The 230686-nt window shown below is 62.0% G+C and carries 195 protein-coding genes and 2 pseudogenes (2 of these 197 cut by a window edge); 87 read left to right on the forward strand and 110 right to left on the reverse strand.

Annotated features, from left to right (window positions below; translation table 11 throughout):
* The 6 genes from ACMDCR_RS24725 to ACMDCR_RS24750 form a co-directional block, all read right to left on the reverse strand.
* On the reverse strand, positions 1 to 292 hold the beginning of the coding sequence (locus ACMDCR_RS24725) for an ABC transporter ATP-binding protein (protein WP_413989163.1). The gene continues 485 nt to the left of window position 1, outside the view; the window shows 292 of its 777 coding nt (coding positions 1-292); the start codon lies at positions 290 to 292; its stop codon lies beyond the left edge, outside the window.
* Positions 285 to 1121: an ATP-binding cassette domain-containing protein gene (locus ACMDCR_RS24730; protein ID WP_413989164.1), complete on the reverse strand. Its 837-nt coding sequence runs from the start codon at positions 1119 to 1121 to the stop codon at positions 285 to 287. Before ACMDCR_RS24730 ends, ACMDCR_RS24725 begins: the two co-directional genes overlap by 8 nt.
* Complete coding sequence (locus ACMDCR_RS24735; RefSeq protein WP_413989165.1) at positions 1118 to 1948, reverse strand: ABC transporter permease; 831 nt, start codon at positions 1946 to 1948, stop codon at positions 1118 to 1120. Before ACMDCR_RS24735 ends, ACMDCR_RS24730 begins: the two co-directional genes overlap by 4 nt.
* Positions 1945 to 2925, reverse strand: a complete 981-nt coding sequence (locus ACMDCR_RS24740) for an ABC transporter permease (protein ID WP_413989166.1) — start codon at positions 2923 to 2925, stop codon at positions 1945 to 1947. The genes ACMDCR_RS24735 and ACMDCR_RS24740 overlap by 4 nt, the downstream gene beginning before the upstream one ends.
* A 104-nt stretch (positions 2926 to 3029) precedes the next feature.
* Complete coding sequence (locus ACMDCR_RS24745) at positions 3030 to 4589, reverse strand: ABC transporter substrate-binding protein (protein WP_413993712.1); 1560 nt, start codon at positions 4587 to 4589, stop codon at positions 3030 to 3032.
* Positions 4590 to 4626: 37 nt separating this feature from the next.
* Positions 4627 to 5850 carry a pyridoxal-phosphate-dependent aminotransferase family protein gene (locus tag ACMDCR_RS24750; RefSeq protein ID WP_413989167.1) on the reverse strand — a complete coding sequence of 408 codons (1224 nt, stop codon included), beginning with the start codon at positions 5848 to 5850 and terminating at the stop codon, positions 4627 to 4629.
* Between the two features lie 265 nt (positions 5851 to 6115).
* Here ACMDCR_RS24750 and ACMDCR_RS24755 point away from each other — a divergent pair, with 265 nt between their 5' ends.
* Positions 6116 to 7174 carry a UPF0104 family protein gene (locus tag ACMDCR_RS24755; protein ID WP_413989168.1) on the forward strand — a complete coding sequence of 353 codons (1059 nt, stop codon included), beginning with the start codon at positions 6116 to 6118 and terminating at the stop codon, positions 7172 to 7174.
* 92 nt (positions 7175 to 7266) lie between these two features.
* On the opposite strand, the gene ACMDCR_RS24760 is transcribed toward ACMDCR_RS24755, so the two are convergent.
* On the reverse strand, positions 7267 to 8181 hold the full coding sequence (locus ACMDCR_RS24760) for a bestrophin family protein (RefSeq protein WP_413989169.1): 915 nt from the start codon (positions 8179 to 8181) through the stop codon (positions 7267 to 7269).
* A gap of 174 nt (positions 8182 to 8355) precedes the next feature.
* Here ACMDCR_RS24760 and ACMDCR_RS24765 point away from each other — a divergent pair, with 174 nt between their 5' ends.
* The 6 genes from ACMDCR_RS24765 to ACMDCR_RS24790 all read left to right on the forward strand — a co-directional run bounded on the left by ACMDCR_RS24765 (position 8356) and on the right by ACMDCR_RS24790 (position 15038).
* Complete coding sequence (locus tag ACMDCR_RS24765) at positions 8356 to 8757, forward strand: VOC family protein (RefSeq protein WP_413989170.1); 402 nt, start codon at positions 8356 to 8358, stop codon at positions 8755 to 8757.
* Positions 8758 to 8951: 194 nt separating this feature from the next.
* Positions 8952 to 9371 (forward strand): DUF1236 domain-containing protein, encoded by a 420-nt coding sequence (locus ACMDCR_RS24770; protein WP_413989171.1) that lies wholly within the window; start codon positions 8952 to 8954, stop codon positions 9369 to 9371.
* A 462-nt stretch (positions 9372 to 9833) separates the two neighbouring features.
* Positions 9834 to 10253: a hypothetical protein gene (locus tag ACMDCR_RS24775; RefSeq protein WP_413989172.1), complete on the forward strand. Its 420-nt coding sequence runs from the start codon at positions 9834 to 9836 to the stop codon at positions 10251 to 10253.
* A gap of 307 nt (positions 10254 to 10560) precedes the next feature.
* Positions 10561 to 12069, forward strand: coding sequence for an oligosaccharide flippase family protein (locus ACMDCR_RS24780; protein WP_413989173.1), 1509 nt, complete (start codon positions 10561 to 10563; stop codon positions 12067 to 12069).
* A 72-nt stretch (positions 12070 to 12141) separates the two neighbouring features.
* A complete protein-coding gene (locus tag ACMDCR_RS24785; protein WP_413989174.1) occupies positions 12142 to 13287 on the forward strand; it encodes a PQQ-dependent sugar dehydrogenase in 1146 nt (381 codons plus the stop codon).
* A 242-nt stretch (positions 13288 to 13529) separates the two neighbouring features.
* Complete coding sequence (locus ACMDCR_RS24790; protein WP_413989175.1) at positions 13530 to 15038, forward strand: oligosaccharide flippase family protein; 1509 nt, start codon at positions 13530 to 13532, stop codon at positions 15036 to 15038.
* Here the strand turns inward: ACMDCR_RS24790 and ACMDCR_RS24795 are convergent.
* Both ACMDCR_RS24795 and ACMDCR_RS24800 read right to left on the reverse strand, forming a co-directional pair.
* Positions 15028 to 15642, reverse strand: a complete 615-nt coding sequence (locus tag ACMDCR_RS24795) for a GNAT family N-acetyltransferase (RefSeq protein WP_413989176.1) — start codon at positions 15640 to 15642, stop codon at positions 15028 to 15030. The genes ACMDCR_RS24790 and ACMDCR_RS24795 overlap by 11 nt on opposite strands.
* 204 nt (positions 15643 to 15846) lie before the next feature.
* Positions 15847 to 17559 (reverse strand): caspase family protein, encoded by a 1713-nt coding sequence (locus ACMDCR_RS24800; RefSeq protein WP_413989177.1) that lies wholly within the window; start codon positions 17557 to 17559, stop codon positions 15847 to 15849.
* Between the two features lie 375 nt (positions 17560 to 17934).
* On the opposite strand from ACMDCR_RS24800, the gene ACMDCR_RS24805 reads away from it, so the two are divergent.
* Entirely contained in the window at positions 17935 to 18822 is an 888-nt protein-coding gene (locus ACMDCR_RS24805) for a cupin-like domain-containing protein (RefSeq protein WP_413989178.1), read from the forward strand.
* A 91-nt stretch (positions 18823 to 18913) separates the two neighbouring features.
* Here ACMDCR_RS24805 and ACMDCR_RS24810 read toward each other — a convergent pair whose 3' ends face one another.
* Positions 18914 to 19477 carry a TetR/AcrR family transcriptional regulator gene (locus ACMDCR_RS24810; RefSeq protein WP_413989179.1) on the reverse strand — a complete coding sequence of 188 codons (564 nt, stop codon included), beginning with the start codon at positions 19475 to 19477 and terminating at the stop codon, positions 18914 to 18916.
* A gap of 224 nt (positions 19478 to 19701) precedes the next feature.
* Between ACMDCR_RS24810 and ACMDCR_RS24815 the strand changes: the two genes are divergently transcribed.
* On the forward strand, positions 19702 to 20379 hold the full coding sequence (locus ACMDCR_RS24815; RefSeq protein WP_413989180.1) for an NADPH-dependent F420 reductase: 678 nt from the start codon (positions 19702 to 19704) through the stop codon (positions 20377 to 20379).
* Positions 20380 to 20442: 63 nt separating this feature from the next.
* On the opposite strand, the gene ACMDCR_RS24820 is transcribed toward ACMDCR_RS24815, so the two are convergent.
* Positions 20443 to 22470 carry a DUF4139 domain-containing protein gene (locus ACMDCR_RS24820; RefSeq protein ID WP_413989181.1) on the reverse strand — a complete coding sequence of 676 codons (2028 nt, stop codon included), beginning with the start codon at positions 22468 to 22470 and terminating at the stop codon, positions 20443 to 20445.
* A 332-nt stretch (positions 22471 to 22802) separates the two neighbouring features.
* Here ACMDCR_RS24820 and ACMDCR_RS24825 point away from each other — a divergent pair, with 332 nt between their 5' ends.
* The 5 genes from ACMDCR_RS24825 (at position 22803) to ACMDCR_RS24845 (ending at position 26335) form a co-directional block, all read left to right on the forward strand.
* A complete protein-coding gene (locus tag ACMDCR_RS24825; RefSeq protein ID WP_413989182.1) occupies positions 22803 to 23684 on the forward strand; it encodes a metal ABC transporter solute-binding protein, Zn/Mn family in 882 nt (293 codons plus the stop codon).
* The gene (locus ACMDCR_RS24830) at positions 23681 to 24466 is read left to right on the forward strand and encodes a metal ABC transporter ATP-binding protein (protein ID WP_413989183.1); all 786 of its coding nucleotides are present in this window, start codon (positions 23681 to 23683) and stop codon (positions 24464 to 24466) included. The genes ACMDCR_RS24825 and ACMDCR_RS24830 overlap by 4 nt, the downstream gene beginning before the upstream one ends.
* Positions 24467 to 24546: 80 nt before the next feature.
* Complete coding sequence (locus ACMDCR_RS24835; protein ID WP_413989184.1) at positions 24547 to 25338, forward strand: metal ABC transporter permease; 792 nt, start codon at positions 24547 to 24549, stop codon at positions 25336 to 25338.
* 146 nt (positions 25339 to 25484) lie between these two features.
* The gene (locus ACMDCR_RS24840) at positions 25485 to 25850 is read left to right on the forward strand and encodes a hypothetical protein (RefSeq protein ID WP_413989185.1); all 366 of its coding nucleotides are present in this window, start codon (positions 25485 to 25487) and stop codon (positions 25848 to 25850) included.
* 41 nt (positions 25851 to 25891) lie between these two features.
* Positions 25892 to 26335, forward strand: coding sequence for an SRPBCC family protein (locus ACMDCR_RS24845; protein WP_413989186.1), 444 nt, complete (start codon positions 25892 to 25894; stop codon positions 26333 to 26335).
* A 24-nt stretch (positions 26336 to 26359) separates the two neighbouring features.
* Here the strand turns inward: ACMDCR_RS24845 and ACMDCR_RS24850 are convergent, their stop codons facing one another.
* The 8 genes from ACMDCR_RS24850 to ACMDCR_RS24885 form a co-directional block, all read right to left on the reverse strand.
* Positions 26360 to 28039 carry a phospholipase D-like domain-containing protein gene (locus ACMDCR_RS24850; RefSeq protein ID WP_413989187.1) on the reverse strand — a complete coding sequence of 560 codons (1680 nt, stop codon included), beginning with the start codon at positions 28037 to 28039 and terminating at the stop codon, positions 26360 to 26362.
* Positions 28040 to 28361: 322 nt separating this feature from the next.
* The gene (locus ACMDCR_RS24855) at positions 28362 to 28859 is read right to left on the reverse strand and encodes a hypothetical protein (protein WP_413989188.1); all 498 of its coding nucleotides are present in this window, start codon (positions 28857 to 28859) and stop codon (positions 28362 to 28364) included.
* 1797 nt (positions 28860 to 30656) lie between these two features.
* Complete coding sequence (locus ACMDCR_RS24860; protein ID WP_413989189.1) at positions 30657 to 31676, reverse strand: 1-aminocyclopropane-1-carboxylate deaminase; 1020 nt, start codon at positions 31674 to 31676, stop codon at positions 30657 to 30659.
* A gap of 160 nt (positions 31677 to 31836) precedes the next feature.
* A protein-coding gene (locus tag ACMDCR_RS24865; RefSeq protein ID WP_413989190.1) for an IS3 family transposase occupies positions 31837 to 32939 on the reverse strand; the annotation gives its coding sequence in 2 pieces (ribosomal slippage) (positions 31837 to 32678 and positions 32678 to 32939; 1104 coding nt in all).
* A 487-nt stretch (positions 32940 to 33426) separates the two neighbouring features.
* On the reverse strand, positions 33427 to 36630 hold the full coding sequence (locus tag ACMDCR_RS24870; protein ID WP_413989191.1) for a hypothetical protein: 3204 nt from the start codon (positions 36628 to 36630) through the stop codon (positions 33427 to 33429).
* A gap of 121 nt (positions 36631 to 36751) precedes the next feature.
* The gene (locus tag ACMDCR_RS24875; RefSeq protein ID WP_413989192.1) at positions 36752 to 38257 is read right to left on the reverse strand and encodes a hypothetical protein; all 1506 of its coding nucleotides are present in this window, start codon (positions 38255 to 38257) and stop codon (positions 36752 to 36754) included.
* A complete protein-coding gene (locus tag ACMDCR_RS24880; protein ID WP_413989193.1) occupies positions 38254 to 39462 on the reverse strand; it encodes a hypothetical protein in 1209 nt (402 codons plus the stop codon). Before ACMDCR_RS24880 ends, ACMDCR_RS24875 begins: the two co-directional genes overlap by 4 nt.
* 7 nt (positions 39463 to 39469) lie before the next feature.
* Positions 39470 to 39853: a hypothetical protein gene (locus ACMDCR_RS24885; RefSeq protein ID WP_413989194.1), complete on the reverse strand. Its 384-nt coding sequence runs from the start codon at positions 39851 to 39853 to the stop codon at positions 39470 to 39472.
* An 896-nt stretch (positions 39854 to 40749) separates the two neighbouring features.
* Here ACMDCR_RS24885 and ACMDCR_RS24890 point away from each other — a divergent pair.
* Positions 40750 to 41604, forward strand: a complete 855-nt coding sequence (locus ACMDCR_RS24890) for a DUF930 domain-containing protein (protein WP_413989195.1) — start codon at positions 40750 to 40752, stop codon at positions 41602 to 41604.
* Positions 41605 to 41853: 249 nt separating this feature from the next.
* Here the strand turns inward: ACMDCR_RS24890 and ACMDCR_RS24895 are convergent, their stop codons facing one another.
* Positions 41854 to 43272, reverse strand: a complete 1419-nt coding sequence (locus ACMDCR_RS24895) for a PLP-dependent aminotransferase family protein (RefSeq protein WP_413989196.1) — start codon at positions 43270 to 43272, stop codon at positions 41854 to 41856.
* A gap of 132 nt (positions 43273 to 43404) precedes the next feature.
* Here ACMDCR_RS24895 and ACMDCR_RS24900 point away from each other — a divergent pair, with 132 nt between their 5' ends.
* The 3 genes from ACMDCR_RS24900 to ACMDCR_RS24910 all read left to right on the forward strand — a co-directional run bounded on the left by ACMDCR_RS24900 (position 43405) and on the right by ACMDCR_RS24910 (position 46162).
* A complete protein-coding gene (locus ACMDCR_RS24900; protein WP_413989197.1) occupies positions 43405 to 44265 on the forward strand; it encodes a DMT family transporter in 861 nt (286 codons plus the stop codon).
* Positions 44266 to 44467: 202 nt separating this feature from the next.
* Positions 44468 to 45757 (forward strand): chloride channel protein, encoded by a 1290-nt coding sequence (locus ACMDCR_RS24905; RefSeq protein WP_413989198.1) that lies wholly within the window; start codon positions 44468 to 44470, stop codon positions 45755 to 45757.
* A 129-nt stretch (positions 45758 to 45886) separates the two neighbouring features.
* Positions 45887 to 46162, forward strand: coding sequence for a DUF1153 domain-containing protein (locus ACMDCR_RS24910; protein ID WP_284313151.1), 276 nt, complete (start codon positions 45887 to 45889; stop codon positions 46160 to 46162).
* Positions 46163 to 46181: 19 nt separating this feature from the next.
* Here the strand turns inward: ACMDCR_RS24910 and ACMDCR_RS24915 are convergent, their stop codons facing one another.
* The 7 genes from ACMDCR_RS24915 to ACMDCR_RS24945 form a co-directional block, all read right to left on the reverse strand.
* Positions 46182 to 47828 carry an AMP-binding protein gene (locus tag ACMDCR_RS24915; protein WP_413989199.1) on the reverse strand — a complete coding sequence of 549 codons (1647 nt, stop codon included), beginning with the start codon at positions 47826 to 47828 and terminating at the stop codon, positions 46182 to 46184.
* 244 nt (positions 47829 to 48072) lie between these two features.
* Positions 48073 to 49503, reverse strand: coding sequence for a gamma-aminobutyraldehyde dehydrogenase (locus ACMDCR_RS24920; protein ID WP_413989200.1), 1431 nt, complete (start codon positions 49501 to 49503; stop codon positions 48073 to 48075).
* 12 nt (positions 49504 to 49515) lie between these two features.
* A complete protein-coding gene (locus ACMDCR_RS24925; RefSeq protein WP_413989201.1) occupies positions 49516 to 50403 on the reverse strand; it encodes an ABC transporter permease in 888 nt (295 codons plus the stop codon).
* On the reverse strand, positions 50393 to 51337 hold the full coding sequence (locus ACMDCR_RS24930; protein WP_413989202.1) for an ABC transporter permease: 945 nt from the start codon (positions 51335 to 51337) through the stop codon (positions 50393 to 50395). Before ACMDCR_RS24930 ends, ACMDCR_RS24925 begins: the two co-directional genes overlap by 11 nt.
* The gene (locus ACMDCR_RS24935; protein ID WP_413989203.1) at positions 51334 to 52362 is read right to left on the reverse strand and encodes an ABC transporter ATP-binding protein; all 1029 of its coding nucleotides are present in this window, start codon (positions 52360 to 52362) and stop codon (positions 51334 to 51336) included. The genes ACMDCR_RS24930 and ACMDCR_RS24935 overlap by 4 nt, the downstream gene beginning before the upstream one ends.
* Before the next feature lie 154 nt (positions 52363 to 52516).
* Positions 52517 to 53659, reverse strand: a complete 1143-nt coding sequence (locus ACMDCR_RS24940; protein ID WP_413989204.1) for an ABC transporter substrate-binding protein — start codon at positions 53657 to 53659, stop codon at positions 52517 to 52519.
* 284 nt (positions 53660 to 53943) lie between these two features.
* Positions 53944 to 54843: a LysR family transcriptional regulator gene (locus tag ACMDCR_RS24945; protein WP_413993713.1), complete on the reverse strand. Its 900-nt coding sequence runs from the start codon at positions 54841 to 54843 to the stop codon at positions 53944 to 53946.
* Positions 54844 to 54885: 42 nt separating this feature from the next.
* Between ACMDCR_RS24945 and ACMDCR_RS24950 the strand changes: the two genes are divergently transcribed.
* Both ACMDCR_RS24950 and ACMDCR_RS24955 read left to right on the forward strand, forming a co-directional pair.
* Positions 54886 to 56124 (forward strand): NAD(P)/FAD-dependent oxidoreductase, encoded by a 1239-nt coding sequence (locus tag ACMDCR_RS24950; protein ID WP_413989205.1) that lies wholly within the window; start codon positions 54886 to 54888, stop codon positions 56122 to 56124.
* A gap of 116 nt (positions 56125 to 56240) precedes the next feature.
* Positions 56241 to 56873: a LysE family translocator gene (locus ACMDCR_RS24955; protein ID WP_413989206.1), complete on the forward strand. Its 633-nt coding sequence runs from the start codon at positions 56241 to 56243 to the stop codon at positions 56871 to 56873.
* Positions 56874 to 56894: 21 nt separating this feature from the next.
* Here the strand turns inward: ACMDCR_RS24955 and ACMDCR_RS24960 are convergent, their stop codons facing one another.
* The gene (locus tag ACMDCR_RS24960) at positions 56895 to 57860 is read right to left on the reverse strand and encodes a nucleoside hydrolase (RefSeq protein WP_413989207.1); all 966 of its coding nucleotides are present in this window, start codon (positions 57858 to 57860) and stop codon (positions 56895 to 56897) included.
* Positions 57861 to 58155: 295 nt separating this feature from the next.
* Here ACMDCR_RS24960 and ACMDCR_RS24965 point away from each other — a divergent pair, with 295 nt between their 5' ends.
* From ACMDCR_RS24965 to ACMDCR_RS24975, 3 genes are all read left to right on the forward strand, one after another.
* Complete coding sequence (locus tag ACMDCR_RS24965; RefSeq protein WP_413989208.1) at positions 58156 to 58665, forward strand: hypothetical protein; 510 nt, start codon at positions 58156 to 58158, stop codon at positions 58663 to 58665.
* 189 nt (positions 58666 to 58854) lie between these two features.
* A complete protein-coding gene (locus ACMDCR_RS24970; RefSeq protein ID WP_413989209.1) occupies positions 58855 to 59892 on the forward strand; it encodes an FUSC family protein in 1038 nt (345 codons plus the stop codon).
* Positions 59893 to 59982: 90 nt separating this feature from the next.
* Positions 59983 to 61977 (forward strand): CocE/NonD family hydrolase, encoded by a 1995-nt coding sequence (locus ACMDCR_RS24975; RefSeq protein WP_413989210.1) that lies wholly within the window; start codon positions 59983 to 59985, stop codon positions 61975 to 61977.
* 95 nt (positions 61978 to 62072) lie between these two features.
* On the opposite strand, the gene ACMDCR_RS24980 is transcribed toward ACMDCR_RS24975, so the two are convergent.
* Positions 62073 to 62750 carry a glutathione S-transferase family protein gene (locus tag ACMDCR_RS24980; RefSeq protein WP_413989211.1) on the reverse strand — a complete coding sequence of 226 codons (678 nt, stop codon included), beginning with the start codon at positions 62748 to 62750 and terminating at the stop codon, positions 62073 to 62075.
* Positions 62751 to 62886: 136 nt separating this feature from the next.
* Between ACMDCR_RS24980 and ACMDCR_RS24985 the strand changes: the two genes are divergently transcribed.
* On the forward strand, positions 62887 to 63849 hold the full coding sequence (locus ACMDCR_RS24985; RefSeq protein WP_413989212.1) for a LysR family transcriptional regulator: 963 nt from the start codon (positions 62887 to 62889) through the stop codon (positions 63847 to 63849).
* On the opposite strand, the gene ACMDCR_RS24990 is transcribed toward ACMDCR_RS24985, so the two are convergent.
* The 7 genes from ACMDCR_RS24990 to trxA form a co-directional block, all read right to left on the reverse strand.
* Entirely contained in the window at positions 63815 to 65599 is a 1785-nt protein-coding gene (locus tag ACMDCR_RS24990) for a peroxidase family protein (RefSeq protein ID WP_413989213.1), read from the reverse strand. The genes ACMDCR_RS24985 and ACMDCR_RS24990 overlap by 35 nt on opposite strands.
* Before the next feature lie 584 nt (positions 65600 to 66183).
* Positions 66184 to 67821, reverse strand: coding sequence for an ATP-binding protein (locus ACMDCR_RS24995; protein ID WP_413989214.1), 1638 nt, complete (start codon positions 67819 to 67821; stop codon positions 66184 to 66186).
* The gene (locus ACMDCR_RS25000; RefSeq protein WP_413989215.1) at positions 67818 to 68525 is read right to left on the reverse strand and encodes a response regulator transcription factor; all 708 of its coding nucleotides are present in this window, start codon (positions 68523 to 68525) and stop codon (positions 67818 to 67820) included. The genes ACMDCR_RS24995 and ACMDCR_RS25000 overlap by 4 nt, the downstream gene beginning before the upstream one ends.
* A 50-nt stretch (positions 68526 to 68575) precedes the next feature.
* A complete protein-coding gene (locus tag ACMDCR_RS25005; RefSeq protein WP_413989216.1) occupies positions 68576 to 69010 on the reverse strand; it encodes a hypothetical protein in 435 nt (144 codons plus the stop codon).
* A gap of 240 nt (positions 69011 to 69250) precedes the next feature.
* Positions 69251 to 69460 (reverse strand): Trm112 family protein, encoded by a 210-nt coding sequence (locus ACMDCR_RS25010; protein ID WP_413989217.1) that lies wholly within the window; start codon positions 69458 to 69460, stop codon positions 69251 to 69253.
* Positions 69461 to 69472: 12 nt separating this feature from the next.
* Positions 69473 to 70132 (reverse strand): LON peptidase substrate-binding domain-containing protein, encoded by a 660-nt coding sequence (locus ACMDCR_RS25015; RefSeq protein WP_413989218.1) that lies wholly within the window; start codon positions 70130 to 70132, stop codon positions 69473 to 69475.
* A 32-nt stretch (positions 70133 to 70164) separates the two neighbouring features.
* Positions 70165 to 71058, reverse strand: coding sequence for a thioredoxin (gene trxA / locus ACMDCR_RS25020; protein WP_413989219.1), 894 nt, complete (start codon positions 71056 to 71058; stop codon positions 70165 to 70167).
* A gap of 562 nt (positions 71059 to 71620) precedes the next feature.
* On the opposite strand from trxA, the gene ACMDCR_RS25025 reads away from it, so the two are divergent.
* A complete protein-coding gene (locus ACMDCR_RS25025; RefSeq protein ID WP_413989220.1) occupies positions 71621 to 72613 on the forward strand; it encodes a response regulator transcription factor in 993 nt (330 codons plus the stop codon).
* Between the two features lie 59 nt (positions 72614 to 72672).
* Here the strand turns inward: ACMDCR_RS25025 and ACMDCR_RS25030 are convergent, their stop codons facing one another.
* The gene (locus ACMDCR_RS25030) at positions 72673 to 73176 is read right to left on the reverse strand and encodes a prolyl-tRNA synthetase associated domain-containing protein (protein WP_413989221.1); all 504 of its coding nucleotides are present in this window, start codon (positions 73174 to 73176) and stop codon (positions 72673 to 72675) included.
* Between the two features lie 126 nt (positions 73177 to 73302).
* A complete protein-coding gene (locus ACMDCR_RS25035) occupies positions 73303 to 73524 on the reverse strand; it encodes a hypothetical protein (RefSeq protein WP_413989222.1) in 222 nt (73 codons plus the stop codon).
* A 302-nt stretch (positions 73525 to 73826) separates the two neighbouring features.
* On the opposite strand from ACMDCR_RS25035, the gene mnmA reads away from it, so the two are divergent.
* From mnmA to glmM, 5 genes are all read left to right on the forward strand, one after another.
* Positions 73827 to 75011, forward strand: a complete 1185-nt coding sequence (mnmA, locus tag ACMDCR_RS25040) for a tRNA 2-thiouridine(34) synthase MnmA (protein ID WP_413989223.1) — start codon at positions 73827 to 73829, stop codon at positions 75009 to 75011.
* A 486-nt stretch (positions 75012 to 75497) separates the two neighbouring features.
* A complete protein-coding gene (locus ACMDCR_RS25045; protein ID WP_284313117.1) occupies positions 75498 to 76487 on the forward strand; it encodes a flagellar motor protein MotA in 990 nt (329 codons plus the stop codon).
* On the forward strand, positions 76487 to 77524 hold the full coding sequence (locus ACMDCR_RS25050; RefSeq protein WP_413989224.1) for a peptidoglycan -binding protein: 1038 nt from the start codon (positions 76487 to 76489) through the stop codon (positions 77522 to 77524). Before ACMDCR_RS25045 ends, ACMDCR_RS25050 begins: the two co-directional genes overlap by 1 nt.
* Positions 77521 to 77976: an N-acetyltransferase family protein gene (locus ACMDCR_RS25055; RefSeq protein WP_413989225.1), complete on the forward strand. Its 456-nt coding sequence runs from the start codon at positions 77521 to 77523 to the stop codon at positions 77974 to 77976. Before ACMDCR_RS25050 ends, ACMDCR_RS25055 begins: the two co-directional genes overlap by 4 nt.
* 103 nt (positions 77977 to 78079) lie before the next feature.
* Positions 78080 to 79420 carry a phosphoglucosamine mutase gene (gene glmM / locus ACMDCR_RS25060; protein WP_413989226.1) on the forward strand — a complete coding sequence of 447 codons (1341 nt, stop codon included), beginning with the start codon at positions 78080 to 78082 and terminating at the stop codon, positions 79418 to 79420.
* Between the two features lie 108 nt (positions 79421 to 79528).
* Here the strand turns inward: glmM and ACMDCR_RS25065 are convergent, their stop codons facing one another.
* Positions 79529 to 80317 (reverse strand): 2-keto-4-pentenoate hydratase, encoded by a 789-nt coding sequence (locus ACMDCR_RS25065; protein ID WP_413989227.1) that lies wholly within the window; start codon positions 80315 to 80317, stop codon positions 79529 to 79531.
* A gap of 123 nt (positions 80318 to 80440) precedes the next feature.
* Here ACMDCR_RS25065 and ACMDCR_RS25070 point away from each other — a divergent pair, with 123 nt between their 5' ends.
* Positions 80441 to 80917 (forward strand): hypothetical protein, encoded by a 477-nt coding sequence (locus tag ACMDCR_RS25070; protein WP_413989228.1) that lies wholly within the window; start codon positions 80441 to 80443, stop codon positions 80915 to 80917.
* A 75-nt stretch (positions 80918 to 80992) separates the two neighbouring features.
* Here the strand turns inward: ACMDCR_RS25070 and ACMDCR_RS25075 are convergent, their stop codons facing one another.
* Positions 80993 to 81754 carry an ABC transporter permease gene (locus ACMDCR_RS25075; RefSeq protein WP_413989229.1) on the reverse strand — a complete coding sequence of 254 codons (762 nt, stop codon included), beginning with the start codon at positions 81752 to 81754 and terminating at the stop codon, positions 80993 to 80995.
* Positions 81754 to 82704, reverse strand: a complete 951-nt coding sequence (locus ACMDCR_RS25080) for an ABC transporter ATP-binding protein (protein ID WP_413989230.1) — start codon at positions 82702 to 82704, stop codon at positions 81754 to 81756. Before ACMDCR_RS25080 ends, ACMDCR_RS25075 begins: the two co-directional genes overlap by 1 nt.
* Before the next feature lie 151 nt (positions 82705 to 82855).
* On the opposite strand from ACMDCR_RS25080, the gene ACMDCR_RS25085 reads away from it, so the two are divergent.
* From ACMDCR_RS25085 to ACMDCR_RS25120, 8 genes are all read left to right on the forward strand, one after another.
* Positions 82856 to 83584 (forward strand): outer membrane protein, encoded by a 729-nt coding sequence (locus ACMDCR_RS25085; RefSeq protein ID WP_413989231.1) that lies wholly within the window; start codon positions 82856 to 82858, stop codon positions 83582 to 83584.
* Positions 83585 to 83688: 104 nt separating this feature from the next.
* Positions 83689 to 84750 (forward strand): ABC transporter ATP-binding protein, encoded by a 1062-nt coding sequence (locus ACMDCR_RS25090; protein ID WP_413989232.1) that lies wholly within the window; start codon positions 83689 to 83691, stop codon positions 84748 to 84750.
* Positions 84751 to 85229: 479 nt separating this feature from the next.
* Entirely contained in the window at positions 85230 to 86900 is a 1671-nt protein-coding gene (locus ACMDCR_RS25095) for an extracellular solute-binding protein (RefSeq protein ID WP_413989233.1), read from the forward strand.
* Between the two features lie 172 nt (positions 86901 to 87072).
* Positions 87073 to 88167 (forward strand): carbohydrate ABC transporter permease, encoded by a 1095-nt coding sequence (locus tag ACMDCR_RS25100; RefSeq protein ID WP_413989234.1) that lies wholly within the window; start codon positions 87073 to 87075, stop codon positions 88165 to 88167.
* Between the two features lie 16 nt (positions 88168 to 88183).
* A complete protein-coding gene (locus tag ACMDCR_RS25105; RefSeq protein WP_413989235.1) occupies positions 88184 to 89110 on the forward strand; it encodes a carbohydrate ABC transporter permease in 927 nt (308 codons plus the stop codon).
* Positions 89111 to 89290: 180 nt separating this feature from the next.
* Positions 89291 to 90487 (forward strand): phosphoserine transaminase, encoded by a 1197-nt coding sequence (locus ACMDCR_RS25110; protein ID WP_413989236.1) that lies wholly within the window; start codon positions 89291 to 89293, stop codon positions 90485 to 90487.
* A gap of 160 nt (positions 90488 to 90647) precedes the next feature.
* Positions 90648 to 92237, forward strand: a complete 1590-nt coding sequence (gene serA, locus ACMDCR_RS25115) for a phosphoglycerate dehydrogenase (protein ID WP_413989237.1) — start codon at positions 90648 to 90650, stop codon at positions 92235 to 92237.
* 304 nt (positions 92238 to 92541) lie between these two features.
* The gene (locus ACMDCR_RS25120; protein ID WP_413989238.1) at positions 92542 to 93399 is read left to right on the forward strand and encodes a type 1 glutamine amidotransferase; all 858 of its coding nucleotides are present in this window, start codon (positions 92542 to 92544) and stop codon (positions 93397 to 93399) included.
* A gap of 181 nt (positions 93400 to 93580) precedes the next feature.
* Here the strand turns inward: ACMDCR_RS25120 and ACMDCR_RS25125 are convergent, their stop codons facing one another.
* Positions 93581 to 95065 (reverse strand): mannitol dehydrogenase family protein, encoded by a 1485-nt coding sequence (locus ACMDCR_RS25125; RefSeq protein ID WP_413989239.1) that lies wholly within the window; start codon positions 95063 to 95065, stop codon positions 93581 to 93583.
* Positions 95066 to 95486: 421 nt separating this feature from the next.
* Between ACMDCR_RS25125 and ACMDCR_RS25130 the strand changes: the two genes are divergently transcribed.
* From ACMDCR_RS25130 to ACMDCR_RS25170, 9 genes are all read left to right on the forward strand, one after another.
* Positions 95487 to 96260, forward strand: a complete 774-nt coding sequence (locus ACMDCR_RS25130; RefSeq protein WP_413993714.1) for a ferredoxin--NADP reductase — start codon at positions 95487 to 95489, stop codon at positions 96258 to 96260.
* 114 nt (positions 96261 to 96374) lie between these two features.
* A complete protein-coding gene (locus ACMDCR_RS25135; protein ID WP_413989240.1) occupies positions 96375 to 96821 on the forward strand; it encodes a MarR family winged helix-turn-helix transcriptional regulator in 447 nt (148 codons plus the stop codon).
* 195 nt (positions 96822 to 97016) lie between these two features.
* A complete protein-coding gene (locus ACMDCR_RS25140; RefSeq protein WP_413989241.1) occupies positions 97017 to 97973 on the forward strand; it encodes a sugar-binding transcriptional regulator in 957 nt (318 codons plus the stop codon).
* 279 nt (positions 97974 to 98252) lie between these two features.
* On the forward strand, positions 98253 to 99527 hold the full coding sequence (locus ACMDCR_RS25145; protein WP_413993715.1) for an ABC transporter substrate-binding protein: 1275 nt from the start codon (positions 98253 to 98255) through the stop codon (positions 99525 to 99527).
* A 132-nt stretch (positions 99528 to 99659) separates the two neighbouring features.
* Complete coding sequence (locus tag ACMDCR_RS25150) at positions 99660 to 100526, forward strand: carbohydrate ABC transporter permease (RefSeq protein ID WP_413989242.1); 867 nt, start codon at positions 99660 to 99662, stop codon at positions 100524 to 100526.
* 3 nt (positions 100527 to 100529) lie between these two features.
* Positions 100530 to 101360 (forward strand): carbohydrate ABC transporter permease, encoded by an 831-nt coding sequence (locus tag ACMDCR_RS25155; protein WP_413989243.1) that lies wholly within the window; start codon positions 100530 to 100532, stop codon positions 101358 to 101360.
* A gap of 36 nt (positions 101361 to 101396) precedes the next feature.
* Complete coding sequence (locus tag ACMDCR_RS25160; RefSeq protein ID WP_413989244.1) at positions 101397 to 102398, forward strand: ABC transporter ATP-binding protein; 1002 nt, start codon at positions 101397 to 101399, stop codon at positions 102396 to 102398.
* A 159-nt stretch (positions 102399 to 102557) separates the two neighbouring features.
* Entirely contained in the window at positions 102558 to 103340 is a 783-nt protein-coding gene (locus tag ACMDCR_RS25165; protein ID WP_413993716.1) for an SDR family NAD(P)-dependent oxidoreductase, read from the forward strand.
* Positions 103341 to 103516: 176 nt separating this feature from the next.
* The gene (locus ACMDCR_RS25170) at positions 103517 to 104299 is read left to right on the forward strand and encodes an SDR family NAD(P)-dependent oxidoreductase (protein WP_413989245.1); all 783 of its coding nucleotides are present in this window, start codon (positions 103517 to 103519) and stop codon (positions 104297 to 104299) included.
* A gap of 161 nt (positions 104300 to 104460) precedes the next feature.
* Here ACMDCR_RS25170 and ACMDCR_RS25175 read toward each other — a convergent pair whose 3' ends face one another.
* Entirely contained in the window at positions 104461 to 105882 is a 1422-nt protein-coding gene (locus tag ACMDCR_RS25175) for a mannose-1-phosphate guanylyltransferase/mannose-6-phosphate isomerase (RefSeq protein WP_413993717.1), read from the reverse strand.
* Between the two features lie 229 nt (positions 105883 to 106111).
* Here ACMDCR_RS25175 and ACMDCR_RS25180 point away from each other — a divergent pair, with 229 nt between their 5' ends.
* On the forward strand, positions 106112 to 106678 hold the full coding sequence (locus tag ACMDCR_RS25180) for a methyltransferase family protein (RefSeq protein WP_413989246.1): 567 nt from the start codon (positions 106112 to 106114) through the stop codon (positions 106676 to 106678).
* 48 nt (positions 106679 to 106726) lie between these two features.
* Here the strand turns inward: ACMDCR_RS25180 and ACMDCR_RS25185 are convergent, their stop codons facing one another.
* The 6 genes from ACMDCR_RS25185 to ACMDCR_RS25210 form a co-directional block, all read right to left on the reverse strand.
* Positions 106727 to 108247 (reverse strand): helicase HerA domain-containing protein, encoded by a 1521-nt coding sequence (locus ACMDCR_RS25185; protein WP_413989247.1) that lies wholly within the window; start codon positions 108245 to 108247, stop codon positions 106727 to 106729.
* A 190-nt stretch (positions 108248 to 108437) separates the two neighbouring features.
* Positions 108438 to 109334, reverse strand: coding sequence for an SIS domain-containing protein (locus tag ACMDCR_RS25190; RefSeq protein ID WP_413989248.1), 897 nt, complete (start codon positions 109332 to 109334; stop codon positions 108438 to 108440).
* Between the two features lie 68 nt (positions 109335 to 109402).
* Positions 109403 to 110257 (reverse strand): MBL fold metallo-hydrolase, encoded by an 855-nt coding sequence (locus tag ACMDCR_RS25195; RefSeq protein ID WP_413989249.1) that lies wholly within the window; start codon positions 110255 to 110257, stop codon positions 109403 to 109405.
* Positions 110257 to 111192 (reverse strand): NAD(P)-dependent oxidoreductase, encoded by a 936-nt coding sequence (locus ACMDCR_RS25200; protein WP_413989250.1) that lies wholly within the window; start codon positions 111190 to 111192, stop codon positions 110257 to 110259. Before ACMDCR_RS25200 ends, ACMDCR_RS25195 begins: the two co-directional genes overlap by 1 nt.
* 3 nt (positions 111193 to 111195) lie before the next feature.
* A complete protein-coding gene (locus tag ACMDCR_RS25205) occupies positions 111196 to 112149 on the reverse strand; it encodes a shikimate dehydrogenase family protein (protein WP_413989251.1) in 954 nt (317 codons plus the stop codon).
* On the reverse strand, positions 112146 to 112802 hold the full coding sequence (locus ACMDCR_RS25210; RefSeq protein WP_413989252.1) for a bifunctional 4-hydroxy-2-oxoglutarate aldolase/2-dehydro-3-deoxy-phosphogluconate aldolase: 657 nt from the start codon (positions 112800 to 112802) through the stop codon (positions 112146 to 112148). Before ACMDCR_RS25210 ends, ACMDCR_RS25205 begins: the two co-directional genes overlap by 4 nt.
* Before the next feature lie 259 nt (positions 112803 to 113061).
* On the opposite strand from ACMDCR_RS25210, the gene ACMDCR_RS25215 reads away from it, so the two are divergent.
* The 5 genes from ACMDCR_RS25215 to ACMDCR_RS25235 all read left to right on the forward strand — a co-directional run bounded on the left by ACMDCR_RS25215 (position 113062) and on the right by ACMDCR_RS25235 (position 117710).
* Positions 113062 to 114570: a xylulokinase gene (locus tag ACMDCR_RS25215; protein ID WP_413989253.1), complete on the forward strand. Its 1509-nt coding sequence runs from the start codon at positions 113062 to 113064 to the stop codon at positions 114568 to 114570.
* 106 nt (positions 114571 to 114676) lie between these two features.
* Positions 114677 to 115435 carry an SDR family NAD(P)-dependent oxidoreductase gene (locus tag ACMDCR_RS25220; RefSeq protein ID WP_413989254.1) on the forward strand — a complete coding sequence of 253 codons (759 nt, stop codon included), beginning with the start codon at positions 114677 to 114679 and terminating at the stop codon, positions 115433 to 115435.
* A gap of 18 nt (positions 115436 to 115453) precedes the next feature.
* Entirely contained in the window at positions 115454 to 116245 is a 792-nt protein-coding gene (locus tag ACMDCR_RS25225) for an SDR family NAD(P)-dependent oxidoreductase (RefSeq protein WP_413989255.1), read from the forward strand.
* A 221-nt stretch (positions 116246 to 116466) separates the two neighbouring features.
* Positions 116467 to 116793: a hypothetical protein gene (locus ACMDCR_RS25230; protein WP_413989256.1), complete on the forward strand. Its 327-nt coding sequence runs from the start codon at positions 116467 to 116469 to the stop codon at positions 116791 to 116793.
* The gene (locus ACMDCR_RS25235) at positions 116790 to 117710 is read left to right on the forward strand and encodes a L,D-transpeptidase family protein (protein WP_413989257.1); all 921 of its coding nucleotides are present in this window, start codon (positions 116790 to 116792) and stop codon (positions 117708 to 117710) included. Before ACMDCR_RS25230 ends, ACMDCR_RS25235 begins: the two co-directional genes overlap by 4 nt.
* A 260-nt stretch (positions 117711 to 117970) precedes the next feature.
* On the opposite strand, the gene ACMDCR_RS25240 is transcribed toward ACMDCR_RS25235, so the two are convergent.
* Positions 117971 to 120637: a caspase family protein gene (locus ACMDCR_RS25240; RefSeq protein ID WP_413989258.1), complete on the reverse strand. Its 2667-nt coding sequence runs from the start codon at positions 120635 to 120637 to the stop codon at positions 117971 to 117973.
* Between the two features lie 224 nt (positions 120638 to 120861).
* Entirely contained in the window at positions 120862 to 121212 is a 351-nt protein-coding gene (locus ACMDCR_RS25245; RefSeq protein WP_413989259.1) for a hypothetical protein, read from the reverse strand.
* A 116-nt stretch (positions 121213 to 121328) separates the two neighbouring features.
* Here ACMDCR_RS25245 and ACMDCR_RS25250 point away from each other — a divergent pair, with 116 nt between their 5' ends.
* From ACMDCR_RS25250 to ACMDCR_RS25260, 3 genes and pseudogenes are all read left to right on the forward strand, one after another.
* Complete coding sequence (locus tag ACMDCR_RS25250; protein WP_413989260.1) at positions 121329 to 121793, forward strand: MarR family winged helix-turn-helix transcriptional regulator; 465 nt, start codon at positions 121329 to 121331, stop codon at positions 121791 to 121793.
* Positions 121786 to 123003, forward strand: a complete 1218-nt coding sequence (locus ACMDCR_RS25255; RefSeq protein WP_413989261.1) for an HlyD family secretion protein — start codon at positions 121786 to 121788, stop codon at positions 123001 to 123003. The genes ACMDCR_RS25250 and ACMDCR_RS25255 overlap by 8 nt, the downstream gene beginning before the upstream one ends.
* 216 nt (positions 123004 to 123219) lie before the next feature.
* Positions 123220 to 124566 (forward strand): annotated as a pseudogene (locus ACMDCR_RS25260) (DHA2 family efflux MFS transporter permease subunit); the annotation flags it as partial.
* Between the two features lie 238 nt (positions 124567 to 124804).
* Here the strand turns inward: ACMDCR_RS25260 and ACMDCR_RS25265 are convergent.
* A complete protein-coding gene (locus ACMDCR_RS25265) occupies positions 124805 to 126118 on the reverse strand; it encodes a glycoside hydrolase family 15 protein (RefSeq protein ID WP_413989262.1) in 1314 nt (437 codons plus the stop codon).
* 150 nt (positions 126119 to 126268) lie between these two features.
* Here ACMDCR_RS25265 and ACMDCR_RS25270 point away from each other — a divergent pair, with 150 nt between their 5' ends.
* A complete protein-coding gene (locus tag ACMDCR_RS25270; RefSeq protein WP_413989263.1) occupies positions 126269 to 128398 on the forward strand; it encodes a glycoside hydrolase family 3 N-terminal domain-containing protein in 2130 nt (709 codons plus the stop codon).
* Between the two features lie 334 nt (positions 128399 to 128732).
* A complete protein-coding gene (locus tag ACMDCR_RS25275) occupies positions 128733 to 129341 on the forward strand; it encodes a hypothetical protein (protein WP_413989264.1) in 609 nt (202 codons plus the stop codon).
* A gap of 15 nt (positions 129342 to 129356) precedes the next feature.
* Here the strand turns inward: ACMDCR_RS25275 and ACMDCR_RS25280 are convergent, their stop codons facing one another.
* A complete protein-coding gene (locus ACMDCR_RS25280; RefSeq protein WP_413989265.1) occupies positions 129357 to 129809 on the reverse strand; it encodes a GNAT family N-acetyltransferase in 453 nt (150 codons plus the stop codon).
* 16 nt (positions 129810 to 129825) lie between these two features.
* Positions 129826 to 131325 (reverse strand): OpgC domain-containing protein, encoded by a 1500-nt coding sequence (gene opgC / locus ACMDCR_RS25285; RefSeq protein WP_413989266.1) that lies wholly within the window; start codon positions 131323 to 131325, stop codon positions 129826 to 129828.
* 465 nt (positions 131326 to 131790) lie between these two features.
* Here opgC and ACMDCR_RS25290 point away from each other — a divergent pair, with 465 nt between their 5' ends.
* A complete protein-coding gene (locus tag ACMDCR_RS25290) occupies positions 131791 to 132873 on the forward strand; it encodes an alpha/beta hydrolase (RefSeq protein WP_413989267.1) in 1083 nt (360 codons plus the stop codon).
* 108 nt (positions 132874 to 132981) lie between these two features.
* On the opposite strand, the gene ACMDCR_RS25295 is transcribed toward ACMDCR_RS25290, so the two are convergent.
* Both ACMDCR_RS25295 and ACMDCR_RS25300 read right to left on the reverse strand, forming a co-directional pair.
* A complete protein-coding gene (locus ACMDCR_RS25295; protein WP_413989268.1) occupies positions 132982 to 133767 on the reverse strand; it encodes an SDR family NAD(P)-dependent oxidoreductase in 786 nt (261 codons plus the stop codon).
* A gap of 124 nt (positions 133768 to 133891) precedes the next feature.
* On the reverse strand, positions 133892 to 134377 hold the full coding sequence (locus ACMDCR_RS25300) for a DUF2721 domain-containing protein (RefSeq protein ID WP_413989269.1): 486 nt from the start codon (positions 134375 to 134377) through the stop codon (positions 133892 to 133894).
* A 182-nt stretch (positions 134378 to 134559) separates the two neighbouring features.
* Between ACMDCR_RS25300 and ACMDCR_RS25305 the strand changes: the two genes are divergently transcribed.
* Positions 134560 to 134970: an organic hydroperoxide resistance protein gene (locus tag ACMDCR_RS25305; protein ID WP_413989270.1), complete on the forward strand. Its 411-nt coding sequence runs from the start codon at positions 134560 to 134562 to the stop codon at positions 134968 to 134970.
* 113 nt (positions 134971 to 135083) lie between these two features.
* The gene (locus ACMDCR_RS25310) at positions 135084 to 135842 is read left to right on the forward strand and encodes a sulfite exporter TauE/SafE family protein (protein ID WP_413989271.1); all 759 of its coding nucleotides are present in this window, start codon (positions 135084 to 135086) and stop codon (positions 135840 to 135842) included.
* A gap of 101 nt (positions 135843 to 135943) precedes the next feature.
* On the opposite strand, the gene ACMDCR_RS25315 is transcribed toward ACMDCR_RS25310, so the two are convergent.
* The 10 genes and pseudogenes from ACMDCR_RS25315 to ACMDCR_RS25360 all read right to left on the reverse strand — a co-directional run.
* Positions 135944 to 137536 (reverse strand): inorganic phosphate transporter, encoded by a 1593-nt coding sequence (locus tag ACMDCR_RS25315; RefSeq protein ID WP_413989272.1) that lies wholly within the window; start codon positions 137534 to 137536, stop codon positions 135944 to 135946.
* A gap of 229 nt (positions 137537 to 137765) precedes the next feature.
* A complete protein-coding gene (locus ACMDCR_RS25320) occupies positions 137766 to 138647 on the reverse strand; it encodes a carbohydrate ABC transporter permease (RefSeq protein WP_413989273.1) in 882 nt (293 codons plus the stop codon).
* Positions 138648 to 138649: 2 nt separating this feature from the next.
* Positions 138650 to 139600, reverse strand: a complete 951-nt coding sequence (locus ACMDCR_RS25325; protein WP_413989274.1) for a carbohydrate ABC transporter permease — start codon at positions 139598 to 139600, stop codon at positions 138650 to 138652.
* Between the two features lie 64 nt (positions 139601 to 139664).
* Positions 139665 to 140918, reverse strand: a complete 1254-nt coding sequence (locus ACMDCR_RS25330; protein ID WP_413989275.1) for an ABC transporter substrate-binding protein — start codon at positions 140916 to 140918, stop codon at positions 139665 to 139667.
* Positions 140919 to 140951: 33 nt separating this feature from the next.
* Positions 140952 to 142067, reverse strand: a complete 1116-nt coding sequence (locus tag ACMDCR_RS25335; protein WP_413989276.1) for an ABC transporter ATP-binding protein — start codon at positions 142065 to 142067, stop codon at positions 140952 to 140954.
* A gap of 328 nt (positions 142068 to 142395) precedes the next feature.
* The gene (locus ACMDCR_RS25340) at positions 142396 to 143598 is read right to left on the reverse strand and encodes an ROK family protein (protein WP_413989277.1); all 1203 of its coding nucleotides are present in this window, start codon (positions 143596 to 143598) and stop codon (positions 142396 to 142398) included.
* A gap of 59 nt (positions 143599 to 143657) precedes the next feature.
* Entirely contained in the window at positions 143658 to 144767 is a 1110-nt protein-coding gene (locus ACMDCR_RS25345) for a fatty acid desaturase family protein (protein ID WP_413989278.1), read from the reverse strand.
* Between the two features lie 1313 nt (positions 144768 to 146080).
* Positions 146081 to 146832, reverse strand: a protein-coding gene (locus ACMDCR_RS25350) for an IS5 family transposase (protein ID WP_413988602.1) whose coding sequence is annotated in 2 segments (ribosomal slippage) — positions 146081 to 146499 and positions 146499 to 146832 — 753 coding nt in all. Because the reading frame shifts where the segments join, the coding sequence is not laid out codon by codon here.
* A 78-nt stretch (positions 146833 to 146910) separates the two neighbouring features.
* On the reverse strand, positions 146911 to 147828 hold the full coding sequence (locus ACMDCR_RS25355) for an alpha/beta hydrolase (RefSeq protein ID WP_413989279.1): 918 nt from the start codon (positions 147826 to 147828) through the stop codon (positions 146911 to 146913).
* Positions 147829 to 147961: 133 nt separating this feature from the next.
* A pseudogene (locus ACMDCR_RS25360) lies at positions 147962 to 148113 on the reverse strand (IS3 family transposase); the annotation flags it as partial.
* 433 nt (positions 148114 to 148546) lie between these two features.
* Between ACMDCR_RS25360 and ACMDCR_RS25365 the strand changes: the two are divergent.
* Complete coding sequence (locus ACMDCR_RS25365; RefSeq protein ID WP_413989280.1) at positions 148547 to 149782, forward strand: efflux RND transporter periplasmic adaptor subunit; 1236 nt, start codon at positions 148547 to 148549, stop codon at positions 149780 to 149782.
* Positions 149783 to 149785: 3 nt separating this feature from the next.
* On the forward strand, positions 149786 to 152995 hold the full coding sequence (locus ACMDCR_RS25370) for an efflux RND transporter permease subunit (RefSeq protein WP_413989281.1): 3210 nt from the start codon (positions 149786 to 149788) through the stop codon (positions 152993 to 152995).
* On the opposite strand, the gene ACMDCR_RS25375 is transcribed toward ACMDCR_RS25370, so the two are convergent.
* Positions 152981 to 153664, reverse strand: a complete 684-nt coding sequence (locus ACMDCR_RS25375; RefSeq protein ID WP_413993718.1) for a class I SAM-dependent methyltransferase — start codon at positions 153662 to 153664, stop codon at positions 152981 to 152983. The genes ACMDCR_RS25370 and ACMDCR_RS25375 overlap by 15 nt on opposite strands.
* A gap of 339 nt (positions 153665 to 154003) precedes the next feature.
* Here ACMDCR_RS25375 and ACMDCR_RS25380 point away from each other — a divergent pair, with 339 nt between their 5' ends.
* Positions 154004 to 154720 (forward strand): MgtC/SapB family protein, encoded by a 717-nt coding sequence (locus ACMDCR_RS25380; protein ID WP_413993719.1) that lies wholly within the window; start codon positions 154004 to 154006, stop codon positions 154718 to 154720.
* Between the two features lie 254 nt (positions 154721 to 154974).
* Entirely contained in the window at positions 154975 to 155229 is a 255-nt protein-coding gene (locus ACMDCR_RS25385) for a GlsB/YeaQ/YmgE family stress response membrane protein (RefSeq protein ID WP_284313018.1), read from the forward strand.
* Between the two features lie 48 nt (positions 155230 to 155277).
* Here the strand turns inward: ACMDCR_RS25385 and ACMDCR_RS25390 are convergent, their stop codons facing one another.
* The 5 genes from ACMDCR_RS25390 to ACMDCR_RS25410 all read right to left on the reverse strand — a co-directional run bounded on the left by ACMDCR_RS25390 (position 155278) and on the right by ACMDCR_RS25410 (position 160464).
* Positions 155278 to 155457, reverse strand: a complete 180-nt coding sequence (locus ACMDCR_RS25390) for a hypothetical protein (protein ID WP_413989282.1) — start codon at positions 155455 to 155457, stop codon at positions 155278 to 155280.
* 184 nt (positions 155458 to 155641) lie between these two features.
* Complete coding sequence (locus tag ACMDCR_RS25395) at positions 155642 to 156037, reverse strand: hypothetical protein (RefSeq protein ID WP_413989283.1); 396 nt, start codon at positions 156035 to 156037, stop codon at positions 155642 to 155644.
* A gap of 304 nt (positions 156038 to 156341) precedes the next feature.
* Positions 156342 to 157355, reverse strand: a complete 1014-nt coding sequence (galE, locus tag ACMDCR_RS25400) for a UDP-glucose 4-epimerase GalE (protein WP_413989284.1) — start codon at positions 157353 to 157355, stop codon at positions 156342 to 156344.
* A 281-nt stretch (positions 157356 to 157636) separates the two neighbouring features.
* Positions 157637 to 159916 carry a Wzz/FepE/Etk N-terminal domain-containing protein gene (locus ACMDCR_RS25405; protein WP_413989285.1) on the reverse strand — a complete coding sequence of 760 codons (2280 nt, stop codon included), beginning with the start codon at positions 159914 to 159916 and terminating at the stop codon, positions 157637 to 157639.
* 53 nt (positions 159917 to 159969) lie between these two features.
* Positions 159970 to 160464 (reverse strand): hypothetical protein, encoded by a 495-nt coding sequence (locus ACMDCR_RS25410; RefSeq protein ID WP_413989286.1) that lies wholly within the window; start codon positions 160462 to 160464, stop codon positions 159970 to 159972.
* A 604-nt stretch (positions 160465 to 161068) separates the two neighbouring features.
* Between ACMDCR_RS25410 and ACMDCR_RS25415 the strand changes: the two genes are divergently transcribed.
* Positions 161069 to 162418 carry a UDP-glucose dehydrogenase family protein gene (locus ACMDCR_RS25415; protein ID WP_413989287.1) on the forward strand — a complete coding sequence of 450 codons (1350 nt, stop codon included), beginning with the start codon at positions 161069 to 161071 and terminating at the stop codon, positions 162416 to 162418.
* Between the two features lie 220 nt (positions 162419 to 162638).
* On the opposite strand, the gene ACMDCR_RS25420 is transcribed toward ACMDCR_RS25415, so the two are convergent.
* The 16 genes from ACMDCR_RS25420 to ACMDCR_RS25495 form a co-directional block, all read right to left on the reverse strand.
* Positions 162639 to 164591: an acyltransferase family protein gene (locus tag ACMDCR_RS25420; protein WP_413989288.1), complete on the reverse strand. Its 1953-nt coding sequence runs from the start codon at positions 164589 to 164591 to the stop codon at positions 162639 to 162641.
* A gap of 124 nt (positions 164592 to 164715) precedes the next feature.
* Positions 164716 to 165813 carry an endo-1,4-beta-xylanase gene (locus ACMDCR_RS25425; protein WP_413989289.1) on the reverse strand — a complete coding sequence of 366 codons (1098 nt, stop codon included), beginning with the start codon at positions 165811 to 165813 and terminating at the stop codon, positions 164716 to 164718.
* A complete protein-coding gene (locus tag ACMDCR_RS25430) occupies positions 165810 to 166745 on the reverse strand; it encodes a glycosyltransferase family 2 protein (RefSeq protein ID WP_413989290.1) in 936 nt (311 codons plus the stop codon). Before ACMDCR_RS25430 ends, ACMDCR_RS25425 begins: the two co-directional genes overlap by 4 nt.
* Before the next feature lie 252 nt (positions 166746 to 166997).
* A complete protein-coding gene (locus ACMDCR_RS25435; protein WP_413989291.1) occupies positions 166998 to 167924 on the reverse strand; it encodes a glycosyltransferase family 2 protein in 927 nt (308 codons plus the stop codon).
* A gap of 36 nt (positions 167925 to 167960) precedes the next feature.
* Positions 167961 to 168929 (reverse strand): hypothetical protein, encoded by a 969-nt coding sequence (locus ACMDCR_RS25440; RefSeq protein WP_413989292.1) that lies wholly within the window; start codon positions 168927 to 168929, stop codon positions 167961 to 167963.
* 91 nt (positions 168930 to 169020) lie between these two features.
* Positions 169021 to 170118 (reverse strand): endo-1,4-beta-xylanase, encoded by a 1098-nt coding sequence (locus ACMDCR_RS25445; RefSeq protein ID WP_413989293.1) that lies wholly within the window; start codon positions 170116 to 170118, stop codon positions 169021 to 169023.
* Positions 170119 to 170157: 39 nt separating this feature from the next.
* Positions 170158 to 171564 (reverse strand): O-antigen ligase family protein, encoded by a 1407-nt coding sequence (locus ACMDCR_RS25450; RefSeq protein ID WP_413989294.1) that lies wholly within the window; start codon positions 171562 to 171564, stop codon positions 170158 to 170160.
* 46 nt (positions 171565 to 171610) lie between these two features.
* The gene (locus ACMDCR_RS25455; RefSeq protein WP_413989295.1) at positions 171611 to 173077 is read right to left on the reverse strand and encodes an MOP flippase family protein; all 1467 of its coding nucleotides are present in this window, start codon (positions 173075 to 173077) and stop codon (positions 171611 to 171613) included.
* A 51-nt stretch (positions 173078 to 173128) separates the two neighbouring features.
* Positions 173129 to 175042, reverse strand: a complete 1914-nt coding sequence (locus ACMDCR_RS25460; RefSeq protein ID WP_413989296.1) for an acyltransferase family protein — start codon at positions 175040 to 175042, stop codon at positions 173129 to 173131.
* 3 nt (positions 175043 to 175045) lie between these two features.
* On the reverse strand, positions 175046 to 175963 hold the full coding sequence (locus ACMDCR_RS25465) for a hypothetical protein (RefSeq protein ID WP_413989297.1): 918 nt from the start codon (positions 175961 to 175963) through the stop codon (positions 175046 to 175048).
* 6 nt (positions 175964 to 175969) lie between these two features.
* On the reverse strand, positions 175970 to 176962 hold the full coding sequence (locus ACMDCR_RS25470; RefSeq protein WP_413989298.1) for a glycosyltransferase family 2 protein: 993 nt from the start codon (positions 176960 to 176962) through the stop codon (positions 175970 to 175972).
* Positions 176962 to 178242: a hypothetical protein gene (locus ACMDCR_RS25475; protein WP_413989299.1), complete on the reverse strand. Its 1281-nt coding sequence runs from the start codon at positions 178240 to 178242 to the stop codon at positions 176962 to 176964. Before ACMDCR_RS25475 ends, ACMDCR_RS25470 begins: the two co-directional genes overlap by 1 nt.
* Entirely contained in the window at positions 178239 to 179018 is a 780-nt protein-coding gene (locus ACMDCR_RS25480; protein WP_413989300.1) for a WecB/TagA/CpsF family glycosyltransferase, read from the reverse strand. Before ACMDCR_RS25480 ends, ACMDCR_RS25475 begins: the two co-directional genes overlap by 4 nt.
* A gap of 173 nt (positions 179019 to 179191) precedes the next feature.
* Complete coding sequence (locus ACMDCR_RS25485) at positions 179192 to 180337, reverse strand: polysaccharide biosynthesis/export family protein (RefSeq protein WP_413989301.1); 1146 nt, start codon at positions 180335 to 180337, stop codon at positions 179192 to 179194.
* A gap of 298 nt (positions 180338 to 180635) precedes the next feature.
* The gene (gene nusG / locus ACMDCR_RS25490) at positions 180636 to 181145 is read right to left on the reverse strand and encodes a transcription termination/antitermination protein NusG (RefSeq protein ID WP_413989302.1); all 510 of its coding nucleotides are present in this window, start codon (positions 181143 to 181145) and stop codon (positions 180636 to 180638) included.
* A 91-nt stretch (positions 181146 to 181236) separates the two neighbouring features.
* The gene (locus ACMDCR_RS25495; protein WP_413989303.1) at positions 181237 to 182583 is read right to left on the reverse strand and encodes an exopolysaccharide biosynthesis polyprenyl glycosylphosphotransferase; all 1347 of its coding nucleotides are present in this window, start codon (positions 182581 to 182583) and stop codon (positions 181237 to 181239) included.
* 793 nt (positions 182584 to 183376) lie between these two features.
* Between ACMDCR_RS25495 and ACMDCR_RS25500 the strand changes: the two genes are divergently transcribed.
* The 3 genes from ACMDCR_RS25500 to ACMDCR_RS25510 all read left to right on the forward strand — a co-directional run bounded on the left by ACMDCR_RS25500 (position 183377) and on the right by ACMDCR_RS25510 (position 188528).
* A complete protein-coding gene (locus ACMDCR_RS25500; RefSeq protein ID WP_413989304.1) occupies positions 183377 to 183619 on the forward strand; it encodes a hypothetical protein in 243 nt (80 codons plus the stop codon).
* Between the two features lie 108 nt (positions 183620 to 183727).
* The gene (locus ACMDCR_RS25505; protein ID WP_413989305.1) at positions 183728 to 184642 is read left to right on the forward strand and encodes an acetamidase/formamidase family protein; all 915 of its coding nucleotides are present in this window, start codon (positions 183728 to 183730) and stop codon (positions 184640 to 184642) included.
* 598 nt (positions 184643 to 185240) lie between these two features.
* Positions 185241 to 188528, forward strand: a complete 3288-nt coding sequence (locus ACMDCR_RS25510; protein ID WP_413989306.1) for an ATP-binding protein — start codon at positions 185241 to 185243, stop codon at positions 188526 to 188528.
* A gap of 14 nt (positions 188529 to 188542) precedes the next feature.
* Here the strand turns inward: ACMDCR_RS25510 and ACMDCR_RS25515 are convergent, their stop codons facing one another.
* Positions 188543 to 188770: a hypothetical protein gene (locus ACMDCR_RS25515; RefSeq protein ID WP_413989307.1), complete on the reverse strand. Its 228-nt coding sequence runs from the start codon at positions 188768 to 188770 to the stop codon at positions 188543 to 188545.
* A 99-nt stretch (positions 188771 to 188869) separates the two neighbouring features.
* Between ACMDCR_RS25515 and ACMDCR_RS25520 the strand changes: the two genes are divergently transcribed.
* Positions 188870 to 189631, forward strand: coding sequence for a hypothetical protein (locus ACMDCR_RS25520; protein ID WP_413989308.1), 762 nt, complete (start codon positions 188870 to 188872; stop codon positions 189629 to 189631).
* 87 nt (positions 189632 to 189718) lie between these two features.
* Here ACMDCR_RS25520 and ACMDCR_RS25525 read toward each other — a convergent pair whose 3' ends face one another.
* The 3 genes from ACMDCR_RS25525 to ACMDCR_RS25535 form a co-directional block, all read right to left on the reverse strand.
* Positions 189719 to 190333, reverse strand: a complete 615-nt coding sequence (locus ACMDCR_RS25525; protein ID WP_413989309.1) for a tetratricopeptide repeat protein — start codon at positions 190331 to 190333, stop codon at positions 189719 to 189721.
* 947 nt (positions 190334 to 191280) lie between these two features.
* Entirely contained in the window at positions 191281 to 193587 is a 2307-nt protein-coding gene (locus ACMDCR_RS25530) for a beta-glucosidase (RefSeq protein WP_413989310.1), read from the reverse strand.
* Between the two features lie 241 nt (positions 193588 to 193828).
* A complete protein-coding gene (locus ACMDCR_RS25535) occupies positions 193829 to 194722 on the reverse strand; it encodes a LysR family transcriptional regulator (protein WP_413989311.1) in 894 nt (297 codons plus the stop codon).
* Between the two features lie 125 nt (positions 194723 to 194847).
* Between ACMDCR_RS25535 and ACMDCR_RS25540 the strand changes: the two genes are divergently transcribed.
* From ACMDCR_RS25540 to ACMDCR_RS25550, 3 genes are all read left to right on the forward strand, one after another.
* Complete coding sequence (locus ACMDCR_RS25540; protein WP_413989312.1) at positions 194848 to 195846, forward strand: quinone oxidoreductase family protein; 999 nt, start codon at positions 194848 to 194850, stop codon at positions 195844 to 195846.
* A gap of 31 nt (positions 195847 to 195877) precedes the next feature.
* The gene (locus ACMDCR_RS25545) at positions 195878 to 196909 is read left to right on the forward strand and encodes an alpha/beta fold hydrolase (protein ID WP_413989313.1); all 1032 of its coding nucleotides are present in this window, start codon (positions 195878 to 195880) and stop codon (positions 196907 to 196909) included.
* A gap of 149 nt (positions 196910 to 197058) precedes the next feature.
* Entirely contained in the window at positions 197059 to 197457 is a 399-nt protein-coding gene (locus ACMDCR_RS25550) for a cupin domain-containing protein (RefSeq protein WP_413993720.1), read from the forward strand.
* Positions 197458 to 197605: 148 nt separating this feature from the next.
* Here ACMDCR_RS25550 and ACMDCR_RS25555 read toward each other — a convergent pair whose 3' ends face one another.
* On the reverse strand, positions 197606 to 197902 hold the full coding sequence (locus ACMDCR_RS25555; protein WP_413989314.1) for a DUF2282 domain-containing protein: 297 nt from the start codon (positions 197900 to 197902) through the stop codon (positions 197606 to 197608).
* Between the two features lie 257 nt (positions 197903 to 198159).
* Here ACMDCR_RS25555 and ACMDCR_RS25560 point away from each other — a divergent pair, with 257 nt between their 5' ends.
* Positions 198160 to 198924 carry a haloacid dehalogenase type II gene (locus tag ACMDCR_RS25560; RefSeq protein ID WP_413989315.1) on the forward strand — a complete coding sequence of 255 codons (765 nt, stop codon included), beginning with the start codon at positions 198160 to 198162 and terminating at the stop codon, positions 198922 to 198924.
* A 32-nt stretch (positions 198925 to 198956) separates the two neighbouring features.
* Here the strand turns inward: ACMDCR_RS25560 and ACMDCR_RS25565 are convergent, their stop codons facing one another.
* Positions 198957 to 201608 carry an MGH1-like glycoside hydrolase domain-containing protein gene (locus ACMDCR_RS25565; RefSeq protein WP_413989316.1) on the reverse strand — a complete coding sequence of 884 codons (2652 nt, stop codon included), beginning with the start codon at positions 201606 to 201608 and terminating at the stop codon, positions 198957 to 198959.
* A gap of 309 nt (positions 201609 to 201917) precedes the next feature.
* Between ACMDCR_RS25565 and ACMDCR_RS25570 the strand changes: the two genes are divergently transcribed.
* The 3 genes from ACMDCR_RS25570 to ACMDCR_RS25580 all read left to right on the forward strand — a co-directional run bounded on the left by ACMDCR_RS25570 (position 201918) and on the right by ACMDCR_RS25580 (position 206994).
* Positions 201918 to 202559 carry a TetR/AcrR family transcriptional regulator gene (locus ACMDCR_RS25570; protein WP_413989317.1) on the forward strand — a complete coding sequence of 214 codons (642 nt, stop codon included), beginning with the start codon at positions 201918 to 201920 and terminating at the stop codon, positions 202557 to 202559.
* The gene (locus ACMDCR_RS25575) at positions 202556 to 203653 is read left to right on the forward strand and encodes an efflux RND transporter periplasmic adaptor subunit (protein WP_413989318.1); all 1098 of its coding nucleotides are present in this window, start codon (positions 202556 to 202558) and stop codon (positions 203651 to 203653) included. The genes ACMDCR_RS25570 and ACMDCR_RS25575 overlap by 4 nt, the downstream gene beginning before the upstream one ends.
* A gap of 140 nt (positions 203654 to 203793) precedes the next feature.
* Entirely contained in the window at positions 203794 to 206994 is a 3201-nt protein-coding gene (locus tag ACMDCR_RS25580) for an efflux RND transporter permease subunit (RefSeq protein WP_413989319.1), read from the forward strand.
* Between the two features lie 144 nt (positions 206995 to 207138).
* Here ACMDCR_RS25580 and ACMDCR_RS25585 read toward each other — a convergent pair whose 3' ends face one another.
* Positions 207139 to 207537: a VOC family protein gene (locus tag ACMDCR_RS25585; protein ID WP_413989320.1), complete on the reverse strand. Its 399-nt coding sequence runs from the start codon at positions 207535 to 207537 to the stop codon at positions 207139 to 207141.
* Between the two features lie 97 nt (positions 207538 to 207634).
* Between ACMDCR_RS25585 and ACMDCR_RS25590 the strand changes: the two genes are divergently transcribed.
* Entirely contained in the window at positions 207635 to 208339 is a 705-nt protein-coding gene (locus tag ACMDCR_RS25590; RefSeq protein ID WP_413989321.1) for a helix-turn-helix transcriptional regulator, read from the forward strand.
* A 99-nt stretch (positions 208340 to 208438) separates the two neighbouring features.
* Here the strand turns inward: ACMDCR_RS25590 and ACMDCR_RS25595 are convergent, their stop codons facing one another.
* The 11 genes from ACMDCR_RS25595 to ACMDCR_RS25645 form a co-directional block, all read right to left on the reverse strand.
* Positions 208439 to 208861, reverse strand: a complete 423-nt coding sequence (locus tag ACMDCR_RS25595) for a hypothetical protein (RefSeq protein ID WP_413989322.1) — start codon at positions 208859 to 208861, stop codon at positions 208439 to 208441.
* 87 nt (positions 208862 to 208948) lie between these two features.
* A complete protein-coding gene (locus tag ACMDCR_RS25600) occupies positions 208949 to 209260 on the reverse strand; it encodes an HPr family phosphocarrier protein (protein WP_413989323.1) in 312 nt (103 codons plus the stop codon).
* 96 nt (positions 209261 to 209356) lie between these two features.
* The gene (dhaM, locus tag ACMDCR_RS25605) at positions 209357 to 209743 is read right to left on the reverse strand and encodes a dihydroxyacetone kinase phosphoryl donor subunit DhaM (RefSeq protein WP_413989324.1); all 387 of its coding nucleotides are present in this window, start codon (positions 209741 to 209743) and stop codon (positions 209357 to 209359) included.
* A 166-nt stretch (positions 209744 to 209909) separates the two neighbouring features.
* A complete protein-coding gene (locus tag ACMDCR_RS25610; RefSeq protein ID WP_413989325.1) occupies positions 209910 to 210926 on the reverse strand; it encodes an ABC transporter ATP-binding protein in 1017 nt (338 codons plus the stop codon).
* Positions 210919 to 212016 carry an ABC transporter ATP-binding protein gene (locus tag ACMDCR_RS25615; protein WP_413989326.1) on the reverse strand — a complete coding sequence of 366 codons (1098 nt, stop codon included), beginning with the start codon at positions 212014 to 212016 and terminating at the stop codon, positions 210919 to 210921. Before ACMDCR_RS25615 ends, ACMDCR_RS25610 begins: the two co-directional genes overlap by 8 nt.
* A 10-nt stretch (positions 212017 to 212026) precedes the next feature.
* Positions 212027 to 212239 carry a hypothetical protein gene (locus tag ACMDCR_RS25620; protein WP_413989327.1) on the reverse strand — a complete coding sequence of 71 codons (213 nt, stop codon included), beginning with the start codon at positions 212237 to 212239 and terminating at the stop codon, positions 212027 to 212029.
* Positions 212236 to 213189 (reverse strand): carbohydrate ABC transporter permease, encoded by a 954-nt coding sequence (locus ACMDCR_RS25625; protein WP_413989328.1) that lies wholly within the window; start codon positions 213187 to 213189, stop codon positions 212236 to 212238. Before ACMDCR_RS25625 ends, ACMDCR_RS25620 begins: the two co-directional genes overlap by 4 nt.
* A complete protein-coding gene (locus tag ACMDCR_RS25630; RefSeq protein WP_413993721.1) occupies positions 213186 to 214139 on the reverse strand; it encodes a carbohydrate ABC transporter permease in 954 nt (317 codons plus the stop codon). Before ACMDCR_RS25630 ends, ACMDCR_RS25625 begins: the two co-directional genes overlap by 4 nt.
* A 104-nt stretch (positions 214140 to 214243) precedes the next feature.
* Complete coding sequence (locus ACMDCR_RS25635) at positions 214244 to 215575, reverse strand: ABC transporter substrate-binding protein (protein WP_413993722.1); 1332 nt, start codon at positions 215573 to 215575, stop codon at positions 214244 to 214246.
* A gap of 751 nt (positions 215576 to 216326) precedes the next feature.
* Entirely contained in the window at positions 216327 to 217205 is an 879-nt protein-coding gene (locus ACMDCR_RS25640; protein WP_413989329.1) for an NAD(P)-dependent oxidoreductase, read from the reverse strand.
* A gap of 110 nt (positions 217206 to 217315) precedes the next feature.
* Positions 217316 to 218074, reverse strand: coding sequence for an SDR family oxidoreductase (locus ACMDCR_RS25645; RefSeq protein WP_413993723.1), 759 nt, complete (start codon positions 218072 to 218074; stop codon positions 217316 to 217318).
* A 98-nt stretch (positions 218075 to 218172) separates the two neighbouring features.
* On the opposite strand from ACMDCR_RS25645, the gene ACMDCR_RS25650 reads away from it, so the two are divergent.
* From ACMDCR_RS25650 to ACMDCR_RS25685, 8 genes are all read left to right on the forward strand, one after another.
* Positions 218173 to 219120: a 2-hydroxyacid dehydrogenase gene (locus ACMDCR_RS25650; protein ID WP_413989330.1), complete on the forward strand. Its 948-nt coding sequence runs from the start codon at positions 218173 to 218175 to the stop codon at positions 219118 to 219120.
* 11 nt (positions 219121 to 219131) lie between these two features.
* Complete coding sequence (locus ACMDCR_RS25655) at positions 219132 to 220169, forward strand: L-idonate 5-dehydrogenase (protein ID WP_413989331.1); 1038 nt, start codon at positions 219132 to 219134, stop codon at positions 220167 to 220169.
* Positions 220170 to 220464: 295 nt separating this feature from the next.
* Positions 220465 to 221967: a sugar ABC transporter ATP-binding protein gene (locus tag ACMDCR_RS25660; protein ID WP_413989332.1), complete on the forward strand. Its 1503-nt coding sequence runs from the start codon at positions 220465 to 220467 to the stop codon at positions 221965 to 221967.
* Between the two features lie 19 nt (positions 221968 to 221986).
* Positions 221987 to 223036: an ABC transporter permease gene (locus ACMDCR_RS25665; RefSeq protein WP_413989333.1), complete on the forward strand. Its 1050-nt coding sequence runs from the start codon at positions 221987 to 221989 to the stop codon at positions 223034 to 223036.
* A 40-nt stretch (positions 223037 to 223076) separates the two neighbouring features.
* Positions 223077 to 224186 carry a substrate-binding domain-containing protein gene (locus ACMDCR_RS25670; RefSeq protein ID WP_413993724.1) on the forward strand — a complete coding sequence of 370 codons (1110 nt, stop codon included), beginning with the start codon at positions 223077 to 223079 and terminating at the stop codon, positions 224184 to 224186.
* A gap of 69 nt (positions 224187 to 224255) precedes the next feature.
* Complete coding sequence (locus ACMDCR_RS25675; protein ID WP_413989334.1) at positions 224256 to 224618, forward strand: hypothetical protein; 363 nt, start codon at positions 224256 to 224258, stop codon at positions 224616 to 224618.
* Positions 224615 to 225523, forward strand: coding sequence for an SMP-30/gluconolactonase/LRE family protein (locus tag ACMDCR_RS25680; RefSeq protein ID WP_413989335.1), 909 nt, complete (start codon positions 224615 to 224617; stop codon positions 225521 to 225523). Before ACMDCR_RS25675 ends, ACMDCR_RS25680 begins: the two co-directional genes overlap by 4 nt.
* Positions 225524 to 225619: 96 nt before the next feature.
* Positions 225620 to 226618 carry a LacI family DNA-binding transcriptional regulator gene (locus ACMDCR_RS25685; protein ID WP_413993725.1) on the forward strand — a complete coding sequence of 333 codons (999 nt, stop codon included), beginning with the start codon at positions 225620 to 225622 and terminating at the stop codon, positions 226616 to 226618.
* A 199-nt stretch (positions 226619 to 226817) separates the two neighbouring features.
* On the opposite strand, the gene ACMDCR_RS25690 is transcribed toward ACMDCR_RS25685, so the two are convergent.
* The 4 genes from ACMDCR_RS25690 to ACMDCR_RS25705 all read right to left on the reverse strand — a co-directional run.
* Positions 226818 to 227081 (reverse strand): hypothetical protein, encoded by a 264-nt coding sequence (locus ACMDCR_RS25690; RefSeq protein WP_413989336.1) that lies wholly within the window; start codon positions 227079 to 227081, stop codon positions 226818 to 226820.
* A gap of 735 nt (positions 227082 to 227816) precedes the next feature.
* Complete coding sequence (locus ACMDCR_RS25695; RefSeq protein WP_413989337.1) at positions 227817 to 228569, reverse strand: ribonuclease activity regulator RraA; 753 nt, start codon at positions 228567 to 228569, stop codon at positions 227817 to 227819.
* A gap of 28 nt (positions 228570 to 228597) precedes the next feature.
* A complete protein-coding gene (locus tag ACMDCR_RS25700; protein WP_413989338.1) occupies positions 228598 to 229752 on the reverse strand; it encodes a mandelate racemase/muconate lactonizing enzyme family protein in 1155 nt (384 codons plus the stop codon).
* 27 nt (positions 229753 to 229779) lie between these two features.
* Positions 229780 to 230686 carry the 3' portion of an ABC transporter ATP-binding protein gene (locus ACMDCR_RS25705; RefSeq protein WP_413989339.1) on the reverse strand. The gene runs 191 nt beyond the window's last position, so 907 of the gene's 1098 nt are visible here — the last part of the coding sequence; its start codon lies beyond the right edge, outside the window; the stop codon is at positions 229780 to 229782.

Below are 230686 nucleotides of genomic sequence, written 5' to 3' on the forward strand. Positions count from 1 at the left end.
CCATCGGATCCTGGAACACCATCTGCAAACGGGGTCGCACGCGCCGCAGCCCGGCACCCTCGAGCCGGGTGAGGTCCCTCCCCTCGAACAGGATCGTGCCGGCATCAATGTCGATCAGGCGCAGAATGGCGCGGGCCAAGGTCGTCTTGCCCGAACCGGAACCGCCCGCCAGACCGACGATCTCGCCGGGAGCCACCGCCATGTCGACGCCTGAAAGGAGGACATGCCGCCCACCGCCGTCGCGGACGCTGCTGGCGAGCCCCCTGATATCGAGCAGCGGCGCTTCAGCCATGCCCGCCCCCTGGCGCGCGCACGGAGAAATCGCGTTTGTCGATCTCGGCGAAGCGAGTCGGGCGCGGGGTATCAAGGTCGAGGCGCATCGCGAGGAGTGCCGCGGTATAGGGATGGGAGGGCGCCGATAAGACGCGCGCAGCAGGCCCCGCTTCGACCAGACGGCCCTCGTAGAGCACGGCGACATCGTCGGCGATCTCGGAGGCCAGCGCGATGTCGTGGGTGACGAAGACCAAGGTGAGGCCCCGCTCCCCGGCGATCTCCCGGAGCAGGCCGACGATGGCATGCTGGCTGATGGTGTCGAGCGCGCTGGTGGGCTCGTCGGCGATCAGCACCAAAGGTTCACTCACCAGCGCCGCCGCAATGGCGATGCGCTGCTTCTGCCCGCCCGAGAACTGATGCGGATATCTGCGCGCGCTCGCGCGCGAGTTGGGAATAGCCAGGCGCTCCAGCCAGGTCTCGGCCTGTTCGCGTCCTTCGCGCCAACCACCACCACGATTAACATGTCGGGCCTCGGCGATCTGTTCGCCGACCCGCATCAGAGGGTCGAGACTGCCGCTGGGGTCCTGAAAGACCATGCCGATGTCGCGGCCAAGCCGCGGCGGCGCTGCAAATCCGGCGCGGGCGAGGCTGCCGCTCGCCTCGGCATTGCGCGGCAGCAGGCCGGCGAGCGCCAGCGCCAGAGTGGATTTGCCCGATCCGGTCTCGCCGAGCACCACGAGGCGACGGCCCACTGCTATGTCGAGATCGATGGCCTGCAATGCCGGGTGCAGCCCACCGCCGCGATCGCGATAGGAAACGCCGAATCCGCGCAACGAAAACAGGCTCATGCCACCAGCTCCCGCACGCGCAGGGCCTTGGCGTAGCCGCGGCCGAGAAGGTGGATCGCCAATACGATCAGCATCAAAGCAAGGCCTGGGATGAGCGAGAGCGAGGGCGCGCTGCGCAGCATGGCCCGCCCCTCCGCTACCATGCTGCCCCAGCTCGGCCGGTTGGGATCGCCGAAGCCGAGGAAGGAAAGCGCCGCTTCGATCAGCACGGCCGCTGCGGCGATGATGGCGGCGAGCGAGATCACCGGAGTTAGAGCGTTGGGCAGGATTTCGCGGAAGGCGATGGCAAGGGGATGCATGCCAGCGACCCGCGCCGCCGCAACGAAATCGCGCTCACGCAGGGAGCGTATCTCGGCGCGGGCGATGCGGGCCGGCTGCGGCCAGGCGCCTGCGGCGATGGCAAGCACGATAGCCGGTAAGCTCGGCCCGGTGATGCTGATCAGGGCCATGGCGAGCAGGAACGCTGGTACGGTCTGGAAGGCATCGCTGATGCGCATCAGGACATCATCGACCCAGCCGCCGAGAAAGCCCGCCAATGTGCCGATAATGGTGCCGAGCGTCAAAGCGGCCAAGGCCGACGCAAGCGCCACGAGCAGCGTGGTCCGCGCGCCCCAGGCGAGCTCGGCGGCGATGTCGCGGCCGAGGCGATCGGCGCCAAGGGGGTGAGCACTGTCCGTGAAGGGGGCCAGCAGCGGCGGCGCGGTGATGCCGAGCGGATCGCCTGGAAAGACGAGCTGAGCCGTCAAGGCGAGCAGCACGAAGATCACCAGCAGGGCAGCACCCGCCCTCCCCTCGCCGCTGCGCAGGATGCGGGCCAGCGTGCTCATGCATAGCGCTCGTTGGCGCCGATGCGCGGATCGAGCCAGGCCTGCACGAGATCGGCCAGCATGTTCATCACCACGACGACAACGGCGCTGAGCAGCACCACCCCGAGCAGCAGGGGCGTATCGCGTCGCGAAACCGCCTCTGCGGCGAGTCGGCCGAAACCGGGAATGGCAAAGACGCTCTCCACCACCACGCTGCCGCCGAGCAACGAGGACGATTGCAGGCCGAGCATGGTGATCACCGGCGCGAAAGCGTTGCGCGCGACGTGGCGCAGCGCCAGGCGCAGGCCAACGATGCCGCGCGCGCGGGCGGCACGGATGAAATCGGCGTGCCAGACTTCCTCCATGCCGTCGCGCAGCAGGCGCAGGAACAGGGTCATGTAGAGGAGGCCGAGCGCCGAGACCGGCAGCGCCAGATGCCATGCGATGTCGGCGACCCGGGCGAATCCCGTCTTGCCCGAAGCGATCGTCTCGAAGCCACTCGAAGGCAGCCAGCGCAGGCTCACCGAGAAGATCAGGATCAGCACGAGGCTGAGCCAGAATCCCGGCATGGCATAGAGTGCAAGCGAGCCGACCGAGAGGATGCGGTCGAGCCAGCCATTGGGACGCGCACCGGCGATGAAGCCGAACAGGATGCCGAGCAGGAAGGCGAGCGCCAGCGCCGAGCCCATGGTGATCAACGTCACCGGCAGGCGCTCGAGCAGGACATCCCATACAGGACGCTGGAAGCCGGTGGACCAGCCGAGATCCCCATGCGCGAGCGCGGCGAGATAGGCGCCGAGCCGGTGCATCGGCCCCTGGTCGAGTCCCCAGGCGGCCCTAAGCTCCGCGATCCGGGCGGCATCCATGCCACCGATACCGGCGACATAGGCGTCGATAGCGTCACCTGAGGCAGCCTCCAACATGAAGAAGGCGCCGACGATGACGAGGGCGAGAACGGCGATGGCGCCGAAGAGGCGACGGAGCAGGCGCAGCGCCAAGGAAGGTTATTCCCGAGTGCGCGGACATCCTGTCCGCTCTTGGAAACGGCACGCTTTGTGAGAAAGGAAGGGCGAACAAGATGTCCGCGCACCCGGGGCCGGCGTCACGGCGACATCTCCGGCACGGCCGTATCGGCCCAGTTCGATACCGCCCAGCGCGGATTGTTCGAGACGTTCTGCACATTCTCGTTGGCGACGGTGATGAAGGAGAATTCGGTGACGTTGATCAAAGCGAGATCGTCGACCACCATTTTCTGGAACTGCTTGTAGAGATCGGCCCGCTTGGCGGCATCGATCTCCACCGCCGCCTGCGCGATGATGGCGTCGACCTTGGGGTTGGCATAGCCATACTGGTTCGAGAAGGGCACGCCGGCAGGAATGCCGCTCTGGAACAGGATGGTCGTCGAGATCGCCGGATCCTGGCGGTAGACCGGCGTTCCGACGGCAAGGTCGAAGGCGTGATCGGTGTAGATTGCCTTCAGATGTGCCGGCGAATCATTGGAGACGATCTCTGCGTCGATGCCGATCTTCGCGAGCGCCTGCCTGAGATAGGCGCCGAACTGCACCGTCTCGTTGAAGAAGGGCGCCGGCAGGAGCTTCAAATGGAAGCGGACGCCGTCCTGCCCCTTCTTGTAGCCGGCCTCGTCGAGCAGGGATTCGGCCTTGGCCGGGTCGAATTCGTAGCGCTCAACGTCCGGATTGTAGAAGGTCTTGTCCGTCTGCGGGATCGGTCCGGTGGCGGCGGTGGCGTAGCCGCGGAAGATTGCCTGCACCACGAAGCCCTTGTCGATGGAATGGGCGATGGCCTGGCGCACGCGCAGATCCGCCAGTTCCTTGCGGCTGTGGTTGATCTCGACGATCATCTGGTAGGTCAGTGCCTCATAGCCATTGGAATAGACTTTCATGCCCGGCACCTTGGAGATGCGGTCGATATCGGCAAGCGGCACGGCGGAAAAGGCTGCGAGCTGGATCTCGCCCGATTCAAGCGCGGCACCGGCAGAATCGCGGTCGGCCAGCACCTTGAACAGGATTTCGCCGAGCTTGGGCTCGTCCGGCGCCCAATAGGCGTCGTTACGCCGGAGCAGGTAATATTCGCCCGGCTTGTGCTCGACATATTTGAACGGCCCGGTGCCGACGAGCTTCTCGTTGGCCGGGTTGGTCATGATGTCGGTACCCGCGAAGACATGCTTGGGCAACACCGAGGTCAAGGCGGGCAGGCAATTGCGAATGAGCTGGAAGGGCGTCGGCGTCGAAAAATGCAGCACAGCCGTGAGATCGTCGGGCGTATCCACGCTTTCGAGATCCTTGAAGACGACTCGACCGAGATTCTGCAGCTTCTTCCACACCTCCAGCGCCGAGAAAGCGACATCGGCCGCGGTGAAAGGCTTGCCGTCATGCCACTTCACATTCGGGCGCAGCTTGAAGGTCACCGTCTTGCCGTCTGGGGAGCCCGCCCAGGAGAGGGCAAGCCGGGGCACCAGGCCGTCGGCGCCGCTATAGTCGGCCTCGGCCAGCGGCTCGATCACCTTGCTGGCAACGAAGAACACGCCGTTGGACGCGACGATGGCAGGGTTGAGATTGGTCGGCTCCGAATCGGCCGCGACGGTCAGACGGCCGCTCGGCGTATCTGCGGCAAGGACGCGATGCGGCAGGGCTAGCACCATGGCGGTCCCGGCGCTGGCAAGCAGGAAAGCGCGGCGGCTAAGCAGGATCGACATCAGCGACCTCCCGGGACGATGACTTAGAATCAGCCTGATTGGATGCCGCTCCGTCGAGAATCGCAAGGGCTGCGTTCACCCCGGCGCCGGCATCGGCCCGGATGCCGAGCTGATTCAACGCAGCACCAAGGGCGGCGACGGCCGTGACGGCGAGCATGGGTTCGGCGCTCGGCCCCATATGACCGATGCGCAGCACCTTGCCCGCCGTGAAGCCGCGGCCGAAAGAGAGCAGCACGCCATAGCGATCGAGCAGCGTATCGCGCAAAATATTGTCGGTGAGGCCGGCGGGAAGATGGAAGACGGTGGCCGAAGGCGCCGCGATCGCCTCGTCAATCGGCCAGAGCCTGAGGCCGAGGGCCTTCAGCCCGGCACGGGTCGCCGCAGCCGTACGGGCATGCCGGGCCCAGACCTGCTCCGGCCCTTCCTGCAGATAGAGGTCGAGCGCGACGTCGAGACCGCGGATCTCGGCGAGCGAGGGTGTGACCGGGAAGGGCTTGTCGATCTCGGCCGCGAGTTCCCAGTCGAGCAGGGAGAGAAAGGAGGCGCGCGGCGCATCAGGATTGGCCTTGATCCGGGTCCAGGCCCGCTCGCTGATGCCGAGCAGGGTCAGGCCCGGCGTGGCCCCCAGGCATTTGGCGGCCGACGTGACGAAGATGTCCACGTGGGCCGTTTCCGGATGCACGTCGAGACTGCCGAAGGATGAGACGGCGTCGGCGATGACAAAGGCGCCATGTTCGCGCGCAATCGCGCCGATCTCGGCCAGAGGATTGAGCGTGCCGGACGGCGTATCGTGATGGCAGACGGCGATGACCGTGATATCCGGTCGCGCAACCAGCGCCCTTCGCACCACCACGGGATCGATGGCCTCATTGAACGGAACTTCAAGCTCGATCACCTCGCCACCATGGCGCCGCGCCCAGCCGGCATAGCCTTTGCCATAGACGCCCGAGACGAGATTGAGCACCACATCGGTTCGGCCGATCAGCGAGGCAGCCGCGGCTTCCAAGCCCAGAAGAGCGTCGCCCTGCAGGATCAATGGCAGGTTGGTAAGGCGTAGCGCCGATTGCAGCTTGCCGATCACTCCGCGATAGAAATGCTGGAAAGCCTGGTGCCCGTCATAGATGGCGGGCCGCGACATGGCGTTGAGCACGGCAGCGTAGGCCGTGACCGGACCGGTCGTCAGCATGAAGGGCGGAGGCACAGGCATCGGACGTCCCGCTAGGCAGCGCATTTGAAGCTAGCTTTGCGGCGCTTTACTGACAACGCATTAATTACATATGTTTAATGTCACTATCATATAAAATACACCATATGCTTGTTATTAAAATTGTTTCAACCGGCACGCGCGTTCTCGCGATACCGCCGCTTATGCGTCTTGTCTTCGACACGTTCCCGTTGTTAATGGCTGTCTCAGTGCAAGCCTTGACGACCCGTTTCGAAGATAAGTTCGAAACCTTACCCAGACGGACGTGATGAAGAACAAGCTCGAATATGTTTGGCCGATCGTCGGGCTCGCCGCCGTCGTATTTTCGATCTACCTGCTTTCGAAAGAGTTGAAGGGGGTGGAAGTCGGCCAGGTCTGGCAGGCGATCGTCGATCGCGGCCCGCTGATGATTCTCTGCGCCTTCCTGTCCACCTCGCTCGCCTATGCGGCGCTCGCCTGGTATGACCGCATAGCGCTGATGCATGTAGGCCGGAAGCTGTCCTGGCCTATCGTCTCGGTAGTCTCGTTCGTGGCCTATGCGCTCGGCCATAACATCGGCGTCTCCGTCCTTTCTTCCGGCCTGGTGCGCTATCGCGCTTATTCGAAGATGGGATTGAACGCGGCCGAGGTCACCGTCGTCACCGCCTTCTGCGCCTTCACCTTCGCCTATGGCGCGGTCTTCCTCGGCGGCATCGTGCTGGTGGGCGAGCCCGGCCTGCTCTCCCGCCTGTTCAGCTTCCCGGTCAGCGCCGCCTTCATACTGGGCCTTGGCATGCTCATCCTCGTCCTTCTCTACCAGGCGGGCTCGATCCTGCATTTCAAGCCACTAAAGATCGGCAAGATGCTGATCGCCTACCCCAAGCCGAGCATCGCCTTCCGCCAGCTCTTCGCCGCGCCCATCGAGATCATCGGCGCCGCCGGCATCATCTATTTTGCGCTGCCCGACAGCCTTAATCCCGGCTTCTTCGTCGTGCTCGGCATGTTCCTGGCCTCCTTCTGCGCCGGGCTGATCTCCAACGCTCCGGGCGGGGCTGGCGTGTTCGAGGCGGTGTTCTTCCTGGTCATGCTGCCGGCCGGCGCCAATCCCGCAGATCCGGCGGTGATCCAGTCCAAGGCCGAAATTCTCGCCGCCTTGCTGTTGTTCCGCCTGTTCTATCTCCTCATCCCGCTGACGGTTTCATGCGTCATCGTGCTCTACACCGAGCGCAACAATTTCGGTGGCCTCATCAGTTCGATCTTCGGCGGCAAGGCGGCGGCGATCGACAATGTGGCGCCGGCTCCCGTCAAGCTCGATCCGGTGCGCCAGGATCCGCCACCGCATTCTTGAAAGCTTTCCCGGGACTGCGGGCAGCCTCCTTTCCCTCGGGCGCGGCGCTCCAAGAGCCGGCAAGGATGCCGACGGTCCCAGGAAAACCCGCCTCACACCAGCACGAAATCCTTCGGCTTGGGCAGCGATGGCAGGTCCGTTTCGCCGAGATCCTCGAGGATATTGACCTCGATCGTCCGGCAGATCGCCATCACTGGCAGGCTGTTCTGGGTGGTGCCGAAGGGCGCCACGAGTTCGTCCCCCAGCACATCCAATCCGAAGAAGGTGTAGGAGACGATAGCGGCGATCAGCGGCGCCCACAGCCCCATGCTGTCGGCAAGACCGAATGGCAGCAGGAAGCAGAACAGATAGGCCGTGCGGTGCAGCAGCAACGAATAGGCGAACGGCAGCGGCGTCAGCTTGATACGCTCTGCTGCGGTGAGATCGGCCGAGAGCGCCGAGACCCGCTCCTCGAGGGTCTGTGCCAGCTGCGCCGGGATCTGTCCTTGTGACAACGCATCCGCGATGGCGCCGCTCATGCGGGCGAGCAACCGATTCGGGGCGTGCCGTGCGTTGAGCACCAACTCGCGGTCGCCAGCATCGAGATGGCGCAAAGCCTCCTCGTCAGGCTTTTCATCGCGCAGATGACAGCGCACGAGATCGCTGAACGCCGTGGCATAGAGCGCGAGGCGCCGGGCCGTAGCGGGATCGGTGGCAAGGTAGGCGATCGCCTGGCGGGACAGGCCGCGGGCATCGATCACCATGGCGCCCAGGATCTTGCGAGCCTCCCACCAGCGGTCATAGCTCGCCGTGTTGCGGAAGGCCGAGAAGATCGAGAGCGCCACGCCGATCAGGGAGAAGGGCAGCGCTGCGATGGGCGCGACATGGATATAGCCACGCGTTTCCAGCAGCGTCACCGTCACCGAGATCAGCGCCACCACCAGCATCTGTGGCCAGATCTGCGGCACGATGGAGCCGCGCAGAATGAAGAAGAGCTCCCAGGGGCGTGGGTTTTTGCGGACGATCACGGCTGAGCCATCCTCGCGAAGGACAGGAAACGATGCATGTGCCACGCAGGATGAAGGATTTCGCCGTGCAAAAGCGACATGATCTTTATCGCAGTATCCAAATGGGAATGACGACAGCGCCCTTGCCACGACGCCGCTCGCAGGAAAGGATCGAGCATCCTGCGGAGATTCGAGATGAGCCAATATCTCGGCGCCCTGACCCTGGTGGTTGGGGACTATGACGAGGCGAAAGCCTGGTACACTGACGTCCTCGGCTTCGAGGCGATCGAGGACGTCGACATGGGTGGCGGCAAGCGCTGGCTGATGGTGGCTCCGCCGGGGGCTCGCGAGACCCGGCTGCTGCTCGCCCGGGCGGTGGGAGCGGAGCAGGCCGACGCCATCGGCAGGCAGGCGGGCGGGCGCGTCTTCCTGTTCCTGCATACCGATGATTTCTGGCGCGACTATCAGCTCTATCGCTCGCGCGGCGTGCAATTCTGCGAGGAACCGCGCCGGGAAGCCTATGGCACCGTGGCGGTGTTCGAGGATCTTTATGGCAATCGCTGGGATCTCCTGCAGCCAAGTGCCGCAAGTTCTTGAAATTCAAGATCTAAATATGTCCTAGAAGATACGCGCGCCCCTCCTCGCGTAAGGTCACCTCGTGAGGCAATAACCATACGTTTTGCCAGATTATTTAATTATACGATCTGTTTTCGGAACCTTGTGGGATCCACAAGGTTGATCCTGCAGTCCATATCCTTTGGGCCTTTCGAAACAATCTATGGAGATCGATTATGAAAGGCAGGTCTATTCTTTTGGCCGGAGCCCTTGCTTTCACTCTTATGGCGCCTGCTTCCGTCTATGCACAAGGTGTCATGGGCGGCGCGCAGGATGGTGCCGAACAGGGCGCCCATAGCGCCGGCCCGGTTGGCGCGGTGGTCGGCGGCACGGTCGGCGCCGTGACCGGCGGCATCAACGGACTGGTCGGCATCAAGCAGAAGCCGCGGTTCCGCCAATACGTCATCGAGCAGCATCGGCCTTCCTTCCGGTATGAAGAACCGGTAGCGGTCGGAACAGTGCTGCCGGGCGAAGGGGTGCAGTATTATGACGTGCCTTCCGAATATGGCGACGTCCAGTACCGCTATACCGTAGTCAACGATGAGGTGGTGCTGGTCGATCCGGGTACGCGCCGGATCGTCGAGGTGATGCCATAAAGCATTCATGGCAAGGAATCGCCGCTTGCGACGCTTCTCTACCGTGACCATCCGAGTAGCCGCCCTTCCCCTGGATGGGCGGCTGCTTTTTTTCAGGCGGTCAATCGCGAAGACCTTGCTCCCAGGGCGATCACTTCAGATTGACGAAACTTGCGAAGTGACGGGTTTGACGCAGACTCATGCGTCATTGCGGGCAGAGCGAAGCAATCCAGGATAATCGCACTGCCTTTCGCCCCCGGATTGCTTCGCTCGCCCGCAATGACGGCGAGGAAGCGCCAAATTGGGCTGAAGCGATTGCCCGTTCCCCTGAAGCCCGCCTGAACCCTGGCAGAAGGACGGAGTTCGCATATTGACGGCGAAGGCGCGATGATCTAAGTTAGCGTACGTTCACTCACTTAAGCCATCGCGGGACAAATGATGATCCATCTTTCTCTCTCCCAGCCCAGGTGCAGCGTCGGGCCCTTGTCCTGTTATGCCGTGGCAAGCCTTGCCCTCGCCGGTCTCTATTGGTTCGTCTTCCGCTTTCTCGACAGCCTGCCTTGCCGGGAATTCCTGTGTAACCTCGACTGGCTGATCGCCTTCTTCGGCCCGATCGTGGTCATCTTCGTCATCGCCCCGCTTGCCAATTGCGGCCTGCTGCTCTGGGAGCGGGGTAAGCCCGTGGCATCATGGCCAATGCTGCGCCTTTTCCTGAGCGCCGTTGGCAGCGGTTTTTCCATCCTCGTGCTGACGGCCTTCGTCGATAGCCTCATCAGCGGTGGACTCGAAAGCCTCGACGTCTCGCCCCAGAGCCTGACCGCCGCCCTGGCATTTGGCGGCCTGACCTGGCTCAATCTCAGTGGCGCCCATCTGGTGCTACGCAAGGCAGCGGGCACAATGTGAAAAACTTTTACCCTTTCCCACCTTTGTAGGGCCGAATGCGTCTCTACTTCGCGGAACAGGGCCCCTGCGTTATGCTGTTGGAAACGTACGAGACGTAACGCCCATGAGGGCTATGAATCATCCATCGGGACTGCTATCCGGATGGCATCTGCCCTGCCACGCCACGGACTGTCCGCACCCCATGAAGCCATGTCGAGACTGATCCTGCGACGTCATGCCGAAGGGCGAGCAGCAGGGGCGCAGTCGACAGAGGCTTTGCGGGTCTTGATAAATTGTGGCCATGTGGAAGCGACAGGATTCCCCTTCCATGGGAGCTGACAGCATCGCCCTTTCAAGACAAACGGCTACGGCAGGTGTCTGGACCATCGGCGCGCGCCTCGTCGCCAAGGGCGTCGATTTCGCGTCGCTGATCGTGCTCGCGCGCTTCCTGGGCCCCGGTGATTTCGGCCTGGTGGCGATGGCGATGACGCTCATCTTCATCATCGAGGCTGTCTTCGAATTACCGCTGTGGTCAGCCCTGACTCGGGTTCCGGACCCGACGCCGCGCATGTATGGCACGGCTTTCACGCTGAGCGCGCTGCGCGGCCTGGCGATCGGTGTCATCCTCGCATCGGCCTCCTGGCCGATGGCGCATTTCTACAACGAGCCGAGACTCATTCCCCTTGTGATCGCGCTCGCCATGGCCCCGATTCTTCGAGGCCTGATGAGCGCACGCATGGTGCAATTCGCCAGGCAGATGGATTTCCGGCGACAGGCCTTCCTCGACGTGACGAGCAAGGTCATCGCCGGCACGGCGGCAGTCACTCTCGCCGTCCTGACCAAAAGCTATTGGTCGATCGCCCTCGGCACCATCCTCACACCGACGGTCCTGATGGTAGGCTCCTATATCCTAGCGCCGATGCGTCCCCGCCTCACGCTGAAGGACTGGCCGCTCTTTGCCGACATGGTGAGTTGGAACGTGCTTTCGCAGATTCTGCTGGCAGTGAATTGGCAGATCGGACGGTTCATCCTGCCGCGTTTCGTCGATACCGTGTCCTTCGGTCGTTATGCCATGGCGAACGACCTCGCCGCCATCCCGACCCAGGTTCTGGTCTCGCCTCTCGGCTTTCCACTGAACGTGGCCTTCGTCACATCGAATGAGAGAGGCGATCTCAAGAACACCTATCTCAAGGCCATGGGCGCCATCGCCATCCTGATGTTCCCGATCTACAGCTTCATGGGCCTCGTCTCCAGACCGCTGATCGATCTTTTTCTCGGAAGCAAGTGGGAAGGGGCAGCGTTTCTCCTGAGCGGCCTTGCCCTCTCCAGCTTCATCCAGGCAGCCGCGGCGCCGATGCCTCCGCTGGCGATCTCGCTCAATCAGTCGCGCTTGATCACCTTTCGCAGTCTCACGCAGTGCCTGGTGCTGGTGCCGCTCGTCATCGCCGGCGTGTGGCTCTTCGGCGTGCCCGGCGCCATCTTCGCTGTCTGCGTGGAGGCCTGCCTCATCATGTTCATGACCATGCTGACGGTCAGATTGCTGGTCGCCGCATCCATAAGAGAGCAGATCACTGCCCTGGCTGGCCCGGTCGCGATCAGCGCCATCGCCGGCACCATGCTCTATTGCGCCACGCTTTTCATCGTGATTGGTGGAAATCCCCTTTTGCTCGCCCTTCAGATCGCAGTAGTCGGCCTTTTCTATCTCGCCGTCTACGCGGGAGGCATCTATCTGATCTCGCGTTGGGTCAAGTCGACGGCGGGCGCCGAGCAGATGATCATCTCGATCGGACTTAATACCCTGGCCAAGTTCCGGCGATCGGCCTCCGGGAACAAATGAGCCGCACCACCGGAGCGGAACGTTCGACGGGCCACTCGGTTCTACCCATGATCGGTGCATGGAGAGGACGGCATGCGCAAAGTCCGGCAAATTGGGCAGGCCTTGATCCTTGCCTCGCTGTTCTTGCTGCCGGTCCGAGCCCCTCTCGCGGAAGTCAATGCCGGCAACAGGACCTATGCCACCGGCCGCCCCTTCAAGTTCACGTCTGTTGCAACCTTCGACTCGCCCTGGGCGATCGCAGTCATGCCTGATGGCAGGCTCCTGATCACCGAGAAGGGCGGACGCCTTTATCTGGTGGCGCCGAACGGCCGCAAACAGGAAGTCCCCGGTGTGCCGCCGGTCCAGGCCGTCGGCCAGGATGGCTTGCTCGACATCGTCCTCTCGCCGCGCTTCGGTACGGACCACGAGGTCTACTTCACTTATGTCGAGCCTGGTGACGGCGGCGGCAGGCTGGCCCTGGCGCGGGCGAAGCTGGCCGAATCAGACGACACGGCCCGCCTCGCCGACCTCGTCGTGATCTGGCGGGCCACGCCCGAGGGCGGTGGCGGCCAGCCAGGAGGCATCATCGCCTTCGCGCCGGACGGACAGCATCTCTTCCTGACCTCCGGCGATCGCATGCGCCCACAGACTGCGCAGGATCCCGACGGCACCCTCGGCAAGATCCTTCGCCTGAACCTCGACGGCTCCGCACCCGCCGACAACCCGATGGCCGCGCAAGGCGGCGTGCAAGCGCAGATCTGGACGATCGGCCATCGCAATCCCTATGGCCTTGCCTTCGCCGCCGACGGGAAGCTGTGGGAGGATGAAATGGGCCCGCGCGGTGGCGACGAACTCAATCTGATCAAGCCTGGTCGCAACTATGGCTGGCCGCTGGTCTCCAACGGCGACAATTACGACGGCACCCCGATTCCCCGGCACCGCACGCGGCCGGACCTGGAGGCGCCTGTCGTCTACTGGACCCCGGTGATCGCGCCGGCGGGCCTTGCCTTCTACTCCGGTGCGATGTTCCCGAAATGGCGTGGCTCAGCCTTCATCGGCGCCCTGCGCCAGCACGCTTTGGTGCGCATCGCCTTCGACGGAAAGGGCGGCGCTCAGGAGGCGGATCGCTGGGACATGGGCCGGCGCATCCGCGACGTGGCGGTGGCTGCCGATGGCGCCCTCCTCCTGATCGAGGACGGTCCCGGTGGACGCCTGCTGCGGCTGGCGCCGGCCAAGTGATCTGTGCAAGGCTGTCATTCAGATCCGACATCGCTCTGACGCGCCTGCGCGTCGGTGGTACGATGAAGGGCTGCCGCACTCTTTTTTGAGACGGGAACCGCTTCCCCTTTTCAAGGCGCTGCTCTATGGCAAATACATCGCTCGACACTGCAAATGCGGATCGTGCAAGCTGTGAGGCGTTCTATTCGGCGCGTGTGGCAATAGCGGCTGCAGCCACCCGAAAGAGGTAGGGTTCGCCAGCCATGGCAGCTGAGAACAACGGATTATCGCGCAAGACCGCCAAGGCCGGCATCTGGACGGTCGGTGCGAAAGTCATCGCCAAGGGCGTCGACTTCGTAGCGCTGCTCTTCCTGGCCCACTTCCTGTCCCCGACGGATTTCGGCGTGGTCGCCATGGCCATGACCGTTGTCTATGTGGTCGAGGCCGTCTTCGAGCTGCCGCTGGCCTCGGCGCTCGTCCGCATCCCTGACCCGACCGAACGCATGTATGACACCGCCCTGACCCTGAGCGCCCTGCGAGGGTTACTGGTGGGGCTGCTGCTGATCGTCTGCGCCTGGCCCCTGTCGCGGGTTTATGACGAGCCTCGACTCATCCCACTCGTCTTCGTGCTGGCGCTCGCCCCGATCCAGCGCGGCTTGATGAGCCCGAAGATCACGGTTTTCTCCAGGCAGATGGACTTCCGCCGCCAGGCCGGGCTCGACGTGATAAGCAAATGCATAGCCGCGGCGGCTGCGATCGTGGTAGCGGCCCTGACGCATAGCTACTGGTCGATCGCCCTCGCCACCGTCCTGACGCCGGCGGTCCTCATGGTCGGCTCCTACTGGCTGGCACCGATGCAGGTGCGCTTCACGCTCAAGGACTGGCCGATGTTTTCAGACATGGTGAGCTGGAACCTGGTCTCACAGTTGGTGACCGCCGTCAATTTCCAGTCCGGGCGCCTGGTGTTGCCGCGCTTCATCGGCCCCCACCCCTTCGGCAATTATGCCATGGCCAGCGACCTTTCCAACGTGCCCTTCCAGATCATCGCCACCCCGCTCGGCTCTCCCCTCAACGTGGCCTTTGTGGCTGCCAGCCAACATGGCACGCTCAAGGAGACCTATCTCAAGGCTACCGGCGGCATCTTCATCCTGTTGGCGCCGGTCTTCTGCATCGCGGCGTTCCTGGCCGAACCGCTGGTCCGGCTGTTCCTGGGCGAGAAATGGAGCGAATCGGCGCCAATTCTCGCGGGCCTTGCCTGGGTCTGCTTTATCGACATTCTGCCATTGCCCATGGCCCCGCTTGCGATCGCCTTGAATCAGACGCGCCGCATCGCCATCCGCAACCTGAAGCAGGCCCTGTTCTTCTTTCCCACCACGGTGATCGGCGCATGGGCCTGGGGCATTCAAGGGGCCATCGCCGCGGCCATTGCGAACGCGATTTTTGTGACCTTCATCAGCATGCAGGACGTCAGGGCCATGACGTTGGCCACGCTGCGCGAACAAGTGGTTTCGCTGGCCGGCCCCGTCGCCGCCATCGTGGTCTGCACCCCCATCCTGATCTATGGGAACATGCTGATGAGCGGACAGCAGAATATGCTGTTGCTCGCCGCCTGTCTCGCCGTGACCGGCACGCTCTACATGGGCGTCTATTTCGCGATCATCTACGGCCTTGGCGTGGTGTTCAAGGAGCAGGACAATGCCGAGAATCTCGTGCGCCAGTTCGTGCAAATCGGCTTGGCGCGCCTTGGCCTGAGGCGCCCCGTCAGACCCTGAAATCGGCCAGCGGCACATGCGGCGCTGCCTCGCGCGGCAGATGTCCGGTCAACCGCGGATCAGGCTGCAGCTCCACCATGAACTGACAGGGCCGGAAACCCGAGCGGCGATAGAAGCCGACCGCGCCAGGGTGGTCGAAGGTACAGGTGTGGACCCACAAACGCTCGATCGGTTTCGCCCATGCCAGACGCAGCGCCTGGTCCATCAGGAAGCGCCCGGCACCCTGACCGATCGCCTCTGGAACCAGGCCGAAGAAGGCGAGCTCGCATTCGCCCCTCTGGCGGAAGTCGAGCTCCAGCAGGCCGAGCTTCCGGCGGGCGCCGGAGAGCGTGTAGACCTCGACCTCGGGGCTTTCGAGAATGCCCCTGAGCTTGTCATCCGCCATCAGGAGGCGTGAACACCACAGCCAGTCCTGTCCGACAGCACGGAACAGAGCACGATAGGCAGCGATGTCAGGCTCTTTCATCTGCACAAGCGTCAGTGGCTGCTCCATCGGGCGCGAGGCACGGGACCTCGGCTTCTCCCGCATCTCAAGGCAGGTCACGACATTGGCGAGCATGCCGGGAGGAACGGAAGCGTAACCGGGGGAAAGGGTCTGGGTCATGGACAAGGAAAGGTTGGAGATGTGCAAATCAGCGCCCGGAAATGCGGGCCGCCATCCGGTCCTTCCTATCCCACCACCCATGTTATTCCAAGCGGAGGCAATCGCACATAGACGGCAACTTTAGTCGATGGAGATGCCGGAAGCACCGTCATTGCTTCCAGCCCACTACAGTTATTGGCGTGGACAGGCAGCTCCACACTCGCCTCAATCCTTCTCCACCGTGTTCACCTCCGACTGCGAGCCGTCACGCCAGGTGAGCTGGATGCTGATCGACTTCGTATTGGCGGGTACCTTCAGATAGGTCTTGGCATTGTTGGGGATCTCAAACGGATCCTTGGTATTGCAGACCGGAAGGTCGAAACGCGTCAGCGGTGGAGCGCCATTGAGGCCATAGCGCACCTCGGTGATAGCGCACCGATAGCTGAGCAGCGTGGTGAAATAGACAAGGGTGCCGTTGAAATCGCGGAACTCAACCCAGCTTCCCGAGATCTGCTCGAGGTTCTGGCGCTGGGTCTGATAGAGCGCCACGTCCGGATCGAAGCGGATCGGGAATGGACCGACATCGGTGCCGTCGGCGGTGCGGTAGCGCACCTCGATGACGCCGGCTGGGGCACGCGGCGACAGGGGGAAGGATGGGTTGGGCATGCGCGCGCCCGTGCGCTGGTCGAGCACGTCCAGGAGCCCGGTCTCCTTGAACTCGCCGGCATCGCCCATCCGGTAAGCCAGTGCCGTGGCGGGCTCAGGCAGGGAGATGGTCACCGTCCAGCCGGAATTGGAGCGCATGAAGCTGGCAATCGGCGCGCGGGCGAGAGGCTGCTGCGTCTTGTTACCGAGCTTCGAATCGGGCTGCAGCAGCGCGAGCTGCGTGTCGGTCGGAGTGCCGCCCTGCTGGACATTGAGCGCCTTGGCGGGATCGCTACCGGGCGGATTGGCCTGGTTGCGGACGGCAATCTTGGCTTCCTTGTTGCCGATCATCACGCCGGCGCCGATCTGAGTGCCCGAGCCAATCTGCACGCCCGCACCCGCCTGTGTCTGGCCGGTGATGTTGATCTGCGTCTTGATGTTGGGGCCGACAGAACCTCTCGCCTCTGGGCCAGCGGTCTGCGAGCCCGTCTGCGCCGCGGCATCCGAGAGCACGACGTCGCCGATGACCTGGTCGTAATAGGCCGGCGTCTGGTCATGACCCACGCTGGCCGCAAGCGCTCGCACGTCGACCTGCGTCTTCTTGGCGATCTCGACCAGAGTCTGGCCAGGCTTGGCCAATTCGTTCAGGAAGCTGCGGGTGAAGACGGAATTGGGATTGCCGTCCTGGTCGGACAGGCGGTCAAGCGCCTCCTGTTTGGCACCGGCCGACATCAGCACAAAGACGCCTTCCGGCGCATCGATCCGGGCGAGGCCGCGGCCAAGAGCGGCCGAGCGTGAGAAATTGTTGGCGAAGGGATTGTCGCGACAGGCATCGAGCACCAGGACGGCAACACCTGCACCGCGCTCACGGATGCCGTCGATGATGCGCCCCACCGGGAAGGAAGCGTCGCGGATCAGGTCTTCCTGGTTGGCCTGCGCTGCCGGCACATCCGTCGGCAGCAGGTAATTGGTGCCATCGATTTCGAAACCGTGGCCGGCATAGAAGAAAAGCGCGCGGTCGCCCGGCTGGATATCGGCGTCGAAGGCGACGAGGGCACGGCTGAAACCACGCTGGTCGACATTCTCGGCGCGCCTGACCACATAGCCAAGCTTCTCGAGTTCGTCGCCGATCGCCTGCGCATCGCCAACGGCCTTCTGCAGCGATGTAACGTTGACGTAACTGTCGTTGCCGACCACCAGGGCAAGATTGCGGGCAGAGGCTATGTCGAGGGCCCAGCCGGACAGGCCGAGCGCCAACAGGCAGCCCATCAGAAAGCGGACAGGATGGCGCATCGTTTCCTCGATAAAAAAGGATCTGGCGAATATAATTTACACAGGACGGAATGCATCAACTTTCTGTCCCTTGCCGTGTGCGGACGCACATCAGCAGGCGGCCGGACTCGAAGGAACGCCCTTCCTGCTTGCAGCGTGGCATCGCAGCCGTACGTTGGGACGCGATGTCGCCCTGTTCTATCCCTTCGCGCGGCTATGTCTCTTCGCCTACGACTTATGGATGACATCCTCAAGCAGGATCTCCTCCGAAAATTTTACCTAATAATCGTCGAAATCGACCAGCTTCTCTCTCGTCTCAGAGGCAAATATTTGCGATATTCTCTTGAGACATTGCCTTTTGGCATGCGGAAATCCAATTGGGTTAGGATAAGTCTAATGCTGGACAGGCCACCGACTATTCAAAGCCTTCAGGGATGGACCACGATCGAGCCGATCGCAGAATGCCGCAAGATGCTCAACAACAATGCCTTCGTGGTGCACCATGCCCTTGCTGGCCATCCCCTGTTTACGGTCGAAGCTTTGGCGAAGGTCGCGGAAGAAGCGGCCAAGCGAAAGGATGATCTTTACTGGGATGCAGGTGATCTTTCGATAATGGATAAGTGGGGATCGGTACCCAAGCCCGACATGACGATACGGCAGGTCATTGACCGCATCGAAACAGCCGGTGCCTGGATGGTGATGAAGCATGTCGAGGTCGATCCGCGTTACAAAGCGGTTCTCGACGAATTCGACGCTTTCGTCCGCGAGATTGCCGGGCCGGAGGTCTCGAAACTCCTGAGCAACACCGAGATGCTGGTGTTCATCACCTCGCCGAACCGCAAGACGCCCTATCATTTCGACGCCGAGGTCAATTTCCTCACCCAGATCCAGGGCTCCAAGGACATCTGGGTCTGCCCGCCGCACGACCGGACAGTGACCACCGAGGACGAGCTCGAGCGCTATTACGCGGTGACGACGGCCGCCGGAAACTACAAGCCGGAGGCCGAGCGGACGGCGCGCAAATTCGTGCTGCGTCCCGGAGAAGCCATCCATCTGCCCGTGCATGGGGCTCATTGGCTGCAGAACCACAATGACGTCTCGGTCGGCCTTGCCCTCAATCTGGAATTTCCGAAGTGGATGTATGCCGACATCTACCGCGCCAACTACTTCATGCGCCGCATGGGCCTGAAGCCTCGCCCGCCCGGCAGTTCGAAGATCGTCGACCGCTCGAAGGCGGCGGCGTTCGGTGCCCTGCGCCGGGTCCACTCGATGGTGAAGCGATAGAGCCTGCATTCAATGGCGATCTCTGCAAGGGCCGGCGTTCTCGCCGGCCTTTTCTATGATGCCCTCTGTCTCCGCGCCCCTACGCACGGCATCACTGCCGAGCAGCCCTCACCAAAATACGCGCCGCTTCGGCCAGGTGCAGCACCGGCGCCTGCTTGCCGAACATGCGGGACGAAGCCCAGGCTCCCTCGATGAGGAGATAGAGCTGTTCGGCCAGTGCGCGCGGCTCCGCCGCATCGGCTTCCACCGCCAGGTCCTCCAGCCGGGCCAACACCCGCTTCTTGGAGGCCAAGGCGATGGCATGATTGGGATGGTCGAGCGCCGGGAATTCCAATGCAGTACCCTGGAAGGTGCAGCCCAGGCATTCCGGCTGGCGGGCGAGCCCCATGACGGCCTCGAAAAGCGCCTGGATTGGATCTGCCGCTTCGGCGACCGCCTTGTCCATCCACGCCGCCATATGATTGTCCGCCAGGTTGAGCCAGGCGGCGATCAGATCATCCTTGGCTGGGAAATGCTTGTAGAACGTCGCCTTGGCCACTCCGGACTCGGCGATCAGACGGTCGACGCCGACAGCGCGAAAGCCTTCCCCGAAGAACAGCCCCCCCGCTACGGCGAGAATTTTTTCGCGCGGCGAAAGGGCATCTTTTCTTGACATGTAGACAGACCTGTCTTTATGTTTTCTCATATAGACGAACCTGTCTGTCTATACCACACTTGGACGGCAAAGAAAGCCGGTGCCTCTGGCTAGACGCGGTTCTCCTTTGAAAGAAGGTCCAGGCGTCCGGTATCAAAAGTCTTTTCGAAACAATGGCTCGGGGCTGATACTTGAATCCGGGATTCGGCGGCGCGGGCGGCACTCTTCACCGAAGGAGATGACTTATGAAGATCGGCATTATCGGTTCGGGCGTGGTTGGCCAAACCCTCGGCGCCGCCCTCCGAGACAAGGGCCATGACGTCGTGCTCGGTGTTCGCGAGGTCAGCGAAACGGAACTCGACAAGCCGCGCAGCCAGGCCGAGACCCTTCGGGCCTGGACGGCGAAGACGAAGGTACCAGTCGTCACCTTCGCCGAGGCGGCGCGCTTCGGCGAGGTCCTGTTCAACGCCACCGGCGGCGGCGTCTGCCTGCAGGCCCTCGCCATCGCCGGGGAGGCCAATATCGGCACCAAGATCCTGGTCGACGTCTCCAATCCAGGCGATTTCTCGACCGGCGTGCTGACCTCCCTGCCCCACCTCACCAACACCACCTCGGTCGGCGAGGAGATCCAGAAAGCCTATCCCTCGGCGCGGGTGGTGAAGACGCTGAACTGCGCCTATATCGGCGTCGGCGTCGACGCCTCGAAGGTGGCCGAAGGCGGTGGCGACATGTTCATCGCCGGCAACGACCCCGACGCCAAGACCGCCATCGAGACCTTGCTCAAGCGCGACTTCGGCTGGAAGACAATCGTCGATCTCGGCGATATCGTCGGCGCTCGCGCCATGGAGCAGTTCCTCATTTTGTGGTTCCGGCTCTATACGCTGCGCGGCACGCCGCTGTTCGGGGTGAAGATCGTGACATGAGAGATGTAAAAAGGGCGGCATTCCCGCCGCCCCTCCCGGATGTCTCCAACGAGCCGCGCGCCCTTACAGCGCTCGCACCTTGTCGCCGAGCACCTTGCGGGCCGCCTCGGCCTTGATCTGGGCCGCCCTGATGGCATCGTCGAGCTGATCGAGCGCCTTTTCCTGGGCGAGCATCTTCTGCGAGTAGAGCCGGGCGAGATCCGAGCCCTCGGGGGCGGCGCTAAGATTTTGACGCAGGCGCTCCTGGTCTTGCGTGATGCCCTCGCGCTGTTCCTGCAGACGGCTGACTTCGGCCTGGGCCTCGTCGCTCGCCTTGGCCGCCTGGGCGACCACGGCAAGGCGCGCCTTGGTCCCGTCGTCGATGCCGGGGGCGACCATCAGCGCCTCGATGCGTTGGCTCGTAAGGTCCGAAATCTCGATGGCCTCGACCACCGGCCGCTCCAGCGTCACCTTGTACTGCTTGGACTTGTTCGCCTCGACATCGAAACGCAGGCGGTAGGCGCCGCCCGCGATGGTCGCCTCCTCGGGCTTGGGCTCGACCAGCGTCCAGTCGGCCTGACGCGGCTGCTCGATCACCATATGGCGCAGGTCCGGCGTGCCGTTCTTGACGCGATAGGTTGTGGTCTGGCGCATGCGGCTTTGGATCTGCAGCGTGCCATCGACCATCTTGACGCGGGTAATGGCCGAAGCCGAATCCGCCTCGCTGTCAACCAGCACCTTCTGGTCGGCGCCAAAGCCGATCAGGCGGAAATCGCCGGCCGGTAGCAGCGGGAACTGCGATTCACCGGAAAAGAGAGGCCCTGCATCCGTGGCCTCATAGATGGTCGCGGAGCCTGCCGGCAGCGATGTTGCGCCGTCATTCGTAAGCGTCAGCGCCTGCCAGGGATTGCGGCTGCCGCCCTGATACCAGGCCACAGCCTGCGAGGGCACCTTGAGATCGACAAAAGGAATCGTCAGGCTATCGCCCGCGCCGACGCTGACGGGCGTCGACAAAGTGAAGCTCGCGCCGGCGGCATTCTCCTCCGCAGCGCTGCCCGAATCCTGGGCCTCAGAGAGGTCTACGGTCTGATCGACCGCTCCGAAGCCTCCCTTTTGCAGCCGCATTTGAGCAGGACGGGGCGCGGCAGCCGCCATCGGGGCTGGAGGAGCCAGGTCAAACTGCGCACCTCCAGCTGCCTGTGGCGCTGGAGCCACTTCCTGCTGGCCCGCGTCCGTCCTGGGCAGAGCCGTGCGGCTCACAGGCGGCGCGATAGTCTGTCGCGCTACGTAGTAGGGATCGTAGAGCGCCTGGCGAAAGGTCACGGGCGCGGCGGAAGACAAGGTCACCTGCACGTCCTTCCAGGGATTGCCCGTCATGTTTTCCAGCACGACCCAGCCCTGCAGCCGCGCCTTGTCTTCGCCGGCCTTGGGCAGCGTCAGGCGGTAGGCTGCCTTCCACACCGGCGCCTCGGCGACATAGCCGACGCGTACCGTGCGCTTGCCGCCGTCCGCAAGCTGGATCGTGATGTCGCGGCCGGAGCGATCCTGCGCAGTACGCAAGGCCTTGAGCGCGCTCTCGACCTGCTCGCCGAGTCGGGCATCGGCAAATTGCAACCCTTCGGCTTCCTCGAGGATGAACTGCTCCATCGAGGTGCCGGTGAAGACCGAGACGCGCGTGCGTGTCATGGTGCCGCCGTCCTTGCCGGTGACGGTCTCGCTCTGCACGCTGGCGATGCGCCCGGAGATGCTGCGTGGCCCGGTCAATCTGATCTCGGCGCCCTTGAGGGCCGCGACCAACGCCGGCATCGAGTCGAGATCGGACTTGGCGAAGGGAAGAGAGGCGAAGACCTCGTCCGATCCTGCCTTGCCCGGCAGCGTGGCCGAGGCCGTGCCGGCCGGATCGAGGATCAGCACGCTTTTCAGGATGTCGTCGACCTGGTCGAGCCGGGCGCGCAGGGTGAGCGTGTCCTTGCCGGTGACCTCGGCCGTATATTCGAAATAGCCGACGCCGCCCGTGCCGAGCACGGCGCGCTTGAGGACGAGGTCGGCTGCTTGGGCCGTACCGGCGAGCATGGTCGAGGCCAGCAGGAGAAGGAGGATCGGAGAGCGCATGGGAAGCCCTTGTTTGAAAGTCACGCAGCTATCGGGGCTCCTTGTATCAGGCATATGAGCCCCGAGGGGTGTAATCGGCGATACAACCATGAGACGCAGCAAGGGTGCGATTGGCACAATGGCCGGAAGAGAATTTTTTCGGATTGCTTATGAGGAGGCGCGACGCAATGTCTCCCCCACGAAGCTGGGGGAGACTATTGTCGCGCCCTTCAATCACACGCCTCCTTCCCTCATCCCGCATTGACATTCGCTGCTCACGCTCCTAAACGAAGTTTTGTTATAACATAACGTTTATTGCCCTGGGCCTCGGCCCTGCCCGTCTCATGGAGAACATGATGCGTTCCCTTCTATTGGGCGCCGCCCTGGTGGCGCTCGGCTCGATGCTGGCCGGCCCGGCACTGGCGGCCGACAAGGTGAAGATCGTCGCCGCCGAGAATTTCTATGGCGACCTCGCCACCCAGATCGGCGGCGACCACGTCGACGTCACCTCGATCCTGTCCAATCCGGACGATGACCCGCATCTGTTCGAATCGAGCCCCTCCACTGCCAAGGCGCTCTCCAGCGCCGAGATCGTCGTTTATAACGGCGCCGATTACGACCCCTGGATGGACAAGCTGTTGTCGGCCTCCACCAATCCCGATCGCAAGACCATCGTCGCCGCAGATCTCACTGGCCACAAGAGCGGCGACAATCCGCATCTGTGGTACGACCCCAAGACCCTTCCGGCGGTCGCGGCAGCGCTTGCCGACGAGCTCGGCAAGCGCGACGGCGCCAATGCGCAGGCCTACAAGACGAACCTCGCCAGGTTCGATGCCTCGTTTGCCGCGTTGACGAAACAGGCCGAGGCACTCAAAGCCAAGTATAAGGGCACGCCTGTCACGGCGACGGAACCGGTCTTCGGCTATATGGCCGAAGCCCTCGGCTTCAAGATGCTGAATTATGACTTCCAGGTTGCGATCATGAACGATACCGAACCGAGCCCGAGCCAGGTGGCTGGCTTCGAGAAGAGCCTCAAGGACGGCTCGGCCAAGATCCTGTTCTACAACAGCCAGGTCAGCGACGAAACGACCAGGCACTTGTTGCAGCTCGCCAGGGACAGCAAGGTGACGGTGGTGGGCGTGACCGAGACGGAGCCTGCCGGCAAGTCGATCCAGACCTGGTTCGGCGGCCAGTTGAAAGAGGTCGGGTCCGCCCTCGACGGTCTGACGCAGTGAGCGCTATCGGCTTCGAAAAGGTCAGCCTGACGCTGGGGAGACGCCGGATCCTGTCCAGCGTCTCCTTTTCCATTGCCGAAGGCCAGTTCGTTGGCGTGCTGGGCCCGAACGGCGCCGGCAAGACCACGTTGATGCGGGCGGTGCTCGGCCTGGTCACGCCGCAGAGCGGGCGGATCAGCGTGCTCGGCGAGACGCCGCGCCGTGGCAATCCCAGGATCGGCTATATGCCGCAGATGCGGCGGAGCGCCGCCCAGCTCAGCCTCAGCGGCTACGAGCTGGTGCTTGGCGCCGTCGGCGGCACGCGCTGGGGCTGGCCTTTCTCCTCCACCGCCGACAGGGAGGCTGCCTGGGCCGCGATCGAGCGTGTGGGCGCCACCGATCTTGCCCGCCGGCCGATCTCGCAGCTCTCGGGCGGCGAGCGCCAGCGGCTCCTGATCGCACAGGCCCTGATCGGCGATCCCCGCCTGCTGCTGCTCGACGAACCCCTTGCCAGCCTCGACCCGGCTCATCAGCGCGGCATCGTCGAGCTGATCAAGGAGGTGGCGGTCGAGCGCGGCATCGCGGTGCTGTTCTGCGCGCATGAGATCAACCCGCTGCTCAACGCGGTCGACCAGGTGCTCTATCTCGGCAATGGCCGCGCCGCCATCGGCACGGTGAATGAGGTGGTGAACCGGCATGTGCTCTCCGACCTCTACCGCACGCCCATCCACGTCGCCCGCGTCAACGGGCGCATCTTCGTGATGGCGGAGGAAGGCGAGCTCGAAGGCCATGTGCATGAGTGACGGGGGCGGGTCTTCAGACCGGCCTTCTGATAGGGTGTCTATGAAGGCGGGTCCGAAGCCCCGCGCCCCGAGAGTAACTGATGTTCGAGTATGAATTCATGCGCAACGCCTTCATGGCGTGCACCGTCGTCGGCATCGTGGCCGGCGCCGTCGGCTATTTCCTGGTGCTGCGCGGCGAGACCTTTGCCGGCCATGCCCTTTCGCATGTCGGCTTTCCCGGCGCGACCGGCGCGGCTCTCATCGGGTTTTCTCCCTTCTTCGGCCTCACCGTCTTCACGGTGCTTGCCGGCATCGGCATCGGGCTGCTCGGCGAGCGCGCGCATCGCGATGTCGCCATCGGTATCGTGCTGACCCTCTCGCTCGGCATCGGTCTCCTGTTCCTGCATTTCTACACCGCCTATGCCGGCGCGGTGACCAGCCTGCTGTTCGGCAACGTGCTCGGCGTGAGCCAGATGACCGTGTGGATCCTGGCCGGGCTCGGCCTCGCCTGCCTGATCGGGCTCGCGATAATCGGCCGCCCCCTCACCTTCGCCAGCCTGCAGCCGGAACTCGCCGAAGCCAAAGGTGTGCGACTGGAATCCATCTCGGCCCTCTTCATGGTGATCGTCGCGGTGACGACGGCCGAAGCCATGCAGATCGTCGGCGTGCTGCTGGTCTTCGCCCTGATGGTAGCGCCCGCCGCCTCGGCCATGCACCTTACGCACCGCGTTTCTCACGGCATCGCCGCATCGGTGGCGATCGCGCTCATGACGGCCTGGATCAGCCTCACGCTCGCCTTCTACACGGATTGGCCGACCAGCTTCTGGATCACCGCGCTCGGCTCGCTCGTCTATCTCGCCGCCACGCGGGTTCGCACGAGGCGGGTGCGGTAGGGCAGCATGAGGCCCGAAGCCGGGTGGATACAGGAGGCCTGCGTCGAGGAAATCTCATGTCCCTTGTCGGATCGGCTACGCATCGTTCGTCCTCGGGGCATGGATCGGGCCATCCAACCCGCAATCCACGGAGGAAAGGACGCCGCATGAACACGAACGATACCCACCTTGCCGTCTTTCTCGGGAGCAGGAACAATCCGCGCATGCAGGCGTGGATGGCGCTTCCCGAGGCCGAAAGGCGTGCCAAGGAGCAGGAGGGCATCGCAGCCTGGAAAGCCTGGGTCGAAAAGCACCAGGCTGTGGTCTCGGCCATGGGTGGGCCGCTCGGCAGGACGAAGAAGGTCGGCGAACGCGGCATCGAGGATGTGAGCAACGAGTTGGGCGCGTTCATGGTCGTGCGGGCGGAATCGCACGAAGCCGCGGCCAAGCTGTTCGAGGACCATCCGCATTTCACGATCTTCCCCGGCGAGTCCGTGGAGATCATGCCGGTCCTGCCGATACCGGGTTCCTGACCGCGCACATCCGTTCCATCAACTCACGAGGATAAACAAGCATGCCCAGCACCGTACGCCTGCACCGCGTCCTGGCGACCAGCCCGGAGAAAGTCTATCGCGCATTCGTCGAAGCGGACGCGCTCGCCAAATGGCTGCCGCCCAACGGTTTCACCTGCACCGTGTACCACCTGGAAGCAAAGGTCGGCGGCACGTTCAAGATGTCCTTCCGGAACTTCACCACGGGTAACAGCCACGCGTTTGGCGGTGACTATCTCGAGCTCGTTCCGGGCGAGCGCCTGCGCTACACGGACAAATTCGACGATCCCAACCTGCCCGGCGAGATGCAGGTGACGGTGGCGTTGAAGAAAGTATCGGTCGGTACCGAAGTGGAAATCGTCCAGGCCGGCATACCGGACCTCATTCCACCCGAGGCCTGTTATCTCGGCTGGCAGGAATCGCTGAAAAACCTGGCGCGGCTCGTCGAACCCGAGATCAATCAATAGCGCCTCAGGATACCGGTACCCCGGCTAGTGCGAGAACAAGAGCCGGTCTCGCGCCTGCTGGCTGTTCGCGACATAGAAGCGCTCGAACCAGACCGGCTTGCCGCTGAGCGCCGTCGGCTTGGCCAGGACCAGTTCCGACGGCGTCGAAGCGGCCTGCATCGCCGAGCGGAAATGCAGGTGGTCGAAGAGCTGCAGCGCGTTGATGGCGAAGGCAGTGGCGACGCGCTGGTCCTCGATCAGCACCAGATTGTCGCCATTGTTCTTCTCGCCGCTCGGCGACAGGTTCGAGGAGCCGGTGAACACCTTTGCCGTGGGCAGGTTGAAATCGGTGACCACGAATTTGTTGTGCTCGTGAATGCCCTTGCCGCCCGACCATTCCTTGTCGAAGGGCTGGGGCGCATGGGCAGCCAGATAGGCGAAATCGACGAGAGCCACTGAGCCGTCGGGCTTCTTGATCTCCAGCTTGGTGTTGGAGTCGGCGATGCCATAACTGAACAAATCCCTCTCCATCAGCCTGTCGATCGCCTCGCGCGTCGGGCCCGAGCGGATCTGGTTGAGGAAGGCGATGGCGAAAAACACCGAGGAGGTCGCCTGGTCGATGGCATTGCCCACCGGGTTCAGCGACAGGCCGGTATCGGCATGCGGCGAGAAACCGAAGCTCGCCTTCGGCTTTCCATCCGGCGCGACGGCGTGCCACTGCGTGCTGATGGGGTCGGAGGCGAAGCCCGTTCCGCCCGCGAAGGCAAGCTCGAAGCTCTTGGCAAACAAGGCCGCGACATCCGGCGAATAGAACACCAGCGCATTGTTGGCCTGGATATAGATGCCCCTGAAGCTGAAATTGGTGGAACCGAACAGCACCTTCAACGGATTGCCGTCCCGATGGACGATAAAGACTTTGTTGTGCTGCAAGCTGTGGAAATGCATGCGCTTGACATTGCCGGCTCCAGCGGAGGCCTGCAGACGGGCCGCCGCCTGCGTTTCGGCGCTGTCATCCTTGCCGTGCTCGGCCGAATTGTCGATGACGGCCCGCACACGCGAACCGCAAGCCTCAAGCTTGGCGAGGATGTCGGGCTCGTTGAAGTCGTAGGCGAAAACGTCGATCGAAAGGCTGGGATCGTTCTGCGCTTCCTGCAGCAGGTTGAAGATCAGATCATAGGCTTCGAAGCCGAGCCATTGGTAGACATCGCCGGGAAGCTTGGTGAAGCTCAGGCCGCTGGCGGCGTCATCCGGTATGACATTCGGATTGGCGCCGTATTTTTCGACATAGGCCTGCGAGGAAGCGAAGCTGCGCGTGAAGCCGACGTCGAGGTAGTCGTCGTAGATCATCCTGCCCAGGGAGATGCCAAGATCGGCGACCTGCTCGCCGGCATGGAGCGCGCCTCCATTATCCATGTGCAGCTTGGTGACCCGGTAGAGATAGGCGCCTTCCTGCGGGTTGGCGGGAAAATGGATCCAGCGAAATTTCTGAAAGGGCGCCGAGGTCGAGTCGTAGTTCCGGAAGCCGTCCACGCCCGGGGACGCGCCCGTGTAGTCGAAGTTCAGCCTGTTCTTCAACGCTTTATACTGCGCATCCCCCGGCCTCTTCACCTCGATCGAGAAACCGACGAAATCGGGCTCGGGATTGGTGACATCCATGCCGATCAGGCACATGCGCTCCCCACGCCAGAGCTTGACCGACAAATTCCCGGACTGAGCGGCTTTCATGAAGGCGTCCATAGTGAGTGACTCCTTGGGTTGCAGGATGTTTCAAGGCTGGAAGGAGGAGACCCGTCCTCGGAAGATGCGGGCGGGGGGCCTGCATGGGCGCTAAGATAAGACGCGACATCCACCCTCGCCTTGATGGTCCGCAACTCACTTGAGTTGCGGACCATCAAGGCGAGGGTGAAGCGTTGCGACAACTCCGTCATATCTTAGCGCCTATGGGCGGGGGCCTGGGCGATACGGGCATAGCTCCCAGCCTGGAAGTTCTGAGCCTCACTCCAACAAGCAGCGTTCAAGCTTAAACGCATTTTGCTCCAGGCGGCGCCTACTGAGGGGGCACCTGGAGAATGGAGGTCAGGGACACCCCGGCCTGGCTGAAATCGAGGATCCAGAAGCGGTCGAACACGGTGCTGTCCCACTTCTTGTCCACGACGGGCGGCGTGCTGTCCACTACCGAGGAGGCAACGCCGAGCGCCTTGGCGAGCTTGGGGATGTGGCCGTGGTGCCAGCAGATGATGATCAACGTGCCGTCATAGGCAGGCTGGGACAGCAGATCGCCGGCAAGCCGTGCGTAATCGCCATCCGCATAGCTGGCGTTGAGGGTCATTTTCAACGCATCCGCCGTTGGCTGCAGGGTCTCCACGGGCCGATTGCTCTCCGCGGAAGGCGCCGCGGCGAACAGGAAGTTGGGGTTCGGGAAGAGCTGCGGGATCAGCTTCGCGAGCATTTGCGCGCGGGCCTGCCCGGCCGGGCTGAGATTGGGGTCACTTGGGTCATCCGGCTTTTCGGCATGACGCAAGATCACGACACGCTGCGGCGCCATGAGGATCTCCTGTGGATGGTTTCGGGGTGAGACGACGGGAGGGGGTCGCCTTAGCTGGCAGGCGGGTGAGGAGCGGCCGTGCGGGCGAATTCAGAAGGCGTGGTGTTTTTATTCATGGCCCGTCTCCGGTTACCAATGACGATCCGGTCGTGACGCAAGTACATTTCTGCCCGAGCGCGTGAAAAACGCGTGACCTGATCATTCTATACATTTGGGGGCGAAAATATCCACATTGGATTCCGGAGAAGCCCTCAAAAATGCAATCTATGGGTGCATAATTCCCCGAATTCTAGAATAACCAATATGATGCATGCATAGGTTACTTATCCGGCAACGTTTCCACCCATCGAAAAGCCGTCCGTCGCGGCAGGGCATCTCCTTGAAACGCTGGGCTCGGCTGATGTTCTGAAACGCTGAAATGAGCGCCGGCAGCCATCGCCACGCCATTCTCGGGCGAACGCTCAGTGAGCCTCGTGCCTTGTCGAAGGAACCGTTGGCTTCCAGCGTGACGCTTGCGCGCCTCTCCTTCTCTCTGAATACCAGCTTGCCGATTCCCTGGAGCATAGTGGCTTTAGACCAATAACCAACGAGGCAGGAGAGGCTGTCATCCCCGGCGCGCCTAGCGCGGGAAGGGGATCCAGGGGCCACGAGTGATACCCTTTAGCCCCTGGATCCCCTTCCTTTCGCCCTCTCTCGCCGTCACAAGCAAGAGCTTGTGACGCGCTCGCGAGTGGCTCAACCGGGGATGACAGCGCGCTGATTCCTTGACGATCCACAAGCGTCGGACTCTCTCACCTCCGCCGTCGTCCCACCGCAATGCACACACGCTCTCGTTCCCACGCCCTTTCCGGCTGGGTTGATGAAGAGACCGGGCGATGGCGGCTGCGGGGCAGCCGTGAAAGCAGGATCATGGAAGATGCAGGCCGCACTGTCGATGCGAGCCGCCATCGCCCCGTTCCGGCGGCCGGGCACGCTGACAAAGCATGCAAGGCCACCTGCTTTTCCGCCTTCTGAAGGCGGAGGCGAGCCTGGAGCGGATGGCACGGACCATCCGAACCCGAACCCAGCCGGCTCGGCACAGGGGCTGAGCGACATCCATCCTGGCCGGACGGTGGCATCAGCCGTCTTCACCGCATCGGCGGGACGTGGGGACGAAGGCGTTGCCGGGCTGTTGCCCTTCACGCTTCGTCCAGGGATCACAGGGCACTTCCATGGGGTGCCGATCCCGCCTGTCCCGCTCATCACCCCTGGCGGCCGGCTTCAAGAGAAGCAGGACCGCCGCGCGCGCCCATCGTCTGGACAGGCATCGGGGTGGATGGAGGCGTTCGGGGCCGGGTTGTACACACGCCGGCCGCTGACGCCTCATTCCGTTACGGAATAAAGCATGGGAACAAATGAAAGTCAATATTCGTTCTATTTCTATTCCTACGCCACAGGAGGCGGATGCCAGGCACGGTGCCGTCGATTAGCCCGGTCGCCGACGAGCGGTTTAACCGTTTAACCAAGGGATCGTTCAAGAATGCACGCTTCCAGCGCCGCGCCCGCACTCCCGACACTGGTCTGGCGATTCACTGATTTTTTGACGACCCCTGAGCGCTGCTGTCATCCCCGGCCGTATCCTCACAAGCTTTGCTTGTGAGTGCGCTCTTGAGCGTGGTGAGAGAGGGCGAGGGGAAGGGATCCAGGGGCCGATGGGGCATTACTTACGGCCCCTGGATCCCCTTCCCGGTCCTTCGGACCGCCGGGGATGACAGCCTCACAGCGATGCACTTATTCTCCGCACGTCGCTACCCCCCGTCAGCCCTCTCTATAGTAATAGCTGTACCCGTTGATCGCCGGCGCCCCGCCGAGATGGGCATAAAGAACCTTCGACCCCCTCGGGAAAAAGCCCTTGCGGACCAGGTCGATCATGCCCTGCATCGACTTGCCCTCATAGACGGGGTCGGTGATCATCGCCTCGGTGCGCGCCGCAAGGCGGATCGCCGCGTTGGTTTCCTCGGACGGCACGCCATAGGCGGGATAGGCGTAATCGGGGTTGATGACGATCTCGTCCTCGCGCACGGTGCGGCCGAGACCAACCAGCGTGGCGGCGTTGTCGACGATACCGCGCACCTGGGCGCGGGTCTGCGCCAAGGTCCCGGAAGCGTCGATGCCGATGATCCTCTCAGCACGATCCTGCGCGGCGAAGCCGACGATCATGCCCGCCTGCGTGGAGCCGGTAACGACGCAGACGATGATATAGTCGAACGTGAAACCGAGCTCGGCTTCCTGCTTCGCCACTTCCTCGGCGAAGCCGATATAGCCGAGAGCCCCAAATTTGTGCACGGAAGCCCCGGCCGGGATCGCGTAGGGCTTGCCGCCCGCATCCTTCACCGACTGGATCGCATCCTCCCAGCTCTTGCGAATGCCGATGTCGAAACCGTCCTCCACGAGCCGGCTGTCGGCGCCCATCAGGCGGGTCAGCAGGATGTTGCCGACCCGGTCATAGACCGCGTCGTAATGCGGAACCCATTTCTCCTGGACCACCACGCATTTCATGCCGATCTTGGCCGCCGTCGCCGCGACCATGCGCGTGTGGTTCGACTGCACGCCGCCGATCGAGACCAGCGTGTCCGCGCCCGAGGCAATGGCATCAGGCACGATATATTCAAGCTTCCTGAGCTTGTTGCCACCCATGGCGAGGCCCGAATTGCAGTCGTCGCGCTTGGCATAGATCTGGACCTCCCCGCCCAAGGCCTGCGTCAGCCGCGGCAGATGTTCGATCGGCGTCGGACCGAAGGTGAGCGGATAGCGTTCGAATTTCTGCAGCAGCGACATTGGCCCGTCTCCATGAGTGCGTCATGGACGGGGAGAGTAGAGGAATTGCGATGAAAGTGACCTGCCCCTGAGGTTTTCCTCCATCTTGGATTAGAGTCCGGCCTGCAGTTGAACCGCCCCCATTTGTTGGACCGCCTGAGGCTAGAGTTTCCGGCCTCTTTCACGGTGGCGGACTGGCAGCGCCACCGGGGTTCTGCAACGAGATCGGGGTCTTGTGGCCGATCGCACCGTGCGGTCTGACCTCGTTGTAGTATCTGAGCCAATCCTCCATCTTTTCGGTGGCATCTGCAAGCGTCAGGAACCAGTGCGTGTTCAGGCACTCGCTGCGGAACCTGCCATTGAAAGCCTCGATGAAGGCGTTGTCCGTCGGCTTGCCGGGCCGCGAGAAGTCCAGCGTGACACCCTTGGCATAGGCCCAAACGTCCAAATCTCGCGAGACGAACTCCGAGCCCTGATCGACCCTGATCGTCTTGGGATAGCCGACCTTGGCGCACACCCGTTCGAGTGTGGCGACCACGTTTTCTCCCCGATAGCTGAACCGGGGATCGATGACGGGCGAGAAGCGCAAGAAGGTATCGACGACCGTAAGGATGCGGATTTTCCTGCCGGTCGCCAATTGGTCATGGACGAAGTCCATCGCCCACACATCGTTCGGCCGCGTTGCCGGAGCGCGGTCGTCGCGCAGCTTCGCCTTGACCCGGCGCTTGGGTGTCTTGTTCCTAAGCTGTAGTCCCAACTCATTGTAAATCCTATAAGTTTTCTTGATGTTGATGCCCCAGCCCTCACGATGGAGCATGACGTGGACGCGCCTATAGCCGTAACGGACCCGTGTCTGGCAGATCTCCTTGATCCGAGCTGCGATGCCGGCCTGGTCGGGTTTGCGTGACCGATAATGGTAGGTCGAGCGATCGAACTCCAGGGCGGTACACGCCCTGCGGATCGAGACGTTCCACTCCTTACAGATCACACTCACGAGCTTTCGCTTACGGCCAGGCCTTAGAGTTTTCGGCGGATGACGTCCTGCAGCATCTCTTTGTCGAGAGACAGGTCTGCTACCAGCTTCCTGAGCTTGGCGTTCTCGTCCTCGAGCAGCTTCATCCGCCGCATCTCTGGCGGTGTCAGGCCCTCGTATTTCTTCTTCCAGTTGAAATAGGTCGCCTGGCTGATCCCCGCACGTCGGCAGATGTCCGCCACCGGTACGCCATCGGCGCCCTGCTTGAGAATGAACGCCTTCTGCGCCTCCGAAAACCTGCTTGCCTTCATCGTCCTCCGCTCCTCCCAGCCTGGGGATTCGGCCGCGGAAAACTCTAACTCAAAACGGTCCAGTTTCTTGGGAGCAGATCACAACCCGAATTATGCGGCAGCGGGAATTAGGGAACACTACCTCCTATTCATCGCTCGAGAAACCGAGATCGGTCCTCGCTTCGCCGGCGACATGAATTATGACCTTGGCATCTAGGTTATGGCGGCAAATGCCGATATCGACGTCGGCAAGATCGACAAGCCCAACCTAGTCATCAACTCGGTTGACTCAAAGGGACCAAGCGAACCAGTGATGGTGAACGCCTCCGCGGCCACGAGTTCAGCAAGCGCCGAAACAGATCACAGATATTCAAGCAGTTTCCTTGTTAGTTTTACAAGTCTCCTTTCCCCAATTTTATGGATACGCACTTTAGTAGATGGCGACATAGGTGTCACCGAGGAGAGTTGAGAGGGAGGGAACGAAGTTATTTCACAACAACAATTTGCCTTATTCTCCCCTAAACCAATCTATAACCTCCTGATAACTTTCCTCAGGATCAACGCCTATCATATACTCTCCTTCACTCATTCGACCAAAGATACGTTGCGCCGCGCCTCGTGCTTTGTCAACATCACCCACCGCAGCATAGTAACAGCCCAGAGTATGCAACATATATACCTCTGGCGCCACTTCCATATCGTAGCTAAGTCGCTCAACAAAAGACTCGAGCGGCTTGTCTGGAGACAACCTTCCAAAGACGCCCTGGCCAGACGGCCGCTCAATTAGGCGACTAGCGTAAAAGACAATATTGTTAGTGCGTCGCTTGCGCTCTACCACGTGAGCTGGGTCAACGTCGGTCGCCGTGTCGATTATCTCAGCGTCCAATAGTGTGCGACAAGCTTCCTCGAGGGCACTCAACTGTAAAGACGCTTCTGGAGTTGCGGCGTGGCCGACCCATCTTCGGCTCGCTTCGGGATGTCCTCGGAGCATGATCAACGCGTGGCGCCTTCGAATAAAGCTTTGTAGCCAATGCGGACCTCCTGAACGGTTAGGATAAAGCTTATCGTCATCGACAAGTCTAAGCGCATCGCTTATAGCTCTTTTCTCCAGATCATCGTCTCGTAACTCTCTTGCAAGATAACTCAATCTAAGTCTTGGGAGTGAGGCATATGGATAGTCAACGCAGATTTCTTCATATTCTTGCACCAGCTGGCGAAACCTTTCTGGCCTCACATAGTTTGGCTCAAGTGTCGCGTCTAGAAGTTTAGCGTATAGATAAGACAATTTTATGTGAAACATAAGCGATGGTCTAAGTTCTATTTCCCGACCTTCTTCTATAGCAAATGAAAGGGTTCGAATCACGTTTTCAATGACGCCTTCATGTTCGACTTGAGGAGCCGCCTTCAGCAACTTCCAACCCACATCTTCGTTGCTACGCAAAGCCGGTATCGCCCGCGTAGCCAAATCTGGGTATAGAAGCTCTATTTCCTCTATAATAGAAGAGGGGATGGAAATAGGAGCCAACGAGAGCTCAGGATTGTGAAATCTTCGAAGCCCCTCATAGATCTCACTTATCTCATCTCGCAAGAACTGAGCAATAAAATCGGTACTTGCCTCAAGCCCCTTCAACAAATCCAACAATTCTCTATGAAGATGCTGTGGAATGTTGGACGGCCTGCGCTGTGTCTTTATGGGGGGCGTAGCTCTCTCAATTCCTTGATCCGTTCCGAACAGCACATAACCAATGACCTCCATCGCACGCGCTCTATGAGGCAATACATCGGTCTGTCCACGCTCTTGTAAGCGTTGCAGCGTCTTCACAAGGTCAAGGTGTCGGATACTCGCACGCTCCTCTTGATATGTATTAAGGGACTCTACATGATGCGTTGTATCATAAAGAAAAAGCATCTGCTGCAGGGCTAGGCATCGGGCTTTAGATTCATCATCTGAAACTTCGTCTGCAGATTGGTCCAGGGCGGAGAAGTATTGCCCCAACATGTTGGACAACTCGGGGAAGTCCACCCCAGCTAAGGCTGCGTCGAGAAATTGTGCAGCCTGCTCACGCAGCCTGCGCTCCTTATTGACCTGGCTCACCTTAGAAAGCTCGCGAATGCACCATTCATAACGTTCTTTCGAATCCGACCAATAATCTACGGGATCGTCTAATTGATCTGCGTTTGATCCAAGACGCGCAATTTCTGCGCGCAACAATCGAGCCTCGTCCTCCGTCTCACTGTCGCGCTCGAGTTGGGCTAACTGTAAGGCGCTTCGAGCAAAAATAGCGGCTTGTTTCCACCGGCCAGCACATGCCAGCATAAGAGACCACACTAAGGGGCGCTCTGAGCCGTTCCGAACCAACGACGCAATCCTATCAAGAGAAAGATCCTCACTACCCCTCTCACGGTTATCGAACTGGGCCACTTGAATGGGCCCAACAGCACCAATCGCCAGTGGAGCGATGTAACACCGACAGCCGGTTGATACTTTAGTGACACGTGCCTGAAGGCTCAGCTGCAAATCGTCAAGCAAAAAGCGACTCGATGCGCTACCAAACTCATTAAATCTTTCAATTAGGGATTGATTGAGCGCTTTCTCGGCATTGGCATCGCTGCAAAATAGGGTGATCAACAATTCAGCAAGATCACGTTCGCTTAACACTTCTGATTTTGTCTCCGTTCCTTTTCTCCACTTCATTTCAACAGCAAGCCGACTCCCTTCAAAAGTATCCCAAGTCTCAAGGAACGCTTTGCACGGCTTTTCGAGCACCCTAACCTCGCCTATGTCTCCGACGGCAGTTCTCAAACGGCTTTTCACCTCGCCTCGCCACACGTCGAGAGCGGTTCCCAGAGCAAGCTCCGTAGCGTCATCTAATTTCGCGGCGTCGGCGGTTGTTAAGGCCAGCATCCTTGGATGTCGAACGAGTAAATCGTCTGAGTAATTGGACTGCATTTCCACCGCAGCTCGGAGAAGGCTCCGTGCTCGGCTGACGAGAAAAACCCTGATATTATCTATACCGTTGTCAAGAAGTCTCTTACGCAAGAGTTCAATATAAGACAACGCAGTTGCATCAGCTATATTTGCTTCAACGGTATTTTTACGATACGTAAAAGCTTCCAAATTTCTTTTTGCATCCGCAATGGTAGCAACACTCGGCCGGACGTGACGCAGTTTCTTAGAAATCTTTTCTTCAACCCCAAGACTTGACCAGGGGATATCTTCAAAGAGTGTTAGTTGACTGTCGTTTAAGATCGCCTTCAAACGCCTCTGCGGGCTAAATAGGCTGTCCCGCATAATTGCAGTAAGGGTTGGAGCATGAGTCTGAAAGAAACTTACAACTGCAAGCCGAAGCTCACGCTTGCGTTCCTCGGTTCCGTGCTTTGCAACATCCGCAAATTGCTCCATCCGATCCTTGTTTTTGCTTATCTCTTGACGGGCTTGCTGAACGAGATCGAGTATGTTATCTAATAATAGATGGAAGCGAAAGGCAATTTCTCTGTCCATCTCTTCAGCATGCGATGGTATTATACCACATATTTGTGACGGATCAAACAGTAACCCATTTAGAATTTGGTTGTGACGTAAATTTACTGTGGTGTGTCGTGCCTCATCTCCGAATTCATCCTCACACAACATCTTAAAACCTTTAAGATTGCCTGGTGCATCTGGATCGATGTAGGCTTTGATCTCGTGTGAGTCGAGAAACACAAGCATTCGAGCGCCTGGTGTTTCACGCAGGAACTTGCGATCGGAACTGTATGCCGCGTAGAGTTCTCGAAGGATCGCCGCCTCATGGTCCAAATTAGCTATTGAGGGCCTTTGCGTTAGTCGCAATTTATGCATTGTAGTGAGCCCATTTTCGGCGAAGGCGTGTAAATTCCCGTCGTGGAAGCTCAGGCGGTTGATTGGTTACAATCATCGCAATTGCTTCTGCTACTCTAGTTCGCGGCTTTATCCAGAGGTAGGTGTACTCCCGCTTACCTTCCGGATTAGTAATCTTTGCAACTCGCGATCTGGCCAACGCCCCAAACTGTCGAACCCCCTCTAAGACATCGTCTTCGTAATCGTAACCGCCTTGGCTTCGATCACTCTGAAGCTGTGGAGGCCGTGGCCGTAGTTCGATGGCATGATTTTGGTAATCTGACAGATGATGTATTAATAGAACCCCTAACTCGTCCTCGGCTAACGGCGCTAAGGCCCGCTCGAGCTGTTGGTAACCACAATTATCTAGCGAACAAGCTATGTTACGAGCCACATGCCCAAGTCGCGGCAAGCTCTTTCGATCTTGCAAACCCCGATGATCTCGGCTGCTCTCCCATTTGAGGTAGCGAGCGATAAGCGCGATTGCAGCCACTGGGTCAGTGCGCCGTGACTGTAAAGCAGCCGGTGCAAGCAACTCCATTTCGTCGCACCCAGGACTCTCTCGTCGAATTTGATAGTCGCAAGCCTCGACAGCTCTCTGGTTTTCCGCGATGCCCGGACAAGCCAAGCTTGCAAGCGCCGTGTAAGCGACGCGCCTTGCTGTTCGGTCCGCATTCGAGCGAAAAGTACGGGTGGTGATCGCTCCCATCAACGCGTCTGACGTCGTTGCGAGCTTACTGACAGCAGCAATACAAGCTAATGCGAGAACCTTAAACACATCACCGTCTAGAGCTGCTTTTCTTATCTCATGATCGAGTGTAGGGGCCAAATCTTGGTTGGTTGGGTGTCTTCGTTGGGCAGCCAGGGCAGCACGGGCCGGCCAAAAAACGGCACTCGGATCTCCAGCCGATTCGATTGCTGTCCGAAGAGAGGCATCAAGATCGAAGAGTGCCGATGGGTTTTCGCTGAAACTTCCTTCGAGTTTGACGGTCCAGTCTTGTAATTGCGACAGTAGCGGATCTGGAGCTCGGAACGAGTAATCTCTTAACTTTGCTACTCGGCGCTCCGCATCTGCGAGTTGTTCGTGCAACTCTGAACTTTCACCTTGCTGAATCGAGCGCCGCGCTAACTTCATTCGTTGTTCCGCAGCGCTTAGCATGGACTTGCGAAGCGCTGCCTCTTGGACCATCCCTCGTTCAAGCGCCTTCACACTCGCTCCCGCAGTCGCTATGAAGTCCTGCGCCACTTTTGGATCAGCGTCAGTGCGATCAGAAGTGGAATGAAGAGATTCTGGAGCCAACCTCCATATCCCGTCATCGCCTGGTACTGGCTCGACTAAACTTTTATTATCACGGAGTATTTTTTCGACCGCCCGCGCGCTGAGTCCAGTTAGCTCAGCCACATCGGCTACTCGAAATAGCCCAAGCTCTTTTGCGACATCTAAAACGCCGCTCGATCCGTTTTTCGCACTTTCTCTCAACCTGAAAGCCTTTCGAGTATCGAAAGTGCGCTGTTGTTGCCGTCAGCTGCGTTGAATGCGGCTATTATGTTGTGCAATTCACGTGGATCGCTTTCAAGCATAAATTGAATATTTACAAGATCTTTTACTCGCAGCGTAGGATCTCTAGTGATCGCGTTAAGGCGCAACGAAAATATTGTAATAGGATGTCGTGAGAAGGGAAGTTTATTTAGCTTATCCGAATAGCTTTGTACAACGTCATCAAATATTTCTCGACCTGTAGAAAGGTCCAAGTCTCCTTGCATTGAGACATCGTTACCATATCTTGCATTATGCAGATCTTCAATCTGGCGCATTGCATAGCGAACCTCGCTCCCACCATTGCGAACCTCGCTCTCGCTTTGTAAAGGAGTATGGCGGTGCAAGTTCAGCCATTGAACCGTAAGTTTGAACGCGAGTCGATCCATCCACCCTTCGGACCAGGGATCCGAGGGTTCTGCGTCCAATCGAATATCTGGTTTATCCAGAGACTGATAGGCATGACAAAGAATCTCATGCAAAAGAATATAAGATAATAGGTTAAATTGTTGCCACCCAAAAGATTCATCTCTAATCTCAAGCCCAACTTTTGTGAAGTATTTGCCTTCTTCTGCCAACGGCAACGATTGTGCGTAGCCGCTTACTGAAAATCTTTGAACGATTGCCTGGGAGTCCTCGAAAGTTCGACGGCTGGTTGCAAACTTTATGGGAAGGCTTGGCATGCTATTTCTATATGGGAGTGCGCACCACAGGCTTTCCACCCAATTCGATAAACTAGCAAACCGCTTCATGAGTGGCTGGATGCAATTGCCTCCACCGGGGGCAGAAACAGCGCCGTAGGTCGGATTGTGGCGGTCACATGCCGGGATAGATTCGCCATTGTCTTTTGGTTTACAATATGAGCAACGACGCTTATCCAGATGCTCAGTAAGTGTCTTCAGTTTATCGCTTAGCCCTGGCGTAATTTTCCCTCTAAAATCGTCACAGTGGATCCTGACCTTGTCTGCCAGCTGTGTGAAACTCTGATCGAGTCCACCATCTTCGGAGCCGAGGCAATCTGCATGTGCCTCTATGAGCTTGAGCACTTTTCTGTCGTACCCAGATCCCACGTGTATCCTTGCGTTTTCCGCCAATAGATAGCGAGCTGCGAATGGCGTTAGCTCGGATAGGTCAAGGTGCTCTGTCATGGCTTGTTCAATCACCTATGGCAGTGCGGTTGTCAGAACGAATCGCGGGAAGCAGTACTTCTTTCCATAGACGTGTCATACGTTCCTTCACTTCGTCCTTGACCATGCCAACAAAGACCGGAACGACAATGCTTGTCGCGGTCCAATGTATCACGGCGTATAATAGGGTGGGATCAAGGCCTGAAGGCGATTGAATTTCTACAGGTGGCGGCCCAGGATGCAAATCTTCTGGCTTTATCCTAAGCGCCGCGGCGATCCGCTTGCGGCCAAAGTCAGAAGCTAACGTCTCAGACCAGACCTCAGCAACGCGCTCATCAAGTTGCTGACGCGTCAGATCGCCACGCTTGTGTTTTGAAATACGATCTTCTTTTGTTGTGTTCGAGATGGACATTTCCTCTTCCTCATCCGATATAGTGAGTAGCGGCTGTTTCTGAAGTACATCCAAAACGTGCGTTCATGGTTTTGATATTCTGAATACGCGAATTTGCAATCCACATCTCAGTTGGAAGGACATATATATACAAGGTCGCTGTTATAAGCTTTTAATTCTTAGTATGCGTCACGTATGCGTTGAGATATTTTAGGAGTATGTAACACTATACTTAACACGACTAACTTGGCGCTTGACGACAAGCGATTGACATCGCTTCTGTGCTGCTTCAAGTGAGGAATTGGAATACAATAGTAGCAATACTCGCCCTTTAAACGTGACATCGCCGTGATTCGTGATATACGGAATTACGAATAGTGAAGGCTGGCGATAGCGCGATTTTCAAATTGGACACACAGTGCAATTGATCTACACCGCGTTGAAGCGCAGGAAGCGGCTGGCGTTCTGGGAGACGCTGAAGATATTGCCCGGCGCCAGCACCACGTCCTTCTCCAGCGCGCGCACGGCGAGGGTGGCGGAGCCGAGGCCCTAGGGGAGTTTGGCCCACAGGAGTATGCCGGCCTCGGGTTCCGTCCAGAAAGTGAGGCTGAGCCTTTGCAGCACCAGTCGGCGGTCGCGGCCACCGCCTTGGCGAGGCGCGGGCGGAGAGCTTCGAAGTGGCGCCCGTAGCTGCCATCGGCGAGGAGGCGGAAGGTGGTCTGGGCCGCGATGCCGCTGCAGCCGATGCCGGTGGCGCGTGGGAGGGCCTTCCCCGCCTTGCGCGACGAGGCCACACCGGGCGGGTTGAAAATTTCGCTTCTGCAGGCTTGGGTTGCTTGATGCTGCCTCTATTTCATTCCACACCGTTCGCGATGAGGAATGATCGGCCGGACCAGCAGCGGGTGTGGAGGTGGTGCTTGCTCGCCGCCATTGCCATGCATGTGCTCGCCGCCGTGCTCATCCTGCCATTGTCCCTGGTGTCGCCTCTCAAGGAGGAGCAGGTGATCACGGTGGAACTGGTGCCGGAGCCCAAGCCGCCGGAGCCCAAGCCGCCGGAGCCCAAGCCGCCGGAGAAGCCAAAAACGCAGGCGCCGCCGCCGGTCAGTTCGCCTCAGCCCGAAAAGCCGCCGGAGGCGACTGCGCCGATTACGCCGCCGACGAACGCTTCAAGCGCGCCGCAAGGCCAGGCTTACGTGCTGAAGTTCGGCGACAAGGATGCCGGCCCTCGAAAATCGCCTGGCCAGAACGCTGAAAGCGGTGCAGCCGCGCCCGCAGGCTTGCCCGATCTGGACCGGCATGGTCTTTCATGGACGCTCGCGGTGACGACCGACGCGCCCGACCAGATTCCCCAGGGCGCACCGGCCAAGGCGGCAAAGCCCGGGGATGGCGCCCAGATAAAACCGGACTCGGCGCTTCGTGAGGCCACGACATTATTTTCGCAGGACGCAACCAACGATGTGAGTTCCATGATGGCGATGGGGTCCACGTCGCGCGGCCAACGGGTCGGCAACCTTTGCTTCTCGGAGTTGGGCGCCCAACTGCTCTATAGCTCGCCTCCCTATACCATGGACATGGGTCCCAGGTTGTCGCTTCCGGAGGGCACCGTCCTCGAAGCGCCGCACGAGGCGTTCCACGCGAATTCGACGTGGTATGAGGTGAGCTTTCGTTGCGAGGTAGACGCGCAGGCCACGAAAGTCGTGAGCTTCGCTTTTCGGGTCGGAAAACCCATTCCGCGCAGCGAATGGGCGAGCCGTAGGCTTCCCTCGGAGTAGAGAGGAAGGGGATTGGATGGGGGTCTTGAATGACCTTCGCGATGGCGTCTCGATTTCTCCGCGCCTGATGCAGCAGGCAGTGGTGCCCGTGGGCGCTCACTTTGCGATATGAGGCGCAGGATTGGAGTGTCGATCTCCAGATCGACATCCCCCCTTCCGGCACACGCGGCGTTTCCAAGATGTCGATCTCACCACATCGGCTTTGGCCGATGTGGTTGTGGAGATCGACACTCCGCGTTTGGCGCGCCCTCACCTCGCAAAGTCGGCGCTGGCAGGCTGAAATGCCTCCGATCCCAGTATATTCCCCAGCACGTCGAACAACCGCTTGTCCCCACTCTGCGCCACGTTGAAGCGCAGGAAGCGGCTGGCGTTCTGCGAGACGCTGAAGATGTTGCCGGGCGCCAGCACCACGTCCCTCTCCAGCGCGCGCATAGCGATCGTGGCCGAGTCCAGCCCTTCGGGGAGTTCGGCCCAGAGGAACATGCCGGCCTCGGGCTCCGTCCACAAGGTGAGGCCGAGGCTTTGCAGCCGGTCTGATGTCGCGGCCATCGCCTTGGCGAGGCGGGGGCGCAGGGCTTCGAGGTGGCGGCGGTAGCTGCCGTCGGTGAGCAGGCGGAAGGTGGTCTGGGCCGCGATGTCGCTGCAGCCGATGCCGGTGGCGAGCGCCAGGTCCGTCAGGCCCTCGATCCAGTCGGCCCGCGCCACCACATAGCCGCAGCGCAGGGCCGCCGTCAGCGTCTTGGAGAAGCTGCCGAGATGGATGACCCGCTCGAAGCCGTCCAGCGCCGCCAGTCCCGGCGAGGGGCGGGCCTCGAAATCGGTGAAGATGGCGTCCTCGACCAGGATGAGGTCGTGCTGCTCGGCGAGCTTGAGCAGGCGGTGGGCGGTGCCCACGCTCACCGTCGCGCCCGTGGGATTGTGCAGCACCGCCGTGGTCAGATAGAGCCGGGGGCGGTGTTCGGCGCAGAGACTGGCAAAATGGTCGAGGTCGGGCCCGTGCGGCGTATAGGGCACGCCGATGATGCGGGCGCGCTGGGCCTGCAGCATGGCCTGGAAGTTGAAATAGCAGGGATCGTCGACCAGCACCGTATCGCCGGGCTGGAGCAGGAAGCGGCAGACGAGATCGATGGCGCGCGACCCGGAATCGGTGAGCAGGATCGACGCGGGGTCCACCGCAAGGTCCCGTTCGACCAGGCGGCGGGCGAGATGCTCGCGCAGTGGCCAGAAGCCCTGCGGCAGGCTGTAGGCCGACAGGTTCGCGCCCTCGTCCCGAGCCACGGCGCGCAGGCCGCGGCGGATGATGTCATCCGGCAGCCAGCTGTCGGGCAGCCAGCCGCAACCCGGATGCAGCACGCCCGCCCGCGGCGTCAGCGCCTGGCGGTAGATCCAGAGGGGATCGATGGCGCGGTCGAGCTTCGGCGTGTTTTCCGAAGGAGCGAAGGGCCTTACCCGTGTCGTCGCGAAGAAACCGGAACCCGGCCGGGCCTCGACCGCGCCCTCGGCTGCCAGCCGGTCATAGGCCTCGACGATGGTCGATTTGGAAACCCGCTGGCGTTCGGCGAGGCGCCGGATGGAGGGCAGGCGCACGCCGGGCGCCGCTGCGGCCAGCCGCCGGATCTCGGCCATGGCGAGTTCGATCAATGTGCCAGCCTTGGTCTGGTCGAGCATGTGTACCCCTCACATGTCCAGTACAGTTTGGCGTGATTGTACTGGCCTGTCCCTGTTCTGGCCAGTGCGATTCTGGGAAGGTTGGGGTGTGACGAGGCGCCCATATCTGCAAGCAAGTGAAAGCGTAAGACGATGGACGACAAGACGGCCGGCTGGCTGAACGGGTTTCTGGGCGTGGCGATCTTCTCCGGCTCGCTGCCGGCGACGCGTATCGCCGTGCATGACCTCACGCCGCTCTTCCTTACCACCGCCCGCGCCGCCATCGCCGGGCTGATCGGCATCGCCCTCCTGCTGCTCCTGAAGCAGAAATGGCCGCGCCGCGGTCAGATCGGCTCACTCTCCCTCGTGGCGCTCGGCTGCGTGGTCGGCTTCCCCCTGCTCACCGCCCTCGCCTTGCAGAGCATCACCTCCGCGCGCGCCACGGTCTTCATCGGGCTGCTGCCCCTCTCGACCGCCGTGTTCGGCGTGCTGCGCGGCGGCGAGCGCCCGCGCTTCGGCTTCTGGCTGTTCTCGCTCGCCGGCGCCGCCATCGTGGCCTTGTTCGCCCTCAGCCAGGGCAGCGCGGGCGATGCCTGGGGCGATGGGCTGATGATCGCTTCCATCCTGGTCTGCGGCCTCGGCTATGCCGAAGGTGCCCGCCTGTCGCGCACGCTCGGTGGCTGGCAGGTGATCTCCTTCGCCCTGGCACTGTCGCTGCCGGTGATGCTGCCGCTCGCCCTCACCTGGGCCCCCGGCAATCCCGCTGCGATCGGCTGGCCGGCACTCTCGGCGCTCGCCTATGTCTCGCTGTTCTCGATGCTGATCGGCTTCGTGTTCTGGTATCGCGGCCTCGCCCAGGGCGGCATCGCCACCGTCGGCCAGCTACAACTGCTGCAGCCCTTCCTGTCGCTGGCGCTGGCGGCCCTGCTGCTGCACGAACAGGTCGGTCTGATGGTCTGGGCGGTGGCGGCGGGCGTGGTCGTCTGCGTGGCCGGAGCCAAGCGCTACGCCTGATGGGAGTGGCGGTCTCCGACCGCCAATCTCGGGAACGCTGCGCTTTACAACACAGGAAGATGGCGATTGGAAATCGCCACTCCGCGTTTGGCGCGCCTCGCTCTGCGCAGTTGGCGTCAATAACGTCGCAGCCGGGACTCTATCCTTGCCCCGCGCCGCCGCATCTCTATGACAGGAACGCAACGAAGGATTTGCGTTTCCGATGACACCCCGCAACTTTCCGGTGTTGCTACGCCGCCGCACTGCGACGACCGCCGGCGCCATCATCCTCGGACTCGTGGCGCTGGCCTTTGCCTGGAGCGCCGACCAGGCCTCGAAGCTCTTCGAAGTACTGGTCGGGAAAGCGCCTTATGCGCCCGTGATCGTCACCCCTGCCGGCCTTGCGCTCCTCGTCTACCTCACCCGCCGCTTCGCGCCGCTGGCGCGCGGCTCCGGGATTCCACAGGTCAGCGCCGGCTCGGAGGATCCCGGCCACGCGGTTGCCTCCGGCCTGATCTCGATGAAGACCGCCGCGTTCAAATTCGCGGCAACCGTCGGCGCGCTGCTGATCGGCACCTCGGTCGGGCGCGAGGGGCCGACGGTGCAGATCAGCGCCGCCATCATGGCCTTCATGCACCGCTCGCTGAAGATCGAACTGTCCGCCGCCGTGGTGATCGCGGGCGGGGCGGCGGGCGTCTCGGCCGCCTTCAACACGCCGCTGGCCGGCATCGCCTTCGCCATCGAGGAGCTTGCCGCCTCCTACCACCAACGCCTGGCTTTGCTCGCCATGGCGGCGGTGATGATCTCGGGCCTGGTGAGCCTGGGCATTGCCGGCGACTATGTCTATTTCGGCGCCGTGCACGAGATGCTGTCGCTCAAGGCCTCGCTCCTCATCGCACCCCTCGCGGGCGTGCTCGGCGGCCTCTGCGGCGGGATGTTTTCCAAGGCTGTGCTGAGCTTCGGCGCCACGACATCGGCACCCATTGTGGCCTTGCGGCGCAAACCCATGCTGCTGGCGGCCCTGTGCGGCCTGCTGGTGGCCCTCACCGGCATCGGCACGGGGGGCGCAACCTGGGGCGCCGGCTATGACGCGGCCCGTCAATTGGTGGAGTCGCATGCCCAGCCCCTCTGGTTCGGGCCGGCCAAGTTCTTCTCCACCCTGGTGACCATGCTGAGCGGCGTGCCCGGCGGCATCTTCGCGCCCTCTCTCGCCACGGGCGCCGGCGTCGGCAATCTCCTCGCCTGGATCTTCCCTGGCCAGCCGCTCGGCGCCGTCGTGCTGCTCGGCATGATCGGCTATTTCGTCGGCGTGGTGCGTGCGCCGCTGACGGCCGTGATCATCATCTCCGAGATGACCGACAGCCGCGCCATGGTGCTGCCGCTGCTTGCCGCCGCTATCATCGCCGACGGCGTCTCCGCCCTCGTCTGCCGCGAGCGTCTTTACCACGCCTTGTCGAAGGCTTTCATGCCGACTGCCCAGCTAGACAAGCAAGCCCGAGAAGTTAAGGCCTGATTCAGCTTGTTGCAGATTTGTGGCATTACGCGCAATGAGCGGTGTTTTTCGAGATTTCCTTCAACAATTTTTAAGTTGGGGGCCCTAATTTCAAGCTCGCATGGTCATTCGAATTGTGTGAGCGTACCCATGACCGAAGTTCTTCGCCCCCGGGTGAAATATGTTATCGGCCCGGACGGCAGCCCGTTGACGGTTGCGGATCTTCCTCCGCCCGGCACGCAGCGCTGGGTGATCCGGCGCAAGGCCGAGGTGGTCGCCGCCGTGCGCGGCGGCCTCCTGAGCCTGGAGGAAGCCTGCAGCCGCTATGTGCTGACCACGGAAGAGTTCCTGAGCTGGCAGGCCTCGATCGACCGCCATGGCCTGGCGGGCTTGCGCACCACGCGCATCCAGCATTACAGGCAGTAGCTGTCGCTGGGAGCGCGGACTACCCCCGCAAATCCTTCCTCAGGATCTTGCCTACATTGCTCTTCGGCAGGTCCTCGCGGAACTCCACGAATTTCGGCACCTTGTAGCCGGTGAGATGCTGCCTGCAATAGGCCCTCACCGCCTCGGCCGTCAGCGTCGCGTCGGTGCGCACGATGAAGGCCTTGGGCGCCTCGCCCGCCGCGCCGTCGGGCACCCCGACCACCGCCGCCTCTTTCACGCCCGGCAACTTCACCAGCACATCCTCCACCTCGTTCGGGAAGACGTTGAAGCCGGAGACCAGGATCATGTCCTTGCGCCGGTCGACGATGCGGAAATAGCCGGTCTCATCCATGGTCGCGATGTCGCCGGTGAGGATCCAGTCGCCGCGCATCACCTTGGCTGTCTCGTCGGGCCGGCGCCAATAACCTGTCATCACCTGCGGCCCGCGCACCGCCAGCTCCCCCGGCGTTCCGGGGGGAACCTCGTTGAAATCGTCGTCGACGCAGGTCACGTCGGTATCGGGAATCGGTATGCCGATCGAACCGTTATGGCCGGAACCGAGCGGATTGAAGCAGACCACGGGCGAGGTCTCGGTGAGACCGTAACCCTCGCCCAGAGGCACGCCGACGATCTTCTGCCAGCGCGTTGCCACCGCCTGCTGCAGGGCCATGCCGCCGGCGATGCAGATCTTGAGATGCGGGTGGGGCATGGTCGTGAACCAGGCCTCGTTGAGCAGCCCGTTGAACAGCGTGTTCACCCCGGTGATGAAGCTGATCGGGTATTTCTCGAACGCCGTCTTCAGATTGGTCAGCGGCCGGGGATTGGGCACCATGACAACATGGGCGCTGCGGGCCGTGAAGGTGAGGAAATTCACCATGAAGGCGAAGATGTGATAGAGCGGCAGCGCCGTGAGGATGGTGTCGGCCTGCGAGATCTTGCTGCCGGCGAAATAGAGCACCTGCAGCACATTCATGACCAGGTTTGCGTGGGTGAGCATGGCGCCCTTGCTGACACCCGTGGTCCCACCGGTGTATTGCAGGCAGGCGATCGCCGAAGGCAGGATGGTCTCGGTGATGTCGGAGACCTTGAGGCCGCGTGCCATCTTGGCCCTGCCGAGCGCCAGCGCCTGCGGCAGGCGGATATGGGGGAAGCCCGCCGCCGGGATCTCCTTGCGCACATGTTTCTGGACGAGGCCAATCAAGGTGCGGGGGAAAGCCGGAAAAAACTCGGCTGCGCCGACGAAGATTACGGTCTTCACCGGCACCGCGGCGAGAGACTTGGCGGTGCGGTCGGCGAACATATCGATGACAACCAATACCGAGATACCGGCATCGGCGAAGACCGCGGCGGCCTCCTCCGCCTGGTAGAGCGGATTGATGTTGACGAGCGTACAGCCAGCCTTGAACACACCGAAGGCAACAACGGGATAGGAGAGGCCGTTAGGCGCCTGGATCGCCACGCGCGAGCCCGGCGGCAGGCGCAACTCGGCGTGAAGATAGGCGGCGAACTTGTCCGAAAGCTGGTCGACTTCGCGATAGGTCAGTGAACCCTGCATGCCATTGGGCATGACGCAGGTGAACGCGACCTTGCTCGGCGTTTCCCTGGCCCTTTCAACAGCGATATCGCCTAGCAGCCTGTAGGGCACCTCCTCAACATGGGATTTCATTTCTCCACTATAGGAAGCCAGCCAGGGTTTCTGGGCAGACGAAACCGCCATGATTCCTCCGAAACACTTGTCGTTGAGGACATCATGCCGCTTTTGCTGAGCCGGGCAAGTGCCGGTCGCGTGAAGCCTTGGAAAGCTGCTACCGTTACGGGAGAAGAATGGAGCGGCGGTCACCGACCGCCATCTTCCCTCTCTCGTAAACGTACAGCTTCCGGGAATGGCGAGCAGTGATCGCCATTCCAAATTACCCCATCTTCACCATCACATGCCGAGCCACGGTGTAGTCCTCAAGCGCATACATCGAGAGGTCCTTGCCGTAGCCGGAGGACTTCACGCCGCCATGGGGCATTTCGTTGGTGAGCATGAAGTGGCAGTTCACCCAGGTGCAGCCATATTGCAGGCGCGAAGCCATCTGCATGCCCTTGGTGACGTCGCGCGTCCACACCGAGGACGCCAGGCCGTAGTCGGAATCATTGGCCCAGGCCAGCGCCTCCTCGACATCGTCGAAGCGGGTGATCGAGACCACCGGGCCGAACACTTCGCGGCGCACGATCTCGTCGGACTGCAGAGCGCCGGCCACCACGGTCGGCTCGTAGAAGAAGCCCTTGCCGGGGGCCAGATGCCCGCCGGCCGCGATCTCGATATGCTTGTGCTCGGTGGCGCGCTCGACGAAGGAAGCGACGCGCGAACGCTGGCGGGCCGAGATCAGCGGGCCGATATCGTTGTCGTCATCGTTGGGCTGGTTGTATTTGAGGCCCTTCACGGCGGCGGAGAGATCGGCGACGAGGTTGTCGTAGACCTTCTTTCCCGCGTAGATGCGGCAGGCGGCGGTGCAGTCCTGGCCGGCATTGTAATAACCGAAGATCTTCACGCCCTCGACCACGGCCTCGATATCGGCATCGTCGAACACGATCACCGGCGCCTTGCCGCCAAGCTCGAGATGGGTGCGCTTGATGGTCTTGGACGCCGCCTGCAGCACCTTCTTGCCGGTGGCGACGTCGCCGGTCAGCGAGACCATCGAGACTTTGTGGTGGTGGATCAGCGCGTTGCCGACGCTCTCGCCGCGGCCGACCACCACATTGACCACACCTTCCGGGAAGATCTCGGCGATGGCGGTGGCAAGCTTGAGCATGGTGAGCGGCGTCTGTTCGGACGGCTTGATGACGATCGTATTGCCACCGGCCAGCGCCGGGGCGAGCTTCCAGGCCGCCATCATCAGGGGATAATTCCAGGGCGCGATTGAGCCCACCACGCCGATCGGATCGCGGCGGATCATCGAGGTATGGCCGGGGATGTATTCGCCGGCCACCAGGCCGTGCATGGTGCGGGCGGCGCCGGCGAAGAAGCGGAAGCAGTCGACGATGGCGGGGATCTCGTCCTGCAGCACGCGGATGCGCGGCTTGCCGCAGTTCAGCGCCTCCAGCGTGGCATAGGCCTCCGCATCCTTCTCGATAGCGTCGGCAAGCTTGAGGAGAAGGGCCGAGCGCTCGGCCGGCGTGGTGCGCGACCAGGTGGCGAAGGCCTTGTCGGCCGCCTCGACCGCGGCGTCGATCTGCTCGACCGAGGCCTCCGGCAGGTCGATCAGCGTGTCCTCGGTCTTGGGGTTGAGCACCTTCTCCGGCGACTCCGTGCCGGTGATGAATTTCGACCCGATCAGCATCTTGGTATCGAGCATGAGATCTTTCTCCTATTTGCCTGAACCAGCAATGTTTTCACCCTCGCGCGTGAAGTAGTAAGCCGCGAGGATGGGCAGCGCCGTGACGAGAATGACGATGACAGCGACGACGTTGGTGACGGGGCGCTGGCGGGGGCGGATCAACTGGTCATACATCCAGATCGGCAGCGTCTGCTGCTGGCCGGCCGTAAAGGTGGTGACGATGACCTCGTCGAAGGACAGGGCGAAGGCGAGCATGCCGCCGGCGAGCAGCGCCGTGCCGATGGCGGGCAGCACCACATAGCGGAAGGTCTGGAAGCCGTCCGCGCCGAGATCCATCGAGGCTTCCATCAGCGACGGCGACAGACGGCGGAAGCGCGCGACCGCATTGTTGTAGACGACGACGATGCAGAAGGTCGCGTGGCCAAGCACGATTGTCCAATAGGTGAAAGGGATGTCGGCCTGATGGAAGGCCGAGCGCAGCGCGATGCCGGTGATGATGCCGGGCAGCGCTATGGGCAGGATCAGCAGCAGCGAGATCGATTCCCTGCCGAAGAACCTGGTGCGAGACAGGGCCGCCGCAGCCAGCGTTCCAAGGATAAGAGCGATCGCCGTCGACATCAGCGCGACACGGAAGGAAAGCGACAGCGCGTTCCAGACGTCCGGCCGGTTCCAGGCGACGGAGAACCACTTCAGCGTGTAGCCGGGCGGCGGGAATTGGTAGGAATTCTCCTCCGTGGTGAAGGCATAGAGGATGATGAAGAGCAGCGGCAGGTGAAGGAAGACGAGGCCGGCACCAGCGGTGAGGCGCAGGGAGAGAGGGCTCCTGGGAGCGCTGACGTCTCGTCCGCTCGCCCTTCCCTTGCGCGCATCGTTTCCAAGAGCGGACGATACGTCCGCGCTCCCAGTGTCAGAGTGCATCGAACGCCCCCATCCGCTTGGCGATCGTCAGGAACACACCCATGATTACGATCGGCACGACCGAGAAGGCGGCCGCCAACGGAATATTTCCGGCATTTCCCTGCTGCGAATAGACCACCTGTCCCAGGATCAGCGAGGACGGCCCGACGATCTGCGGCACGATGTAATCGCCGAGCGTCAGCGAGAAGGTGAAGATGGCCCCGGCGATCAGCCCGGGCAGTGCCAGGGGGAAGATCACCTTCCAGAAGGTCTGGCGCGGATGGGCGCCGAGATCGCCCGAGGCTTCGATCAGCGAGCCGGGCACGCGTTCGAGCGCGGCCTGCAGCGGCAGGATCATGAAGGGCGTCCACAGATAGAGGAACACCAGCACCATGCCGGTATAGCTGACGGAGAGCGAGGGGCCGCCCACCACCGGCAGGCTCAGCCAGGCATCGAGCAGCCAGGACAGGCGGAGTTCGGTCATCACCCAGCCGACGATGCCTTCCTTGGCGAGCAGAAGTTTCCAGGCGTAGACTTTGACCAGGTAACTCGACCACAGGGGCATCATGACGGCGAGGTAGAAGGCGGCCTTCACCCGGCCCCTGGCATAGCGCGCAGCGTAATAGGCGATGGGATAGGCAATCACCGCCGAGAGCAGCGTGACGATCACCGACACCGAGAACGTGCGCAGGATGACGTCGAGATTGGCCGGCGTGAACAGCTCGGCATAGGTCTTCAGCGTCGGCTCTCGCACGATGGTGCCGGAGAACTCGTCGATGGAATAGAAGCTCTCCATCAGGAGGGCGAAGAGCGAGCCGAGATAGACGATGCCGAGCCATAGAAGGGGAGGCACGAGAAGCAGCATCAGATAGAGCCCGCGCCGGGCCACCAGCACGTCCGAGACGCGGCGCAACCAGGTCTCGCGGGGCGCAGCAATGGCGGCTGTCAGGCTCATGCGCCCTCCATCACATGCAGGGCATCGCGCGAGAAGGCGATGCGCACGGGCGCGCCCTGGGCCGGCCGCACGGGCGAGGAAGCCGGCACGGCGGCGAGCAGCCGCCCGCCCCCATCCGTCGTCACCTCCACGCGGTTGATGGCGCCGTGATAGAGCACCTGCGTGATGGTCCCGGCGACCACCACGCCTCCGGCGGCACCGGCACCATCCGCCAGAAGATCGATCTTCTCCGGCCGCAGGCTCGCCGGCTTGTCGACGCCGATCCAGGCCCTGGTCAGCGCCGGCTCGATCACATTGGAGCTGCCGACGAAATCGGCGACGAAGCGCGTGGCCGGGCGCTCATAGATATCCTCGGGGCTCGCCACCTGCACGATGCGCCCGTCGTTGAACACAGCGACGCGGTCGGCCATCGACAGGGCCTCGCCCTGGTCATGGGTGACGAAAACGAAGGACAGGCCGAGGGAGCGCTGCAGCGATTTCAACTCGCCCTGCATCTCCTCGCGCAGCTTGAGGTCGAGGGCGCCAAGCGGTTCGTCCAGCAGCAGCACCTTGGGCCGCACCACCAGGGCACGGGCCAGCGCCACGCGCTGGCGCTGGCCGCCCGAGAGCTGGCCGGGCTTGCGGGTCTCCATGCCTGCGAGCTTGACCAGGGCAAGCGCTTCCCGCCCCTGGCGGTAGCGCTCCTCCTTGGCCACGCCCCGCACCATCAGCCCGTAGCAGACATTGTCGAGGATATTGAGATGCGGAAACAGGGCATAGTCCTGAAAGACCGTGTTCACCGGGCGCCGGTAGGCCGGCATGCCCTCCACCGTCTCCCCGAAGATCTCGATATGGCCGGCCGTCGGCTGCTCGAAGCCGGCGATCAGGCGCAGGCACGTCGTCTTGCCCGAGCCGGAAGGACCGAGCATGGCGAAGAACTCGCCCGGCGCAATGTCGAGATCGACGCCGTCGACCGCGCGCACGGAGCCGAAATGGCGCTCGACACCGCGGAAGGAGACGGCGGGGGTGGATGAGGAAGAAGCCATGGTTCCGAATGAAAATGGAGCACAGGAGACGCCGCCGCTTCCTGGGATCGCAGGCGAGACGCCTGCGGTCCCAGGAATTGGGGGGCGGGTCTTCAGACCCGCCTGGCCTTGCAACGTCGGGGGAACAGGCGGGTCTGAAGACCCGCGCCCCGTTTTACCGCCCGCCGATCACGGCGATGTAATCAGTGACCCAGCGGTAGTAGGGCACGCAGGTGTTCTGCGTGGTGCATTTGGAAATGGGCGTCTTCCAGAACTTGATCTTGGAGAAGTTGTCATAGCCATTGGTCTGGCAGCCGGTATCCGTCAGCAGGGTCGAAGCCTTGCAGGCCGCGGGCACGGCAGGAAGCGACCCGAACCAGGCGGCGACATCGCCCTGCACCTTTGGCTCCAGTGAATGCTCAAGCCACATATAGGCGCAGTTGGGATGGGCCGCTTCCGCCGCCATCATGGTGGTATCGGCCCAGCCGGTGGCGCCTTCGGCGGGAATGGTGGAGGCGATCGGCTTCTTGTCGGCCTGCATCAGGTTGACCTGGAAGGGCCAGGAGCCGGAGGCGACGACACCCTCGTTCTTGAAGTCGTCGACCTGCACATTGGCGTCGTGCCAATAGCGCTGGATCAGGGCGTGCTGCTGGCGCAGGAGGTCGAGCGCCGCCTTGTACTGGTCCTCGTTCAGCTCATAGGGATCCTTGATACCGAGTTCCGGCTTCTTGGACATCAAATAGAGCGCGGCGTCGGCGATATAGATGGCGCCGTCATAGGCCTGGATGCGACCCTTGTTGGACTTGCCGTCCGGCAGGTTCTGCTCCTCGAAGACCACGCTCCAGCTCTTGGGCGCCTCCTTGAAGACATCGGAATTATACATCAGGACGTTCGGGCCCCACTGATAGGGCACGCCGTAGTGCTTGCCTCCGACCGTGTGCCACGGCGCGTTCTGCAGGCGCTCGTCCACCGTCTTCCAGCTCGGGATCAGCGAGGTGTCGACCTCCTGCACGCGCTTGCCGGCGACGAGGCGCAGCGAGGCATCGCCCGAGGCGGTAACGAGGTCATAGCCGCCCTCGTTCATCAGGGCGACCATCTCGTCCGAGGTCGAGGCGGTCTTCACATTGACCTTGCAGCTCGTCTTCTTCTCGAATTCGGTGACCCAGTCGTAATTCTTGTCGGTCTCTCCGCGCTCGATATAGCCGGGCCAGGCGATGATATCGACCTCGCCCTCTCCCTTGCCGAGTTCCGCCGCAAGCGCTGGCACGGCCAAAGCCGCGACGCCGGCGAGCGCCAAGATCCATTTAACCCTGGACATGATGTCTTCCCTCTGGTTGCCGTCAGATTGAACGTCGAATGGTGCTTGATGTTTTTTGGTCGTTTTTCGGATTATCGCCAGAATGACTCGGCTTGGCGAGGGGCGCCACACCATTCGGGAGATTGAAGATATCGGAAAAACCGATAGGAAAGGCAAGGGATCGCTGGGAGCGCGGAAGTCTCGTCCCGGGTCCGCGGACGTCTCGTCCGCATCTTGGAACCGATTGCGTTGAGGATAGGAAGATGCGGACGGGACGTCCGCGCACCCGGGAAAAGCTCCCAGCGTCACCGCCGCCTGTAAGTCCTTGCCACCGCCACGAACTGTTCAACAATAGGATCGAGCGGCGAGCCGCGGCGCCAGCCGATCACCACCTCCACCGGCGCCAGCGTCTCGATGAGGTCGCGGGCTTCGATCTTGTCGCCCTCCAGCGACCAGGGCCGATAGGTGAGCTCGGGCAAGATCGCGACACCCGCGCCCGTCGCCACCAGGCTGCGCGCGGCCTCTACCGAGCGCGTACGGATCGCCACCGGCGGGCGCACGCCAGCGCGGCGCCAGGCATATTCGGCCGCCTCGGCGATCTCGTCGAGCATCAGCAGCACGAATGGCTCCTCGGCAAGATCCCCGATGCCGATGCCTTCGGCCTCCGCGAGGCGATGGCCGATCGGCAGCCAGAGTCGGTAGGGCGAGGCCTCCATCGTCTCGACATGCAAGGCCGGCGCGCTCTTCTCCGTACCCGCCACCATCACGGCGACATCGAGCTCGCCGCCCACCAGGAGGTGGTCGAGATAGTCGCGCCCATCCTCGACGATCTCCACCACCACGTTGGGGAAGGCGCGGCGGAAACGGGCAAGTAGGTCAGGCAGCACATAGGCCGCCACAAGGGGCGTGACACCGAGCGCGAGCCGCCCCTCCACCGGCGCTGTCTCGCTGCGCAGGGCCCGTCGCGCGTCGGCGATCTCCGAGAGAATCTTGCGTGCATGGCGCAGGAACTGGTGGCCCTTGAGCGTGAGTTCCACACCATGGGCCCGGCGCTCGAACAGGGAAAAGCCGAGATCGCCCTCTAGCTCGCGGATCGCCTCCGTCACCGTCGACTGCGAGATCGACAATTCATGCGAGGCGCGCGACACCGCGCCGTTCTCGGCGACGGCGACGAAATACTGGATTTGGCGGAACGAAAAGGCCATGAGGGCAGTGAGCATAGACAGATACGGAAATAAAGAGAGCCCTTGGCCGTCCCCAGCGACATCATCATCATCGGCGCCGGCCCGACGGGGCTGATCGCAGCGGAACGGCTGGCGAAGAGCGGCCATAGGGTGGCGATCCATGAGCGCATGCCCTCCCCGGCCCGCAAGTTCCTGCTGGCGGGACGCGGTGGACTGAATCTTACGCACAGCGAGGACCTCGAGCACTTTCTCACCCGCTACGGCCCGGCGCGCGCCTTCCTCGAACCGGCGCTGCGGACCTTCACGCCGCAGGACCTGCGCGATTGGGCCGAAGGATTGGGTCAGAAGACCTTCATCGGATCGAGCGGCCGCGTCTTCCCCGAAAGCTTCAAGGCTTCGCCTTTGCTGCGTGCGTGGCTGGCGCGGCTCGGCGACCTCGGCGTGACGCTTCGCTCGCATTCCCTGTGGACCGGCTGGGATAGCGAGGGCGCCCTCGCCTTCACGGAGGCGAACGGAGCGAGCACCCTGCTGTCGCCACGAGCCACCTTGCTTGCCCTGGGCGGCGCCTCCTGGCCGCGGCTCGGCTCGGACGGGGGCTGGGCGCCGCAGCTGCGCGCGAAGGGGGTCTCCATCAGCGAACTCGCGCCTTCCAACAGCGGTGTCGAGATCGGATGGAGCGCGGTCTTCCGCGAGAAATTCGCCGGCGAGCCGCTGAAGCGCATCGCCGTCGGCCTCGGCGGGGAAAGCCGCCGAGGCGAGGCCGTGATCACCGAGCGCGGCCTCGAAGGCGGCGTCATCTACGCCCTGTCGCGGCCCATCCGCGAGGCAATCGCGCTCCACGGGCAGGCGCGGCTTTGGATCGACCTCAGGTCCGATTTAGGCGAGGACGCCCTCGTAAGACATCTGGCTCGCCCACGCGGCGGCCAATCTTTCTCGACCTTCCTGCGCAAGGCGGCGAAACTGCCGCCTGTCGCCATCGGCGTTCTGCGCGAGGCCACCGGCGGGAGCCTGCCGGCAGAACCGATCGAACTGGCTCGGCTGATCAAACGTGCAACCCTCACCGTCACCGGCCAGCGCGGCCTCGATCGCGCGATTTCCACTGCGGGCGGCATCGCGTTCGCGGAGATCGACCGGCATTACATGCTGCGCAGGCTTCCGGGTACATTCGTTGCCGGCGAGATGCTCGATTGGGAAGCCCCGACTGGCGGCTATCTCCTGCAAGCCTGTTTCGCCACCGGCATAGCCGCAGCAAAGGGAATCGAGGCGTGGCTGACGCAATCACCCGGCGACATCGCACGCTGAGGCGCAAGAACGATTGCAGGAAGGTGCGGGGTACCTCCCCGCACAAACCTTCAAGACGGGTCCGATACCGTTGAACTAGGTTTTCCGCATCACAACGGCGTTAGGGGTTTCAAGCCATGGGGCAACCCTTCCTCCCGGCCGGAATAGGGCCGGCTTTGCTTTCGCTCGTGCTGGCCTCTCTCGTGGTAATGGGCAGTCCTGGTCCATCGACGATCAGCGTCACCGCGATTGCCAGCGCCTTCGGATTGCGGCGCTCGTTGCCTTATCTGGCGGGAATTATCCTCGGCACTTGCGTGGTGCTCTTGTGCGTCGCCGCGGGTCTGGCTTCCATCCTGCTGTCGCAGCCGCGCCTATCCCCCTGGCTGATCGGTTTGTCGTCGATCTATATTCTGTATCTCGCCTACAAGATCGCGACCGCCCCGCCCCTGGCCAAGGCCGATGGCGAGGCTGCCGCGCCGGCCTTCACAGGCGGGCTGTTGCTGGCGCTCGCCAATCCCAAGGCCTATGTGGCGATAGCCGCCGTGTTTGCGGGCGCCCGGCTGGGCCTGGGATCCGAAGGCTCGGAATCATTGATCAAGACCGCCGTGCTGACGATCATGATCGTGCTCATTCATGCAGGCTGGTCGATCGCTGGGGCCTCCTTCGCCCGATTGCTCCAGCGGCCGGTCATCTCGCGGCTCGTCAATCTATCGTTCGCGGCAATTCTCGCCGCGTCGGCTGCCGCGACGCTGGCGACCGTCGCTCGCTGAAATGTTCGACAACCGATCGTATCAGGCCACCGCCTTCAGCAGCGTCTCGCGATAAAGCTCCAGCAGGTCCGGCCCCTTCACCTCCGTGCAGATCGCGTGCGAAGGGCGGCCGTCCCAGCCGTTCGGAGGGAAGCCGACATTGTCGGGGCGCTGGACGGTCTGGCCGAAGGCGAGCCCCTCGCACACCACCCGGATCGGGCCCTGGCGGGTCTCGAACAGGTCGGGCGCCACCAGATAGATCGCCGCCGAGGCGTCATGAACGGAGATACCGGCAAGCCCCTTCTTGAGATAGAAATTCTCGTAAAAGCGCGAGATCTCCCAGATGAACTGGCCGACCTCGCCCGCCTCCGTGGCGAGCGTGCGCAGGTAGTGCTGCGTCATCAGCACTTCATGGGTAACGTCGAGGCCGATCACGCTGATCGGCCAGTGCGCGGCAAACATCTCTTCGGCCGCCTGCGGGTCACCATAGATATTGGCCTCCGCGCAGGGCGTGACATTGCCGAGATGGCCCTTGAAGCCGAAGGCGCCCCCCATGATCACGACATCCTTGACGAGGCCCGCTATCTCCGGATCCTCGCGCAGCGCCAGCGCCAGGTTGGTCATGCGGCCGACCGCCAGGAGGCGCACCTCGCCGGGATATTTGCGCACCGTCTCGATGATGAAGCGATGGGCCGGCATGTCGATCGCCTGCGCCTTGATGTCCTCGGGCACTACGACTTCACCGAGACCGTTCTCGCCATGCACGCCGCTGGCATGATGGGCGTCCTGTCCGCTCACCGGCCCGGCGGCTCCCCGCGCAACCGGCGCCCCAATGCCGAACCGCTCCTTGAGGTAGAGGGCGTTGCGGGTCGTGATCTCCACCGAGGCGTTGCCATGGCCCGTGGTGATGCCGATCAGGTCGATCTCGGGATGGTAATGCAGGAAGAACAGCGCCATGGCGTCGTCGACGCCGGGATCGGTGTCATAGATGACTTTCTGGACAGGCATGTCGGCAACCGGGACAGGAGAGGGAGACTGTCGTCTGCGCCCGCGCCAGAGGGAAGTCAATGCCAGGAGTTCCCGGGTTCGCGGACATCTTGTCCGCATTTTGGAAACGATACCGGCCCGAGGCAAGGGAGATGCGGACAGGATGTCCGCGCACCCGGGAACTCCGCACCCACTCTGGAATCCTTATAAACTATTGAAAATAAAAGATTTTTTCTTGAATCCGCCATCCTGCCATGTTCCAATGGTTCCGCACCAATGCCAGGGCCTTGAACCCTGCGGATTGAAGGATCGGACCATGCCCCTGCCAAGCCCCGCCGCCGCGCGGCCCGTCGGCTACCATGTCGATGCGCCCGCCGAGAACCTCCTGTTTTCCGTCTATCGCTGCTGGATGGCCGGTTTTGCCACCAGCGATGCGGCTTGCTGGGACATCGCCTGGGAGGCGCTGGCCAGGGAAATGCCGGAGGAGAATGCCAAGCCGCTCTTCGGCGAGTTCCACCATTTCACCCGCACCTTGCGAGCCCATGCGGCCAACGAGATCGGCTGGCGCCCCGCCGCCTGCCGGGCGCTCTGCCGCGACGAATGCCTGATCCTCGCCATGGTCGATGCCGCCCAGCGCGAGGACCGCGTACAGCTCCTCTCCGCCGCCTCGCATCTCTTGAAGAGTGATGGCCTCGGCAAGGCGCTCGAAGCCACCGTGGCGCTCGCCAAGGCGATGGCGCGTGCAGGCCTCTTCATCGCCCCGGTGAGCGCCGGAGCGCTCGATGTCATGACGCGGATGAAGCCGCCCTCCGCGACGACGCATTGACGAGGCCTATTCACGGCGCCTGAGCTCGAATTCCGTTCACCTGCGCGATTAACGATTGCCCTCACACGGGTTTATAGTAGCGTCATGCGTGTCGGGACCATGAAAATGGAACGGCGCCGGGATGACATCGGCGTTCCTCATCATGCTAACCAAGGTGCGCTTCGTCTCCACCAGCGACGGTGAATTCCCGTGAATGCGGCAAAGGCCCCGTTTGTCACGAAACTGCACGATGTCTTCGTCCGGGAAGTGAAGGCCGGCGACCTGCTGAGGGCACTGGCGGTCATCAGCCCCCTGGCGGCAGCCTATTTCCTCTCAGGTGATCCGGCTCTGCTCAGCCTGGGCCTTATCGCCATCTCCCTTCTCATCCCCGCGCTGAAGCTCCAGCTTACCGGGAAGATGGTGGTCTTCCAGTTCCTCGCCATTCTCATCACCTTTGTCGCCCTCTTCCTGGCAGCCCCGGTGAAACCGCTCTTCGTAATGCTCACGGCGCTCACGGGCTTCCTCGCCGTGGCGGTGACGCGCTACGGCGACGCCCTGCGCACCATGGGAAACTGGGTGTTCATTCCGGCTGTCTATCTCGCCTGCGAGGTGCGTGAGCAGGTGAGCCCGGCGGAAGCCTGGCGGCATGCTAGCGTCGTCGTGGCGCTCTCGCCGATAGCGCTAGCCCTGGTCTGTGCCGTGCAGATCTATGACCGCCGAAACAGGCCCGCCGCATCTCCCGCCACTTATGGACCGGCTTCGCACGACTGGCTGCTCCCCGCTTCGGCGACCGCCATTGCGGTGTTCGCCGCAGCAGCGCTGGTGGAAGTCCTCAATCTCGCCCAGGGTCAATGGGTGATGTGGTCGGCGGCGAGCGTGGTGGTGGGAGACCTGACGGCATCCACAGGCAAGCTGAAGCTCAGAGCCACCGGGGCGATCGTCGGCGTGCCGCTTGGCCTTCTCGTGGGATTGGCCTTGCCGGCAAGCCGGGTCGGTTATTCCTTTGCCGTGCTTGCGACGACACTCACCCTCATTGCCTTCTCCCGTTACGTCGTGGGATTCGGCTCGCGCTGCTTTTTCATTACCCTCGCGGCGGCATTCGCCGGCGGAGCAAGCGGGATTGCCGAAGAGCGAGTGGCCAACGTGCTCACGGGTGGCACCTTCGGCGTCATCGCCGTGGTCCTGACCGAGGTCGTCTGGCGACGCTTTGCGCAGAAAGCCGGCGGGCAATCGGGACTACCTTCCTGAAGGGCGAGGCAACGCCCGCTTCGACCACCGCCAATCGCCCAGGAGACGCCTCCATGCTATGAGGCCTGATCGACAAGGGTTGAGTCTCGCATGCAGCATCCGGTCCGCACCATCGAACATCTGACCATCCCCATGGCCGACGGCGTAAAACTCGCCGCCCGGCTCTGGCTGCCTGAGAGCGCGGAGCGGCACCCGGTGCCAGTCCTCCTCGAATATATCCCCTACCGCAAGCGCGATGGTACTCGTTCGCATGACGAGGCCATGCATGGCTGGTTCGCCGCGCGCGGCTATGCCGCCATCCGCGTCGACATGCGGGGTTCCGGCGACAGCGAGGGCTTGCTGGACGATGAATATCTGCCGATCGAGCAGGAGGATGCCTGCGCGGTGATCGCCTGGCTGGCCAGCCAGCCGTGGTGCGATGGCAAGGTCGGCATGATCGGCAAGAGCTGGGGGGGCTTCAACGCCCTGCAGGTCGCGGCCCATCGCCCGCCCGCGCTGAAAGCCGTGATATCCGTGTGCTCCACCGACGATCGCTATGCCGACGATGTGCATTTCATGGGCGGCGCCCTGCTCTCCGACAATCTGTGGTGGGGCTCGGCCATGATGGCCTGGCAGGCCCTGCCGCCGACGCCCTCGCTTTATGGGGGGAGCTGGAAGCAGGCCTGGGAGCAGCGTCTCGACCACCTTCCCTTCTTTCCCGCCACCTGGGCCGCGCAGCAGCACCGCAACGCCTATTGGGAACAGGGTTCGGTCCGCGAGGACTGGTCGCGCATCGAGGTGCCGGTATTCGCCGTCGGCGGCTGGGCGGACGCCTATTCCAACGCCATTCCGCGCCTGCTCGAGCACCTCGCCGGGCCGCGGCTCGGGCTTATCGGCCCCTGGGCGCATCACTATCCGCACCAGGGCACACCGGGACCTGCCATCGGCTTCCTGGAGGAGGCGCTGCGCTGGTGGGACCACTGGCTCAAGGACCGCGACAACGGCATCATGGCCGAACCGATGCTGCGCGCCTTCATGCAGGAGCGCAGCTTGTCGCAGGAGGGGCGTGAAGGGCGCTGGATCGGCGAGGCGTCCTGGCCTTCACGCCTGATCACCAGGCGGCCGATGTTCCTCTCGCCCGGCCAGCTCTGGTGGCGGCCGGCGCCTTCGGCCGAGCTTGCGATCCGCTCTCCGCTCTGGTGCGGCGCGGGCGCCGGCGAATGGATGAGCTCCGGCCTGCCCGGCGAATCGCCAGCCGACCAGCGCCTCGACGACGGCCTTTCGCTCGTCTTCGATTCCAAGGAGCTTGCCGACAGGACCGAAATCCTCGGCGCCCCCGAACTGGTGCTGGAACTGGCTTCCGACGCACCGACGGCGCAGATCTGTTTGCGCCTGTGCGACGTCGCGCCGGATGGCTCCTCCGAACGCGTTTCCTACGCCATCCTCAACCTGACGCATCGCACCGGCCATGCGAAGCCGGCGCCGTTGGTGCCGGGCGCGTTCGAGACGGTGCGCATCAGGCTCAACGACTGTGCTCACGCCTTCGTAGCCGGCCATCGCATTCGCCTGGCGATCTCGACCTCGGCCTGGCCGACGGTCTGGCCGGCGCAGGACCAGGCGACGCTGACGATCCGCACGGGCGAGGCCGCACTGATCCTGCCCGTGCGCCGCCCCCGCCGCGAGGATGCCGCGCTGAGCTTCGAGCCTGTCAGCATGGCCGAAACGGGCCCAGCCGAACGCCCGCACGCGCCAAAGGCCGAACGCGTCTTCAGCCTCGACCTCATCGGCGGCACCGCCCGTCTTGTCGTCGACGGCGACGCCTTCGGCAGTGCGCCGGTGCGCTTTGAGGAGATCGCCACCGATTTCGCCCACAAGCTCAGGCGCGAATTCTCGATCCGCGACGGCGAGCCCCACAGTGCCAGCCAGGCGGTGAGCCATGTCTGCACCCTTACCTGCGACGACATGGAATTTCGCATCGAGGTCGAAGCCCGCATGATCGGCACCCATGACGCCTTCGAGATCACGGCGCGAGTGCGGGCTTTCCAGGGCTGGGTGGAAATTGCGGAGCGGAATTTCCGCGAGTCGATCCCGCGCAGGCTGGTGTAGCACCCGCAGGCCTCAGTTGGCTGCGAACTTCGGCGCGGCGATGCCGGCCGCGACCAGACCGATGCCGCCAAGCTTCAAAGGACATGCGCCAGCCTTCACGCCGCCTGCATGAGGAGAAAGGCCTCGTGCCGGACGAGGAAGTCCCGCAGCCGTTGCGGATAGTCCGCGTCGGCGGCCGCCTTCACGCTCGGCCGCCCGGCAAGAGCCCGGCGCCAGGCCACGATGCGAGGCAAGTCAGCGAAAGGCGCCGGCCCTGCCAGATCGTCGAACAGGTCAAAATAACGAAAGATCGGCGCGAAGACGGCATCGACCAGGCTGAAGCCGCCGCCAGCGAAGAAAGGTCCTTCGCCAAGAACGTCTTCGACGCGAGCGAATTTGGCGGCGATCTTGCGCCTTGCCTCCTCATAGCCATCCTGGTTGCGAGCCGTCTCCAGCGACCAGACATCGCCGAGGATGGCGGAGCCGAACTCCATCCAGGCCCGACGCCGCGCCCGTTCAAGCGGGTCGGTTGGGTGCAATTTCGGTCCCGTTGCGGTCTCCTCGATATATTCGCAGATCACGTTGCTCTCGAACAGCACCGCCTGGCTCTCTCCCGGCGCTTCGACCAGCAGCAGTGGCACCTTGCCGAGAGGCGAGAGGGCCTGGAACCAGTCGGGTTTGTGGGCCAGGTCCACCAGGCGCCGCCGGAACGGCACCCCCTTTTCCAGCAAGGCGATGGCGGCGCGCTGCACATAGGGGCACAGATGATGGCTGACGAGCGTAAGTTCGGTCATGGCATGTCTCCGATTGTCGCCCGACGCGGGCGGTTTCATCGGAACCAGTCTAGTCCTGGCGATATTGCAAGTGGCCTTGGGAGTGCACCAACAGTACTTGCGTGACTGCAAGCACTCGGGCTGCTATGGTCGGCCCATGCAAGACTGGAACGAACTGCGTCTGATCCTCGCCATCCAGCGCAGCGGCAGCCTGACCGCTGCGGCCAAGGCGCTCCTGATCGATCATTCCACCGCCTTTCGCCGCCTCAACATATTGGAGGCGCGGCTCGGTGTGCGCACCTTCGAGCGCCTGCCGGGCGGCGTCTATCGGGCAACGTCGGCGGGCGAGCGCATGGCGGCTGCGGCCGAGCGGATGGAGGACGAGGCTCTCGCTCTCGATCGCGACATTGCCGGCCGCGACCACCGCCTCTCCGGCCGGCTGCGGGTCACCTCCTCCGAAACGCTGGCCTACAGCCGGCTTACCCGCCATCTAGCCGATTTCCGAAGGGCCCATACCGGCATCCTGGTGGAGCTTGCCATCGACAACCGCGTGCTCAGCCTGTCGCGGCGCGAGGCCGATATTGCCTTGCGCCCGATCCGGCCCACAGAGGGCGATCTATGGGGCCGCAAGCTCGCCGGTGTCGCCTGGTGTTTCTACGCTTCGCCCGACCGTATCCAGGCGATGGGCGGGGCGGCGGAAACGCCTGGCGCGCTGGCAGGCGAGGCCCTGATCGGTTGGGAGGAGACGACCAGCGGCATCCAGGCGGCGGGCTGGCTCGCCAGCACCATGCCGAGCGAGCCGATCGTCTATCGCACCAACAGCCTGGTTAACCAGCTCACGGCAGCAAAGGCGGGTATCGGCATGGCGCTCCTGCCCTGTTATCTCGGCGATGGCGATCCGGGCGTCGTACGCGCCCTGGCGCAACCCATCTCGGAACTGGCGGGCGAACTGTGGATCGTCACCCACGCAGATCTGAAGGGTACCGGCCGCGTGCGGGCCTTTTTCGATCTCGTCGGAAACGGTCTCGCGGGCGAGCGTGACCTGTTCGAAGGCCGTGCCCGCCCGCTGGATAGAGTGCCGGACGCTATTGCATTACAGCCGCAAACTTCATCCACTTGACGATGGAATCGATGGTGCTGTTGTCGGGCATGCGCAGGGGGCTCTGCTGCGGTGTAAAGCCGCGCGAGAGCGCCGAGTCGGGGTCGGCGAGCAGGACACCGACGAAGGTCGAGGCCACCAGCCAGCTGCCGAGTTCACCGAGGCGGTTGCCGCCGTCGGCTTCGGCTTCCGCCAGGATATAGAACCACAGCGGCGTGCGCTGATGCAGGCCCGAACCAGAGCCCAGCAGGAAGGCGGCCAGCGCCGGCTTGCCGATGGCGAAGACGGTGCTTACATCGGCAATCGGCCCGGACTGCACTGCGCCATGGCCCTTGAGATAGGCATGCAAGGCCTGGCCGGTCGGCAGGCGCAGATTATAGCCGCGCCGGAGATTGCGGCGCGCCAGGTTCTTGAACAGATCCTTGAGCTGCTGCGTCAGGCCGGCGTCATTGCCTTCCTTTACCATCTTGCCCAGGGGCGGCGCGAGGCCGGTGTCGATCTTGCGGGCCTGTCTCGAGGGCTGACCGTCGGCGCTGTCATGGGGATTGGTGCCGAGGAAGCGCGACCAATCAATCACCCAATTGTGTGGCAGCCTCTTGTCCGTGTCGAGACGGCCGCCTCCGCCCGTGAAACCGAACAGCAGGTCCAGGGAGGCGGCGGGTATTATGTTTGTCGGCGGGGTCCCTCGCCCGAAGCTGCGGTTGTAGTCATAGGCGCCGCGCACCATGGAATGGCCGAAGCGATAGGCCGCCGCCGAGAATTCGAGCGGCATCGCGTTGCCGAGCCGGGTACCGGTGTGGCGTCCATCATATTCGGCGCGGAAACGGAAGAAATGCGAGGCCCGGTCGGCCACGACGGCGTCGACCACAGTCGGGTTGCACACGCCCTTGAGATAGCCCTCGACGATCAGCCACTGGTAATGCAGGCGCGTGAGCATCTGCGCCGAGCCGAAGTCGGGGATCCAGCCGGTCTGGTGGCCGGCGAGATAATCGACCACCTTGTTGTGGAAGCGCAGGAAGCTGAGATGGAACTGGGCGACGATCAGGTTCTCGTCGTTGCGCGCGTCGCCGATCAGCGCCCGCTGCGGCAGTTTCTCAAGGAAAGCCTGCGCATCGGCGGCCGGAAGCGAAGCCTGCGCCAGACGGGTTGCCGCATCGAGCACGGCCTGCTGCACCTGGGTGTAACGCGGCAGGTCACGATGCTCGTCGAGCGCATCGGGCAGTTCCGACGGCCCGATCGCCGTACCGACGCGCATCTTGTTGTGCAATGTCGGGTGGCGCATGCCGGAAATGACGCTGACGACATCCGCGGACACGCCTTCCCCGAAGGGCGAGCCGCCATAGACGCTGTCGAGATCGAAACGCGGCGTGCGCGCATTGCGCAGCTGCTTCTCGACGATCGAGGAGGATTGCGGCGGGTGGGGGCTCGCCATATTGGTGATGCCGCCCTCGCGATCGGTGCGCAGAGTCAGCTCATGATCGAGGAACTGGCCCCAATAAGTGAAGACCGGTGGCAGGGTCGAATCGCCGGAGGGGCTCTCGACGCCGGCATCGATCATGCGATTGCCGAGCTCGTCGAGATCATCGACCGTGGCCTGAGCCGCCGGCAGATAATTCTCGGGTGCGTCGAGCGGCGGGAGGAAAAAGCCGAAGTCGGCCTGCTCGTCGACTGCGATGTCGCCGCCCGTGGGCGCCAGGCCCATGCGATTGGTGGCGGCGACCGGCTGGGCGGCCGTTTCCTTGCCGCCATGCGATTTGAACACAATGGTCATCGTCATCTCCCTTCAAGGTTTCAGGTTGCAGGCGCTGCTCCGCTGGCGAGCGAGATCGCAGCGGCACAGCAGATCCCGGCCGGCGACCGGGGTCTTCCCGGCCGGTCTTCATTGCCCCAGAGGGGCGTAATCAGGGGGTGTGATCAGGAGGCGCTGTGACGCGGTGTCGGCGCCAGGAGCCGCCAAATAGGCGAAGGTTCAGGATGGGGGCAGGATGGACGGATGCTCGGGGGAATGAAGGTCGCAGCGGGAACCGCCTTGCGGTGAGCCGTCATTTTATTCCCCTCCCATTGTGCTTGAGCCGTTAAATTCGGAATCTCGTTCAGAAATAAAACGGAACCTCTTGCCAACATTACGTCTGTTGGCATCTGCAGATCCGAGCAAGTCCGAAGGTCAAGCAGTGCCAGAAATGACACCATACGGCCTGATACAATCTATGATTGCATTTTATATAAGATGCGCGTGACCGTTGCGTGATTCACGGGATGTCGTCTATTATCCGGCACCATGAATATTATCATTCGCAGTTATGGCGCGGGGCGGCGACAAACGCACAATCATCAGCCCGCGCGAGGGCGCGCAGCTCAGGCCTGCCCGCGCTTTCTGAGGCTGAGCCGGAAGCAGGCCCCCTCCGCGCTCTCAACGAAATCGATGCTGGAGCCGCTATTGGCGAGCAGAGAGCGGGCGATCGGCAGGCCGAGGCCCGTGCCGCCCTGCCCCCGCCTGGTGGTGAAGAAGGGCTCGAACAGGCGCTCGCGATCGGCTGGCGGCACACCGGGACCATCGTCGGAGACTGTGAGATCGAGATGGCCATCGATGCCGGCCGCCGCGATGGTCACCTTGCGGGCACCGACCTGCCGGCTGTTCTCGATCAGTGTGGTGAGCACGGCCTCCAGCACTTCCGGGGGCACGCTGACCTCGGGCAGGTCTGGCCCGATGCTCGTCTCGATTGCGAAATCGGGCGTACGCTGGGCATCGGCGATGTGGAGCACGGCCTCTCTCACCGGGGTCGAGGCGGCCTCGTCGATGTCGCCCATGTCGGCGCGCGCGAGTTCGAGCAGGCGTGCCACCAGGCGAGACAGGCGCTCTGCGTCCCCTTCGGCATTGGCGATGAAGTGGCGCCGCTCGGCCGCGCTCATCGTATCGCCATGCTCATCCAGCAGTTCCAGCACCCCGCGTATGCCGGTCAGCGGGGTCTTGAACTCATGGCTCATGGCGGCGGCGAAGTCGCGCAGATAGCGCGAACGCTGGTCGATCTGCCGGGCCATGCGGCGGAAATTGTCGAACAGGGCGCGGATCTCGATGGTGGCAGTGGCCGGGGTCGGCGGCACCTCGCTGCCGCCGCGGCCGACATGGGCGCTCGCCTGCGTCAATTGCTCGATCGGTTTGGCGATGGCGCGCGAGAGAAGGCCGGCGAGGCCTATAATCACGAAGACGATGATGAAGAAGCCGAACGCGATCTTGCCGAGATCGTCATAGATGCCACGGAACAGCGCGCGGGGCGAGCGCGAGAGCAGCAGCACGCCCACCGTGCGGTCACCGACCTTGATGGGCCTGGCATAGTGCACGCGGATGGCGGACGCCCGGCTCAGGACCTCGAAGGCGTAGCGCCGCTGATAGTCGCCGCGCCGGCGCAGCACCGATTGCGACCGCCCCGCCATGGCCGACTGCACCTCGGGCAAAAAGGCATAGCTCTTGCCGGCCAGGGATGTCGGCGAGAGCACCACCCCCTTTGCGTCCAGGATCACGGCGCCCACCAGCGTGGTGCGCCGGGTCTCGGCGATCAGCGGGTCAATCTGCCCGGCCGCCATCAGCGCCTCCGGGTCGGGCTGGAGCGGCGTATCGATGGGCTGGGGGCGTTGCACCAGGATCGGCATGGTATTGAGATCGATGGTGAGCGGTTCTGGCGTGAAGTAGGCGTCCGCCGGCGAGGTCTCCGGGCGGCCCATGGAGCGGCTGTTGCCCCCGGCGAGTGGCTGAGGCGGTGGGGGCTTCGGGCCGGGCCAGGCAAGATCGAAGGCGGCATCATAGGCCGCGCCCTGCGCGATCAGCTCCGCCTCGGTCTGACGCACCAACACATTTTCGTAGACGCGCAGAAAAATGGCGCCGAGGCCCGGCATCAACGCGGTGAAGAGCAGCACGCCGAGGAGGATGGAGCGCAGGCGCAGTGCCGGCCAGCGCGCCTTGAGGGCGTCCTTCAGCGCAAGGATCGGCGCCGTCACGCCGCCTTGCCTGTGCAGGCGCCGATGCTGTACCCGATGCCGGCCCGGGTCTCGATCACATCCTCCGCTCCCACGCCCGAGAATTTCTGGCGGATATGACGAATGTGGCTGTCGATGGTACGGTCAGTGATGGCGAAGCCCGGCCCGTGCAGGCGGTCGATGATCTCGTCGCGTGAGAAGACTTTCGAGGGCGTGGCGGCGAGGATCTGCAGGAGCTGGAATTCCTTGGCGGTCAGGCCGATGGCTTGCCCGTCCCATTGCGTGTGCCAGCCCTCGGGATCCAGATGCAGCAGGCCACGCGCCAGGGCCGCAGGGGCAGCGGCCGCCACGGGCTTCGCACCGGCCCGCTTGAGAATGACGCCGACACGCGCGACCACTTCGCGGGGCGAGAACGGCTTTACGACATAGTCGTCGGCGCCCATCTCCAGGCCGAGCACGCGGTCGATCTCGTCATCGCGCGAGGAAAGAAAGAGCACGGGCATATCGCCATGCACCTTCAGGCGGCGGCAGACCTCGAGCCCGTCCATGCGCGGCATGTTGATATCGAGGATAACAAGGTCGGGCTTGTGGTTGAGGGCCTTTGCCAGCCCCTCCTCACCGTCACCCGCCTCATGGGTGGTCATGCCAGCCTTGGTGAGGGCGAAGGCCAGCAATTCGCGAATATGCGGGTCGTCGTCAACGATGAGAATGGTGCGCGGCATCATGGATGAATGTCATTTCGGATTGGAGGTGTCAAAGCGCAGGCGAGCGATGTTCACGGGTTTGGCGCGCTGCGTATTCCCGGCCGGGAGGAATCCTGCGGTGGGTCTACGATGATGGCGATACCCTTCGGCAGCGGACCGGCGGCCCAGAGACGCCAGGCACCGGCAAGCGTCCACAGGCGCCAATCGGCCTGCCTGCTTTCCAACTCCTTCTGGATGAAATAACGCAGGTTGACGAGGGCATCCGAGGCATGGGCAGGATCCGGCGTCGCCTCGACGAGGGGGAGCAGGCTTCCCGAGCCCTGAAGCGTGTGAAGATAGTCGGTATCGAGATTCACGACACGCTGGGGGGCAGTGGCGCTCTGGACGCCGCTCGCGAAGACGATGTCGGCGAGAAGGGCCAGCCCGGCGGCGAGCACGACTTTCAGGATGAAGCTCAGCCGGTTGGCCGAGGGACTGGGGACCGGCAAGGTTTGCGCGAGCGTCATGGTTTCCTCCATGACGCCGATCTTGCCCCTCTCTCATCCAGCCGCGATCCAGGGGCTATGGCGGAGCGATGAGGTCCCCGTGCAAAAACGGTGCAGGGATCCGGTGGGCGACGCAATATCAGCGGCTATATAGCCGAATCACAGCAAAGGGAGACGAGTGTCATCCCCGGCGAGGCCGAAGGCGTCGGGAAGGGGATCCAGGGGCCGGGGATGACAGCTCAAGACTACCTGCCATCGGCATCATTCGCCCGGTTCGATCACCCGCGCCTCCTCGGGGAGCATGATCGGAAAGCCCTCGCGGATCGGATAGGCCAGCTTTGCAGCGCGCGAGATCAATTCCTGTCTCTCGGCATCATATTCCAGCGTCGTCTTGGTCAGCGGGCAGACCAGCAGCTCCAGGAGCTTGGGGTCGGTCAGGGGGGGCGGACGATGAGGCACGGGATTGCCCATGGGCGGCTCCGCCTATTGCAGCGGCGTGTCTGAGCCGTCGCCGCTCTTGGCGAGCTCGATCTGGGTGATGGCGACCAGGATCTCGGCCCGTTCGCGCAGGCTCGCCGCCTCGAGCAGGGCCTGCTTCTCGCGCCGGCCGAAGGGACTCATCATCGACAGCGCGTTGACGAGTGCTTCGTTCGGCGCCTCGTGGATCTCCTTCCAGTCGACCTGGAAGTGATTGACGGCGAGATAGGCCTTGAGCGTCTCGATCAGGGCCTTGCGATCCACCTCTTCCTCACCGGCACGCGGTGTGAAGTCGATGGCGAAAGGCGCGGCCGTAATGTGGCACTGGCGGTAGGGCGTGTCGACGTTGGCCTCCTCCTGCACCCTGAAGCGCGAAATGCCGGTAAGCTGGATGAGATAGCGCCCATCGCCCGTCTCGGCGAACTGGGTGATGCGGCCCACGCATCCCACCTGAAACAGCCGTGGCTTGTCTTCGGCTTCCTCATCCTCCGGCTGGATCATGCCGATGAGACGGGCCCCGCGCAGGGCGTCGTCGATCATCGCGAGATAGCGCGGTTCGAAGATGTTCAACGGCAACTGCCCTCGCGGCAGCAGCAAGGCTCCCGACAACGGAAAGACCGGGATGACGGAAGGCAGATCTGCCTCCGTCTGAAACAGCGGGTGCATGGAGCAACGTTCCCCGAGCTTGCAGGTGACCGTCAGGAAAACAGGATCGACGACAGGCGGCGCCGGCCGTAGATCGTGTTCTCGTCCATCGGACCCCAGGCTTCGAAGAATTGCACAAGTTGCTTGCGCGCGCCATCGTCGTTCCACTTGCGGTCGCGGCGGGCGATGTCGAGCAACTGGTCGACCGCTTCCTCGCGCTTGTTGGCGGCGGCAAGGGCGAGCGCATAGTCGAACTTGGCCTGGAAATTCTTCGGATCGGCCTCGGCCTGGCGGGCAAGCCCCTGCAGGTCGCCGAGCTCGCTTGCCTGCTCGGCCACTTCGAGAGCGGCGCGGGCGCTGGCAATGGCGGGATCGTTCTCCTTGCCCTTGGGAGTCAGCGACAGGGTGGCCTTAGCCTGATCCAGCTCGCCGGCGGCAACGGCGACCCGGGTGAGCCCGGCAATCGCCTTGAGGTTCTCGGGATCCTGCTCATAGATCTGCGCGAAGATCTGCGCGGCCGCCTCCCCTTCGCCCTCCGTGAGCAGGGCCTCGGCCTCGGCGAGCATCGCCTCGGTGTCGGGATCCCCGCCGGGGCCGGCGATGCGGGTGATGAATTCCTTTATCTGGCTTTCCGGAACGGCGCCCATGAAACCGTCGACGGGCTGACCCTTCGAGAAGGCGAACACGGCGGGAATCGACTGCACGCCGAGCTGACCGGCGATCTGCGGATATTTGTCGATATCCATCTTCACCAGCTTCACCTTGCCCTTGGCGGCCACGACAGCCTTCTCGAGCATGGGACCCAGCTGCTTGCAGGGGCCGCACCACTCCGCCCAGAAATCCACCAGGACCGGTTGCTTCATCGACTCCTGGATGACGTCAGCCATGAAGGTTTGCGTCGTGGTGTCCTTGATCAAGCCGTTCGTTCCAGCCGTGTCGTTGCTCATCGCCAATACCCTAGAAATCATCGTCTCCGGTTAGATGGGGGTAAATCACCGCGAAGGCAACCATCCGCTGACGACTCTCTGTACGAAACAATAGAAATGCCAATCCCCTAGTGGCATTGGAACAAATGGTACTTCCTTGGCGGCGATTCACTAAAGCCAGGCCCGAGCCGAACATTCATTCGACAACGCAGCTTTGTCCCAGTTGTAGCGCAGTTCAGTGGCCGCGTATTGCCGCCCCATTACCTTAAGATACACGCAATGTATCGGTTATTTTTAGCGTGTAATTTTCAATACGGATCGTATTCCCCAAATCATCTTAAATCACGTCGATTTCACATCCACTAATTTATAGCACCGGCAATCGAATCCAATGAAAGTAAATCGGTTCTGCCGTACTCGGATACCGTTTCCGATGACGATGCGTAATCGACCTTTTGGATTAAGCAACGGGGACTTTATCTTTAGCGGCATTTTGTGAGATAAAAGAGAGATATCGCCGATTAATATTTCTCAGCTCCGATTTGAATGAATCGTTTTACCTTCAATGGGATGCGATACCGCATTGCATGGCAACGATTACATAGCCAGGAAACAACGTCGCATCGAATGTTCGAGAACAAAAACACGCAAACGACCGAAAACAACTACGGCAGACAACCATAAGAACGCCGTTGAAGAGACTGGGAACCCTGCAATCGAAAATCCGCTTGGACCGAGTAGCGTCACAATTCGAGGGAGGCCTATCATGAGTGAGAATGTCGACTTTAACGACATCGAAGATCAACACACCCCGGAAAACACAGGCACGGTGATGGAGTCGTCGGCGGCCCGGAAGGTTGTACTTCTGATCGAAAATCGCCCCCTGCTGGCCGAAATTTTCTCCCACGCCCTGAAGGAAGCGGCAGAGGATCTCGAGGTCCGCATCGCGAGCAGTATGGAGGATACGGACCTGCAAGCCTCCCTCGCGGTGCTGAGCTTCATGCAGCGTAGCTCGGATCCCCTCTTCATTGCCTTCGTCATCCAGCAATTGAAGGGGCGGATCGGCAACCTGCCACTGCTCGTCATCACCGACAGCGCTGACCCTGCCATCGACCGCGTGATGGAAGAGACCGGCGTCCAGAATTGGGTGACGGCCTCAACGGGATTCGGTGCGATGGTCGCCGCAATTCGCCAATCGCTGGGTCCCTCGCCCCGGCTCAGCGTTCAGCCGTCCAGCCAACACGCATTCCTGGATCGCACGATGATACGCTCAATGCAGCCGATCCCAGAGCCGGATCCGCGTTCCGAGATCCATCTCAACCTGACGGGCCGCGAGATCGATGTCCTGGCGCTCCTGCAGAAGGGCAAACAGAACAAAGTCATCGCCCATGCCCTGAATATCTCCGAAAGCACCGCCAAAGTTCATATCCGCAACATCATGCGCAAGTTCCATCTGCGCAACCGGACTGAAGTCGCGCTCATGTGCGGCGCCCCGACGAGGCGGCCGGTCGATGCGGTCCTTGTGGGGCCCGATTTCGATGAAAGCCACAGGGCCATGCCGGCGATAGCCTATTAAATGCCGCCGCGAGCGGCGCACAAATTCATGTAATACGACATCTCCGGCGGCTGCCCCGATCAGGCAGGGTTCGAGACCGCGAGGATCCTCGGCTCGTGCCCGGTCGCCTTGAGGAAGGCGACGAGGTCTTCACGCGCGATCGTGGTGGTCGAGGTGTTGACCAGCGGGTGATGGTTGAGCCTGGCATTCTCCAGGAGCGCCTCGTCGAGCACCACCGTGACGCGGCCATCCCTGTCGTTGATGGCACCGAAGGGGGTCACGGCGCCCGGCAGCACGCCCCAGACTTCGGTGAGCAGGTCTGCCGAGCCGAAGGAAACCTTGCCCTGCCCGCCGATGATTTCATGGATGCGCTTGAGGTCGACGGTGGCGTCTTCCTCCAGGACAACGAGGAAAAGGGAGCCCTTGCGATCCTTCAGGAACAGGTTCTTGGTGTGGCCACCTTCGATCTGGCCGCGCAGGGCCTTGGAATCCTCCACCGTGTAGAGCGGAGGATGCTCGAGGGTGGTCACGGCAATGCCGAGCTTGTCAAGAAAGGCGAAGAGGTCGTCGGGCGTCGCTGGCATCAGAAGTCTCCGGAGGAGGCTCCTGACTAAAGCGCCGCCTCGTGCGGCGCAAGGCGAACCCACGCGGCAAAAAGGGCTCCGCCAACGCCAAGCCCCAAATTGCGGTTTTGGTCTGAAGGACTGCGTTCAGACTTTGTAGTTGACGGTCGCGCACACGGTGTTGAGGGTCACGTCCGGCCTTGCAGTGATGCGGCTGATAATGTCGCCCGTTGGCTTATCGATCGTCATGTACTTGCCGAGGTCGAGATAGAGATATTGGGCGCGAAGCCCATGGCCGTAGCCGTAGCCGTAGCCGTAGCCGGCATTAGCGCCCGCGTAAAAGCCCGTCCAGGTAAAGGATGGCTCCACGACGGTCGCCACCAGCTCTACCGGCTTGGGTGGCAGATCTGAGGCGAACGCCGCTGCCGAATTCTTATGATATAAATGCAACAGCGGGCGTTTATTTAATTGAAGCACAAGTTCTATACTTAGAGAACGTGGCTAATAGGTTAATTGGACATTAAACCATCTTTCTATTGCACTGATACTTGGACCCCTTACTGCTCCTGCGCGTATTGCAGCCGGTCAAGAACGCCGTTCCCTTATTGGTCAAAATCGCGTAATGGAGCGCCGTCGCAGAGACCTTGACCCTCTGTTGCTCCGAGGTTGCCATGTTGAATTCGCTCGACCTGCCGCGCCGGCCGCAGGATACCCGCGTCGTCGTCGCCATGTCCGGCGGCGTCGACTCCTCCGTTTGCGCCGCGCTTCTCAAGGAGCAGGGCTATGACGTGATCGGAGTGACGCTCCAGCTCTACGATCACGGCGCCGCGGTTCACCGCAAGGGCGCCTGCTGCGCAGGCCAGGACATCCATGACGCGCGCGAGGTCGCCGACCGTATCGGCATTCCTCATTACGTCCTCGACTATGAGAGCCGCTTCAAGGAGGCGGTGATCGATCGCTTCGCTGACTCCTACGTAGCCGGCGAGACGCCGATCCCCTGCGTCGAGTGCAACCAGCGCGTCAAGTTCCGCGATCTTCTCGGCACCGCCCGCGATCTCGGCGCCGACGTGCTCGCCACCGGCCATTATGTCGCCAGCCGCGCCGTGCCCGGGGGGCGAGCACTCTATCGCCCGCGCGATGCCGAACGCGATCAGAGTTATTTCATGTTCGCCACCACCAGGGAGCAACTCGACATCCTGCGCTTCCCGCTTGGCGACATGACCAAGCCGCAGACGCGCCAGGCGGCCGAGCGCTTCGGCCTGTCGGTGGCCGCCAAGCCCGACAGCCAGGACATCTGCTTCGTACCCTCAGGCCGCTACGCGCAGGTGATCGAGAAGCTCATGCCCGGTGCCGCGCGCCCCGGTGATATCGTGCATCTCGACGGCCGCGTGCTCGGCCAGCATGCGGGCGTGATCCATTTCACCATCGGCCAGCGCAAGGGCCTGGGCATCGCCACCGGCGAGCCACTGCATGTCATCAGGCTCGACGCCGACGCCGCGCGGGTGATCGTCGGACCACGCGAGGCGCTGGCGACCCGCAGTGTCGCCCTGCGCGACGTCAACTGGATCGGCGACGGAGCGCTCGAGGATCTGCCGGCGGATGGGCTGGAGATCGCGGTGCGCGTGCGCTCGACCCGGGCGCCCAAGCCGGCCTTGCTGCATTTCGGCACTGACGGCCCATCGATCGAGCTCGCCGAGGCCGAGGACGGCGTCTCGCCCGGCCAGGCCGCGGTCTTCTACGACCACGCGGATGGCCAGGCCCGCGTGCTCGGCGGCGGCTTCATCAAGGGCGCCCGGCCGCAGACGGTCTTCGCCTATGGCGCTGGTAGCGCAGACGTCCTCGTCCATGAGCGCTAAGATAAGACGCAATTGTCGCGACACGTCACCCTCCCCTTGATGGTCCGCAACTCACTTGAGTTGCGAGGGGTCGGCCTGAAAAGGCCGGGGTGGGGTGAGAACCACCATCCTCAGAAGGAAAAGTCGCGCTTTTTTATGATCTTTTGCAAGAAGTCACCCCACCCCGACGCTTCGCGTCGACCCTCCCCATCAAGGGGAGGGTGGGCGTCGTGCCTATATTAGCGCCTGGACGTCCTCGTCAGCTCTTGAAACGAAAACGTCGACGAAGGTCCGACAGCCCGGATCACAGGTGTTTGCTCATGCCTGCGGGTGCAACGTTTCAAGAGCGGACGAGACATCCGCGCTCCCTGCCCCCTACCGTACCATCGCCCGACTCCCCACATTGATGGCGTGTGCGAAACCCCGCATTAGGGTATTGTCTGGCAAGACATAACCGTCCCTGCTAGGGAAGGCATTGAATGAGACGAGTTCGAGCGGCGTGGTGCGATGGCAAGAGACCTTGATCCCTACAAGCTGTCTTCCCCACGGATCTTTTTCGTCCGTATGCTGGTCTTCCTGATCCTGGCCGCATGCGTGGTGACGCCGCTCTATCAGCAGCTCTTCATCGCCTTCATGGCCAATCCCTTCCTCAACGGCCTGATCATCTTCACGATGCTGCTCGGTATCGCCTTCGGCTTCCGGCAGGTCATCCGCCTCATCCCCGAAGTGCGCTGGGTGAACGCCTATCGCCTGCGCGATCCCGGCCTGGAGCTGCGCGACCAGCCGGTGATGCTGGCGCCGATGGCAACCCTCCTCGGCGACAAGATCGGCCGGCGCTCCATCTCGCTCTCCACCCTGCGCTCCATTCTCGAATCGATCGGCATGCGCCTCGACGAGCAGCGCGAGATTTCGCGCTACCTGACGGGCCTGCTCGTCTTTCTCGGCTTGCTCGGCACTTTCTGGGGCCTGATCGAGACGGTGGGATCGGTGGGCAATGTCATCAATTCGATGTCTGTGGGCGGCAGCGATGCCTCCACCGTGTTCGAGGGCCTGAAGAGCGGCCTCTCTGCCCCTCTCAAGGGCATGGGCGTGTCGTTCTCGTCCTCGCTCTTCGGTCTTTCCGGTTCCCTGATCCTCGGCTTCCTCGACCTGCAGGCCGGCCAGGCGCAGAACCGCTTCTATACCGAGCTGGAAGACTGGCTCGCCGCCACCGTCACCGATATCGAGGCCGAAGGCCTCGCCCGCGGCGGCTCGGATGCCGAGATGGCGGCGATCAAGTCCGCGATCGAGCGCATGGCCGACGGCTCGCGCGATGGCGGTTCCGGCCGCAATGCCACCGCCGCCATGGCGCAGCTTGCCGAAGGCATCCAGGGCCTCGTCCAGCACATGCGATCCGAGCAGCAGATGATCCGGGACTGGGTGGAAAGCCAGGCCGAGCAGCAGCGCGACATCAAGGCCGTGCTGCAGCGCCTGACGCAAGAGCGTGAGAGGAACTGATGGCGCTCAGTCGCGGCCGCCGTCGCACCGAAGGCATCAACTACTGGCCGGGCTTCGTCGACGCCCTGTCGACGCTGCTCCTGTCGATCATCATGATCCTGTCGATCTTCGTGCTTGGCCAGTTCTTCCTGTCGCAGGAGGTCACCGGCAAGGACGAGGCTCTCAACCGGCTCAATGCCCAGGTGGCCGAGCTCTCGCAGCTCCTGGCGCTGGAGCGAACGAACGAGCGCAATGCGCAGGAGCAGCTTTCCGCCCTCAATGCCAGCCTCGACAAGTCCAACAGCGACAAGACCCGGCTGCAAGGCCTGCTCGACACCGCGCAGAGCGACGCAGCTGCCGCCAACGCCAATAGCGGCCAGATCCAGCAGGTCCAGGGCGAGCTCGACAACCAGAAGCGGCTGTCGGGCCAGGCCCTGGCGCAGGTTGACCTCCTCAACCAGCAGATCTCAGCCCTGCGCCGCCAGATCGCCGCACTGGAACAGGCGCTCGATGCCTCCGAATCCAAGGATCGCGAAAGCCAGACCAAGATCGCCGATCTCGGCTCGCGCCTGAATGCGGCCTTGGCCCAGCGCGTGCAGGAACTCTCGCGTTACCGCTCCGACTTCTTCGGGCGCCTGCGCGACGTGCTCGGCAACCGGCCCGACATCCGCATCGTGGGCGATCGCTTCGTCTTCCAGTCCGAGGTGTTCTTCCAGGCCGGCCAGGCCACGCTGCAGCCCGAGGGCAAGGCCGAGATCGACAAGATCGCCGCCGCCCTGCTCGACCTTCAGGACAAGATCCCCAACGACATTCCCTGGGTGCTGCGTGTCGATGGCCATACCGACGACCGGCCGATCAACTCGCCGCAATTCCCTTCCAACTGGGAGCTTTCGGCCAGCCGCGCCATCGCCGTGGTGCAATATCTGATCTCCAAGGGCATCCCGGCACAGCGCCTCGTGGCGGCGGGCTTCGGCGAATTCCAGCCGATCGACACCTCCGGCACCGACGAAGCCCGCAACCGCAACCGACGCATCGAACTGAAGCTGACGGAGCGATGACACAGTCTTTCGTCACCCTCCGGGCGGCGGAGCCCCAGGATGAACCAGCCCTGCGGACCTTATGGTGCGAGACCTGGGCCGCCACCTACCCCGCCTTCGACTACAAGGTGCGCTGGCCGAGCATGTGGCTGAAATGGCAGGAGCTGAAGGCCGAGATCCATGTCGCCGCGCGGGGCCGCGACGTCGTCGGCCTGCTGGTGCTGGCGCCGGTGAGCGAAGAAGTCCTGCTGCTGGAGCAGATCACCCTCGCGCTTGCCGAGCAAGGATCCGGCACGGCCCATCTCCTCATGACCATCGCCAAGCAGAAGACCCGCACGCTCCTCAAGCTGTCGGTGAACGCCTTCAACAAGAGAGCGATCCGCTTCTACGAGCGCGAGGGCTTCGTGCGCACCGCCAGCGGCGTGAACGTCGCTTCGGGGCTGACGACTTATGACTATGAGTGGCGGCGGTAATGCCGGGAGCGCGGACGTCCCCTGTTACGCTTGCAAATAATTTTTGAAGCATTTGGTGAGAGGCTTCTGGCATAATTGGTTCAGGAAATCTCGAGGTTGATCGATGAGTCGCAAATATTTCGGCACGGACGGTATCCGTGGCCGAGCCAACAGTTTCATTACACCTGAACTTGCCATGAAGATCGGCATGGCCACGGGCCTGGCCTTCCAGCGCGGCGAGCATCGCCATCGCGTCGTCATCGGCAAGGATACCCGCCTCTCCGGCTATATGATCGAGTATGCCCTGGTCGCCGGCTTCACTGCCGTCGGCGTCGACGTGATGCTGCTCGGGCCGATGCCGACGCCGGCCGTCGCCATGCTCACCAATTCGCTGCGCTGCGACATCGGCGTGATGATTTCCGCCTCCCACAACTCCTATGACGACAACGGTATCAAACTGTTCGGCCCCGACGGCTTCAAGCTCTCGGACGAGACCGAACGCTCGATAGAGGCCCTGATCGACACCGATCTTGCCGCCAGCCTCGCTGGCTCCCGCGATCTCGGCCGTGCTCGCCGCATCGACGATGTGCGCGCCCGCTATATCGAATTCGCCAAGCGTACGCTCCCCCGCCAGATGCGCTTTGACGGGCTGCGCGTGGTGGTCGACTGCGCCAACGGGGCCGCCTACAAGGTCGCCCCCGAGGCGCTGTGGGAGCTTGGCGCCGACGTGATCCCGATCGGCGTCGAGCCTGATGGTTTCAACATCAACAAGGATGTCGGCTCCACCGCGCCGGACGCTCTTTCCCAGAAGGTGCGGGAACTGCGCGCCGATATCGGCATCGCCCTCGACGGCGACGCCGACCGCGTGGTGATCGTCGACGAGAAGGGCCATGTCGTCGATGGCGACCAATTGATGGCCGTGGTCGCCTCCGCCTGGCAGGATGACGGGCGCCTCACCCAGCCCGGCATCGTCGCCACCGTGATGTCCAATCTCGGCCTCGAGCGCTATCTTGGCGGTCTTGGCCTGATGCTGGAGCGCACCGCCGTCGGCGACCGCTACGTGCTCGAGCGCATGCGGGCTCAGGGCTACAATGTCGGCGGCGAGCAGTCGGGCCACATCATACTCTCCGACTTCGCCACCACGGGCGACGGCCTGGTCGCCGCGCTGCAGGTGCTGGCGGTGCTCAAGAAGGCCGACAAGCCGGTGAGCGAAGTCTGCCACCGCTTCGACCCGCTGCCGCAGATCCTGAAGAACGTGCGCACCCGCGGCGGCAAGGTGCTGGATGATCCCAAGGTCGTCACCGCGATCGACGGCGCCCGCAAGCAGCTCGGCGATAGCGGCCGTTTGGTCATCCGCCCCTCCGGTACCGAGCCGGTGATCCGCGTGATGGCCGAGGGCGATGACAGGAAGCGCGTGGAAAGCGCGGTGGACGATGTGATCGAGGCGATTTCCACGGCGGCTTGACTGCTGGGAGCGCGGACGTCCTTCCTGGGATCGCAGGCATCCTTGCCTGCTCTTCCTTTTCCTGAACGCACCGTTTCCAAGAGCAGGCAAGGATGCCTGTGACCCCAGTTACACCGCCGTCCGCTCCCCGATCCGGATCGCCAGCGGCGGTATGCCTACGCAAAACGCCTCCGCCACCTGCCCGATCTCAAGCGGATGCACGCCGGTTGTCGCACCGGCCGAAATGACATCGCCCTTTGCGAGGCCCCGTCCGCGGGTAGCAAGGTGATTGACGAGGAAAAGGCAGGCATCGAGCGGGCCGCCATTGGCGCCAACGGCCGCGCCCTCGCCGATCAGCGTGCCGCCGATAAGCATCTGCGTCTTCAACTCCTCGAAGGCTCCGGATTTCCAGCCGGAGATTTCTGCGCCGATCGCGATGGCGGTGTTGTTGCCGAAATCGGAAATGACCGCCATCGGGCCGATATCGTTGATGGTGGGCAGTGGCGAACCGGCGATCTCCATCGCAACATGCGCGCTGGCGAAATGAGGCAGCAGTTCCGCCAGCGTCCAGGGCGCCGGCCGCGGTGCAATGTCGGCGCCGACGACCAGGCCGATCTCGGTTTCCACGGCGATGAAGCCGTCGCGGATAACCGGCACCTGTGCGATGGCCCCTGGCGCCACCCGGTAGACACCCTTGGAAAAGACGGGCCCCGCCAGCCGGCCAGCGAGGAAACGCTCGCGCAGGTCCGGATGGATGGAGGCGACCTTCCAGCCAGCGACTGCATCGGGCCACAGGCTGATCGCCTCTTCCTGGACGGCATAGGCTTCGGCAAGGGTTTCAGGCAGGGTGCCGGGGAACGCCGGGAGAGGGCGAGCGTCTCGGCGGGCAGCGTGGAAGCGTTGGGCAATGGATGGCATATCGTCTGCTCTATCTGCTTCTGTTTGGCCCGCTTTGGCTATGATAACCAACAAGCCATTGCGTCTCTCGCAGCCTTCTGCCAGTAAACATTACGCAACGTAAACATTTGGTCGGAGCTGCACGTGAAATTTGTATATACCTTCGCAACCATAGGGGTATTGGCCCTCGGCGTCGCCGGCTGCGAAACCACTGGAACCACTTACGGCCCGTTGCAGAAGTTGCCAAATGGCTCTTTCATTCTCACGACGGACTTCAGGGCCGAGGCGGACAAAATCAACAAGGTCATTTTCATCGAGGACATGAAACCTGATTGCACTTTCAGGGATTATCCGCCTGTCACTGTCACTGAACAGCCTTCGCATGGTACTCTCACGATCCGCCAAGCCAAGGACGTGCCAACCGCTCCGCCTTATGATGCGCTTCAGCCTGCATGTTATCGCAAACCTGTCCAGGGAATTCTCATAGAATATACTCCGACCCCTGGCTATACCGGGTGGGACCATTTCGCCTATCAGATGGCAGCGAAGGAAAACTCCAGGTCCACCGCTTATCTTCCCGGGGTCTTCATTCGACATGTTCGAGCCGTTACAGTGCAGTAGACTGATGAGTAATTCCGAGAGCGACAATGCAATCGTTCTCGGGTCTTTGCCCTTCTGCTCGTGGATAAGTCTAGACTACGCCTTGATCCGGTACCCTGTCCTGAATATCGCCACGATGGCGATCAGGCAGAGCGTCATGAATGCCAGGGTCATGCCCAGGCTCACTCCAACGTCGACATCCGAAACGCCGTAAAAGCTCCAGCGAAAGCCGCTGACGAGGTAGACCACCGGATTGAACAGCGTGATCTTCTGCCAGAGTTCGGGCAGCATGGAGATCGAATAGAAGCTGCCGCCGAGAAAGGTCAGTGGCGTGACGATCAGCGTCGGCACGATCTGCAGCTTTTCCCAGCCGTCCGCCCACACCCCGATGATGAAGCCGAACAGGCTGAAGGTCACCGAGGTCAGGATGAGGAAGGCGATCATCCAGACGGGATGCTCGATCGAGAAACCGACGAAGAGCCGCGCAGTGATCAGGATGATGAGACCGAGCAGAATGGATTTGGAGGCGGCCGCTCCGACATAGCCGATGACGATCTCGACCACCGAGACGGGCGCAGAAAGCACTTCATAGATCGTGCCGATGAATCTCGGCATGTAGATCCCGAAGGAGGCGTTGGAGATGCTTTCCGTCAGGATCGCCAGCATGATCAGGCCGGGGACGATGAAGGAGCCATAGCTCACGCCATCGACCTGGTTCATATGGGCGCCGATGGCCGAACCGAAGACGATGAAATAGAGCGAGGTCGAGATCACCGGCGAGGCGATGCTCTGCAGGAGCGTTCGGAAAGTGCGCGACATCTCGAAGATGTAGATCGCGCGGATGGCGTGGATATTCATCAATGCGCCCCCACCAGGCTGACGAAAATGTCCTCGAGCGAGGACTGGCTGGTCTGCAGGTCCTTGAAGCCGATACCGCTTTCGCCGACATCGTGAAGCAGTCGGGCGAGCACTTCCGGATCATCCTTGGCGTCGAAGGTGTAGATGAGCTGGTTGCCGTTGTCTGTGATGTCGAGGCGATAGGCCGAGAGCGCGGTGGGCACCGTTTCCAGCGGCTGCTGCAGGGTAAGCGTCAGCTGCTTCTTGCCGAGCTTGCGCATCAGCTCGACCTTGTCCTCGATCAGGATGATCTCGCCCTTGTTGATGACGCCGATGCGATCGGCCATCTCCTCGGCTTCCTCGATGTAGTGGGTGGTGAGGATGATGGTCACGCCGCTCTCGCGCAGGCCCCGCACCATCTCCCACATGTCCCGGCGCAGCTCGACGTCGACGCCCGCCGTCGGCTCGTCCAGGAAGAGGATGCGCGGCTCGTGCGAGAGCGCCTTGGCGATCATCACACGGCGTTTCATTCCTCCCGACAAAGTATTGATCTTGCTGTCTTTCTTTTCCCACAACGAGAGGTCGCGCAGGATCTTCTCGAGAAAGGCCGGGTTGCGCGGCTTGCCGAACAGGCCGCGGCTGAAATTCACCGTGGCCCACACCGTCTCGAAGGCGTCGGTGGACAATTCCTGCGGCACCAGGCCGATCTTGGTGCGGGCGGCGCGGTAGTCCTTGATGATGTCGTGGCCGTCGGCGACGATGGTGCCGCTCGACGGGTTGACGATACCGCAGATGATCGAGATCAAAGTCGTCTTGCCGGCGCCATTGGGGCCGAGCAGAGCGAAGATCTCGCCGCGCCGCAAGGTCAGGTCGATGTTCCCGAGGGCCCGAAAGCCCGTCTTGTAGGTCTTGCTGACGCCCGAGACACGGACGATGGCGTCCTCGGCGGACGGGGTATTGTTGGCTTTCATGGTGCCTCCCCGCGCGGATGTGGCGTCTTTCGGGCGAGAACGCAACTGGGTTTACGATTTATTAGGGTTAACAAAGGTTTAAGAAATGCCGCTCACAGTGGTGTTCAAACACCTGAAGTGAGTCGCCGACGAAGGCGGCTAGGAACTCCGGATGCGCCGCCTCGCTTTACCGCTCCTCGCCAGTCTTGCCGCGTTGGCCGCGCCGACGCTTGCGCAGGCCGGCCTGCTGCCGCCCCTGCCCTCGCTCGATGAGACCGGCAGTCTCGACGACGGGGACACCGGCGCAAATTGGTATCTGCGCGGCACCGGGGGCGTGAGCCTGCCCGCCAGCCCCTCGCTGCGGCCCTACGCTGTGCCGGGCGTCACCACCACAGGCGAGGATTTGCATGCCGGCTGGGCCGTGGGCGGTGCCATCGGCTATCAATGGGGCTGGTTGCGCAGCGACATTTCGCTCGATTATCTCGGACGCCGCAACTTCTCCGAGCGCTTCGCCGGCGTCTGCGGCACAGGTTGCAACGGCACGCTCAAGGGCGAGTTCAGCGCGGTACCCATGCTCGCCAATTTCTACTACGACATCGGTACCTGGAAGGGCATCACGCCCTATCTCGGCGCGGGGCTCGGCGTGGCCCACTTGCAATGGGACGACCTGAAGTGCAGCGGCCCCTGCTCCGCCGCTTCGGGCGAGGGCCATTGGCGCTTCGCCTGGCAGGTCGGCGCGGGCGTGAGCTATGCGGTGAGCGAGAAGGTTTCGCTCGATGCCGACTACCGCCTGCTCGATCTGGGCAAGGCAGGTGCAGGCTCAATGTCTGGGGGAAATGTCGCGGCCAGCACGATCTGGGACAACGAGCTGCGCATCAGCCTGAGATACAAGCTGAATTGAGCATCCCTGCCTGCGATCCCAGGAGGTCCTCCCCTTGCCGGATGGCAAACTCTTCGGCTACCAATCCTGGCCCGACGAATTTGCCTGACAAGGAAAACAACCCTATGGCCTCCGTGGATGTCATCGACGTCAAGAAATCCTACGGGGCCCAACAGGTCATCCATGGCGTGTCGATCACGATCAAGGACGGCGAGTTCGTCACCCTCGTCGGGCCGTCCGGCTGCGGCAAGTCCACCTTGCTGCGTATGATCGCCGGGCTGGAACCGATTTCCGAGGGTGGGCTCAAGATCGGCGAGCGCTTCGTCAACGACCTGCCGCCGAGGGATCGCGACATCGCCATGGTGTTCCAGAGCTATGCGCTCTATCCGCACAAAACGGTGGCCGAGAATATGGGCTTTGCCCTCAAGATCCGGAAAACGCCAAAGGCCGAGATCGACGAGCGCGTGAAGAGGGCCGCCGAGATCCTCGACCTCGGCCCCTATCTCGCCCGCTATCCGCGCCAGCTCTCCGGCGGCCAGCGCCAGCGCGTCGCCATGGGCCGCGCCATCGTGCGGGCGCCGCAGGTCTTTCTGTTCGACGAGCCGCTTTCCAACCTCGACGCCAAATTGCGCGTGCAGATGCGGGCCGAGATCAAAGAACTGCACCAGCGCCTGAAGACGACGACCATCTATGTCACGCACGACCAGATCGAGGCCATGACGATGGCCGACCGCATCGTGGTGCTGCATGACGGCATCATCGAACAGATCGGCTCCCCGCTCGAGCTCTATGACCGGCCGGCCAACCTTTTCGTCGCCGGCTTCATCGGCTCGCCTGCCATGAACATGATCAGGGGCCGGCTCGAGTCCGGCCCCTCGCCCCGCTTCGTCACCGATGAAGGCATGGAGCTGCCGGTTGCCGGTGTCCCCGCCGGCAGCGAGGGCAAGCGCGTCATCTATGGCATCCGTCCCGAGCATTTCTCGCTCGGCGGCTCCCTGCAGGCAAAGGTCGTCGTCGTGGAGCCGACGGGCTCGGAGACGCAGGTCTTCGCCCATATCGGCGAGCAGAAGCTTCTCGGCGTATTCCGCGAGCGCGTGTCTGTTGGACCGGGCCAGATATTGGCGCTAACGCCGGCCGTGGAAGCGGTTCACCTGTTCGATGCGGAGACGGGCCTGCGCTTGAACTGAGGCACGCACGGGAGCCAACGGAGCGGATATCCCCTTCGATACATTGGTCAGACCTATCGCTGATATAATCCTGCTTGCGGAGCGATGAACGCCGAAGTTCAACGTCAGCGCCTTACAACTATCGAGATAATCTGCAAGAAAACAGTATAATAGCCCGCATCTAGCGATAGCTTTTACTGGGATACAAGTGGAATAATCTCGCGCGACCCGCGGTCTCGGCAGATTTTTCGTACGTATCGTACCCCTCTCGGTAAGAGAGATTGAAATATACCGGGCCTTCCGATCGAGCCTCTGGAGTGATGGGGCAAGAGCCGGTCACAGATTTACTCAGAAGCGCGCACTATTTTGTTGACAGCGGCGGAGACTGCTTTCTAGCATCCACGCGCTCGAAATCACCAGGGTTCGCGGCTCGAAGCCGCCTGCCGTACTAGGTGCGGCCGATAACAAGAACGAGCTGTTTCGAAACGGGAGGATTTGACATGAGACTGGATGATTACAAACGTTTCCTCGCGCTCCAGGCGAGCCGCCGTTCGCTCCTGAAGGGAGCAGCAGGCGCCGGGGCTATCGCGGCCTTTGGTGGCCTGGGTGCGAGCAGCGCCGTAGCCCCCGCCATGGCGGACGAGGCGAGTGACCTGCGCACCAAGATCCTGCAGATCCCTGGCGTCGGCAAGGGTTCGCCCACGGATGCGGACTGGCAGAAGGTCGGTGAACTCTGCCTCGGCGCCACCAAGGCGAATATCAAGGAAGGCGAGTTTGCGGGCGTCGAACTCTCCTTCATGGGCCTCAACAACCAGAACCTGCACAATCTGCTGTTCCGCGGCTTCCTGAAGCCTTGGGAGGCCTATACGGGCGCGAAGATCACCTGGATCGACCTCGCCCAGGCCGACTACAACCCACGCCTGCAGCAGGCGATCGCCACCGGCACGGTCGATTTCGACATCCTCGAGATGGGCGCGCCCTTCGAAGGCGATGTCTGCGGCAAGGGCCTGGCTTCGGAGATGCCGGATTGGGTCAAGAAGCAGATCGAATTCGACGATCTGGTCAACTATCTCAAGCCCCCCGTCGGCACCTGGGATGGCAAGCAATATCGCGTAACCATCGACGGCGACACGCATAACTTCAACTACCGCACCGACTACTTCAAGGACGAGGCGCTTGCCAAGGCCTGGAAGGATGCCGGCAACACTACGGAATGGGCGGTGCCCAAGACCTGGCAGCAGGTGCAGGCGGTAACGAAATTCCTCAAGGGCAAGCAGATCGGCGGCCAGGAGGCCTATGGCTATCTCGACGCCTGCAAGGCCTGGGGCGGCTTCGGTTTCTACTTCCTTGGCAGTCGCGCCACCGCCTATGCCAAGCATCCCGACGACAAGGCCTGGCTGTTCGACGTCGACACCATGAAGCCGCGTGTCAACAACCCAGCCTGGGTGCGTGCCATCCAGGACGTGATCGACGCCCTGCCGTCGGAACCGGCCGACCAGCTCAATGCCGACCCCAACACCACCGGCTTCCAGCAATTCCTGGGCGGCACGGGTTCGATGTGCGTGTGGTGGGGCGATATCGGCTCCAACGCCAAGACCAACGACTCGTCCGTCATCGGCGACAAATGCGGCTTCGACATCCTGCCCGGCTCGGATGATGTCTACAATGCCAAGTCGGGCAAATGGGAAAAGCTGGCCAGCGGACCGAACTTTGCGCCGAACCTCGCTTATCTCGGCTGGGGCGTCTACGTCATGGCCCGCGTCGACAAGGACGAGAAGAAGCATAAGGCTGCCTGGAGCGCCGCGGCTCATCTCGGCGGCAAGGACCTTGCCCTGTGGACGGCCGTCTATCCCTCCGGCTTCCAATGCTACCGCAACAGCCAGGGCAATATCGGCGAGTGGGTGTCGGCCGGATACGATAAGGACTTCATCACAAACTATCTCGCCTCGCAGTTCAACTCGTACAATCATCCAAACGGAGCGATCGAACCGCGCATTCCCGGCATCTTCCAGTATTACAGCCTTGCCGAGGACATCCTCGCCAAGACCTTTGCCGGCCAGCTCAAGGCCCAGGAAGGCGCCGACCAGATCGCCGCGGCCTGGGAGAAGCTGACCGACCAGATAGGCCGCGAGAAGCAAATCGCGCTCTACAAGGCCTCGCTCGGGATGTGATTTGGAATGGCGGTCTCTGACCGCCATTCTCGAACCCTTGCGTTTGCGTGAAAGGATGGCGGTCGAAGACCGCCACTCCCATCCCGCGCCGCAATCCGCCAAGTCGCGCCAATGGACATCGCGACATTCATTTGTGACAAATGCCGCGGTGTCCGCGCTCCCAGGGAACTCGATGCCGCAGTCTGCCACCTACATCCCCTCCTCGATCTCGAGTGGACGCCTCGTGGCCGGGCGTATCCTGATCGGTGTTGCCTCCGTCCTCCTGATCGCTGCGGCGCTCCTGCAATTTCTGCACGAGAATCAGGGGCTTGCCTTCGGCTTCGCCAATTGGCGCCCGGTGCTCTACGTCTTCGTGCTCTGGTCGATCGCGCTCGGCGTCGGCCAAGTGCTGATGCGCGGGGAGGCGGGAGAGCGGGCGCTTTTCATCCTGCCGGCAGTGCTGTTCACCGTGGCGATGGTGATCTTCCCCACTTTGTTCGGGCTTTACATCGCCTTCACCGACTGGAACCTCAGCTCCTTCGCCGGCCAGCGCTTCAACGGCATCGACAATCTCGTAACGCTCTTCCACGACGCCGATTTCTGGAACGCGCTGCTCAACATGGTCTTCTACGTGCTGATGGTGTTCGTGGAATACGCCATCGCCTTCGGCCTTGCCTTGCTGCTCAATGCCGAAATCAAGGCGCGCAAATTCTTCCGCGTAGCGTTCCTCCTGCCCTTCATGCTCAGCCCCGTGGCGGTGAGCTGGATGGTCGGCAAGTCGATGATGGAATATCGCTACGGCCCCGTGGCCCGGCTGATGCGCGACATCGGCTGGAAGAGCCCCTCTTTCTTCACCGACCCCTGGATCGCCCGTCTCAGCATCGAGGCGATGGATGCCTGGGTCTCCATTCCCTTCCTGATGATCCTGCTGCTGGCCGGCCTGCAGGCCCTGCCGAAAGAGGTGATGGAAGCCTCCAAGATCGACGGCGCCTCGGGCTGGCAGCAGTTCAAGGAGATGATCTTCCCCTTGATGCTGCCCGTCAGCGTCACCGCCATCGTGCTCAGGATCATCTTCAAGCTGAAGCTCGCCGATATCGTGATCAACACCACCTCCGGCGGCCCGGGCGGCGCCACCGATACGGTGTCGAGCTTCATCTATCGCGAATATCGGGATCGCTCGAATGTCGGTTACGGCACCACGCTGGCGATGTTCTATCTTGTCGTGATCATCCTCTTCGTCACCATGCTGCTGAACTTCGCCAGCCGCTTCATGCAGCGCAGCAACTGATAGGGAGGGATGGATCATGGCCAATACCGCTGCCGTAACCGCGATCGCCCCGCCCCGCGACACTGCCTTCAAGGCAACCGTCATCCTCAGCCGAGCGCTGATCTATGGCGCGCTGATCCTGTGGGCTTTCATCTGCCTGTTCCCGATCTACTGGACGCTGTCCACCTCGATGAAATCGGCCGTCGACGTCACGCAGGGCCACCTTCTGCCCTGGCTCGACTTCCAGCCGGACTGGAAGGGTTGGCGCTCGCTCGGCCTGTCGCCCGATACGATCTTCGCCACCTCGACGGCGCGTGCTGAATTTGTCGCCCGCTTCACCAACAGCGTGATCACCTCGCTGGGCGCCTCCTTGTTGGCCGTGGTGATCGGCTCGCTCGCCGCCTATGGCCTCAGCCGCTTCCAGTACAAATTCGCCTGGATGCGCAACCGCGACATCTCCTTCTTCTTCCTGTCGCAGCTGATCCTGCCGCCCGTGGTGCTGGCCCTGCCCTTCCTGGTGCTCTACCGAGAGCTTGCCCTGCTCGATTCCACGATCGGCCTGATCCTGCTCTACACGCTTACCGTTCTGCCGATCGTGATCTGGATCATGCGCGACCAGTTCGACACCATCCCGACCGAGCTCGACGAGGCCGCTCTGGTGGACGGTCTCTCGCTGTGGGGCGCGTTCTGGCACATCATCCTGCCCATCGCCCTGCCCGGCATGGTGGCCGCCTTCATTCTTTCGCTTGTGCTGTGCTGGAACGAATATTTCTTCGCAGCACTACTGACCTCCTCGGACGCCAAGACGCTGCCGGTGATGGTCGCGAGCCAGACCGGCTCTCAGGGCATCAACTGGTGGTCGATGGCCGCCCTGTCGACGACGGCAATCGCGCCGCTGGCGGTGATCGGGATCTTCCTGGAACGCTACATCGTCAAGGGCCTGACGGCAGGCTCGGTTAAGTAACCCGACCTGGGAGCGCCGACGTCCTACAAAGTGAGTATCGCAGGACGTCCGCGATCCCAGAAAATATCCTGCACCCGACCATCGAAAGTCTCTTGACGCCATCCTCGGCAGCGCGCATACGGGCGGCGGGACATTCCTCCCCAACGAGGGACGCCCATCTGCGAGGATGGAGACATCGCGATGACTTTGCCTATGCCGGCGGCCGAGACCGCCGTTGCCACGACGCCCGCTGTCAAGCCCGCTGTGGTGAATTTCTCTTCCGGCCCCTGCGCCAAGCGCCCTGGCTGGACCCCCGACGCCCTCAAATCCGCTGCGCTTGGCCGTTCGCATCGCGCGAAGATCGGCAAGACCAAGCTAGAGCAAGCCATTGAGCTGACGCGTGACGTCTTGGGCGTACCCGCCGACTACCGCATCGGCATCGTGCCGGCCTCCGACACCGGGGCGGTGGAGATGGCGCTGTGGTCCCTGCTTGGCGCTCGCGGCGTCGACATGCTGGCCTGGGAATCCTTCGGGTCCGAATGGGTCACCGATGTCTTGAGGCAGCTCAAGCTCGACGATGCCCGCGTCTTCAAGGCCGGCTATGGCGATCTCGTCGACTTCAGCCAGGTCGACGCCAAGACGCGCGACGTCGTCTTCACCTGGAACGGCACCACCTCCGGCGTGCGCGTGCCCAACGCCGACTGGATCCCCGCCGACCGCGAGGGCCTGACCATCTGCGATGCCACCTCGGCCGCCTTTGCGCAGCGCCTCGACTGGCCCAAGCTCGACGTCGTCACCTTCTCCTGGCAGAAAGTGCTGGGCGGCGAGGCAGCCCATGGCATGCTCATCCTCTCACCCCGCGCCGTCGAGCGCCTGGAAAGCTATACGCCGGCCTGGCCGCTGCCGAAGATCTTCCGCCTCACCAAGGGTGGCAAGTTGATCGAGGGCATCTTCAAAGGCGAAACCATCAACACGCCCTCCATGCTGTGCGTGGAAGACTATCTCGACGCGCTGAACTGGGCCAAGGCCGTGGGCGCCCTCGACGGACTGATCGCCCGGGCCGACGCCAATCTCGCCGCCATCGAGCGCTTCGTCGAGAAGACGCCTTGGATCGATTTCCTCGCCAGGGATGCAGCCACCCGCTCCAACACGTCGGTCTGCCTCAAGGTGGTCGACCCCAAGGTGGCGGCGCTCGACGCCGACGGCCAGGTGGCCTTCGCCAAGGCGCTCTCCTCGGCCATCGAGGCGGAGAAAGCCGGGCTTGATATCGCCTCCTATCGCGACGCCCCTCCAGGCCTGCGCATCTGGTGTGGCGCCACGGTGGAGACCTCGGATGTCGAGGCCCTGATGCCCTGGCTGGAATGGTCTTTCCAGAAGGCGATCGCCCAGTTGGGCTGATTTTTCCTGGGATCGCAGGCATCCTTGCCTGCTCTTTCTTGAACCGTTGTGTTCCCGAGAGCAGGCAAGGATGCCTGCGATCCCAGGGCACCATCCCCGCAAGGTTCCCATTTCCAAGAAGCGGACGAAATGTCCGCGCTCCCAGTAGAGAGCTCTCCCCATGCCCGCCCCCAAGGTTCTCATTTCCGACGCCCTGTCCCCCGCCGCCGTGCAGATCTTCAAGGATCGCGGCATCGAGGTCGATTTCCAGCCCAATCTCGGCAAGGACAAGGACAAGCTGGCCGAGATCATCGGCAATTATGATGGCCTCGCCATCCGGTCGGCCACCAAGGTCACCTCGGCGATCCTGGCCAAGGCCATCAATCTCAAGGTTGTGGGTCGCGCCGGCATCGGCGTCGACAATGTCGACATCCCCGCCGCCACGGCGCGCGGCGTGATCGTGATGAACACGCCTTTCGGCAACTCCATCACCACCGCCGAGCATGCCATCGCCATGTTGTTTGCGCTCGCCCGCGAGATTCCCGCCGCCGATGCCTCAACCCAGGCCGGCAAATGGGAGAAGAACCGCTTCATGGGTGTCGAAATCACCAACAAGGTGCTCGGCATCATCGGCTGCGGCAATATCGGTTCGATCGTCGCCGATCGCGCCGTGGGCCTCAAGATGCGGGTCATCGCCTTCGATCCCTTCCTCAGCGCCGAGCGCGCCCTGGAACTGGGCGTCGAGAAGGTCGAGCTCGAGGATCTCCTCGCGCGCGCCGAAATCATCACGCTTCACACGCCGATGACGCCGCAGACGAAGAACATCCTGTCGCGCGAGGCCCTCGCCAAGACGCGCAAGGGCGTGCGCATCATCAACTGTGCCCGCGGCGGCCTGCTCGACGAGGAAGCGCTGGCCGAGCTCCTGAAATCAGGCCACGTCGCCGGCGCCGCACTCGACGTCTTCGTTGAGGAGCCGGCGAACGCCAATCCCCTGTTCGGCCTGCCCAACGTCGTGTGCACGCCGCATCTCGGCGCCTCCACAACCGAGGCCCAGGAGAATGTCGCCCTGCAGGTGGCCGAGCAGATGTCGGACTACCTCCTGCGCGGCGCCATTTCAAACGCCGTCAATTTCCCCTCCATCACAGCCGAGGAAGCGCCACGCCTGAAGCCCTTCATCTCGCTTGCCGAGAAGCTCGGTTCCTTTGCCGGCCAGCTCACCGAGACCGACATCAAGACCATCCGCATCATTTATGAGGGCGACGTTGCCCACATGAAGATCAAGGCGCTGACCAGCGCCGCGGTGGCCGGCCTGCTGCGCCCGATGCTGGCCGACATCAACATTGTGGCGGCCCCGAGCGTCGCCCGCGAACGCGGCATCGTGATCGAGGAGACCACGCGCGAGAAAACCGGCGACCATGATTCGCTGATCACGCTCGAGGTCGAAACAGAGGCCCTCACCCGCGCGGTGGCCGGGACCATCATCGCCGGCACCAAGCCGCGCATCGTGCAGATCAAGGGCATCAATGTGGAGGCGGACCTCCTGCCGCGCATGCTCTACATCACCAATCACGACCGCCCCGGCTTCATCGGCCGCATCGGCACCGTGCTGGGCGAGAACGGCATCAACATCGCCCATATGCAGTTCGGCCGCGACTTCGAGGGCGGCAATGCCATCGCGCTGGTAGGCATCGACCAGGCGGTAAGCGAGCCGCTGCTGAAAGAGATCAACACGATTCCGAACGTCGTGCAGGTGAAGGCACTGACGTTCTGAGATAATAAGGCAGCGGTGAGGGCGCCTCCGCCGCGCCTAACCGCTGTCTGAGCATGGTTACGCTTCCGGCACGTGACGCGACGCTCCTGGGACCGCAGGCGTCTCGCCTGCTCTTGAACCGCATCGTTTCCAGGAGCAGGCGAGACGCCTGAGGTCCCAGGAAGGCCCCTCGCCGGCCGCGACAATTGATATCAAACGCTTCATTTTCATTCCTTCATGTCTATCTTGTATGGAGCATTACTCTTTTCCCGCGTGGAGCCGGCTGCTAAAGCCTTCCACAACAAAGCATGATTTCAGGTGTGCGATGCGTCTCCTCGTCGTCGAAGGCAATGTGCGTGCTGCGCGTGAACGTCACCGTGCCACCTATGGCCTCACTCCCTCCGAATCCTACGCGGCCGTGCTCAAGAGCCTTGCTCCCGATGCGATCTGCGACATCGCGCTGCCGGCAGACGAAGGAGCCAACCTGCCCGACGCCTTGGGTCTGGAGGGCTATGACGGCGTCGTTATCACCGGCTCCGGCCTCAATATCTGGAAGGCCGAGCCGGAATCGATGCGCCAGGTCGAGCTGGCGCGCGAGGTCTACAAGTCCGGCACGCCCTTCTTCGGCTCCTGCTGGGGACTGCAGGTCGCCACGGTGGCTGCCGGCGGTTCCGTGCGCGCCAATCCGAGGGGCCGCGAGGTCGGCATCGCCCGCGACATCACGCTGACGCCTGAAGGACGCGACCATCCCCTCTATCAGGGTAAGGCGCCCATTTTCACCAGCCCCTGCGTGCATGGCGACGAGGTGGAAGCCCTGCCTGAAAGTGCCATCGTTCTCGCCGCCAATGCGGTCAGCGATGTGCAGGCCGTCGATATCAGCCATGATGGTGGGCGCTTCTGGGGCATCCAGTACCACCCGGAATTCTCGCTGAACGAGCTGACGGTGATTCTGCGCCGCTACAAGCCGACGCTACTCTCGGAAGGCTTCTTCCGCGATGGCGAGACGGCGGACCGCTTTCTCACGGATCTGGAGGCTCTGGTGGCTGACAAGCGCCGGACCGACATCTCCTGGCGCTACGGCATCGGCCCGGACATCCTGGATTCCAAGCGGCGCCTGAGGGAGATCGAGAACTTCATCGAGTTCCGGGTCAAGCCTGTGCTGTCGGAACGCGGAAGAGCCTGATCTGGGAGCGCGGACTTCCAGTCCGCCCTCGAAACGAAGACGTTTCGAAAAAGATGCGGCCTCCGGGTCGAGCTTCGACCTAAATGGGGCGCTGCCGAAACCGCTGGCAGCGCCCTTTTGTTCTTCGTTTTCGTTTCAAGAGCGGACTGGAAGTCCGCGCTCCCAGGAAAACGCTTCCGGCCTACGCCGTTTCGGCGAGCAACGCTTCCAGCGTCTGGCCCACCGAGGTCGCCTGGATCGAGGCGACATAGCCGCCATAGGCCTTGGCGAACGCCGCGTGATCGGCAAGGCCGAGCTTCTCGAACGGGCTGGTGCGCAAGAGGTCGATAGGATTGCCACTGCGCAGGAGCGTCCAGTCATTCTCCGTCAGGCGCGGCTCGGCAACTTCGAAAACCTCGCCCTTGTCGTCCTTGCCCGTGAGATAGGCGCCGAAACAGGCGAGGAAGAAGGCCTCGCGGCGGATGTCGCCGCCGTCCTTGACCAGCATCTCGATCGTCCGGGAATGGAAGACCGGGATCTTGGCCGTGGTGTCGAAGGCGATGCGCAGGAGCTGGTCGTTGACGGCGGGGTTGGAGAAGCGCTCCAGCACGGCCTTCTTGTAGGCGTCCAGCGAGACGCCTTTCGGCCCTTCGATGCGCGGAATGGCATCGCGGTCGAGGAAGGTCTCGAGCAGGCGATAGAGCCTGGCGTCGCCGAGCGCCTCATGCACGATGCGGTATCCCAGCATGATGCCGGGCATGGCCAACAGGATGTGCGAAGCGTTGAGCATGCGGCCCTTCATGAACTCGAAGGCCGGAACGTCGTTGCGCAACTCGACGCCCACCTCGTCGAAGGGCGGGCGGCCGGCGCGGAAATCATCCTCTAGCACCCACTGGATGAAGGTCTCGCCGAGCGCAGGCACGGTATCGTCGATGCCGCTGCGCTGGTTGAGGCGGTCGCGCACGGCCGGCGGGATCTGCGGCGCGATGCGGTCGACCATCGAATTGGGGAAATCGACATTGGCGTCGATCCAGTCGGCCAACGTCGCGTCCTTTCCCCTGGCGAAGGAGACGATGGCCTTGCGCGCGGTATCGCCATTGTGCCGGAGATTGTCGCAGGACATCACGGTGAAGGGGGCAATGCCTTTCTCGCGGCGCCGGCGCAGCGCTTCGGTGATGTAGCCGAAGGCCGTGCGCAGCGGGCCGCCGGAAAGATCATGCGCCACATCGGGGGTGTCCAGCTTGAAGACGCCGGTGGTCTCGTCGAGATTGTAGCCGCCCTCCGTGATGGTGAGCGAGACGATCCTGGTGTCAGGATTGGTCAGGCGCGCCAGCACCGCTTCCGGATCGGCGGGGGCGTGCAGATATTCGACCATGGCGCCGATCACACGGGTGGAGGCGGATCCATCAGGCGCATATTCGGTCACGGAATAGAGGCAGTCCTGGCCGCGATAGGCTTCGGCCTTGGCCTGCGTACCGGGATTGTCGATCAATTCCACGCCGCAGATGCCCCAGCCTTCATTGCCGGGCCGGTGCAGGCAGCGGTCGACATAGACCGCCTGATGCACGCGATGGAAATTGCCCAGTCCAAAATGCACGATACCCGGGCGCACGGCTGAGCGGTCATATTTGGGAATGGCGATCGAAGCGTCGAGGCTTCCAAGGGACAGTTGGGAAAGCTTCTTCAAGACAGTCTCCATGATGACAAATGCCGGCAAGCCGACAACGGTCACGAGGTCGAGCGGCATCGGCGAATGCCGGCCGCAGCCTCTTCGTTTCAGTGATTCTTCCAATACCGGGAAAGGAGCTGCCCCTCCTCTCCACGACATGCCGGACGGCGCTTGGCCGTGTCCGTGACCTGAGGCCTCGGCCCGCAAGGTTCTCTAGATGCTCCTTCTTTCGGCCGTTTTGCAAGAGCTTGTTCGCGGCCTTAGCACGAATCGCTTGTCAAACTCGTTTGTACACAAACGAATTTCTGCTATGGATCAAGCAGGCAAACGTGGATCGGTTCTAATTCACGCAAATCCACGTTTATTTATTTGATTGCCAGATTGTTAGCGTATATCTGCACTGCGATATGAGAGACGAGTGAGTGGCGAGGCAGCCGGCATGAGCAATTTCAACGAGGAAAAGGTCCTGAGCGTCCATCACTGGACCGAGACCCTCTTCAGTTTCACCACGACGCGCGACCCCGGCTTTCGCTTCGAGAACGGCCAGTTCACCATGATCGGCCTGCCGGTGAACGGCCGTCCGCTGCTCCGCGCCTACAGCCTTGTCAGCGCCAACCACGAGGACACGCTGGAATTCTTTTCCATCAAGGTGCCCGATGGTCCGCTCACCTCGCGCCTGCAGCACCTCAAGGAAGGCGATAGCATCATCGTCGGCCGCAAGGCCACGGGCACGCTGCTGCTCGATAATCTCAAGCCCGGCCGTTACCTCTACCTCGTCGGCACCGGCACGGGCCTCGCCCCCTTCATGAGCCTGATCAAGGATCCTGAGACCTATGGGCGCTTCGAGAAGATCATCCTGATCCATGGCTGCCGTCAGGTGCAGGAACTCGCCTATGGCGAGCGCATCACTCACGAGTTGCCGGCCCATGAGTTCCTGGGCGAGAGCGTACGCGACCAGCTGATCTATTATCCGACCGTGACGCGCGAGGCCTTCCGCAACACCGGCCGCATCACCGACCTCATCAAGTCCGAGAAGCTGTTCGAGGATATCGGCCTGCCGCCGCTCGACGTTGCCCTCGATCGGGTGATGATCTGCGGCAGCCCGGAAATGCTGCGCGACCTCAAGGCCCTGCTCGAGGAACGCGGTGCGGTGGAGGGAAATCACGGCGAACCCGGTGATTTCGTTATCGAAAAGGCTTTCGTCGATCGCTAGTGCACGCTAGCCTTGCCCCGAGCGAATACCATCAGCTCGTGTTATTGGCTCATCGGCGCGGAATAGCGCTGTCATCCCCGGCAATTCCGGCACCCTTCTCATGCGGAAGACAAAGTGGCTGAATTCGACATCAAGCTGCCCGATGCTGCGGCGGATTATGTGCTGGATGACCAGGTCGGCTTCATCCTCAGGCAGGTCTATCAGCGCCACGCGGCCCTCTTCGCCGAGCAGTTGGGGGAGGACCTCACGCCGATGCAATGGGCCGTGCTTGCCAAGCTCGCCGAGCTTGGCACCTGCAGCCAGAACATGCTGGGCCGCCTGACCGCGATGGACGTGGCCACTGTCAAGGGCGTGGTCGAAAGACTGACGAGACGCGGCCTGATCGAGACGAGGCCGGATGCGGACGACCGCCGCCGGCTCGTGCTCTTCCTGTCCCCCGAGGGGCAGGATCTCTATGCCCGTCTTGCAGCCGTGGCGAGGCAAGTATCGCATCTGACCCTGGAACCGCTCGACAAGACGGAGCGCCATGCGCTTCTCGGCCTCCTGAAGAAGCTGCGCTGATCAAACCCGCGAAAAACGGGCAGTCGCCACGGGGTACCAAGTCCTACCGGGGGTAGGGCTTTTGCCCCAAAGCGGAAATAAATCGATTGCCCCTGCCAATCCTCCGCTTGCGCTGTGCTCTGATGAATGCATTCTAAGGGGCAAAACTGGGCGTTCGCGGGTAGCCTGGGCAAATACTCAAAAGGGTGGACTGGAATGAGCGACCTGGGCGATCTGCAAAGCCGCAAGCTCGATCTCGCAACCAGGGCGGCGTGGCTGTACTACATCGATGGCGCGACACAGGATGAGATCGCCGCGCAATTCGATATCTCCCGCCAGAGCGTGCAGCGCCTCATCGCCATGGCGGTATCCGAGCGTGTGATCGAATTCCGTATCCAGAGCCCCGTCGCCGAGTGTACGGCGCTGGCCCAGCAGTTGCGCCAGCGCTATGGCCTGTCGATCTGCGAGGTCGTGCCAAACGGTTTGCACGACCCCCTCGGCGCGGTAGGCCTGGCCGCCGCCCAGATCCTGGAAACCCAGTTCGGCCAGCGCGGTTCGGGCGTCTTCGGCTTCTCCACGGGCCGCACCTTGCTGCGTATGGTCCGGGAGATTTCGGCCCGCTCGCGCCCGGAACTGAAGATGGTTTCGATCGTCGGCAATGCAGCGCGCGACGGTTGCGTCAGCCCCTTCGAGATCGCCATGCGCCTCGCCGACAAGCTGGGAGCAAAATGCTACCCCCTGCAGATGCCGGTGCTCGCGGCCACCGTCGAACATTGCGAAGCCTTGAAAAGCCAGCCGGTTCATAAGCTTCTGCGCGAGATGGTGGAGACGGCGCGTGCCGTCTATGTGGGCGTCAGCGACGTCACCTGGGGCTCGCCGATCCAGCAGGACGGCTTCGTGCTGGAGTCCGAGATGCGCTATCTGATCGAGAACGGCGCCATCGGCGAGATCGCCGCCTGGCCCTATGACAAGGATGGCCGCATCCTGCAGAACGACTACACCGACCGCCTGCCGGGCTTCCGGCCTGACCGGCTCGCCCGGTTCGTCCCGGTGGTCGGCGTCGCCGCAGGCCAGCGCAAGATCATGCCGATCCGCGCCGCGCTGAAGGGCGATCTCCTCTCCGGCCTGATCACGGACGAGCAGACCGCCGCAGCCCTGCTCGAACAGCCCTGACCGGCCTGCCGCCCCTGTTTGAGCCATACCGGGATACCGTCTACGCGCACGCGCGGCGGAGCGTTTGGGCGAATGCCCAGCCCTACCCACCCTGCCCTGATTTTGCTGCAGTGCATACAATGTTGTTGCATGCACCCGCTTGACATTCTGCCTCACCGTTGAGAACATGCCCGCGTCTTGGGCGTCTGCTCAATGCCCAATAAGCCGATCAAACGGCATCGTACTTTCTCACGGGAGGTTTTGGTGAAGACTGCAAAAACCCTAATTGCACTGGCGGGGATGCTCGCCTGCAGCGTTTCTTTCGCTTCGGCGGAAACGCTGACGATCGCCACGGTCAACAATGGCGACATGGTTCGGATGCAGAAGCTTTCGTCCGAGTTCACGAAGGCCAATCCGGACATCACCCTCAACTGGGTCACGCTCGAAGAAAATGCGCTGCGTGAGAAGGTCACCCAGGATATCGCGACCAAAGCCGGCCAGTTCGACGTCCTGACCATCGGCACCTATGAAGTCCCGATCTGGGCCAAGAAGGGCTGGCTGGTCTCCCTCGACAAGCTCGGTGACAACTATGACGTCAACGACCTGATCAAGCCGATCCGCGACGGCCTCTCCCTCGACGGCAAGCTTTATGCCGCGCCGTTCTACGGCGAGTCCTCGATGATCATGTATCGCAAGGACCTGTTCGACAAGGCCGGCCTGAAGATGCCGGAAAGCCCGACCTGGGATTTCGTGGCTGATGCTGCCAAGAAGCTCAAGAGCGGCGACACCTACGGCATCTGCCTGCGCGGCAAGGCCGGTTGGGGCGAGAACATGGCCTTCCTGACCGCCATGTCCAACTCCTTCGGCGCCCGCTGGTTCGACGAGAAGTGGGCTCCCCAGTTCGACTCCCCGGAATGGAAGAACACCCTTACCTTCTATGTGGATCTGCTCAAGGCGGCCGGTCCGCCAGATGCCTCGTCGAACGGCTTCAATGAGAACCTGACCCTGTTCAACCAGGGCAAGTGCGCCATGTGGATCGACGCCACGGTGGCTGCCGGCTTCGTGACGGATCCCAAGCAGTCCACCGTATCCGACAAGGTCGGCTTCGCCCTCGCCCCGAACACGGGCATGGGCAAGAACGCCAACTGGCTGTGGGCCTGGTCGCTGGCCGTTCCCGCCGGCTCGCAGAAGACTGAAGCTGCCGAGAAGTTCATCTCCTGGGCAACGAGTAAGGAGTATGCCGCTCTCGTCGCCAAGACCGAGGGCACCTGGGCTGCTGCCCCTCCCGGTACTCGCACTTCGCTCTATGACAATGCGGACTACCAGAAGGCGGCTCCCTTCGCTCAGTTGACGCTCGACTCGATCATGTCGGCTGATCCGACCAAGCCGACCGTCAAGCCGGTGCCCTATGTCGGCGTGCAGTTCGTCGCCATCCCTGAGTTCCAGGGCATGGGCACCCGCGTGGGCGGCCTGTTCTCCTCGGCTCTGGCGGGCTCGCTCTCGGTCGACGATGCTCTCTCGCAGGCTCAGACCGACGTGACCCGGACGATGACCAAGGCCGGTTACATCAAGTAAGACTTCCTCCCAGGACGGCCAGTTTCTGACCTTCCTGATACTGGGCTGCCCCGGGTCTCTCATAACCGGGGCAGCCTCTTTCAATATAAATTAGAAATCACCCAAGGTTCGGTCTGTGGGGAGGACCAAGAGATGGCAACGCAGCAAACGCGTGTGCTCGCCAGGGTCGCCGTTGCACCTTCAGTATTGATGCTTTTCATCTGGATGATCGTGCCGCTTGTCCTGACGATTTACTACTCGCTGAACAATTACACGCTCGACGATCCGACGAACTTCTACTGGAACAGCTTCGCGAACTACAAGTTCTTCCTGACCGATCCTGCCTTCATCAAATCCTTCGTGGCTTCGCTGGAGATCGTGATCAGCGTTCTGGTCATCACCGTGGTCGGCGGCATCCTGATCGCCCTCCTGATGGACCAGCCCTTCGCGGGCCAGAGTATCGTGCGCCTCATGGTGCTGGCACCCTTCTTCGTGATGCCGACCGTGGCCGCGCTGATCTGGAAGAACCTGTTCATGAACGCGGATGGCGGCCTGCTGACCTGGGTCTCGCAGGTGCTGCATCTGCCAGTCGTGGTCTGGTTCACCAATTATCCGCTGATCTCGATCATCATCATCGTGGCCTGGCAATGGCTGCCCTTCGCCACCCTCATCCTGCTCACCGCCATCCAGTCGCTGGACGAAGAGCAGAAGGAGGCTTCCCAGCTCGACGGCGCCAAGCCGCTGTCCTACTTCTTCTACATCGTGCTGCCGCATCTCTCGCGTGCCATCACGGTGGTGATCCTGATCGAAACCATCTTCCTTCTGAACATCTTTGCCGAGATCAAGGTGACCACCAATGGCAGTTTGAACACGGCCAACCTGCCCTTCTTGGTCTACCTCACCGAGGCGGGCGACCATGACATCGGCTCGGCCTCCGCCGGCGCTCTCGTCGCGGTCGTGCTGGCGAACATCGTCGCCTTCTTCCTCATCCGCTTGATCGGCAAGAATCTGGAGGCTTGAGAAATGGCGCGCGCAGTCTCTACCCAACGCAAGGTCGTCGTGACCGCTGCCGCCTGGCTGGTCGGCTTCCTGATCTTCTTCCCGATCCTGTGGATGGTGATCACCAGCTTCAAGACCGAAGGCGAGGCCGGCGTCCTGCCGCCGAAGTTCATCTTCTTCACCTGGACGCTGGAGAACTACCGCAACATCTTCATCGAATCGAACTATGTCCGGGCGGCGCTCAACTCGATCTTCCTGTCGCTCGGCTCCACCATTCTCGGCCTGATCTTCGCCGTTCCCGCTGCCTGGGCCATGGCCTTTGCACCGGGCAAGAAGACCAAGGACCTGTTGATGTGGATGCTCTCCACCAAGATGATGCCGGCGGTCGGCGCGCTGATGCCGCTCTTCCTGCTCTTCAACGCCTGGGGGCTGCTCGACAGCCGCTGGGCCGTGATGGTGGTGCTGTTCCTGATCAACCTGCCAATCGTGGTGTGGATGCTTTACACCTACTTCAAGGAAATCCCTGGCGAGATCCTTGAAGCGGCCCGCATGGACGGTGCCTCCCTCTGGCGCGAGATCATCTACGTCCTCACGCCCATGGCCGTGCCAGGCATCGCCTCCACGCTGCTGCTCAACACCATCCTCGCCTGGAACGAAGCGTTCTGGACCCTGAACCTCACCACTTTCGACGCCGCGCCGCTGCCGCAGTTCATCGCGGGCTACTCGGCCAAGATGGGCCTGTTCTGGGCGACCTTGTCAGCCGCCTCTACACTCGCCATTCTGCCGATCGTGGTCCTTGGTTGGTTCTCACAGAAGCAACTCGTCCGTGGCCTGACCTTCGGTGCGGTGAAATGATGCAAAACAACACTTTTAATTGGGGAGTTGCGTAAAATGGGGCAATTCAACCTTCGTGGCGTGCGCAAGGCCTTCGGCGAGGTCGTCATCATCCCGAACCTTGACCTCGACATCAACGACGGCGAGTTCGTGGTCTTCGTCGGCCCTTCGGGCTGCGGCAAGTCCACCCTGTTGCGCCTGATCGCCGGCCTGGAGGACACAACCTCCGGCGAGATCAAGATCGACGGCGTCGACATGGCCAACGCTCCTCCCGCCAAGCGCGGCCTGGCCATGGTGTTCCAGTCCTATGCGCTCTATCCGCATATGAGCGTACGCAACAACATCGCCTTCGCCCTCAAGATGGCGGGCGAATCCAAGGACGTCATCGAAACCAAGGTCGCCAAGGCGGCGGCGTCGCTGAACCTGACCAACTATCTCGACCGCAAGCCGCGCCAGCTCTCCGGCGGTCAGCGCCAGCGTGTCGCCATCGGTCGCGCCATCGTGCGCGCTCCGAAGGCCTTCCTGTTCGACGAGCCCTTGTCGAACCTGGACGCCGCCCTTCGCGTCAACATGCGCCTGGAAATCACCCAGCTGCATCAGGACCTGAAGACCACGATGATCTACGTGACCCATGATCAGGTGGAAGCCATGACCATGGCCGACAAGATCGTGGTGCTCAATGCCGGCAATGTCGAGCAGGTAGGCTCCCCGCTCGAACTCTACAACAAGCCGCGCAATGTCTTCGTGGCCGGCTTCATCGGCTCGCCGAAGATGAACCTGCTCAAGGGCAACCAGGCTTCCGGCTACAACGCTGCAACTGTCGGCATCCGCCCCGAGCATCTCGATCTTTCCCCGACCCAGGGCACCTGGAAGGGCAAGATCACCATCGCCGAGCATCTGGGTTCCGATACCTTCTTCCATATCGACCTTGATGACGGCACGCGTATCACCGCCCGCGCCCCAGGCGAGTTCAGTCTCGGCGCCGGCGATACCATCCATCTGACGCCCCAGGCGGATCGCCTTCATCGCTTCGATGACAAAGGGCTGGCCATTCGGTGACGATCGCGAGGCGGGCATGTCCCGCCTCGTTTCGTCTCAGCATGGGCGATGAGGCGCGCCGGCCGGCCCGGCGCGCCTCCCCTCGCCCGGACATGCGGCGCCTGGGTTCATCCCGGAACCGCGCCGCCATGCCTTCGCTGTTCTTGAAAGGCCATGTCGATGTATATGCAGAAATATTTGCTGACCGGCCGGCATGCGCTGGTTACCGGCGGCGCCCGCGGCATCGGCCTCGCCTGTGTCGAGGCCCTGGCAGAAGCCGGCGCCAGGGTGGTGATCGCCGATTTCGACATGAAGGTCGCGCAGGATGCCCAGGCCGAACTGCGCGGCAAGGGTCACGAGACCACCATCGTGAAGATGGACGTTACCAAGCCGGATCAGGTTACCGCCCTCGCCGACGACCTCGCCGCCGATGGCCGCGGCATCGAGATCCTGGTCAACAATGCCGGCATCGCCCGCTCGATGACCCCGGCCGAGACGGTGACGGACGAGCATTGGCTCAATGTCATCGACGTCAATCTCAACGGCGTGTTCTGGTGTTGCCGGGCCTTCGGCAAGCATATGCTGGCAGCAAAAAAGGGCTCGATCGTCAATATCGGTTCGATGTCCGGCTTCATCGTCAACAAGCCGCAGGAGCAGGCCTACTACAACGCCTCCAAAGCAGCGGTGCACCATCTCACCAAGTCGCTGGCGGCCGAATGGGCCTCGCGCGGCGTGCGCGTCAATGCGGTGGCTCCGACCTATATAAATACGCCGCTCACCGCCTTCGCCTCCCAGAACCCCGACAATAAGAAGATGTTCAGGACCTGGCTCGAGATGACGCCGATGGGCCGCATGGGCGAGGTCGACGAGATCGCCTCCACCGTGCATTTCCTCGCTTCGGATGCCGCCAGCCTGCTGACGGGCTCGGTCGTCGTGGCGGACGGTGGCTACACCTGCTGGTAGTCACCTTGATGCCTGCGCGAATAAATTTGTGCTGAATTCCAACAAACCCCCTTGGGTGGACTTCGACGAATCGTCGGCGCGCATTAGATTTCGCGCCCGGCGCACCGTCCCTTAAGTACAGCCTGACTGCGCCAGCCCGATGGTATCGGGGCAAAACGCACGAGAGGACGTCTGAAATGTACAAGAACAAGCTCGACCTCACTGGCCGCCATGCGCTGGTCACGGGCGGTGGCCGTGGCATCGGCCTCGCTTGCGCCGAGGCGCTGGTGGAGTTCGGGGCCAAGGTGGTGATCGCCGATTTCGACATGAAGGTCGCCGAGGAGGGCCAGGCGGCCCTCGCCGCCAAGGGCTACACCACCGAGATCGTGCAGATGGACGTGACCAAGTCCGAACAGGTCACCCGGGTGGCCGACGACCTCGCAAGCCAGGGCCGCGGCGTCGAGATTCTCGTCAACAATGCCGGCATCGCCCGCTCGATGACCCCGGCCGAGACGGTGACAGACGAGCATTGGCTCAATGTCATCGACGTCAACCTCAACGGCGTGTTCTGGTGCTGCCGTGCCTTCGGCAAGCATATGCTGGCAGCAAGGAAGGGGTCGATCGTCAATATCGGTTCGATGTCGGGCTTCATCGTCAACAAGCCGCAGGAACAGTCCTATTACAATGCCTCCAAGGCCGGCGTTCACCATCTCACCAAGTCGCTGGCGGCCGAATGGGCTTCGCGTGGCGTGCGTGTGAACTCGGTGGCGCCCACCTACATCAACACCCCGCTCACCGCCTTCGCGGCGAATGATCCCAACAATGCGGACATGTTCAAGACCTGGCTCGAGATGACGCCGATGGGCCGCATGGGCGAAGTCGATGAAATCGCCTCCACCGTGCAGTTCCTGGCCTCGGACGCCGCCAGCCTGCTGACGGGTTCGATCGTACTTGCCGACGGCGGTTATACCTGCTGGTAAGCGAGCGCCCACGGAACGACAAAAAGCCCTCCATGGCAGACATGGAGGGCTTCTTTGAACGGCGAACCCGGAGGGCGATCACCGATCGCCCTCTTCCCGCCCGACAAACACAGCACTTGCAGCATGTCGATTGGTAATCGACACTCCCATGCTACGCCAGCTTACGAAGCAGCGCGGTTGTAGACATCCTCGAGGCGGATGATGTCGTCCTCGCCCAAATAGCTGCCGGTCTGCACCTCGATCAGTTCCAGGTCGATCTTGCCCGGATTCTCTAAGCGATGGGTGGCGCCGAGCGGGATGTAGATCGACTCGTTCTCATGCAGCGTCTTGACGTTGGTGTTGATGGTGACGGTCGCCACGCCGCGCACCACGATCCAGTGCTCGGAGCGATGGTGATGCTTCTGCAGCGAAAGCTGGCCGCCGGGCTTGACCATGATGCGCTTGACCTGGTGGCGCGAGCCGAGATCCAGCGACTGGTAGGAACCCCAGGGGCGGAAGGACTGCAGATGCTCCTGCGTGAGCTTGTTGTGCTTCTGCTTCAGCTTCTCGACCAACGCCTTGATCCCGGCGGCGTCATCGCGCCTGGCCACCAGCACCGCATCGCCGGTAGCGATCACGGCGAGGTCATCGAGACCGACGACGCAGACCACCGGTCGCTCTGAGGAGACCAGATTGTTGCGCGCATTGACGAAGACGCCCTCGCCCAGCCTGGCATTGCCGGCCTCGTCCTGCGGAGACAATTCGCGCACCGCGCTCCAGGAACCGACATCCGACCAGTCGAAGCTGGCGGGGACCACGGCGGCGACGTTGGTCTTCTCCATGACCGCATAGTCCACCGAACGCTTGTCGGCGTGGCTGAAGGCGGCAGCATCGAGACGGATGAAGCCGAGGTCGACCTTCGCTTTGGCGACGGCCTCCTTCACGGCTTCCACCGTACGCGGTTCGCGCTCGGCATATTCGGAAAGGAACTTGCCGGCCTGGTATAGGAAGTTGCCGGAATTCCACAGATAGCCTTCGCGGACATAGCGCGTGGCCGTCTCCGCATCCGGCTTTTCGACGAAGCGCTGCACATGCTGCACGCCGTCGGTGAGGGGCTCGCCCACTTCGATATAGCCGTAGCCGGTGGCCGGATGATCCGGCGTCACGCCGAAGGTCACGATGGCGTTCATCTCGGCGCCATTGCGCGCTGCAATGCAGGCGACGCGGAAGCCCTCGACGTCACGGACGCGATGATCGGCCGCGAGCGAGAGAACCGGTGTCTCGGCGCCATTGCGCTGGGCGATGTAGGCCGTGCCGGCGGCGATGGCCGGGCCGGAATCCCGAGCCTCGGGTTCGAGCAGGATATCAGCCTCGATGCCAACCGCCAGCAACTGGTCGGCTACCAGGAAGCGATGGTCCTGGTTGGTGACGATCACCGGACGGCCGAACAGGCTGACGTCGCTGACGCGGCGCACCGTCTCCTGGAAGGTGGAGAGATCACCGAAAAGCGGTAGGAACTGCTTGGGGCGGCTGGCGCGCGAAGCGGGCCAGAGACGGGTGCCGGAACCACCACAGACAATCAGGGGAACGATCAGGGAAGACATCATCCGCTCTTGCTTGGAGAAAAAGGGAGCCGTTTTGGCGCTTGCTATGCCATATCTATACCGCCGCGGACACGCAAATTTCAGGCCCGCTTTAGACTACCATACTCCCCTATTGGGATCTTGGTACGACAATTTCTAATGCTTCCGGATAAATTACTTAAGGTAATGTTTGAAATTCTGCCATAAATCAGGGCGATGCCTGCCTCGTTCAACGACGGGGAGACACCGCATGCATCCCGGTCTGGTTCTGATCGGTCTTTGGCTCGCCTGGGCGATATCCTGGGTCATTGCCGCGCGCTGGTCCAGCAAGGCCCTGCACGTGGAGGGTGGCCGGGCGGTCATGATCTACCGTCTGCTGATGCTGATCGGCGGCCTCATCCTTGCCGTACCGGCTCGCACCAGCTGGGCTGTGCATCTGTGGTGGCCCAGTTTCACCGGAGCGTGGCTGTGCGTTCTCGGCGCCTTTGCGGGCTTTGCCTTCTGCTGGTGGGCCCGTCTCCATCTCGGCTCGCTCTGGTCCGGCTCGGTCACCATCAAGGCCGATCATCATATCGTCGATACCGGCCCCTATGGCCTGGTGCGCCATCCCATCTATAGCGGCCTGATCGTGGCCCTGCTGGCGACCGCCCTGATCAAGGGCACGCTTGTGGGCCTGATTGGCGTCGCCGTGATCCTTGCCGGCATCGTGATGAAGGCGAGGCTGGAGGAAAACGTGCTGCGTGGTGACCTCGGTCCACAAGCCTATGACGCCTATGCCCGCCGCGTGCCGATGCTGGTGCCGTTCTGGCGATCGTGATTATCCCTGAGGCTCCTGTCATTGCGGTTAGCGCTGGAGCCGTTGCTATTATTCCGCCGCAGCCGCTAACCCGCGCTCGTCCTGGGCCGGCCCGTTGGGATCGCCGGGCGCGGTCTCCCAGCCGAGATCGGGGATGACGGCGATGCGCGCGCCGCGCATGTCGACCCGCGTCATCACGAAATCGGCGTTCTGCAGATGGCGGATCTGGCTGCGGGCGCGCCCACCCGAATGGCTGCCGCAGCGCCGTGCGATCTCGGCGTCGGGCGGACACGGTCGGCCCATCATCGCCGCGCCGGCAAGGATCAGGAAGACGGCCTGCAGGTCTGCGGGAACCAGCCGCGCCTGGTCGAGCGCGCGCTGCCATTCCTCGGTATCCACCGCCTCGGGATCGAGGTCGGCCCGGGCGGCGTTGAGCAGGAACTTGAATTGCGCCATGGCCGGCGGCGTGCCGCCGAGCCGCTCGATGCGGCAGCGCACGATGAAATCCTGGTAGAGCACCGCCTCGGTTCGGAAGGTCGCGTCCGGCTCCTGCAGGATGGCGAAGGCGATACGGGCAAAGGCACGTTGCAACTCGGCTGGCGGAATAGCGGGCGCAGCCTCCTCGCCGCCCCCCTCTGCCGGCTTGTCGCGCACAAGCTGTTCGAGAATTTCGGTGGTCGACAACGGCGCCGGCGTCGCCACCCGTCGTTCCGGACGGGGCCGCGGCGCAGCAACGGGCACGGGCGCCAGGATCAGGTCGCGCGCCGCATCGCCCGCTTCCGGCAGCGGCGTCAGCTTGGGTGTCGCCACGCGCGGACGCGTCTCCACCGGACCCACCTTGATCGGCAGGGGACGGCGTGACAAGGCCGGGCCGAGCGCCACGAACTGGCCGCGCTGCAACTCGCGGAAGGTCTCGGCCTGGCGGCGGTCGAGGCCGAGGAGATCGGCCGCGCGCGCCATGTCGATATCGAGAAAGGTGCGCCCCATCAGGAAGTTGGAGGCTTCGGCCGCGACATTCTTGGCGAGCTTGGCCAGGCGCTGCGTCGCGATGATGCCGGCAAGTCCTCGCTTGCGGCCGCGGCACATCAGGTTGGTCATGGCGCCCAGCGAGACCTTGCGCGCATCCTCCGACACCTCGCCCGAGGCAGCGGGGGCGAAGAGCTGGGCCTCATCCACCACCACCAGCATGGGGAACCAGTAATCGCGCTCGGCATCGAAGAGGGCGTTGAGGAAGGCTGCCGCCGCCTTCATCTGCATCTCGGCATCGAGACTCTCGAGCACCAGCACGGCGGAGACGCGGTGCTGGCGCACGCGCTGGGCGATGTGCTCGAGTTCGGCAAGGCTGCGCTCGCCGTCGATGACGACATGGCCATAGCGGTCGGACAGGCTGGCGAACTCGCCTTCGGGATCGATGATCACCTGCTGGACGTGCGGCGCGCTCTGTTCCAGCAGCCGGCGCAGGAGATGCGACTTGCCGGAGCCGGAATTGCCCTGCACCAACAGGCGCGTCGCCAGCAATTCCTCGACATCGAGCATTGCAGGCGCGCCGCCGGGCCCGGAGGCGGTGCCCATGTCGATTTCGATCTTCATTGCAAGCAGTGATTCCGGTTCAGCTCTCAGGCATACAATCTGAACACCTCCACCAACAACCCCCGCTGGGAAACGGCAGCGGATTTCCACATGCGCGGGCGGAGCAGGCGCGGCCCGTCGTGCCAATCCTGCAACGGAGGAGGAGAGTTTTCAGGGCGCTGAGGCACAATTAGCTGCGTGGAAAGAGCCCTCACTCCCCCGTCCGATACTCCGCTAGCCGCCGCTTCATGCGCTGGAAGCGGCGGACATGGGCTTCGTCGCGGCGCAACGCGACGGCGGTCGAGAGCACGTCGATCACCACCAGCGCCGCGATGCGCGAGATGGTCGGCGTGTAGATGTTGGTATTGTCGAGCGTCTCAACCAGCAACGTGACGTCGCAATGACTGGCGAGCGATGTCTCGAAACCGGTAATGCCGATCACCCTGGCGCCGTTCTCCTTGGCGGTTCGGGCGACATCGATGATGGAGCGGGTGCGGCCGGTGTTGGAAATGACCACCGCCACGTCACCGGGCTTCATCATCGAGGCCACCATGATCTGCTGGTGCGAGTCGAGTTGCGCGCCGCAGGGCACGCCGAAGAGCGGGAATTTCTGCTGGGCGTCGCGCGCCACGATGCCCGACGCGCCGAAGCCGAAGAACTCGATGTAGTTGGCCTGTTCGAGGATATTGATCGCCTGCTTCAGCGCCTCCTTGTCGAGATGGTGGCGCGCCCAGTCGAGGCTGGTGATGGTGTAGTCGAAGATTTTCTCGACCACGGCCTCCGGCGGATCGGTGTCGAGCAGCACCGAGTGGGTGGCCGGCGTGCCCAAAGCAAGGCTCTGGGCGAGGCGCAGCTTGAAATCCTGGAAACCGCTGCAGCCGATGGCCGTGCAGAAACGGATCACCGTGGGCTCGCTCACGCCAGCCGCAAGCGCGGTTTCCGCAACGGTGGCGTTGAGGATGCGATGGGGATCGGCCAGGATGAGATCGGCCACCTTGCGATCAGACTTGCGCAATTCACCGAGCATCACGCGGACGACTTCGAGCACATTCTGGATCGTGGCCCGGGGCGCAGGCTGGGAGGAGGCGGCAGAATACGGCGAGGCCATGGCTTTGGTCACCCTTCTTAGGTTCCCTCTCTTGGCGGGAGGGCTGAATCCGCAGCGTCATGCTGGATTCACAGCCTATACTCGATTCCTTCCCTGGCCCGAAGCAGCCTCGTCTTGCCGGCCATGGCGGCCGCCTTGGCATCGACGGCCTCGGGCGCTATCGTGTTGAAGGCGAACATGCCGTAATGATGCGCCAGAAGTATCGGGATGGCGCAGGCCGCGGCGACTCCGGCGGCTTCGTCCAGGGTGAAATTACCGGCAATGCCAGCCGAACGCAGCGCTTCCGACCTGCCATTCACCGGAAACAGCGCGATATCGGGCTTCAGAGCCTCGATCTCGGTTAGTTGTCCCTCGAAGGGGATGGTGTCGCCCGAATGGAAAATTCTGGCATCACCCAGCCTGAAGCCATAACCGAGGAAAAGGTGGTGGCCGTCCTCATCCTGCGTCAATTCCTCATGCGCCGCCCTCACGGCGGTGACTTCGGCGCCTTCGCCCAGGACAAGCGTCTCGCCGGCATCGATGCCGATGAAGCTGCCCGGCCCAAGACCGGTCTTCTCCTCGACGACCTTCAGTGAAGCCCTCGGCACCAGGATGCGGACGGCAGGAAAACGTTCGGCGATCGGGGCCAGCGTCGCGCCATCCATATGATCGGTATGGAAATGTGTGCAGGCCATGAAATCGATCGGCGGCAGGTCGGCGATCTCGATTGGCGGGGGCATCATGCGCTCATGCGAAAAGCCGCGATCGCGATATTTCCGCGCCAGCGAGTCCGACAGATAGGGATCGATGAGGAAGCGCATGCGGCCGGTATCGAACAGGAAGCCGGCCTGTCCGAGCCAGTAGAGCGAGACGCCCGTTCCGGGACGCCAAGCAGCGAGCTTGTGCGCCAGCGTCCCGGAAAACCGCAAGGCCGCGAAGGCCATCACCCCTCCCCCGGCCGCAAGGCATCCAACAGATTGGCGACGGCGACCTCCGTGGCCCGGTTGACGCTTTCCTGGGTGAAGCCGCCGATATGGCTGGTGGCGATCACCCGTGGATGAGCGGCGAGCAGGAGGCTCGTCGGCGGCTCGTCATCGAAGACGTCGGTGGCATAGCAGGCGAGACTGCCAGCATCGAGGGCAGCAAGCACCGCCACCTCGTCGATCAGCGTGGCACGTGCCGTGTTGATCAGGATCGCTCCGCTCGGCGTGGAGGCAAGCTCGGCGGCACCGACCAGCGGCCTGCCATCGATCGGCGCCGGGCAGTGCAGCGTAACGATATCGGACTGCGCCAAAATCTCCGGCACCTCGGCCCAGCGCAACGCGCGCTCCCCGACATTCACATTCGGACGGAGTGGATCGAAGGCGAGGATGCTGGCGCCGAGCGCGGCGGCAAGGCGCGCGACCTCCGCTCCGATCGCCCCACAGCCGATCACACCGACGGTACGGCCGCGAATTTCGGCGCCGAGGCGGCGCGGCCACTGGCCCTGCTTGATGCCGGCATCGCAGAGCGGGATCTGGCGCAATGCTGCGAACATCAGCCCGATGGCGAGTTCCGCCACCCCGGCTGCATTGGCGCCGGCGGCGATGCGCACCGCGATCCGGCGCTCCAGCAGCACCTCGATCGGCAGATTGTCGACGCCCGTGCCGTTCCGGCTGATCGCCCTGAGCCTGCCGGCAGCCTCGATCACGCGTGGCGAGATCTTCTCGACCCCCGCGAGCCAGCCGGTGACACCAGGCACCAGCGCCAGCAATTCGGCTTCTTCGGGCGACTTGCCGGGCGTCGGCATGACGATCTCATGGCCCTGGTCGCGCAACTGCTCGATGAGTGGATGGGGCGTCGATGTCAGCGAACGCGGCGTGACGAGGATGCGTTCCATCGCTCAGCCCTTCGCCGCCGCGATGGCGATCTCGCCGAGCTTGTCGAAATCCGGACCGGAGGTGGGAATGTCGATGTGGAAGACCTCGGCGATCACCTGGGTCCAGCCATGAATGAAATAGGTCCAGCCATCCTCGATCTGCAGGTGCCGGCGGGCCTGCTGCCGGCGGGCCTGGTCGAGGAAGACGAGGTCACCGCGATAGTTGAGGTCCCAGACGATGCCGTGGTCGGGGAAGACGACCGCGTTGGTCAGCGGCGAGCCTGGTGCATCCTTGCCGAGGCCGGTGGCATTGATCACAACCGAGCCCGACTTGAGCGCGGCGGTGACGGCATCATTGTCGGCAGGCGTGGGCGCCAAGACATAGTCGACCGGCACGGTAAGGCCGATCTCCCTGTGAATCCGCTCGATCTCATCGAGCCGGTGCTGGCTGCGATTGGAGACGATCATGCGGGAGGGCCGGTCGGCGCCGCGCTCCTGCCGGCCCATATGCCAGGTCAACGCGATGGTGGAGCCGCCGGCGCCAATCGAGAACAGCTCGGCCCCGGTCTCCTCGAAATGACCCTTGGCAATGAAACCGTCGAGCGAGAGGCCCGAGGAGATCGGATCCTTGGCATGACAGATCAGCTTTCCGTCCTGCTTGGAGATGCAGCTCGTCTCCTCCATGCGCAGCGCAAAGGTATCTGTTACCTCGAACATGTCGCGGCAGGCCTTGTAGAGATCGATCTTGTGGGTGGTGACCAGCGCACCCATCGATAGCGGATCGGCCTTGATGAAAGCCACCGCCTCGCGATAGGCGCCGGGATCGGCGTGGAGCGGAAAGTCGATGCCCTTGATCACCGCATCCTTGAGGCCGAGATGCTGAGCCCAGGCCGGGAAGACCCGCATGATCGAACTCTTGGTGGTGGTGACGCCGATGAAATAGAGCGTCGGCTGGGTGGCGGGCCGATAGGCGCTCATGCTTCACCTGCACGGATGGCCCTGGCGCGCTCGACCGCGGCCTTCGCCTTGGCGGTGATCTCAGCGAATCTGCCCTCGCGCATATCCTCGGGCCTGGCGATCCAGGTACCGCCGACCGCTGCGATGAAGCGGTGCCTAAGCCAATCGCCCATCGTCTCGAGGCTGACGCCGCCGGTTGGAATGAAACGCACGCCGAGATGGTTGAACGGCGCGGCGATGCCCTCCAGCGCCTTGGGGCCACCGGCGATGCCGGCGGGGAAGAATTTGCACAGGCGAAATCCCGCACGCGTCGCCAGCGTCAGGTCGGTCGGTGTCATGATGCCTGGGGCGAAGGGCAGGCCGATATGCCTCGCGGCCGCGGTGATCTCCGGGTCGAAGCCGGGCGAGAGCGCAAACTTCGCACCATTGTCCTTGCAGGCCTTGACGGATTCGAGATCGAGCACGGTGCCGGCGCCAGCCAGGAAATCGGGGCGCTTGTCCTTCAGGATGGCCAGCACTTCGGCCGCCGCCTTGGTTCGGAACGTAATCTCCGCGATCGGCAATCCGCCCTCCGCCAACGCATCGGCGAGCGCCAGGGCATGAGCGGGATCTTCGATCGCAATAACCGGCACGACGCCGATCTTCTCGATCGTTTCAAGGGGGTTGGCGGCCATGTCTCGATTCTCCCGGGGTTGGCGTGCGGGCAACCCCTACCACTAAAATTATGTAGCAATGCTACATATCAAGGTAAAAGATCGCAAGATATGGAATATATTTATTGCGATGCAGCATAAATATGCTCAATTTGCGGTTGACTGGCCTGAGCGTGCGTAGCATCACTCCGGAAATATGTCTTCCTTCCAGGCAGGATGCGCGCGTGAGCGAGAACGGAAAAGGCCAAGCGCCGAAAGATCAAGAATCGAAAGATCTGGCATGACCACCGATCTGATCCTTGCCATCGATGTCGGTACCGGCAGCGCCCGCGCGGCCCTGGTCGATGCGGGCAGCGGCGCCATTCTCGAAATCGCGGCGAGCGAATATGACCAGATCGTGCCGGCCTTCGGCTGGGCCGAACAGCGCCCGGCCGACTGGTGGACCGGCACGGTGACGGCTATCCGCACAGTCCTCAGCAGGCATGCCGATGTGAAGACCCGGATTGCCGCCGTCGCCGCCTGCGGCCAGATGCATGGCACGGTGCTGGTCGACAGCCGTGGCCGGCTCACTCGCGACACCGCTCCCCTGTGGAACGACAAGCGCACGGTCGGGCTGGTTGCCGAGTTCGAGCGTTCGAACCCGCCCTCTTCCTATCTCGCCGAGAGTGGCAATCCACCGACGCCGGCCTGGCCCGGCTTCAAGCTCGCCTGGCTGCGCGACAACGATCCTGAGGCCTATCAGGCGGCCGCCACTGCGCTGATGCCGAAGGACTACATCAATCTGCGCCTCACCGGCGAGATCGCCATGGACGAGGGCGATGCCTCCTGCAGCTTCCTGATGAACCCGCAGACGGGCCGATGGTCATCAGCCATGATAGAGCGCCTCGACCTCGACGCAGCCAAGCTGCCGCCGATCCGCTCGCCCCTCGATATTCTCGGCCATGTCACCGCCGAGGCAGCCCGGGAGACAGGCCTGCCCGAAGGCATTCCTGTCCTGGTGGGTGGCGCCGATTATCCAGTGGCTGTACTCGGTTCGGGCGTGGTGAGCCCCGGCACGGCCTCGGACGTGATGGGCACCTCCTCCATCATCACCCTGATCACGCCGCAGCCATTGCTCGATCCGGAGATCTGCAACGTGCGCACCGTCGAGGGCCATTGGGGACCTTTTACCCTGCTTGAAACCGGAGGCGACGCCATGCGATGGGCGCGGCGTGCCTTCCACGAAAAATCGCTCTCCTATGGCGACATCGTCGCCAAGGCGGCGGAGGCGCCGGCCGGCGCCGATGGCCTGTTCTTCCTGCCCTTCCTCGCCGGCGAGCGGCTCGGCGCCCACCGCAATGCGCGCGCCCAGTTCTTCGGCATCGGCGCCAAGCATGGCCTTGCCCATCTCCACCGCGCCACGCTGGAGGGCGTCGCCTTCGCGGTGAACCGGCATATCCGCGTGATGGAGGCGTCCACCGGCCAGAAGCTCGAACGCGTCGTCGCCTCCGGTGGCGGCGCCAGGACCGAGCTCTGGCTGAAGATCAAGGCGAGCGCCTACAACGTCCCCATCCTGGTGCCGCGGGAGACCGAATGCGGCATCGTCGGCTGCGCCGCCATGGCGGCGACCGCGCTCGGCGGTTTTGCGAAGGTTGAGGACGCCATCGCTCATTTCGTGCGCTACGAGCAGGAGATCCTGCCCGACCCGGCCTGGGCCGAGACCTACGCTCGCATGCAGCCTGTGTTCGACAAGCTCTACCGCCATTCGCAGGCGCTCTACGACGACCTCGACCGGTTGGAGCAGAAATGAGACCTCCGGCCTGTCACTATCGGACTGACAAAGGCCCCTCTGTCATCTCTGGCAAAACCGAACCGGCCCGAGACCGGTCTAAATGACAACTCCCAAGGAAATCCCCATGCAGGACATTCTCTCCGCCTTCCGTCCCGATCTCTTCGCCGGCAAGACCGTGGTGGTCTCGGGCGGCTCCAGCGGCATCGGCCTTGCCCTCGCGCAGGGCTTTGCCCGCCTTGGCGCGGAGGTAATCGCCACCGGCTCGACCAGCGCGCGTCTCGCCGCGGCAAAGGCCGCCAATGCGGAAAGCGGCATCCGCTTCGAGCAACTCGACGTGCGCGACAGGCAGGCCGTGGATGCCTTCTTCGCCGTCCTGCCCAAGCTCGACGTGCTGGTCAATTCCCAGGGCATCGCCCGCCCGGACGCGGAATGGACGGAAGAGACCTATCTCGAGGTCGTCGACGTCAACATGAACAGTGCCATGCGCCTCTCCATGGCCGCCCATCCGCTGCTGAAAAAGTCGCAGGGCGTGATTATCAATATCGCCTCGATGCTGAGCTACCTCGCCGATGACAGCGTTCCCGCCTACTGCGCCTCCAAGACGGGCATCATGGGTCTGACGCGGGCACTCGCTCATAAATTCGGCCCCGAAGGCATCCGCGTCAACGCCATCGCGCCTGGCTACCACAAGACGGACATGACCAAGGCCCTGTGGACCGATCCCGTGCCCGCCGAGAAGATCGCCAGGAAGTCCGCCCTCAAGCGCTGGGGCACGGTGGACGATCTCGTCGGCACAGCCATTTTCTTCGCTTCCCCCGCCTCGATGTTCGTGACAGCCACGACATTGCCCGTCGATGGTGGCTATGTTGTCGGCGGATTCTGACGAGGGAAGGAACCAGCCATGGATCTCGGGCTGCAGGACAAGGTAGCGGTCATCACGGGCGGGAGCGTGGGCATCGGCCTCGCCATCGCCGAGGGCCTGGCCGCCGAGGGCACCCATGTCGTGCTCGCCGCCCGGCAGGCCGAGCGCGTGACCGTCGAGGCCGAGCGCATCGAGACTGAGTTCGGTGTGCGTGCGCGCGGCGTCTCCTGCGATGTCGCCACCGTGGACGGGATCAGTGAGCTGGTGGATCAGACCAAGGCGGCCTTCGGCGGCGCCGACATCCTGATCAACAATGCCGGCACGGGATCCAACGAGACGATCATGGAGGCCCCGGACGAGAAATGGCAGGCCTACTGGGACCTGCATGTGATGGCGGCGGTGCGCCTTGCGCGCGGCTTCGTGCCGATGATGCGCCAGCGTGGCGGCGGGGTGATCCTGCACAATGCCTCGATCTGCGCCCTGCAGCCGCTTTGGTACGAGCCGATCTACAACGTCACCAAGGCGGCGCTGATGATGTTCTCCAAGACGCTGGCCGAGGAGGTGATCAAGGACAATATCCGCGTCAACACGGTCAATCCCGGCCTGGTACTGACGCCCGACTGGATCAAGACCGCCAAGCAGCTCACCGCCGGCAAGGGCGGCGACTGGCAGGGCTATCTCGATGGCGTCGCCCACGAGAACGCCTCGATCAAGCGCTTCTCCTCGCCGGAGGAAATGGCGAATTTCTTCGTCTTCCTGTGCTCGAACAAGGCGACCTATTCGGTGGGCTCGGCCTATTACGTCGACGGCGGCATGCTGAAGACGGTGTGAGCGAGAATGAATCGGACGGGATGAGGTGTGTATTATTCCGAAAGGCGCGACCCGAGCCTTCCCCCAATTGTGCCTCCTCCCCTCACTGCCTGTAACGTCCCGTCAAATCTCAGTGACTTCGCCTCCTGGTTGGTAGTCCGGCATCATTTCTGCGCTTTTCCTTAAGCAAAGCAGCGTTGAAATTTTCCGATATCCACCAGCAGGTCGTTTCGATTATGTCCTTGTCCCCTTCCCGTCGTCACATCCTTGCCCTCCTGGCCGGCGGTGCCGCATCGACCGCCCTGTCGCGCACCGCGCTGGCCAACGATCTTGGCCTCGGCCAGATGGAGATGAGGGAGGGGTATGATTCGATCGCCAGCCCGCTCGATGCGGCCGTAAGTTCCTCCCCGCTGCTTTCATCAGGCACGATCGAGGCAACGGAACGGGCTCTGGCGAAATACCAGGAACTCGCCGCGCAGGGCGGCTGGCCGCAGGTGGGCGGGAATGAGCGCCTGCAGCTCGGTGACGACAATGCCGACGTGGTGTCGTTGCGCGCCAGCGCCTCGTGAATTCCGGCGACCTCGCCCCCTCGCTTGGACGCTCGCCAGTGTTCGATTCCTATCTCGCCGGGGCCGTGAAGCGCTTCCAGGCCCGGCATGGCATCGAGGCCAGCGGCGTGGTTGGCGATACCTCGCGAGCTGCCCTCGCCATTCCCATCGACGTCCGCATCAAGCAGCTCCAGATGAACATCGTGCGCCTGCGTGAGATGGGCAATCTCGGCAGCCGCTACATCATGATGAACATCCCGGCGACCGAAGTGGAGGCCGTCAGCAACGGCGTGGTCGAACAGCGCCACAACACCGTGATCGGCAAGCCGGACCGCCCCTCACCGATCCTCTCCACCGTGGTGCAGAACGTCAACTTCAACCCGTTCTGGACGGTGCCGCTTTCCATCATCAAGAAAGACCTGATCCCGCTGATGCAGAAGGATCCGGGGTATCTGACCGAGCACCATATCCGTATCTACAACCCCCAGGGCCAGGAGATCCAGGCGAGCCAGATCGACTGGAATACGGACGAGGCGACCCGCATGCGCTTCACCCAGGATCCCGGCTTTGACAATTCCCTCGGCCAGGTGCGCATCAACATCGCCAACCAGTACGGCGTCTACATGCACGATACGCCGGAAAAGTCGGTGTTCGGCTCCGAGTACCATTTCGATTCTTCCGGCTGCGCCCGCGTGCAGGATGTGCGGGACCTCTGCGCCTGGATCCTGCAGGGCACCGAATATACCCGCGACCGCATCGACGAGGTGATCCGCTCCGGCGCCCGCATCACGGCAATGCCGACGGCCAAGGTGCCGGTATTCTGGGTCTACGTTACCGCCTGGGCGACGCCGGAGGGCCTCGTCGAGTTCCGCGACGACGTCTACAACAAGGACGGCTATGCGAACCTGGCCGTGGTGACGAACGAAGACAACGGCTGAAACCGGCATATCTGCGCGTCGACGGGCGCCGTCATTCCGACTGCAGCGAATCCTCACAAGCTTTGCTTGTGAGTGGGAACGCCGGAATCCATGAACACGGCGCTCCCAGGATGGGGTCCGTGATTTCCGGTTTTGGAATCGCCAAGAATCGCAAAGTCGCGTTAAAACAAGGAGTTAGAGCGATTTGCTTTAGCGAATAGCAAACCGCCCGGCCTTTGCGGGCCGGGCGGCTGTTCAGCCTGCCGACGAGGCGGCAGAACTCACTGGCAGGGCGGCAGGCCCGGACGGCCGCAGGGGCGTCCGGCAGGCGCAGCGGGAGCACGCGGCTGTGGCTGTGGCTGCGGACGGACCTGCGGCTGCGGGCGCATCTGCTGTTGAGGTTGCGGCCTGACCTGCATCTGGGGCTGCGGGCGCGGCTGGAACTGCGGCTGAGGACGCGGCTGGAACTGCGGCTGAGGACGCGGCTGGAACTGCGGCTGAGGACGCGGCTGCTGTTGCGGTTGCGGCCTCACCTGCATCTGGGGCTGAGGACGCGGCTGGAACTGCGGCTGCGGGCGCAGCTGCTGGCGAGGCGTCTGCTCGCCCCCCGGAGGTTGGAACTGCATCCGCGGCCTCTGGCCGCTCTGCGGGTTGAAGCGCTGCGGAGGATTGTTCGTCTGCGGCTGGCCGCCCTGCGGCGGCGCCGCCTGGTTGAAGCGCTTGGCCCGCGGCAATGGCTGCTGACCGCCTTGTGGCGTGACACCCGGCTCCAGGGCGGGCTGACCCGGCACGGGCGGCTGCCGGCCGCCAGGCTGGACAGGCGTCGCAGGCAGCGGTTGCCCGGATCCGGCGCCACCCGGCGCACCCGGTTGCTGGCCGGGCAGGCGCCTACGGCCGGCTTGTGGCTTGCCTGGAGTTATACCGGGCACAGGCTGACCCACACCTGGCACAGGCTGACCCACACCGGGTACAGGCTGGCCGGTCTGCACATTCGGCTGGACCTGCCCGCCTTGCAGGGGTGCGTTGCCTCGCTGCTTGCGGAAACGGAGGTTTCCCTTCTGCCCCGGCTGGCCGGCAACTCCAGGCGCGACCCCGGCACCCGGCTGGTTGAGCTGGTTCGGCTGATTCTGCTGCCCCGGCAGGAAGGTGCCGGGCTGGTTCTGGTTGCTCGGCTGCAGGCCGGGCTGGATCTTTCCGCCCGGCTGCTGGCCGGGAATGACGCCGGGCTGTGGCAAAGGCTGACGACCCTTGTTGAGCGGCAGGGGCTGACCGTTCATGCCGGGAAGGGTCTGGGCCGGTGGCAAACGCCCCGGCTGCGGCGCGACACCGGGCAGCACGGGAGCGCCACCGACGCCGGGCTGCCCCTGCGCCGGCGGACGGTTCGCGCGGTTGCGCAGGAACAGCGGCAGGGCAACGGCAGCGGCGCCGGCGCCGATGGCAAGCGCTGCTCCCGCCTTCTCGCCGGGCGTCAGGCCCTCCTGCCGCGGCGCTTCGTTGATCCGTTCATTGATCACCCGCGCATCGTGGATGTTGTTGAAGATGAAATTCTGTGGTGGCGGCTCGACATAGCGCGGCGGCCTCACCCAGTCCGGCACCGCAACGAAGGGGGGCGTCGGCAGGAGATAGGGATCAGGCGGCGGTGGCGGCGGCGCCAGCACGATGAACTCGCGCGGTGGGGGCGGCAGGAAGATGATCGGCGGCGGAGGCGGCGGAGGCAGGTCGAAATCAGGATCCGAGAAAATGAAGACGGGGCGATCGACATAGACGATCTCGTCCTCTTCCGGCGGCGGCACGTCGTAGTCGATCACGTCGAAGGTGGGCGGCGGCTCGAGTGCGGCCGAGAGATAGTCGAGGCGGCGACGCGCATCCCAGGCATGTGGCCCCCGCCGATAGCGTCTGAGGTAGGACCAGTAGGCATTGGGCGTGTCGCGCGTCCAGGTCTCGCGCCAGGTAATGGCCTCGCGGCGGGCTGCGATGATGGCACGCACGCGCTTGGCCATCGGATCGCGAGGATAGGCGGTGATGAAATCCTGATAGGCCGGCAGGGTGTCGCGGGCCACGGCGGCGGCATAGGCATCGCGCGCATCGAAGTCGGCAATGTGCTTGGACTGCAGCGACTTGTCCCCATAATAGGTCGCCTGAGGCGGCGGTGCGCCTTGCCCACGATCGAAGAACACGAAGGGCTCGCTGATACGCGAGACGCTCCAGGGCAGCATGCCGCCCTGCGTCTGCTCATTGACGCGCAGGCGCACGCGGTCGAACACATCGGCAACCGGGAGGCCGCCGACCCGTATTGTCTCGGCGAGAGCCTGGGCATAGGCGCCATAGGGTCCCTGCTCCTGCGGCGCCACCGTGCCGGGCGCCGCGTTGAAGGCGACGAGCGAATTGGGGTTGGCGTCCATCAGCGCGAGGCCACCGGCAAGAGGCTGGTCGCCCTGGGCAAATTTATTGGCGCGGGCGGCATCGATGACGACCATGTCCGCCCTGAGATGCAGCCCGGCCAAAGGCTGGATCAAATCGGAAAGTCGGACGGCCTCGGAGGGAATGGCAGCCGGCGTCGCGAGCTTCGCCTCGACGGGCACGAAGTAGTTCTGCCCCTCGAGCTGGACGCCATAGCCGGCGAGATAGACGAAGGCGACGGTATCGGGGCCGGACTGCCCGGCCTTGTCGAGGAAGTCGCGGAAGGCGTGTCGCAGGGCATCCTGGTCCAGGTCGCGGGCGCCGACAACGTCGAATCCGGCCGCCTGCAGAGTCTGGGCGATCAGGCCGGCATCATTAGCGGTCGTTGGCAAGGTGCCACCCGCATAGGACGAATTGCCGATGACCAGCGCAATGCGCTTTTCCTGTTGCGATTGGGGCGATGGCGCCTGGGCATCCTGGGCCCAGGCCGGCGGAAGCAGCATCGTCACCACCATCAGAACAAGCAACGTTCCGATGGCAGTCCTCATCCTTGAGATCATATCCTGGCCCTCGTTTTCTTACCGGGCTCGCCTGCGCGCAGGTGGCACATACAGGGCAGGCGATGTGGCTCCCAGCCTATCTTTACGCGCTACCGACATGGATAGCGCGCCTTGTTTGTATAAAGGCTGAACGAAACGAGGCAGCTTTGCGGCCATACCGCAGGGATTTTGTGGAAATCCCGACGGATGCACAAAGGATTATGAAAGGTCGCTCAATGCTGATCGGCGCATAGGATGACGGGTGCGGTCAGGGAGCCCACAAAGCCGGTGCCCTGATAAACGATCGCATTGTTGGCCCCCTGTGGCAGCAGAAAGGATCCGCTCACGACCTGCGGGACATTGTTCGGCAGGAGCAGGCTCCAGCTGAAATTGCACAATTGCGCCGGCTTCTTAGGCTCGAGGTGGCTGCAGTTGAGCTGGGCGCCGCCGAGCATGGCAGCCCCGCCGCAGCTGACGAAATTGGGCGCCGCGCGGGCAGTTTCCGCCCCCAGCGTCATGATGAAACCAGCGAGCGCCAATGCGGCCCCCGCGGCGAAAACCATCATCAGACGATCAAATTTCATGTGATAGCGGCCCATTTCCTTCACCCGAGCCATTTCAGCGATTGCAATCCCTGCAACCTTGTTATAGATAACATGGATCATAAGCAACCTCATTATCAACAGAGTCTGTCCTGATCATGCTCACACAACCAACCCTTGGCTTTGTCCTGCATGACGTGGCGCGCCTTTTGCGCAAGCGTTTCGAGCAAAGGGCGCGCGACCTGGGACTGACTCGTTCGCAATGGCAAACTCTTGCTTATCTGTCGCAGAACGAAGGCATCCATCAGGGCGGGCTCGCCGATATCATGGAAATCGAGCCCATCACGCTGGTGCGCATCCTCGACAAGCTGGAGGCGCGCGGCCTGGTCGAGCGGCGCCAGCATGCGGCGGACCGGCGGATCTGGCTGCTTTTCCTGACACCCGAAGCCTACCCCCTTCTTACCGAAATCCGGGGTATCGGAGAAGCAACTCGTGCAGAGGCCCTGGCCGGCATATCGGACCAGGAACGTATTCAATTGCTCAACACCTTAACAATTATGAAGTCCAATCTGCTGGAAGCCTGCCGCTTGCCGGTCGATGGCAAAGAGGCAAGTCATGGCTGACGGAAGTAATAATGTCACGCGTATCGAAAATCGCGTCGCCCCCGACAAACCCGCAGTAGAGCAGCCCAGCGAAGCAACAAACGCTTCCCAGGCACCGGCTCCTGCGACGCCAGTCGCCGCCCCGACCCCCAAAAAGAAGCGCTCGCTGCTGCGTCCGCTCCTGTTCCTTTTCCTGCCCGTCGCCCTGGTGGCGGGCGGCTACTACTATGTCACCGGCGGACAGGTCATGGAGACCGACAATGCCTATGTCGGTGCGGCCACCGTGGGCGTCTCCACCGATGTCGCCGGGACGGTGATCGAGATCGACGTGCACAACAACCAGACGGTGAAGAAGGGCGATCTGCTCTATCGCCTGCGTCCGGACACCTACAAGATCGCGCTCGCCGGCGCGCAGGCCCAGCTCGGCACGGTGCGCAACCAGGTGGTGACACTGCAGGCGAGCTATACGCTGGCTCTGGCCCAGATAGAGCAGGCCAAGGCGGACATCCCGTTCTTCCAGCTGCAATACAAGCGCCAGCAGGACCTGCAGACGAGTTCGGCCGCCTCCAAGGCCAATTTCGACTCGGCCAGGCATGACCTCGACGCCGCCAACCAGAAAGTGCTGGTGGCACAGGCACAGGCCCAGGCGATGCTGGCCCAGCTCGGCGGCGACGCCTCGCAGCCGGTGGAGCAGAACCCCTTCTACTTGCAGGCGAAATCGGCGGTCGACAACGCCCAACGCGACCTCAACGACACCATGGTGAAGGCGCCCTTCGACGGCATCGTCACCAATGTCGACAGCCTGCAGGCCGGTGCATATCTCCAGGCCTCGCAGCAGGCCTTCAACCTGGTCTCGACCAACGATATGTGGATCGACGCCAGCCCGAAGGAGACCGAGTTGACCTATGTCAAGCCCGGCCAGGAGGTGACGATCGCCGTCGACACCTATCCGGGCGTGGAATGGAAGGGCAAGGTGCAGACCATCAGCCCTGCCTCCAGCTCCAGCTTCTCGCTGCTGCCCGCGCAAAACACCACCGGCAACTGGGTGAAGGTGGTGCAGCGCATCCCGATGCGGGTGACGATCGAGAATGATCCGAACAAGCCGCCTCTGCGTGTAGGCATGAGCGCCGAAGTCAGTGTCGACACCGGCCATGCCCGCGGCCTGCCCGACTTCGTGCAGGACCTCATCGACCGCTGGCAGGGCAAGAAGGCCGAACCAGCCAAGGGCTGAAAGGCGGCGCGGAGCGGTTTTCCTGCCCCGCGCATCCCTGATATTTTACACTAAGTTTTTCGAACAAATCCTTTTGCTAAAAAGTCTTTTCAAGGACAGCCTACCATGAGTGCGTCCGCTACCGCCGCCCCCGGCAGGGCGCCGCTTGCGATCCCGGCCTTCGTGCCGGTCGCCAATCGCGGCGCCATAACGGCTTGCGTCATCCTCGCGGTGATCATGCAGGCGCTGGACACCACCATCGCCAATGTCGCCCTGCCCCATATCCAGGGCGACGTTGCCGCCAGCGCCGACCAGATCAACTGGGTGCTGACGTCCTATATCGTCGCCGCGGCGATCATGACGCCGCCATCGGGCTTCCTCGCCGCCCGGTTCGGACGCAAGCGCGTGCTGCTGTCGGCCATCATCGGCTTCGTGGTCGCCTCAATGCTCTGCGGCATGGCGCAGTCCCTCAACCAGATCGTCGGCTTCCGCCTGCTGCAAGGCTTCTTCGGCGCCTCGCTGGTGCCGCTGTCGCAATCGATCCTCCTCGACATCTATGCGCCCGAGGAGCGCGGCTCGGCCATGGCGCTGTTCGGCGTCTCGGTCATGGTCGGACCGGTGCTCGGGCCCGTGATCGGCGGCTGGCTTACCGACAATATTTCCTGGCGCTGGGTGTTTTACATCAACCTGCCGATCGGCCTTGCCGCCATGCTGGGCGTGATGGCCTTCGTGACCGAGACCAAGAGCAACATGCTCGCCAGGCTCGACTGGCTCGGCTTCGGCATGCTCTCCATCGCCATCGCCGCCCTGCAGATGTTTCTCGACCGCGGCGAGCAGAAGGACTGGTTCTCGTCGGGTGAGATCCAGATCGAGGCCCTGATCGCGGCCTGCGCCTTCTATATCTTCCTGGTGCACACCTTCACGGGCGAGAACACTTTCGTCAAACCGCGCCTGTTCCTCGACCGCAACTTCTCGGTCGGCATGCTCTTCATTTTCGTCGTGGGCGTGACCTATCTCGCGTCGATGGCGCTGATGACGCCCTATCTGCAAACGCTGATGGGCTACCCCGTCGTCACCGCAGGCCTCGTCATGGGCCCGCGCGGCGTCGGCACCATGATCTGCATGTTCCTGATGGGCCGGCTGATCGGCAAGGTCGACACGCGCATCCTGCTGCTGATCGGCCTTGGGCTGACGGCCTGGGCCATGTACGACATGACGGCCTGGACGCCGGATGTCTCGCAGACCCGCATCGTCGTCACCGGCTTCGTGCAGGGGGCCGGCCTCGGCTTCCTGTTCGTGCCATTGACGACCGTGACCTTCGAGACCCTCAACGCGTCACTTCGCGGCGACGGCACCGGGCTCTACAATCTCTCGCGCAATATCGGCTCGAGTGTCGGCATCTCGGTGGTTTCGGCACTGCTGACGGAGAACACGCAGGTCAACCACGCCAACCTTGCCACCTATGTGACGCGCTACAACCCCGCCATGCGCGAAATGGCGTCGACCCACGCCATGCATCCCTTCTCGACGAGCGGCCTGACCGCGATCGAAGGCATGATCACCCAGCAGGCAACCGTCATCGCCTTCATCGATGACTTCAAGCTGATGATGATCATGTCGCTGGCGGTGATGCCGCTGGTGTTCCTCCTGAAGAAGGCCAAGCAGGCACCGAAGATGGATCACAGTGCGGTGATGGAGTAGCTGCGCTGGGAGCGCGGACGTCCTCGGCAGAACCCCGGGTGCGCGGACGTCTCGTCCGCATCTTCCTCTCCTGCCAACGTTAAGGTTCAAGATGCGGACGAGACGTCCGCGCACCCGGGAATCATGCCGCCCTCCGCGCCTCCACCGCGCTGATGAAGCCCGCATAGCTCCAGGCGAGGTGCTTTGCCGAAGTGTGCTCGCCCGTCTTGCGGTCGAACTGCTCTGACATCTCGCCATCCTCCGGCGTGAAGGCCCGGATGGTTTCGAGATAGCCATCGCCCCGGGCTTTCAGTCGAGCGGCGGCTTCGGGATCTTCGGCCTTCAGCACGGCGGCGCGCAGATAGCAGAATTCGGCCGCGGCGTGGGTGGAGAAATAGTAGGCACCCCCCGAATAATATTCATCGCCCCGGTAGCGCCCGAGCGCGGGGCCGCGCCCCGCCGGTCTGTCGTGATTGATGTCGTAGTCTGCCTCGAAGACGGCATCGAGCGCATCGAGCGTCTTCTCCACCCTGGCGTCGGCTGGCGAATGGGCCGGCGAGGCGCCGGCGGCGTGGATGGCGGCGAGGATCACGGCGATGTCGAGATCCTTCGGCGTCGGCTTGCCGTCCTCGGTGAGGCGGGAGCGGTAGTAGCCGGGCTCGTGATGCCAGTAATGGTCAAGCCGCCCACGGATATCGAGGGCCGCCGCGCGAGCCTGGTGCGCGCTCTCCGGATCGCCCTGTCCCGCCAGCCAGGCCGCACCCTCTTCCAGCGCTGCGCATTGGAGGCGCAGCGTATAGTAGTGATGCGCCTTCTCTTCTTCCCAGATGTCGTAGCTCGGCTCGCGCCAATGGGCGAGCACGAAGCGGATATCCTCATCCAGCAGTTCGGAAACCGCGTCGTCGTTCAAGCCGCCGAACGGGCCGCGGCTCCTGGCCCAACGCAGAACCGTCAGCACGCGCGCGGCGATGCCGTCATATTGCGGGCGGTTCCAGCGCGAAATGTCGAGCGAACCGTCGGGATTGACGCGGGTCTCGCCCCGCACCGTCACGGAGGCGAGGTCGTGGTCCTCGCGCACGAACTGGCGGAAATCCTCCGCGACGCCGTCGCGCCAGCTCTTGTCGTCGACGAGATCGACGCCGCGCAGTTCGTTCAGGCTGAGGCTGAAATTCACGAAATCGCAGAAATGCTCGCTGGCCTCCTCGGTCTCCACCAGCCTGAGCGCATCCATCACCACGGCCGAATCGCGGTACCAGTGGAAGAAATAATCAGGGTCGGGATCGTAGGAGGCGGGCACGGGTGAAGCCACCACGGAGCCTCTCGCCGGCACGATGGTCTGGCCGAAGCCGGGACGCGGCTTGGTAATGTCGGTCGCCGAGATGCTGCGCAGCATATTGGTGACGGCGATGGGATACTGCCGCTCGATCCAGCGCTCCAGGCTTTCTGTCTCGCTCATTGCATCTCTCCGATTGGGGCTGGCCGCAGGATTATCGCAAGGGTGACTTGAACAGAAGACACGAGGCGTTATGCAAGAGGAAGAGTTTCGTTCCTGGGACCACGGTTGGAAGGCCTTTGGTCCCAGGGAACCAACGCGCAAGGATAACCCATGAGCCGGATCGATACTCTTCTTGCCAAGATGACGCTGCGCGAAAAGCTAGGCCAGCTCAACATGGTCGCCTCCGGCTATGCGGTGACCGGTCCCTTGCTCGGCGGCGATTCGCCCGATGCCATCCGCTCCGGCGATATCGGCAACCTGCTCAACATGGTGGGGCCCGATCATGTCAACGAGGTCCAGCGCATCGCCGTGGAGGAATCGCGCCTGGGCATCCCGCTGCTGCTCGGCTTCGACATCATCCATGGACACAAGACCGCTTTCCCGGTGCCGCTGGCGGAAGCGGCGATGTTCGACCCTGTGGCCTGGGCTCGCACCGCGCGCGTCGCCGCTGTCGAGGCCTGGAACGACGGCGTGGCGCTGACCTTCGCGCCCATGCTTGACGTCTCAAGGGATTTTCGCTGGGGCCGCATCGTCGAGAGCGCGGGCGAGGATCCCTGGCTCAACCAGCAGATGGCAACCGCCAAGATCAAGGGCTTCCAGGGCTCCGACCTCTCGACCGTCGGGTCGCTCGCCGCCACCGCCAAGCATTTCTGTGCCTATTCCGCCGTGCTGGCCGGGCGCGAATATGCCAGCGTGGACGTCTCCGAGCGTGCGCTGCATGAGGTGTATCTGCCCCCCTTCGAAGCGGCGGTGCAGGCCGGCGTCGCCGCCGTCATGCCTGCCTTCACGTGCTTCGACGGCATTCCCATGACCGTACATGAGCCCTTGCTCAAGGACTATCTGCGAGGCAAGCTCGGCTTCGACGGTGTCATCATCAGCGACTACAACGCCGTCGCCGAACTGCTCAACCACGGCGTCGCAGCGGATCTTGCCGAAGCTGCGGCACTCGCCATCCGCGCCGGCGTCGATATCGACATGGTCTCCAACGCCTATCGCAATCATCTGCCGGAAGCGCTCGCGCGCGGTCTGGTCACCATGGACGAGATCGATGCCTGCGTGCGCCGGGTGCTGATGCTGAAGGAAAGGCTCGGCCTGTTCGACGCGCCCTATCGGCGCGGCGCCGCTCCGCTTGCAGCCTTAGCCGGCAACATCGACCATCATGAGGTGGCTCGCGATGCCGCGCGCAAATCCTGCGTACTGCTCACCAATTACAACGGCGCGCTGCCGCTTGCTCCCCATGAGCGCATCGCATTGATCGGCCCGCTCGCCGAAGCGCAGGCCGACATGCGTGGCCCCTGGGGTGGTGCGTCGGTGGCCGAGGACAGCATCACCGTGCTGAAAGGCCTCAGTGAAGCGGTGGGCAGCGTCAGCCATGCCGCCGGCGTCAGCATCGACGGCAATGACACCTCCGGCATCGCAGCCGCGGTCGAAGTGGCGCGGGGCGCGGATACCATCGTGCTCTGTCTCGGTGAATCCGCGCCGATGAGCGGCGAGGCCGCAAGCCGCGCCCATCCGGAGTTGCCGGGCAAGCAGCGCGAGCTTGCGGAGGCGATCCTGGCCCTGAACAAGAAGGTCATCGTCGTGCTGTTTGCCGGCCGTCCTCTCGCCGTGCCCTGGCTCTTCCCCAAGGCCTCGGCCGTGCTGATGGCCTGGTTCCCAGGCGAACAGGCGGGCCCTGCCCTCGCTGACCTGTTGACCGGCAAGGTCTCACCCTCGGGACGCCTGCCGGTGAGTTGGCCGAATGCTGTGGGCCAGGCGCCGCTCTTCTATTCGCAATATCCCTCGGGCCGCCCCTTCAATCCGAACGATCACTACACCTCGAAATATATCGACGCGCCCAATGCGCCGGACTTCCCGTTCGGCCACGGCCTGACCTACGGGGAGTTCGCGCTGTCGAAGCTGGCGGTGAGCAAGCCGGTCTTCGGCCCAACCGACACGCTCGAGGTGACCGTGACCGTCACGAATACCGGCAAGGCCAAAGCAGAGGAGACCGTCTTCCTCTTCACTCACGACCTCGTCGCCAGCGTCTCCCGCCCTTTGATTGAGTTGAAGGGTTTCAGCAGGATCACGCTGGATCCCGGCTCGAGCGGCACTGTCACCATTGCCCTGCCCGCCCAGGATCTCACCTTCCACGGCAAGGATCTCAAGCCCGTGCTGGAAGCCGGCGATTTCGAAATCAAGATTGGCTCCAGCGCGCGGCGCAGCCAGATGCTCAATGCCAAGGTGACGTTGAAACTCTAAAGCGTTTTGCGATTTGACGGAATCGGCAAGAATCGCAAAGACGCGTCGAAACAAAGAGTTAGAGCAAAGCAGCGTTTACGCCTAAACGCGCTTTGCTCTAGCCCTGTCCAGGCGACACAGGAGCGCCAGCCCCAATAAAGTGGCGTGGCTGGCTGTCCGCGACAAAACTTGGACAGAGCAAATTCCGTGTCCTTTTCGACACATCCCGATTTTGGGGCATACCCCGAAAATCGAAAAGTGGTGTTTACAGCACACATTTTCGTGACATGAATGGAGGCTCATAAAATAACCGGCGTCGCAGTTCGGCCGGAGCCATCCAGTCGCGGGAACCACTATGCGCTACCTGCCCACCGCCCTTGCGCTCGCCACCCTGCTGGCCGCGCCATCCCTTGCCTATGCCGATTGCACCGCAGACTTTGCCGCGGTGATGCAGGCTTATCATGACGCCGGCCCTCGCAAGGTGGAAACCGAGCTCACTTTCACCACCAGCAAGCCCGGCGAATCCAGCACCCGCACCAGCGTCGCGAAGATCGTTCTGCCGGATGCGCTGGACCTGCACAGCGAGGACAGCGGCAATCGCAATCACAGCGATGCCATCCTGATTGGCGGCAAGGGCTTCACGAAGGTCGACGGTGGCTGGACGGCCCTGCCCGCCGAGGCCGTCGGAGAATTGCGCATGCTCTTTCTTGCCGATGGCTTCATGGGCGAGGAGCCCAGGAACATCCAATGCCTGGGCGGGAAGAAGCTGGGGCATAAGCCGGTGAGCGTCTACAGCTTCGAAATCCCGGGCTCGCCGAAAGCCATGACGGTGATGTTCTATGTCGACACCTCTACCAAACGCCCCCTCAAGGCCAACGGAATTGCGGCGATGCAGGCCGGCGGTGAAGACATGAAGGTCAGTTACACCTACGACCCGAAGATCAAGGTTGTGGCACCGAACTGACGACATCCCGCGCTTTCAGCGCAGGCGCTTTGTCATATAGACCCGCTTCAGCCCCTTCTCCTCGCCCCGGCCTGTCTCGACATAGCCGATCCGGGAATAGAGGCTGACATTCTCTGTCATCGCCTCGTTCGTATAGAGCCGGATTACGGAAAAGCCGGCACCGAGCGCGGCCTGTTCAGCCCACTGCAGGAGCGCCCGGCCGACGCCAGAGCCCTGATGCGCGGGATCGACAGCCACATTGTCGAGGAGCATGGTGTCGGGTTCGGGGAGAAGAACGAGGAGGCCCAGGATCTGTTCCCCTTCCCCGATCACATGCACCCGGCCGTCACGGATGAGCGCGTCATAGTCATCGCCCATCGGTCCGGGTTCTCGGCCGATGCGAGCCACGTAAGGCGAATAGGCAGCCCAGACCAGGGCCCGGACGGCGGAACTGTCTGCGGCCGTAGCGAGACGGATCTCGCGGTTCATGAGGCGATCGGGCTGCTCAACCCCGCACCATCACCGGGCCACCCGCAGCCTTCTCGGCTTCGCTGAACTTGGCGGCGGCATAGAAGAAGCTGACGCCGCCGACCAGCAGGGTAACCTGGATCCACAGCGCATTATGACCCGTCAGCAGCAGCACCTGGCCGAAGGCTGCCACCAGAGACAAGAGGAAGAACACCAGCAGGCTGTGGCGACCCAGCACGATCAGCGGCTGCAGGATGCGCAGCGATGCGAGCTTGGGCGAGATGCCGAGGCCGTAGATGAAGTAGGCCAGGCCCAGGAAGTGAATCAGGCGGCCAAGGCCGAGATTGGTCTTGTCGAGATCCAGCCAGTTGTAGACGGCATCACGCACGCCGAAGGAGAGCCCGAAGCCGTTGGTGACAACGAAGGCACCCGCCAGAACGATCACGCTTGCCAGGATGAACAGCGGCTTGGAGCGCACCAGCCGGTTCTGTTGCATGGCAAGGCCGGCAGCAATGCCGATCGCCATGATGAACTGCCAGGCGAAGGGATTGAAGAACCAGCCGCCAGGAATCGGCCAGTTGGGCAGGTTCCAGCCATAGAACCGGGTCAGCGCATAGAGCAGCGCCGAGGCCGCCAGCATCAGGCCGATATGGATGCGGGCAAGGTAGAGCAGGCCCGGCACCACCACGATGAGGGCAACATAGAGCGGCAGGATGTTGAAATAGCCGAGTTGATGGCCGAGCGAGACGATGCCGAACAAGAAGGTGTTGGCATCGTGCACGAACAGGTCGCGCCCATGCATGTTCATCAACCCGGGCGCATGCAAGGCAATGGCGCCGGCTGCAAAGATGGCGATGCCGGCGAGCGACAGCAGGAGATGCACGCCGTAGAGCTTCACCGCCCGCTTGACCAGAATGAGCGAGACGTCCCATTCCCTACCGCCGTTGAACTTGCGCCCATAGGCAAGCGCCATGGCAACGCCGGACATGAACACGAAGGCCTCGGCCGAATCGGACAGGCCGATATTGCGGAAGGTGATCGCCTCGAAGACGTTGCCCGGCATGTGGTTGATGAAGATCGTGCACAGCACGAAGCCGCGCCACATATCCACCGAGACAGCCCGCTGCTTGGGCTTGGCCGCCTCCGACGCGCCCAGTGCCTGGTGAGAGGCTTTGTGCCTGATATCAGAGACATGCTGGACGAGCAGACGCACGCCCTCGCAGGCGCCGAAAATCACAACTGAGGTCAGGGCATAGAGCGCCAGCGCCGGCAGTTGCGCGGGCGAGAACCAGAGGGTGTAGATCGGCTCGATGAAGAAGTAGGTGGCGATGAATACCGTCAGCAGAATGGCGAACAGGCCCACGCCGAAGCCGAAGAAGATTTCGGCCAGCGCCACTGCCGGCAGGAACAGGAAATAGGAATAGCCGTGCCAATGCAGCGGCCCCCTCAGCAGGCAGAATGGCGCCACGAGCAGGACTGTCAGCAGGAAGGGACGAAGGGATCTCGCGAACTGGGAAGGATCAACTTGAATATTCATGAAATATGCCTTCCACTTCCTAACTTCAGACCGCAGCATTAAGGCTGGGCTATAGCGGCCTCCGATAAGGGGAAGCCTGTATTCGATGCTCCGTTCGTGTCCCTTTTACCGGAACACGTGTGACCCGACTGGGAAACACCTCGCCGAGTCCTGGAGCTTGCGCACATGGTGATGCCCCCATCCTGTACGGGGGATGAACGAAATTAGCGGGGAAAGGTTGCATGAGCCGACGATGCTGCTGTTGCTCCCCGGCAACGCCGGCAAAAAAAGTAAGAATAAAAACCTCGTTAACTAAAATTCTGCCCCCACCCTTCTAATTTGTGACACAAGTTAGCGCCAGTAAGGGATGATCAATTTGAAGTGACATGCAATGTCGCCGAGCCGGAGGCCGTTCAGGTTTCGTGGCCCAAATTCTGCATGATTTCGCCTGATCGCGCACCGCACAACTCGAGCTCTGGATACGGCATGCCCTGGCCCGCTTTTGCAAATTCTTCGCGGCTTTTCCGCGCTCTCCCGCGCCTGCTGCTGGGCGCGATGCTGGGATTGACCGTGCTTTGCCTGGCTGCAACGGCGAGCACGCTCGAGGAAATGTCCTTTCCGAGCAAAACCCTGGGCCGCTCCCTGACGGTAACGGTCTATCGGCCCGATCTTCCGGCCCCGCCCGAGGGCTGGCCGGTGCTTTATCTCCTGCACGGCCTCGACGGCAACAACCGCGACTGGTCGGCCCTCGCCAATATCAAGTTGACGCTCGACGGCATGATCAAATCGGGCCGCATCCACCCGATGCTCGTGGTGATGCCGTCGGCCGGGAATAGCTGGTATGTCGATTCCGCAGATGTGAAGGGCCCCGGCAATTATGAGACGGCGCTGCTGAGCGATCTGCCCAACGCTTTCGAGAAGCGCTTCGCCCCGCATTGCCAGCGTAGTTCGCGGGCGATCGCCGGCATTTCGATGGGTGGCTTCGGCGCCTTGCGATTCGCGTTCAAGCGGCCCGATCGCTATGTCGCCGTCGCCAGCCTGTCCGGCGCCATCTGGCAGAACATTCCCACCTCGCAGGCGCGTGATCCCTGGGATGGCTCGAGCGGCGCCTATTTCAACCGCATCGACCAGGCGACCGTGATCGGCGGCATCGACTTGCCGCCGGAAGGCGCCCATTTCGGCAGTGCCTTCGGCACGCCTTTCGACGCTCGTCGCTTCAACGATGCGAATGTCTTCACCCTGCTCGCCAGACAGGTCCAGGCCGGCGCGCAGCTTCCCGCCATCTTCCTCACCGTCGGGGACAATGACAGTCACAATCTCTGGCGTGGCTCGATGGCGCTCTACGAGACGCTGATGGCAGACAAGGTGAAGATCGAGTTCCGCGTTACCGACGGCGACCACACCTGGTCGCTCTGGCGCCGTACCATCGAGGATGCGCTGGAGTTCGTCAGCTCAAAATTCGTGTCGCCCGATGCAACGCCACTGGTCGCCTCTTCTCCTGCTTTGCCCAGCGCCAATGCCGCAGCGCCAAATCCGAAGATGGCCGGCGGCGAGGCGATCGTGAAGTAGGGTTGTCATCCCGGACAAGCCGGACCGCACGGCGACGCAGCGCTGATCCGGGACCGTCAGCAGGATGAGCCTTACGCCGCACGGTCCCGGTCATGGTAGCGCTCGCTCCTATTCCGGCAGGACGATGCCGAGCTTGGCCATCACGCCGCCATCGACCTTGAAATCGGCGCCGGTGATGAAGCGCGCCTTGTCGCTGGCAAGGAAGGCGACCATCTCGGCGATCTCCCAGGGCTGGCCGACACGGCCGAGCGGATGGCCCTCGCCCCAGGCCGCGAGCGTCGCTTCCGCCGTGGAATTGCCCTTATGGAGGTCCGCCGCCCTTCGCAGCATCGGCGTGTCGACCGAAGCGGGGCAGACCACGTTCACGGTGATGTTGTCGGCGGCATGATCAAGCGACATGGCACGCACGAGCGCGTTGATACCGCCCTTGCTGGCTGTATAGGCGGCCACTGAGGATTGCGACGCATAGGACTGCACCGAGGAGATGGCGACGATCGCGCCGCCACCGCGCTTCCTGATCTCCGGCACGGCATATTTGGAGGCGAGGAAGATGCCCTTGAGGTTGATGTCGAGCACATCATCCCAGACTTCTTCCGGCGTTTCCACCACGGTGCCGTAGCGCTGGATGCCGGCGCAGCAGACGAGGATGTCGACGCCGCCGAAAGCAGCAGCCGCCTTCGCCGTCGCCGCCTGCATGTCGGCAGCCTTGCGTACATCGCCGACGAAGCCTTCGACATTGGCGCCGAGGTCCTTGACGGCCGCCTCGGTGGAGGCCGTGTCATCGGCAACGATCAGCACCTTGGCGCCACCATTGGCAAAGCGGGTGGCACAGGCCAGGCCCATGCCGAGGCTGCCGCCGGTGACAACAACGGCCTTGCCGGCGAAATCGTTCATTGTTCCTCCAATTGCGCCTTGTTCCTTGAGCAAAATGCGCCCAGGCAGGAGCGGATTTCGAAATTAACCAACTGGTATCAAAAGCATTTTTCGATATTTGCCGACGCCGTCAAACCGCAAGACGCTATGGCGACAGCTCTGCCTCAGCCCTTTCGTCCGCCTGTCTCTCGGCTTTTTCCGCCCTTGCGCGAAGGCCAATCGTCGTTACCAGGACCTCCGCCATGAAGGCCATGAGCGCGACAAAGATGCATATGACGGCGAGACCGAACAGCGTGTAGAGCACGCCTCCCGATCCCGCCTCCCGCAGCGTGCCGATGAAGAGGGTTAGGGTTGCTGCGCAGGTCATGGCCCCGGCCATCGCCCCCATGCTGACGGCGACTTCGAGGATTCGCAGGCGCCGGCGCAAATAGGTGAGTTGCGCCGTTAGCTTGGCGGAGTTCCCGCCCGTCTCGAGCGCGCCCGTAACGATATGAAGCCGATCGGCCACCCGTGCCAGACGATTGGCGAACACGCCCAGCAGGGCCGCGATGCCCGAGAGGAGGAAGACCGGCGTCAGCGCGATCTGAATGATGTGTACCACACTGGCGGTCTCAAGAGGCTCGTTGATCATCAGGCCCGGATCTCCGTTCGCACTGAACCGAAAGTCCTGATGCCACGCGTCCATCGGGCTGGCGTTGGCGACGGTACCCCGCTTCAGAATACTTCAGAATTTCTAATGGAGCTTAATTCGACACCACGCTGGGTTAGTCCTACATGTCTCGCCAGTTGTAAACACAAAGCGGGAATTGACCGATGACTACCAGAACTCTCTACACAGCCCATGTCCACACGACCGGTGGCCGGGATGGCGCGGCACGCAGTTCGGACGATCAGTTGAACATTCAACTGGGAAGCCCCGGCTCCAAGCGGCCTGGTACCAACCCGGAACAGCTCTTCGCCGCCGGCTGGTCCGCTTGCTTCGAGGGAGCACTGGGCCTGGCTGCGAACGAGGCCGGCGTCACTTTGCCCCCCGAAACGGCCGTCGATGCCGAGGTCGATCTCAATCGCGGCGATGACGGCTTTTTCCTCACCGCCCGGTTAAAGGTGAGCCTGCCTGGTGTCGGCCGCGAGATCGCGCAGTCGCTCATCGAGCGCGCGCACCAGATCTGCCCCTATTCCAAAATGACGCGCGATGGAATTGAAGCGGGTGTCATGTTGGCATGACGTTGCCGGCGCCAGGTGCTCGAGGCTAACCGACAGAACCATTTGAGCCACCTCGGGCTCCACGCTCGCGCATCAACAAGAATCGGCGCCACTGCGAAGCAGGAGGCAGCGACATGGAACTGACAATCGTCACCGTGCTGGTTGCCTTCGCCGGCGTGTTCCTGATTTGCTTCATGAAAGGGGCATTCGGAGGTGGATTTTCCATCGTCGGCATACCGCTTCTGTCGATCGTCATGGATCCGGTCGTCGCCGGTGGCCTCCTTGCCCCTATGTTCATCGCGATGGACTTGTTCGCCTTGCGGTATTGGAAGCCCTCGACCTGGTCCAGGCCGGACCTGGTCTTGCTGTTGCCAGGCCTCGTGACCGGCATCGGCCTGGGCTTTCTGGCTTTTCGTTTTCTCGATCATCGCGCCATTGCAATCGTCATGGCGTCGGTCACGCTGATCTTTGTCGGTCTGTGGTTCGTTGGAGGCGGGAAGGTAACGAGCCGGCAGCGATCGACGCCGCAGGCGATGGCCGCCGGCTTCGCCTCCGGAGTCACCACCATGGTGGCGCATGCGGGCGGGCCGCCGCTGGCGATGTATCTGCTGCCGCTCGGTCTTACCAAAGAAGTCTACGCGGGAACGACCAGCCTGTTCTTCACCGTCGGCAATGCGATCAAGGCTGTGCCGTGGCTGTTGCTGGTAAAACCTGGCACCGACGTCTGGACCCTGATGGCACTGTGCCTGCCTGCAATTCCAACCGGCGTGTGGCTGGGATGGCGTCTTCACGGAATATTGGATCAGCGCCAAATCTATCGCGCATGCTATGGGTTGCTGGTTGTGACAGCGTTGAAACTGCTATGGGACGGCATCTCCGGGTATTTGGCGTGATTTCACCGCAACCGCCGTTTCACAATGCCGATCTATCTTGAGGCGGAACCCTTGACGCGTTCCGCCTCGACTGTTTTACGAATCGTGCCTTGTCCAACGATCTAGATGAACTGGCGCATCAGCACGAAGAGCCCAAAGGACAGCGCCATTGCGATCGGCAGGGTGAGGACCCAGGCCAGCGCCAAATTGCGCACCGTCGACATCTGCAGCCCCGAACCGTTGGCCGCCATGGTGCCGGCGACGCCCGAGGAAAGCACATGGGTCGTCGATACGGGCAGGCCCATATAGTCGGCCGCGCCGATGGTGGCGGCGGCAACGATCTCGGCCGCGGCACCCTGGCCATAGGTCAGATGCGTCTTGCCGATCTTCTCGCCGACGGTGATGACGATGCGCCTCCAGCCCACCATGGTGCCAAGGCCGAGCGCCAGCGCGACAGCGACCTTCACCCAGGTCGGGATGAACTTGGTCGTGTGGTCGGCGGCGGCGTGATAGGCCTTGATCGTCTTGAGGTCGGCGTCCGACACTGGCAGCAGCTTCTTGCTGTCGATCAGCTTGAGGGCCTCGCTGATCAGGTACATGTCATTGCGGGTGTTGGTCACGAGGTTCGGCGGCACGTCGGCAACCGAGCCATAGGGCGAGATTTCGCCGTTGGTCTGCTCGATCAGCAGCTTCAGTGCAGGAGTGGTCTCGTCGGTCCAGACACGGGTGCGGACAGCCTGGGCCACCTTCGCCTTGGCATCGCCGGGCGCAACCGTAACACCAGGCTTGATGTAGTTGCCCAGCGCATCGCCGGCCGAGGCCGACGCCGCCTTGTAGGTCTGCAGATAGTTGGCGTCCGGCGTGCGATTGAGGGCAAAGGCGGTTGGCACCACGCCGATCAGGATCAGCATGATCAGGCCCATGCCCTTCTGGCCGTCATTCGAACCGTGGAAGAAGCTGACCAGCGTGCAGGTCAGGACCAGGAGGCCGCGGATCCATAAAGGAGGCGGCGCATCCGTCTTGGGTTCCTGGTAGAGCGCCTTGTTGCGGACGACGAACTTCATCAGCAGCAGCAGGCCGCCGGCCAGGAAGAAGCCGAAGATCGGCGAGACCAGCAGCGACATGCCGATATTGTAGGCCTGCGACCAGTCGACGCCGCTGGTGGCCGAACCGGCGGGGGCCAGGAACTGGTTGGCGAGGCCGACACCGATGATCGAGCCGACCATGGTGTGCGAGCTCGAAGCCGGCAGGCCGAAATACCAGGTGCCGAGGTTCCACAGGATGGCGGCGATCAGCAGCGAGAACACCATCGCCATGCCGGCTCCCGAGCCGACCTGCATGATGAGTTCGACTGGCAACAGCGAGATGATGCCGAAAGCGACCGCGCCGCTGGACGTAAGCACACCGAGGAAGTTGAAGAAGCCCGACCAGATCACGGCGATCTCGGCGGGAAGGGAACGCGTATAGATCACGGTGGCCACAGCATTGGCCGTATCGTGAAAGCCGTTGACGAACTCGAAGCCGAGGGCGATCAGCAGGGCGATGCCGAGCAGGATCCACGGCACAGCCACGGCGCCGGTGAGATCGGCGGCAAGGGCGTAGCAGACATAGCCGAGCCCGCCGAGCACAATCAGGACGACCACGATATTGGGCGCATTGCCCAGCCCGCTCGGTCTGTCGAGCGGATGCATTGGGCGAGAAGTAACGTCTGCCATTGGACACCCCTTGAGCCGGCTCAATTGTTCAAAGCATATGACTACGTGATGTCGTCCAAGTGACAGGTGACCTTCGATGACGCGTGCAGTCAATCGAAATCGGTGCCTGCAAAGTAATGGTTGCGGCAATGACTGGCCAGACCCGCATTGCGGCCGCAAATGCATAGCCGCGATCTTGCCTTCCGGTCCATCGAGCGGGCGCGGCGGGCGGATGACAAGGCTGTCAAGGCTATACCTTGAGGCCTTCCATGAAATGTCGCCTCAGGAGTGCGAAAGCAGCAAGAGGAGGGATGCTGGCGAGGAGACTCGCCGCCAGGGCCACATTGGGGCCCGTCGCAGCGTAATTGCCCTGGAAGACCTGCAGCGCATTCATGATCGAACGAATCTCCGGCCGGTTTCCCAAAACCATCGAAAACAGCAGGTCATTCCAGATCCACGTAAATTGGAGAAGGAACAATGCAACCAGCGAGCCCGAACAGTTTGGCAGGATGATGGACCAAAAGATCCGGAATTCCTGCGCGCCATCCATGCGTGCTGCCTCATCGACCTCCCGCGAGATCTGAGACATATGGCTCCTCAGAACCAGTGTCGGGAAAGGCACGCATATCGCGGTGTAGAGCAGCAACATACCCCAACGCGTATTGAGGATGCCGGCATGCTGATATCCGAAAAACAACGGAATGAGATACATCTGAAAGGGAAATATAGTGCCCAGGAAAATCAGCATGAACCAGAAGTTCTTGCCGCCGAAGTTAAGCCTGGCAAGCGCAAAGGCAGCCATCGCGGCAAAGAAAACAGCCAGTCCGGCCCCGACAACACCGTAAAGCGCACTGTTGGAAAATGCACTTGCCATGTTCGCTTGGGTCCAGGCCTGCTCAAGATTGCTCAAGATGGGGGTCAGGCCCTCAGGCAGGCTTAGAGGATTGTTATGAGCATACTCTTCGGTGGTCTTGAAGATCGATATTGCGAGGTAATAGAACGGCGCCAACCAGGCGAGCGCGCATATGAAAGCGAACACGAAAACCGCGCGACGGCCAAATCCGGTCCTGCGGACAGGAGGCTTGCGGATGAGTGCCTCTTCGAATGGAGTGTTCTCGATCGCATCAGCCATGATCAACCGCGTAATCTCTCCGCACGCGCCTGAAGCAGCGCCTGCACCCATGTGACGGCGATCGATATCGCTCCAAGAAACACGGCGATCGCCGCCGCATAGGCCCATGATCCCTTATTGAAGCCGACGAAATACATATAGACAGACAGCGACAGTGTTCTCTGGCCTGGATAGCTGATGCCCATGACCCACAGGAGGTCAAAGGCTCCAAATCCGGCCAGGATGGAGAGCATCGAAACGACGAGCAGCGTAGGCGTCAGAAGCGGAAGCACGATGTACTGAAGCACCTGCCGATTGCTGGCTCCGTCCATTCTTGCCGCTTCAATGGGATCTGTCGGAATCGCTGCCAGGCCGAGCAGGAGCAGCACCATCACGAGCCCGACATTCTGCCAGACATAGGTGGCAATGATCGAGGGCATCGTCGTCTCGTCCGTGTAGAGCCAGCCGGTGTCGACGGGATGGCCGCTTACCAGACTGAGCGCGGAGTTGAGCACGCCGTGCGGCGCATAAACGTAGAACCAGATGACACCGATCGAGGTGGGCGCCAGCACTCTCGGCAAGAAGATGATGTTCTTGAACGTGCCCTCCATCGGAATGCCACGCAACATGAGCGCAAGCAGGAGACCGAGGCCGACAGGAATGATGAGCGAGGCGGTAACCCAAACGACCGTCGAGGTAAAAGCCGTTTCGAACTGAGGATGGTTGAGCAGAAGCTGGTAATTGTCGAGGCCGCCAAACTGATCGAGGCCCTTGAACCTCTCCCAGCGCGTGAAACTCAAGTAAATATTGAAAGCTATGGGCAAGAGCAGGACGATGCTGGTGAGCAACACCGCAGGTGCCATGAAAAACAAGGCGATCCGGAAGTTACGCCTGCGCACGGCGCGTTCGGAGCGCTGCAGGTTTTCGTAGCCCAGCTTCTCGATAATGGCTCGATCGTCGTCCGCGGATGCCATGTTGTGTCCGTGCAAGCTGCTGGGAGGCGGGCTGGGGGACGGCCCGCCTCACATCGATCGGATGCTATTTCTTGTGCGAGGCCCAATATTGCTTATGCAGAGCCTCGATATCGCTCATGACCTTGTCGGCTGTCGCCGGGGTTGGATTGAGCATGAAAGAATTGAGCGCAGCTACCGACTCGCCCTGGAGCTCGGCCGGCACAGCTTCCCACCAGCGTGGGTAGAGTTGCGTGGACTTGTCCGCGGCAATCGCGTCGCTCACCTTCGATACCACGGCGTTGGGTGGCGTCGCCTTGACGTTGCCCATGAAGTTTCCTGAAACCTCACCCCACTTCGCTGCGGCATCCGTGGATATCCAGCACTTGAGCGCCGTCATGACATCCGGCTTCCCTTTGCCGGCCACGGAGACGACCAGAGGAGAGGCCTCGAAAATCAGGCCAGGTCCGGCCGCCGGATCCACGTCCGGCGTAATGAAGCCGTCGAGATCCTTGCCGATCTTCATGCCGGAATCCTTCATGAGGCCCATGGCCCACTCGCCCATCAGGTCCATCGCGCCCTTGCCCGCGGCGAAGTCCTGAATTTCCTGGTTCGACCTGGGATCTGTGAAATAGCCCTTTGCGAACATGTCGCCCCAGATCTGGAAGACCTTCCGGACCTCCGGGCCATCATAATGGGTCGTGCCGTCGAACAGACCGAGATAGGCCTTCGGATTCGTCCGGATCATGAGCTCTTCGAACCATATGAAGCCGCGCCAGCCATCCTGGGTGGTGGTCACGAAGGGCGTGATGCCTGCTTTCTTCAGCTTGTCGGCATCACCCATGAGCTCGTCCCATGTCTTGGGGGCGGCCGTAATACCGGCCTTCTGAAAGAGCTCAGGGTTGTAGAACATCACCCAGCGATTGAAGTGCAGGGGCACTGCATAATAGTGGCCTTCGATCTTGAAGGGCGCGCCGGACTCTTCCTTGAAATCGCCGCTCTTGAGCATGTCAGCCCAAACATCGTCCAACTGGGCGATCTGGCCGGTTGCAACGAGATCGTCTCGAAATGTGGCGCCGCTCCACCATGTAAACATATCCGGCGTGCTTCCGGACGCGATGGACGATTGAATGAAGGCCTTGTACTGGTCGGGCGGCGAATAGGCTTGCTGGACAATCTTGACGCCTGTCTTCGTGCCGCAAAGATCGCCTACGGCCTGAAGCTGGGGTGACCAGAAGTTTTTGTCGTGATTGAGGATTACATCTCCCGCACAGGCAGCGCCAACACCCGTTACCGTGGCAGCCGCCGCAACCAGCAGGGTCCAGTATAAGCTACTCTTCATGTCTGCTTCCTCCCGTTAAGTTTTTGTTTGCCTTCAGGTTACCTGTACCGCTGACGTCGATAGCGCAGCGCCGCTTGCCGCGTCGAAAAGGTGGACGCGGCCGATATTGATGCGGAAGGTCAATGTCTCGTCGGGCGACACCTCGCGCGGTTGCTGCATGCGGGCGACGGCCTCCTTGCCTGCGATGGTGATGAACAGCAGCGTTTCGTTCCCCAGCATTTCCGTCAGGCTTACGGGCGCTCGCACTTCCAGCGCATTTGTGGGCGGCAGGCCATGCCCATCCGGTACGATATCCTCGGGACGTATGCCCAGGCAGACCGACTTCCCGGCCTCCAGATCCGTGAAGCGCTCCGGCGAGAGTGGCACCTCGAGCGTCCCCGACCGAAAATAGGATGCGCCGGATTTCTTCTCGATGACACCGTCGATGAAGTTCATCGGCGGGGAGCCGATGAAGCCGGCTACGAAACGGTTCGCGGGACGTTCAAAAACCTCAAGCGGGCTGCCGATCTGTGCAATCAGCCCATCCCTCATGACGACAATGATATCCGCCAGCGTCATGGCCTCGACCTGGTCATGCGTCACATAAATCGTCGTGACCTTGAGGCGCCGCTGCAAGCGCTTGATCTCCAGGCGCATTTGGCTGCGAAGCTTGGCGTCGAGATTGCTGAGCGGCTCGTCGAAAAGAAACACTTCAGGCTCGCGAACCATCGCACGCCCCATTGCCACGCGTTGGCGCTGGCCACCCGACAGGTTTGCCGGTTTACGGTCGAGGAGCATTTCCAGGCCGAGAATACGGGCGACCTCTTCGACTTTTTGTGAGATTTCCTGCCGCTTCAGGCCGGCGAGCCTCAGCGAAAAGCCGAGGTTCTTGCGAACGGTCATATGAGGGTAGAGAGCATAGGATTGGAACACCATCGCCGTTCGCCTCTCGCGCGAGGGCAGATCGTTGGCCAGCCGCCCACCGATCATCAATTCGCCATGCGAAATCGTCTCGAGGCCAGCTATCATCCGAAGCGTCGTGGTTTTTCCGCAGCCGCTTGGGCCGACCAGGACCACAAACGATTGATCCGGAATGTCGAGGCTTATGCCGCGGACACCGACATGGCTACCATAAACCTTGTAAATCTCCCGCAGCGATACCGCCGACATCCGTTGAAGTACCCTCCCTGTCTCGATCCGGCATTTCTTATGTACAACTAAACGCGACTTCGAATAGAAAAATGACTCCAATAAAGAATATTAACACATATATACTATAACAATATTTCTATATTGCACCTAGTATATTTTCCAAAAGGCAAAACATTATTTAAAAATGACATTTATAGCATTATTAAGTTATAATCAACGAGGCACTATGGCACGCTATTCTCAAGTCTTCTTCTCTTTAATTACTTTAATATAGAAAGTAGGTTGGGTCAATATAGGGCGGAGCCAATGGCAGGTACCACACCAGGCCGTTACGGGAGCTTCACGACTAGGGATGAAGCTCCGGCTCAAGCAGTGTTACCCGGGACAAGTCGAAAGAATTGTGATGCGCAATTGTCGCCGCCCCTATCGCACAGTCGAATCTTCCGAGCTGAGACATCCGAATCTCAGGCGCGGTGACACCGAAAAGTACGCCTGAGGCTATCGCCGCCTGCAAAGCTTCCGCGCGGTGCCGAAAAATGGGGAGCATTGGACCACCGAGAATGACGACGGATGGATTGAATGCGCTGACGATCGAAGTAAGGCCGATCGCAAGACAGCGCTCCATCTCCGCGGCAGCTTCCAGCGCGGCCGGTTCTCCCGCAGCGGCTCGAGTGGCAACGTGGCCCGGCAGACCGCCCAGATCGCCATCCGGAATTTTGTCGGGGCCATAATAGCTGCGCGCCAATGCCCTCAGGTTGGTGCAGCTTTCCAGGCAGCCATTGTTGCCGCATGAGCAGCGCTCGCCATTGGTCTTCACCTTCACATGCCCGAGCAAACCCGCCGTCCCGTGAGCGCCCCTGAAAAGACGATTGTTGATGATGGCAGCGCCGCCTACGCCTGTGCCAAGCCACAGATAAAGCGTGCAGATACTCGAAATCGCCGATTGCGTATAAACTTCTCCAAAAGCGGCAGCGTGCGCGTCATTCTCAATATAACATGGCGTCTTGATCGTCTTATGAAGAAGTTGTGCAAATTGTACGTTGTTCCAGCCAGCAGCGGGAAAGTTTATGACTATTCCATCCCGGGCGACAAGAGCCGGAAGAGTGACGCCAACACCCAGAATTTTTTTCTTGTAACGATCGTCGCGCAAAAGATCCTTGAAATAGGTGGCAATGACCTTCACTGCCGACTGAGGCGTATGAGCGGATGCGATCGCCATCTCGCTCGACGTCACGGTCATGGCTGCCAGATCGATCAGCGCGAAACGAACGGCGTCGACAGCAATTTCAACACCCAGAAAATAGGCGCCCTCCGAGTTGATGGCGAGGCCGACGCTTGGTCTCCCAAGTTCCTTGGGCCCTCTCGTTTGCGCGGCTTCCGACTCCTTTACCAGTCCCCGCTCGACGAGACGATTTATCAGGCGTGTAATCGTGGCCGGCGTAAGGGATAACCGCCGCGCAATATCGGCGCGACTCGCGACGCCCCGATTTCGAAGCATCGTAAGAATGCTCAATTCGTTGACGTATTTCGCTAGCGTTTGATTGGCCATACTCGCTTCACTGTAGTCGGTTAATGCCTCGGACGGGCCAGCCCAAATTTCACAAGCCCCTATTCGGCAGCACGCGGCAGGGACGCTTCCGTGTGAAAATCCACCCTATAGGGCTTGGCCGTTGGCGGCAGCTTGCGCGTAATGAAATAGTTTTCGTTCCGCAGCTGTCGCAGGAGGGCAGGAACCATCTCGCGATAACCGGCCAGGATAGACGGGTTGGCAGGAGGGAGGTCGTGCTTGATCAAATCATGCAGTTTGGGCAGCGCATGGTAGGGGACCATTGGAAACATGTGATGCTCAACGTGATAGTTCATATTCCAATATATGAAACGACTGACCGGATTGATATAAACCGTGCGGGTATTGAGCCGGTGATCCGTGACGTTGTCGGCAAGACCACCATGCTGCAGAAGCCCGACCAACGTAATATGCCAGATTCCGTAGATGCGAGGTCCACCGATCAAAACAAGCGGAAGCCATGTACGGTATAGGACGGCGGCGGTGACAGCAAAGATATAGATTGCAAGGTGTACGCGGGCTACAAGCACGGCTTTTGGCCGCTCCGCCTCAGGAGTAAACGCCTTCTCGTCTTCGGAAAGCACGCCGAAGGCGTTGCGGATTATGGCTCGACCGAGATCCCAAAGATCGACCAAACCCACGAAATTCAAGAGGAGACGGGCGAGATCCGGTGGACGCATGACGGCGATCTCTGCATCGCGTCCGACGATATACGTATCGGTGTGATGACGGGTATGGCTCCACCGCCAGATAACCGGGTTACGCATCTCCATGAAACTGGCAATTTGGTAGACAGCATCATTCATCCAGTGTGTCTTGAACGCCGTACCGTGACCACACTCATGCCATCGGGCGTCCGATCCCGACCCGTATAAGACCCCGTATACGAGAAAGAAGGGTACGGCCCACCACGAGCCCCACAATGCGATCCCGACCGCGCCGCTGATCGCCATTGCACCCAGCCACAGGACCGTGTCCCGGATCGCCGGCGAATCGGAGCGCTGCATCAGCTCCTTCATGACTTTTCGCGGTATCTCGGTATGGTACCACTCTGCCGAGGCCAGGCCGGTCTCTACGGCAGAGCGCGTGCTGGCGCCGTTCAAGCTGTAATCTCTTTGCAAGCGGTCGCTGCCGTCCAGCGAAAGGCTCATGCGGCCCTCCTATTTTCCAAAGAGCAGAAATATAATATCTTTCTAAAAGAAAATATCAAGACGCTTGGTTCGTCGTGCAGGGCGCAGAACTAGGGGGCCGCCAAAATCAGAGAATCGGCAAGCCGGTCTTGAGAGTGCAGGAGAGGCGCGACGCTTGAAGCGCTCAGTCTTGAACGATCCCCTGGTTACCTGGTCAAACCGCTCGTCGGCAATCGGATCAATCGACAACACCCTGCCTGGCATCCGCCTCCTGCGGCGGGGGGGATAGAAACAGAACGGATCTTGACTTGTGTTCGTTCCCATGCTCTATTCCGTAACGGAATGAGGCGTCAATGGCCGGCGCAGGTACAACCCGGCCCCGAACCCCTCCATCCACCCCGACAGCCTGTCGAGGCGATAGGCGCATGCGGCGGTCCTGCTTCTTTCGAAGCCGGCCTCCAGGGGTGACGAGCGGGACAGACGGGATCGGCACCCCATGGAAGTGCCCTGGATCCCTGGACGGAGCGTGAAGGGCTTGAACCCGGCAACGCCTTCGTCCCCATGTCCCGCCGATGCGGTGAAGACGGCTGATGCCACCGTCCGGCCAGGATGGACGTCGCTCAGCCCCTTTGCCGGGCCGGCTGGGCCGGGTTCGGATGGTCCGTGCCATCCGCTCCCGGCTCGCCTCCGCCCTTAGAAGGCGGAAAAAACAGGTGGCCTTGCACGCCTTGTCAGTGTGCCGGGTAAGCCGGAACAAGGCGATGGCGGCCTGCACCGACAGTGCGGCCTGCATCTTCCATGAATCCTGCTTTCACGGCTGCCCCGCAGCCGCCATCGCCCGGTCTCCTTATCAACCCAGCCGGAAAGGGCGTGGGAACGAGAGCGTGTGCGCATTGCGGTGAGAAAGCAGCGGAGGTGAAAGAGGCTGACGCTTGTGGATCGTCAAGGAATCGGTGAATCGGCAAGCTCGTGTTCAGAGCGCAGGAGAGGCGCGCAAGCGTCGTGCCGGAAGCGTTGATAAAGACGGGAACGTCATTCCCCTCTCGATCGCAGGAAAGCGGGCAATCAGCCACATCATAAGCCAGACCACGCGAGGCAACCCATTCTGCGGGCCTCCACCTGAAAGAAGACGCGTTGTACCAGCGTGTGTCAGCGGCTAGGCCGGCCACTCCCTACGAGATTGACTGGAGCCGATGGACTGTCCGGACCTGCGGCCTAGCGTGTTTTGCCTTCAGATCGAACCACCAAGAACCGCAAAATGCATTTGGTGCCAACGAGTTAATCTGACGATCCGCTCCTGTCCGAATGCATTTTGCTCTAGGGTCGAGACTCAATCAGAGCCACCAGGTGACGGCAGCAGCGAGGTATACGCCTGCAGCGAAGACGATAGCGAGTTTGTCATAGCGTGTTGCGATGCGCCGCCAGTCCTTGAGCCTGCAGAACATACGTTCGATAAGATTTCTCTCTCTGTAGAGGGGTGGATAGAAGGGATGAGGTCGCTTGCGGGTTGGATTGTTGGGTATGACCGGCCGAGTTCCGCGCTCCAGCAAGAATTGGCGGAGGCCATCGCTGTCATAGGCAGTGTCTGCCGCACACAAGGCGGCTGGCGGCAAAGAAGCGAGCAAAGGCAGGGCTACTCTGACATCGCCCAATTGGCCGGGGGTCACTTCGAAGGCTATTGGTCGTCCCCAACCGTCTACAACGGCATGGATTTTGGTCGTGCGGCCAGCGCGTGAGCGCCCGATCGCTTGAATTTGGTCCCCCCTTTTCCGCCAGCGGCGGAACGATGGGCCTTGGCGGTTGTGGAGTCGATCATCTGCGCCTCGCCAGGAGTAACCTCGATCAAGGCGAGGAACAGGCGACGCCAAATTCCCTGCATCGTCCAACGTCGAAAGCGATTATAGACGGTGGTCGCCGGACCGTACCGAGCTGGGCAATCTTGCCAGCGGCACCCACTTTTGAGGACGTGGACAATGCCGCTGATGACCCGGCGATCATCGACCCGATGCGCGCCGGATCGATGCTTCGGCAAGAGTGGCTCAATCCTCGCCCATTGATCGTCACTGAACCAGAACTCATTCGCCATGATCCAAGCTCCAAGCTTCATTCAAAGCTTTGAATCACATTGGAAAAATTCTTTCAATAGCTTGAATGAGTTTCGACCCTAGCGCAGAACACTGCGCATGAATGCCCCCGCGGCTGAAAGTGCACGGCGCCCGTCCTCCAGAGCCGCGTTCCACACGGGCCAGGCATGGATCATGTGCGGCCAGATCTCGAGCCGAACATCGACATCGGCAGCGCCGGCTGCCTCGGCAAGGCGCGTGGCATCCGACAGCAACGTTTCGGCCGAGCCAACTTGGATCAGGAGCGGCGGAAAGCCCTTTAATTCGGCGAACAGCGGCGAGATCAAGGGCTCGCGGCGCTCAATCCTCGCGGGCACATAGGCATCCGCGAGTTCTTCGAGATAGGTCTTGTGGATGATGGGATCGACGGCGTCCTTGGTGGAAAGCGTGGGGCCGGACATGGTCAGATCAGTCCATGGCGAGATCAGCCACGCACAGCCCGGCAAGGGTTCGCCCACAGCGCGAAGGCGATTGATGAGAGAGAGCGCGAGATTGCCGCCGGCACTATCGCCGCCGAGCACGATGCGCTCGGGGGCAATGCCGCGCTGTCGCAGGAAACGCCAGGCCGTAATCGCGTCCTCATGCTGGGCGGGAAAGGGATGCTCGGGTGCACGTCGATAGTCGATAGCGAGCGTGCGCATGCCCGCCGCGCGACCCGCCTCCGTTACCAGGCGGCGATGGCTCTTGATCGAGCCCGAGCAGTAGCCGCCGCCATGGAAGTACAGCAGCACCCTGTCCGTTTCGCTGCCCGGCGCGATCGACCATTCACCGCGGACGCCGTCGCAATCGACACTTTCGCATTCGATGTCAGCGGCAACCGGCCAGACCGCTCCGACCTCGTCGAGCCGCTCACGGCGTTCTAGCCATCCGACCGGGCGCGGCTTGGAAGACAGCAGTTTGCGGATGGCGTCAATTTCCTTGAGAGCCTGCTCGTGATCGGTCACCGCATGTTCCTCCATAAGCAAATTTCCTGCTTGGACATGATCGAGCGCGTGGGTCGGGCCGCCCCGCTTCCGAACGTACTGAGTACAGGCCGGCGCGGATTTGTTCGGACAGCTAGAAGCTACCGGATGCGCGTATTTTCAGCTCGCACTATGCCATTGCCGGGATAGGCATTGGCTGGTTGAAGTAGGCCTGATCGGGCGTCTTCCGGTCAAGGCTCGACTGAGCCTGCGAGTATTGTAGAGAGTCAGATATCTGCCGATCAAGGCGCGAGCCTCGGACACCCTATCGTATGCAGGCAGAAGCATCCGCAATCCGTTCAGCTGAATTTGCTGGGTCGCTGACCGTCCTCGTGCGGGGCAGAGTCGGCAGACAACCCATGGAAAGCTTCGCCAGGCCAAGCGCGCGCCGATGCTTGCGGGCGAATGCATCTTCGAGTCGCGAGAAGGGCGACCGGAGCCATCGCAACTACCGATTTCGCAGCTCTAAAGACGCTCTACAACCCTGGCGCGCTTGTTGCGAAAATGTCTCATTGTCCGTGACTTAGCCGAAACAATTGACCTTTCATCTCCCCGGCCATTGACCCGATGCGGGCGGGCTTCCTAGATTGGAAGCTCGGCTACTTATTTGATTTGTGTTTTCGACTTTTGGTACCAGTCCGTATTGTGGTGCGGCGTCGTTCCTGACGCCCAGATGAGATCCGCAGCGGCTGGCATCCACATGGCAGGATTGGCGATGGATCTACCGATTGTATGGCGTTTAGTTATCAACAACGCATCCGTCGCTCCCCCCCTGTCCCTACGGGCCCTGGCGTTCGCTGTCCTGCTCGCTTCGACGACCCTGCCTCTCTCGGTCACACCGGCCTCGGCTCAGATGCCCAATGGCCCGCCGCCGGCCATCGGCTACATCGTCGCCAAGAAGACGCCGATCACCCAGACGCAACAATTCATTGGCCGCATCGAAGCGGTGAACCGCGTCAACATCGTCGCCCGCGTCACGGCTCAGCTCGAGGAAACACCGTTCATCGAGGGTTCCGAGGTCAAGAAGGGTGATGTCCTCTACCGGCTGGAACGCCCGCCTTTCGAGGCGTTGGTCGAAGCCAATCAAGCCACGATCACCCAGTACGAGGCGCTGTTGCGCAATGCCAAGCTGACCACGCAGCGCGCCCAGCAATTGTTGGCGACGCCCGCCGGCCAGCAGTCCTCGGTCGATAGCGCGCTGGCCCAGCAGCAGGCCTATGAAGCCCAGATCCTCGGCGCCCAGGCGCAGCTCAAGACCTCCCAGATCAATCTCGACTACACCACCATCACCTCGCCGATCGACGGCAAGATCGGCCGCACTGCCGTTACCGTGGGCAATGTGGTCACGCCGACCTCGGGCACGCTGACGACCATCGTCAGCCAGGATCCGATGTATGTCACCTTCCCCGTGCCCTCGCCCCAATTCCTTGACCTCGGCTCCTATTATGCCGGCAAGGGCGGCTTCAACTCGGTGCGCATCAGAGTGCGCCTGCCGGACGGCAAGCTCTACGGCCCCGAAGGCAAGCTAGATTTCGTGGATCCCTCGGTGGCGTCGGGCACCGATACCGTCAATCTGCGGGGCCAGATTCCCAACCCCGTCAATCCCGACACCAAGCCAGGGGATCTCAACCGTCGCCCGCTCGTGGACGGCGAATTCGTCACCGTGCTGCTGGAGGGCGCCGAGCCGATACTGGCACTCGCCATCCCGCGCGCGGCCGTGCTGAGCGACCAACAGGGCAGCTACGTTTATGTCGTCGGCGACGACAACACCGTTTCCCAGAAGCGCATCACGCTTGGGCAGACCACACCCGCCCTCGCCACGGTTTCGGCCGGGCTGAACGAGGGGGACAAGGTGGTGGTCGACGGCATCCAGCGCATCAGGCCGGGAGCCAAGGTTACGCCCTCCCCTGCCCCCGATGCGCCGGCGGCGACCAACGCGGCCGGGCAGTAAGCCATGTTTTCAGCAATCTTCATCGACCGGCCTCGCCTGGCGATCGTCATTGCCATCGTGATCACCCTTGCTGGCGCGCTGGCCATGACGCGCATCGCCGTCGAGCAGTTTCCCAACCTGGTGCCTCCACAGGTCCAGGTCTCGACGACCTATCCGGGCGCTTCGGCCGCCGTCGTGGAATCCTCCGTGGCGCAACCGCTGGAAGCGCAGGTCGTCGGCGTCGACAAGATGATCTACATGAAGTCGACCAGCGGCAATGACGGCAGCTACAGCCTCACGGTCTCCTTCAATCTCGGCACCGACGCTGATATCGACACCGTCAACGTCAACAACCGCGTGCAGGCCGCCCTCTCCAAGCTGCCACAATCCGTGCAGCAACAGGGCGTAACGGTTCAGAAGCGCTCCTCGGCCATTCTGCAGTTCCTGTTCCTCTATTCGGAGAGTGGCAAGCAGGACCCGCTCTTCATCACCAACTACGCCACGATCAACGTGCTCGACCGCCTGTCGCGCATCCCCGGTGTCGGGCAGGCGAGCCTCTTCAGCCGCCAGAACTATTCGATGCGCATCTGGTTCGACACGCAGCGCCTCACCAATCTCGGCCTGCAGGCGTCCGACATCGCCAATGCCATCGAGGCGCAGAACGTCCAGGCCCCGGTCGGGCGCATCGGCGCGCAGCCGGCGGCCGCCGACCAGCAGCTCCAGCTCAACCTGCAGACACTCGGCCGCCTGGAGACGCCGGAGCAGTTCGGCAACATCATCGTCCGGGCCAACCCAGATGGCTCCGTGCTGCGCGTGAAGGACGTGGCGCGCATCGAAATGGGCGCACAGAGCCTCGACACCACCTCGCGCCTCAACGGCAAGCCGGCAGTCGCCATCGCCATCTATCTGTCGCCGGGCGCGAACGCCGTGCAGACCGCGCAGCGCGTCACCACCGCGCTCGCGGACATGCAGACGCGCTTTCCTGAAGGTCTGAAGGCACGTGTCGTCTACGACACGTCGGAGTTCGTCTCCGACACAATCAGCGAAGTCATCCGTACTTTGGGCGAAGCCTTCGTGCTCGTCGTCATCGTCGTCTATCTCTTCCTCGGCAGCCTGAGAGCTACCATCATCCCGGCCGTTGCCGTGCCGGTGTCGCTGATCGGCGCCTTCGGCATCATGCTGGCGCTCGGCTATTCGGCCAACACCGTGTCGCTGCTCGCCATGGTGCTCGCCATCGGCGTGGTGGTCGACGACGCCATCGTGGTGGTTGAGAACGTCGAGCGCGTGATGGAGGAGGAGCCCGATCTCAGCCCGGCCGACGCCACCAAGAAAGCGATGACGCAGATCACCGCGCCGGTGATCGCCATCTCGCTGGTGCTGCTCTCGGTGTTCGTGCCGGTCGCCTTCATTCCCGGCCTCACGGGCCAGCTCTTCCGCCAGTTCGCCGTGGTGATGACTTCGGCCATGGTGATTTCGGCCTTCAACGCGCTGACGCTCTCGCCGGCCTTGTGCGCGGTGTTCCTGCGCCATTCGCGCAAGGGCCCGATCATGGGCCGCGTGCTCGGCGGCATCGACCGGATGCGCGACGGCTATGCCGCCATCGTGCGGCGGCTGGTGCGCATTCCCATCTTCAGCCTGATCGCCGTCGCGGTCTTCGGAGGCGTCATCTATTACGCGGCGCAGCCGAACGTGACGCCGACCGGCTTCGTGCCGGAAGAGGATCAGGGCGCTTTCTTCGTGGTGGTCCAGCTCCCCGATGGTGCTTCGGTCAACCGCACGAGAGTGGAGGTCGAGAAAGTCGAGGCCATCCTCAAGCAGATGCCGCAGATCCAGGATACGCTCGCCATCGTCGGCTTCTCGATTCTCGATGGCGGCGCGCAGCCGAATGCCGCCTTCATGGTGGCGCGCCTAAAGCCTTTCGCCGATCGAAGAACCGCGGCGGATTCCGCACAAGCCCTGATCGGCAAGGTGATCGGCCAGGCTCAGGCGATCAACACTTCCTCGGTGTTCGCCTTCAACGTGCCGCCGATCATCGGCCTCTCCACCTCGGGCGGCTTCGAATACCAGCTCGAGAATCTCGAGGGTGCCAGCCCGGCTGCCATGGGCAGCGTGATGAACGGCCTGATCGCCGCCGCCAATCAGGATCCGCGCCTGTCGCGCGTATTCTCCACGTTCACCGCCACCAACCCCTCGATCTATCTCAATATCGATCGTGACAAGGCGCAAGCGCTTGGCCTCAACATGGCGGATGTGTTCAACGCCCTGCAGGCCACGCTCGGCGGCGCCTACATCAACGACTTCAACCTCTATGGCCGAACCTGGCAGGTGAACCTGCAGGCCGAAGCCACGGACCGCAGCGACATCGACTCGATCTGGAAAATCTATATCCGCAATCGGGCCGGTGAGATGGTGCCGCTACGCTCGATCGCCTCGATCTCAACCCAGCTGGGACCGCAGACCATCAGCCGCTACAACAACTATCGGTCGATCACCGTGAACGGCTCGCCGGCGCCCGGTATCGCCTCGGGCACAGCGCAGCAGGTGATGACCGAAGTTTCCGCAAAGACGCTGCCCCCCGGCTATGGTTTCGAATGGACCGGCACCGCCTATCAGGAACATGAAGCGCAGGGGCAGACCGGCGTGGTGCTCGGCCTCGCCGTGCTGTTCGCCTTCCTCTTCCTGGTGGCGCTCTATGAGAGCTGGACCATTCCGATTCCCGTGCTGCTCTCGGTGTCGATCGGCGTGCTGGGCGCTTTCGCCGCCATCCACTACATCCCGCTGCTGCTGATCATGCTCGGCGCCATCCCGGCGCCGCTGTCGCTCGACATCTACGCCCAGATCGGCCTCGTGGTGCTGATCGCGCTGGCGGCGAAGAACGGCATCCTGATCGTCGAATTCGCCAAGGAGCGGCGCGAGGAGGGCCTGCCGATCCGCGACGCCGCCATTCTCGGCGCTCGCATGCGATTTCGCGCGGTGATGATGACCTCGATCGCCTTCGTGCTCGGCCTCCTGCCGCTCGTCGTTGCCTCCGGCGCCGCCATGATCAGCCGCCGCGACGTCGGCACCCCGGTGTTCGGCGGCATGATCGCGGCCAGCCTCATCGGCATCTTCCTGATCCCGATGCTCTACGTGCTGTTCCAGTCGATGCGCGAAGGCGTGAAGCGGCGCTTCGGCGGCAAGCCGCCGGGGCCGAATGATGCACCCGCCCCGCGCGATGCGTCACCGCCGCGTTGAGCCGCCGCCTTTGTGGATGCGCAGCAGTGTAAAGAGACGGAAGGGGGCAACCTGACGCTCTTCGACGATCTCGGCATCGGGGTGCTCCTTCAGCCAGTCGCCGATCACGGCATAGGGGAAATAGGGCCGCCAGCCGAGCCAGGCCCCGGCGCCCGCCAGGCGTTTCTCCACTTCGGAGCGCAACCCCCTCTCGGCCGAGAAATGACCGAGGATAACCATCTCCCCGCCCGGCCGCGTCACCCGCCACATGTCGTCCAGCACGCGATCCGGCTCGGTGGCGACGCTGAGGAGATAGGGCGCCAGCACCACATCGAAGCTCGCATCCTCGAATTCGAGCGCGCCGGCGTCCATCAGGCGCAGCGCCTTGACATGGTCGAGCCCTTTGTGCGCGACCCGCGCGCGGGCGAGATCGAGCATGGGCCGGGCAAGATCGACGCCAATGACCCCGCCGCTGCGCGGCAGCAGGCCAAGCTCCAGCCCCGTCCCGACGCCGGCGACCAGCACCCGGCCCCTGGCGGGAAGCGCCTTGGCCACAGCTCTCGCCGCAGCAAGGCGACCGGGATAGAAGGGCCAGTCGAAGATGAGATCGTAAAAGCGGGCCCAGCGATAATAGGTGCGTGCGGTCGAGGGTTCAGCGGACGCCTGCTGTTCTTGCCGTGCCAGGTCCATATTCACGGGACACCCCCTTTGATTTCGGACAGGTCTTATCGCCGTCCTTGGAACACATCGCAATCGGCTGGATTATCCCCGAAGGGTGGTGCGCTAGCAACCAATTTGCAACCCGCGCGGTTCCCTACAGATTGTATCAACCGTGGATCGGCCCACTGCCTATCAATCTAAGATACTGAATCTATTTAGTTCTCTGGAGAAAGAGTGCCGGCGACAGAGGCTGCGAGTCGAGCATTCCTTCAGTTATCTCACTCCCGCTGCGGAAGAACTGGTTGGGCATCCACGGTTCATGGGCCTGCTTCATTGACATCAAGCATGAATTTCAGTCCTGATGATAACATGCGCGCTGCTGAAACATTCCAACTGCTCCCTTTCCTCGACACGGTCCTCAGTTTGACCGAGGCATTCATTCTCGGCGCCCTGATCGGTGCCGAGCGCCAGTATCGTCAGCGCACTGCGGGATTGCGAACAAACGTCCTTGTCGCCGTCGGCGCCGCGGCTTTCGTCGATTTGGCCATGCGCATTGCCGGAACGGACGGAGCAGTGCGCGTTATGGCCTACGTGGTTTCCGGAATTGGTTTCCTTGGTGCCGGCGTTATCATGAAAGAGGGCATGAACGTACGAGGGCTCAACACTGCGGCCACGCTATGGTGTTCGGCGGCGGTAGGGAGTTGTGCCGGAGCCGATATGCTGGCGGAAGGAGCGTTACTGACGGTTTTCATCATCGCTGGCAACACGTTGCTGCGCCCCATCGTCAACGCAATCAACCGAATTCCCTTCAATGAGGAGGCTTCGGAGGCTACCTATGAGGTACGCCTTGTTACCGATCCTCTATCCTTGCCAAGAGTTCGTGACCTGCTTGTTGATCATCTGGAGGCCGCCAAGTACCCGGTAAGCGATGTTGAAATCATCGAGCATGGCGACGACCAGGTTGAAGTCGTGGCAGTTCTCGTCAGCACCGCGGTGAAGCCAAGTGAAATCGACGCGGTTGTCACGCATCTGGAGAAACAGCACGGCGTAGTCCACGGCACATGGGAGGCGAGCACACGCAACTGAAGATCTTCCATTCATGCCGGCAAGCGTTTCGTACATCAGCGTTTGGCCTGCACCGTATTGTACAAGACCGGTCTACTGAAGCCAGGCTTCGGCCCGAGACGATTCTCCGGTCTTTTCAGCGATATCGACCTTCGGTCGATATCGCGCGAACGCCGCAGGGCTGGACTGTGAAGCGGATGCAGATAGGATGCCCGCGCCGGGCGTCAAGGCACCGACCGACGCCTCAAATCCGTGACCCCGCATGGGAGCAACATATGGACAATCCACAAGTTGGCTGGATCGCTGCGATCATTTTAGGCGGCATCGCAGGATGGCTCGCCGAGATGTTCATGAAGAGCAATATGGGCCTCATCATGAATATTATCCTGGGCGTCGCCGGCGCTGCCCTGGCAAACTTTCTTCTCAATCTGCTGCATATCGGCATCGGAGGCGGATGGATCAACTATCTGATCGTAGGCTTCGTCGGCGCCTGCATCCTGATCGCCCTTGGACGAATGCTGCGCCGTTAAGCCCGGCACCACGAAATCGAAAGCGCCGTTCCGCCGGACGGCGCTTTTTCATTGGCTTATCGGAGCGCAATTGGTCCGGCCCGAGGATACGCAGGTGAGCTCGTCATTCTTCTCCTTGAGCTCGGTGAACACCCAGATGCAGGCGCCGACGAGCAGGACCACGAAGATCAGGGCGGCGATGGTGGCGCGGTCGTTCGACTCGGGCGGCTTGTTCTTGTCGGCAGGCATGACTGCCCTTTCGTACAACAGATCCGGCCCCGTCCAGCGAAGGCCCTGTTGCCCGAGAAGGCCGGGAAATGCAATGGCGGTCTTGGCCGGAGTGCTCGCCTCGTGCCCGAACGGATGGCCTCTCATGTGAGAAAAACTCACATAGCCTCCCGGCCGCGTGTATCCCTGTCGACAGGCCCTTTGCCTATTGCGGAAACTTCCTGACCGCCGACGCCGTGGCTATTGGCGTGCCCTTCGCGTTCAACGCCGAGACGGTCCACTCGTAATCGTGGACCTGTGGCGGGGGTGGATGCGGCCCGTCGAAATTGCTGGCCTTCAGGCCGCCGCAGGGAATGGAAACGCTGCGGCCATCGGCGGGATACTCGCCCCCGCCATGCGGATAGCTCGGCGCCTGGTGGTCCCGAAGCCGGAAACGCAGGATCGCCGTGCCGGCCGGGATGCCGGTGACCTTCGTGGCGGGCGTGGCGGTGCCGCACCAGGTGAAGGACACGGCCATCTTCACCGGCGCCGCCTCGGCTACCCCGCCTGCCCAAGCGACCAGGAGGCAGCAGGCCGCCGCGGTCGAAGTCAACCTTTTCATGAGTGTCTCCATGAGCTTGCGTGGCGAAACCCACCGGGACATTCTACCACCCATGTGATCTCGCCCCTATCGTGGCCGCAGCAGCTTGCACACCGAAGGCCAGCAGCGATACCGACGGCGGCAAAAAAACGAAACGGGCCCGATCTGGCGATCGGACCCGGGCGGTGAACTTGCTGTCTTGTGACGGAGGCAGGGCATCGGGGGGGGGGGCGGGTCTTCAGACCCGGCATTTGACGGCACCTGTCCCGGAAGGCGCGGGGTCTGAAGACACGCTCGCCGAAAATGACCGCGCCTCAAACGTTCTCTATACCCGATAGCCGTCCGGATTGGCCGACTGCCAGCGCCAGGTGTCCTGGCACATCTCATCGAGGGAACGTCGAGCCCGCCAGTTGAGCTGGCGTTCAGCCTTGCTGATCTCGGCCCAAATGGCGGCGATATCGCCGGGGCGCCGTTCGACCAGCCGGGACGGCAGGTTCCTGCCACAGGCGTGGCTGAAGGCGGTGAAGAGCTCGAGCACGCTGCGGCCCTGGCCGGTGCCGAGATTATAGGTATGCACCCCGACCTGCCCCTTGTGGGTGCGTAGCGCCGCCACATGGCCTTCCGCCACATCGAGGACGTGGACATAGTCCCGCACGGCCGTGCCGTCCGGCGTGGGATAGTCGCCGCCGAAGATCGGCAGGTAGTCGCGGCGCCCCACGGCGACCTGCGCCAGATAGGGCATGAGATTGTTTGGCACGCCCTGCGAATCCTCGCCGATCCTGCCGCTCGGATGGGCGCCGACCGGGTTGAAATAGCGCAGGATCGTCAACGACCAGTCAGACTCGGCCCGCGCCAGATCTTCCAGGATATGCTCGATCATCAGCTTGGTGCGGCCATAGGGGCTCACCGCCGAACGCGGGCTATTCTCTGTCACCGGCATCTGCTTGGGCTCGCCATAGACGGTGGCAGAGGAACTGAAGATGAAGTCGCGCACCCCGGCTTCCTGCATGGCGGCCAGCAGGTTCAGCGTTCCCGTGACATTGTTGCGATAATAATCCAAGGGCTTGGAGACCGACTCGGCCACGGCCTTCTTGCCGGCGAAATGAATCACCGCCTCGATCTTGCGGCTGCGCAGCAGTTCGACCATCAGCGCGATATCGCCGATGTCGCCGACATGGCATTCTGGCGTCTTGCCTGTGAGGCTCCCGATGGCTTCAACCGCCGCAAGTTTGCTGTTCGACAGATTGTCGAGAATGACCGGCGTATAGCCACTTTCGATCAATGACACACATGTCAGGCTGCCGATATACCCCGCGCCTCCGGTTACCAGGACATTCACGCGCCACCCTCGCCTCTTCAACCTATCATGCCGGCGGCCCACCGCCATTGTTCCCGGCCCATGATCTTACCAAATACGATTTCGATTCTGTACCAAATCGAACATTGCAAGCCGCCCCGAACAGATTGCGAATGTCATCTAATCGCATCTGCTTCAACTCCTGCTCTTGTTGCGTGTTCCCGATCGAAAAGTCCGCTTCTTCTTCTCAGGAATGCTTGGGCCGGGTCATTTTAGCCGAAGGCGGCCTCGTTTTTCGATGCGAGGCCGCCTGTGCTTACTTTCTAGCTTGCATAATAAGTCTGAAACGCCTTGCCCCGATAAGCCTCGCTCTGTCGCAGGGCGGATGGCTCGGCCCGGTTCAACAGGATGCCGATCAGCCGCTCGCGGATCACATCGGAGCTTGAGAGCGCCTCCAGGACGAGCTTGCGGCTGCTGGCGCCCCACTCGGCAACATAGACGAAGCCATCGACGAGATGGGCTGCAGCCTTGGCGTCGACGACAGGCATGAGAGCGGCAAAGTCGACGAAGACATAATCATATACGCTGCGTGCCTCGGTCAGGAGGCGGTTCATCTGGGCCGAGCCGAGAATCTCGGCGGCGTTGACAGGCCGTTTCTCGGTCACGCAGGGTAGCACGTCGAGGCCCGAATTGCTGCGTGTCTGAACAAGGTCTGCGAGCCTGAGCGGGTCCGCCAGAGCCTCCAGCAGACCGTACCCCGCATCCCGTGCGAACGCCGAGGTCACGGCCTTGCGGTGCAGATCGGCGTCGATCAGAAGCGTGCGGTGCCCAGTGCTCGCCACCAGGCTCGCGAGATTGCCGGCGATGGTGGTCTTGCCTTCGCCGGGCACGGCCGAGACGATACCGATGACCCGGACATCGCGGGTGAGGCGGATGCCGTCTATCGACACCTTGACGTTGCGCAGCGCCTCGCTGAAGCGCGAGAAGGGCTCGTCCAGCACATTCTCGCACACGGTGGCAGCGGTAAGCGATCGGCGATCGCCCCAGCGCTGCCCCTCCCGCAGCCGGCGAAGGCGGCTCTTGCGGCTGATCTTCACGACAGGCGCCGTGCCCAGGCATTCGAAGCCCGTACCACGTTCCACTTCGTCGGAGTTGCGGAAGACATCGGCCGTCAACTCACGGGCAAGGGTGGAGCCTGCGCCGGCGAACAGGCCGAGTAGCAGGCCGCCGGCGATGAACAGCAGCGTCTTCGGCGAGCTCTTGAACAGAGGCGGCGTCGCCAGGGTGATGATGCGGGTATCCGTCACCGGGGCGCTCTGCTGCTGGATCGATTCCTGGAACTTCTGCAGGTAGCTGTCGTAGAGCGTGCGATAGGTATCGGCCGAGCTCTCGAGATCGCGCAGCTTCACCTGGGCGATGTTGCTGGTGTCGTTCTCGTCGACCAGCGCAGACAGGCTCTGCTCCAGGGACTTCTCGCGCGCGCTGGCTATGGCATAGTCGCTGGCATACGCCGCCGCGATCCGCTGCACCTCATTGGCAATGGAATTGCGCAGTTCGGCCATTTGTTCGCGAAGCTTCACGGCAGCCTGGTGATTGGGCCCAAGCCGCTGCGAGAGGTTGGCCTCCTGGGCGGAAAGGTCGAGATATTGGGCCCGGAGCCGCGTGATGACACTGTTGTTGAGCGCATCGGTCACCGTGCCGTCGAGCAGCGAATTGCCCTCCACATGCTGGATGCGGTCGAGGCGCGCCTTGGCCTCAGCCGTCGCGGTCTTGGTCACGACGAGCTGGCTGTTCAGGTCAGCAAGCTGCTGCTGATTCATCAGGCCGCGGCCGGTGTCGATGATGTTGCTATCGCTCTTGAACTTCTGCACGGCGGCGTCCGCCTGCGCAGCCTGCGTCTTTATCTCCTTGAGACGATCCTGCAGCCAGCCCGCGGCGCGGCGGGTGGAGTCGATCTTGGAGTTCAGGCCCTGGCCGATATAGGCATCGGCAATCGCATTGGCGATGCGGGCCGACTTGTCGGGGTCTTCCGATGCAAAGCTGATGTCGATGACATAGGTCATGCCGACGCGCTTGGCGATGAGACGCTTGGAAAAGGTCTCCACGGCAATCCGCTCGGGTGTGTCGTCGAGACTGTTGGCGCTATCGGGACCGAGGCCGAAAGCCTGCTTCAGATTGGTAAAGGCCTTGTTTGCCTGCCACATCAGAACGCCGAAAGTACCGACCGGAGGACCGACGAACTCCCTGTCCTTGTCAAGGCCGAGCTTCTGGATGACGGACAGCGCGATGCTGTCCGAATTCAGCAGCTCGACCTGGCTGTCGACGAACGAACTGTCGACCGAGGAATCGGCGATGATGTCCTGCTTCTGCAAGAACTGGTTCATACGCGTATCGAGCAGGATGCTCGACGTAGCGGTGAACATCGGCGTCGCCAGCACGATATAGGTTCCGGCCAGGGCAACGCCGATGAAGGCGCAAACCAGAATAAACAGCCTACGCCGGCGCAGCGCATTGAAAAGGTTGCCGAAGCTGATCGATGACTGCTCTTCGGGGCCGAAGGGGCTGTCCATCGGGATCGGCAGTGAACCATTTCGAGTGAGCATGTTACCTTCTTTTCCGGTTCTTGAAGCGAAAAGACTCGATGCGGCCGGGATGGTCAATCTCCCGGCAGGCGCGTTGGATCGGGTATCTCGAGGTTTCCCACGCCCGTGGGGCCAGGCTTGGGCATCAGATCCAGCCCGGCTCCGAAACGGTCCTCGAGCTTGGGTGCGTCCATCCCGACCGGCTGGTAGGTGTCCGTGTCGTCGCTGAGGGACAGGGCCTGCTGGTAGGCAGTGACGACGTCGTGCATGGGTAGTCCCACAACCCATTTTTGGATGCGTTCGGACACGGCGCTATCTGCAAGTCGACAGAAGATCGTTGCGCGCGCCAGTCCAAGCCCGATGGCTGCGCGCTGGCGCCTGTCTGCGCTCATCAGCACTGTCTTGAAGACATCGAGATCACGTGGGCGCACTGCCGCGAACTGCATGGTGAATACGCTCAACCCATATTCGGTCGTGTCGTGTCCAAGCACCTTGGTGGGATCCTGAATGAAATGATTGGCAATCGTGGGCGTGAGGCGTGGCCCTTCCTGTGGCTCGCAAGCGGCCATTGCTCCACCGGCGGCCAGCGGCGCGCACGTCAGAAATGCAGCAATGGCGGCCCAACGGCACCGGCGGGCGCCGTTCTCCGGTCCGGCCGTGTTGGCCTTCGAATGTCGCGGAGCGCTTGTCACAAGCAGCGTCGTTTCCTTTCGGTGTAGTGGCGACCCCGCAGCCAACGGCTGCCCGCCGAGACGATCGGAGAATGCCGGACTGGCTCGCAGTCCCTTACTACACGCCATCATCTCAGATGCATTGCTGCACTGCAAGATAAAAAGCATAAACAAGCACAAAATCTAGATATTCAATGTAAAAACAAAGTAAAAGGCACAGCTCCGCCATAAGCGCGAAAATGCCAATTTTCACCAATTATAGGCAAAAATTTGGCAATTTATGCAACTAAGTAGCCTAGATGGCAATGTTTTATTTCATCTCAACACAATCACCAATTATGCTGCATCGCAAAAAGGTACTAGACGTTTTGCGTTATAGGAGATAATGTTGCTTCAATTGAACGATGGTCCGAATGTGATTTGGCGAAAATTACCAATTTTAGCCCAACCTCCAGAAAAATCATCGCCTTCAATACCTAGGAAAAGAACGCAGGAGTAAGCGATGCGGATATGCATGGTTGGATCTGGATATGTCGGACTCGTATCCGGCGCTTCGTTCGCGGATTTCGGACATAACGTGATCTGTGTCGACAAGGACGAACTCAAGGTCGCGAGGTTGAGGGCCGGTGAGATACCGATCTACGAACCCGGCCTGGATACGCTCGTCGAAGAGAATGTCGCCTCGGGACGGCTGACCTTCTCCACCGAGATCGCGGCCGCCGTCTCCAAATCCGATGTGGTGTTCGTTGCAGTCGGTACGCCGTCGCGCCGCGGCGACGGTCATGCAGACCTGAGCTATGTCTACGCCGCCTCCCGCGAGATTGCGGCGGCGATCAGCGGCTTCACCGTCGTTGTCACCAAGTCCACGGTGCCGGTGGGCACGGGCGACGAAGTCGAGCGGATCATCCGCGAAACCAACCCTGACGCAGACTTCGCCGTGGTCTCAAACCCCGAATTCCTGCGCGAAGGCGCTGCCATCGACGATTTCCGTCGTCCGGATCGCATCGTCATCGGCACCGAGGACGAAAGAGCCCGCGAGGTGATGTCTCAGGTCTATCGTCCCCTCAGCCTCAACCAGGCGCCCCTGGTCTTCACCTCGCGCCGGGCCTCGGAACTGATCAAATATGCCGCCAACGGCTTCCTCGCGATGAAGGTCGCCTTCATCAACGAGATCGCCGATCTCTGCGAGCAGGTCGGCGCCAATGTCCAGGACGTCGCCCGCGGCATCGGTTTCGACAAGCGCATCGGGCCGAAATTCCTCAACGCCGGCCCGGGCTATGGCGGCTCCTGCTTCCCCAAGGATACGCTGGCCCTCGCCAAGACGGCCCAGGATGCCGGAACTCCCGTCCGCCTGATCGAAACCACCGTGGCGATCAACGACCAGCGCAAGCGCGCGATGGCCCGCAAGGTGGTCGCGGCCTGCGGCGGCGACATCCGCGGCAAGACGATCGCGGTTCTCGGCATCGCCTTCAAGCCGAATACCGACGACATCCGCGAGGCCCCCGCCCTTTCCATCGTCCAGGCCCTGCAGGACAATGGCGCCCGCGTCAGGATCTACGATCCCGAGGGCATGAAGCACGCCGCCTCGGTTCTCGACGATGTCGCCTTCACCCAGAGCCCCTACGAGTGTGCCGAAGGGGCCGAGGCTCTCGTCATCGTCACCGAGTGGAACATGTTCCGGGCCCTGGACTTCGAGCGCCTGCGCGGCATCATGGCGGCACCGGTGCTGGTGGACCTCAGGAACATCTACCGCCGCGAGGAAGTCGCCCGCCACGGCTTCGCCTATTCCTGTGTGGGACGCCCCGACGAAGAAATCCAGACTGAAAAGCAGCAGCGCCAATCGGCGGCGTGAGCTTGAGGTCGGACAATCGAGGGCGGGACGGTTCGGCCGTCCCGTCTTTTCTTTTCACGTCGCCGCTGGAGCAAGATGCGTTCAGACGGGACCGGACTACCAGATTAACGCCTCGGCATCGAATGCATTTTGCGATTCTTGGTGATCCGATTTGAAAGCAAAACGCACTAACTCGTTGTTTCAACAAGTCTTTGCGATTCTTTTCGAATTTGGCAAAACGCTATAGTAGCCCTTCGTCCCGCCAGCTCTTCACCAAGAAATCGGCTCCCTCGGCGGTGAGATGGCCATAGTCCCATTGCATGGGAACTTCATCGCCGACGGTGGTGCGGCAGGCCTGCATAGGCTGCGGGCACAGGGTCTGGTAGGGCGAGAGATAGGCCACGTTGCGGTGCCCCGCGAGAGCCGCCTTCACCATCTCATCTACCGCGCGGGGTTCGTCGCTGCGCTGACTCAGCAGCAGGCCGGGCGTGTTGTCGAGCGCGGCGCGGGCGAGCACCCGCGGCAGGGCATCGCGATATTCGACGATCGGGCCGGAGACATAGATGCGCGGCACGCGCGTCGCGAGGCGATCGACCGTCGCGACCAGCAGCGGAACATCCTCGGCCTCCCATCGGGCCGAGAGGATGACCGCATCGAGCCCGCCTTTCGCCGTCTCCTCCTCGAGCCCGCGCTGCATCAACGCCAGGCAGGTCGGATGCCCCCGCCCGCCCAGCACCGGCTTGCAGCCTGAGGCTGTCATCTGGAGGATGGAGGCCCCGGGCAGTTCGTCGGCCAGCCCGCGCCACAGATGCGCGGCATGGCTGTCGCCGATCAGCAGCATGGCGGGTTTGCCGGGTGCCCGCGCAAGGCAGGTGCCGGCGTCGAAATCGGCGAGCGCGTTGGCATGTGAATCGAGGAAGCAGGTGCCGCGGCGATAGACGGCCTCATCCTCGTAGTGGACATAGCCCGCGAGTCTGACGACACCAGCCGGAAAGGCGCTCGCAAGCCCGCCGGATACCAGGAGCCCCACCCACACCACGACCAGGCCGGCAACCCCGCCCGCCGCCGAGAAGCGCAGCACGACGGGTGATGCCGCCACTGCCTTGCGCTGGAAGGGCTGCTCGATATAGCGCCAGGACAGGGCGGCCGCTGCAAAGCTGAGCACAAGCAGCAGCGCTCCTTCGCCCACCCCGACCGGCCGTGCCGACCAGATGCGGAAGAAGATGATGATGGGCCAGTGCCAGAGATAAAGCGAATAGGAGATCAGCCCGATGAAGACGAGCGGGCGCAGCGACAGGAGGCGCCCGACGAGCGTAGGCCCCGAGGTTCCGGCATGGATCAGCAGCGCGGCGCCGATACAGGGCACGAGCGCGCGTTCGCCGGGAAACGGCATGTTCTTGTAGAAGAGCAGGCAGCCCGCGACGATCAGGGCGAGGCCGAGCGCCGCCAGCGTTTCGCGCAACCAAGCCCATTCGATCTTCGGCACGGCGCCGAGTGCGAGAAGGGCCCCGACGAGGAGCTCCCAGGCCCGGGTCGGCGCCATGTAGAAGGCCGCAACCTGATGAGAGCGCACGAAGACCACCGAGAGGACAAAGGAGCCAAGCGCCAGGAGCGCGACAACAGGCAATGTCCAGCGCCGGCCCGCTCCGCCGAGCGCCCAGAGCAGCAGCGGGAAGACAATATAATATTGCTCCTCCACGGCGAGCGACCAGGTGTGGAGCAGCGGATTGCTGTCGGCCGCGACGTTGAAATAGTCCGTGGCGGACATGAAGTAGAAATTCGACGAGAACAGCGCCGCCGCCAGCCCGCTCCTGGAGAAGTCGAGGATGTCGGGCGGCAGAAGCAACACCACCGCCAGGATGGTGGAAGCCAGCAGCACTGCGAGCAGCGCGGGAAAAATGCGCCGGATGCGCCGGTCGTAGAAGTGCAGCAGCGAGAAGGTGCCGGCCTGGATCTCGGATTGCAGGATGCCGGTGATCAGAAATCCGGAAATGACGAAGAACACGTCGACGCCGATATAGCCGCCCTTCAGCACCTCGCTGCCGAGATGGAAGAACAGCACCGGTACGATCGCCAGGGCGCGCATCCCGTCGATGTCCAAACGGTGTCCCGCCGCGGTGGCAGCCGGCGCCATGGGCTTGGCGCCCACCGTGCCGGCGGGAACGTAACCGCGATGCTCTGCCAGATCCGTCATTCTATATGCTAGGCCTCCTTTGAAGCGGGCGCGGGACTTGGAGTGGCAGTCTCCGACTGCCATCTTCCGCTCCTCCGGCGAGCGCCCTGTTCCCAAGATTGGCGGTCGGAGACCGCCACTCCATTCAGCCCCTGGCCGCGAAAGCCTGCGCCATGGCCTGCCGCATGGGCTTGGGCTTCAGGTCCCCGTCGAAGGGCAGGCCGCGCGAGAGCTGGCCGTCCGGCCATTTGTAGTCGGGGTAGTTGGACAGCCAGGAATAGCGGTCCGACAGGCCCCATGTCAGCACGCCCAGCATGGCGGGGCTCGCGAGGGAGACATCCATGAAGCTGCGGGTGATGGCGGCGACATCGGCATCGCGCTCGGCGATATCGGCGGGGCCGCCCCTGTCGGCGACATCGAATTCCGTAACCATGATCTTCAGGCCGAAATCGGCGACGTCGCGGAGGAAACGGGCATAGATGTCCTCGTCGAAGCGGGCCTTGTAGGGCTTGAGATGGCCCTGCACGCCGAAGGCATCGATGGGGGCGTTCTGGTTCTTCAGACGCTCGAGGACCTTGAGAACCGCAGTCCGCCGCTTCTCCTGCCAGGAGGCGTCCATCTCCACGTCGTAGTCGCCGTAGAACAAGAGGGCGTTCGGATCGGCTTCCCGCGCGGCATGGAGGGAGATCGCCATGTAGTCCTCGCCGAAGGCCTGGAACCAGGGCGACTTGACGCGCAGCCCGTCTGGATGGCCTTCCGGCGGTTCGACCACCTCGTTGAGAACGTCCCAGGAATGCAGCCGGCCGCGAAAATGCTGGCAGGAACGGGTGATCATCGTCGTAAGCAGGCTCTCCGAGCGCGTCTCCTGCAACTTGGCCTCGAGCCAGGGCGGCGTTCCGTAGTACCAGACGAGCGTATGCCCCCTCATCTTCTGGCCGTGCTTCATCGCGAAGGCATAAAGGGCATCGCCTCCGGTGAAGTCGAACTGGCCCTCGACCCGCTGGACGAATTCGCGCTTCAACTCCCATTCCGGCACGATGATGCCGGCTTCGGCCGCGACGAGGCTGGCGAAGGAGGGATCCGCGGCGATGCGGTCGCTGCCGACGGCGCAGCCATAGAGGAGCCCCCTGGCTGCGGCATCGCTGGCAAGGGAGCCGGTTGCCGCTGCCGCCGGTCCCAGCCAGCTGGCAGATGCCAGGCCGAGGCCGGCGGCGAGAAGCGCGCGCCTGCTGATGTCAGTCATGCGGATTTCTCCGTTCCGACGGTCGAGCGCCGCCAACTGCGGATGGCGACCACGACATCGGCCCCATCGCGATAGATCCGACCGGGCACGACGATCTGCGCCAGCACAACCATGGCAAGGCGCGCTCCGTATGAGCCGCTGGTGACGGCGGCGAGATAGAGGCTGAGGGCGGCGAAGGGCCGCGTCTTGAACAGGCTCTTGGCGACGTGCCAGCCGCGATAGCCGAGATAGGCCTGGCGCGAGATCAATGGCCTGAGGTCATGCAGCCATTTCAGGTCCCCGCCCTCCATCCTGGTGTTCGACAGCCTGCCGGGATCGGGACCGTCATACCAGACGACCCCCGGCCGATCCGCCATCACGAAGCTGTAGCCGGCGAGTTCAAGGCGGATGGCGAAGTCGGTATCGTCGCCATAGCGCACGTCCTCGCGGTAGCGCACCTGGCGGGCGGCAGCGGCCGGCACCACCAGGCCGCTCGTCTGCACGAAGCCGCGCTCGCACATCAGATAACCAGCCATGGTCTCGCCCTGGCGGATCGCCCGGTGTGGCTTGACCAGATAGCCCTGCGGCCCGCGATAGGCCCTGACGGGAGCATAGGCGATGAGGCCCTGCGTTCCCCGTACGAGATCGGCCATCGCCTCGAGGTGGTGCGGCAGGAAAGTGTCGTCCGAATCGAGGAAGGCGACGAAATGGCCACGCGCCAGATCGATGCCGCGATTACGGGCCGCACTCGCCCCGGCGTTCCTCTGCACGACCAGACGCATCCGAGGATCCGCCATGGTTGCGATGCGGGCGCAGGAATTGTCGGTGGAGCCATCGTCGACCACGATGATCTCGAAATCCTGGAAGGATTGCTTCAGCACCGAATCCACCGCGTCACGAATGACGCGGGCCCGGTTGTAGACCGGTATGACAACCGAAAAGAACGGCTTCATGGGGCACCGCCCGATCCGGCGAGATGCAAATGCCGAATGAGGGCAGGCGCCCCGTTCACCCGTGCCAACTCCAGCCCAGGAGGGCTTGCGAAATTGCTCCTTGATTCCCTTCTCCTCGCCCTCTCGCGCTCCGATCGCGAGTCCACCCCCAAGCAACGCTTGGCAGGATAAAGTCGGGAACGACAGGTCGTATCCCCAGCGCAACGATTCAGTCTTATTGTATGAGCGTTCAAACCTGTGTCCCCCTCCGGATCAAGCTTGCTGCTTCTTGCGGCTACCTATCAGTTGGACAACGACATCGGAAAACCGCCGATAGAGGCCGTCCGGCACAAAAATCTGGAAAAAAACGACGCCGGCAAGCAGCGGCGTATAGCAAAAATGCATGAGCGCCGTGAGATAGAGCATCAGCGCCCTGGTCTTGCTGGTCTTTGCCACCCCCTTTGCGATATGCCAGCCCCGATAGCCGTGATAGGCCTTGGTCGAGATGATCGGCTTCATCTCCTCGATCCAGGGCAGCAGTTGTGCGCCCTTGCGGGCGGCCGAGACGCGGCGCGGATCGAAGGCATCGTTCCAGATCGCGCCGGGTTGCGGGGCCATCACGAACCGGCAGCCCTCGCGGGCAAGGCGGATGGCGAAGTCGGTATCCTGGCCGAAAGGCATGCGGTCACGGTAGCGCACGCGCCTGGCGAGCGGCGTGGGGACCACGAGCGTGCTCGTCTGCACGAAGCCGCGCGAACAGCACAAATATTCCGCCATGTCCTCTTTCTCGCCGATGGCACGCGGCGGCTTCAGGAACGTCTTGCCGCTCTGCCGGTCCACGATCACCTGGGCATAGGCGACGACATCGCCGCGTCCGCCGAGGAGCTGGTGCATGACCGACAGGTGATCCGGCAGGAAGACGTCGTCTGAGTCCAGAAAGGCTACGTAACGCCCGCGCGCCTCGTCGATGCCGCGGTTCCGGGCGGCACCACCGCCGCCGTTCTCCTGCCAGACATAACGGATGCGGGGATCCTCAAAAGTGGCGATGACACTGGCAAGGTCATCCTTGGAACCGTCGTCGATTACGACGACCTCGAAATCATCGAAGGTCTGCGCCAGCACGGAATCGAGCGTGTGCCGTATGACGCCTGCCCGGTTGTAGGTTGGAATAACGACTGAAAATTCGGGCCCGCTGGCCATGATTATAAGCTCCGTCGCAATAGAACCGCAGTGGTCTCAGGTGCTGGCGAGGCGCCTGCGCAAAGTGCCAACGATGCCGCCGATGCCCTTCTCCTTCATGCGGGAGGGCAGGCGCAGGACGAGGGAGCGGGTACGCTCGCCGATTGCGCTGGTCATCCGCGTGCTCAAGGCGACGGCGGTATGCAGCGAACTGAAACGGGCATTCTCGAATTCCAGCCGGCAGACCTCACGGTTATAGATGAGGGAATACTGGGCGTTGACGTTGTAGTGAACGAGGACTGGATCGGACTCGACATTGCTCTTGCGGAAGCGGGCCAGCCCCTTGAGCACGTTGATCGAATGGCCGCTCTGCATGTTGATGGCCGTCTGCATGCCGTTGTTGCTGTCCCAGGGATCCATCTCGATGCCGCAATGCTCCATCGCGACGGCAAAGGCCGGTTCATCTGCGATCGGCGCGTTCTTGAAGCTCACGAAACCGAGGCTGTCGCGCTTCTCGTAGATGGTGCGAGCCTCTTCGAAGAGCCTGACCGCGAGGGGCTCCTTGGTGAAGAAGAAGACGCCGCTGTTGAAATGGGGCAGCCGCGCAATGCCGTTGCGGCGCAGGAAGTCCGAAGTGTTGCGCACCCATTCATAGGGATTTTGCCGCTCATAGTCGGACTTGCCTGTCAGATAGCGCCAGCCGCGGACGCTGAAGGGCTTGCCGGCGTAGAGATTCCACAGCCGCTCCGGGGACTTGTAGAAGATGCAATCGGAATCGATGAACAGCGTCTCGTCGTAGGGCGAGTAGAGATCGGCGTGCAGCTTCTGCACCACGCCCGAGCCATAGGCGGGATTGTAGGGAATGACCTGGTCGAAATAGGCCGACATCTCGGCGGCGTTGGCCTGATCCGTGACGATGGCCATCGGCAGCGTGGGATGAAGGCGACGGTAGGAAAGGGCCAGCGCCCGCGCCATGCGGATGTATTTCTTCGGTCCGTATGCGATCGTCATAAGGCCTTGCGACATGCGAACCTCTCTCTGATTGAAGGCGGGTGAAGCGGCGGACGGTTCAGGTCTCGCCGCGATTGCAGGTTGTGCGGGAGGAAGGCCGGCCCGGTCAGGCCTGGCTCTTGTCGAAGCACGACGCCATGGCGGTCCACATCGGCTTGCGGTTGAAATCGCCGTCGAGCGGCAGCCCGCGCGACAGCTGGCCGTCCGACCATTTGTAGGCGGGCGTCAGCGACAGCCATGAATATTTGTCGGTCAGTCCCCAGGTGATGCAGCCCAGCACGGCCTTCTTGGAAAAGGCAACGTCAAGGAACATCCGGGTGAGGTCCGCCACCGCGGTGTCGCGCTGAGCAGGGTCGGCGGGGCCGCGAATGTCCGCAACGTCGAACTCGGTGATGAGAATTGGCAGGCCGAAGGCCGCGATCTCGTCGAGGAACTTGGAAATGACGGCCTCGGAATATTTCGAGCGGAATGCCTTGAGATGGCTCTGCATGCCGAAGCCCTGCAGGGGCACGTTGCGGGCGAGAAGCCTTTCAATGAGCTTCAGCGTCGCGGTCCTGCGGGGCTCGAACCAGGCATCGTCGCCCTCCAGGTTCGTCTCATTGTAGAAGAGCGGTGTCTTCGGATCGGCCTCCCTGGCGGCATGGAAGGCGGTCTCGATGTAGCTTTCCCCGAAGGCCTCGTACCATATGGAGTTCGTGCGCAGTCCCAGCGGATGACCGTCTTTCGGCTCTATCACCTCATTGACCACGTCCCAGGACTGGAATTGCCCCTTATAGCGCCCGGCCACCTTGGCGATGTAGTCCGTCAGCAGCCGTTCGTCCTTGGAAACCGGCAATTCCGCCTCGAGCCAGGCCGGATTGGCCTCGTGCCAGACCATGGTGTGGCCACGCATGAGCTGCGTGTTGCTGTGGGCGAAATTGAGGATGGCATCCGTGCCTCCGAAGTAATACTGGCCCTTGGCGGGCTCCATCGCCTTGCGTTTGGTCTCGCTCTCGGCGACCAGGATGCCTGCTTCCGTCGCCACCGCTTGGGCAAAGCGAGGGTCGGCCTTGAGATTGCGGCTGTCCACGGAGGTGCCGTAGAGGCGATGATTTCGCGCGGCACGGACCCTCAGCCCATCGCCGCCCGACTGCGCACTCCAGGCTGGAGACGCGCACAGAGCAGCCGACATGGCCAGGAAGGTCCGACGATCGATATTCAGCATATATCCGCTCCTGTGGTTTTCTTCAGGTCAGGCCGGCCGTCACAAGCGCTCGCGCGCAGGAAGCATCGGCCGGCTCTGCGGCATGAGCCATCGCGGCAGCTCACGGCGCCTCTTCAGTTCTCGTTCGCGGTCCACGGTCACGTTCTGCACGAGGCAGATGGCGATCACCACGAACATCCAACTCTGCTTGTCGGCCGCGAAGAACTGGCTTTCCGTGAAGTTCTGAAGGACACCGAACAGCCAGAGCGACATGCAGAGCGCGCCGAGACTGGCATCGCGTGGCTCGATGGAGAGGAAACGGTAGAAAGGCCAGAAGATCAGTGCGTAGAGGGCCAGCATCAGCCCGACAACGCCGCAGGTAACGAGGATTTCGAAGTAGCCGCTATGCGAATGACCCACGCCATAGACGAACGGCTCGATCGCGATGGCATAGATCGGGGAATTATAACCGATGGCCCAGAACGATCCGTAGCCTGATCCCAGCCACAGATGGCCCTTGATATAGGTCAGCAGCGATGTCCAGATCGCCACGCGGCCCGAGATATTGGCCGGATCGCTGAAGAAGATCGTGATCTGGTCCCACAGGGTGAAGCAGATCACGGCCCCTGCCGCCAGGAAGCAGAGTACCGAGGCGAAGAACAGCTTCAACCCGCCCTTTAGGGCGGCCATGCGATACAACAGGCCGACCCCGAGGATGAAACCGTCCAGGGCAAGCGAGGTCTTCGACTTGGTACCGACCAGGAAGATGACCGAACCGACGAAAAGCAGCCAGTCGATCTTGCTCTTCCGGTTCAGGGCAAAGTGCAGGAAGATCACAGAGGCATGGGTCATGACCGCGCCAGCGACGTTCTTGTGCATCATCACACCGCGCCAGGCGCCGATCAGCGATGTGTCGACCTCATCCGCGGGATGGAGGGCGAAGGAGAAGACGGTAATGCCGGCCAGCGCACCTACCACCGCCACAAAGGAGGTCACAAGGATAATGGCCATGAACCAGTAGACGACCTGCAATGTCCGTCTCGACCCGAGAATCCGTGTGCTGGTGCCGATGACGAGCAGGATCATCACCATCGACAGGGAGCGGCGGATGGAAATACCGGGATCGATGGCCCAAAGGCAGCTCATGACGCTCCATACCGCCGCAAGGCGGTAGGGAATGGAGATGGAATCGAACATCTTCCGCCAGCCTGAGAACATGAACACGCTGGTGAAGAACAGGATGTAGAAGAATTTCTTCGAGTCATCGCCGTCGGCGGCCTCGAGCAAGGCCGCCACGTTCTGGTCGGGATCACTGGCCGGCGCGGCGGCCAGATAGGTGATCTTCACCAGAATGAGGCTCATGCAGCCGAAGAGAACCGCGGCGCAGATCCACTGCGAGAGCTGCATGCCCTTGATTGTGGACCGGCCCGCCCTTTGCGGAAGGCTGACGACGTCTGCAAATGTCATACTGGATTTCCACTCTGTCCTTGCGGCCTGGGAGTGTTCCGGCGCCTCAATTAGGCACCGCCTTGGCGTAGCGGAGCTTGCCGACCATGAGAAGTTCGGCCATCGACAGGAGCCATTCGCGGTTGATGAACCAGCTGCAGGCGAGATAGACGGCGGAACCGGCCACCCCGCCGATGATCAGGCGAAGCAGCGGCGCTTCGACGAAATGAAGAACAGCCAGGCCACTGAGAGCCGCAAAGAGCGTTGTGATTGCTGGGAGGAGCAGAACCTGGTGGTATTCGGCAAAGCCCGCCCCGCAAGCCGGCCTGACGAGCGCGGCCCAGAACACCGGCACCAGGATCGCATAGAGCACGGTGAGCGAGATCGGAATACCGAGTATGCCGAACGGCGCCCCCAGATAGACGAAGACGAAGACCGCGATCGCGACGCCAAGGGCGGAGTAGGTCGCGCGCTTGGTTTCGCCGGTGGCGAAGAGGAGGCTGCCGACAGGATTGCCGACTGAACGGACCGCGCACCAGATGGCGAGGACGCGCATGATCTGGCCGGAGTCCGCCCATTTCGGGCCGAGCGCGATCGCCACCACTTCGGGTCCGAACACCGCCAGGAAGGCATAGATCGGGAAGTTCACCGAGGCGGTCATCTTCATCGCCTTGAGATAGACCGACTTCACCCTCTGCTTGTCATGCGAGACGGAGGCGAGCAGCGGGAAGCTCACGCGGGTGACGATGGGGTTCACGACCAGCATGATGCGCATGCAGATGTCGCGCGGCTGGAAATAATAGCCAAGCGCCGAGCCGGTGATCAGGCGCCCACCGAGTATGATATCGCCGTTGAGCGCCACCGCGTTGAACATCGAGATCGCGACGACATTCGACCCGAACTCGACGAAACGTTTTGCCGCCTCCCAGCTGAAGGAGAGGGACGGCCGCCAGCCATCGGCGAGCAGCAGCCAGGACAGGAGGGTGACGCCGGCGACATTGACGAGATTGCCGACCACGATGGACATGGCGCCGAAACCTGCAAGCGCCGAGATCACGGCGACGGCAAAGCCCACGATCGCCGAGGACATGTCGATCTTGAACAGCACGTCGAAGCGCAGGTTCTTTTCCGCCATCGCCCTCTGCTGCTGCCCGAGCGCGGTGACGAGAAAGACCGTGGAGGCGACGAGCACAAGCGGAATGAGGTGCATGTCGCCATAGAACATTGCGATCAGCGGGCTTCCGGCCGCCACCACCAGCGTAACGAGCCCGCCCATGAACACGTTGAGCCAGAACAGGCTGTTGAGTTCTTCCTTCGTGACATCGCGAAAGCGGATGAGCGCGCTGGAGATGCCCATATCGGTGAACACGATGCCGATGCCGACAATGGTGACGGCGATGGCGACCTGGCGGAAATCGGCGGGATCGAGAATGCGCGACAGAGTCACGATCTGCGCGAAGGCAATCGCGGCCCGGCCCAGCATGGCCATGCTCGTCCATCGGATCGCCGAGAAGGCGGCGTGGCGGATCGTCATGATACTCCTTGCGATAAAAAGGTCGCCCGGGCGCGGCCCGGGGGCGAACCGTCAGTTCTGGGCCGTCTTCTGTGTGCCGGCATGGCCGGTACTGAACAGAGCGGGCGCGATACGGGAAACGATCAGTTCGGAGCCTTCCGGCGTCAGATGGCCGTAGTCGAACTGGATCGGCTTGTTGTCATCGGTCCACAATGTGCAGGCACCGGCCGGGCAGATGGCGTCGTAGACCGAGACATAGTCGGCGCCAGTCTTGGGCACGGCCTGCGCGAACAGCCGGTCGGTGCCCTTCACTGCGGAAACGCGATGGGTGGCAACGAGGGCCTCGTCCTTCTCGTAAAGGCTTTTCGCCAGCACGCGCGGCAGAGCAACATCGTAGAGGACGATAGGGCCGAGCACGACCACGCGCTTGGAATAGCGCTTCAGCTCAGCGATCTCGCGCAGCAGGCCGGGCAGGTCGGAGTCGACCCACAGGGCCGACAGCACCACCGTATCGACAGGATGGCGCGGCAGGAAGTCGTTGAAGACGAACTTGACGAGATCGGTGCAGCGCTTGTCGCCATAAGTGTCGAAAATCGGCTTGCAGCCCGAGGCGCTGGCCTGGAGGATGTTGATGTCCTTTCCTTCGGCGAGCATGCCCGGATACATATGCGCGGCATGGCTGTCGCCGACCAGCAGGTAGTTCGGCTTCTTGTCGGACAGGGCAAGGCAGGAATCCTGCCGGTACATCGAGAACTTGTTGAACTCCGACGTCAGGAAGCATTCGCCCGTGCGGTAGCTCTTGTTTGCGTCATAGTTGGCGAAGGCGGCCACTTCCTCGACCTGCGGCGGAACGCGCCAATAGGCGGAGGCGGCCGGCGGCACGAGCAGCGAGGCGATGAGTACCGTCACCATGCCGAGGCTGGCATAGCCGAGGGTGCGGACGGGTGCGGTACGATAGGGCCTCACCCGGAACGGGGCCTCGATGAATTTCCAGGACAGCGCGGCCAGGACGAAGCTCAGCCCGATATAGCTCACGCGGATGGCGAAGGTGTGCGCCTCGTGCACCTGGTTGCCGAAGACCCAGACCGGCCAGTGCCAAAGATAGAGCGAATAGGAGATCAGGCCGACGAAACGCACCGGTGGCAGGCTGAGCAGCCGGCCGACCATGGTCTGCCCGGACGAGCCGGAATGGATGAGGAGGCAGGTGCCGAGGCAGACCGGCAGGGCGCCCAACCCCGGGAAGGGCGAGGTGTTGTTGAGGAGGAAGATGCTGCCCGCCACCAGGACAAGCCCGAGCACCGCGAGCACGTTGGCGGTTCGCGGCGAGGATAAGCGTGGCGCCAATCCGAGCGAAAGGAGCCCGCCGGCCAGCAATTCCCAGGTACGGTATTGCACCAGATAGAAGGCTGCCGAGGCGTCCTGCTGTACCATGAAGACGGAGGCGGCGAAGCTCAGGACGGCCACCACCCCAAGGATTGTCAGCACCACCCTTCGCGACAGATGGCGCATGAAATTGAGCGCCAGCGGGAAGAAGACGTAGAACTGTTCCTCGACCGACAGTGACCAGGTGTGGAGCAACGCGTTGAAATCACTGCTGGTGTCGAAATAACCCGCCTGGGAATAGAAATTCACATTCGAGACGAAAAGCAGCGAGGAGATGGTGTTGCGGATGACAGCGGAAATTTCCGAGGGCATCAGGATGAGGAAAGAGGCCGCCAGCACGAAGGCATAAACGGTGAACAGCGCCGGAAAGATGCGGCGCACGCGTCTGTTGTAGAACTCGACCAGGCTAAAGCGCCCCCGCTCGATGTCGGAGGAGACGATCCCCGTGATCAGGAAGCCGGAGATGACAAAGAAGATGTCGACGCCGACGAATCCGCCCGGGAAATACCGCGCAAAGCCGCAGTGGTAGAGCACCACCGACACCACCGCGACGGCACGCAGGCCGTCGATGTCGTTGCGATGGAAGGAAGCTGAAGCTGTCATCGGTCAGTCCGGATAAGCTGCGACGCGCGGCGATGGGACGGCGGCCTCTTCCCGGCTGCTCACGGCTGGCGGAAAGCCATAGGCCTCGATCATCGCGGCGATCTGGATATCGTTGCCGTCCTCGCCGACGACATTCTGGTTGTAGAGCGCAACGTCCTGGCCGCCGCGCCAGAGGATGAAGCGCCTGACGGGACCCACCTTGCGGAAGCGAGCGCCGTTGAGGGCCACCATCCAGAAGAGCCAGATGTCGTCACCCGTTGGGCAATAGCGGCGGAAGAGGTCCTCGCGCATTGCCTCGGCGGGAAGAATGCCGGGGCGGTAGAGAACCCCGCCGAGGCCGGTCGGAAAGGTCGACAGCGAGGATGAACCATCGGGCGTGTCGAATTCCCAGGTCCGATACGGTGCCGGCAGCCCGTCGCCACGCAAGGCGATGCGATGGCCGCGATGACAGAGCACTTCCCGACGATCGGGATCATAGGCCGCGACGAGCTCTTCGAGCCAGGTCGGCCAATAATACGCATCGTCATCGGCGGTAACGATCACCGCGTCGGGATGGGCCGAGAGCGCTGGAATGATCTTCTTGTAGGAGCGCAGGTCGCTACAGGCACGGATCGACAGGCCGTGGGCGCGCAGTTCCAGCACCGCCTGCGGCAGGGCCGCCATGTCCTTTTCGGCGATCCAGAGCTCGACATGGTCGGCCTGAACGCTTTGCATCAACAGGCTCTTCAGCGTCGCCGCCAAGGTCGGGAACCGGGGCGGGTAGGAGGTGAGCGAGAGCACGAGCGGATGAGGAAGGCCGCTTGGCTTTCCCTGCCGTCCGGCATGCCGGCGCCAACGCAGCCCCACACGGAGCGCCATTGCCTCGGACAGGATGTCCCGCAGGACCTGCTTGGCCGCCTCTAACACTCTACGCAATGTCATCAATCCCTAAAGGCCAGCCTTGGAGGCGAGCGGCGTGCCGCGCCCAGATGAAAGATCGGTCTCCCTGCCCTGCCCCGCAGCGGCTGATGCCGCGCCATATTCCCGGTAGCGCAGACCGAACAAGCCGGTGATTTCGCCGAGCGAGCGGGCGGCCAGCGACAAGGCCTCCATGCGCCGTCCGAGCTGGGAAGGTCCTCGCAGGACCGTTAGAGCGGCGAGACCCAGCCTTCCAAGCGCCTTGGTTAGCACGATGGGGCGGCCGAAACGGCCGTAGCGCCAGCGCAACTGCACCAGAGCGTTGGTGCTGCCGATCCGGAAGGACCGGCGGAAAATCCAGCGAGGCTGCAACCGGCTCTCCGGCACGTCCTCATGCATGACACCAGCACCGGCCCAGGCGAAACGGGCACCCCTCGCCTTGGCGCAGGCGAAGAATTCCATATCCTCGCCGCCGGTCAGCCCGAGCAGGGGATCGAACCAAACGGGGGCCGTCCGCTCCAGTATGGCGCGGGTAAGCAGCACGTTGCAGGTACCCCACACCATTTCGGATGGGCCATCAGCCTGCTCCTGGCGATACAGCTCGAACGTCCTGGCCCAGGCCGGCGGTTCGACCGCGAAATCAGGCAGGAGCGTGCCGCCGACGATATCGGCCCCGCAGCGCTGCTGCATGGCAAGCAATTCCTCCAGCCATTGCGGCTCCGGCCATTCGTCATCGTCGAGCAACGCTACGAATTCGACATCGGGCGTGGCCAAGGCGGCGGCAAAGAGAGCATTGCGCACCTGGGAAACCCCGCGCTCGGCGACGTCCATGCTCTTGATCTCGAAGCGGTGCCCCGGCGCGAGCAGCCGCACGACCTCCCTGCCCTGCCCGCCGGCGGGATCGTTCTCCGCCACAAGGATCGATATCTCGGCTTCGGTGCGAAGCTCGCCGAGGCGGGCAAGCGCCTTCGCCAGGCCCTGGGGCCGGCGGAAGGTCGGGATGAGGATCAGGCCGCGACGCATCACAGAACGGGGCTCGTCTTGAAGGAGGCGGCATCGACGGCGGCGCCGGGTTGGCTGCGCTTCAGCCGATGTTCGAGCAGCACCATCGAAAGGTTCACGGCGGCCTGGCCAAGGACGATGCCGAACAGCGAGTAGATCGGCGCGACGGTCAGGACCAGACCGACCACCGCCAGGATCGCCAGCACCGCACAGACGACGCCCCAGATGGCCAGCGGCCTGAACCATTGCGCGGCCTGCAGCAGGATGCTCGAGGGCGTCGACCAGCATTGCAACAGCGAGATCACCGCCCACAGGCTGAAAGCGATCGACAGCGATCTGAGATCATAGGAGCTCTTGAACAGCAGATGCGGGTACCAGGCCAGCACGGCGACGCCCGCGGCAACCGTGACGGACCACACGCACAGCACTGCCACGCGAAAGCGCAGCATGGCGCGCAGGGCCTCGGCGAGATTCCCACTTGTCAGATAGCGGGCCATGGCGGGGCGTTCCAGCTGGGTGAGCGAGGTCAGGGCAAGGGCAATCGGCTTGACGAAGAGCGAGGTGGCCGCGATCGGCGCGAAGGCGGCGGGCCCGGCGCAGAGGGTGACGGCATAGGCGTGGGCGTTGGCGGTGGCCTCGGAAGAGACGACGCCAAGCAGCGTCCAGCGTGACTGTTCCCGCCACACGCCACCATAAGGCCGCAGCGATCCGGACCAGGCGCGGCGGAATTGCTCCATCAGGAAGCCGCTTCCGAGCGCGGCCAGGCCGGCGATGGTCGCCAGGCTGATGGTGAGCGCTCCCATTGCCAGCGAGAGGCCCATCAGGCAGGCCGCGCCAAGGATGGCGACCAGGGCAAGGGAATAGACGAGATCGGAGGCCGCCGCCTGGATCGGCCGGTGCAGGGCATAGAGATGGGCGCGGCCGAACCAGCGGATCATGGCCAGGAAACCAAGCAGGGCGAACAACCAGGCCTCATGCGTTGCGCCGAGGATCGCGGCCGCACCACCACAGATCGCGCCCCACCCCGTCGAGAACAGCAGGTTGACGGTGAAGAATGACCGGGTTTGCGCGGGTTCGAGCACGGAGCCATTGAGGTTGACCGTGTAGGGCGTCGAGATCAGGGCGTTGGAGAGGCCATAGCCGAACTGTACGAGGCCGAGCACGAAGGCGAACTGGCCGAAAGCGGCGGTGTCGACGAAGCGCAGTAGCGCGAGCTGCAGCAGGAACTGCGCAGCCGCCGCCGTGCCCGGCGCCGAAGCGGCGAGCCCATAACGGATGAGGCCTGAGGCCTTTGGATTCACGCGTCGGCTCCGCGGGGACGCGAACTTGTCTGCGTCAGCAGCAGATAGATCGCCACCGGGTTGGTGGTCAGGTAGCGCCAGAACAGCTTGCGCGGATTGGTGAGAAGGCGATGCAGCCATTCGAGCCCGGTGCTCTGCATCCATTGCGGGGCGCGCGGATAGTTGCCGGCAACATAGTTGAAGCAACCGCCGCAGGTGACGAGCCATCCCGCTTTCAGCCGGCTGCGGTTGCGCACGCAAAAGGCCTGTTCGTTGGGCTTGCCGAGCCCGATCCAGACAATATCGGCGCCCGAAGCGTTGATCGCCTCACAGATGGCGGCTTCCTCGCCCTGAGCGAAATAGCCGTTCCGCCGCCCGACAATCTGGAGGTCGGGATAGAGCGCCCGCATCCGCGCTTCGCAAAGCGCGTTCACCTCTTCCGTCGCTCCCAGCAGGAAGAAACGCAGCCCCGCGCGGCTGGCGAGTGCCGCGGCATCGTGAAAGAAGTCGGTGGTGGCGCTGCGCTCGGAAATAGGCGTGCTGGTCAGGAAACGCGAAGCCGCGACGATGGCTTGCCCGTCGGCATGGACGAGATCGCCGGCGGCGAGATCCCTGCGGAAATCCCGGTTCCAGAAGGCCAGCGCAAGCGCATGGCCGTTGACATCGAAGACCAGCTTCTGCGTCGAGGCGCCGGAGCGGGCGGCCAGGCAATCGCGCAGCATTAGATTCGCCATGTCCTCGCGTGACAAACGCGCGGTCGCGACGCCGCCCACCAGGACGGTGTTGAGGCTTTCCATCGGAGCTTTTCCTGGAATTGGGGTGGCGGTCTTCAGTCCCTTCGGTCGGCCGAAGGGGCGGGACCGCCATGCCTGGGATGCGAGTCTTTTGCCGGCGAGGAAGATGGCCTCACCACATCGGCCAGAGCCGATGTGGTGGTGGAGACTGCCACTCAGTGTTTGGCTCGTCCGGCTCAGTAACTGTTGTGACTGACGGCGGCACTTTCCGAAATCGAATAGGCGTTCGAGGTAATGGGGCTCAGAATGTTGAGGAACTTGATCAGATCGGTGGAGGGTGACTCGGACACGAAGATCAGGTCCTTGTCCCTGATGTTGAAACTGTTGGCCATGAAGAAGTTGTCGCCCTTCCTCAGGTCCACCGTGTAGACGGTCGGCACGAGATCGCCCTTGTACTGGGAGATATCGACGCCTGCCGCCGTGAGGGTGCTGCGGTGCTCGAGCCGGAAGAGGAAGACCTCCTTCGGATCGGCCCTGGTGGTGTCGAGACCGCCCGCCTTGGCGATAGCCTCGGACAGGCTCATCGTATCGTTGTCGAAGGAGAAGCGCCGGTTGTTGGTACCGCCGATCGAGCCGGGGCTCGGGGTAGCGCCGAGCACCATGAACACCTTCTGGTCCCGGGTGAGATAGATCACATCGCCGGGGCGCAACGCCACGTTCTGGCTGGGGTCGCGGATGACGGTGGACATCGCCGCACGCCGCGTTACCCCGTTACGCTGGATCGTCACCGTGGTTTCGTAGGGCGGATTGCGCGGGCCGCCGGCCCGGGCGATGGCCTCGAGCAGCTTGATGCCGCCGGGATCCATCGAGAAATGCTGGGCCTGGTTGACCTCGCCGAGAACGCTGATGTCATTGCCGCGATGCTCGACCACCGAGACGACGACCTGCGGCTCGATGGCGCGCGACTTGAGCCGGCCGGAAATCTCGGCGGAGACCGACCGCGTCGTGCGCCCGGCCACATGTACGGGGCCGTCGACATAGGGGATGGAGATTGCGCCGGAACGGTCCACCTGCTGGTTGGGGATCTCGACGAAATTGCCGGAACGCGATCCCGCCTCCTTGGGGATGAACAGGCCGCCCGACTCCGCCTCGAAGATGGTAACGCTCAGGATGTCGCCGACGCCGACGCTGACATCCGGACCGGCACCGCGTGCCATCGACGTGAAGCGAGGCGTGGCAGAAAAGGTGCCGCGATTGGCTGCGCCGAGAGAGGCCGGGTTGAGGTCGACAAGCACATAGGGGATGGTCTTGGGGACATTCGATGCCGTGACCGCAGCGCCTTCGCGCACCGCCGAGCCGGTGGGTCCGTCTTTGGAGACCATCGAGCATCCAGCCAGACCAGCCGCCAAACAAACCGCCAGAGCGCGGACGATGTACTCTTTTGCGTTCAATGTACTGCCTCTCACAAAGCCCAGTCGCTCATGCTTGCCGGCATGGCGGCGTGGTACGCCTACTCGTCGAATACCCTGCCCCTACCAAAGATTGCATTACCCCCCAACGTGCGGATGACAGTGCTCCGCCTTCTGTTGGCGCTGCCGGGGAGCGCTGCCCCCAAGCTACCGCAGTCCGGGTGAAAACAGGTTTCACCCGGATAAAATAGAAAGTCCAGACGCCGCAGCTTCAGGCCGCGACGAGATTGCTGCGCTTGACCTCGGCGTAGACCGACATGCCGAACAGGCTAAGCAGAAGGTTGACCCGGCCGCGGCCATCCAGCGAAACGACCTCGCCGAGGACATCCGCGAAGGGACCTGCCAGAAGACGCACCCTGGCGCCCGGCTGGATCGGATCCGTGAACTTGACCATCCCGTCAGGCCCGATGGACTCGAGAATGGTCTCGACGATGCCCGGGCGCGCCGGCACGGGGCGGTCCCCGCTCATGACGAGATTGCCGATGCCGCGCGTGCCGTTGATGGACCGCCATGCCGTCACCGCCGGGTCCATGCGGATGAAGATGTAGCCCGGGAACAGCGGATCGATAGCCTCGACCACACGCCTGGCGTGGCGCTTGGTGACGCGCAGGCGCGGCAGCAGGAATTCGAAGGACTGAGCCTTAAGGTTCTCAGCCGCCACCATCTCCTGCCGAGGCAGTGTGGTGGCGGCGAACCAGCGCATGTCCAGTTCAGCATTCATCGGAGTCGCCTCATTACGGGGTGATGGCCGATATTTCGGGCCGTAGGTCGCCTTGCGGTCGGCCGTCGGGCGTGCTTTTTGGACAGTTCGGTCAATAGGCGGCCCTGTCGTGGAAGGCCAGCAGAGCGGTCTTCGCGACGATGTAGAGATCGAGCCGCAGGGAGAAATGGTCGATGTACCAGAGGTCGTGGGCGACACGGGCTTCCATGTGCTGGACGGTCGGTGTCTCGCCTCGGTGGCCGTTGATCTGTGCCCAGCCGGTGATGCCCGGCTTGACATGGTGGCGCATGGCATAGGTTTCGATCAGCGGATCATACTGGTCGTCGTGAGCCTGGGCATGCGGCCGCGGCCCGATGAGCGACATGTCACCCACCAGCACGTTCCAGATCTGCGGCAGCTCGTCGAGGCTGTGTTTTCGCAGGAAGGCGCCGAACTTCGTCACGCGGGGATCGTGGCGCTCTGCCTGCCGGACGACGGCCCCGTTTTCCATGACGCGCATGGTCCGGAACTTCAGGATCTCGAAGGTCCGGCCCGCGAAGCCGCGCCGATGCTGGCGGAAGAGGATCGGCCGGCCCGAGGTGACCAGGACGCCGAGCGCCACCATGCCGAGGAAGGGCGCGAGCAGAGGCAGGGCGATGCCGGCGACGGTGATATCGAGCGCGCGCTTGACTGCACGCTCGCTCCACGTCAGCGGGGCGCGCTGGATCTCGAGCCCGGACAAGCCGGCCAGATCGACGGGCCGGGCATTGTGGGCATCAAAGCCGAAGGTGTCGGGCAGCAAGGTGACCGGAACCGGCACGCGGCGGAGCAGGCTCTGTAACCGGGTGAGCGCATTCTCCATCTGCCAGGGGGCCATGACATAGATCACGTCACAGCGGGAGGCCGATACCGCCAGCCGCGCATTGTGCACGGCCTTGGCAAGGACCCCGTCCCGCATCTGGTCTGAGCCGGTGAGGCTGCTGGCGGGGATGGAATAGAGGCCGGATACCATGATGCCGCGGGAACGCATGCGGGAGACCATGGTGTCGGCGTCGCGCCGTTCGCCCAGCAAGATGAGAAAGGCCGAAGAGACCACGATCTCGTGGCGCCGCAAACGCTGGCGCAAGGCATCGAATATCGCGAACCGGGCGCCGCAAGCCAGAGCCAATCCCGGCACAAATGCAAAGAGCATCCCGCCTCGGGAGTAATCCGCGCTCGTCTGCGTCATGAAGGCCTCAATCATGACGACCAGGAAGCCTAGCATCCAGGCCTGCAGATAGGTCGAAAACTGGCTCCGGAGGGACATCAGGTTCTGGAATTCGTAGCTGCGACGCACAATCAGAAAGAGTACGGCTACAACGCTCGATTCGAGCGCAGCCTTGAGAAACGAAGAGATTCCCGGGTTTGCTCCGGTAGAGAAATAGAGGTAGATTACTGGAGTAAAGGTGATGGCAGACAAGATCAATGTCAGATCAATGCCTGCCATCGTGATACGGAGGCCATTTTCCGAAAAACGAAATGGCCGTGAAGATCCAAATTCAGCAAGTTCGGCAGCCGTCACGAGGGATTTCTGCTGGAACATAATTACCTCTGGCGTCGTACAGTTGCGTGAAACGAGTACCCCCGCCCCCGAAACTCCAACCCTGCAAGGCGGAAATCTCGGATGCCCTCGTTTCAACTTTCGAGCGAAGCCTAGCTGGGTTGGCCTCCCATGTCCACCCGTTCGGATTTTTGGCATACGCCTTTTGGATATAGATCTGCTCAAAAGGGGAGCTTTTATCGCACCACAACTACGCCTTTTTCGCTTAAGGTTTGTGCAATGCAACATGAAATAAGATTAATCTTGCGAAGAACTGACTAAGGAATGAGCTTCTCGATGTGGCGAAATGTCGCGACTCCACAATTGCAATCGAGAACATCAAAGTTGCAATGAGAATGCATTTTTGCAAATTCTACGATCCGACGAGTAATCCTCTCTTGAGGGCTCCGCCTCGATGGGCGCCGCCAAATAGAAACAAGGATGCATGCGCCCGGTATCGACTTATGCCTGTCCGGTAGGTCCGAGCAGGACTTCCGGGGCTATCGAGAACACCTGTAGACGTAGCAATTTCCAAAGGCAGGCAGAGTTTTACAAAGTTTTGAAAGCAAGAGGCGCACTCCATTTGACTCCGCTTTATCAGGTCCCTATCCCTGCTTTGTTGGCGCTATTCGGAACTCCAGACAGAAGGACGCCAGGCCAGGGAATTGGTGCCATGAATGCGCTCATAGCTGCTTTTGTCCTGCCGCTTCTCCTGGGCCGATTCTTCTCCTTCCTCGCTTTCGCGATCGTCTGGCTGGTGGGCATGATCGTCTACGCCGTCTGGCTTCTGCCGGGTGATCTTACGATGTCCCAGAGCATCCTGATGGTGATCGCCGCAGGCGTCCTGGCCCAGGCCGGCTATTTCGCGAACATCTTCATCCGCTCCATGCTGGGCGACGGCGAGCAGGGTCAATAGCGCCGCATTCTTTTCGCAAAAGCGTACTATTCACCACTTGGTACGACGGCCCAGATCCTAATTTCCCCCCGCAGTCCGAAATGGGATCTTCCCCCTTCCGAGGCATTCATGGCGATCCATCGGCTCGACGCCACCACCTGGCACAACACGCTCGGCTCCCATGCACCCGTGCTGCGCTGCGCCGATGGCCACACCGTCGTCACCGGCACCATCGACGCAATCGGCTACGACAAGGACGGCGTGCGCCGGGCCTCGCCTCCCAATCCGGTGAACGGGCCGATCTTCATCGAAGGAGCCGAGCCCGGCGATTCGTTGCGCGTCGAGATCGTCAGAATGACGCCGACGCGCAGCACTGGCTGGACCAATTCGGTGCTGGCCAGCAATGTCGTCGACCCCGACGCCGTGCGCAGACTGCCGCAACCCGAGCGTGTCACCTGGCTGATCGACCGCGAGGCTCTGACAGCGCGACTGGAGGCCCCACCCGAAGGCCTCGAGAATCTGGTGCTGCCGCTCGCGCCAATGATCGGTTGCTTCGGCGTGGCGCCACGTCATGGCGGCGCCATCTCGAATGCCACCAGCGCCGAGAATGGTGGCAACATGGATTATCGCGGCTTCGGGCCCGGCACGACCGTCTGGTTCCCCGTGGCCGTGCCCGGCGCCCTGTTCGCCCTGGGTGACTGCCACGCCGTACAGGGCGATGGCGAAATCGTGGGTACCGGCATCGAGACCACCTTCGAGGTCGAAATCCGCCTGAATGTCGAGAAGAAGCGCAGAATCACCTGGCCGCGCGGGGAAACCGCCACTGACATATTCACCGCCGGCAATGCCCGCCCCCTCGACCAGGCGCTGCAGCATGCCACCACTGAAATGCTGACCTGGCTGACCACCGACTACGGCCTGTCCATCACCGCCGCCAGCCACCTGATGGGGCAGGTCGTGCGCTACGATGTCGGCAATGTCTTCGATCCCGCCTATACGATGGTGTGCCGCGTCGCCAAGAAATGGTTGCCGGCCAAGCTCTGACACCAAGATTCGCCCACCTGGCCTCACTTTGCAACTCGGTGCGAGCGAGACACGCAGATGTTGGCGGGCAATGAAGCACCCTGACAGGCATGGCCGTCGCTGAATACATTACCAATTGGTGTTCCATTGGTTACAGCCAGCCATTGGTTTTTGGGCAATCCTCCGGCATTCGGGGGGCAGTGCCATGAAACAGTGGAAGTTCCTCAGACATTTCGGATTGGGCGAGAGGACGCAGGCGACGTCGCCTGGCAGGCATCTCTCTCAATTGACCACATTCGATCTGGAACGCTGCGGACTTTGTCCGGAGCGGGACCACGCCCCGGTCATTTGGACCCACGCCACAGATTATGGCTGGCAGGCGGAGCGATCCTGTTGGGATAAAAAGAGAGATACGGAAATATAGATCGAAAGAAGTATCTCAAAAAGAGTCTTCCGCCGACAACCAGCCGGCTGGTCTCTTGGTGCAGCTCTCCGAAGAGAGAAGCGTAACACCAGCGTGACTCTTGGGGCTCCTCGCCATCTGCGACTCAATTATTTGATTGAGAGCATTCGGCATTCGTGAAATCTTGCGGATCGGGGGGTTCCGTGAAGTCGCATTGTGCCGGCGCCCACAGCATTCCGTATCGAGTTCTGCCTGAACGACTTTCGCGACCAGTCGAGCAGTGCACTGGTCACGGGAGGCCAAGACGATCTCGTGGAGGACGTCATGCCGCGCCCAGCCAATCCGGCTCGCCGCCCGGCGGCTATAGTCGGTGTCGCAGCCGAGCGGCGCAACCTTACCGTTCTGTTCGTCGATATCGTCGGTTCCACGGCCTTGGCGAGGCAGATGGATCCGGAAGATCTGCGCGAGGTCCTCCGCGGCTTCCAGCGCTGCTGCCGCGAGGCGATCGAAAAATATGACGGCTATATCGCCCGCTATGTCGGCGATGGCCTGCTCTCCTATTTCGGCTTTCCTGTTGCGCACGAAGACGATCCCGAGAGGGCCGTCAACGCCGCGCTCTGCGTCCTTGCTTCGGTTTCCAGCCTGTCGTTTGCCCACAACACGCATGTGCAGATCCGCTGCGGCATTGCGACCGGTCTCGTCATTGTGGGCGACTTGATCGGCGAAGGCCCGAATTCCGAATTCACACTCGTTGGCGAGGCCCCCAATCTTGCAGCACGTCTGCAGGAACACGCAGGCCCAAACCAGATCCTGCTGGCGGAGCATACGCGCAGCCTGATCGGCGAATCCTTCGAACTGACCGATATCGGCGATCAATCCGTGCATGGCTATGACAAGCCGGTTCGCGCCTGGCGCGTCATTCGGCCCAATGTCGTCGGAAGCCGCTTCGCCGCCTATCGTGCCGCGCAATTGTCGCCATTCGTCGGGCGCGAGCGTGAGCTTGCGACCTTGATGGAGCGCTACGAGCGGGCAAAATCCGGCGACGGGCAGATTCTGGGTATCTGTGGTGAAGCAGGCATCGGGAAATCGCGGCTGGTCGCCCATTTTTCCGATCAGCTGAAGACCGATCCTCACCGAATCCTGCTCTTCCAGTGCTCGCCCTATCACAGGAGCAGCCCCTGGTATCCCATCAGCCGGTTCATCGAGATAGCAGCGAGGCTTGATCGCACCGTTTCGAACGACCGCAAATTGCCAAAATTGGAGGCGTGGCTGAAAGGGACCTGTGGTGGCGCCTGGCGGGAATGCGTTCCCTTCCTCGCGGCGTCGATGTCGCTTCCCAATCCGGAGCGCTACCCGGCATTGGATCTTACGCAAAAGCCGCAGAAGGCGCAGGCGCTCCTGTCGCTGCTGGATCTGCTCCGCAAGGATGCGGCGCGACAGCCGGTCGTCCTCATCGTGGAGGACCTTCAATGGATCGATCCCAGCTCCCTGGAGCTTCTGACGCTGCTGGCTCGTGATCTCAGAGACTTGCGGGTTCTGACCATTCTCACCTATCGGCCGCAATTCGTCTTCCCCTTTGGCTCAAGGCAGAGTTCTACTTCCTTCGTCCTCAATCCCCTGGAGAAGGATGAAGCTATCCAGCTGGTCCAGTCACTGACGCCGGATAATTCGCTCCCCTCCACGATGATCGAACGGATCGTCCGCAAGACGGACGGAATCCCGCTTTTCGTGGAAGAGGTCACGAAAGTGGTCCAGCTGGACGCGGATATCAGCCAGGATGTCGCGCCCATCCCGGCGAGGCGGGTCCGCTCGGTTCCTGAAACCCTGCACGACTCCCTGATGGCACGACTGGATCAGGTCGCCCCGACCAAGGCCGTTGCGCAGATTGCAGCCGTGATCGGCCGCGAATTCTCGGTCAGCCTGCTGAAAGCCGTCGCTCCCCTGTCTGCCCACGCCGTGGACGAAGCCATCGCCGGCCTGTCGCGGGAAGGGCTCCTGTTCGAGACCCGACAAGAGGCGGAGGAAACCTATGCATTCAAGCATGCCCTCCTGCGGGATGCCGCCTATGCAAGTCTGCTCCATGTCGAGCGTTTCAAGCTTCATGTCCGCATCGCGGAGTCGTTGTGCCACGATTTTGCAAACCTGGCCGAGACAACCCCGGAACTCATCGCCCATCACTATGCGCAAGGCGAGGAATACTGGCAGGCAGCCAATTACTGGCTGAAGGCTGGCAGGCAGGCCAGCAAGCGCTCGGCCTTCATCGAGGCAATCTCGCACTTCCAGAATGCGCTCAGTGTCTTTCACAACCTGCCTGAAAATGCCGATCGCGACGCGCTGGAGCTGCAGATCCAGCATTCGCTCGCCAACGCTTTCATAGCCGCCAAAGGCTATGGGGCCGGCGAAACCATCCAGGCTTTCAGACGAGCCCGGACACTGTGCGAGAGGGACCCAAACGGCTCCACCATCCTTGCCGTTCTCACCGGTCTCGTCGGCATTCACTACATGCGGGGCGAATTCGAACAGGCCCGCGTGGTGGCGCAGGATTTGCTGGAACGAGCACAAAGTCAGCAAAACACCACCGCGATGCTGATGGGGCACCGCATCCTGGGCATGTCACGCTTTGCGATGGGCGAGCTTAGGGAAGCTCGATTGGATCTGGAGAAGGCTCTTGCCCTTTACAGTCCCGAAGTTCATGCGCCGCTGGCGCTGATATACCCCCACGACTTCAAGGCAACGGCGCAGGTCTATCTCGGGCTCATACTGGTTTTGCTCGGAGACATCGACCAGGGCCTCGGGCACTGTCACGAAGCGCTCGACTATGCGGAGAAGCTGAACCACCCCCATACCCGATGCTACGTGCTGCCTTTCGTTGCCGGCGCCTATCTGCTGGCGGGAAAGACAGCCCTGGCCCTTCCGATCGCCGAGCAAACTATTGCGCTGGCAACCGATCATGAATTCCTGCAGTGGATAGCAGGCGGGTTGATGCTGCGCGGATGGGCGCGGCTCGAGCTGGGCCGGCTCGAAGCTGCGGTTGAGGATATTCGCGAAAGCATTCGCGGGCTGGAGCAAACCGGACTGCATGTCTGGAACCAGTTCGCTCATCTTCTTCTTGCCCGCGGACTTGCTGAAACCGGCCAGCATGCTGCAGCCATGGAACTGATCGAGGATATCGTCGAGCAGATCGGCAATTCAGAAGGGCGCTGGTATGCAGCCGAGGTCCAGCGCCTCAGGGGCGATCTGTTGGCCGCCGCGGGAGCGCCAGCGCTGGATGTCGAAGCAAACTACGAGACCGCAATCGCAATAGCGGCCGACCAAGGAGTGCTGATCTGGCACCTGCGCGCCCTGAACGCGCTTGCCTCGTTCTGGCGAGCATGCGGGCGGCAGGTCGAGGCACGCGACAGGCTTGCGGCCTTCCACAGCGGCCAGAAAGGACAGGTCTCGAGCTCCGAACGGCAGAGAAGCATGGCGCTCCTCGCTTCGCTCGATCCCAGAGTCCCGTCTTGAGGAGCGGTCCCATGTCAATAAAAGACGTCGACGAACTGGATTTCGAAGAGCGCTACTACGAGGACGACCCACAGCTTGAGAAGGAAAGCATCGACGAATTCATCGTCATGATTTCCCAGGTGATCGGCCAGCACTTCGATAGTGGCGAGCGCCCGGCCCGAAGGGATGCCCATGCCTTCGATATGGGATGCGTGCGGGCATCCTTCGTGGTGGAGAGCGACCTTCGCGCGGAATTGCAGCACGGCATCTTTTCCAAGCCCGGGAAGACCTATCAGGCCTGGATCCGTTTCTCCAACGGAAATTTCTTCCCCACGACGCCCCGCTCCCCCGACGCCAGAGGCATGGCGATCAAGCTCATGGGTGTCGAGGGGCAGAAAATATTGAGCGACGAGCGGTTCACCCAGGATTTTATTCTGATCAATCACCCGAATTTCTTTGTCAACGATCTGAAGGATTACATCGAGGTATTGAGGAAATACCTGGAGGGGGGCTTCTGGAACCAATGGGTCCTGGCGCCCTTGCGCCTGCGATCGCTCCGGCTGATCTGGATTGCCCTGCACGTCAACCTGACAATCGCATCCAGCCCCTTGGCTCGGCGCTACTGGTCCATGACCCCTTACAAATTCGGCGACGGCCGCCCGCCCTACGCCGTGAAATACACCGCCATTCCCAAGCTGCCGATTCCCGGTCTTCTCCAGAGGATCCGCAACCTCCTGGCCGCGAATTTCTCACCCAAGCGCGCCATGCAGGAAATGCTCGAGCGCCACGAGGAAGTGCGGTTCGATTTCTACATTCAATCTTTTGTCGACTCGCGCAGCACCCCCATCGAGGACACCAGCGTCGAATGGAGCGAAGAGATTGCGAGGATCGACCGCGTGGCACAGATCGTCATCCCTCGACAGGACATCATGTCCGAGGAACGCGGCAAGTTCTGCGAAAACCTGTCCTTCAGCCCCTGGCACTCGCTTCCGGCGCATAAGCCCCTGGGGCTCATCAATCGCGTCCGGAAAAGGGTCTATCTGGCCATCAGCGACCACCGGCATGACCTGAACGGGGAGAAATCGCATGAACCGATGGCCAAGGAACCTGAAGAAATCCGGTGAACCGCGCTGGGTTTGCCGAAGGCATTTCGTTTGAGCCACGCCACGACGGCGAACTCGGTTCCTTGTGCCCAATTGCACTCTGCCCGCCTACCGCCATGCAGCTTGATCCAGAGCCTGGAGGAAATCGCCGGCGTGCGCCAGCCTGTCGGTCAGCTCCTCGCCTGCCTTCGCCTCGGCCCTGGTCATCTTGCGTCGCAACGCCTGGGCATAGAAACGGTTGAGCGGCGACAGATTGTAGAGCGCATAGGCGACAACACGGTTCTTCGGCACGCTGAGGCCGTAGTCATACATCGCAGCCAGCGATGACTGGCCGACGGGGTCCTTCAGGGCGGCAGCCTTGCGATACCAGCTCATCGCCAAGGCATGGTTCTGGTGCACGCCCTGCCCGCTCTCATACATCAATCCGAGACTGGTCTGAGCCTCCACAACGCCCTGTTCGGCTGCCTTGAGATACCATTGGATCGCGATCCCGTCGTTCTCGTCGACGCCCTCCGCTCCGGCATACATATCACCCAGCTTTTTCTGCGCCCTGGCATCGCCCTGTTCCGCCACGGGGCGCCATTCGCGAAGCGCAGCGTCGAAATCGCCCTTGCTGTAGGCAGCCTTTCCCTCATCAAAGCCAGCCTGTGCCAGCCTGCACGCCATCATCACCAGCAGCGCGGCCGATGCCGCTTGTGCTGACCACCTATATCGCGTGCGCATTCCCTTCTCCGTCCCGCCTCGATCACCGCAAACCTTAAGGCATTTCCGCGCATATCCCCTGTGGCAACCTGCCGCGATCACGCTCGCCCGGGCTGGCGGCGGCAATCGATGGAACATCTCAGCAAAGGACAAGCAATATTAGCGAAACACCGGGCCGCTATGTTACAACTTCACGCAATGGGAACGGGACGATGGGTCCGTGGACTGATTTTATTGGCTCGCTAATCGTAGTGGGGCTTATGGTCACCCTATACCTCGCTACCATATTCTGACTTACAGGCAAGCCAGACGGCTCGCTACCAATCCCGGCTGCCGTTCGGCATGGCGGAATAAGCTTCCTTTACTCCGTGCGGCAGGATTTGGTGGGCTGGCGAGGGACGGCAGCGCAGCTCTTATCCGGACTTGAGATAGGCGCGGCTAACTTTCTGTCACCTATCGCGCACGCCGTCAGTTCTCCTCGTGGCCGAAGTCCCTCCTTGAAACGGCTCCCGGATGGTAGAAGACTCCCGCCGAGGCAGCAAAGGAGGACGCAGATCTGAAGGCAAACTCTCCAGCAGCACTCAAGAGTTCACCAAAGAGGAATATTTTGCTATTATTCCCTCCGACGGATCCACGGAAATTAGATCCGTCAAGACGGGCGAGCCCGAAGACTCAGCCCAGGGCCTCTCGGGGCCCAAGTCACCATCGAACGCCGGATAGCCAGGCGTGACTTTGGCGGCTTCAGAGCAAACCGCCGCTTCTCCAAAGCCTTACGCATGGAGACTTGCGATCCTGGAACGGGATATGCAAGGCGCTCGGTGAGTTGAACTTCGGTAACCGCGCGGCCGTCCCAGCGTCGATGGCGATGAAGCAGACTGGGCGTTTTCGGCCAGGGCCAGACATTCAGGGGCGCCGGCCTCCGCGAAAGCCAGAGTTCAAACACGCAACGCGTTGGTCGTCATTGCCACCTAATGCTTCCCAACATCGAGTTCGCGCAAATCCAGGCGCACCGTCGCAGTCGCGGCAGCATCAGTCGCCGACTGGCCGACAATGACTTTGTAGGTTCCAGGCGCGATCTTCCACTTTTTGGAAATTGTATCGAAGGTGGCCAGCAGCAGAGGATCTATGTCGAGCGTGATCGCCTTTGTTTCGCCAGCGCTCAGTTCGATCTTCTTGAAAGAAACGAGACGTTTCGGCGCTTCCCAGCTTCCGCCTTCTGGTGCGATGTAGGCCTGCACGACCGATTTGCCTGCAACCTTCCCGGCGTTTCGAACCGATAACGAGACGCGCAGGCCGTCGCCTTCGCGCTCTGCCCTCAACCCATCAAAATCGAACGTTGTGAAACTGAGGCCATAGCCAAATGGAAAAAGTGGTGTCAGGGCGTGACTGTCGAACCACTTATAGCCGATGGCGGCGCCCTCCACATTGTAGTTCGTGAAGGGGTGAGCGTTTTCATCCACTTTGGCGTCCCCATCGAGTTCCGGACGCGGAAGCTGGGAGAGGCTTGCCGGGAAAGTGACGGGCAGGTGACCCGACGGGTTTACCTCCCCCGTCAAGATACGGCCGATTGCCTCACCGCCTGATGTTCCCGGATACCACGCTTCGAGCACGGCGCCGACCTTGGAAAGCCATGGCATGAGCACCGGCCCGCCGGTTTCGAGCACGACGATCGTTCGCGGGTTCGCCTTGGCCACCGCGGCGATCAATGCGTCCTGACCATTTGGCAAATCGAGATTCGGCAGGTCCAGGCTTTCGGCTGCCCATTGTGTCGCGAAGACGATGGCAACGTCACTCCTGGCGGCGAGGCTGGCCGCTGCATCAAGGTCTTTTCCATCGGCGTAAGTGAACGCAGCGGCGCTGCGTGATTGGAGAGCCTTCATGGGCGGGGATGGGTAAAAAACCATCGGCCCCGGGAAATTCTCCGGGCCTTCATTTGGCAGCGCCAGGCCACCGAGCGGATAGACCTGTGAAGACCCGCCGCCCGACAAGACGCCCTTGTCGGCATGCCCGCCTATGACCGCAATGGACTTCACCGCCGATGTGAGGGGCAGAAGGCCCTCGTTCTTCAGGAGAACCATGCTCTCTTCCGCCGCAGACCGCGTCACATCCGCATGGGCACGAAAATCGATCAGGGCGGATTGGTCCGCTACGACCGGATCATCGAAAAGGCCGTTGGCGAACATGGCAAAGAGGATGCGGTGGGCCATGTCGTCGAGCCGAGCCTGGTCGACATGGCCATAGTTGAGAGCTTCGCGAAGGGCGTCGCCAAAATATGCGGAGGCATCGAACGCCCAACCGGATTCCTGATCGAGACCGGCGTTCGCTGCCTCGACGGTAGAGCGGACCGCACCCCAGTCGGACATGACATAGCCTTTGAACTGCCAATCCGTTTTCAGAACTTGATTGAGCAGCCAGTCATTCTCGCAGGCGGCTGCGCCGTTGACTCGATTGTATGCACACATGACGGCGCCGGGCTTGCCGATCTGGTTGGCAAGCTGGAACGCCAATAAATCGCTCGCGCGCGCCGCCGCCTCGCCAATGGTCACGTCGATCGTCTGGCGATTGGTTTCCTGGTCGTTGAAGGCAAAGTGCTTCAGCGTCGAGATTATGTGGTTCGACTGGATGCCCTGGATCTCGAAGCCTACGATCGTGCCGGCCAGAAGAGGATCTTCGCCCGCATATTCGAAGTTTCGTCCATTCCGCGGCTCGCGCATCAGGTTCACGCCACCGGCAAGTTGGACATTGAATCCCGAGAGGCGCGCTTCGTTGCCGATCATTGCACCGCCGGAAAAAGCGACCTGCGGGTTATATGTAGCCGCCAATGCGATGCCCGAGGGAAGTGCCGCGCGTTCCCGCGGTGTGGGGGAGCGCTGGGTTGCGACACCCACGCCCGCATCGGTCTCCCACAACGCCGGAACACCTAAGCGCTCTATCCCGGGAACGTAACCGGCCGAATTCGGCCTCCCGGCGGGTGGCGCGGCGAAATTCTTCGTCCCGGTTATCATCCAGGGCGCCTGCGTGGAGAAATATCCGAACACCAAGCGCAGTTTCTCTTCTCGATTCATGGCAGCCAGAACGAGATCCGCTCGCTTTTCGGCGGGAAGTTTCGCATCCAGCCATTCTCCCGAAACCACGACTGGCACCGCGGTGGGTTGTTGACAGAGGGCAGCCGTTACATCGACGGTGAGAAAGAGGCCCGACATTCCAGTCAGGCACGCGACGAATAGCAGCTTACTTTTTAGGGAAATGCCACCTACCACAGTCGGAATGGCCATGAGCTTGACGACCCTCGAAGCATGCGATGGGCCGCTTCAGGGGAAATAATCCCCGGTTGGCACCGCTGTCGTGACATGGAATACGGCAGACAATTTCCGTCAAGCCTGAAATGGGGACAGCGCTCAGATTACAGCTGTACGGACTTACCGAACCGCCTTGGGATTGCCGTAGGCATATTCGTTTGAGCCACGCTGCCCTAGGCGAGCTGCCCAAAAACGGCGAAGCATGTGGGCTTGGGCTTCAGCCAAGATTCTTTCTTAGCCGAGGTATTACGAAATCGAGAAAAGCTCGCAGCTTCAGCGGCACCTGGCGCTGCGCGGGATAGATTACATTCACCGGTATAGGCGGCGGTTCATACTCGCTCAACAATAAGACGAGGGAGCCTGAATTCACCAATGCACCGGTCAGATACGACAATACCCTTGCGATGCCGGCGCCCGCGGCTGCGGCAACGACAGCGGCCTCACCTGAATCCACGACGAGGCGGGACGGAACCCGGACTGCAACCATCATCTCATCCTGGCGGAATTCCCAGTCGTAGGAGCTTGCGTAGCCCTCGTGAATGACACAATCGTGCGATCGAAGATCGGCGGGTCTTCTCGGCACGCCCCGGCTCTCCAGGTAAGCAGGGCTCGCGCAAAACACCGGCCGGATGAGTCCGACGCGCGCGCCGATCATGCTGCTGTCCGGCAGCTCACCGATACGCACGGCAACATCGACATGTTCCTCCAACAGGTTCACAGCCCGGTCGGTCAATTGGACCCGGACGCGAATGTCCGGAAACATGTTCAGAAACTCCACGACGATCGGAAGAACATGGGTTCGACCCAAGACCGCGGTCATGCTGATAGTCAGTTCTCCTTGGGGGGCGCGATATTCGCCAGACGCGGTGCGCTCAATATCTGCGATTTCCTCCATGATCCGTCGGCATGAGGCTACATAGCTGCGCCCCGCCTCGGTCAATTCTACCTTGCGGTGACCGCGGTTGAGCAAGCGGACATTCAAATGAGCCTCCAGTTCCGCAACCCGTCGGCTGACCGTTGCGAGCGGAAGGCGAAGCCGGCGGCTTGCGGCAGAAAGACTCCCCGTATCCACCGTCGCCAACAGGATGGTCATGGCCTCCAGGCGGTTCATAGCCTTTCACCTGTGAGAGGAACGTTCTCAAAATTACCGTCTACTCACACAATTTGGAAGGGCTTACGTCGTTTGCCAAGGCGAGCCGCTGACTTCCGGCGGCGCGTTGGACAAGGAGCAGGACGATGAAGGCAATCCAGTATCAGTCCTATGGCGACTATCGCGAGAATCGGCTGGTGGACCTGCCGCGCCCCCAGCTTCGTGAGGGCGAAGTGCTCGTCGAGATGCGCACGGTCGGTATCAATCCGTTGGATAACACCTTTCGCTCGGGCCATTACTACATGGCGACATCTGCGAACCTTCCACGTGTCGGCGGCCAGACCGGAATGGGCGTGGTGACCGCGAGCAACGGCGAAAGGTTTTCGGTAGGCGATCGCGTGTTCGTCAGGGGAGCGGGTCTGGGCCTCGTGGCCGATGGGACGTGGCGAGAATTTGTCGTGATACCGGAAGCAAGCCTCTCCCATGTTCCCGAGGGCCTCGATGACAATCGCGCGGCGGCCTATCTGGCTGGCGCCGGGTATCTCACGGGCTACCTGGCACTCACAGAGATTGCCAGGTTCAAGCCTGGGCAGACCGTGCTTGCGCCGGCCATAGGCAGCGCCGTCGGCATGGAGACTGTGCAGGTCGCCCGCCGTCTCGGCGCCGCGATGGCGATCTCGACCGCAGGCAACAGCCAGAAGGCCGAGCTGGCTCGCGCTGCCGGATATGAACACGTCATCGATCTTTCCAGGGAGAGCCTGAAAGACGGCGTCCTGCGGATCACGGAAGGCAAGGGTGTCGATGTCGTCGTGGATGGCGTCAGTGGAGCCCTGACCGGTCAGGCGCTGGCGTCGATCGCCTTTGGCGGCACGCTCGTCATCGCCGGTTACGCAGGCGGACGCGAGGCAAGCGTCAACGTCACCGACGTCATCTGGAAGGCCGCCACCATCCGCGGGTTCACATTCAGGCTCTTCCCGCCGCAGGTGATTGCGACAGCCAACACCGCGCTCCTGGACTACCTGAAAGAAGGAGCGCTTCAGCCGACGATCGGCCGAGTCTTCCCCATGTCCCAGGCGGCAGAGGCTGTCCGCTATCTGATCGAGGATCGCCCCTTCGGGCGGGTTCTCATGGACGTTCAGCACTGATCACCGCATCGACCGATAAAGGAACTCTCTCATGACTTCAGAAACTCTCGAAGGGAGGCGCTCCTTTCTTGCCGCCTCTGCAGCCGCAATTGGCACGGCTTTGCTGGCACCAGCAGCTGTTTCGCCGTCAACGGCTGCGAGCGTCCGCTCGGGCACCGGCTCCGTTTCCGAGGCGCCAGACCTGCCACAAGGATTCACGCAAGTCTTCAAGAGCCACCATGTCGATATCGGCGGCCTGCACCTGCACGCGGTGATCGGAGGCAAGGGGCCTCCCCTGCTGCTCGTACATGGTTGGCCCCAGACCTGGTATCAGTGGCGATTGATCATGCCCGCGCTAGCGCGCGATTTTGAGGTCATCGCGGTTGACCAGCGCGGTGTAGGGCTCTCCGACAAGCCACAAACGGGATATGATTCCGGCAGTCAGGCCAATGACCTCGCCGCGCTGGTGGATGTTCTTGGCCACAAGCGGTTCGCCATTGTCGGCTTCGACACCGGCATGGGGATTGCCTACGCGCTGGCCGCCGATCATCCGGATCGCGTAGACAGGCTGGTCGTGGGCGAGGCCATCATTACGGGCGTTACGCCGTCGCCACCCCTGCTTGTTCCGGGACCACTCAACAAGCGGCTTTGGCACATCGCATTCAACCGGCTCGGCGCCGAGGTGAATGAAGCGCTCGTCAGAGGGCGCGAGGAAGTTTATTTCGGCGCGGAGTATGCGGGCTCGGCCGGCACGCCGCTGCCCGAGAGCGTGGTCCAGTACTATGTCGACCGCCTGAAATCTCCCGATGCCCTGCGCGGCAGCTTCGGATCCTACCGTGCGATCGACACCACCATTGCGCAGAACGTGGAGCGCAGGAAGCACCGGCTGGCTCTTCCGGTCCTGGCGATTGGTGGAGAGAAGGGCATCGGCCAAGGCGTCGTGAGCACCATGAAGCTCGTCGCGGATAATGTGCAGGGCGTGATCATCCCAGGCAGCGGGCACTGGGTTGCCGAGGAGAGGCCTGACGAGTTGTTCGCCGCGCTGGCTCCTTTCCTGTCTCCCTACCGCACACCGGCACTGTAATCGACTTCCACAGCAAAGCGCGTTCAAGCGTACACGCTGCTTTACTCTAACTCTTTGTTTCTACGCGTCTTTGCGATCCTTGCCGCGGCCGTCAAATCACAGAACGCTTTAGGACGGCTTCGACGCCACGATTGACGAAGGAAAAACAGATGAGAAGCGCAATGATCGCCGCAGGAATGCTGCTCCTGATTCATGGCGGTCCTGCTTTTGAGGCGCATGCTCAGCAAGCAGGGATTACGCGCACTGAGCTGCAACGTCACGATCTCAGCACGCCGGGGCGCGAGATGGTCCAGGCTCGCATCGACTTTGCACCGGGAGCCTCTTTTCCAAGACACTCCCATCCTGGCGAAGAAATCATCTATGTCCTTGAAGGATCGCTCGAGTACGAGGTCGCCGGAAAGCCGCCGCTGACGCTGCAAGCAGGCGGCGTCTTGTTCATCCCTGCCGGCGTGGTCCATTCGGCGAGGAACGTCGGACATGGCAATGCTGCGGAGCTCGGTACCTATCTGGCCGAAAAGGGTAAGCCGCTTGTCGTCCTGGCCAATTAGTGGCCCGTCCATAAGCACACAACGCAGAAGCCAATGACTATGTCCCCCAATATGCTGCAGATCCTCGACGCACCGCCAGTGCCGGTAGCCGGCAGAAGTCCCCTCTCCCGAATCCGGGAGAGGGATAGAGCAAATTCGGTCAGGAAACTCAGCTCTTGACCGGGTCCAGCGAACCCATGCCGGTCGGTGTCTTCATGGTGACGCAGGTGCCCTTTGGGACGAGCTTGAACGACTGGCCATCGTAATCAATGGTCGATGTTCCCGCACAGGAATGATTGCCGGCTGCGCAGTCATTCTGGCCCTTGAGCGAAATGCCGAAGCATTTTTCTTTCGTGCCGTCGTTCGCCACCGGGCCTGCGCTGGCTAGCGTCGAAAACATCGCTACAGCGGTAGCTACAGCGCTGGCGAGCGCGAGGGCGGAAGCAGGCTTGTTGAAAACGGACATTGGGTGTTCCTTCCTGGTTGAGATCAGGGTGCGCAGCGTGTGGACCTGGCACCTTCTGTCTCTACGTGGCGTGACGGGTTTTCATTACACCACCCAAGGAAGTCTTCGCTCGCCGGCCCAATTTTGTTCCGGCGCAATGTGAAACAGGAAAATAAGCCATTGATTCACATGGAAGATTTTTTATTCTTCATCCGTCGCCAAACTTCCGGGGCCCGCGAAGGAAGGCAGGCCCTCAACCTGCTAATCGAGGCCCGCGAATGATCAAGGCTTTCGTTTTCGATGCTTACGGCACGCTCTTCGATCCACAGTCCATTTGGCATTCGGTGGAGGAGGCCTTTCCGGGCCATGGCATGTTTATCACCTCTGTCTGGCGCCAAAAGCAGCTCGAATACACGTGGCAGCGCACGGTCATGGATCACTTCGCTGATTTTGCGACGGTGACGCGCGAAGCTCTCGATTATGCCATTAAAACAGTCGCTCCCGACCCAGACGTTCAAGTAATCGACAGCCTATGCGCAGGCTTCAATCGTTTGGAATTGTATTCCGATGCGAAGGAGGCCTTAACCAGCCTTAAGCGACATCGTCTCGCAATTCTCTCGAATGGGAGCCAGGCGATGCTTGGTACCCTATTGAGCAATGCAGGCCTGGATGGCGTTTTCGAATGTGTTGTAAGTTCGGACAGCGTACGAAAATACAAGCCCTGCCCTGCTATCTATCGTGCTGTCGCAGCCAAACTGGACCTTCCCCCGGACCAGATCGCCCTCGTGTCATCCAATGGTTTTGACTTGGCAGGCGCCAGGCATTTCGGTCTTCGAACTCTCAGGATCGAGCGTATTTCTCCTGACAGGTTGCGCAGGTCCTTTGCCACCTCCACGTCGATCACGGCAGAAAGTGCGTTCCTGGCCTTGAGGTCGCAGATGGACGAGTTTGCGGGACAGTCGGATTTCACCTGCGCTTCGTTGCGTGACATTGCGGAAATCGCAGCTTCCAATGCCGCGATCAGGAATCCTGAGGACCGATGAGCAGATTTGCGGAGCCGTCAGCGCATCTGCATCTACTCGTGGGTTGAGACAGGCGTGAGGACATTCGCGATGAGCGCTGTCCATCCTGTTTGATGTGATGCGCCCAGGCCACGCCCGGTGTCGCCATGGAAATATTCGTGAAAGAGCAGGTGATTGCCGATGAGCGCGGGAGAGCCGGCTTCGTCGACAGGCCCTGCGGATGGGCGTCCATCCCGTCCCAGCAGGAATAGCCGGCTCAAGCGCCTGCCAAGTTCGTCGGCGACCTCGCTCAGGTTCATTTTCTGCGACGAACCGCTAGGGCATTCGATCATGAACTCGGGGCCGAAATAGCTGTAAAACCTTCTTAGCGCATCGATGAGAAGGAAATTGACTGGCATCCAGATTGGGCCACGCCAGTTGGAGTTACCGCCGAACAAGCCACTCATCGCCTCCCCTGGAGTGTATGGCACTTCTATCTGCATGCCACCAAAGTCAAGCCTGTAGGGTTTAACCGCATGCGCTTTCGACATTGATCGAATGCCGTAATCGGAAAGGAACTCGGTCTCGTCCAGCATCCTGCGTAACAAGTCTTTCAATCGCTGGCCACGCAAGAGCGAGAGGAGGCGCCGTTCGCCGGAACCGGGCTCGGTCCAACGCGAGACCAGCTGTGCCAGTTCGGGCCGGTACTTCAGGAACCAATTGAGGCGCCGTGTAAAACCTGGAAGCTTTTCGAAAACATTGTGATCCAGCACCTCGACTGCAAAAATCGGGATAAGGCCGACCATTGAGCGCAGTCGTATCGGTGTGAGCTGACCGTCTGCCACTCGCAACGTGTCGTAGAAGAATCCGTCCTCATCGTTCCACAGGCCTTGTCCCGTGCCGCCCACGTCCGCCATCGCTCCCGCTATCGACAGGAAGTGCTCAAAGAACTTGGTCGCGATGTCTTCGTAGACAGGATTGGTCATCGCCAATTCAATGGCAATCCGCATGAGGTTAAGGGCGTACATCGCCATCCAGGCCGTACCGTCGGCCTGATCGATTGAGGTACCGTCCGGCAGCGGGTCGGAGCGATTGAAGGGGCTGATGTTGTCGAGTCCGAGAAATCCGCCCTGGAACAGATTGCGTCCGCCGGCGTCCTTGCGATTGACCCACCACGTGAAGTTCAGCAGGAGCTTGTGAAGCACGCGCTCGAGAAAGGCGGTGTCGGCGATACCCGTGCGCTCACGATCCGTTTCATAAACCCGCAGCGCGGCCCAGGCATGCACAGGTGGATTCACATCGCCGAACATCCATTCGTAGGCCGGCATTTGGCCATTGGGATGCATGAACCACTCACGCGTGAGCAGCACAAGCTGGTCCTTTGCGAACGCGGGATCAATGAGCGACAGCGGCACGCAATGAAAGGCAAGGTCCCAGGCGGCATACCAGGGATACTCCCAGGTATCGGGCATCGAGATGACATCTGCGTTGTTGAGATGAAGCCACTCACAGTTGCGCCCCCCTCGCCGCTCGGCAGGGGGAGTGGGCTGGACCGGATCGCCTGCAAGCCAGATTGGAACATCGAAGAGATAGACCTGCTTTGACCAGAGCAGCCCGGCGAGAGCCTGTCGATGCACGGCTCTCGCATCCGAGTCCATCATTCCGCTCTGTATCGCCGCATAGAACTCATCAGCCTCGTTCCGGCGTGCTGTAAGGATCTCGTCGAAATCGACGAAGGGCTCGCGTGCCGATCCGTCCGGACGCCATCGCAGGCGAAGTGATGCCGTGCCACCGGCAGGCAACGCGAGGTGACAATGGGCGGCTGCCTTGCTGCCTTCGCCCGAGCGGCTGAGCGCTTCCTCGGATCCCTTCACGACGAAGTCATTTATGCCATCCTTGAAAGGGCCCGATGCGTCGACGCCGAACAGCAAGGGCGTGTTGGTTTCGTTCTCGCATAAGAGCCACGCCGTCGGCCGATCGATACTCAACCGCCTCGTTTTCTTGCCTGTGCGAAACGCCAGCACATCACCTGCCTCTTGCCGCAAGCGCGGGCGATCGGCGCCTTCAGTCCAGGACCAGGTGTTCCGCGCCCATAGCTGAGGCAGGACATCGAGGCTTGCCGGCGCCTTCGAGGCATTTTTTATGGAGATCTGCATGAGAATGTCGTCGGGATCTGCCTTGGCATATTCGACCGTTACGTCGAAGAAACGTCCGTCATCGAACGCGCCGGTGTCGACCAGCTCGTACTCCGGCTCGCTCCGCGATCTTGCCTTGTTGACACTGAGGAGATCTTCATAGGGAAAGGCAGACTGGGGGTAACGGTACACCATCCGCTGATAGGAATGGGTCGGGGTGGCATCCACGAAGTGATAGACTTCCTTCACGTCCTCACCGTGATTGCCCTCGGAATTGCCAAGCCCGAACAGACGTTCCTTGAGCATGGCATCCTTGCCATTCCATAGAGCAAGCCCCAGGCACCAGCGCATCGCTTCGTCGCAGAAGCCTGCCAAACCATCCTCGCCCCATCGATAGGCCCGGCTTCTCGCGTGATCATGAGGAAAATATCGCCAGGCATCGCCCGCAGAGCTGTAGTCCTCGCGAACCGTGCCCCACTGACGCTCAGCCAGGTAAGGCCCCCACTTGCGCCAGGGCGTGCCGGTCGCGATTTCGCGTAGCCGGCGACCTTCAGCCGTGTTGAACAATGCGTGTGGCTCTTTGACTGACACGGTGTTTCTCCCACGTTCAACTCCATGATGAAGGCAAGATCCAGATAAGGCTATGGGGATACCCGTTAAGCCAGCGGCTACCCTATCCTCAGGTCTGCGTGAGCGTTGCCGGCGCCTCGTCCTCGCTGACCGGGCGGCATTCTGAGCATCCCCTGTCCGGCACGCTCGGCGATGCTGCGCTTGTCTGCTCGAAGCGACCGGAAGAATCCTCATGGTCACGACTGAAGCGGTTCATCGAGAAAATTCTGCTTTGACTGACGAACAAAGAATGATAAAAAAGAAAAATATTCACTCTTCAGGATTCAGTCTGTGGCCATCAAGTCACGCTATGAGCCGGATGAAGCCCGCGAGCACATTCTCGATGCCGCCGAGGCTTTGTTCCGCCGCATCGGCTACGCCAAGACCACGATCGCCGACATCGCCAATGCGCTGGGCATGTCGAGCGCCAATATCTATCGCTTCTTCCCCGGCAAGAACGCTATCAACGATGGGCTGTGCCGGCGCATGCTCGGCGAATTGCACACCTTTGCCGAAAGCTTCCTGGCGGGCCCCGATCCGGTCTCGATGCGCCTGGAGGCGATGATTGTCGGCGTTCACCTGCACAATAAGTCGCGCTTCACCCATGAGGCCACGGTGCATGAGATGGTCGCCGTCGCCATGCAGGAGAACTGGCAGGCGGTGGAGGAGCATATCGGCTATATGGGCCAGCTTTTTGGTCAGCTGATCGCCCAGGGCATCGCCAGCGGTGAGTTCGCGCCCTGCGATGTCGAAGCTTATGCCAGGACGCTCGGCTTTGCCTGCTGCGGCGCCTTCCATCCCACCATGATCGCCGAGGCAAAGCCCGACGCCACGGAGGACGATGTCCGCCGCCTCGCCCGCCTGCTCGTCCGCGGCCTCGCCAACAACACCGCATCCGTCGCGCCATCAGCCGATGTCGGAGGTAACGCATGACCCTCTTCCCGACACGCCGTCTTGCCCTTGTGGCGGTCCTGGTCGCTGGAAGCGCCCTCGCCGCCTGCAGCAAGCCCGCGGAGGTCGCCAAGGCCAAGCCCGAGCGGCCGGTAAGCATCGCGACGGTGCATTTCGCGCCTGCCTCGACGCCGCGCACGCTTGTTGGCATCGTCCGCGCCCGCATCGAGAGTAATCTCGGCTTCCGCGTTACCGGCAAGATCGCCGAGCGCCTCGTCGACCGCGGCGCCATCGTGAAGGCCGGCCAGCCGCTTGCGATCCTTGACCAGACCGACTGGAAGCTGCAATTGCAGCAGGCGGAGGCGGCGCTCGTCGCGGCGCGGGCAGCCCGGGACCAGGCCGTGGCCGAACGCGGTCGCATTACTTCGCTGCGCGGACGCGGCTGGTCGACCAATTCGGACTTCGACAAGGCGAACGCCACCGCCGACCAGGCAATCTCGGCCTATGATCAGGCTGCCAAGGCGGTGACCTTGGCCCAGAACACTCTCTCCTACGCCACACTCGTCGCAGATGCCGACGGCGTGGTAACGGCGACCCTTGCGGAGCCCGGCCAAGTCGTCACTTCCGGCCAGGCCGTGGTCAGCCTCGCCCATGCCGATGCGCGCGAGGCGGATGTCTCGATCCCCGAAACACTGATCGACGAAGCCCGCACCGGCACCGCGACGGTGACGCTGTGGTCGCGCCCCGACAAGACCTACCAGGCGAAATTGCGCGAGCTCACCCCCTCCGCCGATGCGGCGACCCGAACCTACCCGGCTCGCTTCTCGATCGAGGGAGCCGGACCGGAGATCGATCTCGGCATGACCGCAACGGTGACGCTGGCCGATGCATCGCCCGAGGTCGCGCGCCTGCCGCTCGGCTCCATCCTTGACGAGGGCCACGGACCGACAGTGTTCGTCATCGATCCCGTTACCAAGGTGCTGACGTCGCGCCCGGTGACGGTCACCGCCTACGATGCCCAGGACGCCATCGTGTCCAAGGGCCTGTCCGAGGGTGAGACCGTCGTCGCACTCGGTGTCCAGAAGCTGCATGCCAGCGAAACGGTGCGGCTTGCGAGCAACGCCGCCGGCGGATGACATCGCCGACTGCATGAGATGTCCCTCCCCTCGACGGGGAGGGCGTGGCAAGCGCGGCGTTCGCAAGCGGGGCGCCCAGACAGCACTTTATGCAAGCGGTCCGGCCAGGCAGGCCTGCCGCCCGTCCAGGAGCATGCGTGATGGCGAGTGACAAGACCAGACCGGCCGATGCCGGCCATGCCGATTACGGCATGCGCGACCGCTTCAATCTTTCGGCCTGGGCCGTCGCGCACAAGCAGCTGGCGCTGTTCTTCGTCATCGCGCTCGCCATCGGAGGGGCACTTGCCTACACGAATCTAGGCCGCGCCGAGGACCCTAACTTCACCATCAAGGTCGCCAACGTCACGGCGGTGTGGCCGGGCGCCACCTCGCAGGAGATGCAGGATCAGGTCGCCGACCAGATCGAGAAGAAGCTCGAGGAGCTGCCCTATTTCTATCGCGCCCGCACCTATGTGACGCCGGGCTTCATGGCGCTGCAGCTTTCGCTCCAGGACGCGACCCCGCCAAAGGAAGTGCCCCAGCTGTTCTATCAGCTGCGCAAGAAGCTCACCGACATCCAGCCCAACATGCCGGCCGGCGTGATCGGCCCGAGCGTCAATGACGAATTCGGCGACGTCGACAGCCTGCTCTTCATGATCACCGGCAAGGGCGCGAGCTACCGCCAACTCAAGGACCAGGCCGAGGCGATGAAGAAAGCCTTGCTGCGCGTGCCTGACGTCACCAAGGTCGAGCTTTACGGCGACCAGCAGCAGACCATCTTCGTCGATTTTGACACCGCCAAGCTCGCCAGCCTCGGGGTGACCCCGCAGACCATCTTCGACAGCCTCGCCAAGCAGAATTCGGTGACGCCGGCCGGCACCTTCGATACCGCTGCACAGCGCATTCCCCTGCGCGTCACCGGCGCCCTCGACGGCGTGGAAGCGGTCAAGGCCACACCTGTTTCGGCCAACGGCGTTCTGTTCCGCCTGTCAGACATCGCCACCGTCACCGCCGGCTATGCCGACCCGCCGAACTTCGTGATCCGCCAGGGCAGCGAACCGGCACTGGGCCTTGGTGTCGTCATGGCCAAGGGCGCCAACATCCTCACCTTCGGCAAGAATGTGAAGGCGGCGGTAGACGGGTTCATCGGCGGCATGCCCGTCGGCATCGACGTGACCCAGATCGCCGACCAGCCGACCGTGGTCGACCACGCCGTTTTCGAGTTCCTGCGCTCCTTCCTCGAAGCGCTCGTCATCGTGCTTGGAGTGTGCTTCATCTCGCTGGGATGGCGGACCGGCATCGTCGTTGCAACCTCGGTGCCGCTGGTGCTGGCCGTGGTCGTGCTGGTGATGAGCATGCTGGCCATGGATCTCAACCGCATCACACTCGGCGCCCTTATCATTGCGCTCGGCCTTCTGGTCGACGACGCCATCATCGCGGTGGAGATGATGGTGGTGAAGATGGAACAGGGCTGGCCGCGAGAGAAGGCCGCCGCTTTCGCCTGGACATCGACCGCCTTTCCGATGCTCACCGGCACGCTCGTCACCGCCATAGGCTTCGTGCCGATTGGCTTCGCAGTATCGGCGGTGGGTGAATACGCCGGCGGCATCTTCTGGGTCGTCGCCATCGCCCTCATCGCCTCCTGGCTGGTGGCGGTATTGTTCACTCCGCTCTTCGGCGTCCTGCTGCTGCCCGACTTCAAGAAGCATGCTCACGCCAATCCCGACGCGATCTACGAAACGCGCCTCTACAATATGCTGCGCGCCGTGGTGCGGTTCTGCGTGCGCTGGCGCCTCACCGTGGCGATGGCAACGCTCGCGATCTTCGCCGGCGCCATCGTCGCCTTCGGCCATGTGCAGCAGCAGTTCTTCCCGATCTCCGACCGGCCCGAGCTGTTCTTCGAAATCCGCATGCCGGCCGGGACATCGATAAATGCCACCAAGGCGGCCGCGATCGAAGGCGAACGACTGATCGCAGGCGACCCCGACGTCAAGAGTTACACCACTTATGTCGGCCAGGGTTCGCCGCGCTTCTGGCTCGGCCTCAATCCGCAATTGCCCGACACCGCCTACGCCCAGATCGTCATCCTGCCGGGTGATGTCGAGGCGCGCGAACGCGTGAAGACAAAGATCGAGACGGCGCTCGGCAACGGCGCGCTGTCCGAGGCGCGTACCCGCGTCACCCGCTTCGACTTCGGGCCGCCGGTCGACTATCCCGTCGAATTCCGCGTGGTGGGCACCAACCCGCTCAAGATCCGCGAAATCGCCGAGCAGGTGCGCAAGGTCATGCTCGCCGACAAACGCGTCATCGACCCTAACCTGCAATGGAACGAGCGCGAGCCCTCCCTGAAGCTGATCGTCGACCAGGACCGCGCCCGAGCGCTCGGCCTGACGCCGCAGGACGTCTCGCAGACGCTGCAATTGCTGGTGAACGGTGCCACCATCACCACCATCCGCGACGGTATCGAGGACATCGCCGTGGTGGCGCGCGCTTCCGACGGCGAGCGGCTCGATCCCTCGCGCATCGCCGATCTCAACTTGCTGGCACGTGACGGCCGCGCCGTGCCGGTGGCCCAGATCGCACGTATCGAACACACTGCCGAGGAACCGCTGATCTGGCGCCAGAACCGCGACATGATGCTGTCAGTGCGTGGCGGTGTGATCGATGGGGTGCAGGCGCCGGACGTAACGGCCGCGATCTATCCGCAGCTGAAATCGATCATCGACGCCCTGCCGCAGGACTATCGCATCGACATCGGCGGCGCTGTCGAAGAATCCGGCAAGGCCAATGATTCGATATTCAAGCTCTTTCCTCTGATGTTGGCCCTGATGCTCGCCGTGCTCATGGTGCAGTTGCAGAGCTTCTCGCGCCTGTTCCTCGTCTTTCTTACTGCCCCATTGGGCATCATCGGCGCTTCGCTCGGTCTGAACGTCGCCGACCGGCCCTTCGGATTCGTTGCCTTGCTCGGCCTTATCGCACTCGCCGGCATGATCATGCGCAACACCGTGATTCTGGTGGATCAGATCGAAGCCGATGTCGCGACCGGCAAGCATACAAGGCGTGAGGCGATCGTCGAGGCTACCGTGCGGCGCGCAAGACCAGTGATCCTGACCGCGCTGGCGGCGATCCTTGCTATGATCCCGCTGTCGGAAAGTGCCTTCTGGGGGCCGATGGCGACGACGCTCATGGGAGGGCTGTTCGTGGCCACCTTCCTGACTGTGCTGTTCCTACCGGCCCTCTACTCGCTCTGGTTCCGCAAGAGCCTGGACCAGCGCGCACCGATGGCGCGGGACGAGACGAATGCGGACCCTGCCCTCGACAAGGCTGAGCCCATCTTCGTGGGACAACTGGCGGCGGAATAGGTGTTGCCACGCGAGCGTGGCAAAATGCGGCCATCGAGGCAGGCTGAGGTGGCATGCATTGGTAAGAGCAAGGCTCGCAAGCCCTGCAAGTATCTGGCCGGAGATTGGTTCGTTGAGGCCAGGCGCGACGACCTTCGTCGCGTCTCACCTGCCGGCGAATCTGGCCTTCGCGGCATCCGTGGCGTGCATGAACAGCGCCACGATCGTACCCTCGGGATCGCGGAACTGTGCCGAGCGGTTGCCCCACGGCAGCATCTTCGGTTCATGCACGACTTCGACCTTATCCTTCAGCCGCTCAAACTCGACATCGACATCTTCGACCCTGAATTCGAGGATCGCCGTCCGATTGGAGGCTGGCTCAGCACTTCCCTCTTTGAAAAGCGCCACCGTCTCCGTGCTGCCGATTGCAAGTGTTGCCGAGGGCGTGACGATCTCGGCGAATACCGGTGCAAGCCACGTCGCCGACAGTCCCGTGACCAATTCGTAGAAGCCGACGACGGCCTTGATATCGTTGACGACCAGGCGTGTGGAAGCGAACATCATGACGGGAACCCTTCTGGGAGATTGCAGCTCTACTGCGTGACAAGATCCTTTTCTCACAGGCCTGCTGCCAGCATACTGGCAGCAGGAGTCACCAGCGATGCGCCGGGCCGAACGATTGTTCCAGATCATCCAGATCCTGCGTCGGTCTACCCGGCCGGTGACCGCCGCCGCCATCGCCGAGGAGCTTGAGGTCTCGAAACGCACGGTCTATCGGGACGTGGCCGACCTCATTGGCCAGCGGGTGCCAATCGAGGGCGAGGCGGGATTCGGCTACCTGCTCTCACCCGACTACGACATGCCGCCCCTGATGTTGACGCCGGATGAGATTGAGGCTGTCGTTCTGGGCGCGCAATGGGTGGCCGGGCGGGCCGATCCGGTGCTGGCCACTGCCGCTCGCGATGTCGTAGCCAAGATCGCCTCGGCCGTGCCGGAGCATCTGCGTCCCTACATCGCCGATCCGAGCGTCTCGCCCAAGCCGCCAGTTGACCGATCCGGGACAGAAATTGACACGCGCTGCATCAGGTCGGCGATCCGCCGCGGCATGAAGCTTCGGCTGCTGTATCGATCAGAGACGGGCGACGAAACGGAACGGACGGTCTGGCCGGTCATCCTCGGCTATGCCGACACGAGCTGCCTTCTCGTTGTATGGTGCGAGACGCGGCAGGACTTCCGTCATTTCCGCACCGATCGCATGATCACGACCGAGGTCCTGGGCGAGCCGCACGGATTGCGCAGCGGCGAACTAAGTCGGCGCTGGCGGATTTGGCGCCAATCCGAACTTGCAAAACGCGGTTTCGGATGACTATGAAAAAGAGGTGCCAATTTAGACTGGCCGCAATTCGAATAACTTTCAATTTAACGGACTGATGACCTAAAGTGTCTCGCGATTAGACGGATAAGGTTAGTCACCGTGCCGTATGAGCCGTGCAAGGCGCCGCGCGGTTTCGCGGACAAGTTCGTCAAACTCCCGATTCTTCGCCGCATCACCGAAGTCGACCACATCGAGTTTCAGGCTGCGCAAACTGGGTCCGCCGCGAACCGATTTCAGGCGGTTCGGGTGAGCACGCGTGAATGCCTCCAGGAAGGTGCTCTTTTCGGCTTGCGAAAAATGGCAGATCTCGAAAATGATTTCGAGATGCGGCGCCGGGATAGGCACCGGATACGCCGGACTGGAAATGTGCGAGACGAAGCTGCGATTTTTTCCTAGAGCGGTTGCAAGCCGCTGCCGCGTGCCAGACGGACGCTGATCGAGGATATCACGAAGAATCCTCTTGTAGGTCTCGACTTTGGCGGCCTTGCTGCTGAGGTTCGGAGCGTTATTCATCAGGCGCTCTTGATCCCGGCAAAGTGCCCGGCGGCCTGTCCACCCGGCGCAATCTTGTCAGTGAAGCGAAGCCCGCTCATGTGCCTATCAAGCTCCGTCATCGCTGTGACCTGCCTGATCCTCGTGAAAGCCGAGATCGACCAGTTCCTGCAGCGCGGCAAGCGCGGCGCGGGCATCATGGCCCGAGGCGCGGAAGTGAAGGACCGTGCCCTTTGTTGCCTTGACCGCCATGACCTTGACGATGCTCTTCGCATCGACCCACGGGCCGCCTGCCGCTGTTGCGACCTCAACATGCGCCGCAAAGGTCTTGGCGAGCTTGGTGAGCTTTATGGAAGGCCGCGCATGAAGCCCGACCGGATTCGTCAGTGGCGTCGACGCGGTCGCCGTGAAGTCATCCATGTAAGGTCTCGATCCCATGCATTTGATACCGCCAGGGCACGCCTGATGGTGGCGTTGGCACTCCAATGCCGCACGGCCTTTGTCGCGCGGCAGCAGTCATCGCGAGAACTCCTCCGCAATTTGTCGCACCGTGGCCAGGCTGGCGCCGCCCGAGGCTTCGGTCGCGGCGATCACTGCCCCTTCGACGATGGGCGCGTTGCATATCACAACGCGGTCGCGCCAGTCCTCGCGAAGCATTTCAACCGCCATTTGGCTATTGGTCTCGTCTCCTCCAAGATCAACAAGGATGGCAACCCCGGCTTCTGACCAGGCGCGATGAATAGCCTGCGTGATGGCCTCGAAGTTTGTCCCAAGACCGCCGGCCGTATCGCCGCCAGTCCAGGCGACAGGAACGTCATCGCCGACCATCTGACGCACCATATCCGCAGCGCCTTCGGCAACTTTGGGGGAATGCGATACAATGACTATGCCAACGTTAGTCATCAGCTATCTCCGTGCTCATCGCAAAGAGCGGCGGTCATAGGTGGCGAAGAGCGGGCGGCGGGATCCACCTGACCGATCGGCCCCCGTTTCCGCCCCTTCGCGAACCGGCAACCTTCGTCCCTCAAAGGCATGTTGTTTTTTCTCACGGCGCGCATATCAGGAGCCTTCACGTCGCAATTCGAATTCCGTCCTGGTCGAAGAACAACGGCCTAACGAGAACGATGCCGACCTCGTCGCCCACCGCGAGTCCGGCGTCAGGGTCGACAAGCGTAACCACTTCGTGCTGGTCAATTTTGATGTGCAGATGGTTCTGGTCGCCTAGGTGCTCGATCCAGGTCACACGGCCATGTGCCTCAGCTCCCCGCGCCTTGGCGATTCGAAGGTGCTCGGTGCGCGCACCGATTGTCGTGGCCTCCGAGGGCGCGGCAATGCCAGGCAACAGGCGGCGCGGTAAGAGGTTGATCGAGGGTTGCCCGAGGCGGGCCGCGACATAGAGGCTGTTTGGCGTCTCGTATATCTGGCGCGGTGTGCCGATCTGCACGATCCGCCCCGATTGAATGACGCCGATCGTGGTCGCCATTGTCATCGCTTCGATCTGATCGTGGGTTACATAGAGAAGGGTCGCGCCGAGCTCCATCTGAATGCGTTTAAGCTCGAGTCGCAGATCGGCGCGTAGTTTCGCGTCGAGCGAAGACAAGGGTTCATCCATCAGATAGATGGCTGGGCGGCGCACCAGCGCCCGACCCAGCGCCACACGTTGCATCTCGCCACCCGACAGGTTCGTCGCGCGATTGCCCAGCTTGCTCTCGATATGCAACAGCTCGGCCGTTTCCGTCACCTTGCGCCGGATCTCGTCTTCAGGCGTTCGCCGCGTCGGGGAGCGCAACGGAAAAGCAAGATTGTCGTACACCGACAGATGCGGATAGAGAGAATACTGCTGGAAAACGAACGCTACATCTCGCGCAGCCGGCGGCTCCGCCGTGACGTCGCGGTGTCCTATGGCCACCCGCCCGTGGTCAGGCACCTCAAGGCCCGCGACAAGACGCAGCGTGGTGGTCTTGCCTGCGCCCGTCGGTCCGAGCAGGACCATGAAGGAGCCGTCGGCGATCTCGATCGTTAAGTCGCTGACCGCGACCATGTCGCCGAAGTGCTTCGTGACATTGGCAAGGACCACATCAGCCATGAAGAGGCCCATCGGTTAGAGCCGTCGAGATTGCGCGTCCGCTTGCCTTGTCGAAGAGCGAGAGCTTCTCCGGCTTGAGCGCGAGGCCCAGCCGCTCACCGATGCGCAGAGCGAAATCGGCGGGCGCGCGAGCCCGCAGAGTTCCGTGCGGTGTCGTCATGGTGACGATCTGGGTCGTGCCGAGGTATTCGACGCCGAAGACGACCCCCCGCAGTGCGCCACCATCGGCGAATTGCACATGTTCCGGACGCACGCCCAGAATGTATTCGCCTTCGCCCAGGCTTTCATGAACCCTCGGGACGCCGATCTCGCCGCCTTCGACTTGAACTTTTTCCGCGCCCTTCTCAACATTGCCATGGAAGCTCAGGAAGTTCATCGGAGGCGAGCCAATGAAATCGGCGACGAACAGGCTTGCCGGCTTGTCGTAGATGTTGCGGGGCGTGTCGAGCTGTTCGACAAGGCCACGGTTCATAACGGCGATCTTGTCGGCCATCGACATGGCCTCAAGCTGATCATGTGTCACATAAATCGTCGTTGACTTGAGCCGGTCGTGCAATGCGCGCAGCTCGCCGGTCATGATGTGCCGGAATTCTGTATCGAGGGCGCCGAGCGGCTCGTCCATGAGGAAGGCTTTGGGCTGGCGCACGATCGCGCGTCCGAGCGCGACACGCTGGCGGTCGCCCGAGGACAATCCGGAAACCGAACGGTTGAGGAGATGGGGGATGTGCAAGATCTGGGCCGCCTGGGCAACGCGCTCGCGTATCTCAGTACGTCCCATGCCCTGGCTCTTGAGCGGGAAGCCTATATTTTGGCGCACGCTCATATGAGGATAGAGCGCGAAGAGCTGGAAGACGAAGGCGATGTCGCGCTGCGCCGCGCGCTTGAGGCTCACATCCTCGCCATCGAGAAAGATGCGTCCGGAAGTCGGCAATTCGAGGCCGGCTATCATCCTGAGCGTCGTCGTCTTACCGCAGCCCGATGGACCCAACAGGCAGAAGAACTCGCCGTCCTGGATGGTGAAGGTCGAGTTCTTGACAGCGACGAAATCACCGAAGGCCTTTTGCAGATTGTCGACCTTGATTTCCGCCATTGCGCAAGCCTCATTCAGGCAACTTGGTGACAATCGTAAACATCACGACGCCAACCAGGATCGTCACGAACGAATAGGTGTAAAGCACCAGAAGGAAGGGCTGGCAGAGCATCACGACGCCGAGCGCGATGATTCCGGTCGCGACATTTTCCCACGGCCCACGCCGGAACAGCCGACGCCGAGGCGCCGCCTGCGTCTTTGCTTCCTGCCTGATCACGGTCATCGGCGCATCGCCCCAAATGTAATGCCCCGCAGCAGGTGCTTGCGCAGCAATATCGTGAACACGACAATGGGGATCAGGAACAAGGTCGTGCCCGCAGCAACTGCCGGCCAGTCCTGACCGCCCTCGCCGATAATGAAGGGGATAAAGGGCGGCGTCGTCTGCGCGTCGCCCGATGTGAGCAGAACCGCGAAAGCGTATTCGTTCCAGGCAAAGATCAGGCAAAAGATCGCAGTCGCGGCAATGCCGGTTGCCGCTTGCGGCAGCACGACCTTGCGAAAGGCCTGCAGGCGCGTATAGCCGTCAATCATCGCGGCTTCTTCATATTCACGCGGAATCTCGTCGATGAAGCCCTTCAGGAGCCATACCGCGAGCGAGACATTGACCGCCGTATAGAGAAGGATCATGCCGAGCTTGGTGTCGGTGAGGCCGAGTTCGCGGTACATGAGATAGATGGGGATTGCGACCGCGATCGGAGGCATCATTCTGGTCGACAATATGAAGAACAACAAATCGTCCTTGAGCGGCACCTTGAAGCGGGAGAAGCCATAAGCGGCCAAAGTGCCGAGTGCGACGGCGAGAAAGGTCGATCCGAAGCCGATGATGAGTGAGTTGATGTAGCGTGGAATGTATTTGGATGGACCTGCGATCACCATATTGCGCGAGCGCACCAGCCGACCGTACCAAGTCTCGGCTGGCGGAAGCGTTGCGATGAAGTCTGGCGTCTGACGGGTGCGCGTGGTGAACAGGTTGACATAACCCTCGAGCGATGGCTCGAACAAAATCTTCGGAGGGTAGCTGATGGAGTCCGGCGGCGTCTTGAAGCCAGTCAGAACGATCCACACCAGCGGCACCATCGAGACGAGCGCGTAGAGGATGACGAGCGCGCCAGCAATCCGCTTGGTGACACGGCTCGGTTCGACAATCGAGTGAGCGGCGATGCTACCTGTCATTTCTGTTTCACCCGGTTGAGCGCTTTCACATAGATGTTGGCGAGACCGAAGATGGTCACAAACAGGATGACCGCGAAGGCCGAGGAATAGCCCGTCGTCCATTTCTCGAAGGCTTCGCGTTTCAAGGTGATCGAGGCCAGTTCCGTGGTCGAACCGGGGCCTCCATTGGTCAACAGATTGACCATGTCGAACATCTTGAAGTTCTCGATGCCACGAAACAACACGGCGAGCATGATGAAAGGCATGGCGAGCGGCAGGGTGATCGACCAGAACTGCCGCCAATTGGACGCGCGGTCGATCTCGGCGGCCTCATAGATGTAATCCGGAATTGAGCGCAGGCCCGCCAAGCAGATGAGCATGACGTAGGGCGTCCACATCCACACGTCGACGATGACGATCGACCAGGGCGCCAGTTGCACGTCGCCAATCATTTGAAAGGAAGATGGATCGACGCCGGTGAAGAAGGCAATGACGTAATTGAACAGACCGGTCTGCGGCTGGTAGAGGAAGGTCCAGAAATTGCCGACGACGGCCGGCGAGAGCATCATCGGGATCAGGATCACCGTCGTCCAGAATCCATGCCCCCTAAATTTGCGATCGATCAAATAGGCGAGCGCGAAACCGAGCACCGTCTCGATAGCGACCGTGGAGACGACGAAGCGCGCCGTAACCTGCATGCCGTGCCAGATGTCGGGATCGCTGAGCAGGTCGGAATAACGCTCCACACCCAGCCATTTTATCGGCGCATTCGGCCTGTTCGCCTTGTAATTGGTGAACGACAGCCGAATGGTCCAGATCAACGGAAAGATGTTGATCGCCAGAAGCAGCAGTATGGTTGGTGTGATGAAAAGCCAGGCGATCGCCCGATCCGAGAGCCCGCGAACGCGCTTGGCGATCTTTGGGGAGGTCAGGCCAGCGGTTCGCTCGGCCAGCGTCTCAACGGGGCGCATTTCCAGCATTCGCATCACCCATCAGAGCCTTGGAGTGGGCTCCACCCACCGCGCCACGGCGAGGAAGTGGAGCCCAAGCACAGGCTTTCGAGGAAAAGGGCGGCTCAGTTGATCTTGCCATCTTCCTTGAAGACTTTTTCCCAGTCCTTGACCAGAAGATCGAGCGCCTCCTTGGCAGTCCCCTTGTCGGCGACGACATAATCATGAACGCGCTTCTGCATGTCGAGCAAGAGCTCGGCATAGGTGGGCTCCGCCCAGAAATCCTTGACGATTCCCATCGACTCCAGGAAGTCCGGTGCGAAGGGCGCGCTCTTGGCAAATCCTGGCGCCTGAACTACGGCCTTCAGGGCCGAATAGCCGCCGAGTTCCCACCACTTTTGCTGCACCGCCGGCTGCGCGAACCACTTGATGTATTGCAGGGCGGCGTCTCGGTTATCGGAATAGGATACGACCGAAATGCCTTGGCCGCCCAGTTGCGTGAAGTGCAGCTTGGCGCCCGGATTGACGAAGAAGCCGATCTTGTCACCGCCGACATTCGGATCTTTGTATAGTCCGGGGAAGAAGGCGAACCAGTTCATCTGCATGGCGACCTGGCCGGACTTGAACGCATCGAGCCCCTCGGACATGTAGGCGTTGGTCATGCCAGGAGCCGTGCAGCACTTATAGAGGTCCTTGTAGAACTCGAGGCCCTTGACGGCCCCCTCCGAGTTCACGAAACCATCCATTTCGTAGGGTTTTTTTGGATTGTCATAGTCGAAGCCGTAGTCGTACAGCACGTTGGTCACGCCCATCGTAATGCCTTCCGAGCCACGCTCGGTAAAAATATAGGCGCCGTAGACTTTCTTGCCGTCGATATCACGCCCTTGGAAGAACTCGGCAATCTGTTTGAGTTCTTCGTAGGTCTTGGGTGGCGCAAGGTCACGACCATATTTCTTCTTGAACTCCGCCTGAAGCTCTGGGCGTGAGAACCAGTCCTTGCGATAGGTCCAGCCGACCGCATCGGCCATTGCCGGAAGGGCCCAATAGTTCGGCGTGTTTTTCGGCCATTCCGAATAGCCGACCACTGTCGCGGGCATGAAGTCATCCATCTTGATGCCTTCTTTATCGAAGAAGTCATTCAGTTTGACGTAGTGCCCATTCTCCGCCGATCCGCCGATCCATTGGCTGTCGCCGATGATGAGATCGCAAAGCTTGCTGTGTGTGTTGAGTTCATTGAGGAAGCGGTCGGCGTAGCTCGTCCAGGGGACGAACTCATACTTCATCTCGATGCCGCTCTTGGCCGTGAAATCCTTACCGAGCTCGACCAGGGCATTGGCGGGATCCCATGCGGCCCAACACAAAGTGAGCGATTTTCCTTGCGCGTGCGCTCTGTCTACTGGAGCGGCAATCGCCAAAGCTGCGGCCACCGTCGCCGCCAATGCCAATACTTTCCTCATGCTGAACCCTCCCTCTGTCTCGCCGGCTCTCCACGGTCGCTGTTCAAGCAAGCGCACCGCCCAATCGACCATTTGGCCGAATGTTCACCAATTTGCGTTCCCTCGCCACCGGTCCTGATCTAGCGTCAACTCGGCAGCCGTTTGTTTATTGAAATGCTTATTTATAAACAAAGCAAGCGAAAAACTGCCCGCTGAAGACAGCAACGACGAACGGCCCTTTCTTCGGATCGAAATCTATCCGTGGTCAGCTCCGAACCCGTCGACGAGGAGGTTCGCAGCCCGCTATAGATTCCGCACCGAGGCTACTTACCAAGGCACCTCCATAATGCAGAGTAAATATTCGGTCCGATGATGGCACTCTCAGCTTGTAGATCCGCTTATAGCGCACGAGGCAGACCATAGAAAACTTGCTCTACTTCAGAATATTGAGATAGCCGTTGCGGGATATTCCATTCAAATTGATAAATCTATCGCGCCATCATCGAGCACACCGACGGCATGATCATCCAAGTAGATTGGATGCCCAAATCTTGGTTTCATAGCCGCCGTAGCTTGGGATCCCCTCTTCGGTGCACAGGACCACAGGGTTGATGTGCTTGCCTGCCCAACCCGGCGAGGTGTTGTCACGTTAACGCCGACGTGGCACCTGTCCGTGTAGTGGAGCTGGCATGAGCCCGCCTCCCGTCAGTTACAAGCGCGCTCGCTGTCGCAGCGGTTGAGTAGAGCCGCAAAAGGGAAGAGGGACTGACGTTCAGACCCCTTCGGTGCGTTGAAAGAATTCCATAAGCACCGCTTGATCCTCGCCCCCCAGACCCCAAGCTGTCAGCATCCGGTGAATTTCCGCGCATACCGCCGTCATGGGCATGGCCGTATTGGTCCGACGCGCCAAGTCTTGCGCACCATTGAGGTCCTTGACCATGTTGTCGATCCGACCTGTGCGGCGATAATCCTTCGCGACATAACGAGGCATATATTCCTGCAAGATAGCGCTGTCCGCTCGCCCTCCTTTAAGGGCCTTTGGCACCTTGGCGGCATCCACGCCGGCATCGAGCGCCAACTGCGTCGCTTCGGCGACGGCTAGAAAATTCAAGCCGCAAAGGACTTGGTTGATCAGCTTCGTGGTCTGACCCGCTCCCACCGACCCCATATGGGTGAAATTCGTCGCCAAGTGCCGAAGGACCTCGCCAGCCTCCGCCACATCCTGTGGAGCGCCGCCCGCCATCAGCGTCAATTCACCGATCAGGGCCTTGGGCGCGCCGCCCGAGAGCGGGCTGTCTACCCAGCGCAGGCCCTTTTTTGCCGCCTCGGCCGCGAGCTCCTTCGTCGCCTCCGGATCGATGGACGACATATCGATGATCAGCGCGCCAGGTCTGGCGCCCTGAGCGACGCCCTCGTTCCCGAACACCGCTGCGCGGACGATCTTCGGCGAGTTGAGGCTCAGGATGATATAGTCGGAATCAGCCGAGGCCTCGGCAGCTGTTCTTCCAGGCTTGGCGCCGAGCGAGGTCAGCGCCGCCACCTTTTCGGCATCGAGATCGAAAACCGTCAGGGTCGTGCCGGTGTGCAGAAGGCGCGTGCCAATCGCGCCCCCCATGGCACCCGCGCCGATAAGGGCGACGTTGTTGCTCATCTTGTTTCCTCTTCCAGGCAAGTGGCAATACTCAAATGATTTCCTCGAGCGGCCGATCGACAGCCACATAGAGGCAGGCCAGCTACGAGCTGAGGGCGATCCGCATCATCTCAGAGCGAGGCCGTTATGCCGCCATCGACATAGAGGATATGTCCGTTGACGAAGGAGGAGGCTTCGGAGGCAAGGAAGATGCAGGCGCCGACCAGTTCCTCCACCTTGCCCCAGCGTCCCGCCGGCGTGCGTTTTTCCAACCAGGCGCTGAAGGCCGGATCGCCAACCAAGGCCGCGTTGAGCGGTGTGTCGAAGTAGCCCGGCGCGATGGCATTGCACTGGAGCCCGTGCCTGGCCCAATCGGTCGCCATGCCTTTGGTCAGATTGCCGACCGCGCCTTTGGTCGCCGTGTAGGGAGCAATCGACGGGCGTGCGAGGGCTGTTTGGACACTGGCGATATTGATGATCTTGCCACGGCCCCGCTTGAGCATGTGTCGCGCAACGGCCTGCCCGACATTGAAGACGCTTGAGATATTGGTCTTCAGCAATTGCTCGAAGGCTTCCTGCGGGAAGTCCTCGAGCGGGCTGCGGTGCTGCATGCCGGCATTGTTCACCAGAATGTCGATCGCCCCCTTCTGCGCCTCATAGCCATCGATCGCTTGGCGCGTAGCATCATGGTCCGTCACGTCGAAACTCAGCACATCGACCACCGCGGGCAGTTGTGCAGCAACGCGGGCAAGTTTGTCGGGGTCACGCCCGTTGAGGACAATCGATGCGCCAGCTTGCGCCAAACCTGAAGCAAGTGCCAGCCCGATGCCCTGCGACGAGCCTGTGACCAAGGCGCGGCGGCCGGTGAGATCGAAAAGACTCAGCGACACCATTTCCTCCAATTTTTGTCTCGACAATTCGTCGTTGGTCTATTTATGTTATCGATAACATTAACATGTCAAGATATTCCCAGGGGAGGTGAAGTGAAATGGCGAAGCCGTGCATCCTGCAGATAGGCCCTTATCCCCAGTGGGACGAGGAGGCGCTGAACGCCTTTTACGATGTCCATCGCTATTTCGAAGCACAGGACAAAGGGGCCTTCCTGCACAAGCTCGGTCCGGCCGTCCGGGGCATCGCCACGCGAGGCGAACTCGGCGCCAACAGGGCCATGATCGAGTCCTGTCCCAATCTCGAGATCATCTCCGTCTATGGGGTCGGTTTCGATGCGGTGGATCTTGCCGCATGCCGGGAGCGCAGCATTCGCGTCACCAACACGCCTGATGTGCTGACCAATGATGTCGCGGATCTGGGTGTCGCGATGATGCTTTGCCACTCGCGCGGGATGATCGGAGCGGACACCTGGGTGAGAGATGGCAGCTGGGCCAACAAAGGGCTCTATCCCCTCAAGAGCCGGGTGTGGGGCCGCAGGGCCGGCGTGCTGGGTCTGGGCCGCATCGGTTTCGCAGTGGCCAGGCGATTGAAAGGCTTCGATATGGATATCGCCTACAGCAGTGTCGGTCCAAAGGCCGATGCCACGGGCTTGGAGTTCATCGCCGATCCCGTTGCTCTCGCCCGGCGCTCGGATTTCCTGTTTGTCACCCTCGCCGCATCGCCTGCCACCCGTCACATCGTCAATAGGGAGGTGATTGCGGCCCTCGGTCCCCAGGGTGTGCTGATCAATATCTCCCGCGCGTCCAACGTCGACGAAGAGGCCCTGCTTGAAGCGCTGGAGAGCGGCGGTTTGGGTGGTGCCGCTCTGGACGTCTTCGAAGGAGAGCCGAAGATCAATCCTCGCTTCATGAAGCTCGACAATGTTCTGCTGCAGCCCCATGTCGCCTCGGGCACGGTGGAGACCCGTAAAGCCATGGGCCAATTGGTCCGCGATAACCTGGCAGCACATTTTTCCGGGCAGCCGCTGCCGACGCCTGTGCTCTGAGGAGAAAAGCAATGAAAGCGATCGTCGCACATGCGGCCAAGGACATCCGCATCGAGGAAATCGCCGAAGAGCGGCCGGGGCCCGGGGAGGTCAAGATCCGGCTTGCCACGGGCGGCATTTGCGGCAGCGACCTGCATTACTACAATCACGGCGGCTTTGGGACAGTACGGCTCAAGCAGCCGATGATCCTTGGCCACGAGGTGTCAGGCGTCATCTCGGAACTGGGTGAAGGCGTATCCGGCCTGACGCTCGGACAACTGGTTGCCGTATCGCCTTCCCGCCCATGCGGACAATGCCGCTACTGCCAGCTTGGGCTGCGCAATCAATGTCTCAATATGCGCTTTTATGGAAGCGCAATGCCTTTTCCGCACATCCAGGGCGCTTTTCGCGAAAACCTGGTGGCGGATGCCATCCAATGCGTCCCGGCGGATGGTCTGACGCCCGGCGAGGCGGCCATGGCCGAACCTCTTGCCGTGACGTTGCACGCGACCCGCAGAGCCGGCGAAATGCTGGGAAAACGCGTGCTGGTCACAGGCTGTGGTCCGATCGGCGTTCTGTCGATCATCTCTGCCCGCCGCGCTGGCGCGGCCCAGATTGTCGCTACCGATCTTTCAGATTTTACCCTCGCCATGGCCAGAACGGCCGGAGCCGACTTGGTGATCAACACGAAGAAGGAGCCAGATGCCCTCGAGCCCTACTCGCAGGACAAGGGGACATTTGACGTGCTCTACGAATGTTCAGGCGCCGCCCCCGCCCTCGTCGCAGGTATTGCTGCGCTTCGCCCGCGCGGCGTCATCGTACAGCTTGGCCTGGGCGGTGACATGAGTCTGCCGATGATGGCGATCACCGCCAAGGAACTCGACTTGCGCGGCTCCTTTCGGTTCCACGAAGAATTTGCGGTTGGTGTGGACCTGATGCGCGCGGGCCTCATCAACGTAACCCCGCTGATCACCGACACGGTGAAGCTTGATGATGCAATTTCCGCCTTCGAGATAGCCTCCGATCGCAGCCGATCCATGAAGGCGCAGATCTCTTTTTCTCAAGTTTGAGGCCGGATTCGCTTCATTCCCGCAATCCGTGCTCATGTCGAAACATGGTCACAAGAATGCGAAGAGGCCTGGCAGGAATTCGAAGGCGGCACCTTCACCCACGCAGGCGCTGCTCCGGCTGCCTTGCGCCATGCCGGTCGAAGATGGCCCTGCCATCGACGAGATCGTCGAAATCTGAGGATGCAGGCCAGCGCGAAAGACCCTTGACTCCTTCGAAAATGTTATCGATAACATCACCACTTGGCCGGAGAGCCGATACAGGGGAAATGCGGCTTTGGCCGAGGGAGGGCAGGCGATGACGAACGAGGGGACTCTCCGGTTCGAGAATATCGTGAAAACCTTTGGCGGCACTCGAGCCCTGAAGGGGGTCAGTCTCGATGTGAACCGGGGCGAGGTCGTTGCCCTCCTTGGCGAGAATGGCGCGGGAAAATCCACGCTCATCAAGATCCTGGGCGGTATTTTCCAGCCCGATTCGGGAGAGATTTCCATCGCGGGGCGCCCTTACCATCATCGCGTCAATGGCGCCGGCGAACGCCAGGGCGTTGCCTTCATTCATCAGGATCTCGGACTGATCGAATGGATGACGGTTGCGGAGAACATGAGCCTGCCGCAGCGTTTCTCAGGTCGCCGATGGCCCGGGCTCATCGATTGGCGCAAGGCCGAGGAACGGGCCGCGTCGGCGCTTGCCCTGGTCGGCTGCGATATCGATCCAACCCTGCGTGTGCACAGCCTCAGCCGAACCGAAAAATCCCTGGTCGCGATCGCCCGTGCGCTTGTGGTCGAATGCGATTTCCTGGTCTTGGACGAACCCACCGCGAGCCTTCCGGCGGACGAGGTCGAACGCCTGTTCGACGCCGTTCGCAGATTGCGCTCTCGCGGTGTGGGTATGATTTATGTGTCGCATCGCCTCGATGAAATATTCCGGATTGCCGATCGCGTGGTGGTCATGCGCGACGGGCTCAAGGTCGGCGAAAAGCCGGTTGCCGAGACGACCCCCGATGAATTGGTCAGCCTGATCGTCGGACGGACCACGCTCGACCTGTTCAAGAAGGCCGAATATCGCGAAGGTCCTTTGCGCGTGACTTTGACGGATGTGGTGACGCCGACTGCCGGGCCCGTCAGCTTCAGCGTCAGGCAAGGAGAACTCCTCGGCCTCGTGGGCCTGCGCGGCGCCGGCCAGGAGGAAATCGGCCGAGCGCTCTTTGGGGCTGTGCCCTCGCGTGGCACCATCACGCTCGATGGCAAAGTTCCCGATCTTTCGTCGCCGAGGGCGGCGCTGAAGGCCGGCATCGGCCTGATTGCCCGCGACCGGATGGAGGAATCGCTCGCTCCATCCCTGAGCATCCGGGAGAACGCCTTTCTCAATCCGGGAGCGGTAGGACGGGGACTGTTTTCACCGCGCGCGCCCTCCACCGAGAGGCGCATGGCGCGCCAGATGGGCGATGCGGTCGGGCTGCGCCCCAACGATCCGGATCTGCCGATCGAGGCCTTGTCCGGTGGCAATCAGCAGAAAGTCGTGGTGGGCCGGTGGCTGGCGACGGGACGGCGGCTGATCGTCGCGGAAGATCCTACCGCCGGCGTCGATGTGGGAGCGAAGGCCGAGATCTACCGGCTCATCGCACGGGCGCTCGACGACGGGCTTGCGGTCATTGTGGTTTCGACCGACTTCGAGGAGATCGCCCATATCTGCCACCGTGCCCTGGTCTTCAACCGCGGCCAGATCATCGCGGAACTTGCGGGTTCGGCCCTCACGACAGAGGCGGTGATTTCGGCGTCCTCGGCATCCGAAGCGGCATGAGCCGGCAACAGGAAACACCATGTCCACCAATTCGATAAAGTCAGACGCACTGGAGCCCACGCGCGGCGAGCTCAAGAATGTTTCCGCTTCCGAGCGCCTGCTCCGGCGCCTGCCGGTTTATGGTCTGCCGATCCTGACAGTGGTGCTGGCGCTGCTGTTTTCGGTGCTCTTGCCGCAAACTTTCCCGACCCTGCTCAATCTTCGGTCGATCATTTCGGACAAGGCGATCATCGCCATGCTGTCGCTCGCAGCCATGATCCCGATGGTGACGGGCAAAATCGACCTGACCGTGGGCTATGGCATCGTGATGTGGCACATCCTGGCGATCAGCCTGCAGACGATGCTGGGCCTGCCCTGGCAGATTGCCGTGATCATCGTGATCCTGCTCGGTTGCCTGGTGGGTTTCCTGAACGGCCTGCTGGTCGAGGTTGCCCGCATTGACAGCTTCATCGCCACGCTGGGCACGGGGACCGTACTGTATGCGGCTGCGTTGTGGCACACAGGCGGCAGGCAGGTGGTGGCCACGCTTCCCCAGGGCTTTCTCTCGCTCAACGGGACGATGGTGTTCGGACTGCCGATCACCGGCTTTTACGTTCTGGGCCTGGCATTTGTCCTGTGGCTCATTCTCGAGCACCTCCCGATCGGCCGCTATCTCTATGCGATCGGGGCCAACCCGAAGGCCGCTGCCCTCAACGGCATCCCCGTGCAGCGCTATACCATGGGCGCCTTTGTGGCATCCGGCGCCCTGACGGCTGTCGCAGGCGTGCTGCTCGCCTCCAAGCTGCGCATCGGCCAGGCCAGTGTCGGGCTCGAATATCTCTTGCCGGCGCTCGTCGGAGCGTTCCTTGGCTCCACCACCATCAAGCCCGGACGCGTCAATGTCTGGGGTACGGTCGTGGGTGTTGCCATCCTGGCTGTTGGCATTGCGGGCATCCAGCAATTCGGCGGCTCGTTCTGGGTCGAGCCCATGTTCAACGGTGTCACCTTGCTGATCGCGATCGGTATCGCAGGGTATGCACAGCGGCGTCGAGGCTCGGCGACCCGTAGTTTCAAGAAGACGGGCCCATAAAACTCAATCGTGAAAACTCAGTCGTCAACAGGAGGGAACTATAGTGAAACGCGTATTCAACTTGGCAACGGCCAGTGCACTAGCGCTCATGCTGGCCCCCTTGGCTGCCCATGCAGACTCGTTCGTCGACCAGGCAAAGGCGATCGTCGCTAAGGCAACGACCCGCGCCGACAAATGGGATGGTCCGACCACAGGCCCCAAGGCGGTCGGCAACAAGACGATCGTCTATGTCGCGGGCGACATGCGCAACGGCGGCATCCTCGGCGTCGCCCAGGGCGTCAAGGAAGCCGTAGGCGTGATCGGCTGGACCTATCGTGAGATCGACGGCCAGGGCACCGTTTCCGGCCAGGCGACGGCCCTCAGCCAGGCGATTGCCCTCAAGCCCGATGCCATCATCGTTGGCGGCAGCGACGCCGTGGAACAGAAGGCAGGCCTCGAGGAAGCAGCCAAGCAGGGTATCCAAATCGTCGGCTGGCATTCCGGGCCCAAGCCTGGTCCCCTCGACGGTACGCCCGTCTTTGCCAATGTCACCACCGACGCCATGGAAGTGGCAAAGGTCGCCGCCATGAAGGCGATCGCCGACTCGGATGGCAAGGCCGGTGTCGTCATTTTCGCGGACTCCACCTACGCCATCGCTATCGCCAAGGGACGCGCCATGGAGGCCGTGATCAAGCAGTGTTCCGGCTGCTCGGTGCTGGCTTTCGAGGACACGCCGCTTTCAGACGTTTCGACGCGTATACCGCAGTTGACCACGACGCTGCTGCAGCAGAACGGCGCCAAGTGGACGCAGTCCCTGGCGATCAACGATCTGTACTACGACTTCATGCCCCCTTCCCTCGCCGCTGCTGGCATTTCGGGTGATGGCGATCCCCAGAATATCTCCGCCGGCGACGGCTCGGAGGCCGCTTATCAACGTATCCGCGCGAAGGATCATCAGGCAGGCACGGTGCCGGAACCGCTGACCATGCAGGGCTGGCAGCTAGTCGATGAACTGAACCGCGCCTTCTCGGGCCAGAAATGGTCAGGCTATGTGCCGGGCGTCCATCTCGTTACGCCTGATAATATCGAGTTCGATGGCGGACCAAAGAACGTGTACGACCCCGATAACGGTTATCGCGACGTCTACAAGAAGATCTGGAGCGGCAACTAGGCCGGGCGCAACACCAATCTCGGCGGCATCAGTGCCGCCGATTCCTTCCTTTGTTTCAGGTCCTTACGCATGTTTATCCGTTGCGCCTTCTTTCGCGGCCGTGTGAAGCCAGGCTGTGAGGATGCCTTTAGCCAATTCGTCCAAGACAAGCTGGTTCCGCTATGGACCCAGTTCCCCGGTGCCCAGGAGGTGCGCGTTTTGCGCCAGCAGGAGGCCGATGTTACGGACCCGCACTATGACATGGTTCTGGCTATTCGCTATTCCTCGCGCCAAGCCGTCGATGTTGCGCTGGCCTCCGAGGTGAGAGCGCAAAGCCGTGCCGTAACAGCCGAACTCGTCAAGATGTTCGACGGCGATATCTTTCACACCCTCTTCCGTGCCGATCAGTTTCCAACAATGGCCGCAGCCCTCGATATCGGGTTGCCGCAATGAGCGACGTTGAGATCCTCGACGAGCGCTTTGCGGCTTTGACGATCGGTCACGCCAAGCTCGAGCGGCTATGGACAGGATGCCGCTGGGCGGAAGGCCCGGTCTACGTGCCGGCGGCCAAGTCCGTCCTGTGGTCGGACATTCCCAATGACCGCGTGTTGCGCCTGGATGAGACGGATGGCTCGGTCAGCGTCTTCGAGAACCCTTGCGGCTATCACAACGGGCATGCGCTCGATGCTGCCGGCCGCGTTGTGGCCTGCGAGCATGGAGGGCGCCGCATATCAAGGCTGGAACCAGACGGGCGTTGGGTGACGTTGGCCGAGCGTTACAAAGGAAAGCGGCTGAACTCGCCAAACGACGTCGTGGTGAAGTCCGATGGATCAATCTGGTTCAGCGATCCCACCTACGGCATCGACAGCCACTATGAAGGACATGCCGCCTCCTCGGAAATCGGCGCATGCCATGTCTATCGGCTGGACCCGGACACTGGAACCTTGACCGCCGTCATCACCGACCGCGTGTGTCCGAACGGATTGGCCTTCTCTCCCGACGAAAGCATTCTTTACGTGGCGGACACCGGCGCGAGCCACGTCCCTGGACTTCCAAAGGCGATCTACGCCTATCGAATGGACGGACACGATGTGGCCGGTGGCTCGGTCAACACCTTCGCGACGTGCGATGCAGGCTTTTTCGACGGTTTCCGCGTCGACAGGGCAGGCAATCTGTGGACATCCAGCGCCGATGCCGTGCTGGTTTACGCGCCCGAGGGAAAGCAGATTGGCCGAATTCCAATACCTGAAATTGTATCCAATCTGTGCTTTGGAGGCCCCAAGCGTAACCGCCTCTACATCACGGCCCAGACCTCGCTCTATGCCCTGTATGTCAATGCTCACCCGCCAGGCTGGTGAGAAATCCTCGCATTCTCTATTGCCGCGATGGCGAAAGCTCAGCCGGATACCTTGATGGCAACTCAACCCGACATGATACCGAAAGGCCAGCCGACCATGGCTGACGTAGCCAGGCTGGCCGGCGTGTCGACCATGACGGTCTCTCGGGCCTTGAAGAAAGGAGGCTCCGTCTCGGAAAAAACGCGCCGCAAGATCATGGATGCGGTCGATCAGCTCGGCTACGTGCTTGATCAGATGGCAGGAACGCTTTCCTCGAAGCGCTCCGGTTTCATCGCAGCGCTTGTTCCCTCCATCAACAACTCAAATTTTGCCGACGCGGCCCGCGGCATCACGGAGGCGATTGCCGATAGTGGCCTGCAACTTCTCCTGGGTTTCACGGACTACCAAATCCAGAAAGAAGAGAGCTTGGTAGAATCCATGCTGACTCGCCGACCGGAAGGAATTGTCCTCACCGGGGGACGGCATACGGATCGAGCACGAAGGCTCATCGAGTCGGCCGGCATTCCGGTCGTTGAAACCTGGGATATCCCTGACAACCCCATTGAACATGTCGTGGGTTTTTCCAATGCCGCGGCAACGAACGCCCTGGTGCACCACCTCTATGGGCTTGGCTATCGCAATATTGGATTCGTTGGGGGCACCAGCAATCGCGATACTCGCGGCGCCGACAGGCGATTGGGCTACGTGCAGGCCATTGAACAGCTCAATCTGCCGCGGGGGCGCATCATATCATTCGGCAATCCGCCGATCTCCATGGAACAAGGTGGCGAAGCCATTGTCCATTTGATGACACAGTGGCCCGACGTCGACGCCGCCGTGTGCGTTTCGGACCTTTCTGCGTTCGGTGCGCTGATGGAATGCCATAGACGCAATTGGGCTGTTCCTGGCCGCATCGCCATTGCGGGCTTTGGAGATTTTGAAGTATCCCGCTGCAGCTTTCCCCGCATCACGACAGTTGCCGTCGAGGCCTACGCGATAGGTCGCGCAGCGGGCGAGTTGCTTCTGCGTGCGATCGAATCCAACAGGATCGGCCGGTATGTTCCTACCGAGCTCATGCTGATGCCATATAAGGTTATCCAGCGCGAAACGACCTGACGCGGCGCCTGCAGTCAATCGTGAGAATGCGGCCAGTCCTATCAAATGCCGTGCTTGAAGAGGAGGTTCAATCCTTCAAATTCCCGCTTTGACTACAATAATCGACTTTGACCGTCCTCATCGGAGAATCGGCCTTTACGCTGAGACTGCGCAAGCACCGATGATTTGCCAGATCCCGCCTTACTAATTGGTTGGGAGCCTATGGCTGATCTTCATCTGCGCCGTCGGGAGGTCTGTCTGCGTTTTGGCGATCGACGACCGCTTGCAGCTTTTCGAAATCGGAAGGCGACATCGTCAGACCTTCAACCTTGTCGCTGCCAATTTCTTTGATTGTCTCTCGCAATTTGTCCGCGGGGACGACGCGCACATGGCCATCCCTCAGGATGATGGCAATCGTTCCGGACGGAATCAGCTCATTGTGCGCAATACCGAGACCATTCAGCAGGATCAAATCTTTGCTCATGGGCGCTTCGATCCTTAATTTGGTGCGACCTCGATGCAGGCGGGACCGGCGCATTGCGACGGGTCCGTCCAACATGGATTTGTCGCTGGATACCGGCCCTGAAACGCCACCATGGCCCGGGCATTGGGTCGACCGGCTTGTCCCGAGGTGGCGCTACGGCGATCGGTGCCCGACTGCCCATGACTATGCTGCCTGGTAGACATTCCATAAGGTAATCCTCGTCGCTGCTGGCGACTTCGTCAAGCCACCGAGGCGATGTCGCGCCACCGGCATCTGTTGCGGCCAGAAACCTCAGCAAGAACTGCGCTCGCGATCGAAGCTCGTCCTCCCGGAGCGGCAAAAGGGCTAGGTCAGCCGACCAAGGCATCCTTGGAGGCACTGAGGCGCAGGTTGAATGCTCCCACGCTCGTCGTCGCCCCTCCAACACACCCAGCCGGTCTTACTTGTCCGCGAGGCGCTCTCTCGTACCGTATCGGCGCAAATGCCGAGCCGCCTCTTCCAGCGCTCGGCGGGGCTCCACCCCAGTTCTGTTGCCCCTGAAGCCGGCACCGGCGGCGAAGGTGGAGTCGATCGCGCTTTGAGGCGCTGTCCTAACCCTGGCGCGGGACGCCGGAACGCGGTTGGTGATAGAGTGGTTTTAGCCTCGGCCATCGGCAAGGATGCCAAACCAAGGCGGCGCTTATGACCGCCCGGAAAGGCCCAAACCGCCGTACATATGTTGGCCGGCAAAACGCCTCACTTGCTGGTCGGCGGTGCGGGGTTCGCCCTACGCCATTCCTCATACTCGGCGCGAGCGTCGTCATGGAGGGGGTAATAGCGTTGAAGCGGCGCACCCTGCATCAGTTTCATTCGGGAGAAATCCTCCCATTCGTGATGCACCTTAGAGGTCTCGATGACCTTGGAGGCGAGGGCTACCGGCACGACCACAGCCCCATCATCATCGGCCACGATGATGTCGCCGGGGAGGACGGTGACACCGCCACAGGCGATGGGCACGTTGACGGCGAAGGGCATCAGGCCGGTCTGGGTGTGGAAGTTGGGAGTCCAGCCCCGAATCCACAGCGGCAGGTCGAGCTTCTTGAGATTGGGATAATCGCGCAGGCAGCCGTCGATCACCATGCCAGCGCCGCCACGACCCTTGAAATAGGTCGACATCATGTCGCCGAACACACCGGCGGTCATATCGGCCCGTGCATCCACGACAACCACATCGCCCTCCTGTACGTGATAGAGCACGTGACGGTGGAGCTGCTTTTCGGGATCGGCATATTCGCCCTCACCATAGAGATCCTCGCGCTTGGGCATGAACTGCAAGGTCAGCGCCGGACCAGCGATCGCCTTGCCAGGGTTCCAGCTTGTGGGTCCGAGGATGTGCGGATTGCGGATGCCGATATGACCCAATATGCCGGCAACGCTTGCCGCGCCGAGGTGCTTGAGTGCGTCGATGATGTCCCTGGGCGGACGAGTGATCCCCGGGGTGTGGGTCATGGCAATGCTCCTTGTTGGCTGTGAGGCCCTACCAGTTGGTGATCGAACCGTCGGTGCGCCGCAGATGCGGCGGTTCCCAGAACTTGAAGCTCTGCTTGGTGATTGCGGCTTCATCGACCTCGACGCCGAGGCCCGGCGCATCGCCGACATCGAAGACGGCGCCGTTCAGGCGCGGCTGGGTGGTGAAGATGCCGCCATCGTCGAAACCGAGATAGAGTTCCCCCGGGGAGGCGCGGGTTTCCAGCCAGGCAAAATTGGGCACCGCCGCCGCAAAATGAATGGTCGCGGCCGTGCAGATCGGCCCCAGCGGATTATGGGGCATCATGTCGACGTAATGCGCCTCGCTCCAGCCGGCGACCTTCATCGCCTCTGTCAGGCCACCGACATTGCAGACGTCGATGCGATTGAATTGATGCAGATCCTGCTCGATATAGGGAAGGAACTGCCATTTGCTTGCGAATTCCTCGCCGATGGCAAAGGGAATGTCGGTGAGCTTGCGCAGCGCCTCATAGGCGGCCGGCGTTTCGTCCCGGATGGGCTCCTCCAGGAAATCCAACGTGCCGGAGGGCATCCTCTGGCAATAGGAGGCGGCCTCCGCGACGGAAAGCCGGTGATGATAATCGACGCCCAGCACCACGGTGTCGCCGAGCGCCTCTCGGGCCTTCACGCACCATTTGGCCGTCTCGCTTATGCTCTGCCGCGGCTCGTAGACGCCTCTGCTGTCGTGATCGGCGGGGAAGAGGCGGATGGCAGTCCAGCCGCCCGCCACCAATTCCTTCGCCTGCTCGATGATCTCCGGGCCGCACGGCCCCCTGGTGGTGGCAAAGGTGGGAATGTGCTCGCGCTGCTTGCCGCCGAGGAGCTGGTAGACGGGCACGCCTAGCGCCTTGCCCTTGATGTCATGCAGCGCGATGTCGATGGCCGAGATCGCGGCGGTGAGGACGCGGCCGCCCTCGAAATACTGGCTTCGATACATCTCCTGCCAGAGCGCGCCGATCGCCATGGCATCACGGCCGACCAGGAATTCGCGATAATGTTCGATGGCGCCGATCACGGCCTTCTCGCGGCCGGAGAGACCGCTTTCGCCCCAGCCATGAATGCCCTCGTCGGTCTCGACCTTGACGATGAGCTGGTTTCGTTTGCCGACCCAGACCGGATAGGGCGTGATCGCACTGATTTTCATGAGGATTTCCGAATTCCGCTCGATCTCTTAAGCTGCCTTGAGCGCCATGGTGGTCTGGCCGTCGAACAGATGCATCCTGTCCTGGTCGAACTCGATCCAGACCGCCTCGTCGGGTTGAATGACGACACTGGGATCGAGGCTGATATTGACCATTTCGGCATCCACGACGATTTGGGCGAAGGTGACGTCGCCGGTGGGCTCGACACTGTAGACTTTTCCGGGCACGGCGCCGGGCAGAGCCATCCGATGCAGCTTGAGGGTGGAATGGCGCGCGCCGAGCACGGCCTTGCCGTTGCTCGAACCCTGGGCCTTGCGGGCGTTGATCGCGGAGAGCGGCAATGTCCAGCCGCTGGCGCCCCTGAGCACCGTGCCGCCGCCTTCCGTGCCGACGTCGACGGGTACGAGGCTCATGGCCGGACTCCCAACGAAACTGGCGACGAAGGTGTTGACGGGATTGGCGAAGACATTGGCGGGCGTGTCGAATTGCTGCAGGCAGCCGCCATGCATTACCGCCATCTTGTCGGCCATGGTCACGGCCTCGAGCTGGTCATGCGTCACATAGATGATGGTGGCGTTGAGGTTGTGATGGAAGCGCTTGATCTCGCTGCGCATCTGCACACGCAATTTGGCATCCAGGTTGGAGAGCGGCTCGTCCATCAGGAACACGGCGGGATCGCGCACCAGGGCCCGGCCGAGTGCCACACGCTGCTGCTGGCCGCCCGAGAGCTCGCGCGGGCGGCGGTCGAGCAGGTGCGTGATATCGAGGACCTTGGCGGCGTCGCGTACCTTCTTGTCGATCGCCTCCTTGGACTGCTTTCGCATCTGCAGCGGAAACGCGAGGTTGTTGAAGACCGTCTTGTTGGGATAGAGCGCGTAGTTCTGGAACACCATCGCGATATCCCGGTCCTTGGGATCGAGATCGGTGACCACCCGC

The organism is Labrys okinawensis (genome assembly GCF_047345005.1).
GTDB lineage: Bacteria > Pseudomonadota > Alphaproteobacteria > Rhizobiales > Labraceae > Labrys > Labrys okinawensis.

Bases quoted from the DNA above. Each gene is read 5' to 3' on its own strand.
- ACMDCR_RS25585 (WP_413989320.1), bottom strand. From the start codon at position 207,537: ATGATGTTCGCTTCCACACGCCTGGTCGTCAACGATATCAAGGCCGTC.
- ACMDCR_RS24750 (WP_413989167.1), bottom strand. From the start codon at position 5,850: ATGCCTGTGCCTCCGCCCTTCATGCTGACGACCGGTCCGGTCACGGCC.
- ACMDCR_RS25635 (WP_413993722.1), bottom strand. From the start codon at position 215,575: ATGAGGAAAGTATTGGCATTGGCGGCGACGGTGGCCGCAGCTTTGGCG.
- ACMDCR_RS25620 (WP_413989327.1), bottom strand. From the start codon at position 212,239: ATGACCGTGATCAGGCAGGAAGCAAAGACGCAGGCGGCGCCTCGGCGT.
- ACMDCR_RS25095 (WP_413989233.1), top strand. From the start codon at position 85,230: ATGAGACTGGATGATTACAAACGTTTCCTCGCGCTCCAGGCGAGCCGC.
- ACMDCR_RS25050 (WP_413989224.1), top strand. From the start codon at position 76,487: ATGGCGCTCAGTCGCGGCCGCCGTCGCACCGAAGGCATCAACTACTGG.
- ACMDCR_RS24965 (WP_413989208.1), top strand. From the start codon at position 58,156: ATGCCCCTGCCAAGCCCCGCCGCCGCGCGGCCCGTCGGCTACCATGTC.
- ACMDCR_RS25320 (WP_413989273.1), bottom strand. From the start codon at position 138,647: ATGGCTGATGCGATCGAGAACACTCCATTCGAAGAGGCACTCATCCGC.
- ACMDCR_RS25375 (WP_413993718.1), bottom strand. From the start codon at position 153,664: ATGGACCTGGCACGGCAAGAACAGCAGGCGTCCGCTGAACCCTCGACC.
- ACMDCR_RS24840 (WP_413989185.1), top strand. From the start codon at position 25,485: ATGAACACGAACGATACCCACCTTGCCGTCTTTCTCGGGAGCAGGAAC.
- ACMDCR_RS25550 (WP_413993720.1), top strand. From the start codon at position 197,059: ATGAGAAGCGCAATGATCGCCGCAGGAATGCTGCTCCTGATTCATGGC.
- ACMDCR_RS24910 (WP_284313151.1), top strand. From the start codon at position 45,887: ATGACCGAAGTTCTTCGCCCCCGGGTGAAATATGTTATCGGCCCGGAC.
- ACMDCR_RS25460 (WP_413989296.1), bottom strand. From the start codon at position 175,042: ATGACAGCTTCAGCTTCCTTCCATCGCAACGACATCGACGGCCTGCGT.
- ACMDCR_RS25650 (WP_413989330.1), top strand. From the start codon at position 218,173: ATGGCGAAGCCGTGCATCCTGCAGATAGGCCCTTATCCCCAGTGGGAC.
- ACMDCR_RS24795 (WP_413989176.1), bottom strand. From the start codon at position 15,642: ATGACCCAGACCCTTTCCCCCGGTTACGCTTCCGTTCCTCCCGGCATG.
- ACMDCR_RS25240 (WP_413989258.1), bottom strand. From the start codon at position 120,637: ATGAGGACTGCCATCGGAACGTTGCTTGTTCTGATGGTGGTGACGATG.
- ACMDCR_RS25630 (WP_413993721.1), bottom strand. From the start codon at position 214,139: ATGCGCCCCGTTGAGACGCTGGCCGAGCGAACCGCTGGCCTGACCTCC.
- ACMDCR_RS24930 (WP_413989202.1), bottom strand. From the start codon at position 51,337: ATGAGCCTGACAGCCGCCATTGCTGCGCCCCGCGAGACCTGGTTGCGC.
- ACMDCR_RS25405 (WP_413989285.1), bottom strand. From the start codon at position 159,916: ATGCTCACTCGAAATGGTTCACTGCCGATCCCGATGGACAGCCCCTTC.
- mnmA (WP_413989223.1), top strand. From the start codon at position 73,827: ATGTTGAATTCGCTCGACCTGCCGCGCCGGCCGCAGGATACCCGCGTC.
- ACMDCR_RS25680 (WP_413989335.1), top strand. From the start codon at position 224,615: ATGAGCGACGTTGAGATCCTCGACGAGCGCTTTGCGGCTTTGACGATC.
- ACMDCR_RS24820 (WP_413989181.1), bottom strand. From the start codon at position 22,470: ATGCGCTCTCCGATCCTCCTTCTCCTGCTGGCCTCGACCATGCTCGCC.
- ACMDCR_RS25525 (WP_413989309.1), bottom strand. From the start codon at position 190,333: ATGCGCACGCGATATAGGTGGTCAGCACAAGCGGCATCGGCCGCGCTG.
- ACMDCR_RS25535 (WP_413989311.1), bottom strand. From the start codon at position 194,722: ATGAACCGCCTGGAGGCCATGACCATCCTGTTGGCGACGGTGGATACG.
- ACMDCR_RS25080 (WP_413989230.1), bottom strand. From the start codon at position 82,704: ATGAAAGCCAACAATACCCCGTCCGCCGAGGACGCCATCGTCCGTGTC.
- ACMDCR_RS25595 (WP_413989322.1), bottom strand. From the start codon at position 208,861: ATGAATAACGCTCCGAACCTCAGCAGCAAGGCCGCCAAAGTCGAGACC.
- ACMDCR_RS25425 (WP_413989289.1), bottom strand. From the start codon at position 165,813: ATGACTGACATCAGCAGGCGCGCGCTTCTCGCCGCCGGCCTCGGCCTG.
- ACMDCR_RS25085 (WP_413989231.1), top strand. From the start codon at position 82,856: ATGCGCCGCCTCGCTTTACCGCTCCTCGCCAGTCTTGCCGCGTTGGCC.
- ACMDCR_RS25015 (WP_413989218.1), bottom strand. From the start codon at position 70,132: ATGCACCCGCTGTTTCAGACGGAGGCAGATCTGCCTTCCGTCATCCCG.
- ACMDCR_RS25105 (WP_413989235.1), top strand. From the start codon at position 88,184: ATGGCCAATACCGCTGCCGTAACCGCGATCGCCCCGCCCCGCGACACT.
- ACMDCR_RS24920 (WP_413989200.1), bottom strand. From the start codon at position 49,503: ATGCTCGATACCAAGATGCTGATCGGGTCGAAATTCATCACCGGCACG.
- ACMDCR_RS25275 (WP_413989264.1), top strand. From the start codon at position 128,733: ATGCGCTACCTGCCCACCGCCCTTGCGCTCGCCACCCTGCTGGCCGCG.
- ACMDCR_RS25345 (WP_413989278.1), bottom strand. From the start codon at position 144,767: ATGAGCCTTTCGCTGGACGGCAGCGACCGCTTGCAAAGAGATTACAGC.
- ACMDCR_RS25180 (WP_413989246.1), top strand. From the start codon at position 106,112: ATGCATCCCGGTCTGGTTCTGATCGGTCTTTGGCTCGCCTGGGCGATA.
- ACMDCR_RS24745 (WP_413993712.1), bottom strand. From the start codon at position 4,589: ATGGTGCTAGCCCTGCCGCATCGCGTCCTTGCCGCAGATACGCCGAGC.
- ACMDCR_RS25245 (WP_413989259.1), bottom strand. From the start codon at position 121,212: ATGAAATTTGATCGTCTGATGATGGTTTTCGCCGCGGGGGCCGCATTG.
- ACMDCR_RS25090 (WP_413989232.1), top strand. From the start codon at position 83,689: ATGGCCTCCGTGGATGTCATCGACGTCAAGAAATCCTACGGGGCCCAA.
- ACMDCR_RS25370 (WP_413989281.1), top strand. From the start codon at position 149,786: ATGTTTTCAGCAATCTTCATCGACCGGCCTCGCCTGGCGATCGTCATT.
- ACMDCR_RS25280 (WP_413989265.1), bottom strand. From the start codon at position 129,809: ATGAACCGCGAGATCCGTCTCGCTACGGCCGCAGACAGTTCCGCCGTC.
- ACMDCR_RS24935 (WP_413989203.1), bottom strand. From the start codon at position 52,362: ATGGCTTCTTCCTCATCCACCCCCGCCGTCTCCTTCCGCGGTGTCGAG.
- ACMDCR_RS24915 (WP_413989199.1), bottom strand. From the start codon at position 47,828: ATGAAATCCCATGTTGAGGAGGTGCCCTACAGGCTGCTAGGCGATATC.
- ACMDCR_RS25485 (WP_413989301.1), bottom strand. From the start codon at position 180,337: ATGGTCTCCAAAGACGGACCCACCGGCTCGGCGGTGCGCGAAGGCGCT.
- ACMDCR_RS25165 (WP_413993716.1), top strand. From the start codon at position 102,558: ATGTATATGCAGAAATATTTGCTGACCGGCCGGCATGCGCTGGTTACC.
- ACMDCR_RS24945 (WP_413993713.1), bottom strand. From the start codon at position 54,843: ATGGCCTTTTCGTTCCGCCAAATCCAGTATTTCGTCGCCGTCGCCGAG.
- ACMDCR_RS25315 (WP_413989272.1), bottom strand. From the start codon at position 137,536: ATGGCAGACGTTACTTCTCGCCCAATGCATCCGCTCGACAGACCGAGC.
- ACMDCR_RS24980 (WP_413989211.1), bottom strand. From the start codon at position 62,750: ATGACCGAACTTACGCTCGTCAGCCATCATCTGTGCCCCTATGTGCAG.
- ACMDCR_RS25640 (WP_413989329.1), bottom strand. From the start codon at position 217,205: ATGAGCAACAACGTCGCCCTTATCGGCGCGGGTGCCATGGGGGGCGCG.
- ACMDCR_RS25195 (WP_413989249.1), bottom strand. From the start codon at position 110,257: ATGGCCTTCGCGGCCTTGCGGTTTTCCGGGACGCTGGCGCACAAGCTC.
- ACMDCR_RS24835 (WP_413989184.1), top strand. From the start codon at position 24,547: ATGTTCGAGTATGAATTCATGCGCAACGCCTTCATGGCGTGCACCGTC.
- ACMDCR_RS25530 (WP_413989310.1), bottom strand. From the start codon at position 193,587: ATGGCCATTCCGACTGTGGTAGGTGGCATTTCCCTAAAAAGTAAGCTG.
- ACMDCR_RS25325 (WP_413989274.1), bottom strand. From the start codon at position 139,600: ATGGCATCCGCGGACGACGATCGAGCCATTATCGAGAAGCTGGGCTAC.
- ACMDCR_RS24880 (WP_413989193.1), bottom strand. From the start codon at position 39,462: ATGACAGAGCACCTTGACCTATCCGAGCTAACGCCATTCGCAGCTCGC.
- ACMDCR_RS25695 (WP_413989337.1), bottom strand. From the start codon at position 228,569: ATGACCCACACCCCGGGGATCACTCGTCCGCCCAGGGACATCATCGAC.
- ACMDCR_RS24730 (WP_413989164.1), bottom strand. From the start codon at position 1,121: ATGAGCCTGTTTTCGTTGCGCGGATTCGGCGTTTCCTATCGCGATCGC.
- ACMDCR_RS25465 (WP_413989297.1), bottom strand. From the start codon at position 175,963: ATGACATTGCGTAGAGTGTTAGAGGCGGCCAAGCAGGTCCTGCGGGAC.
- ACMDCR_RS25665 (WP_413989333.1), top strand. From the start codon at position 221,987: ATGTCCACCAATTCGATAAAGTCAGACGCACTGGAGCCCACGCGCGGC.
- ACMDCR_RS25410 (WP_413989286.1), bottom strand. From the start codon at position 160,464: ATGGCCGCTTGCGAGCCACAGGAAGGGCCACGCCTCACGCCCACGATT.
- ACMDCR_RS25470 (WP_413989298.1), bottom strand. From the start codon at position 176,962: ATGCGTCGCGGCCTGATCCTCATCCCGACCTTCCGCCGGCCCCAGGGC.
- dhaM (WP_413989324.1), bottom strand. From the start codon at position 209,743: ATGACTAACGTTGGCATAGTCATTGTATCGCATTCCCCCAAAGTTGCC.
- ACMDCR_RS25335 (WP_413989276.1), bottom strand. From the start codon at position 142,067: ATGTCGGCGGTATCGCTGCGGGAGATTTACAAGGTTTATGGTAGCCAT.
- ACMDCR_RS24925 (WP_413989201.1), bottom strand. From the start codon at position 50,403: ATGCACTCTGACACTGGGAGCGCGGACGTATCGTCCGCTCTTGGAAAC.
- ACMDCR_RS24960 (WP_413989207.1), bottom strand. From the start codon at position 57,860: ATGCCTGTCCAGAAAGTCATCTATGACACCGATCCCGGCGTCGACGAC.
- ACMDCR_RS25365 (WP_413989280.1), top strand. From the start codon at position 148,547: ATGGATCTACCGATTGTATGGCGTTTAGTTATCAACAACGCATCCGTC.
- ACMDCR_RS24810 (WP_413989179.1), bottom strand. From the start codon at position 19,477: ATGTCAAGAAAAGATGCCCTTTCGCCGCGCGAAAAAATTCTCGCCGTA.
- ACMDCR_RS25215 (WP_413989253.1), top strand. From the start codon at position 113,062: ATGACCACCGATCTGATCCTTGCCATCGATGTCGGTACCGGCAGCGCC.
- ACMDCR_RS25210 (WP_413989252.1), bottom strand. From the start codon at position 112,802: ATGGCCGCCAACCCCCTTGAAACGATCGAGAAGATCGGCGTCGTGCCG.
- ACMDCR_RS24825 (WP_413989182.1), top strand. From the start codon at position 22,803: ATGATGCGTTCCCTTCTATTGGGCGCCGCCCTGGTGGCGCTCGGCTCG.
- ACMDCR_RS25555 (WP_413989314.1), bottom strand. From the start codon at position 197,902: ATGTCCGTTTTCAACAAGCCTGCTTCCGCCCTCGCGCTCGCCAGCGCT.
- ACMDCR_RS25390 (WP_413989282.1), bottom strand. From the start codon at position 155,457: ATGCCTGCCGACAAGAACAAGCCGCCCGAGTCGAACGACCGCGCCACC.
- ACMDCR_RS25065 (WP_413989227.1), bottom strand. From the start codon at position 80,317: ATGCCATCCATTGCCCAACGCTTCCACGCTGCCCGCCGAGACGCTCGC.
- ACMDCR_RS24940 (WP_413989204.1), bottom strand. From the start codon at position 53,659: ATGTCCAGGGTTAAATGGATCTTGGCGCTCGCCGGCGTCGCGGCTTTG.
- ACMDCR_RS24765 (WP_413989170.1), top strand. From the start codon at position 8,356: ATGAGCCAATATCTCGGCGCCCTGACCCTGGTGGTTGGGGACTATGAC.
- ACMDCR_RS25615 (WP_413989326.1), bottom strand. From the start codon at position 212,016: ATGGCGGAAATCAAGGTCGACAATCTGCAAAAGGCCTTCGGTGATTTC.
- ACMDCR_RS25270 (WP_413989263.1), top strand. From the start codon at position 126,269: ATGAGCCGGATCGATACTCTTCTTGCCAAGATGACGCTGCGCGAAAAG.
- opgC (WP_413989266.1), bottom strand. From the start codon at position 131,325: ATGAATATTCAAGTTGATCCTTCCCAGTTCGCGAGATCCCTTCGTCCC.
- ACMDCR_RS25225 (WP_413989255.1), top strand. From the start codon at position 115,454: ATGGATCTCGGGCTGCAGGACAAGGTAGCGGTCATCACGGGCGGGAGC.
- ACMDCR_RS24975 (WP_413989210.1), top strand. From the start codon at position 59,983: ATGCAGCATCCGGTCCGCACCATCGAACATCTGACCATCCCCATGGCC.
- ACMDCR_RS25395 (WP_413989283.1), bottom strand. From the start codon at position 156,037: ATGAAAAGGTTGACTTCGACCGCGGCGGCCTGCTGCCTCCTGGTCGCT.
- ACMDCR_RS25170 (WP_413989245.1), top strand. From the start codon at position 103,517: ATGTACAAGAACAAGCTCGACCTCACTGGCCGCCATGCGCTGGTCACG.
- ACMDCR_RS25690 (WP_413989336.1), bottom strand. From the start codon at position 227,081: ATGAGCAAAGATTTGATCCTGCTGAATGGTCTCGGTATTGCGCACAAT.
- ACMDCR_RS25590 (WP_413989321.1), top strand. From the start codon at position 207,635: ATGCGCCGGGCCGAACGATTGTTCCAGATCATCCAGATCCTGCGTCGG.
- ACMDCR_RS25610 (WP_413989325.1), bottom strand. From the start codon at position 210,926: ATGGCTGATGTGGTCCTTGCCAATGTCACGAAGCACTTCGGCGACATG.
- ACMDCR_RS25200 (WP_413989250.1), bottom strand. From the start codon at position 111,192: ATGGAACGCATCCTCGTCACGCCGCGTTCGCTGACATCGACGCCCCAT.
- ACMDCR_RS25190 (WP_413989248.1), bottom strand. From the start codon at position 109,334: ATGGCCTCGCCGTATTCTGCCGCCTCCTCCCAGCCTGCGCCCCGGGCC.
- ACMDCR_RS25155 (WP_413989243.1), top strand. From the start codon at position 100,530: ATGGCGCGCGCAGTCTCTACCCAACGCAAGGTCGTCGTGACCGCTGCC.
- ACMDCR_RS25140 (WP_413989241.1), top strand. From the start codon at position 97,017: ATGAGCGACCTGGGCGATCTGCAAAGCCGCAAGCTCGATCTCGCAACC.
- ACMDCR_RS25560 (WP_413989315.1), top strand. From the start codon at position 198,160: ATGATCAAGGCTTTCGTTTTCGATGCTTACGGCACGCTCTTCGATCCA.
- ACMDCR_RS24885 (WP_413989194.1), bottom strand. From the start codon at position 39,853: ATGTCCATCTCGAACACAACAAAAGAAGATCGTATTTCAAAACACAAG.
- ACMDCR_RS25185 (WP_413989247.1), bottom strand. From the start codon at position 108,247: ATGAAGATCGAAATCGACATGGGCACCGCCTCCGGGCCCGGCGGCGCG.
- ACMDCR_RS25160 (WP_413989244.1), top strand. From the start codon at position 101,397: ATGGGGCAATTCAACCTTCGTGGCGTGCGCAAGGCCTTCGGCGAGGTC.
- ACMDCR_RS24845 (WP_413989186.1), top strand. From the start codon at position 25,892: ATGCCCAGCACCGTACGCCTGCACCGCGTCCTGGCGACCAGCCCGGAG.
- ACMDCR_RS25055 (WP_413989225.1), top strand. From the start codon at position 77,521: ATGACACAGTCTTTCGTCACCCTCCGGGCGGCGGAGCCCCAGGATGAA.
- ACMDCR_RS25250 (WP_413989260.1), top strand. From the start codon at position 121,329: ATGCTCACACAACCAACCCTTGGCTTTGTCCTGCATGACGTGGCGCGC.
- ACMDCR_RS25220 (WP_413989254.1), top strand. From the start codon at position 114,677: ATGCAGGACATTCTCTCCGCCTTCCGTCCCGATCTCTTCGCCGGCAAG.
- ACMDCR_RS25310 (WP_413989271.1), top strand. From the start codon at position 135,084: ATGGAACTGACAATCGTCACCGTGCTGGTTGCCTTCGCCGGCGTGTTC.
- ACMDCR_RS25075 (WP_413989229.1), bottom strand. From the start codon at position 81,754: ATGAATATCCACGCCATCCGCGCGATCTACATCTTCGAGATGTCGCGC.
- ACMDCR_RS25130 (WP_413993714.1), top strand. From the start codon at position 95,487: ATGAGCAATTTCAACGAGGAAAAGGTCCTGAGCGTCCATCACTGGACC.
- ACMDCR_RS25290 (WP_413989267.1), top strand. From the start codon at position 131,791: ATGCCCTGGCCCGCTTTTGCAAATTCTTCGCGGCTTTTCCGCGCTCTC.
- ACMDCR_RS24800 (WP_413989177.1), bottom strand. From the start codon at position 17,559: ATGCGCCATCCTGTCCGCTTTCTGATGGGCTGCCTGTTGGCGCTCGGC.
- ACMDCR_RS25175 (WP_413993717.1), bottom strand. From the start codon at position 105,882: ATGTCTTCCCTGATCGTTCCCCTGATTGTCTGTGGTGGTTCCGGCACC.
- ACMDCR_RS25430 (WP_413989290.1), bottom strand. From the start codon at position 166,745: ATGAAGCCGTTCTTTTCGGTTGTCATACCGGTCTACAACCGGGCCCGC.
- ACMDCR_RS25520 (WP_413989308.1), top strand. From the start codon at position 188,870: ATGGCGATCAAGCTCATGGGTGTCGAGGGGCAGAAAATATTGAGCGAC.
- ACMDCR_RS24805 (WP_413989178.1), top strand. From the start codon at position 17,935: ATGCTGGACAGGCCACCGACTATTCAAAGCCTTCAGGGATGGACCACG.
- ACMDCR_RS25660 (WP_413989332.1), top strand. From the start codon at position 220,465: ATGACGAACGAGGGGACTCTCCGGTTCGAGAATATCGTGAAAACCTTT.
- ACMDCR_RS25450 (WP_413989294.1), bottom strand. From the start codon at position 171,564: ATGACATTTGCAGACGTCGTCAGCCTTCCGCAAAGGGCGGGCCGGTCC.
- ACMDCR_RS24770 (WP_413989171.1), top strand. From the start codon at position 8,952: ATGAAAGGCAGGTCTATTCTTTTGGCCGGAGCCCTTGCTTTCACTCTT.
- ACMDCR_RS25455 (WP_413989295.1), bottom strand. From the start codon at position 173,077: ATGACGATCCGCCACGCCGCCTTCTCGGCGATCCGATGGACGAGCATG.
- ACMDCR_RS25625 (WP_413989328.1), bottom strand. From the start codon at position 213,189: ATGACAGGTAGCATCGCCGCTCACTCGATTGTCGAACCGAGCCGTGTC.
- ACMDCR_RS25580 (WP_413989319.1), top strand. From the start codon at position 203,794: ATGGCGAGTGACAAGACCAGACCGGCCGATGCCGGCCATGCCGATTAC.
- ACMDCR_RS24895 (WP_413989196.1), bottom strand. From the start codon at position 43,272: ATGCTCGACCAGACCAAGGCTGGCACATTGATCGAACTCGCCATGGCC.
- ACMDCR_RS24955 (WP_413989206.1), top strand. From the start codon at position 56,241: ATGGGGCAACCCTTCCTCCCGGCCGGAATAGGGCCGGCTTTGCTTTCG.
- ACMDCR_RS25145 (WP_413993715.1), top strand. From the start codon at position 98,253: ATGCTCGCCTGCAGCGTTTCTTTCGCTTCGGCGGAAACGCTGACGATC.
- ACMDCR_RS25355 (WP_413989279.1), bottom strand. From the start codon at position 147,828: ATGGAGGAACATGCGGTGACCGATCACGAGCAGGCTCTCAAGGAAATT.
- ACMDCR_RS25005 (WP_413989216.1), bottom strand. From the start codon at position 69,010: ATGACGCTCGCGCAAACCTTGCCGGTCCCCAGTCCCTCGGCCAACCGG.
- ACMDCR_RS24985 (WP_413989212.1), top strand. From the start codon at position 62,887: ATGCAAGACTGGAACGAACTGCGTCTGATCCTCGCCATCCAGCGCAGC.
- ACMDCR_RS25600 (WP_413989323.1), bottom strand. From the start codon at position 209,260: ATGGATGACTTCACGGCGACCGCGTCGACGCCACTGACGAATCCGGTC.
- ACMDCR_RS25500 (WP_413989304.1), top strand. From the start codon at position 183,377: ATGAATGCGCTCATAGCTGCTTTTGTCCTGCCGCTTCTCCTGGGCCGA.
- ACMDCR_RS25295 (WP_413989268.1), bottom strand. From the start codon at position 133,767: ATGAACGATTTCGCCGGCAAGGCCGTTGTTGTCACCGGCGGCAGCCTC.
- ACMDCR_RS25575 (WP_413989318.1), top strand. From the start codon at position 202,556: ATGACCCTCTTCCCGACACGCCGTCTTGCCCTTGTGGCGGTCCTGGTC.
- ACMDCR_RS25110 (WP_413989236.1), top strand. From the start codon at position 89,291: ATGACTTTGCCTATGCCGGCGGCCGAGACCGCCGTTGCCACGACGCCC.
- ACMDCR_RS25675 (WP_413989334.1), top strand. From the start codon at position 224,256: ATGTTTATCCGTTGCGCCTTCTTTCGCGGCCGTGTGAAGCCAGGCTGT.
- ACMDCR_RS25480 (WP_413989300.1), bottom strand. From the start codon at position 179,018: ATGGAAAGCCTCAACACCGTCCTGGTGGGCGGCGTCGCGACCGCGCGT.
- ACMDCR_RS25045 (WP_284313117.1), top strand. From the start codon at position 75,498: ATGGCAAGAGACCTTGATCCCTACAAGCTGTCTTCCCCACGGATCTTT.
- nusG (WP_413989302.1), bottom strand. From the start codon at position 181,145: ATGAATGCTGAACTGGACATGCGCTGGTTCGCCGCCACCACACTGCCT.
- ACMDCR_RS24905 (WP_413989198.1), top strand. From the start codon at position 44,468: ATGACACCCCGCAACTTTCCGGTGTTGCTACGCCGCCGCACTGCGACG.
- ACMDCR_RS24850 (WP_413989187.1), bottom strand. From the start codon at position 28,039: ATGAAAGCCGCTCAGTCCGGGAATTTGTCGGTCAAGCTCTGGCGTGGG.
- ACMDCR_RS25445 (WP_413989293.1), bottom strand. From the start codon at position 170,118: ATGCTGAATATCGATCGTCGGACCTTCCTGGCCATGTCGGCTGCTCTG.
- ACMDCR_RS24860 (WP_413989189.1), bottom strand. From the start codon at position 31,676: ATGTCGCTGCTGCAGAAATTCGAACGCTATCCGCTCACCTTCGGTCCG.
- ACMDCR_RS25100 (WP_413989234.1), top strand. From the start codon at position 87,073: ATGCCGCAGTCTGCCACCTACATCCCCTCCTCGATCTCGAGTGGACGC.
- ACMDCR_RS25545 (WP_413989313.1), top strand. From the start codon at position 195,878: ATGACTTCAGAAACTCTCGAAGGGAGGCGCTCCTTTCTTGCCGCCTCT.
- ACMDCR_RS24785 (WP_413989174.1), top strand. From the start codon at position 12,142: ATGCGCAAAGTCCGGCAAATTGGGCAGGCCTTGATCCTTGCCTCGCTG.
- serA (WP_413989237.1), top strand. From the start codon at position 90,648: ATGCCCGCCCCCAAGGTTCTCATTTCCGACGCCCTGTCCCCCGCCGCC.
- ACMDCR_RS24990 (WP_413989213.1), bottom strand. From the start codon at position 65,599: ATGACCATTGTGTTCAAATCGCATGGCGGCAAGGAAACGGCCGCCCAG.
- ACMDCR_RS25305 (WP_413989270.1), top strand. From the start codon at position 134,560: ATGACTACCAGAACTCTCTACACAGCCCATGTCCACACGACCGGTGGC.
- ACMDCR_RS25655 (WP_413989331.1), top strand. From the start codon at position 219,132: ATGAAAGCGATCGTCGCACATGCGGCCAAGGACATCCGCATCGAGGAA.
- ACMDCR_RS25205 (WP_413989251.1), bottom strand. From the start codon at position 112,149: ATGAGCGCCTATCGGCCCGCCACCCAGCCGACGCTCTATTTCATCGGC.
- ACMDCR_RS25415 (WP_413989287.1), top strand. From the start codon at position 161,069: ATGCGGATATGCATGGTTGGATCTGGATATGTCGGACTCGTATCCGGC.
- ACMDCR_RS25540 (WP_413989312.1), top strand. From the start codon at position 194,848: ATGAAGGCAATCCAGTATCAGTCCTATGGCGACTATCGCGAGAATCGG.
- ACMDCR_RS25435 (WP_413989291.1), bottom strand. From the start codon at position 167,924: ATGGCCAGCGGGCCCGAATTTTCAGTCGTTATTCCAACCTACAACCGG.
- ACMDCR_RS25300 (WP_413989269.1), bottom strand. From the start codon at position 134,377: ATGATCAACGAGCCTCTTGAGACCGCCAGTGTGGTACACATCATTCAG.
- ACMDCR_RS25685 (WP_413993725.1), top strand. From the start codon at position 225,620: ATGGCTGACGTAGCCAGGCTGGCCGGCGTGTCGACCATGACGGTCTCT.
- ACMDCR_RS24755 (WP_413989168.1), top strand. From the start codon at position 6,116: ATGAAGAACAAGCTCGAATATGTTTGGCCGATCGTCGGGCTCGCCGCC.
- ACMDCR_RS25440 (WP_413989292.1), bottom strand. From the start codon at position 168,929: ATGTCGCAAGGCCTTATGACGATCGCATACGGACCGAAGAAATACATC.
- ACMDCR_RS24870 (WP_413989191.1), bottom strand. From the start codon at position 36,630: ATGCTTGTGTTTCTCGACTCACACGAGATCAAAGCCTACATCGATCCA.
- ACMDCR_RS25000 (WP_413989215.1), bottom strand. From the start codon at position 68,525: ATGATGCCGCGCACCATTCTCATCGTTGACGACGACCCGCATATTCGC.
- trxA (WP_413989219.1), bottom strand. From the start codon at position 71,058: ATGAGCAACGACACGGCTGGAACGAACGGCTTGATCAAGGACACCACG.
- ACMDCR_RS25120 (WP_413989238.1), top strand. From the start codon at position 92,542: ATGCGTCTCCTCGTCGTCGAAGGCAATGTGCGTGCTGCGCGTGAACGT.
- ACMDCR_RS24900 (WP_413989197.1), top strand. From the start codon at position 43,405: ATGGACGACAAGACGGCCGGCTGGCTGAACGGGTTTCTGGGCGTGGCG.
- ACMDCR_RS25265 (WP_413989262.1), bottom strand. From the start codon at position 126,118: ATGAGCGAGACAGAAAGCCTGGAGCGCTGGATCGAGCGGCAGTATCCC.
- ACMDCR_RS25340 (WP_413989277.1), bottom strand. From the start codon at position 143,598: ATGGCCAATCAAACGCTAGCGAAATACGTCAACGAATTGAGCATTCTT.
- ACMDCR_RS25255 (WP_413989261.1), top strand. From the start codon at position 121,786: ATGGCTGACGGAAGTAATAATGTCACGCGTATCGAAAATCGCGTCGCC.
- ACMDCR_RS24780 (WP_413989173.1), top strand. From the start codon at position 10,561: ATGGGAGCTGACAGCATCGCCCTTTCAAGACAAACGGCTACGGCAGGT.
- ACMDCR_RS25330 (WP_413989275.1), bottom strand. From the start codon at position 140,918: ATGAAGAGTAGCTTATACTGGACCCTGCTGGTTGCGGCGGCTGCCACG.
- ACMDCR_RS25150 (WP_413989242.1), top strand. From the start codon at position 99,660: ATGGCAACGCAGCAAACGCGTGTGCTCGCCAGGGTCGCCGTTGCACCT.
- ACMDCR_RS25700 (WP_413989338.1), bottom strand. From the start codon at position 229,752: ATGAAAATCAGTGCGATCACGCCCTATCCGGTCTGGGTCGGCAAACGA.
- ACMDCR_RS25385 (WP_284313018.1), top strand. From the start codon at position 154,975: ATGGACAATCCACAAGTTGGCTGGATCGCTGCGATCATTTTAGGCGGC.
- ACMDCR_RS25030 (WP_413989221.1), bottom strand. From the start codon at position 73,176: ATGCCAGCGACGCCCGACGACCTCTTCGCCTTTCTTGACAAGCTCGGC.
- ACMDCR_RS25010 (WP_413989217.1), bottom strand. From the start codon at position 69,460: ATGGGCAATCCCGTGCCTCATCGTCCGCCCCCCCTGACCGACCCCAAG.
- glmM (WP_413989226.1), top strand. From the start codon at position 78,080: ATGAGTCGCAAATATTTCGGCACGGACGGTATCCGTGGCCGAGCCAAC.
- ACMDCR_RS24815 (WP_413989180.1), top strand. From the start codon at position 19,702: ATGAAGATCGGCATTATCGGTTCGGGCGTGGTTGGCCAAACCCTCGGC.
- ACMDCR_RS24790 (WP_413989175.1), top strand. From the start codon at position 13,530: ATGGCAGCTGAGAACAACGGATTATCGCGCAAGACCGCCAAGGCCGGC.
- ACMDCR_RS25505 (WP_413989305.1), top strand. From the start codon at position 183,728: ATGGCGATCCATCGGCTCGACGCCACCACCTGGCACAACACGCTCGGC.
- ACMDCR_RS24735 (WP_413989165.1), bottom strand. From the start codon at position 1,948: ATGAGCACGCTGGCCCGCATCCTGCGCAGCGGCGAGGGGAGGGCGGGT.
- ACMDCR_RS24855 (WP_413989188.1), bottom strand. From the start codon at position 28,859: ATGGCGCCGCAGCGTGTCGTGATCTTGCGTCATGCCGAAAAGCCGGAT.
- ACMDCR_RS25380 (WP_413993719.1), top strand. From the start codon at position 154,004: ATGCGCGCTGCTGAAACATTCCAACTGCTCCCTTTCCTCGACACGGTC.
- ACMDCR_RS25420 (WP_413989288.1), bottom strand. From the start codon at position 164,591: ATGACGGATCTGGCAGAGCATCGCGGTTACGTTCCCGCCGGCACGGTG.